The organism is Polaribacter sp. Hel1_85 (assembly GCF_000766795.1).
GTDB lineage: Bacteria > Bacteroidota > Bacteroidia > Flavobacteriales > Flavobacteriaceae > Polaribacter.
The window spans coordinates 461,371-692,056 of sequence record NZ_JPDS01000003.1; the positions used below are offsets into that span (position 1 = coordinate 461,371).

Consider the following 230,686-nt stretch of genomic DNA (forward strand, 5'->3'; position numbering starts at 1 on the left):
TATTAGTTCTCAAAAAACTATAAATATAGTAATGAAAGAAGATACTGATCAATTAGATGAAATTGTTGTGGTAGGTTATGGAAGACAAAAAAAAGAAAGTGTCCTTGGAGCTATAAGTCAAATAAAGGGTGCTACATTATTAGAATCTGGAACTACAAATATTGTCAATGCACTAAGTGCTATTGCACCGGGTGTTAGCATTATACAAACTTCTGGTCAACCCGGAGAAGAAGCGGGTGAAATTTTTATCCGTGGTCAGTCAGACCCTTTAATATTAGTTGACGGAGTTGAAGTTGTAGGTGGATTTAATAACATAGACACTAGAGATGTTGAAAATATAAGTGTCTTAAAAGATGGTTCCGCTACAGCAGTATATGGTATTAGAGGAGCAAATGGTGTAATTATCATCACAACTAAAAGAGGTAGGATAGGAAAACCTAAAATAAGTTTTTCAAGTGAGGTTACAAGAAAAAACATCAGTAGTACTCCCGATGTACTTAACTCGTTTGATGCTCAGACAGCGCTAAATTCTGGTATCTTAAACGATCAAAACTACGGGGCTGGCTATACCAACGAAACGGATTTAGCTCATTTTAAAAGTGGTGAATTCCCATACCTATATCCTGATACGGATTGGCAAGAGGTATTATTTAAAGAATATACCACTAGTCTTAACACAACTCTTTCATTACGAGGTGGAAATGATTTTGTTAAATATTATGCTTCCGCTGGATATCTGCAAGAAGGAGATCTTGTGAATACAGATCAATACCATAATTACGATCCTGAATATAAATTTCAAAAATTTACTTTTAGAGGTAACTTAGATTTTACACTCTCTAAAACAACAGAATTAAAAACAAGTGTAAGTAGTCGCTTAGAAGTCAAAAACAAGCCATCTAATACCTTTGCTAACACTCCTGAATTTTTCGCAATATACAATTCAGCTCCTGGAGGTGTAGTACCAGTATATCCTGCAGAGGTTTTAGAACAATATATAGATCCGCTTTATCCAGGTCTTGTAGAACCAAGATTCGGATTAGGACCTAATCCTTATAGAGACGTAGTTAACAACGGTTTAAACGTAAGCAATAAAACTGTATTTAATGTAGATTTAGAATTGACAAAAAAGTTGGATGCAATAACCAAAGGATTAACCTTTACACTTAAATATAATTACAATAGTTTTTATAATACTACTAGACAAACTAGTTTTGATGGTGACACAGGAGCAGAAACTTTTACTCTAAATAGAGATGGAACATGGACTGCTCTTCAAACAACAGATTGGGAAAAATCTGACTATTATATTGAAGGAAGCGAAGGTGTGAATGACAATTCAAATATTGAATATGGAAGAGCACAGATTAATTATGCACGTTCTTTTGGAAAACACAATGTTACTGCTGTTGGTCTTTTTAGCCGTAGTAAAAGAGTAACAAGAACAGAGTTTCCTTATTATAACGAAGATTGGGTTGCTAGAGCAACATATGATTACGACGCACATTATTTCTTTGAAGCAGCTGCGTCATATAATGGGGATGAAAGTTTTTATCATGGTTCTCGATTTAAACTTTTCCCTTCATTTTCTCTAGGTATTAATCTAGCCAAAGAAAAATTTATTGCTGATCATATTCCTCAAATAAATAATTTCAAGCTTAGATACTCATACGGTCAAACGGGTAATAAAGCAGGGTTAAAAATACCAAATACAACTCCTACTCAATATCTAAGGTGGTTGTATCAAAGCAGTTATGCCTATGATACTAATGTTGCAACAAGTAGGTACTTTTTTGGTGAAGAAGTGGATAACAATCTTAGAGTTATAAAAGAATACGAAATAGGAAATGATGTATTAACCTGGTCTACTGCAACAAAGCAGAATATTGGTGTTGATTTTGGTGTTTTTGATAATAAAATATCAGGATCTCTTGATTTTTTCAGTGATAACAGAACAGGTCTTATAGCTACTCCTCAGGTTCCAATATATTTTGGTAATAACGCAATATTGCCTAAAGCGAATGTAAACGAAACGAAAAGTCATGGTATGGATGTAGCATTGACCTATAAAAACAAAACTTCTGGAGGCTTTACTTATGCTGTAACAGGTATTTATGGCTTTTATGAAAACAGGGTTGTTTCAAACGCTCTAGATTTTCCAGGTACTCCTGAATATGCTAAACTTGCTGGAAAAGCAATTGGAACTACCAACCTGTTACAAACGGATGGTTATTTTCAATCTATAGATGAACTTGTAAATTATCCCTCATACGTTGGTAATCCAGGCTTAGGAGATTATAGATATATAGATTTTAACGCTAATGGAACCATTATTGGAGACAGTACAGAAGATCTAGTACGATATGATTTACAAAAAGCACCTAAACATACCTACAGTTTTAGATTTAACTTCGGATATCAAAATTGGTCATTAAGTGCTTTATTGAATGGTGTTGCAGGATATGAAAGAACAATTGATGCAAGATTAGCCTATGCCCTATATCAAGGTATAGCTGCTGGAGTTTACAATCAATTAGATACATGGACCCCTGATAATACAGATGCTGCATATCCCGCATTACATAGCGATCCTGCCAATACTAATTTAACAGATAATAATACTGCTAGAATTATTAATTTAGACTATCTAAAACTACGTAGTGTAAATCTTGGTTATAATTTTGACATGAGCAATAGTAAAAAAATAAACAAACTAAGGCTGTATCTTTCTGGAAATAACCTTTTTACTTTAACTAAGTTTGAATATGGAGATCCTCAAGGAAACTCTCCGGGGAAATATCCCCTTTCAGCTAGGTATACTTTTGGATTAAATATGGACTTTTAAATTAAATTATGATGAAAACAATTAAATATATTTATATAATAACAATCACTGTTCTATTCTTTAGCTGTGAGGATTATCTAGATAAATCTTCCGATACAGACGGGTTAGATCAAGAAAGCGTTTTTTCTGATGTTGTATTGGCAAAATATTTTTTAGATGGAGCATACACTAAATTAATAACTGAAATAAGTTCTGCTCAGGATGCTCCTGATAATTTACCAGGAATGGTTATGGGTTCTGAAGGGTATCCAGGAAGAAGGATTTGGGGTGTTCCTGAAACGTATAATGTATTTGCTCAAGGTAATTATTTGAGTCTAATGAATGGTGCTGTTCCAGTTCTTAGAGCTCAGAGAACAAATATGACAACTAGATATACACAATCTTGGCAAGGAATTAGAATTGTTAATGAGTTTCTTGAAAATGTTGATTTAATTTCAAATGCAAATGAAGAAGAAATTAACCGATTAAAAGGGCAAGCTTATTTTTTAAGAGCGTTTCATTTTCATCTTCTAACAAAACGACATGGAGGTCTTGTGTATTTAAAAGAAAACTTAGCACTAAATGAAGAATTAACACAAATAAGAGAATCTTATGAAAGTAATTATGAGAACATATTATTGGACATAAACCTTGCTATTGACTTACTTCCAATATCATGGGAATCAGAAGATGTGGGGAGACCTACGAAAGGGGCGGCATTGGCTTTAAAATCTCGAGTAACTTTATTTGGCGCTAGTCCTTTAGTAACGACAGATCAGACAAGATGGAAAGAAGCCGCAGAAGCAGCATCAGACTTAATTAATTTTGCGAATAATAATGGATTGTATTCACTTATAAATGCTAGTTCTGCTAACTCGATAGATGTAGGACATAACGGTACTGATCTTTTTACTGCTGAACCAGCAGCATTAGAATCTTATAGAAGTATTTTTGTTGGTCCTGGAATTACAAAAGTTCTTCCTTCTGAAGTGATTTATGCAGAAGTAAATAGAAAGTTTTTTGATTTTGGTGGAATCTTAAATCCGGCTCATAATCTAGCTTTAACAGCAGGGTTTGACATTATGAGAGGAAATACGTCACCACAGGGAATCGGAGCACTTCCTGCTTTTGTGGATAAATTTGAAACAAAAACAGGGTTGCCTATTACTGATCCTGCTTCAGGATACAACCCGCAAGAACCATTTATCAACAGAGATCCTAGATATTATAATGCTATATTATTTGATGGAGTAAGCTGGATACATACAAACGGAGCAATTAATAGTACTGGAAAGACTGATTTAGCAGTTCTTAATGAAGAAGGTAAATATGGATCAGGGTTATACCCAAGCGATGTTTCAGCTAATACTTTATGGCAAGTGAGATGTGAAACAGGGTATCGTATTCGAAAATGGATACCAAACGGCGCTAAGTGGTTCGGTGGTACTAGAGGTGAATTTGATTTCCATATCAATAACAATATCTTCAGAATGTCTGAAATTTATTTAAATTATGCTGAAGCAACTAATGAAGCATATGGGCCAAACGCTGCTGCTCCTGGAGCAACTCTTACTGCTGTTGATGCTGTAAACATGATTAGAAACAGAGTTGGTATGCCAAATGTAGCTGCTCAATTTACAGGAGATAAAAATGCCTTTAGAGACAGAATTAAAAACGAACGTGCAGTTGAACTGTGCTTTGAAGGAATTAGATACGATGACTTAAGAAGATGGAAAGATCTTGAGAAGGAAGAAAACAAAAAAGTAGAATTTTTAGAGATGCGTTGGCAAGAAGGTGGAGTATCTACTACATACCCTACTGGTTTTAGTTACTCTATAGAAGAACAACCTTTATTAAAAAAAACATTTGGAGCACGTAATTATTGGTGGCCAATTCCGAGTAGTGAAACTGAATTAATACCAGAATTTCAACAAACACCTGGTTACTAGAAATAATTATTCAACAGAATGAACACAAAAAAATAAAGAAACAAATGAAATTAACCATAACAAAATTGAAATTTTTTGTTTTCTGCTTACTTAATTATTTAGCAATTAATATAAGCTTCGCACAAAAAACAACATTAGATAATTTAGTAACTTCAGACACTATTAAAGTAGTGAATGAGGATGAAATATTGAAAACCCCTTTTGGTGTTTTTAATCTAAGTCAAACTACAGGATCTGTATTTAGAATTTCGGGTAAAGAATTAAGAAAAACATCTGGTGACAACCTATCAGAAGCTTTAAGAGGTAGAGTACCCGGATTGAGAGTAGTAAGAACAAGTAATGTTCCAGGAACAATAGATATTGAAAATCTGTATAGTTATTCTTTAAATGGTGGTACCCCATATGTATTGGTTGATGGTCAACCTAGAGGTTTACAAGTAGACTTAAGAGAAGTTGAAGAAGTTATAGTACTTTCTGACCCTACTTTTAACTCTCTCCTTGGTAACTTTGGTGACAACGGACTTATTTATGTAATCACTACAGGAAATAAAATAGGAAAACCTGTAGTTGAAGTTAATTTACAACAATCTATAAATATTGTTACACGTTTGCCTGAATTATTATCAGCTGCAGAGTATGCTCGTGTACTCAATAGAGCCTCTAACAACGATGGTTTTGGAGATGTTTATAGTCAAGAAGCTATTGACGCTTATGAAAACGGATCAGATCCAATTAATTATCCTAACATAGATAGACAAGATGTTTATTTAAGCAATCTATCTCTTTCAAATTATGCATCATTAAATGCATATGGAGGTACAGAGAAAGTTGAGTACAGTGCTTTTGTTGGATATTCTGACTGGGAAGGATTGGAAAAGGTAGGAGCCAAGATTGAAGGTAAAAACCTTACTTTTAGAACAAAAATTAACACACGTGTTACTGAATTAATAAGAGCTCATGCTAGTGTTTATGGAAAATTTGGAACCAACGACAGACCTGTTCTTGGAGCAAATGCAATGATGTGGGACATCAATAGAATCCCTGCGAATGAATTTCCTTTAAAAGTTGGAGATTCTGCCTATATTGTAAGTAATAACTATGGTGAAAATACATTATCAGAATTAGAATTAGGTGGTCAAAGAAGTGATTACAATTCTAATATGGTTTTTGATATGGGATTAGACTTCGATTTCAAAAATTATGTTCCAGGTCTTAAATATGACACCTATGTTTTATTAAAAACATATAATCAACATACCTTACAGAATAATAACACTCCAGGTTTGTATACACTTGAAAATTTACAAGATGTTGATGGTTTAGATTCATTAGCTGTAAAATTATTCAGGCAAGAAAACTTAGTGATTAATGCAAGTAGAATATCTACCGGAGTACAAAGAACGTTCACTTATGGAGGTAATTTTAGTTACTTTAAAAAGTTTAACGAATCAACGTTAAATTTAAACCTTAGTCACTTATTATATTACAACCTTGAAAGTGCTAATACTAGACCAGATAGTAGAAATTTAACATTTAACTTAAATGGTTCCTATGCCCTTAAGAACAAATATATTCTATATGCAAATATGAATATGAGTAGCAGTTCTAAGTTTTTAGACGAAAATAGAACAAGATTATTCCCTACTGTTGGTGTTGCATGGATAGCTTCTAATGAAGATTTTCTGAATGATAATAGCTTTTTTGATAGACTTAAATTTAGAGCTTCATATGGAAAAATAGGAACAGAATATCCTACTACTAATAATTCATTTTTATATTTGGATACCTATGGTACTGGTACAAAAACATATCTAGGATCAGAGATAACAACACAAAACACAAACTCATACCAGACAACTCAGACTGGTAATAAGGATATTGATTGGATAATCTTTGATCAATTTTTTGCTGGTACAGAGGTTCAATTTCTGAAAAAATTTAAATTAGACGTTAATTATTTTAATGTAAAAATTAGTAATCTAGTGACACAAGCATCCGCTTTATATGCTTCATCATTAGGAAGAAATGCTTATTTACCTAATATAAATTTCATTGAATACAGAAATACAGGATTTAATTCAAATATCACTTTTAATGACAGTAAAGGTTCTTTTAGATATTATGCAAGTTTTAATGCTGGCTATAATAAAAGAATAAAAGAGAAACTCGCAGAAGTACAATATCCTGATGAATATAGATTGCAAGAAGGTCAGGCAACAGACAACATAGTAGGTTACCTTTCTGATGGTCTTTTTACAACAGATAATATTGATGATGCATTACCTCAATTTGGAGAAGTACAAGTTGGTGATATTAAATATGTTGATCTAAATGGAGATAATGTAATTGATACAAGAGATCAAACTACAATTGGTAATAGTATACCTCGCTTTAATTATGGTATTAATCTTGGGGTTGAATATAAAGGCATCAACCTTGATGTCGTAGGAATGGGAGTTGCTAACTATGATTTCAATCTTAATGGTAGAGAATATTTTCAACCTGTTGGATTGAGAACTTATTATGGAAGTGTTAATAAAGATCTTCCAAATGGGAATTCGAACCCTAGGTTAAGTACTATTCCTAGTTTAAATAATTTCACCAATTCTGATTATTGGTTAGTAGATGGTAGTTATTTTAGAATTTCTAATGCTGAGTTAGGATTTACATTACCAGAATCAGTACTTGGTAATGGAGCATTTACAAATGTGAAATTATTCTTAAGAGGTAGTAATCTAGCTCTATTTAGCAAAATAAAAGATTTAGATCCTGAAGATATTAACGCAGGATATTCAGAATATCCTATGATGAGATCATTTGTTTTCGGAGCAACTATGAATTTTTAATAAGGAACATTAAAAAATAAAAAGATGAAATTAACGAATAAAATAATAACAATTATTACACTAGCTCTTGGAGCTACAGGTTGTAGTGACTTTTTAGACGATGATGTACAGTATACCAGAGAAGAAGTAATTACTGAATCTAGAGCACGTTCAAGAGGGTTTATTGAAAATATATATCCTGATTATGATTATGAATTCAACAAGGATTTTGGTGTTGAAGTTCTTACAGATAATGCAGTGCAAAATATTACAGAAACACCAGCAGCTGCAACCGGGTATTGGAGTCCAACCTATAATCCTTATGGATATGTTTGGCAACAATCTTATGATAATATAAGACAAGTGTACCAATACATAACACTTGTACATGATACAGGTTTACCGTTTCAACTAACTGATGCAGATGGTGAAGATAATCCAACAAATATAAATACCCTAAGAAGATATTATGGTGAAGCTTATTTTTTAAAGGCATTTGCAGAATGGGAATTATTAAAATATTTTGGAGGGCCTTCAGAAAATGATGAAATGTTAGGTTTTCCTATTGTTAATGAAATTCTCGAGAATGAAGACTATATAACGTTAAAAAGAAACACCTATCAGGAATGTTTTGATCAAATCATGAAAGATTTAGACACTGCCATTGAATACCTTCCTCTCGAGTATAGTGGTACAGGTATTTCAGATGGTACAACAGCTATAGAAACAGGTAGAGCAAGTGGTATGGCGGCATATGCATTAAAAGCTAAAGTAGCTTTATTTGCAGCAAGTCCAGCATTTAACCCTACTAATGATATTGAAAAATGGGAATTAGCTGCCACGTATGCAGAAGATGTAATAACACAAAATGGAGGTTTAAGATCGTTACAAGCATTTAATTTTTCTAACGACAGTAACTCAGACCATTTTTGGAGATTACGAAATACTTACCAAAGCAATGATCTTGAAAAAAGTTATTACCCTCCTACTTTATATGGGGCAGGGATAATAAATCCATCTCAAAATTTAGTAGATGCATTTCCAGACTCTCAAGGATATCCAATAACTGATGGTACTAGTAGTTATGACCCTTCAACTCCGTATGCGGGTAGAGATCAAAGATTTTACAAATTTATTTTTTATAATAATGATGAATGTTTTGACACTGAATCTTGTACAGATTTTAACCCTCTGGAAATTTATCGAGGAGGGTTGGATAATTATGGAGGGTTCAAGAATTCTGTTGGAACAAGAACAGGTTATTATTTAAAAAAATACATGAATAATCTAGACTTTGATCCATCTTCACTTAGTGCAACAACAACACAACCTAGAGTATATGTTCAATTAGGGCTTACTGAAGTATATTTAGGGTATGCTGAAGCATTGAATGAAATTCACAATGATCCAACGACAGCACCAGCGGGACATAATTTTTCTGCAAAAGAAGTTCTTCAAAAAATAAGAATAAGAGCAGGTTATACATCCTCAGATCCACACTTAGATAATTCATCAAGTAATCAATCAGATTTCGAAGTACTTTTAAGAAACGAAAGAAGAATAGAATTATGTTTTACAAGTGATCGCTTTCATGATCTAAGAAGATGGAAAGAAATTGTGAATATTGAAGATATAAAAGGTGTTAAGGTTACTAAAAATGAAGATGACACTTTTTCATATGAAGACATCATTGTAGAAGAAAGAAACTATGAAGAAAAAAATTATTATTTACCTTTACCATATGGAGAAGTAATAAAAAGTACTATTTTGGAACAAAATAAAGGATGGTAAACAAACTAAACATAAAGATTATGGATACAAAAATATTAAAATCTATTACTAAAATAGTTGCATTATCATTTGCATTACTTTTAACCTCATGTTATGAAGATGCTTTTCAAGAAAATTTCGACTACACTTCTGTGTATTTAGCTCACGAAACAATTGACCGTACTTTTATCATAGGAGAAGGAATGCAAATTGGTGTTGGTGTAACATTAGGAGGGACAATAAATAATACTAAAGACATAGAAGTTACTTTCTCTTTAGATGATGATTTAGTAACAAATGCCGGTAAATCTGTATTACTTAACAACTATTATGAATTGGTAGATAGTGAAGGAAATCCAGCGAATAACAAAATTATTATTCCTGCGGGAAAAGTACAAGGTTTTGTTTACGTTAAGGCTAATGAAGATGAATTCCTTGCTGATTCAGAATCGTTAAATCATAATTATGCACTTGGATTTACATTAGAAAGTGTTATAAATGCGGATATAATTTTAACAGATCCTGAAGATGAAGAATCAACAAAATATAAATCATCAGTAATATCATTTTCGTATATAAATCAATTGTATGGTAATTATGTTCAAACTGGTCAATATACAACAACCATTGGAGGTGTAGATGAAACATCACAATATTCAGGTGGTATTACAGACGTTGATGCGTTAGAATTAACTATGATTTCTCCTACTACTGTAGAATGTAATGGTGTTGCTAATTTAAGAAATTCTGACACAAAAATGAATATTGTTTTAGGAGATGACAACACAATAACATTAGAAACGGCTGCAGGAGGTGTAACTATTGTTGATGATGGATCAACTTATAATCCTGAAACAAGAGAACTAACCCTTAACTATTCTTTTGAATCTGATGGAATAAGCTATAAAGCTACCGATGTATTAGAATTTAGAAACAGAGTTGTTGATGGTGTAAATCAAATAGGTATATAATATATAACCAAACTTAGAATTAGAAAGCCTCTCATAAAATTTATGAGAGGCTTTTCTTATTATAATGAAAAATACAATACCCGAATAATAAAAAAAAGATTATAAAACAGGTGTATTTGGGAAACCAATATCTTAAATCTCTAAATAAAATAACACAAATCAGCATTAACAAATAAGTAATTTTAACGATGGATGTGTTACTTACTTTGTTAAATTTTATTGATCATAACCCACTAAAAATGATTTAGACGGTATAAGTATAATAATTAAGACACAACACCTACTTACTAAAAGAGAGGTGTTTTTTAGTTTTGGAACTAACCTTTAATAAGAATTGAAAATTAATTAGTAAGAAAACAAAAAATAGTGAAAAATTAGAATTATATAAACTTATTAGATGATTTACAAGAGAAAAACGAACTCAGTTTAAAAAAACCCGAATTGGTAAATAAATTATCTCAGAAGCTTCAATTATGGAAAAAAAGAAGTAACAGAAGGAGTAATTACAATATCTGAATAAAGTATAAAACAAGTATTATAATAAATAATAAAGCCAGTGAATTTAAATTCACTGGCTTTATTTAGTTAACAAGTTCTTTTGATAATTTTTATTTTAATAATGAACTAAAATTGAACTTTCATAATAACATTCTTAACAAAACTTTTTACTATGTAATTATTTTAAAGGGCTAATTTTATAAGAATATTTTAAATCTCCTGGCATTACTCTAAATTCTTTATGTGCTAAACCTTTAGGGCTCCAACTATTATCACCTCCTACTCCCGTTTGTTTATAATCAATATTAATATTTACAAAATCTCTTTGTGGAATATCTGTTGTATGACGTTGTTGTTTAACTTTACCTGTGTCAAAATCATTATTGTATTGATGATGTGTACTAAACCCTAATAATTGAAGACCTTCAATTTTAATACCTTTTCCTGTATCATTTTTAAAAGTAATCCAACGAACATCTGTTCTGTATCCGTTTTCTTGCGGACGAATGTATGGAAAATACAAATCTGATACTTTTGCTTTATAATCTCCTACAAAAGCAGCTGTATTTCTATCATTATAATTCTCTTGTGGTCCTCTACCAAAATATGCTACATTTTGATACTCATTTTTTATGATGAAACTATTACCAAACCTTGGTAAATGAGGTAACTTTTTAGCTAAATTACTTAGTGTATTTGTTACCGTAATTTCTCCTGTAGAATTAATAGTATATACAACTGAAACCTGACCTTTAACAGCTGGTAAATCAAAAATAGTTTGAATACGTACTGCTCCTTTTACTTTTGATGGATCTGTAACTGAAACCTCTTTATTATTACTAAAAATCTTAATTGATTGTAAATTTTGAGTAGTCGTTGCTTTCTTCCAAACATTTAATTTTTTTGGAGATTTAGCTCCAAAATCATTATCAGTTATTGGTCTCCAAAAATTAGGTGTTAAACTTTCAACGATAACATTTCCATTTCCGTAATCTAAACTTGTGATTTTTCCAGTTTTTACATCAACTTTTAAATCAAAGTTATCATTTGAAATTTTAGTGATGTTGTTTTCTGAAGTAATAGAAATAGAATCCTTAGAAATCGTTGATTTTACATCTAAATCTGAACTTTGTAATTGAAATTGCTCAGAAGCAACCACATAATTATTAGGAACTAAATCTGTTTCATTTCTATTTAAAGCATAAACATTTAAATGATATTCTGCATTTGAATTTTTAAGTTTAGGTAAATTAACTTTTACTTTTTTAGTTTGATAAGAAGCAATATCTAATTGAGGTAAATCACCACTACCAATTTCTTTACCATCTTCTAGCAAGATCCAAGTAAACTTATACTCACTTAAATTAGTAAAATCATAAATGTTTTTAATTTCAATTTCACCCTTCTTTAAATTTGAAGCTTTAAATTTAATATATTGATATACTTTTTTAACTTCAAATAATGCTGGATGCGCTGTTCTATCTGGATTTACAACTCCATTTAAACAAAAGTTGACATCACTTCTGTAAGCATCTGCACCTAAATCTCCTCCATAAGCCCAAAATGGTTCTCCTGCTTCATTTTTGGTCAATATTCCTTGATCTACCCAATCCCAAATAAAACCACCTTGTAAGATGTCGTACTTTTCTATAGCATCCCAATATTTTTGAAAATTACCAGTACTATTACCCATAGAATGTGCATATTCACATTGTATTACAGGTCTTGTAGGGTTGTTTTCTGCATACTTAATCATTTTATCAATTGTCCAATACATAGGCGCCTGAATATCTGTATTTGCATAATTTAATGCGCCTTCATATTGCGTTGGTCTCGTTGAATCTTGTTCTTTTAAATATTTATAAGTTGCAAAAAAGTTATCTCCATTTCCTGCTTCATTACCTAAAGACCAAGTTACAATGGATGGATAGTTTTTATCACGCTCAAACATTCTAATAGTTCTGTCCATATGTGCGCCTTTCCATTCTGGCTGATAAGCTGGATGTATTTTTTGCGCCTTTTTGTTTTTATCCAAACCTTGGTTTGTAGCTCCTAAACCATGCGATTCTATATTTGCTTCATCAACAACATAAAAACCATATTTATCGCACATTCTATAAAAATGAGGGTCTTTTGGATAATGACTACAACGTATTGCATTTAAGTTATTTTGTTTCATCACCTCTAAATCTTTTAGAGTTAATGCTTCAGAAACAGTATGCCCTTCTGTATCACTATGATCATGTAGATTAGCTCCTTTAATCAATACAGGTTTACCATTTACTAAAAACTGATTATTTACAATTTTAACATTTCTAAAACCTACTTTAATAGAAGTTGCTTCTATCGTTTTATTATTAGCATCCTTTAAATGAACAAGTAATGAATACAAATTTGGTTTTTCAGCATTCCAAGTTTTTACATTTTTTAATACTTTATTAAAATCAACCGTATTTCTACCTGATTTTAAAGCAACTACTTTAGATTCTGAATACACTTCATTTGTACCGTCTAATAACTTTACTGCAATTGTATTATTTACATCACTATTCGTATTATTATCTACTTTTAAACTTGCTTTAAAAACACCATCTTTATAATTGTTTTCTAAATCTGAAGTAACTCTAAAATCTCTAACGGTTACTTTATTTAACGCATATACATAAGCATCACGTTCAATTCCACTTAATCTCCAGAAATCTTGATCTTCCATATAACTAGCATCAGACCAACGCAAAACTTGAACTGAAACATTGTTTTTACCATTTTTTACATAATCTGTAACTTTAAATTCTACAGCAGTTTTACTTCCTTCATTATACCCAACTTTCTTTCCATTTACCCAAACATACATCGCTCCACTAACTCCTGCAAAATGAAGATAAACATCTTTGTCTTTCCAATCTTCTGAAACTTCAAAATCTCTTTTATAACTACCAACATTATTTATATTGTGAGGTATAAAAGGAGGGTTTGTAGGAAATGCATAAATCCTATTTACATAAATAGGAACTCCAAAACCTTTCATTTCCCAGTTAGAAGGCACGTTAATTGTGTCCCAACCTTTTAAGCTAAAGTCATTTTTATAAAAATCTGCTGGACGTGTAGAAACACTATCAGCAAAATGGAAATTCCAATTACCATTTAAAGAAGTGTACATTGTTGATTTCTTCCAGTCATCATTTTTTAAAGCTTCTTTTTCTGAAGCATATCTGTAAAATGAAGCTGTTGGTTCTTCTCTATTGATTTGAAATATTTCTGGGTTTTCCCATTCTGGATTTTCCCATTTTTCATTGGAATATGTTGGCTTTTCGTTTGAAGTATTACAGGATAAAACTAAAAAGGAAATTACTAAAAGATAGAAATATTTATTCATTTATAAATTATTTATTTGATATATTGAGTTTGATTTATTTGAAAATCAAACAGTATTCTCTATTTCAAAATTATACTAAAAGTAAGAAACTGCTTTATCATAAAAGGGGTTAAAATGTTGCATTATTAGTAAATATACTTTTAGTTAAGACAATAAGAGATTTATAGCGCAAAGAAATCAACGTTTTCTATACATAAAGTATACAAATGTCTTTATTTATGGTAAATAATAAATCAATTTAAAAAATTAGATTGCACATCTAAAAGACTTGTAGTACTATTATACTAGGAACAATAAATAAGGTTGCTCCCTTTTTTAAAACAAAGAATTACTTCACTTAAACTGCAAAAAGATTAAAGGTATGTTTAGATATTTAAGATTGATACAAATTACAATTATAACATGTGCTATTTTTCTAATAACACATTCTTGTAAAAAAAACAACTCTAAAAATATTGCTTTAGAAAAGAATATTGAAACTCAAAATTCATCTCCTAAAAAACCAAATATCATCGTTATACTAATAGATGATGCTGGTTATGTAGATTTCGGTTTTATGGGTTCTAAAGATTTAGAAACTCCAGAAATTGATAAGCTCGCAAAAAATGGTGTTGTTTTTACAGATGCTCATGTAAGCGCAACTGTTTGTGCGCCTTCTAGAGCAGGAATAATGACAGGTAAATACCAACAGAGTTTTGGTTTTGAAGCAAATGCAACTGGTTATGGTGACAGTGGAGATATTGGGTTAGCAGATAAAGTTATTACAATTGCAGACGTATTTAAACAAAACTCATACAAAACAATTGCCTTAGGTAAATGGCATTTAGGCGCCACAGAAACAGATCACCCCAACAAAAGAGGTTTTGATGAATTTTATGGGTTTTTAGCTGGAGGAAGATCTTATTTTCCTGTAAAAAACCCTTCAAGAGAACACATGCTGCAACACAATGGAGATAGAGTGAAATTTGATGGGTATTTGACAGATGTTTTAGGTGATTATTCTGTGAAATTTGTAGAACAAAACAAAGACAAACTTTTCTTTATGTATTTAGCATACAATGCTGTACATACTCCTATGCATGCAAAAAAGTCGGATTTAGAAAAATATAAAAATCATCCTAGACAAAAGTTAGCTGCAATGACTTGGTCTTTAGATGAAAATATTGGTAAACTGACAAAAAAACTAAAAGACTTAAATCTACTTAACAATACACTTATTTACTTTCTGAGTGATAATGGTGGGGCAAAAACAAATACTTCAAAAAACGGTTATTTAAAAGGTTGGAAAGGAAATAAATTTGAAGGAGGACATAGAGTTCCTTTTGTAATGAGTTGGCCAAATAAAATTAAAGCCAACACAACTTTTAATGGATTAACATCTTCTTTTGATATTTTCTCTACTTCAATGGCTGCTGCAAATATCCCCGTAAAAGAAAACTCAAATCTTGAAGGAGTAAATCTATTCCCATTTTTAAATGGCGACAAATCAGGAAATCCTCATGAAAATTTATATTGGAGAAAGTTAGAGGAATCAGGTACGCGTCATAATAATTTTAAATTGATAAAGTTGAAGAATTTCGGACATGTATTATATGATTTATCAAACGATATTGGTGAAACGAAAGACTTATCAACAACAGAACCTGAAACATTAAAATTATTAGAGACGAATCTTTCTAATTGGGAAACGAAAATGATGCAACCGCTTTGGCAAGAAGAAAAAGAATGGATGGATGTTACGTATCACATTCATAAAAGGTTGATGAAGAATAAAAAAGCGCAATACACAACGCCATCACAACAAAAGAAATTTTTAAAAAGTAAAAAATAGAGTTTATTCTTTTATCAAAAAAAAGAAAAAAGTATAGACTTCATTTTGAAGTCTATACTTAATAAATAGTACACTTTATTTTGTCGCTTTGTTTTCTGTACTTATAATTTTATTCATACTCATACAGAAACCAATCTATATCTACATATCCAGATTCTTCTTTGTCGTTCCAGCAGAATACACCTAATCGATCACCAGACCAACGTCCAAAACCTAGTTCAAATTCGTTACCAAAATCATCAAAATGTTTGTTATCGTAGCTATATTGAAATCTTGCTACTTTACCAATATTGGTGGTTTTAAAATAGACAATATCTTTCTCTACTTTAGGACCAACTATTTCAGTACCCTTATCATCCATAAAAAAAATATTTTGGCTTCCTTCTTCATCCATTTTAACACCTATAACATGGCTAATTCCTCCAAAACGAACAAACCCTGCTTTTTGCCCTTTTTTCATTCCTGTTACATCAAATTTAGCAATTGCTGTACCAGATTTTGTACCCATAATTCGTTGACTTAATGTATTACTAGCTCTCCAAAGAGGTGACCCTTTATGAAATCCATATTTTGTTAATGGAGCTAAAGAGCTTGCTTTTAACCTCAACCAACCCTTTCGTTCGGTTAAAGACCAATGAGAATTACGAGGATTGTGATTCCATTCCCATTGATGTCCTAATTTTGATTCAGAAAAATCATCTGAGGTTTGTATTTCTAATTTTTTAGTTGCTTTTATATTTGGCATTTTAGACCTTCTTAAAGGTTCTCCTATTCCATCATTATCAATATCTTTTCCAATAATAGGCCAACCATCTATCCATTCAACAGGTTGTAAACATTGTGGTCTTCCTTGAAAAGGATCTTCTGTGTTTTGAATTAATTGATGATAATACCACCAAGAACCATCTGGCGCTTGATTTAAGGAGCCTTGGCTACAACTACGTTCAAAACCATTCCCTTTTTCTAATAGTATTTTTTTATCATAAGGGCCATAAATACTATTTGTTTTAGAACGCAAAGCAATTTGTTTTCTATCTTCTTTTTCTCCATTTGGTTTAGTAGACCATTCTGATAAAAAGATAAACCACTGCTTATTAATTTTATATATTTTAGAAGCTTCTGCACCAGTTCCTTTATAAAAATCGGTTCCTTCATCTTCTAAACTCATTCCATCCCAACTCATTTTAAAAATTGCATTCTTAAATAGATATTTATCTTTATCTTCTTTGGTTCTGCTTCTACCTATGTTTGCAATTAACCAAGCTTCTTTGTTTTCATCATCCCAAAATACACTGGGATCGTCTCCAACCTTTTTTTGAGAAAGCATTTTTTTAGGCACACTCCATTTTCCATAAATATCTTTTGTTGTGGTTACAAACAATCCATGACTAGGATCTATTACATAACAATACCAAGTACCATCATGAAATGCTAAATCTCCAGCCCAAACGCCACGTTTATAACCTTTCATTTTATCCCAATTATATTCGTCTCCCCAAGTTATTTTATCATAAACATGATTAATTATTTTCCAGTTAACCATGTCATAAGATTCAAGAATTACCATACCAGGAGACATGTGTTTTTTTGAAGAAATCATATAAAACTTATCTCTATGACGAACCACATCAGAATCTGGATAATCTGCATTCAAAATAGGATTTACATACGTACCATCTCCCTGGTCACCAAACGAATGCCGTTTTATTTTTTCTGGAAGTCTATTGCAACTAATCGAAATAACAATCAAAAAAAGAATTTTAAAAATTTTCATAGTTCAATAATAGATAAGATTATAATATCAATTTTTTGTAATTTTTAGCAAAAATATTTTCTAAATATTAGTAAATATAAAACTCATATTCTTTATAAAAAGAAATACCCACAGTAAATAAGTACTGTGAGTATTTTCTTAAAAAAATCGGGGGATAATTCTTTAAAACCCAGTTCCAGGAGCTTCTGGGCTTTGTGCCTGCGCCTTTTGAGGATTTAATACCATATATGTACCTAAAGCAGTTAAAGCTGCATATTTACCGTAATTTCCTATTTTTTTGATAGCGTCTTTACGAGAAATTTCTTGAGTATTTTCTGTTTGTTTTTTCATCTTATGTTGTCTTTAAATTCTCGTTAATTATTCTAAAATTATTTTCTTGTTCAATTTACCGTTTTCAGTTTCTAACTGAACAATATAAATTCCTTTTGCTAAATTTGATAAAGAAACATCTTCACTTCCACTTGCTTCGAATGAATTTTTTATAATTTGTTTACCAAGAATATTAAATAACTTCACTGTTGCTTGTCCTTGAGATAAACCAACAATTCTTAACGTAGATGAATTTGACTTATATACACTTACACCTTCTAAAATAGTATTATCTACACTTAATGCACTATCAGTAGAAGTATGAATAAAGAATCTACCCGTACCATCTAATTTATCAGATAATGTAACTTTATATATAGAATTTGCTTCATCTAAACGTGTATATGTATTTTTTTGTCTGTCTTCTAAAAATACATTAACTCCAGAAGGTAAATTTAATGCATCTGCAGAAAAAGTAATTTCTTGTCCAGCTAAAGCTTTTAAACCAACAGGAATAACTGTAGTTTCTATATTAGTATCTGATAATGCTTGTTTTGTAAATGCAATCCCTTCATTATTGTTTACTAAATGTGTATATACTCTTAGGTCTGAAGCAACACCATTAAACATTCCAATATCAAAACCAGGATCTAAACCTTCAGTTTTCCCTTCTAAATAATTAATACTTGTAGTTTTATTACTTGTACCATCGGTTATGTTTAACTTAATAGAAGTTATGGTATTAGAACTTTTAAGAAAAGTAGTACCTGTTTGATGACTTTGCATTGCTGTTGTAAAAGAAGCAGTTGTTCCTGTAGCACTTGCACTTACAAAAAAGGCTTGTCCTGGATAAACATAACCAGTAGTTGTCGCTACATAAGCACTTCCATTCCAAACATAAATTGACTGAAAAGCACTTCCAAAATTAGTAGAGTTTGCTGTAATAAATGCTGCAACATCTAAATAAGAGGTATATGAATTTCCTATTAAATTCCAATTGTTAGTATTTTGACTAATAGCTGGACTTATAGTTGAAGTATTTACTGTACCTGTAAAAGAGAAATTTCCTGAACCAGTACTACTTAATAATGAATAACCAACACCATCTCCAAAAGTTCCACTAGCACCACCTTGTAAATAAACCCAGTTTCCTGTTGTTACATCTGCTGTTCCGTTTTGGTAGGTTGCAATTCCTCTATTTGCACTAGACACAGAACCTGTAGCAATTGAATTGGTAGAAACCCAAGTATCATCATACCCTTCTCCAGAAACTGGTGAAGTTGCTAAATGCCAGTTTGTATCTGTTACAGCAACATTGTAAGTTACATCTCCTGAAGAAGTATCATTTACAATTAATGACCCTCCACTTTCTACTGTTAGTGTTGCTCCAGAATCTACAGTTAAGCTACTTAACTCAACACCAGTAGTAGCATTTATAACAGGTTGACTTGGCATTCCTGTTGGTATTGTAACAACACTTATAGATGTTGGTACATTACCTGTACTCCAGTTATCTCCATTTGTCCACTCTGAACTCTCACTTCCGTCCCAAGATACATTGGCTATGGTAAGCGCACTTGAAGGTGTGGCGTCTATTGCTGTTACTTCTGCAGCAGTAAGTGCTCTATTAAACACAGTAATATCATCAAATCTTTTTTGAAGATCTCTATTTCTTGGCGTAGAATTAGGATCAAAATTTGCTTCAGGAAACTCACCTGTTGTAGCATCTTGAGTTCCTACACCTCTAAAACCTAAATATATTTTTCTATTTGTCCATTCTCCAGCAGTTATTTCAGACGCAAATTTTTTATAAAGCCCATCTACATAAGCTGTAAATGTTTGCGTATCGCTACTATACGTAAGAGTAAATCTTACATATTTTGGAGTACCTACATGGGCAAACCCACCAATATCAAAACCAAAATCATCAATTCCTTTTATATAACCACCTGTTCCCCAATGACTTAACCTTGCCACTTTCCAAGTATTACTATCTTGTGAGTCTTGACCAATTAAAGTAACCATCCCTTGAAAACCTCTATTCACCCCACTTCCAAAACTTTTATAATCATATGAAATAGTAAAATCTCCATCGCCTAAAACTTCTTCAGTTAAAAATACATGACCTGTATGATCTAACTGCAATGCCTTGTCAGAATCATCAGAATCCGTAACCACTTCATTTGCAAATTGGTCATGCGTGTATAAACCCGATGCTGTTCTTTTAAGAAGATCTCCAGAAGTATTACTAGGGTCTATTATGTATGTTGAAGTAGTTGTACCTGCAGTAGATTCGAGAGGTCCTATATCTCCTGGCTCACGAAGCTCTATTCCGTTTATACTTGTAAAATCTGTAGTAAGTGCGTTTGCACCATCAAAGCTCATATAGACTTTCGCGTTTTGCGCACTTGTTACTGTTATTGTCAGTAACATAACTATTAAAAATAGTACTCTTTTTTTCATTTTGATTAATTTTAGTTAAATATTTGTTCCCTCCAAAACTAAAAGAAATGTTAAAGTTTTAATTATCAAATATGGGGTAAAATTGTTGCACTCGATAGAGATAAATTAGGAAACCTTTTTTTTTAGAAAGAATAAATAAAAAAACACAACACCCTAACAAACAGATATGTAAAATAAAATTATTTTAATTAAAACAACTCTTACCTTAAAATTTACAAAATTAAAAACTATGCTATATTACCACTTATTATTTTTTAGATTATTTATTATACTTTAAAATCTTAAAGTAGGCTATATGTTGATACTTTAAAACAGGTTTTAATTAATAAAATTTTGATCAATGGTATAAAGTTAAAAGAAAAAAATAATGGGAAGAGAAGCTATATTAAAATCTGTAAAAGAAAATAAACCAACAGGTATTCCTTTACCAGAAATAAATTTAAATAATTTTATTGAAGACATCAATTTATTAGATGAATTTAAAGAGAAAGTACAATTAGTTGGTGGTAGAATTAAAGAATTATCACCTACAGAAACACTTGAAATTGAAATAAAAAATCTATATCCAAATGCCAAAGATATTGTTGATTGTAGTAACAAAAACCTTTCTTTAGCAACGACATTTATTTCTGAAGACACAAACCCAAAAGATTTACAAGGTATTGATTTAGCAATTATAAAAAGTGAATTTGGTGTTGCTGAAAATGTATTTCCTATTCGAGTTTTACCTTTTATTTCAAATGATTTGGTTCTCGTTTTAGAAAAAGAAAAAATATGCCAACATATGCATGAAGGATTTCAATTAATATCAGAAAGAGAGAGAACATTTGGACTTTTTATTTCTGGCCCATCAAAAACTGCAGATATAGAACAGTGTTTAGTAATTGGGGCACAAGGAGCAATGACATTATCTATTGTTTTAGTATAGAATACACAAACTAAACTATAAAAGGAGTAAATCGATATTTGTTGTACCAACATTTTACCCAATAAAAAACCTCAACTATAAAAGTTGAGGTTTTTCTTTGTACAGGCGGAGAGACTCGAACTCTCACACCTTGCGGCACTAGATCCTAAGTCTAGCGTGTCTACCAATTCCACCACGCCTGCTTAATCAGCAGGTAAACCTGCAACTTTCCAATTAAATTGGGATGCAAATATAAACAATCCTTATAAACTGCAAAGGAGTTCATAATTATTTTTCTACTTTTGAATAGAAATAAAAATATCTCAAATGAATACAATACAATCATATATAAAAGACAACAAACAACGATTCTTAAATGAATTAATTGAACTACTTAAAATTCCTTCTGTAAGTGCAGATTCTGCTTATAAAAAAGATGTTTTATTAACAGCCGATTTTGTTCTAAATAGTCTAAAAAAAGCAGGTTGCGAAAAGGTAGAAATGTGTGAAACTCCAGGGTATCCAATTATTTATGGAGAAAAAATTATTGATAAAAACCTACCAACTGTTTTAGTTTATGGTCATTATGACGTACAACCAGCAGATCCCATTGAATTATGGACTTCTCCTCCATTTGAGCCAGTAATTAAGGAAACAGAAATTCATCCAGAAGGAGCAATTTTTGCAAGAGGATCTTGTGATGACAAAGGGCAAATGTATATGCATGTAAAAGCATTAGAATACATGACATCAACAGGGAATTTACCTTGTAATGTGAAATTTATGATTGAAGGTGAAGAAGAAGTTGGTTCTGAAAGTTTAGCTTGGTTTGTACCAAGAAACAAAGAAAAATTAGCGAACGATGTTATTTTAATTTCTGATACAGGAATGATTGCCAACGATATTCCTTCAATTACAACAGGTTTACGTGGCTTAAGTTATGTTGAAGTAGAAGTTACGGGTCCGAACAGAGATTTACATTCTGGTTTATATGGAGGTGCAGTTGCAAACCCAATTAATATATTAACCAAAATGATTGCTTCTTTACATGATGAGAATAATCATATAACCATTCCTGGTTTTTATGATAATGTAGAAGAGTTATCAACTGAAGAAAGAGCAGAAATGGCCAAAGCTCCTTTTTCTTTAGACAAATATAAAGATGCTTTAAAAATTGATGAAGTTTATGGAGAAGAAGGATATTCTACAAACGAGAGAAATTCTATAAGACCAACTTTAGATGTTAATGGAATTTGGGGAGGTTATACTGGTGAAGGTGCAAAAACAGTAATTGCAAGTAAAGCTTTTGCTAAAATTTCGATGCGTTTAGTACCAAATCAAGATTGGAGAAACATCACTGAATTATTCAAAAAGCATTTTGAAAGTATCGGTCCAAAATCTGTAACGGTAAAAGTAACACCTCATCATGGAGGACAAGGTTATGTAACGCCAACAAACAATATTGCTTATAAAGCAGCAAGTAAAGCTTATGAAACTAGTTTTGGTAAAACTCCAATTCCACAAAGAAGTGGTGGAAGTATTCCTATTGTAGCATTATTTGAACAAGAATTAAAAAGCAAAACTATTTTAATGGGCTTTGGTTTAGATTCTGATGCAATTCATTCTCCTAACGAACATTTTGGAGTTTGGAATTACTTAAAAGGAATAGAAACAATCCCATATTTTTATAAATATTTTACAGAGTTATCAAAATAAAAGCAGCAAAAAAAATCAAATGAAATATCGATTTTACATCTTAATTTTACTAGTTATTGCTTTTTCTTGTAAAGATAAACCTAAAGATTTGTTGCATGTAAAAAATGATTTTACAAAACAAGATACTTTAAGAGGGTCTATTACTCCAGAAAGAATTTGGTGGGATTTAACGTATTATCATTTAGATATTGAAGTTCATCCTGATAAAAAATATATTTCAGGAAAAAACACTATTAAATACAAAGTTTTAAGTGCAAATAAAACACTGCAAATCGACTTACAAAATCCTTTAGTAATTACTAAAGTTACGCAAGATGCTAAAGAGTTAAAAGTAATTCATGTTGGAAATGCACATTTTGTTCAACTTTTAAAAAATCAAAAAGTTGGTAATACAGAAAGTATTGTTGTGCATTATCAAGGATATCCAAAAGAAGCAAAAAAGGCTCCTTGGGATGGAGGTTTTTCATGGAAGAAAGATGAAAACGGAAATCATTTTGTAGCAACTTCTTGCCAAGGTTTAGGCGCAAGTATTTGGTGGCCTTGTAAAGACCATATGTATGATGAAGTAGAAAGTATGAGAATTAGTGTTACAGTTCCAGCACATTTAATGGATGTTTCTAACGGAAAATTAGAAAGTATAGTTGATAATGGAAAAACTAAAACGTATAATTGGTTTGTAAACAACCCAATAAATAATTATGGTGTAAATGTAAACATTGGCAATTATGCTCATTTTTCTGAAATTTATAAAGGAGAAAAAGGCGATTTAGACATGGATTATTATGTGCTAAAAGACAATCTAAAGAAAGCAAAAGAGCATTTTAAAGATGCTCCAAAAATGATGACAGCTTTTGAGCATTGGTTTGGACCATATCCTTTTTATGAAGATGGTTTTAAATTGGTTGAAGTGCCTTATTTAGGGATGGAACATCAAAGTTCTGTTACTTATGGAAATCAATATAAAAAAGGATATTTAGGACGTGATTTATCTGGAACTGGTTGGGGTTTAAAATTCGATTTTATCATCATTCACGAAGCAGGACATGAATGGTTTGCAAATAATATTACCAATAAAGATATTGCAGATATGTGGATACATGAGAGTTTTACAAATTACTCTGAAAGTTTATTTTTAGACTATTATTATGGAAAAAAAGCAGCATCTGATTATGTTATCGGTTTAAGGGAATCTATCAAAAATAAAAGTACTATTATTGGTAAATACAACGTAAACAATGAAGGTTCTGGAGACATGTACAACAAAGGAGGAAACATGTTGCACACTTTAAGACAACTGATAGATAATGATGAAAAATGGCGTTCTATTTTAAGAAAAATGAACAAAATATTTTACCATCAGACAGTTAACACTATACAAATTGAAGGTTTTTTAAGTTCAGAAACTGGTTTTGATTTAACACCTTTTTTCAATCAATACTTAAGAGATATTAGAATCCCTACTTTAGAATATTCTATTAAAAATAAGATTTTAAATTATAAATGGACAAATATTGTTGATGATTTTAAAATGCCAATAAAAGTTACAATAAATGATAAAAAACAATGGATTTATCCCACAGAAGAACTGAAAAAAATGAATTTAGAATTTGAAAATTCAGAAATAAAAGTAGATCCAAATTTTTATATCTACACAAAAAACTAAATAATAAAAGCTGCATATAGCAGCTTTTATTATTTTATAAAATATGCTTTAATAATGTAATCTACTTTTGGGTATTTCTCCCTTAAAAAAGTATTTCCATCTTTATTAATTTTATCTTGTTGTCTCCCTAATTGATCACCATAACCACTGTAAAATTTCAACACATTTTCTTTACCTTCAATTACTTTTGCAATTACAGGAAAACCAGAAACACCAGAATACGTTAATTTATCTAAACGATAATTATCTTTTAAATTGATAAAAACCTGATTCGATCTTGTTGCTACTCCTCCTCTAGCAAATGCTAGTGTCATTGCATCATTTTTCTGAATTACTGGTTCGTCTTCAATTCCTTTTTGCCAACTTTTATTGATTAAAGAATCATTGTGAATTCCGAATTGGGCAACAAAATCTGGTACAACTCTAAAAAGAGCAACATCATCATAATATCCATATTTTATTAATTGATAAAATCGATCTACACCTTTTGGCGACCATTCTCTGGTTGCTTCAATATCAAAATTTCCTTGTGTAGTTTCAAATCGAGCTTTAAAAGTTGCTGGTGCTTCTTTTTCTAACCATTTTTCTTTGAATTTTTTAGTCGCACAAGAAATAAAAAGGATAACACTTGCTATTAATAGAATCTTATTTTTCATTTTTCTATGTCTATTTTCTCTTTATAACTAGACAAATATACCAAAATGAAGTTTTAAAAATGAACTCTACATTTGTAGAATTCATTTTTTTATTCTATGTTTGTAGAGTAAAAAACAACATACGATGCAATTATCTAAAACCGAAGAACAATTAATGCAGTATTTATGGAAACGTAAAAAAGCATTTTTAAAAGAATTATTAGAAGATTTCCCAGAACCAAAACCAGCAACTACAACTGTTGCTACTTTGTTAAAAAGAATTTCTGATAAAGGTTTTATAGATTATAAATTGTTTGGTAAGTCTAGAGAATACTTTCCAATAATTAAAAAATCAGATTATTTTTCAAAACATGTAAACGGATTGATAAAAAACTTTTTTAATGATTCTGCAAGTCAGTTTGCTTCCTTTTTCACTAAAGAAACCAATCTTTCTACAGTAGAACTAGAAGAACTTAAAAAGGTAATTGACAACCAAATTAAAAAACAACAAAAATGATGATCTACTTACTAAAATCTGCAAGTTGTTTGGCGCTATTACTTTTCTTTTATCATTTTATATTAGAAAAAGAAAAAATGCACAACTTTAATCGTTTTTATCTTTTAGGAAGTGTTTTAGCTTCATTTTTGGTTCCTATGGCAACTATTACAATTGAAGCTACTCAAGAAATAATTCCAGAAACTGCAGCAGCAATTCAATCTTTTGTAGCACCAACTTTTATTGAAAACGCAACAGCTATAAATTTTGAAGAAAATATTAATTACACTCAATTATTAATAGGGTTTTACTTGATAATATCTACAATACTTTTAATACGATTTATTAAAAACTTATTTAAAATTATTAGAAAAATAAGCGTAAATGAAAAGGTAAAGTATAAAAAAGCGACTTTAATTTTATTGAATGACAACATACTTCCTCACACATTTTGGAACTATATTTTCATCAATAAAAGCGCTTATAAAAATGATAAAATTGAGAAAGAACTCTTTACACACGAACTAACACATGTTACCCAGAAACACACTTTAGATGTAATTTTAATAGAGATTTTACAAATCGTTTTATGGATAAATCCACTGTTTATTTTCTTAAAAAAGGCAATACAATTAAACCATGAGTTTTTAGCGGATTCAACCGTTATTAACCAACATAAAAACACCTTTCAATATCAGCATTTATTATTAAACAAAGCTGCTTGGAAAAACGAATATTACTTGGCCAGTAATTTGAATTATTCACTTACTAAAAAAAGATTATTAATGATGACAACACAAAGTTCACACACAAAAATCTTGTTAAAAAAACTAGCGGTTATTCCGTTATTAGCAGGATTCATTTTTCTCTTTGCAGAAAGAGTTGAAGCGCAAAATGACAATACTATTGAAACTATTTATGAAGAACCTGATAATATTAAAACTAAAAATTTAAATAAAAAACAACCTTTAGAAACTATTAAAGAGGTAAGTTTTACAAATCAAAATGAAGCTATAAATACTGGTTTCAAAATTATAAAAGGAAATAGATACTATTTTGTTTCTGTTGGAAATAAAACAAAATACTATAATAAAGATGGAAAACTTGCAAATAGTTTTGGTAAAATTATTTCTTTTGAAAAAGCTAAGTCAAGCACAATTATTCCAGGTAATTATGTAACAAAAACATATTTTGAAAATAAGGTTTTTTGTGAATTTATTAATGATAAACCTTATGTTAAAAATGATACAATTCCTAAAAAAACCTCAGCTACAAAAGCTGAAATGAGAGAGTACAAAGCATTATTAACAGAAGGAAAAAAGGGCAAGATATTTAAAGAAAGAGACATTGTAAGAATGCAGTATTTGTACAACTTAATGTCTAAAAAACAAAAAAGATCTGTAGAAAATGTTTTTGAATTAATTCCTCCTCCACCTCCTCCCAAAAAGGATTTAGGGGAAATAAATATTACACCTAAAAAACCAACTTATATTCATCAAAATGTAAAAAGAAAGTTAATTAGTCAAAACGATTTAGATCTTATAAATCCTAAAGAAATTGCTTCTATGAATGTAATTAAAGCAAAAGATACAGATAGCATTCATATAAATTTAAAGAAAGAACATAAAAAACTAAAAACAAAGTATTTATATTTAATAAACTATTCTAAAGAAAAGTCAAAAAATTTAAATTCAGAGAATGTTCAATACTATTTAGATAATAAACTAATTAGTAAAAAAGAAATGAAACTTTTAGATACAGATAAAATTAAATCTGTAAACGTGAAGAAGAATAAAGATGGTTCTGGAATTATTTATATCACCAGTAAAAAGAATTAACTACAAAACAACCTAATGTTAAAAGCCTCACAATGTGAGGCTTTTTTTGTAACATTTAAGTATTCTTTTCGTTGGTATATTATACCAAATGTTTAAATAATGCTTAAAAAATTCTTTATTACCTGTTCTGGAGTAGATAAAACGATTCTCAATAATTGTTCTGATGGTGAGCAAAATAAATATGTTGGTATTGGTGCAACTGTATTTTTTACAGCTGTTATGGCAACAATTGCTGGTAGTTATGCTTTATTTACTGTTTTTGATAATTTGTATGCTGCCATTTTCTTTGGACTTATTTGGGGTTTATTAATCTTTAATCTTGATAGATTTATTGTTTCTACCATTAAAAAATCGGATTCTAAATGGAAAGAGTTTTTACAAGCTTCACCAAGAATTTTATTAGCGATAATTATTGCAATTGTAATTTCGAAACCTTTAGAATTAAAGTTGTTTGAGAAAGAAATCAATCAGGTTTTGTTAACGGAAAAGAACCAAATGACTTTGGATAATAAAACGCAAATTGCCGAACAATTTAGTCCTGAAATTGCAAAAATTAATTCAGAAATTGATGTTTTAAAAACTGAGATTTCTACAAAAGAAACTAAAACAAACGCTTTATATGAAACCTATATTGCAGAAGCGGAAGGCAGAAAAGGGACTAAATTATTAGGAAAAGGTCCTGTTTATAAAGAAAAGAGAGAAAAACACGATGCTGCTTTAGCAGAATTGAAACAACTTAAAAAAGACAATGCTGATAAAATAAGCACAAAAGAAACAGCAATTATAGACTTACAAAAAAATCAAAAATTAAATGAGACTAAAACTCAACCCATTATTGCTAATTTTGATGGTTTAATGGCAAGAATAAATGCGCTTGGTAAATTACCTTGGTTGCCTTCATTTTTTATATTCTTATTGTTTTTAGCAATAGAAACATCGCCAATATTTGCAAAATTAATTTCGCCAAAAGGCGAATATGATTTTAAATTAGAGAATGAAGATTCTGCTGTAAAAACTTGGGTAAAACAACAAGTTTTGCAAAGAGAAGAAATGCTACAAGCAGATATTATTGTAAATAATAAAGTGTACAAAGACATTACAGAAGAGGAAGAATTGTATGCTTATAAACAAAAAATAGCTCGCGATTTAATGAAATTGCAAGCCGATTCTTTTTATAAAAAACAACAAAAAATGTTGTAATGCTATTTGCTGGCAAACGAGTGTGTTAGCGATTGAAACGGCATCCTTTTTATTGTCAGTTCGAGTGAATTTTGAAGAATGAAAAATTTGTATCGAGAACAAAATAAAAAGATATAGTGTAAAGCGCGACCTGAAAGGAAACGCCCAAATATAATTAGAACTGTAATGTCATTTCGACTTTATGGAGAAATCTTTTTCTTGAGATTCCTTAATCATCTAAAAAAACTCATTTCGAAATGACAATTTATAAATTCTACTCTTTTTCTGCCATTTTCTTAACGTAATCTGTAATAATTACAATTTGCGTTGGCCCAACTTTACCTTCTATATATTTTGCATTTTCATGATCTAAAGAAATTCTACGAACTGCTGTACCTTGTTTGGCAACCATACTAGAACCTTTTACTTTTAAATCTTTAATTAAAACCACAGAATCTCCTGCTTGTAAAATAGCTCCATTTGCATCTCTATGAATAATCTTTTCACTTTCATCTAAATGATCTCCAGATTCTTTTGCAAAACGTAATTCTTCATCTTCTAAATACATCATATCTAGTAAATCTTGTGGCCAACCTTCGTTTCTTAAACGAGATAACATTCTCCAAGCAACTACTTTTACAGCTCTGTGCTCAGACCACATAGAATCGTTTAAACAACGCCAGTGATTTGCATCTGTTGTTGCAGCATCTTCTATTTGAGTAACACAAGTTTCGCAAGCAAGCAAACTTCCATCTACTCCACCTCCACCAGTGATGGTTGGTTTTACTTCATAAACGGATAAATTATTTGTTGAAGCACATAATTCGCATTGATTTCCACTTCTGTTTTCTAAATCTTGTTCTAAACTCATGTTTTAATTTTTGTTATACAAAAGTACATTTTTAAAGTAAAACTCATTATTTTTATTGGATGAAATTAGAAAGCGAAAGACTTATTATTAGAGATTTTACCTTAAAAGATGCTTCTTTTTATTTTGAATTATTTAACGACCCAGATTGGAAAAAATTTATTTCTGATAAAAACTTAAAATCTGTTGATGAAACTGAAGCTTACTTACGAAAAATGCAGATTGAAAACTCTAAACTTGGTGGTTTAGGTTTCTTTACAGTCATTTTAAAAGAAACCAATAAAGCTATTGGAACCTCAACAGCCTTACAAAGAGAAAAATTAAAATTTATAGATATTGGTTATGGTTTTTTGCCAAGATATAGAGGAAAAGGATTTGCTACAGAAGCCACAAAACTAATTATAGCATATGTTCGTAAGAAGTTTCAGCAAGAAAAAGTATTGGCTTTTACAATGCCTGAAAATGTGAATTCTCAGAAATTATTAAAAAAATTAGATTTTCAGTTTAAAGGCTATCAAGTTATTTTTGATGACGAAGAAGATGCTGTTTTTGAGTATGTTTTTTAATTTTATTTGAAGCTATTTCCTGCTTTCCATTATATCTTTTTTCTTATGTTCTCGATACAAATTTGTTCATGCTTCACAAATTCACTCGAACTGACAGAAAAAAGGATGCCATTTCAATCAGGGCTAAACTTGTTTGCTAACTTTTTGACTTTAATAACAAACTATTTGTCATTTCGAACGAAACGAAGTGAAGTTGAGAAATCTCATAAATGAGATTTCTCCATAAAGTCGAAATGACACTCAAACTTATAAACCTTTCACTTTGCAACTTTGATACTTTGATACTTTGATACTTTGAAACTCAAAAACTACTCTATTTCTAAAGAAGTAAATTTAAAAGAAGCTCATCGGTTTGTCATTCCCGAGAAATCGGGAATCCATAACAAATACATCAAAAAAGTTAAAAACTAATCCATTAAAAGATCATCGTACCAATCATTCGCTAAATCTTGCCAACCTGGATTTTCTTTCTCAAACAATTCAATTTTCCAACTTCTATTCCATTTTTTCAACTTTTTCTCTCTATCAATTGCTTCTTCAATATTTTGAAATGTTTCAAAATAGACTAATCGGTTTACCCCATATTTAAAAGTGAAACCTTTTTTAATTCCCATTTTATGCTCATAAACTCTTCTTTGTAAATCATTTGTTACACCAATATACAAAGTACCTCTTATTTTACTAGCTAAAAGATAAACGTAATATTGATGAATGGATTTCATATTTAATTTTGAAGTATGGATTCCCGATTTCTCGGGAATGACAAAATTTTTACTTTATTTCTAAAGGAGTAAATTTAAAACAAATTACTTTTAACTTGTCATTCCCTTGAAAAAGGGAATCCAGACTGTTTCTTTTTAAAAAACTAAAATATTATTCTTAACAGACTTCAATATTAGATTTCCTATTTCTCGGGAATCCATAACAAATGTATCAATAACAATAAAAACTAATCCATTAAAAGATCATCGTACCAATCTTTAGCCAAATCTTGCCAACTTGGATTTTCTTTCTCAAACAATTCAATTTTCCAACTTCTATTCCATTTTTTTAACTTTTTCTCTCTATCAATTGCTTCTTCAATATTTTGAAATGTTTCAAAATAAACTAATCGGTTTACCCCATATTTAAAAGTGAAACCTTTTTTAATTCCCATTTTATGCTCATAAACTCTTCTTTGTAAATCATTTGTTACACCAATATACAAAGTACCTCTTATTTTACTAGCTAAAAGATAAACGTAATATTGATGAGTGGTTTTCATATTTAATTTTGAAGTATGGATTCCCGATTTCTCGGGAATGACAAAATTTTTACTTTATTTCTAAAGGAGTAAATTTAAAACAAATTACTTTTAATTTGTCATTCCCTTGAAAAAGGGAATCTAGACTGTTTCTTTTTAAAAAACTAAAATATTATTCTTAACAGACTTCAATTTTAGATTTTCTATTTCTCGGGAATGACAAAAGTTCTACTTTATTCAATTTCTAAAGAAGTAAATTGAAAAGAAGTTCCATCAAATAAACCTTTGTCAGACAATTTTAAAGACGGAATTACCAATAACGCCATAAAAGACAAACTCATATAAGGTGCTCGTAATTTGCTCCCCATTTCTTTGGCCATTTTATCTAATTCTGCATAGGCTTTCCCTATTTCTTCTGCTGATTTATCAGACATAATTCCTGCAACTGGTAAAGAAACTATTTTTTCTTCTGTTGCATTTACAGCACAAACTCCACCTCTATTTTCTATAATTAAATTTACAGCTTTACAAATAGCTTCATCAGAAACTCCAACTGCAATAATGTTATGAGAATCATGACCAACAGAACTTGCAATGGCACCTTCTTTAATTCCGAAGTTTTTAATAAAAGCTATTGCTGGCTCATCATTTTTATAACGATTTACAACTGTCATTTTTAAAACATCAGTTTCTGTATTTGAAACTAAATTCCCATCAACAATTAAAGAATTTGCTTCAATTTGATTAGTAACTAACTCACCATCTAAAGCTTCAATAACTCTAATTTTTTCAACGTTAGAATCAAATCTAAAATCTACTACTTTCTTTTTATCAGTGTCAAAATTATTCAACACTTCAAAATCTACAGATTTCACAAAACTTTCTCCGTTTTTAGCAACTAACTCTCCATTAATATAGGTTTCTAAAACATTGAATTTCTCTAAACTATCAACTAAAACAAAATCTGCAAAATCTCCTTTTTGTAATAAACCAACATCTAAACCATAATGTTTTACGGGATTTACACAAGCTGCTTGTAAAACTTTAAACACATCAATTCCTTTAGCAACTGCTCTTCCACAAACTTGATTTATATGCCCCAACAACAAATCATCTGGATGTTTATCATCTGAACAAAACATCATATTTTCGAAATATTCTGGTAATAAATTGATTAAAGCTTCAAAGTTTTTAGCTGCAGAACCTTCTCTAATAATTACTTTCATTCCTTTTTGCAATTTTTCTAAAGCTTCATCATAAGAAAAACACTCATGATCTGTAGAAATTCCTGCAGAAATATATTTGGTAACATCATCTCCTCTTAATCCTGGAGCATGACCATCAATAGGTTTATTGTTATTTTTTGCATGTTGAATTTTGGCTAAAACCTCAGCATCATCAAACAAAACACCTGGATAATTCATCATTTCTGCTAGATATTTAATGTCAGGATTTTCCATCATCAACTTAATATCATCAGCATCTATAATTGCGCCAGCGCTTTCAAAAGAAGTTGCAGGCACACAACTTGGAGCGCCAAAATTGAATTTTAACGGAACTTTCTTTCCGTTTTCAATCATAAATTCTACTCCTTTTACACCTAAAACATTGGCAATTTCATGCGGATCAGAAACTGTTGCAACTGTACCATGTTTTAGAGCAATTTTTGCAAATTCTGACGGAACCAACATAGAACTTTCTATGTGAATATGTGCATCTATAAAACCTGGTAAAATGTAATTTTCTTGATTGTGATTTTCTTCTTTTATCGAAGAAATTTTTCCGTTTATAACTTCAATTTCTCCTTTAAAAATTCTTTTATTTTGTATATCAACTATATTTCCTTGTACAATCATTTTTCTACGGTTTTATTAAAATATTCTCGATACAATTTTTCTTCCTTTGTCAGAAAAATCACTCGAACTGACATGCTGAATTCTTTTTTCAGAAATCCATATCAGGTCAAGAAATTTTGCATTTTTACAAAATTTTATTGAAGTATTTCTAAAACAAATTTACAAAGAAAAACAAGCGAATTAAAGTTTATTTAGGATAGATTACTTGATGTAAAGGAATATCAAATTGGTTAATATCTTCAATAACATCAATTGGTTGAAAGAAGTTTAATCCAATTGTTTTTACATCTTTTCTACATTCCGCTAAAAATCGATCGTAAAAACCTTTTCCATAACCAACTCTGTACTTTTTTTCATCAGAAATTAATAACGGAACAAATACTAAATCTATTTTTTTTGCGTCAATCTCTATTCCGTTTGAAGGTTCTGGAATTCCGAAAGAACTTACTTTCAGCTTAGTTTTTCTATCAAACAAAAAATGAGTTAATGTATTTGTAGAAAAATCGCTTACACTAACAACAATCGCTTTATTTTTTAATAATAAAAAATCGATAATTGGATTTGTATTTAGTTCTAACAATCTTTCTATGGTTAGAAAAATATGAACTATTTTTATTGAAGAAAAGTCGAATTCAAAAACTTGCTGATAGATATTTTCTTGTAATTTTTCAACTTCAATAGTTGATAAATCTCGTCGTTTTTGTTTGTATATTTTTCGAAGTTCTTGCTTTTTCATTTTACAGTTCTTCTAATTCTTTTTGTAGTTTTTTGGTCAATCCTTTTACTACTAAATCGTAAGAATGATTAATGAGTTCTCTTGCTAAATCATCTGAAACATCACTAGAATTTAATGTAACTGTGTTCCAAAGTCGTTTGTTCATATGCCAACCAGGATTTACACCTTCATATTCTCCACGTAATTCTTCAGACCATTCTGGATCGCATTTTAAATTCATCTTCTGCTCACCTTTTTCCCAATTGTTTAAACCTGTAAGTAAAAACATTTTATTCATCACTTTAAAAACAAGTGTTACATCATCAAAAGGAAAATGCTCTGTTACACCTTTTTTTGCAATACAAAAATCTCTAAGTTGTTCTATGTGCATTTTTAGTTTTTAGTAAAGTTGATTAAAAAATTATCTTACAAATTATAGAAAATAACAAAAAATCCATCTTGCAGATTACAATTAATAAAAATGCTTCATATTATAAAAAAAAGTATCTTTATCTATCAAATTTACAATTATTTTTTATGATGGAAAATGAGTTTTTAGATAATACAAACATAATTAGTTATTCTGCAAATAATTATGAAAAGACTGATTTCTCTGATGTTTCTCAGATAACTTTATCACAAGGCACTGATACTATTGAATGGTTAAACACCTATGGTATAAATTTTTATGATGACTTTAAAAAAATAATTTATCAGAATAAATTAGATGATTTTTTAATAAAACTTTTAAGTGAAGAAGAACATTCTAATAAAGTAATTTTATTAGATGATTTATTATTTATAACAACTCGTGTATTATTAACTGAAAATAACAAGTTAGATTCTGAACAGATGATCTTTATTGCTTCTAAAGATTTTTTATGGTCTATACAAGAAAGATCTGGTGATTATTTTGGGTGGATTCGTGAGCGATTAGAAGGAAATAAAGGAATTGTAAGAAAGAAAAAAGCAGATTATTTGTTATTTTTATTATTAGAATCTATTATTGATAATTACCAAGATACCTATCAAGAAAATGCAGAATTAAGTGCTCACAAGCTAAATTCTACACACATAAAACCTACTCCAGAATTCACATCACTTGTAGAAAAAAGAAAGCAGGAACTATTCAATTTTAAAAAAGCAACATTAAGCTTAAGAGATACCATTATTAAGTTAGAGAAAATGGAAGTTGAAGGTTTTGATGTAAAGTATTTTAGCGAATTAAAAGAACAAACGAGTAACTTAGTTTCTAATATTGATTTTGAATTACAAGAGCTAGAAAGTAAGATAAATTTGATTTTTAGCATACAAGGTCACAGACTAAATGAAGTGATGAAAACCTTAACTATTTTGTCTGTAGTTTTTATTCCCTTGACTTTTTTAGCTGGAATTTACGGAATGAATTTCGAAAATATTCCTGAATTAAAATTTGAGTATGGTTATTTTATTCTGTTAGGAGTTATGATAATTATTACTATTATTTCTGTTTGGTATTTTAAACGAAAAAAATGGTTTTAATCATTCAAAAAACTCATTAAAACCTGTAAACTCTCTTCTGGATTTTCTTCCATAGGAACATGACCAGAATTTTCTAAAATAACTAATTTAGAATTGGGTAAAACAGCGTTCATTCGTTTTCCGTTATCTAAAGGAATCCAGTTGTCTTTTGCTCCCCAAATTAATAATGTTGGTGTTTTTACGCTTTTTAGTTTCTCTAAATTTGCTTTTGCTCCTAGTTTAAAGTCCATTTTTGCTCTATCTATAAACGCTTTTCTATTACCAACTCTTAAAGCCATTTTATGAAAGCGTGTAACTAATTTATCCGAAATTTTTGTATCATCTGCATATACTTCTTTCACATTTTTTTTGATTATAAATTTTGGAGTTACATATAAAAAAAGTGAGTTTAAAATAGGCGTTTTTGCCATCTTAAAAATTGCGGGTTGTGGTCTGTTCGTTGGCAATCCACTTGCATCAACTAAAATTAATTTTTTTATTTCTTCAGGATATTCAGCAGTATAATTCCAAGCAATATTTCCTCCTAAAGAATTTCCAATTAAATAAAATTTATCAAGCTTCATTTTTAATAAAAACTGACGCATAAAACGAGTGTAACTCTCTATAGAATAATCTGCATCTTTATTGGGGCCGGTAATTCCAAAAGCAGGTAAATCCATTCTAATTACTCTAAAGTCTTTTGTGAGTTCTTTTGTCCAGTCATTCCAAGTGTGTAAAGAAGATGCTGTTCCATGAATTAAAACAACAGGAAAGCCTTTTCCTTCATCTCTGTAATGCACCTGCATTCCATCTATTTCTATAAATTTAGAATGTTCATTGGCATATTCTTTTTTTAATTCTTCGACAGAAATATCTGCATAAGAATTACTGTAAATCATAACCAAAAGAATGATTATTATTCCGTAGAAAAATCTTTTTATCGTAAAGATTTTCTTCATAAAACTACTTTAAAATCTTATATAAAACTGGTTTACTTGGCGTTGCATCATTTTCAAACGGAGCGATCATTAAGTTTAATAAATACTCACCATCTTCTACTTCATTTGGCACGTATATAAACTCTGTAATTGTTGCATCCATTCTTACATCACCATCTGTATTCCAAAATGCATTATGAGATAAAAGTCTCCCTCCATCTTTTTCTTTATCTACAGAAGGTAAATCTATCAACAAATGTTTAATACCTTTTTCTCTTAAATAAATAGCTGCTTTTTCAGAAAGATAGGTTGGGTTTGTATTTGAATAATCCAAACTCTTTTTTTCTGCTAAATTGGGTAATGTACGAATTACAACTGCATCTCGTTTTTTATTTCCTAAGGCTGTTTTTAATTGTTTTACACCAATTAAAAAATCTCCATTATGAAACAAAGGAGCAATGGTAACTACTTCTGCTAAAAAAATAAAATACTTTAAATTCTTGTTTACAGAATGAACATCTTTGGTTATATGACCAACACATTCTGTATGTGTTATATGCGAATGCGGATTAAAAGTAATATTGTTAAAATTAACAACAGCTCCATTTGCAACACTTATTTCATATCCTTCTTGAGTTTCTGCAGAAATTTTTGGTCCTTCTGTATACCACGCATTTACATTTTTTTTAGAAATATCTATTGGGATAGAAATATCTATTGGATGTGATATATCTACTGTTATTTTTCTTGAATTATATTCTACTACTGCTTTCATTTACGCTAAACTATATTTCTGTTTAATTAATATGATAAAACTAATTTATCATGAATAAATCTGATGAAATTCCATCTGATAAAAACTTCCCTTTTGAGGTGGTTTTTAATATTCCGTTTTCAAGATACAACAAATCTTGCTGAATATATTTCTGAGATTGATTTTCTAAATAATTTTTATATTTTTCACCAAAATCACGCTCAATTTTATCGAAAGAAACTCCCCAAATTGTTCTTAAACCTGTCATAATATATTCATTATAACCATCTTTTTTTGTTAAAGTTTCTCTTTCTATTGGAAGCGAATTTTCTTGAATTGATTTTATATATTTTGTATTATTACTGATGTTCCAACTACGTTGTTTTCCGTTAAAAGAATGTGCAGACGGTCCAATTCCTAAATAGGATTTACCTAACCAATAAGACGAATTGTTTTTACTAAAAAATCCTTCTTTACCAAAGTTAGAAAGTTCGTAATGTACAAAATTTACTTCCGTTAATTCTTTAACTAAAATATGAAATTGCTCTTCTGCTTTTTCATCATCAACATTTTTAATTTTTCCTTTTTTAATGAGCGTATCTAAAGCTGTTTTTTCTTCTACTGTTAAAGCATAACTAGAAATATGAGGCACACCAAAACTCAATGCAGTTTGTATATTCTCTTTCCATTCTTCATTGGTACAATCTGGAATTCCATAAATTAAATCTACAGTGATATTCTTAAAATATTGCGTAGCAATTTGTAAACATTTTTTTGCTTCTTCAGAATTGTGAGCACGATTCATCAATTTTAAATCTTTCTCAAAAAACGATTGTACACCAATACTCAATCTGTTTATGGGCGATTTTGAAAGTTCTATAATTTTTTCTTCTGATAAATCATCAGGATTTGCCTCTAAAGTAATTTCTGGATCATTAATTACACTATGATTTTTATAAACAGTATCTATTAATAACTGAATTTCATCAACTGATAAAACACTTGGAGTTCCACCACCAAAATAAATGGTTTCAATAATTTCATTTTGCAACTCATCTTTTCTAATTTCTATCTCTTTTACAAGTGATGAAATCATAGCTGACTTCTTTTTTAAGGAAGTTGAAAAATGAAAATCGCAATAAAAACATGCTTGTTTACAAAACGGGATGTGAATGTAGATTCCTGCCATGATATAGTATTCAGTTTACAGTTTCAGTTGGCAGTTATTAAACTCCAAACTTGCTTGGGTTATGAATCATATAATTTATTAATTTTCCAACTTCTAAATTTTTCTTCGGATAAAGTATCAAATAAATTTTTATCTATATAATTACATTTTAAGGCAAACATTAACCATGTTAACGTTTCAGAGTTTTCAGCATCAGAATCACTTAATTTACTTGCAAAATGTTTTGGATATTGTCTTTTTCTATACGCTTCAGAAATATTTGCAGATACACTTCTAGAAGATCTTCTTATTTGATCTGTTAGAGAATATTTTTCTTCTTTTGGAAAAGATTTTGAGATTTCAAATATCTTCATTGACAAAGAAAATGATTTTTTAAATGCTAATAAATCTGTAAAACTCATAATTATTTATATTTACTGGATACTGCTACTGCTACTGCTACTGAAAACTAAATTTCATTTCTTAAAAAAACTACTTTTTAACTCTCTTTTCATTTTGCTTCACAAAACTTGCCCAACCCGTATAATTTTTTCCTCCAACTACTTTTCCTGAATTGTAAAAATGACAAACTGCTGCAGCTAAACCATCTGTAGCATCTAAGTTTTTAGGTAAAGTTTTTAAATTTAAAAGCGATTTCAACATCATAGCTACTTGCTCTTTACTTGCATTTCCATTTCCAGTAATTGCCATTTTTATCTTTTTGGGCAAATATTCCGTAATCGGAATTTCGCGAGATAAACCTGCAGCCATAGCAACACCTTGTGCTCTACCCAACTTTAACATAGATTGTACATTCTTACCAAAAAAAGGTGCTTCAATAGCAATCTCATCAGGATTATAGGTGTCAATCAACTCAATTGTACGCTCAAAAATGAGTTTCAATTTTAGGTAATGATCATCATATTTCTTCAACATTAATTCATTCATTTGAATGAATTCCATTTTTTTACCGACAACTTTTATGATTCCAAAACCCATAATTGTTGTTCCGGGGTCAATTCCTAAAATGATTTTTTCTATTGCCAAAATAGTCAGTTGTTTTTGTATTTATCATCAAACATACTGATGATTATTTATTACTTTGCAAACAATGTATAATTCGCTTAATTACAAAACTAAACAATTCTTTTGGTTGATAATAAAACTATCGATTGTAATTGGTTGTGGATATTTTATTTATACAAAACTGACAGAAAACGAACAATTAAACTTTACTGTTTTTTATCAAAATTTGATTAAAAACAAAGTCTTTTCTCCAAAAAACATTGCTTTTTTGCTAATTTTCAGTCTTTTTAACTGGTTTTTTGAAATTCTAAAATGGAAATCGCTTGTTAATTTTATTAAAAAAATTTCTTTTTCGAATGCCGCAATTCAAAGTTTAGCATCTTTAACAACTTCTTTAATTACACCTAATAGAATTGGAGAATATGGTGCAAAAGCCTTGTATTTTGAAAAAAAACATAGAAAACAAATTTTAGGAGTAAACTTAGTTGGTAATTTTTATCAAATGCTAATGACTCTAATTTTGGGGATTATTGGTTTTAGTTATTTTGTTTACCAACACCAAGTAGAAATTGATTTTCATCGAATTTTTAGGTTTTTATTGTTAGGTGTGGTTGTAATTTCTGCTTTCTTTTTTGGTGCAAAACATTTTAATTATAGAGGATATTCTGCAGAAAAAGCAAGAGGTTTTATCAAAAAGATACCATTGAATTTAAATATCAGAATTTGCTTTTTTTCTTTTTTAAGGTTTGTCCTTTTCTCTCATCAATTTTATTTTTTACTATTAATTTTTAACATTGACATTTCTTATATTGATGCAATTTCTGCAATTACTTCTATCTATTTAATTGCGTCTATTGTGCCAATGTTATCTTTGTTTGATGTTGTTTTAAAAGGAAGTGTTGCTATTTGGGTGTTTTCTTATTTTAATATGCAACCGCTAACAATTTTATCGATAACAACATTCATGTGGATTTTAAATTTTGTTTTACCTGCAATTATTGGCAGCTATTTTGTTTTGACTTTTAAACCTAATTTTACAAAATGATTTGGTTCCTAATTTTTACATTCATTTTATATGCAATTCTAATTATTGCTTTAACTATTGGGTTTTATAAAGTTGAAGAATTTAGAAGTAAAAGCAATAAAGAAGTAACTTCTTTTTCTGTGGTAATTCCTTTTCGGAATGAGGCAAAAAACTTACCTGCTTTATTAGAATCGATTTCTAAAATTAATTATTCTAAGGAACTCGTAGAATTTATTTTGGTTGATGATGATTCTTCTGATGATTCTGTTGAAATCATTGATAATTATGTTTCTAGTCAGTTAAAACCTCTTGACTGCGCTCGAGGAGACATTTTTGTTATAAAAAATAAAAGAATATCAAATTCCCCAAAGAAAGATGCCATTACAACTGCAATTTCTAAAGCTAAAAATAATTGGATTCTTACTACTGATGCAGATTGTATTGTTCCTGTAAATTGGTTAAACAGTTTAGATTCTTTTATTCAGCAAAGAAAACCTAAAATGGTAGTTGCACCTGTAAACTATAAAGTTGAAAACAATTTTTTAGAGCAATTTCAATTACTAGATTTTATGAGTATGCAAGGAACTACAATTGGTGGTTTTGGAATTCAGTTTCCTTTTTTATGTAATGGTGCAAACTTTGGGTATAAAAAAGACGAATTCTTAAAACTAAATGGTTTTGAAGGAAACAATAATATTGCTAGTGGAGATGATATTTTTCTGTTTGAAAAATTTATAAATGCTGATAAAAAAAGTGTGGGTTATTTAAAATCTAAAGAAGCCATTGTTACTACTTTTCCTATAAAAAACTGGACTGATTTAATAAATCAAAGAACAAGATGGGCAGCAAAAACAAGTAATTTTAGTTCTTTAAAAGTAAAATTGATTGGTGTAATTGTTTTACTCACAAACTTCTTTGTTGTGTATTATTTAGCAATTAAACCTGTTAGTTTTTTATTTATTCCTTTTGCGGTAAAAATGATGATAGATTTGTTTTTATTATTGCCAACAATCAAATTTTTTGGGCATAAATCTTCGTTTTTTAAATGGTATATTTTTGCGAGTCTTTTGTATCCATTTTTTAGTTTAGCTGTTATTTTAAAATCGATTTTTTTTAGATATCATTGGAAAGGAAGACGTTTTAAAAAATAACTTTTATTTTAGCAACTGAAATTAGTTGGCAAAATAGTTTAGCCCTGATTGAACGGTTTGTTTGAGCTCTTTTTTAGTTGTCAGTTCGAGTAAATTTGCTTTTTCAGCAAATTTGTATCGAGAACAAAACTAAAAAAAGCGAGTAGTGAAAGCAGGAAACAGCTTCTAAAAAAATATTTTATACATGAGTTTATTAAATTTACGCACATCTAACCCTGCATTTGCTAGTTATTTTTGGAATAAAAGCAAGAATAGTTCTGCAAAAATGTCTTTAAGCGGAATTATATTAAAATCGGTAATTATGTTGTGTTTGGTTGCAACTACAGCACTTTATACTTGGCAACTTTTTTTTAATGGAACCAATATAAAATGGTACACAACCATAGGAATGTTTGTTGCAATTGTAGTGAGTTTATTTATTTCTTTTAAACACAATCTTGCCAAATATTTATTGCCTGTTTATGCGTTGGCAAAAGGGTTCTTTTTAGGCGGAATTAGTGCGTATGCTCACAAAAGATTTCCAGGTTTACCAATACAAGCCATTGGAATTACCCTATTGACTTTTTTGGTGATGTTATTTTTATTTCAAACAAAAATTATAAAAGTTACCAAACAGTTTAAAGCTGTTATAATTACGGCTTCTGTAACTATTTTTACAATTTATATTATCTCTTGGGTTTTGTCTTTCTTTGGAATAAAAGTGCCTTTTATTTGGGGAACTTCTTGGATTGCCATTGGCTTTAATGTTGTTGCTGCAATTATTGCTTCTTTAAGTTTATTATTAGATTTCGACTATATAGACAGACAAGTTGGTAAAGCGCCAAAAGAGAAAGAATGGCTAGCAACCTGGGGTTTTTTAATCACCTTAATTTGGTTGTATGTAGAAGTTTTACGATTACTAAAAAAGTTAGCAATTCGTTTTTAGAATAATGCATTCATAATATCTTCTGCTTTATACCAAAGTAGGATTGCTGCAGCTAATAAAATGACTAAAAGAATGCCTTTTGTAGGTTTTGATTCTTTTTTTCTTCCAAATTTTCTTTTGAATTCCATATAAAAGTAAGTTTTTAGTGATTAGTTTTGAGTGGTTAGTTTTGTAGCTCTTAGCATTTCTCTTTTTCCTGGAGGTCCTGGTAAGCGTTCTACTGTAAAACCAACTTCTTGCATTGCTCTTCTAACACTTCCTTTTGCTGAATAGGTTACTAAAATTCCGTTTTCTTTTAGTGATTCAAACATTTTACGGAAAATTTCTACGGTCCATAATTGAGGTTGAACACGTGCGCCAAATGCATCAAAATATATTAAATCAAAAGCTTCTTTATCTTCAATATCTTCAAAGAATTGTTTTCTTTTTGTAAGCGCAAATTTATCAGAAATCTGATGCTTTTCTTCCCAAGAAACTTCATGTATTTTTTCAAAAGTAGCTTTCTCTTTTTCTGCATTTAGGATAGAAATAAAGTTCATTTTTTCTACTTCTTCTGGGGTAACAGGATACGCCTCTACACCAACATAATGAATTTCTTTTTTAGCTTCTAAGTAGGTTATAAAACAGTTTAAACCTGTACCAAAACCTATTTCTAATATAGAAACGGTATCAGAAGTAACCTGTCTCAATCCACTATTAATAAAAACGTGGTAAGACTCATTAATTGAACCGTTTTTAGAATGATATTGTTCATTTAAATCTGGTAAATTAATGGTTGTAGAACCATCTGAAGTAATCAAAATTTCTCTTTTCATATTTACTTAATCAATAACTTTTTAATTCTTGGAATTGGACCTACACAAGTGGTTTCATGACAAGAAATACAACTATTAACTGCATCGTTATGTTTTAAAACAAGCGAATCTTTAGGTGCATTAAAAACCTTTTGAAAACTGTATAAATAAAAATCTGAAAAGGCATTAAACTGGGAATTTCGATTTGAAGGATCTGTTAATTGAGCTGTATGAATATTTAAAAACTCATCAGGAAAATCTTTTGGTGTTTCTCCTTTTAAAACTAGCTTTTTGTTTTCTAGGTTTTTATCATACATTTTAAGCATTAAAGCAGCCATTTCTGACTGCTTCACTGTTTTACTTTCAATAATTACAACTTCTTTTGTTTCACTTTTTTTACAAGAGAAAATTGAAGTTAATAAAAAAACTATGCATATTTTTTTCATTATTGTTTCATTAAAACTCCATCTGCTTCAAAAGTGTATTCTACTTTAGGCGCTGTAATTTTTGCAATTTCCTCTTTCGATTTTCCTGCATCTTCCGCATAATGTTGTAATTCTTTTACAGAAGTTTCTTTTATAAATGCTTTACCATTTAAAACCACTTCTCTTCCTTTAGAATCTAAAGGCATAAAGAACCCATAATCTTTAAAGCGCACCATTGTCTCTTTGTCTTCACCTAGTGGAAGTTTCATCCAACACCCTTTTTTAGAGCAAACTTCTTTTATAGTAGAAGCAAATTTTATATGAAGTGTATCCCCAGCTTTCATCCCTTCAAACTTTGTTAATAATTCTTCTGAAGTAATTGCTTTATCCAAAGTTATTTTTTCTCCAAAAGAATCATAAACAACTTCTTGCTTAATTTGTTCTACTTCTTTCTCAGCTTTTTTGCCTTCTTTACAAGCAGTAAAAACCAATAGTGCAACTGCACAAAATCTAATAATTAATTTCATCGTATAAAATTTAACAATTTCTGAACAAATGTAATAATTTAAACAAGAAAACCAATTATTAAGTCTATTATTCGATTAATAATTTATGTACATTTGCTCTTCAATTCAATTAACAAACAATGAAATCTAATATAGAAATTCAACGTATCGAAAAATCGAAGATAGACTCTGTAGATTTTAATAATTTACCTTTTGGTAGCGTATATTCTGACCATATGTTAGAATGTGATTTTGTAAACGGAGAATGGCAAACACCTGTTATTAAACCATATGCACCAATATCTTTAGATCCAGCTGCAAAAATTTTCCATTATGGGCAATCTATTTTTGAAGGAATGAAAGCCTACAAAGATGCAGAAGGAAATACCATGTTATTTAGACCTTTAGACAACTGTAAACGTTTAAACAAATCTGCAGAACGTTTGGTAATTCCAGAAGTCCCTGAAGATATTTTTATGGATGGATTAAAGAAATTACTAGAAATTGACAATGATTGGATTCCTACAAACGAAGGAAGTTCTTTATATATAAGACCTTTTATGTTTGCTTCTGGGATAGGATTTCATGCTTCACCTGCAGATGCTTATAAATTCATCATTTGTACAGCTCCTTCTGGCGCTTATTTTGCTGGAAAAGTAAAAGTTTTAATTGAAGAAAAATACGCTCGTGCAGCAAATGGTGGTGTTGGTTTTGCAAAAGCTGGTGGTAATTATGCTGCTCAGTTTTACCCTACACAATTAGCTATAGAAAAAGGCTATAATCAAGTAATTTGGACAGATGATAATTCGCACGAATATATTGAAGAAGCTGGTGCGATGAACATTTTCATCAGAATTAATGATACGTTAATAACAAGTCCTACTAGTGATAGAATTTTAGATGGAATTACACGTAAAAGTGTTATTCAAATTGCTGAGGATATGAATATTGATGTAGAAGTAAGAAAAATTACAGTTTCAGAAGTTATTGCTGCCGCACAAAGTGGTAGTTTAAAAGAAATGTTTGGAGCAGGAACTGCTGCAGTTATTTCTCCAATTGCAGGTTTTGGTTATCAAGGTACAGATTATGATTTACCAGAATTAGAAACTCCTTTTGCTGAAACTTTAAAGAAAGCAATTACAGATATTCAAACTAATAAAGCAGAAGATCCTTATGGATGGAGAGTGATGCTTTAGAGATAAAAAAACGTTATAAAAAAAGCATCAAAGTTAACTCTTTGATGCTTTTTTTATATATTTACTTACACAACAAGAACAATTAATTTTTCATAGCGATGATTGCTATACTTACCAAAATTTTCTTTTTAATTGCAGTTTTAGATCCTATAGGTTCTGTACCCGTATATTTAGAAGCTACAAAAGAACTTACTAAAGTTGAAAAAAAGAAAGTAGCCGTTAGAGCTTCTGTAGTTGCTTTCTTGATTTTGTTATTCTTTATTGTAATTGGCCAACTTATTTTGGAAGGAATGTCTGTTACTTTAGATGCTTTTCAAATATCTGGAGGTGTTATTTTATTTCTATTTGCCATTACTATGATTTTTGGAGATGGAAAACCTACTAGAGAAAAAAACCAAATTACAGATTACAGACATGTTACTATTTTTCCAGTTGCAATACCTTCAATAGCGTCTCCTGGGGCTATAATGGCAGTAGTGCTGCTAACAGACAATCACTTATACACGATAAAAGAACAAACTATTACCACATTATTAGTACTGTTTGTAGTTGCTTTAACATCGCTTTTATTATTAATTGCTAATAGTGTTCAAGAAAAAATTGGAACCTATGGTATTACAGTTATTAGTAAAATAATGGGACTTATTTTAGCTTCTTATGCAGTACAGAGTATTTTAACAGGAATTAGTGGATACTTTTTTAAATAATGATACAAATTCGATCTTTTTTAACAATCTTTACCTTAATTATTTGTTGTATTTCCTGCACAAATAAACCAACAAAAAAAACGATTGCCCTCCATAAACAATACATTACTATTTTAGGAACAGCGCAAGATGGAGGCTATCCTCATATTGGGTGTCAAAAAAAATGTTGCGCAAATTTTTACAGCGGAAAAAACGACAAAAAAAGCGTGGTTTCTTTAGGTTTGGTTGATCTAGAAAATGAACAAAAATGGTTGTTTGATGCGACTCCAGACATGCATACGCAATTAGCAGAATTAGCGCAAAATCATCTTAAAACAGCAAACATTATTGAGGGTGTTTTTTTAACGCATGCTCATATTGGTCATTATACAGGATTAATGTATTTTGGAAGAGAAGCTTTTGGTAAAAAAAACACCACCGTTTATGCCATGCCAAAAATGAAAAACTTTTTAGAAACAAATGGACCTTGGAGTCAATTAGTTTCTTTAAAAAACATAGAGCTGCAAAACTTACAACACGATGCTACCATCGTTTTAAACAACAAACTAAAAGTAACTCCTTTTTTAGTTCCTCATAGAGATGAATTTTCTGAAACTGTTGGTTATAAAATTGAAGGAACTAAAAAATCTGCATTATTTATTCCAGATATTGATAAATGGCACAAATGGAATCGCAATATAATTGAAGAAGTTAAAAAAGTAGACTATGCTTTTGTAGATGCTACTTTTTTAAATCAAAAAGAGGTAAAAAGAGCAATGACAGAAGTTCCTCATCCTTTTATAGAAGAAACTGTAAGCCTTTTTAAAAATGAATCTTTAGCAACTAAAAACAAAGCAATTTTTATTCATTTTAATCATACAAACCCTACACTTCAAAAAAATAGTATAGAGAGACAATCGATTGAAAATCTTGGTTTTCGTTTTGCGAATGAAGGTAATAATTATAAATTATGAACTTTAAAAAAATCCCTCAACTATTTTTACTAATCGTATTAATTTCTTCTAATCTTATCAGCCAAACTAGAAAAACGATAGAACTTTCAGAAAACTGGACTTTTAAAAAAGGGGAAAGTAAAAATGCAGAAAAAGTAACTTTTAATGATAAAGACTGGCAAGAAGTAACAGTTCCTCATGATTGGGCAATTTATGGCCCCTTTGATAAAGAAATCGATAAACAAGTCGTTGCAATTACTCAAAACGGAGAAAAAGTAGCTACTGAAAAAACAGGTAGAACAGGCTCTTTACCTCACACAGGAACTGCTTGGTACAGAAATAAGTTCGATATTTCTAAATCTGACCTCAACAAAAAAATAATTTTATTGTTTGAAGGTGCCATGAGTGAACCTGAGGTATTTTTGAATGGAAAAAAAATTGGAGAATGGGCATATGGTTATAGTTACTTTTACTTTGATATTTCTAAAGATTTAATTGCCGGAAAAAACACGTTAGCGGTAAAACTAACCAATAAAGAATATGCTTCACGTTGGTATCCTGGAGCAGGTTTATACAGAAAAGTAAGTCTAATTATAAAAGAAAAAGAAAGTATTAATCAATGGGGAACTTTTATTACAACCCCTATTATAAGTAAAGATGAGGCTAAAGTTAATATAAAAACAAAAGTTTCTGGTGAATCTGGTGTATTATTAACTACCATTTTTGATGCTAATGAAAATGTGGTAAATGAACTCAAATCTAACATTCTTTTAAACAATGAATTCGACCAAAACATCAAAGTAAAAAACCCTGTTTTATGGAGTCCAGAAAACCCATATTTATATAAAACGGTCTCAAAACTTTATGTAAATAATGAATTAAAAGACGAAATCACCACAAACTTCGGAATAAGAGAAATAAAATATGAACCTAAAAAAGGGTTTAGTCTTAACGGTAAAATAACAAAATTTAAAGGAGTTTGTTTACATCATGATTTAGGTCCTTTAGGAACTGCAATAAATACGGCAGCTTTAAAAAGACAGCTAACAATTTTAAAAGACATGGGGGTAAACGCAATTAGAAGTTCGCACAATATGCCTTCTTTTGAGCAACTTCAACTTTGTGATGAAATGGGTTTTCTTTTTTTAGCAGAAAGTTTTGACGAATGGGCTAAACCAAAAGTAAAAAATGGTTACAATCGTTTTTTTGATGAATATGCAGAAAAAGATATTGTTAATTTAGTTAGAGCTACCAGAAATCATCCATCAATTGTAATGTGGAGTTCTGGAAATGAAGTACCAGATCAATGGGGAGAAGAAGGTGTAAAACGTGCAAAATGGTTGCAAGATATTTTTCATAGAGAAGATCCAACAAGACCTGTTACAGTTGGTATGGATCAAGTAAAGGCAGTTATGGCTTCTGGGTTTGGAGCAATTATGGATATTCCTGGTTTAAATTACAGAGTACACTTATATGATGAAGCTTTTAAAAGATTTCCTCAAGGATTTTTATTAGGTTCAGAAACAGCATCAACCGTTAGTTCTAGAGGAATTTACAAATTTCCTGTAGAAAAAGCATCTATGAAAAAATATGATGATTTTCAAAGCTCTTCGTACGATTTAGAATATTGTAGTTGGTCTAATTTACCTGAAGATGATTTTATTTTACAAGATGATAAACCTTGGGTTATTGGTGAGTTTGTTTGGACTGGTTTTGATTATTTGGGAGAACCTACTCCTTATGATGAAAGCTGGCCGTCTAGAAGTTCTTATTTCGGAATTAACGATTTGGCAGGTTTGCCAAAAGACAGGTATTATTTGTACAGAAGTAGATGGAATACCAAAGAAGAGACTTTACACATTTTACCTCATTGGAATTGGAAAGGAAGAGAAGGTGAAAAAACACCTGTTTTTGTGTATACTAATTACAATAGTGCAGAACTATTTGTTAATGGAAAAAGTATGGGAATCCAAAAGAAAGATAATTCTAGCCCACAAAACAGATATCGCTTAATGTGGATGAATGTAACGTATGAACCAGGAACTTTAAAAGTTGTTGCCTTTGATGAAAAAGGAAACCCAGTTTCTGAAAAAGAAATTCATACTGCTGGCAAACCAGCAAAAATAGTGTTGAGTCCAGATAGAAAAACAATAAAAGCAGATGGTAAAGATTTATCTTTTGTTACAGTTTCTGTAGTAGATAAAAACGGAATTGAATGTCCAACAGCAACCAATCAACTTAAATTTAAGGTAAAAGGGAACGCTAGCTATAGAGCTGCTTGTAATGGAGATGCCACTTCTTTAGAGCTGTTTCACCTACCAACAATGAAACTTTTTAGTGGTAAATTGGTGGTCATAGTCCAAGCCTCAAAAAAAGAAGGAAATATAGAATTGTCTGTTACCGGAAAAGGGTTAAAAACAGGAAAACTTAGTTTAAATTCTATAAAATAGATTTTTAATTTACATGTGATAAATAGGATTTATCACATGTATTTTTCTTTGCTACTTTACAAACCTATACGTTGCTTTTATTAAGAAAGTATCTTCTAAAGGTTGATCTATAATTTGATTTCGTAAACTTCTTGATAAAGATCTTTTAGGATCATCATAACCAACTCCTCCTCTAGCCCAAACAAAAAACAACTCAGAACCAGGTATGTATTCCCATCTTGCAACTAAGTTCGTTCTAAATTGTACGTATGAAAAATCTGGGTTTTCAAAAGCATAATCAGAAACTCCATTTTGATGATCATCAATTAAATAACCTCCGTCTGAATAATCAAAATCTAATGTTCCATCATTATTAGTATCTAGAGCAATGGGTTGGTCTGTATAAGAAATTTGGTTAGTATTGTACATACTTACTCTATCATTTACACTTGCTGCTGTTGCGTTGGTTACATAATTAAAATCAGAATATCTTCCTCTAGCAATATAAGGTTGCCCATAAAATTGAATAGACATATTTGGATTGATACTATAATTTAACCGTAAAGTTGTAGACCAATTTTGATTGTCAATATTTCCTAAAATATATCTTTCTTGATTTTCGAAATCTGGTGTAGTAACATATTGAGTTTTATCAGTTGTCTTTTCAAATTCTGTATCTAAAGACATACTAAAAGCATCAAAAGGTTGATAATTCATTCTAAAAACATATCGTGAAAAACTATTTGCATTTTCCGCTGCTTTACTAGTGACATAGCCTAAAGTAAAACTCATTTTTTTTGATCGATCAGAACCAAAGAATAAGAAGATAAAGTTTTCATCTGCAAAACGCCAACGTGGACCACCTCTTAAATAAGCATTTCCATAAATTAATGGTTTATGCCCCAAACCCAGTTCTGTCCACCAGTTATTTATCCAATTAACATTTCCCTGAATTTCATATTGCATCCTATTTTGGTTTCCTTGAAAATCAAAAGTAGAAAACTGCTCTAATCGAAGTCTAATATCTCGATATGTTTTTGTAGGAACTTGCCACAAATAACGAATATTAGAAAATTGAATCATTTCATCTGTCTGACGTAAAAAACCAACATCATTTAACTCTAACTCTGGAGACCTCCATACAAAACCAGCATTATAACGCCAATTTCCTCCACCTTGCTTCCCTATTTCTATTCTTCCTCCCGTTCCTGTAAGTGAGGTTCTTGTAGGATCTAATTCTACATGAGTTGCATCTACTCTTTGAAATAATCTAGCCATAGAAGTTTGTGTATTTTCAATCGCTTCTTCGCTTCCTAACACATGACTCATTATTCCATTTCCTTCCAAATAAAAATCTCTATTATGCCAAGTATGTCTAAAATCGATTCCTCCTGTATAAGCTGCTTTGTGCAATTCTGAAAACTCACCATCTAAATTTCTATTCGTTGCTGTAAAGATTCCGCCTAAATAAGAATTTCTTTCATTAAAATCTTTTTGCACTCTCGCAACAAAGTAATTTGTTAATGGCTCAACAATTTCTTCTCTTGTTTCGCCATTTACTTGTTTAATTTCTGCATATTCATTAGAAGTAACACTTTCTAAAATACCAATAGACCAACCACTCTTTGTTTTTCCAGAAAATTTTGCAGCTCCTAAAATTGTTGAATTTATAGGCTCTTTAGCATATTCTCCATCTTGTAAATCTGCACTTCTATGGGGGTTTCTACCAATCCTTCTACTATAAAATAAATTATCTCTACCGTTGGCAAATCTATAATCAAAAATATTTTTATTTTCTACAAAAAACGGACGTTGTTCTTTAAAAAAAACTTGAAAACCATCCAATGCAATGGCACCTGGATCAGCTTCAACTTGTCCAAAATCTGGATTAATTGTTAAATCTAAAGTTAAATCGTTAGTGATGCCGATTTTAGCATCTAAACCTCCATTTATTTTAAAATCTTTACCTGTTTTAAAAGGGTTTCCTGCTTCTGCAGGATATTTATCAAATTGCAACACCGTAAAAGGCTGAATTTCTAATTGTTTTTGAGGAACTAAATCAATCAATCCATGTAATTCTCCAGCTTCACTCACAAAACCAGATTGAGAATTCGGAATTCGTTGCCATAAAGAACGTTCTTGTTTCCTAAAAATAGTTCTATTAACATTAAATCCCCAAATTTGTTCTTTTGCTTTTCCAAATCTTAGTTGACTAAAAGGAATTTTCATTTCTGTAGTCCAACCTTTATCATTTACTTTTGCATCTGTATACCAAATCGGGTTCCAACTATCATCCCAATTATCTCCATTTTGGGTGGTTATTTCTTCACCTTTTACACCTGCAGCAGTGGTAGTAAAAACAAAAGCTGTTCTTTTATCATGATAACTGTCTATAATTACATTTACTCTATCGCCTGCAAAACCATCTCTTCTTGTTAATCTTTGCTGAATCAATTCTGGGTTATCATCTAAAGCAACAATAGCAATATATAAGTATTTTGCATCGTACATAACTTTAAACTTTGTTTGATGTGTTGGTGGTTTTCCTTCATCGGGTGTTTTTTGTGTAAAATCAGAAGACCATTCTACAACATCCCAAGCAGCATCAGAAACATCACCATCAATAACAGGTACTTTTTTTAATTTTTGGGTTGTATAAATTCTTTTTGGAATGAGTTCATCTGTTGATTCTTGGGCATAACTATTTAAAGAAATAGCCATACAAACCAACAAAATAGAGAAACGTAATTTCATAAAAATTGGGTCGATTAATTGAAGAAAACCCTATTTTATAGAAACAAGATTCCTACTACAAAAATAACCCTCTACTTTCTTAATATTTTGTTAATTATTAACACTTAGTGTTAAACTATTAAGATTGCCATTTGCATTATTTAAACACTTCTACTCCCCTCTTTATAGGTAGCAATACCCGCTTTTAGTTTGCGCTTTAACTTTACAGAGGGTTGGTAATTAACATGGTATTTTTTTATACTACGCTTGGGGGTTAACATTTTTGGGTCTGTAGCTGCTTTACACTGAAAGCCCATTTTAAACTTACCTACGTCTCCTAAATCTACAATATTGCCTTCTTGTAAAAAATATTCTAACTTTATACCCAAAGCCATTAATACTGCTTTTACATCTACCTCGTGCAAACTACACTCATTGCTAATGGCATTGCTAATAAAATCTAAATCTATAGTACCTGTATTTACGGCTTGCATAATATATTGGGCTTCTTTGTTTTGTATGCTGTTGCTCCTTTTGGTAATTCTATAACGTATGGCCATGTGTATTTTTTTTTTGTATCTTTATCTTTCTAATCGTCAATTTTTTGTGCTCAACACTACCACGCACACCTTTTGCAAAAATACTATTTTTTTTAAAATTTTATTCTAGTATAATTTTATAAATATACTAGAATATTTATGTAACTATACTACTGTATTTATAAACTAGTTACTGAGATGTGTTGTAGTTTCTAAGCAGGAGTGATAAAAAAGGTGGGGAGAAGTGGTTTTGTCGAATAGTAACTCCTTATTGTTTTATTTAGTAAGTAAAAATTTATTTATACGTAAAACAACTAACATTATAAATGTTAGAAACAATAATTTAAAATATATAATATATCCATTTTTTGTTAATATATTTGTGTATAAAGCAAATTAATTGGCAAAAGTGGAAATAAATAGAATCAAAGTAGTTCTTGCAGAAACTAGAAGAAAAAATAAATGGTTAGCAGAACAATTAAACAAGGATGAATCTACAATATCTCAATGGTGCACGAATGCTAGACAACCATCTTTAGATACATTACTAAACATAGCTAATACACTTAATGTAGATATTAGAGCATTATTAAACTCTACAAAAGATAATTTATAAAATGGAGAACAAGAAAACATATATCGATTTGTTCTCTGGTTGTGGAGGACTTTCATTAGGCCTCCATAATGCTGGTTGGAAAGGAACATTTGCTATCGAAAAAAGTAAAGATGCATTTAAAACACTTGAACATAATTTAATAAAAAAGAAAAAACATTTTGATTGGCCAAATTGGCTAGACCAAAAACATCACGATATAAATCAAGTTATAGAAGATCATTCTGAAAACCTAATAGAGTTAAGAGGTAAAATTGATTTGGTTGCTGGAGGACCACCTTGTCAAGGCTTTTCGATGGCAGGAAGAAGAATTGAAAAGGATTCTAGAAATGATTTAATCAATTCTTACATTAAATTTATTGACTTAGTAATGCCAAAATTGATTTTCTTTGAAAATGTTAGAGGTTTTACGCAAGGTTTTAAAAAGAATGATAAAAAAGGTAAAGCTTATTCTTTATATGTAATTGAAGAACTGAAAAAGAAAGGATACACTGTTCAAGGTCATCTTATAAATTTTGCTGAATACGGAGTACCACAAAAAAGAACTAGATTCATTTTAGTTGGTATTCAAAATGAATTTGTAGAAAATAATTCAGATTTAAATAAAGAAACATTCTTTGAAGAAATAAAAACAAAAAGAAACATTTTTAATTAATAAAAACTTACGTTGAATCCATCTTTAGAAAATGCTATATCAGATTTACTTCAATCTAAGGGTCAAGTAGATTCAGAAACTCCAAATTTCAAAGCAGGAGTTTACGGTGAAATTGAATCTAAATATCAAAAACATCTTAGAAAACACAAAAGACAAAATAGTAAAGTTGATAGTCATAGGTTTGCTAAACATACTGATGTTGTAAAAAACAGATTTAAAATTGCTTTAGACGAAAATTTAACGAGTTCATCTTATAGAGCAAGATTTAAGTTAAAAAAGAGTAGTACAAAAATTTTAGAAGCAAACAAGCCTACTCCTACTATAACTACACTACCAGATGATTACATACATTATTGCGAACCAAGAATAATGACAGTTCGCGAATATGCTCGTATTCAATCATTTCCAGATAGTTATCAATTTAAAGGTAAATATACTACTGGAGGTAAAAGAAGAACAGAAGAAGTGCCAAGATATTCACAAATTGGAAATGCCATACCTCCTTTATTTGGAGAACAAGCAGGTTTAGTTTTAAAACAACTAATTAACTAATGCAAAAAAATCAATTACAATTTAAAATTAGTTCTGCATTAAAAAACATAATTGGTAGAGACTTAATTACTGATGATTTTATTGCTGTTTTTGAATTAGTCAAAAATTCGTATGATGCTCACGCAACAAGAGTTGACGTAATTTTTAAGGACATCTATACAGAGAAAGGAAAAATCATAATTAAAGACAATGGAAAAGGAATGGGCTATCAAGACTTACTTGATAAATGGCTTTTTGTAGCCCGTTCGTCCAAAAAAGAAGGAGACGAAGAAGATAGTTACAAAAATTTTAGAGATAAAATCAAAGTAAAGAGAGCGTATGCAGGCGCAAAAGGAATTGGTAGATTTTCTTGTGATAGACTTGGAAGTGGATTATATCTTGAAACTATAAAGGATGAGAAAGATGCTAAAGTCGAAGCTCTAGTTACGGATTGGAATAAATTTGCAGAAGACAGTAATAATGAATTTGTAAATGTGAGTGTATTACACGAAACATTGGAAGAGAGTTCTTATGGAATAAATAAGGGCACAGTTTTAGAAATCTCAAACCTTAATAATAATTGGGAAAGAGAAAAATTTGAAAATTTGAAAGACTCATTAGCTCGTCTTATTAACCCCTCGGCTATTAAAGATGATGATTCTTTTAAAATATTTCTTTCGGTTGAAGACGAAGCCAAAAATGATGAAAAACAAAAAGAAAAAAATAAAAAGAAATTTGACAAAGGTGATTTAGAGAAATCAGAAATTAATTATTTCAAAATTATTAATGGGGAAATCAAAAATCCAATTTTCGAAACACTCCAACTGAAAACTAGCTATATTGAATCTGACATCAGTAGTAGTTCTATAATCACTACACTTTATGAAGGAGGAGAATTAGTTTATAAAATTGAGGAAGACAATCCATTTCCTAATTTTAAAGATATTCATTATTCTATTTTCTTTATGAATCAATCTGCAAAATCAACTTTTAGCAGAAGAATGGGTGTACAACCTGTAGAATATGGTCATATTTTCGTTTATAAAAATGGACTAAGAATTTATCCTTACGGAGAAAGAGGAGACGATCCCTTTAAAATGGATGTAAGAAAAGGTCAAGGTTATGCAAGAAATTTAGGAACTCGTGAAGTTTTAGGATATATATCAATAAATGGAGAAAACAACAATCTAAAAGAAACGTCTAGTAGAGGTGATGGATTTATAAAAACTTCATCATACTTCCATTTGGAAAAACACTTCTATGAAACATTAAAAAAACTAGAAAAATATACTATTGATATTACAGATTGGGGTAATTTTTTATCTGATGATGATTATATTAATATAAACGAATCTTTTGTGAAAAATGAAGGTAAACCAGGGGAGCGTATTTTTAATGTTAACGAAAATCTTAGCCAATTAATTTCTTCTATAACACGCTCTAAATCTGTAAAGAAGTTTGAAGTTTCTAAAAATATTCTTGATATTTTAGACTCTAAGAGTGAAAAATCTGCTCAAGGAACTTTAAAAAAATTATCTGAAAAAATCGATTCTGATAGTTTTGATAAAGATGAAGTTAAGAAGACAATAAAAAATGTTGAAAAAAAGCTTTCTGACCTAAAATCAAGAAAAGAAGAAGCTGAAGAAGAAGCTTTACAAAAGTACATAGAAAATGAAGAGTTAAAAACAGAACTTGACAGGGAGATAGCTGAAAAACTATTCGATAAAACTCAAATTGGTCGTGAGAAAAAGGATTTATTAGCTCTACAACATCAAATAATACATACAGCTGGTAATATTACTTGGAGTTTAGACTCTTTGATAGATGCTATAAATGATGAAAAACCCAAGAATGAATTAATTGACGATATAAAAGATATTAGTTTAGAAGTGCAAAGAATAGTTAGTGCATCTAGGTTTGTAACAAAAGCTGGATTTAATACTCAAGCTGAAAAAATAACAAAAGATATTGTTTCATTCATTAATGATTATATAAACAATATTTATATTCCTGCCGATTCATTTATCCATAAAAAACGTCCAATTAAAATTTCAATAACTAAACCTAATTTCAAAAAAGAAATGAAATTTCGTCCTTTTGAAATTACAGTTGTTCTAGATAATTTATTTTCAAACTCCAGAAAAGCAACAGCAACTGAAGTCTCTTTGGAATGGAAAAAAGATAAAACACATCTATTGCTTTTTTTTAAGGATAATGGCTATGGAATTCCTGATGAAGTAATGGATAGCATATTCGAATTTAGATATAGTAATACAGATGGTTCAGGAATTGGGCTATATCACGTTAGGGATATATTAGAAAAATATAAATCAAAGATTGAATGCTTACCCAATTCTAATGGAGCTGAATTCCTAATCAAAATACCGCTATGAAATTAGACTACAAGATTATTTGGGTAGAAGACAAAATCGACACTAAACCTTTTACTTCTCTAAGAGGGAACGTTAAAAAATATCTAGAAGACGAATTCTTTAATGTTTCTATTGAAACTGCTGAAGATTTTGAAGAATTTAAACAAAAGTATGAAGATAACGAAACATTTGATTTAATAATTACAGATTTAAATTTAAACGAAAGTCACGGTAGTCAAGTAATTGATTTTGTAAGAGATGAAAAACATATATTAACTGAAATATTTTTCTATTCTGCCAATAGTGAACTTACAAGTACAAAACTCGTAAATAATAGTAGAATTACCTTTCATCAAATGGATGAAGCAAGTGCATATAGAGAATTAGGAAACTCAATAATTGAGTTAATTGATTTAACTATTTCTATGTTTCAACATATCGTAACAATGAGAGGAATGATAATGCAAGAAACAAGTTCATTAGACTTAAAAATGGAAAACATTGTAAAGTCTCAACTTAAAAACCCTGTATTGTCGGATTCTATTAAACCTGTATTAGAAAATATTTTTGATAATATATTCGCAAGGGCTAGCGAAAAACTTAATAAAGCTAAAGCAAGAAAGATAAAGATTGTGCTAAAAGACAATGTTCTATTCGATTCTTCTCAAAAAGTGTATGCATTAGGGGAAATTTTAAATATTCTTAAAGAAGAAAATTTTTCAGAAGACTATATAAAAGAAATTATAAATATTAGAAATCAATTTGCTCACGCTGAATTAATGAAAGATGAAGATGGAAATGAATACTTTAAAGTAAAAAACGAAGAAGTTTATTTTGATAAAGGCCTTTGCAGAGATATTAGAAAGAATATTAATAAACATACTCAAAATATTTCCAACATAGAGAACAAAATAAAATCCAAAGCATAAAGCCATACACATTTGGTATTCTCACCAACCAACGCTAGACCCAAAATTGAAAATAGTAAGTCAAAACCAAATCTAACAATTTTAAAAAAAAGTAAGATTCACTTCCAAATTTCATTATTTAATTTTCCCAAAAATAATTCTAAAACACTATTTGTCAATCAAATAAAAAGCGGTACATTTGCACTCCTTTTTTAAGGGAAATATAAATATTAATTAACAAAAACTAATAGTGTAATTATGAACACATTAAGTTACAAAACAGTATCAGCAAACAAAGCTACCGTAAACAAGGAGTGGGTTTTAGTTGATGCAGACGGGCAAACGTTGGGTCGTCTAGCTTCTAAAGTTGCAAAGCTAATTAGAGGTAAGTACAAACCAAATTTTACTCCTCACGTAGATTGTGGAGACAACGTGGTTATTATCAACGCAGAAAAAATTGTTTTATCTGGTAACAAATGGAGAGACAAATCTTACATTCGTCACACAGGGTATCCAGGAGGACAAAGATCATTAACTGCAACAGAAATGTTTGAGAAAGATCCTACAAGATTAATCGAAAAAGCAGTAAAAGGAATGTTACCTAAAAATATTTTAGGATCAGCTCTTTACAGAAACTTGTATGTATATGCAGGTGCAGAGCACAAACAAGCGGGTCAAGAACCTAAAGCTATTAACCTTAACGATCTTAAATAATGGATACAGTTCACAAAATCGGTAGAAGAAAAACTGCTGTTGCTCGTATTTACCTTTCTGAAGGAAAAGGTAACATTACAGTAAACGGTAAAGAATATAAAAATTACTTTACTACAGGTACTTTACAGTATAAAGTACAACAACCTTTAATGTTAACAGAAAACTTAGAATCTTATGATATCAAAGTTAATGTTTATGGTGGTGGAGTTACAGGACAAGCAGAAGCTATTCGTTTAGCAATTACAAGAGCTTTAGTTTCTATTAACGAAGAGCACAGATTGGTGTTAAAACCAGAAGGATTATTAACGCGTGATCCAAGAATGGTAGAGCGTAAGAAATTCGGTCAGAAAAAAGCACGTAAAAAATTCCAATTCTCGAAACGTTAATCTATTTGCAAAATTTATTTTGCACTATATTATATCGAGAACTGTTATTATTACAAACAATTAATATTAAACAGTTTAGCATCTAAATATATAAGACTCATAAAAGACTACTTATATATTGATTTCAGAAACAGAAAGTAAACACATTTAAAAAATGGCAAACGTAAACATTCAAGAATTATTAGATAGTGGTGTACACTTTGGACACTTAACTAGAAAATGGAACCCAAACATGGCTCCATACATTTATACAGAACGTAATGGTGTTCACATCATCGATTTGTATAAAACAGCAGCAAAAATAGAAGAAACTTCAGAAGCTTTAAAAAAGATTGCAAACTCTGGACGTAAAATTTTATTTGTTGCTACTAAAAAACAAGCAAAAGATATTGTTGCAGATAAAGCAAAAGCAGTAAACATGCCTTTCATTACAGAAAGATGGCCAGGTGGTATGTTAACGAACTTTGTGACTATTAGAAAAGCTGTTAAAAAAATGGCTCATATTGATAGAATGAAGCAAGATGGTTCTTTTGATGCATTATCTAAAAGAGAAAAATTACAAATCAATCGTCAGAGAGAAAAATTAGAAAAGAATTTAGGTTCTATTTCTGATATGACTCGTTTACCTGGTGCATTATTTGTAGTAGATATTAAAAAAGAGCACATTGCAGTAGCAGAAGCTCAAAAATTAAACATTCCTATTTTTGCAATGGTAGATACAAACTCTGATCCTAGATTAGTAGATTTTGTAATTCCTGCAAATGATGATGCTTCTAAGTCTATAGACAAAGTATTGTCTTTTGTAACTGAATCAATCGCAGAAGGTTTATCTGATAGAAAAGCAGACAAAGAAAAAGTAAAAGAAGCGAAAGAAGTTGCTGCTGCTCCAAAAGCAGAAAAAGCTGCTCCTAAAGCTGTAGAAGCGAAAGTTGAAGAAACTAAAGCTGAGGTTACTGAAACTCCTGCTGAAGAAAAAAAATAACAATCATTAAAAAATATAAATAACATGGAAACAGTAAAGATTAGTGCTGCTGATGTTAAAAAATTAAGAGAAGCAACAGGAGCTGGAATGATGGACTGTAAAAAGGCATTAGTAGAATCTGGTGGTGACTTTGATAAAGCAATTGATATTTTACGTAAAAAAGGTCAAAAAATTGCTGCAAAAAGAGCTGATAGAGAATCTACAGAAGGAGTTGCAGTAACAAAAATCAATGCTGATAATACTGCTGGTGTAGCAATCGTATTAGCTTGTGAGACTGATTTTGTTGGTAAAAATGATGCTTTTGTAGCATTAGGAGGTCAATTTGCTGAAATCGCATTAAATTGTGCTGATAAAGAAGCTTTTTTAGCTGCTGATTTTGGAGGTATGACTGTTGCTGATAAATTAATTGAGCAAACTGGTGTTATTGGAGAAAAGTTAGAGATAACAGCTTTTGAGAAAATCGAAGCTGCTTATGTTGGTGCTTATACTCACATTGGTAAAATTGCTGCTTTAGTTGGTTTATCTGCTGCTGTAGATAATGCTGATGTTTTATCTAAAGATGTAGCTATGCAAGTAGCTTCTATGGGTGCAACAACTTTATCTTACAAAGATTTTGACCCTGCATTTGTAGCTGCTGAAACAGAAGCAAGAATTGCGGTAATCGAAAAAGATAATATTGAATTAGGTAGATTAGGAAAAACATTGAAAAATGTTCCTCAATTTATTTCTATGTCTCAATTATCTGAAGAAGTTTTAGCAAAAGCTGAAGAAGCTGCAAAAGCTGAATTAGCTGCTGAAGGAAAACCAGAAAAAATCTGGGATAGAATTTTACCAGGAAAAATGGAAAGATTTATTTCTGATAATACTACTTTAGATATGGAGCAATGTCTTTTAGACCAATCTTTTATTAAAGATGAAAAGAAAAATGTTGCAGCATATGTAAAAACATATGGTGATGTTTCTGTAAGTGGATTCAAAAGAGTTACTTTAGGATAATCATCTTAAATCTTATATTTAAAAACCTCGCAAAATTTGCGAGGTTTTTTTGTTTCCCAAAAAAAGGAAACTCAAAAAAAAATACTTAATTTTGCACAACTTTCAAAACAAGCTATGCAATACAATAGAATTCTTTTAAAATTAAGTGGAGAAGCATTAATGGGTGATAGACAATATGGAATAGATCCTAAACGCCTCTCTGAATATGCACAAGAAATCAAAAAAGTAGTTGCTAAAGGTATTGAAGTCGCTATTGTAATTGGTGGTGGAAATATTTTTAGAGGAGTAGCTGGTGCTGCAAATGGTATGGATCGTGTTCAGGGTGATCATATGGGAATGCTAGCAACCTGTATTAATGGATTAGCATTGCAAAGTGCTTTAGAAGATGCAGGTGTTCATACACGTTTACAAACAGCCTTAGAAATAAAAGAAGTTGCAGAACCTTATATTAAAAGAAAAGCAATCCGCCATTTAGAAAAAGGTAGAGTTGTTATTTTTGGAGCTGGTACAGGAAATCCGTATTTTACAACAGATACTGCTGCAGTTTTAAGAGCAATAGAAATAGATGCAGATGCCATCTTAAAAGGAACACGTGTAGATGGAATCTATAACACAGATCCAGAAAAAGATAAAGATGCCATTAAATTTGAAACTATTACCTTTAAAGACGTAATTAAAAAAGGTCTTAAAGTAATGGATATGACAGCATTTACATTAAGTGAAGAAAACAAATTACCAATAATTGTTTTTGACATGAATACAAACGGAAACTTATTGAAGTTAGTTTCAGGAGAAAAAATTGGTACTATTGTTGATAATCAATAATCATAATCTTTTAAAAAATCACTAAAGATGAACGAAGAAATTGAATTTATTCTAGATACAGCTAAAGAAGCTATGAATAATGCTATAGAGCATTTAGTTAAAGAATTACGAACTATTAGAGCTGGTAAGGCATCTCCTTCTATGCTATCTAATATAATGGTAGATTATTATGGTTCTCAAACTCCATTAAGTCAAGTAGCTAATGTTAATACTCCAGATGCTAGAACCATTAGTATTCAACCTTGGGAAAAAAACATGTTACAACCAATTGAAAAAGCAATTCAAATTGCAAACCTAGGTTTTAACCCAATGAATAATGGTGATCTTATTATGATTAATGTTCCGCCATTAACCGAAGAAAGAAGAATAAACTTGGCTAAACAAGCAAAAGCTGAAGCAGAACACGCTAAAGTTGGTATTAGAAATGCGCGTAAAGACGCTAATAATGATATCAAAAAAACAGACATATCTGAAGACATGAAGAAAAATGCGGAAGATGACATACAACAATTAACAGATACTTTTGTAAAACAAACAGAAGAGAAACTGGCTGTAAAAGAAGTAGAAATAATGAAAGTTTAAAAGAACTTAAAAGAATAAAAAAGAGAGTGTTTCTTAGCACTCTCTTTTTATTTATAAAACATACAAATTAATACATTTTCGTAAATTTTTCTAAATGAATTTCTGGACAAAAGTTGCTGGCCTTATCTTAAGAAACCGTTATTTGGTATTACTAGGTATTGCAATCATTACAGGCTTATTAGCATCACAAATGAAGTATATGAAGTTTTCATATACAGAAGCTAATCTATTGCCAGAAGACCATGAAGCGAATTTACAATACAATCAATTCTTAAAAATTTTTGGAGAAGAAGGGAACTTAGTGATTCTTGGAATTAAAGACGCTACGGTTTTTACACCAAAAAAATTCAATGCTTGGAATAGCTTAGTTAAAAAGTTTGATAGTTTAGACGAAATAGATTTTACACTTTCAATTGCTGATGTTCAAAAATTAAAAGCAGATAGAAAGAACAGAAAATTTGTGCTAGAACCTTTGTATGATAAAAACCCAACGACAAGCAAAGAAGTTTTAGACATCAAGAAACAACTTTTTGAAAAACTTCCTTTCTACGATAATTTGTTGTTTAACAAAGAAACAGGAACACTACAGACCGCCATTTATATAAAGAAAGACATTATAAATACGCCAAAACGTAGAGATTTTATTTTTAACACTTTAATACCAACCATAAAAAAATTCGAGAAAGAAAATAATGTAGACATTCGAGTTTCGGGAATGCCTTATATTAGAACACTAAACGCACAAAATATACAAGATGAAATTATACTTTTTGTGGGTGGAGCATTAGGTATTACTGCTGTAATATTCTTCTTTTTCTTTAGATCATTTAGAGCAACTTTTATCACACTTTTAGTGGTAATGATTGGTGTTACTTGGGCCTTTGGGTTTATAGGTTGGTTTGGTTATGAAATAACAGTTTTATCTGCATTAATACCTCCTTTAATTATTGTAATTGGTGTGCCAAATGCTGTCTTCTTGATTAATAAATATCAACAAGAAATTAAAAAACACGGGCAACAAGCGAAAGCTTTGCAACGTGTAATTTCTAAAATTGGGAATGCTACTTTAATGACAAATATTACAACAGCATCTGGTTTTGCAACTTTTGTTTTTGTAAAAAGTAGTTTACTTCGTGAATTCGGAATTTTAGCTTCTGTAAACATCATTAGCATCTTTATACTGGCTTTATTAATCATTCCTATTTTATATAGTTTTATGCCACTTCCAAAGAAAAAACATTTAAATCATCTTGAAAAAAGATGGATTGAAAATGTAGTTGATTGGATGGAAAAAATGGTTAGAAACCGAAGAATTACTATTTATTTTGCGACAGTAATTGTTATAATTGGTGGAATAATTGGGGTTTATCAAATTAAAGTTTCTGGAAGCTTAATTGAAGATATGCCAAAGAGTTTAGAATTTTATAAGGACATTAAATTCTTTGAAAGTGAATTTGGAGGTATCATGCCTTTAGAAATTTTAGTTGATACAAAAAAAGAAAAAGGTGTCATGAAATTATCCACTCTTAAAAAGATGGAAAAAATTAATGAAGCTATAGAAACTTTTCCAGAACTATCTAAACCTATATCAGTTACTAACTTAGTAAAATACTCTAAACAGGCTTATTACAAGGGGAATCCTAAATATTATCAGTTACCAACAACCCAAGAGCAAAGTTACATTTTTGCGTACACGAAAAACTCAAACAGTGAAGCTGGTATGCTTAAAAACTTTGTAGATTCTACGGGTCGTTATGCAAGAATAACAACTTTTATGAAAGACATTGGTACTGAAAAAATGAATACAATTCAAGAACGATTAAAAGCGGTTATAGCTAAAGAGTTTCCTTCAGATAAATACGATGTTTCTTTAACCGGTAAAGCCTTAGTTTTTATAAAAGGAACCAATTATTTAATTAAAAATCTGGTTATTTCTTTGTCATTAGCAATTTTTTTAATTGCCCTTTTTATGGCTTGGATGTTTAGATCACCTCAAATGATTTTTATTTCTTTGATACCAAATATATTACCTTTATTAATTACTGCGGGATTAATGGGATTCTTAGACATTCCTATCAAACCATCAACAATTTTAGTGTTTAGTATTGCTTTTGGTATTTCTGTAGATGATACGATTCATTTTCTAGCCAAATATAGACAAGAATTAATCGCAAGCAAATGGCGTGTAAAACCTTCTGTGTACTCAGCTCTTCGAGAAACAGGTGTAAGTATGTTTTATACTTCTATTGTGTTGTTTTTTGGTTTTTTAGTTTTTACTCTTTCTAGTTTTGGCGGTACGATTGCATTAGGTGGTTTAGTCTCCATTACCTTGTTACTAGCAATGGTTTCTAACTTATTACTCTTACCTTCTTTACTTTTGACTTTTGAGAAGAAAATAGCAAATAAGAAAGTATTTAAAGAACCTTCAATAAAGATTTTTCCACCTGAGGAAGATAAAATAGAAGAGTAAAATTTAAATTCTACTTTTAGTTTTTGCGAACTTATATTTATAAAAAATAAAAATCGGATGTTTTAAAAAACATCCGATTTTCAATCTAACAAAAAATCAAAAATTTATTAAAGAAGTTATATAAAATCTTTAATAGTTCAAAAGTATAAAATATATCAATAAATTTTATAGGTGTTTACACCCTAAATTTAAAAATAAACTACTTAAAAAATCCGAATGCAATTACAACACTCAAATTTCTATTAAAGAACTAAAGTTACTTTTTCATAATTCTTTTTGTTGTTCTTCCTTTTTCAGTGATAATGTTCATTAAATAGATTCCTTTTGATAATTGTGAAACATCTATCAAATTCAAAGGATTATTAACAACTTGTATTTTCTTCCCTAATAAATTAAAGATTTCAATACTAAGAATTTTATTATTACTATCATTTCTAATCTGTAAACTGTTTTGAACAGGATTTGGATATAATTTAAATGATTTAGCAAAGTTTTCACCTTCCACAGATAATGCTGCATCATAATTAAGTGTTACATTTTCTGTTTGAATAGTTAAACTATCAACTACAGTATTTGTAACATAACAAAAATAATAGCCATTATCTGTTACTGATGCTTCTGTAATTATATAGGTTTTACTTGTAGCATCTGTAATTGGAGCGCCATTTTTATACCATTGATATTCATTATTTTCTCCACTAACTTCAGCTTCTAAACTAAAACCGGTGTTACCAAAACTTTTATCTTCCTCTTCACCAACTTTAGATTGATTTAAATATTCAAAAGTTGGAAGACTTTTGTATGTTGTAAACTCATCTTCAAAATCTCCGAATTGAAATTTATTATTACTTATGTATAAAATTTCTAAAGTTGATATTCCTGAAAAATCTGGAACTTTCCCAGATAACTCATTGCTTTGAAAATAAGCAGTTTTTAAGCTAGAAAGATTGCTCATTTCTTCTGGCAACATTCCTATTAATTTATTAGAAGACAGGTTTAATGTTTCTAATTTAGATAGGTTCCCTATACTACTAGAAATTGTACCTTCTAATTTATTATTACTCATTTGAATTATTGTGATGTGTTTACCACCATCTACAATTTTGGTAGTTACTCCTTGCCATTTAGTAGCATTGTAAGGTGGGTTTTCTGTTGCTTTAGCCAAACTACCTGTCCAATTGGTATTGTTTGTCCAATTTTCACCATCTAAATTGTTATACATATCTACTAATGCTTGTATTTCTCCTTGTGGCACATTATTATATGCGTTACAATCTTGACCCCAAACTATGTTTGGATAACTAGATGCAAAACTGCTTGCCTCCCAATCTGCAATGGTATTTTGTGGCACAACTATACAGTTTAAGTATTGATTATAAAAACTGAATGAATTTGAAAAACCATCTTGATTTTGGTTATCAAATACATTAGGAGAAACCCCAATTTTTAATCCAGTAATTTGATTTGAAGAAACACTTAATGCTGTAAGGTTTGTTAAATTTGAAAAATCTAAATTATCATCTATAGCATTAGAACTTATGTCTAACCTTCTTAATGAAGTAATATTATTGATTTCTGTAGGAATTCTTTTTAATACATATTCAGCACCTGTGCTATTATACTGACTTGTAATTGTTAGCTGCTCTAAATTTACCAACTCACCTATTTCAGTTGGCAAACTAGAAATAGAATTGTTATTAAGCTCTAATTCTTTTAATTGGGTTAAATTCTTAATTTCTGATGGAATTATTCCTTTCAATTTATTTGAATTTAACTCTACCTTAGTAACATGTTTTTGTCCGTTTATAACAGCTGTTGTTACTCCAAACCAAGCGCCCACATTTCTTTTTTGATTTACATCTGCAACCCAAGGAACTCCAAAATAAGAGTTCTCTGATAAATCATTATTCCAAGAACTACCATTTGTACTGTTGTAAATTGCAATTAAAGCTTCTCTTTCTATATCTGGAATAGAATTATTACTTACTGCACTACAATTATCTGAAAACACAACGCCATTATCTATATAATAATTTTCTTCAGTATAATTTGATAATTGCCAAGAAACTAACTCATCATTAGGTACTTCTATACAACCTAAAGCATTTCTTGTGAGGTTTAAATAATATTGACTGTCATTAAATGCTGTTGGAGCAAGGTTTAACTTTAACCCAGATATATTATTATATTGTAAGTATAATCTATTTAAAACTGTTAAGTTGCTTAAATCTAATGCTCCTTCAATAAAGTTATATGCAGCTAAAAACTCTTTTAAAGTATTTAAGTTATTTATTGATACTGGTAAAGATGTTATTTCATTGTTTTCTAAATCTAAAATCTCTAAACTAGATAAATTGCCTATTGTTATTGGAATACTTCCTAATTTATTTTGATTTAAATATAACTTCTTTAAACTTGCGATATTCCCAATTTCATCTGGTAAACTTGTTAAGGTTTTTGTATTATTTGTTCTATTTGTTTGATTTGATATAATAAGTTCTTCTAATACTGCAAAGTTTCCTATTCCAGTAGGTAAACTTGTTAATTCGTTATTTGATAAATTTAAATACGTTAAACTTGATAAATTACCAATCTCTGTTGGTAAAGTTGAAATACTTTGACCTGTTAAATCTAATCTCACTAATTTACTTAACTGACCAATCTCTGGTTTTATCTCTGTTAAAAGCCCTATTCCTAAAGAACTAGCATTTAAAATCAATTCTTGTAATTCTGTTAAATCCTTTATCTCTGATGGTACTAATCCATTTAAATGTCTGTTGGTTAAATCTATTTTAACAACATGCTTTTGTCCATTTATCAATGCTGTTGTTACTCCTGCCCAAGCGCCAACATTACTTAAACTGTTTGGGTCTGTATCCCAAAATTGTCCTGTCCAATTTGTACCTCCATCTGTTGCATTATAAAAAGCAATCAATGCTTCTCTTTCTAATTGTGGAACTCTATAACCTGTACAATTATCACTAAAAGCAACTCCATTATCTGTATAAACTTGATTATTAATATCATTCTCCCAATTCGTAACTTCTGCTGTCGGAACTTCAATACAACTCAAATTAGGATTGCTTGTAAATTGACTATAAAATGGTCCTACACCTAATTTTAATCCACTTATTCTATTATCGTAAAATTGTAAATTTGTTAATGTAGTTATACTACTGATATCTATATCGCCTTCAATTCTATTGCCTGTTGCTTTAAAATCTTTTAAGCTTGTTAAGTTATTCATACTTGCTGGCAAACTTGTCATATAGTACGTTGTTGGATTATATGTAATTTGATTTGAAACATCTAAATACTCTAAATTACTTAAATCTCCAATCTCTATTGGTAAACTTGTTAACCGATTGTATTGGACATACAAAATCTTTAAATTACTTAAATTACCGATTTCGGCTGGCAAACTTGTTAGTTCATTTCCATGTCCTGAAGCATTTCCTAAATACAACTCCTCTAAACTTGTTAAATTACCTACAGTTGATGGTAAAGATGTAAGTGCGTTTCCTGTAATATCAAATTTCTTTAAACTAGCAATACTACCTATTTCATCTGGTAAACTTGTCAAGGTTTTTGTATTATTTGTTCTATTTGTTTGATTTGATATAATAAGTTCTTCTAATACTGCAAAGTTTCCTATTCCAGTAGGTAAACTTGTTAATTCGTTATTTGATAAATTTAAATACGTTAAACTTGATAAATTACCAATCTCTATTGGTAAAGTTGAAATACTTTGACCTGTTAAATCTAATCTTACTAATTTACTTAACTGACCAATCTCTGGTTTTATCTCTGTTAAAAGCCCTATTCCTAAAGAACTAGCATTTAAAATCAATTCTTGTAATTCTGTTAAACCCTTTATCTCTGATGGTACAAATCCATTTAAATGTCTGTTGGTTAAATCTATTTTAACAACATGCTTTTGTCCATTTATCAATGCTGTTGTTACTCCTGCCCAAGCGCCAACATTACTTAAACTGTTTGGGTCTGTATCCCAAAATTGTCCTGTCCAACTTGTACCTCCATCTGTTGCATTATAAAAAGCAATCAATGCTTCTCTTTCTAATTGTGGAACTCTATAACCTGTACAATTATCACTAAAAGCAACTCCATTATCTGTATAAACTTGATTATTAATATCATTCTCCCAATTCGTAACTTCTGCTGTTGGAACTTCAATACAACTCAAATTTGGATTGCTTGTAAATTGACTATAAAATGGTCCTACACCTAATTTTAATCCACTTATTCTATTATCGTAAAATTGTAAATTTGTTAATGTAGTTATACTACTGATATCTATATCGCCTTCAATTCTATTGCCTGTTGCTTTAAAATCTTTTAAGCTTGTTAAGTTATTCATACTTGCTGGCAAACTTGTCATATAGTACGTTGTTGGATTATATGTAATTTGATTTGAAACATCTAAATACTCTAAATTACTTAAATCTCCAATCTCTATTGGTAAACTTGTTAACCGATTGTATTGGACATACAAAATCTTTAAATTACTTAAATTACCGATTTCGGCTGGTAAACTTGTTAGCTCATTTCCATGTCCTGAAGTATTTCCTAAATACAACTCCTCTAAACTTGTTAAACCGCCTATAGTAGTTGGTAGTGTGGTTAGTACATTCCCTGTAATATCAAACTTCTTTAAAGAAGTAATATTCCCAATTTCATCTGGTAAACTTGTTAAGGTTTTTGTATTATTTGTTCTATTTGTTTGATTTGATATAATAAGTTCTTCTAATACTGCAAAGTTTCCTATTCCAGTAGGTAAACTTGTTAATTCGTTATTTGATAAATTTAAATACGTTAAACTTGATAAATTACCAATCTCTGTTGGTAAAGTTGAAATACTTTGACCTGTTAAATCTAATCTTACTAATTTACTTAACTGACCAATCTCTGGTTTTATCTCGTTTAAATTATGATGTCCATTTGTATGTAAAACGAATTCTTGCAACTCTGTTAAATCTTTTATTTCTGATGGAATAAAACCATTTAAATTTCTACTAATCAACTCTATTTTCACAACATGTTTTTGTCCATTTACTATTGCCGTTGTTACTCCTGCCCAAGCGCCAACATTACTTAAACTGTTTGGGTCTGTATCCCAAAATTGTCCTGTCCAACTTGTACCTCCATCTGTTGCATTATAAAAAGCAATCAATGCTTCTCTTTCTAATTGTGGAATTCTATAACCTGTACAATTATCACTAAAAGCAACTCCATTATCTGTATAAACTTGATTATTAATATCATTCTCCCAATTCGTAACTTCTGCTGTTGGAACTTCAATACAACTCAAATTTGGATTGCTTGTAAATTGACTATAAAATGGTCCTACACCTAATTTTAATCCACTTATTCTATTATCGTAAAATTGTAAATTTGTTAATGTAGTTATACTACTGATATCTATATCGCCTTCAATTCTATTGCCTGTTGCTTTAAAATCTTTTAAGCTTGTTAAGTTATTCATACTTGCTGGCAAACTTGTCATATAGTACGTTGTTGGATTATATGTAATTTGATTTGAAACATCTAAATACTCTAAATTACTTAAATCTCCAATCTCTATTGGTAAACTTGTTAACCGATTGTATTGGACATACAAAATCTTTAAATTACTTAAATTACCGATTTCGGCTGGCAAACTTGTTAGCTCATTTCCATGTCCTGAAGCATTTCCTAAATACAACTCCTCTAAACTTGTTAAATTACCTACAGTTGATGGTAAAGTGGTTAACTTATTGCCTTCTAAAGGCAGCTCTTTTATTAATATTAAATTACCTATAGAAATTGGTAAACTAGTTAATTTATTATTGTTTAACGTTAATTCTTCTAACAACACTAAATCTCCTAAATCTGAAGGTAAGTCTGTATTAAAATTAGGATTATCTTCACCTAATCTATTATCATGCAAACGCAATCTTTTTAGTTTTGTAAACCCACCTAAACCAGACACTACCTGAATTTGGTTGTTATTTAAATACAATGTTTCTAATTCTGTTAAATTAGCAAATGCAGCAGGTGTGTTAGAAATTTGACAATTAGCAAAATCTAAATAAGTAAGTTTTGTAAGCTGCCCAAATTCTGTAGGAATACTTGCAATATTGTTTGGTGCAGCAACTAATCTTGTTAATTCTGATAAATTACCTATTTCTGGTGGCAATAAGGTAATTCTAGTACTTGCAAATTCTAAATTTTTTAATTTAGATAAATTTCCTAAAGAAGTTGGAAACAAATCTATTTGTGTATTGCTAAATGTTAAAGAAACTAATTCAGCTAAATTACCAACAACCGCTGGCAATGTTGTAATTCCATAATTACTATTTATGTTTAAGCTAGTTAATTTTGATAAGTTTCCAATCTCTGTTGGTAATAAATTGAGTTGATTTTGAGATAAATTTAATTCTAACAATTCTGAAAAATCATCAATTTCTGAGGGTAAAGCACCGTTTAAATTCATGCCAGATAAATACAATTTTGTAAGTTTTCTAACTCCACCAAACTCTGCAGTTTCTATACCTTTTAAATCTGAACTCTCATAATTATTATCTACACTACTATAAGTTCTACTACTCCAAGAATTTCCATTTGTTGCATTGTAAATTGTTTCTAAGACATCTCTCTCAATAGCATCTAAATTTGAAATTCCTGAGCAATTATCTGTAATTTTTACACCTAAATCAAAATAATCCATAGAGAGGCTTCCATAATAACTCACTGATGTTGTTGGTACTTCTACACAACCTAAATTTGGAGTGTTTTTTATATTTAAAGTCATATTTCTAGGTAACTTTAAAGAACTAATTCCTGTATCACTAGAATTTAAATTTAAGAGGTGATTACTCTCATCTTCAATATTTAATAGACCAGTTATGAAATTATTTTTAGAAATATCTAAAGTGTGTAACCTTACTAAATAATTAATTGAATTTGGGACAGTTCCATTTAAATTATTATTAGATAAATTAATTTGCCTTACATAATCTTGTCCAGTAATTTGTTCAACAGAAACTCCATGCCAAGTAGACACATCTGAATTAGAATTAGGATCAGTATCCCAATTGGTATTGTTCGTCCAATTATCGCCACCTGTAGCATTGTATATTTCAATTAGTGCCTCGCGTTCTGTTTGTGAAATTTGCGCTTGCAATAACGCACTAAATAGCATAAAAAAAAGTAGTAATTTTGTTTTCATGATACTGGTTTTTAGGTCATAGTCAAAAATAGTGTTGTTATTAGTACAAGTAAATACCTACTTCTAGGTATTTTTATGACTAAAAATGTAAAAATTGGCTAATTCAGTCATTTATTTCACCTAAAAACTAATTATTATAAATATGCACTCAATTAAATAATTCATTGCTCAGAAGCGTACAAAAAAGTATCTTTACTTTTTAATAATAACATATATTTATATCAATATTATAAGAATATGATAAACAGAAACGTTGCCGAACTTTTAAAGTCGGAAGGATTATTACTACAACAAGTACAACTAAAAGGGTGGGTTAGAACATTTAGAAGCAATCGTTTTATTGCTTTAAATGATGGTTCTACCATTAACAATATTCAATGTGTTATCGATTTTGAAAACACATCAGAAGAAATATTAAAAAGAATTAATACAGGAGCTGCAATTTCTATTAAAGGAACTTTAGCAGCAAGTCAAGGAAAAGGACAATCTGTAGAAATACAAGTTTCAGAAATTGAAATTTTAGGAGATTCCAATCCAGATGAATATCCTATTCAACCTAAAAAACATAGTTTCGAGTTTTTAAGAGAAAATGCACATTTACGTGTAAGAACAAATACTTTTAGTGCAGTAATGCGTGTACGTTCTAAATTATCTTTTGCGGTTCATCAATATTTTCAAGAAAGAGATTTCAATTACGTAAACACCCCAATAATAACAGGATCTGATGCAGAAGGTGCAGGAGAAATGTTTAGAGTTACAAACTTTAAAGACAATGAAGCGCCACTTACAGAAGATGGAAAGATTGACTATTCTAAAGATTTCTTTGGAAAAGAGACGAACTTAACAGTTTCTGGACAGTTAGAAGCAGAAACTTATGCGATGGCTTTAGGAAAAGCATATACTTTTGGGCCTACTTTTAGAGCAGAAAATTCTAATACAACGCGTCATTTAGCTGAGTTTTGGATGATTGAACCAGAAGTTGCATTTATGGATTTAGATGGAAATATGGATTTAGCTGAAGACTTTATTAAAAACGTTTTAAATTCAATTTTAGAAAGTTGTAAAGACGATTTAGCTTTCTTAGACCAACGATTAACACAAGAAGAAAAAAGCAAACCTCAAGCGCAAAGAAGTGAAATGAGTTTGTTAGAAAAACTTCGTTTTGTCTCGGATAATAATTTTAAAAGAGTTTCATATACAGAAGCAATTGATATTCTTCGTAATTGTAAACCAAATAAAAAGAAGAAATTTCAATTTCCAATTAATGAATGGGGAGCAGACTTACAATCTGAACATGAGCGTTTTTTAGTTGAAAAGCATTTTAAATGCCCAGTTATTTTATTTGATTACCCAGCAGATATTAAAGCCTTTTATATGCGTTTAAATGATGATGGAAAAACAGTGAGAGCAATGGATGTTCTTTTTCCAGGAATTGGAGAAATGGTTGGTGGTGCTCAACGTGAAGAACGTTATGAGGTTTTAGTTGAAAAAATGAAAGCCATGAATATCGATGAAAAAGAATTGTGGTGGTATTTAGATTTAAGAAAATTTGGTACAGCTGTTCATTCTGGTTTTGGATTAGGTTTTGAAAGATTGGTACAATTTACAACAGGAATGAATAATATTAGAGACGTAATTCCTTTTCCAAGAACTCCTCAAAATGCTGAATTTTAATCAGAATATTGTATATTTAAGTCTATGCTAAAACAAAGTTTACATTACAAACTATTACAAAAATTATCCCCTCAACAAATTCAGTTGATGAAGTTAATTCAATTGCCAACACAAGCTTTTGAAGAACGACTAAAACAAGAAATTGAGGAAAACCCTGCATTAGATACTGGTAAAGATGAATCTGACTCTATAGATGATGATTTATCGAACGAGTTTGACGATCCAGGAACTGAGAAAATTGAAGCAGAAGACATCAATATAGATGAATATTTGAGTGATGATGAAATACCAAATTACAAAACTCAAGCGAACAATTATTCTGCAGATGACGAAGAAAAAAATGTACCTTATGCAGCAGGAACAAGCTTTCATCAGTCTTTAAAAAACCAACTAAACACCTATAGTTTTGATGATGAAGAACTTTCTATAGCTGAGTTTTTAGTAGGTAGTATTGATGATAGTGGTTACATTAGAAGAGATATTTTAGATTTAGTTGATGATTTAGCTTTTACAGCAAATGTCTTTACAACAGAAGAAAAAGTAGTCTCAATTCTAAAAAAAGTAATTCATACTTTAGATCCAATTGGTGTTGGTGCAAGAGATTTAAAAGAGTGTCTTGTTATTCAACTTAAAAGAAAAGAGAGTACAAAAATAAGAGCTTTAGCAATTAAAATTTTAGAATCTTCTTTTGATCATTTTGTAAAAAAACATTATAAAAAATTACAAGAGAAATTTAATATTTCTGTAGATGAATTAAAGGAAGTTAATAACGAGATTTCTAAACTAAATCCAAAACCAGGAAGTTCTTATGCTGGAAATAATAAAATTGCAGAACAAATTGTACCAGATTTTACTATAAAAATAGTTGATGGAGAATTAGATTTAGTTTTAAACTCTAGAAATGCGCCTGAATTACATATTTCTAGGGAGTATAATAACATGTTAAAAGGGTATCAAGAATCTACTGTTAAAAGTAAATCTCAAAAAGATGCCGTATTTTTTATCAAACAAAAATTAGATTCTGCAAAATGGTTTATTGATGCAATTAAACAGCGTCAACAAACTTTAATGGTAACTATGAATACGATAATGCATTATCAATATGATTATTTTTTAACTGGGGATGAACGTAAGTTAAAACCAATGATATTAAAAGATATTGCAGATAAAATAAACATGGATGTTTCTACAGTATCAAGGGTTGCAAACAGCAAGTTTGTGTCTACTCCTTATGGTACAAAATTGATTAAAGAGTTCTTTTCTGAATCCATGAAAAATGATCAAGGAGAAGATGTATCAACAAAAGAGATAAAGAAAATTTTAGAAACAGTAGTTCAAGAAGAAAATAAGAAAAAACCATTAACAGACGAGAAATTGGCAGCCATTTTAAAAGAAAAAGGGTATCCAATTGCAAGAAGAACAGTTGCTAAATATAGAGAGCAATTAGATTTACCAGTAGCACGTTTACGAAAAGAAATTTAGTGAAATTTTACAAATTCATATCAGTAATGTTACATCCAATTGTAATCCCTACAATTGGAGTACTGCTGTATTTTATCTTAATCCCTAATAGTTTTAGTAGTAACCAAAAATTTGCGGTTTTAGGTTTAATATTTGTAACAACATACATCATACCTTTAGTGATTTTAATTCTTTTTAAGCGATTAAAACTGATAAAAACTTTTAACGCAGAAAGCATTGGGGAGAGAAAAATCCCTATTGCAATGATGATCGTATTATTCTATTTACTAGGTAATACTATAAGAGAAATTCCTAACTTATCAGACATAGGAATGTTATTTTATGCTACAACTTTAGGTTTAGTTTTCATTTATATCTTTTTTGCATTTAAAATAAAAACAAGTATTCACTTATTATCACTCGGTATTACTGCAGGTTTCTTTTTGGTATTAAACTCTTTATATAGCCAAAATTTAATTATTGTAGTTATATGTGCATTTATACTTTCGGGTCTTTTAGCCAGCGCAAGATTACATCTGAAAGCTCATACACAAAGAGAAGTATATTTAGGTTTTGTTTTTGGATTTATTTCTCCAATTATTGTTTTCTATTTTTTATAAAATATAGAATATCAATCCAAATTTTAAGATTTTTGTATTAATATCTTCACCATTTATGCTACTATTCTCCAAAACAGGAGTTAAGCCATAAAAAACATTAATATTAAATTCGTCATAACCAGCAGTAAGGGTTAAACCATATTGAAATTTATTATAGCTTGAAATGTTAGAATATTTAAAACTAGCACTATTTACATCATCAAATTGAAACTTATTAGATATATTATAGAAGAATTTAATACCTGCATATACCCTCCAAAAATCATATTTATTAGCAGTAGAAGTCCTCCATCTTAACTCAATAGGAAATTCAAAATTGTGTGATTTAAATAAGTTGCCACTAATGGTATTATCACTAGAAAAAACAGTTGTATTATTAATTTCTTCAACTTTTAATTTGTGATTAAAAAAATCAAATCCATATCCAACACCAGTAGCAATAGAAATGTTTCCTTGTTTATTTAAAATAATGTCTTTAATAAAACCTGCAGAAAGTGAGTATGAAAAATTACTTTTTGAAATTATTGTTGGTTGATCATAAAACTGTGCATAAGAAACAGAAACATAAATTTGATCATCTGCATATCTATCTCCTAATTGTAAGGAATCTTTCTGAGCATGAAATATAGCAACATAAAATAACAAAAAAAAGAAAGTAATAATTGATTTCATATTCAGATTAAACGTATCATAAAGATACAATATTTCATATCGAAGTTCTTATTTCATAAAAATAAAACATAAAAAAAAGGATAATTCAAATGAATTATCCTTTTTTAAATTTTATAATACTAATTAATCAGCAGTTTTAGATGCAGAGTAACTAATTTTAAGAGCATTTACATCTCTTAATTTTAATCTAATATCTGTAATTGTACCAACACTAGATTCTTTATCAGCTTTAATAGAAGTTGTCATAAATGGAACCTCAGCTTCAGAAACTTTAGACCTTGCATTTATAATAAATGCAGGCACATCTTCTGCTGTACCAATTTTATCATTTAACTGAATTCTATTATAACTAGTACCGTACTTTAAATCTTTTGCTTTACCAACATATATAGTACTAACTAAACTTTTATGTTCTAATTTTTTAACTTCTGACGCAGAAGGTAATCTTGGATTATCAATCTTTAAATCAGTTTCTCTCATAGTAGTTGTAACCATGAAGAAAAATAACAACATAAATACGATGTCTGGTAAGGCAGCAGTATTTACTGCTGGCATTCCTTTTTTCTTTTTTCTAAATTTAGACATATTGTTAAATTTTAAAAATTAATTTGTAGGTTCTGCATCTGAAATAATTTGAGGGTAACTTGTTTTGATACCTTCAACTTTTTTCTTTAAAGATTCATTCTCCTTGTCTTTCTTATAAGCCTCTTCTAACTCAGAAAAAGGTGTTTGGTATTTTTCCAAACTTAACCTATTTCTTAATTCTGAATAAGCTCTTAACAATTGATCTTGAACTGTTAAATACGTTCCATATTCTGTCAATCTATCACTCTGTACCGATATAATTGCTTTATTAGGATGATCTGAAGATGATTCACTTCTTTCTCCTTTACAATAATTACATGGTCCAGTAGCTACTCCATTTTCGACTTTACCTTCACCTCCACCATTGTCTATAAAGGCAATAGCAGCTTCTTTTAGGTTTTTAATTTCCATTCTTTCGCCTTCAACTAAAAGCTCATTATTTCTATTAATATTTACCTCAAAAATGTTTTTCTCTTTAATAACAGGTGGCACATAATCTGCTGGTGGTTTTTCAGATAGTTTTTTTGAAACTCCTGAATCCACATTCATGGTCGTTGTTACTAAGAAAAAGATTAACAGCAAGAAGGCAATATCTGCCATAGAACCTGCATTAATTTCTGGATTCTCTCTTCTTGCCATATTATTATGATTTTATTAATCCTTTTACTAAATCGTACACAAAAAACAAACCTGCAACTGAACCTAAAATAATACTATAATAGATTCCTGTTCCTACCCATTTATTAGTAGCTGTACCTGCTTCTCCTCCTTCTAAAATTGATCCTGTAGTATCTAATACTGCATTATCGTCTGCAAGGAAATAAGCAACAACTAATACAACAGCTAAAACAGCTAGTCCCATTAAAGTCTTTTTTAAATTTTCTGGATTTCTTACCAAGCTTATTAAAGAAAGCACTACTGCAATAACAACCGCAGCATAAAATAAGAAAGTAGAAAAATAAATAATTGGACTAATTACTTTGTTCTGCAATGCACCATCTGTTTGAAGTGCGTCTGCATCTTCCATAAAAATTCTTATGAAAAGGACAGCACCTACTACTGCTATTACAGCAATTAAAATATTTAATATTTTATTACTTTTCATAATTATTTTTATTTTTTATATTTTACTAATAAATCGATTAATTGAATAGAAGAATCTTCCATGTTATTAACGATACTATCTATCTTAGAAACGATATAATTATAAAAAATTTGTAAAATAATTGCAACAATTAAACCAAATACTGTTGTTAATAATGCAATTTTAATACCACCTGCAACTACTGCTGGAGAAATATCATTTGCTACTGCAATTCTATCAAATGCATCAATCATACCAATTACAGTTCCCATGAAACCAAGCATTGGTGCTAAAGCGATAAATAAAGACAACCAAGAAACATTTTTCTCTAAAAGTCCCATTTGAACACCTCCATAAGAAACAACTGCTTTTTCTGCTGCTTCTACTCCTTCATCTACTCTATCTAATCCTTGGTAAAAGATAGATGCTACTGGTCCTTTTGAATTTCTACAAACTTCTTTTGCAGCTTCTACACCACCTGAGCTTAAAGCATCATCAACATTTGCTACTAACTTTTTAGTGTTAGTTGTTGCCATGTTTAAATAAATAATTCTTTCAATTGCAATTGCTAAACCTAAAATTAAGGCTACTAATACAATTCCCATAAAACCTGGATCACCTTCAATAAAACGAAGTTTTAATTCTTGGTGGAAAGTTCTTGCTTCCTCAGTTGCTGCTTCTTGTGCGAAAGTTGATTGAATAGCTCCAAAAAACATAAATCCTGTTACGGATAGGACATTTACTACTTTTTTCATCTTTGTTATAATTATTTTTTAATAGTTAACGGGTTAAAGATATAAATTTTTCAATTCAAAAAAATAAAATGAAAGCCAAAATATCTATAAAAAACAGATAGATTCAATTTCATTCGTTCTTTTGAGAGTGCCAAGTAACAAAAAAATATTGAACATTTAAAAAAAAAACAATCTATTTATGCATTAAACGTTGATTTTCTTCAATTATACTACTAAAAATGATATTTATCAGTTAATTCTCCTCTTAAAGACATTTCGAAGGTTTTTTTAAAATCTTCAATTGATAAATATTCATTTAAAAGATACATTAACTTAGCTATCGCAGATTCTGTAGTAATATCCTTACCATTAATTACTCCTATTTCCCTGAGCAACAAACTAGTATCATAATGCCCCATCATTACTCTACCACTCTTACACTGAGTAACGTTTATAATTTTAATTCCTTTATCAATTGCTTTTTTTAATAAAAAGATAAAATTTTCTGAATTTGGTCCATTTCCTGATCCATACGTTTCTAATACGACTCCCTTTAAATTTGGGATATTTAAAATACTTTCTACAACTAATTTTGATATTCCTGGAAATAATTTGAGAATGACAACTTCATCAACTAATTCTTTTCTAACAATTAAATTTTTCTCTTTATTTTTTGGTTGATAAATTAGAGATTCATTAAATTTTAAATGAACACCACTTTCTGCAAGAGGAGGAAAATTCATAGAAGTAAAAGCCTCAAACTGTTCTGAACTTATTTTGGTAGTTCTATTTGCTCTGTATAATTTATATTCAAAATACAAACAAACTTCAGAAATTATTGGAACACCATTATTGTTTGCACAAGCAATTTCTATAGAAGTAATTAAATTCTCTTTTGCATCGGTTCTTAAATCTCCTATTGGTAATTGAGAACCTGTAAAAATAATAGGTTTTTGCAAATTCTCAAACATAAAACTAATTGCAGAAGAAGTGTAAGACATCGTATCTGAACCTGTTAAAACAACAAATCCATCGTAATTAAGATAGTTTTCTTCAATAATTTCAACAACATCTGCATAATACTTGGTATTCATGTTTGAGGAATCTATAGGCTCATCAAAAGAAACACTTGTTATTTTACAGTTTAGCTGTTGCAATTCTGGAATTTTCTCTACAATCTGACTAAAATCAAACGCTTTTAAGGCATTCGTTTTATAGTCTTTTATCATACCAATAGTTCCGCCAGTATAAACAAGTAATATGTTTGGTTTTTTTGACATTGTGACATTTTTTCATCCAAATTTAAAAATGGAATAATTTATGTTGTAAATTTATCAAACAAAAACGAAATACAATTTAAAACGATATAAATTATGATGATTGGAATGGAATACTACATTATTATTGGTGCAATTTCACTTTTTAGCTGGTTAGTAAGTAATACTTTAAAAAGAAAATTTAAACAATATTCTAAAGTACATCTAAGAAATGGAATGAATGGAGCAGAAATTGCAGAAAAAATGCTTGCTGATCATGGAATTTTTGATGTTAAAGTAATTTCTACTCCTGGTAGATTAACAGATCATTACAATCCACAAAATAAAACAGTAAATTTAAGTGAAGCTGTTTACAATGAAAGAAATGCAGCCTCTGCTGCTGTTGCTGCTCATGAAGTTGGTCATGCTGTACAACATGCAAAAGCCTATAAATGGTTAACCATGCGTTCTCAATTAGTACCAATGGTTAATGTTTCTTCTAAGTTTTCTCAATACTTAGTTATGGGTGGTTTAATTTTAGGTGCTGCTTCTAGTTTAGGATATTGGGTTTTACTTGCTGGTGTAATATTAATGGGAATGGCAACTTTGTTTAGTTTTATTACGCTTCCTGTAGAGTATGATGCTAGTAACAGAGCTTTAGCTTGGTTAAAAAATAAAAATATTGTGAGTCGAGAAGAATTTGACGGCTCTAAAGATGCTTTAAAATGGGCTGCAAGAACTTATTTAGTGGCTGCTTTAGGTTCTTTAGCTATGCTAATGTATTGGGTTTTTAAATTAATGGCAAGTAGAGATTAATATCTCTATGTTTTATGATATATTTAAAAAAAGCTTCTGAAATCAGAAGCTTTTTTTATTACAGGAAACTTTTTGTTGAGTTGAAGCGTCTTGTCTTTATAGAAAAAGAAAATCTATTTAACCGGAATTTAACCCGTTTCATCAGATTTTCATTTTTTAATTGTAACAAAATAGACACTTTTGAAGTGTTATATTAAAAATCAACCAGATGAAACTTTTTACAACAACTATTTTTATTTTATTTATAGGAGTATTAACAGCCTACTCACAACATTCTATTTCAGGTAAAATTGTTGATGACCAAAACATTCCATTACCTTTTGCAAATATCATTTTACAAGCAATAGGAAGTAAAGAAAACCCAAAAGGAACTGTTTCTAATGATGATGGAACATACAAAATCGAAAACATTTCTCCCGGAAAATACAAAATTGAAATTTCTATGTTGGGTTTTGAAACTCAAATTATTAAAGAATTTCAGTTAGACGCTAACAAAATATTTAACATCACTTTAAAAGAAGAAAGTCAACTTTTAAACGAAGTTGTTGTTAAAAGTAAACGGCCTGTAATAAAACAAACTGCAGAAAAACTAATTGTAGATTTAGAAAAGTCTGAAATGACAAATACAAATCTACAAGATGTAATGCGAAAAATACCAGGTGTTTTAGTTACTAATAACGGAATTTCTATAGCTGGTAATAGAGGTGTAAGAATTTTGATTAATGGAAAAACTACAGAATATATGGATGTAGAAACCTTGTTACGTGATTTTCCTGCGGATAATATTGCCAAAATTGAAGTTGTAGAGCAACCTGGAGCAGAATATGAAGCTTCTGGTTCTGGAGCCATTATCAACATAATTTTAAAGAAAAATGTACGATTAGGAACGCATGGAAGCACAAATGTTTGGGTTGGTGAAGATCAAGGTTTTGAATACGGAACAGGTTTTTCTATTGCTAGTTATAAGAACAAATTAAATTGGCAAGCAAGTACAAATTTCTCTCAACCAACATGGAGAGAAGATTTGTTTTTAGACAGAACGGTAGGTAGTGAAACTTACGATCAAGAAACGATAGAACCTTATAACCCGACAAACTTTAGAATTGGCGGAAGTCTAGACTATTATATTAATGACAAACATTCATTTGGGATTGGAGGACGAATAAGCACTAGAACCTCAGACAGAATTGCAAGTAGTAAAACGATAATTTCTGATGTAAATACGACCAACACCTTGTTTTCTGAAAACAGTTTTAATAGAGAAAGAAAGAATTTTAACATCAACCCTTACTATGAATACAAAACAGATACTGATAAGTTAGTTATCGATTTTAATTATGTAGATTTTGTAAATGACAATACAAATACATTGTCTGATGTAGCTGGAAGCACAATTAGTGAAGATAGTAGACGTTATATTCAAGATGGAAAATACACAATAAAAACGTACAAAGCAGATTACATAAAAACATTTTCAGACAACTTTAAATTAAGTGCAGGAACACGTTTTGCAGATGTTAATACGGATAATGATTTACAATCTTTTTTAGAAAATACAACAAACGGATTTGATTTAGACGAAGCAAGCAGTAGCCAGTTTTTAATTAAAGAAAATATTTTTGCTTTGTACTCTAAAATTAATGCCTCTAAAGGAAAATGGTCTTTTTCTGGTGGATTACGTTATGAGAAAAGTAATACTGATGGAACCTCTATTTTTATGGAAAATAGTACAGAAAAAGTAGCGGTTAAAAAAAGGCCCATTAAAAAACTATTTCCTAGCGCCTCTGTTAGTAGAAAATTTACAGAAAAAATTAGCGCTGGTTTGTCTTATAGTTATAGAATACAAAGACCTTCTTACAACAGTTTAAACTCTTTTGAAACCTATTTAGATTTTTGGTCAGCAGGAGAAGGAAACCCGAATTTAACACCTGCTTACACCAATAATTTTCAATTTAATTTAACCTATGAAGGTCAACCTTTTTTTACGATTGGTTACAGTAAAACGGATGATGTAATTTTTGACTTAATAAAGCAAGACAACACAACAGCACAAATTAGACAACAAGAAGTAAATGTAGAAAACAATGCCAATTGGAATTTTAGATTATTTGCTCCTTTAAATGTTGCCAAAGGTTTAGAAGGTTATACAGGTGTTATTGTAACAAATACAGATTATCAATCTTCTACTTACGACGTAGATTTAAACAAATGGAATTTAATTTGGTTTGTACAAGCTAGTTATCAATTACCATGGGACATCAACTTTGAGTTAAGTGCAAATTACGGAACAGGTGCTTTAGAAGGACAAATTGAAGTAGATTGGTTAGCAGGATTAGATTTTTCTTTTGGTAAAAAATTTTTAGACGATAAATTAAAAGTAAATTTAGGCTTTAATAAAATGCTAAATAGAGGTTTTGTTGGTAATATTGATTATGGAAATGGAATTGCAGCAGTTGAAAGTAACGACTCAAGACAAAATATTCAATTAAGAATGGTGTATAGTTTTGGTTCTAAATTTGGGAAGAAAAAATCGGGAAGAAATACTAATAATGATGAAGAAAATAGAATTAAAGATAATAATTAATAAGGTATGAATTACAAAACACTTTTTATAATTGGAATTCTTTTTGAAATACTAGGTCAACTACTTTTAGCTAAAGGTAATGATTTTGTTTATGCCCTTAAACCCATAGATTTTGCTCATTGGAGTTTATTATTAGGTGTCGTTTTTATGATACCTCAAGTAGTAAATTTTCCCAGCAAAATATTCAGTTATATAGGAATTCCAATTGCAGTAATTGGTATTGTTTGTATTATTGGTATGTGTACTTTAGATTTTATTTGGTGGAGTTATCCAAATCAAGAAATGAGAAATGAGTTTGCTGCACACATTTCAAAAGTTCCTTCTATTTGGACACCTTTTATAACAACTGGCCCTAGTTTTTTAAATGTTGGCTTGTTACTTTTAGCGCTCAACTATTTTAAAGAAAATAAATTAGGAGTTTCATTAATTATGTTAGCAACATTAATTGTGTTTTTTGGAAAATTTATTCCTCACAGATTAATTTATGTATATTTAATTACTGCTATAGGATTTGGTTTTATATTTTATAAGAAGATTAAAATAAATGAAAAGTAAACTCAATAAAACAGATTATCTTGTAGTTGTAATTTTTTACAGTATTTCTACAATTTTAAATATTATAGATTACAAGAGTAGAAATCTTAATCTAATTGAATATTTTGTAGATATTCCTACTACAATTATCACTTCATTTATTGTCATCATTATTTTTATGTCTTTTTTAATTCCTAAATACTTAATTCATAAAAAATACTTTGCTTTTATTTTTATATCATTAGTTGTTTTAACTTTTTTCGGAACAATTGCAGACACTTTAGGATTTTTAAGTGGAGGAAATTCTTTAAATAAATTACCAAAATGGTATAGAATTATTTTAAACGGAATTTACACATCATCCAATGATATAGGATTTTTACTCGGTATTCTTTTTGTAAAGAAATTCTATGAAGGAAAAACTGAATTATTTAAAGTCGAGAAAAAACAAAAAGAAAACGAATTAAAATTGTTGCGTTCTCAAATAGATCCTCATTTTTTGTTTAATAATTTAAACACTTTAGATAGTTTAATTGATAGCGATCCTAAAAAAGCAAAAGAATACATTAATAGATTGTCTTTAATTTATCGTTATTTAATTAAGACAAAAGATGCTGAAGTAATGGAGCTTTCTAATGAAATTGAATTTGCAAAAAACTATATTTTCTTAATAAAAACTAGATTTGGTGATGATTATGAATTTACAATTAAAGAAAATATTACTTTAGAAGACAAATTTATTCCAACAGGAGCAATACAAACTTTGTTGGAAAACGTAGTAAAACACAATAAATTACAAAATAGAAATGTAATAAAAACAACTATCACTATTAATGATGGTTGGTTAATTGTTACCAATTCTAAATCTGAAATCAACTCAAAAGAAGAATCTTTTGGAACCGGATTAGAGAATTTAAAAGCACGCTATCAATTGCTTTCAGATAAAAAAATTCAAGTGCATAACATGGCTAAAAAGTTTGAGGTTTTTATACCGATTATAACTTTGAGTGAATAAAATGTCAGTATGTCATTTCGAGTAAAACGAATTGACGTCGAGAAATCTGGAAGACAAATTATGAGATTTCTCTATAAAGTCGAAATGACACTCATACCAAAACAACAAAATGAATATTTTAATTTTAGAAGATGAAATTCCTGCATATCAAAAACTAACAAAATGTTTAGATAGTTTTTTTGATATTAAAATAACGTATGATTGGGCAAGAAGTATTGTTGATGGAAAGCAGCTTTTAAAAGAAAATATATACGATTTTATTTTATCAGATATTCAGCTTTTAGATGGTATTTCCTTTGATTTGTTTGATAAAGTAAAAATTGAAGCTCCTATTATTTTTTGTTCTGCTCATGATGAATATTTGTTTCAAGCATTTAGTACAAACGGAATTGCATATATTTTAAAACCATATTCTCAAAATGATTTTGATAAAGCGATTGTAAAATATCAGTCATTATTTAATAAGGGTGATTATAATGTATTAGAGACTTCAACTATTGACGCTCTAAAATCTGCTTTACAAGAAGAATATACTACTTACAAAAAACGATTTGTTATAAAAAAGGCATCTGGAATTCAATTATTAAATGCAATTGATATGGCTTTAGTTTCTGCTTCTGGAGACTTTTGCTTGGTAAATGATAAGGAAGGAAAAAGGCATACAATTTCTCAAAACTTAGGCTCTATTTTTCAGCAATTAAACCCTAAGAAGTTTTTTAAAATTAACAGAAGCGAAATTGTGAATATTGATTATATAGAGAATATTGAAAATCATTTTAAAAACAGATTACTTATTTCTGTAAAAAATTACAAAGAAAAAGTAATGACAAGTTCTTCTACTACTTCTGATTTTAGGAAATGGTTGGAACAGTAAGATTGAACTTATTTGTCATTCCTGAAAAGGCAGGAATCTAAACTTTCTTTCTATGGATTCCTGTTTCCACAGGAATGACAAATAGTTTGCAAACAAGTTTAGCCCTGATTGAAGCGGCATCCTTTTTAATTGTCAGTTCGAGTGAATTTGTGAAAAATGAACAAATTTATATCGAGAACAAAATTAAAAAGATATAGCTAAAAGCAGGAAATAGCTTCAAATAAAAAAACCTTCTTAAATTCTCAAGAAGGTTTCTGCTTTATATTTTATTTCTAAATATCTAAACTTTAATCATTCAGTTTTAAAACTGCCATAAATGCTTCTTGTGGAATTTCTACATTACCAACCTGTCGCATTCTTTTCTTTCCTTTTTTCTGTTTTTCTAACAACTTACGCTTACGTGAAATATCTCCTCCATAACATTTTGCAGTAACATCTTTACGCAATGCTTTGGTAGTTTCACGTGCAATAATTTTTGCTCCAATTGCTGCCTGAATAGGTATATCGAATTGTTGACGAGGAATTAAAGTTTTTAATTTTTCGACAATTTTTTTACCAATTGTATAGGCATTATCTGCATGTAAAAGTGCAGAAAGTGCATCTACAGGTTGTGCATTTAAAAGTATATCTACTCTTACTAATTTAGATTCTTTCATACCAATTGGATGATAATCAAAAGAAGCATATCCTTTAGAAACTGTTTTTAATCGATCGTAAAAATCGAAAACAATTTCTGCCAAAGGCATTTCGAAAATTAACTCAACTCTTTGTGTTGTTAAATAGGTTTGATTGGTAATTTGCCCTCTTTTTTCGATACACAAACTCATTACTTGACCAACAAAATCTGACTTTGTAATAATTGAGGCTTTAATAAAAGGTTCTTCTACTCTGTCTAATCTTGATGGATCTGGTAAGTCTGTTGGGTTATTTAAAATAATAACTTCATCAGGATTTTTCTTTGTGTATGCATGATAAGAAACGTTGGGTACAGTAGTAATAACTGTCATGTTAAACTCACGTTCTAAACGTTCTTGTATAATTTCCATGTGCAACATTCCTAAAAATCCACAACGAAAACCAAAACCTAAAGCTGCTGAACTTTCTGGTTGAAACACCAACGAAGCATCATTTAATTGCAGTTTTTCCATAGAGTTACGCAACTCTTCATAATCTTCTGTATCTACAGGATAAATCCCTGCAAAAACCATTGGTTTTACATCTTCAAAACCATCTATTATTTCTGTTGTAGGTTTGTGAGCATCTGTAATTGTATCTCCTACTTTTACTTCTTTTGCCGTTTTTATTCCTGTAATTAAATAACCAACATCACCTGTTTTTACAGATTTTTTTACAACTTGCGTTAGTTTTAAAGTACCTACTTCATCAGCAAAATAGTTTTTACCTGTAGCTACAAATTTAATTTCTTGTCCTTTTTTAATTTCACCATTAAAAACCCTAAAATAAGTTTCAATTCCTCTATAAGAATTGTAAACAGAATCGAAAATCAAGGCTTGTAAAGGTGCATCTGGGTCTCCTTCTGGAGCAGGAATTCTATCGATTATAGCTTCTAAAATATTATCTACTCCAAAACCAGTTTTTCCACTTGCATGAATTACTTCTTCTGGATCACAACCTAATAAATCTACAATATCATCTGTTACTTCTTCTGGATTTGCAGAAGGTAAATCTACTTTATTTAAGATAGGAATAATCTCTAAATCGTTCTCTAAAGCCAAGTATAGATTAGAAATTGTTTGTGCCTGTATGCTCTGTGCTGCATCTACAATTAACAAGGCACCTTCACAGGCTGCAATTGAACGAGAAACTTCATATGAGAAATCTACGTGACCTGGAGTATCAATTAAATTTAAAATATAATCTTCTCCATTATGTTTATAATCCATTTGAATAGCGTGCGATTTTATGGTTATTCCGCGTTCGCGTTCTAAATCCATATTATCTAATAACTGATCTTTCTTTTCTCGATCCGTTACAGCGCCTGTGTAATCTAACAATCTATCTGCTAATGTACTTTTACCATGATCAATATGTGCGATAATGCAAAAGTTTCTAATATTCTTCATACTTCGTTTTCTAACTGCTTTCAACTGACAAATATATGCTATTTACCCACCTTGTCAAATAAAAAAAGTACAATGAGATTCATTGTACTTTTTATAATAAAAATCTATTCTTTTATAAATCTCTTTCTAACTCTTCAATTGCTACTTTAAATTCTTCCCAACTAATGGTATCATCACTAGATTTATCATAACCTTTTAATAATTCATTTGCAACTACTCCTCTTAAAAAGCCATTTATTTCTGCTCCTCTTAATAATTTTTTAATTTCAGATTTTTTCAATCTTCCATCGTTATCAGAGTCGAAAAAACTAAATGCTTCTTCTGGAGAATCAAATTGATTTGTAATTAAAATTCTAATTTTTCTTAAGATGTTTTCTTTTGCTCCCAATCGTTTATTTTTTTAAATAATTAATAAGGTATTAAGATAATAAATAAATTTGAAATTTTTACGAATTATAGAAAATAAACTTGCTTTTTTTATAAATAATATAAGAACAAATTAGTCTTGCCATTCTGCAATAAACAAGTTGGTATCATGACTTGGTGTATTTCAGATTGTCAATCCTTTTAGTCTTGCCACTCTGCAATAAACAAGTTCGTATCATGACCACCTCCATTATTTCTATTTGATGAAAAGATTAACTTTTTACCATCATTAGAAAACACCGGAAAAGCATCAAAAGTTTCTCCATGAGTTACTCTTTCTAAATTTTTACCATCTAAATCTATCATATATAAATTAAAAGGAAATCCTCTTTCAGATTCAAAATTAGAAGAGAATAAAATTTTCTTTCCTGATGGATGAAAAAACGGACTCCAATTTGCATTTCCTAAATCTGTTAATTGACGTAAATCAGATCCATCTGCGTTACAGATATACAATTCCATTTCTGTTGGTTGTACTAATCCTTCTTTTAATAAATCTTGATATTCTTTAATTGCTACTGCTGTTTTTGGTCTTGAAGAACGAAAAATTAATTTTGTTCCATCAGGAGAGAAAAACGCTCCACCATCATAACCTAATTGATCTGTAATTTGCTTTACATCTGTACCATCAATATTCATGGTAAACAATTCTAAATCTCCAGTTCTCATAGAAGTAAAAACAATTTTATCTCCTTTTGGAGAAACTGTTGCTTCTGCATCATAGCCAGGTTCTGTAGTTAATTGTTTTGTAATATTTCCTTCTAAATCTGCTACAAAAATATCATACGTTTCATAAATAGGCCACACATATTTACCTTCTCTTCTTAAAGGTGCAGGAGGACATTCTTTTCCTCCTAAATGTGTAGAACCATATACAAAACTCTTATTATCAGGTAAAAAATATGCACAAGTTGTACGCCCTAATCCAGTTGAAATCATTGGTGGAATAGAATCTTTAAAAGTTTCATCAACATTCATTAAAAACATTTGATCACATGCTACTCCCCATTCTTTATTATTAGATTGAAAAATTAATTGTTGATCATCAAAACTCCAATAAGCTTCAGCGTTATCACCACCAAAAGTAATTTGCTTCAAGGTTTTAAAATGAACTTCTTCTGGAAAAATTAAGCCACCTTCCCATTTTTTGGTTTCACCAGATTCTACATCAGCTTTTTCCTTTTTATTGGTTTTACAAGCGCTAAAAGCTAAAGATATAGCTAGAATTAAAAGTATTTTAAATTTCATTTTTATTGAATTCAATAAGTGATAATATTTCTCTAATTTTGCAAAAATAATATTTATCATCATGAGAAACATCCTATTTTTAATCTTTTTATGTTTTTTAATTTCTTGTAAACCAGCAATTAATCAAGAAAACAGAATTAAAGAAGACGTTACATTTTTGGCATCAGATAAATTAGAAGGTAGACAAACAGGAACTAAAGGAGAAAAAGCTGCTGCAGATTATATCAAACAAAGGTTTAAGGAATTAGAGCTGCAACCAAAGGGAACTTCTGGGTTTTTACAATCTTTTACTTTTAAGCCAAAAACGAATCCACATGAAGAAGTTAAGTTTGATGTAAATGGTGATGGAACAATAACAGGAAACAATGTTATTGGTTTTACGGATAATAAAGCAGAGAATACAGTTATTATTGGTGCGCATTTTGATCATTTAGGTTATGGAGGCGAAGGGTCTTTATACAGAGATTCTATAAAAGCAATTCATAATGGAGCAGATGATAATGCTTCTGGAATTGCAATTTTATTAAATTTAGTAGCAAAATTAAAAGAGAAAAACACAAATAACAATTACTTATTTATGGCTTTTTCTGGTGAAGAAATGGGTTTATTAGGTTCTAATTATTTTGTAAAAAACCCAACAATAGATACCAAAAAAGTTTCTTACATGATTAATATGGATATGGTGGGTCGTTTAAAAAAAGATAGTGCTTTAGCAGTTTATGGAACAGGAACTTCTCCAATTTTTAAGCAAACTTTAAAATCTCATAACAATAATTTTAAATTAATTCAGCAAGAATCTGGAGTTGGGCCAAGTGATCATACAAGTTTTTATCTAGCAGATATTCCTGTTTTACACTTCTTTACTGGTCAGCATGAAGATTATCACAAACCTGGAGATGATGCTGAAAAGTTGAATTATGAAGGAATGGAAACTATCAGTAAATACATTTTTAATATTATTACTGATTTAAATGATAATGGGAAATTAGCCTTCAGAAAAACAAAAAATGAAGGTAAAGACACACCAAGATTTAAAGTAGGTATGGGTGTAATTCCTGATTATATGTTTGATGGAAAAGGAATGAGAATTGATGGGATTTCTGAAGATAAACCAGCGCAAAAAGCAGGATTAGAAAAAGGAGATATTGTTATTAAATTAGGAGATAGCACTGTAGTTGATATGATGAGTTACATGAGAGCTTTATCAGTATTTAAAAAAGGAGACAAAAGTAAAGTTGTTGTAAAAAGAGGTGAGAATGAAGTTGAAAAGGAGATTCAATTTTAACTAGAAAAAAAGATATTAACTACATGATTAAAATTGGCAATATAGAACTACCAGATTTTCCTTTATTATTAGCACCAATGGAAGATGTTTCTGATCCACCATTTAGAGCTTTATGTAAAGAAAATGGAGCAGATGTAGTGTATACAGAATTCATTTCATCAGAAGGATTGATTCGTGATGCTGCAAAAAGTGTGATGAAATTAGACATTTATGAAAAAGAACGTCCTGTAGGAATTCAGATTTTTGGAGCCAATTTAGATTCGATGTTAAAAACGGTGGAGATTGTAGAAAAATCGAAACCAGATATTATTGACATTAATTTTGGTTGTCCTGTTAAAAAAGTAGTTTCTAAAGGAGCAGGTGCAGGAATTTTAAAAGATATCGATTTAATGGTTTCACTTACAGAAGCCATGGTAAAACACACTAATTTACCAGTAACAGTAAAAACACGTTTGGGTTGGGATCATGATTCTATTAGAATTGTAGAAGTTGCAGAACGCTTGCAAGATGTAGGTTGTGCAGCCATTTCTATTCATGGAAGAACACGTGCTCAAATGTATAAAGGTGAAGCAGATTGGAAACCAATTGCTGATGTAAAAAACAACCAAAGAATGCATATTCCTGTTTTTGGTAATGGAGATATTACATCACCCGAAAAAGCAATGGAAATGCGTAATAAATATGGTTTAGATGGTGCAATGATTGGTAGAGCTTCCATTGGTTATCCTTGGTTTTTTAATGAAGTAAAACACTTTTTTAAAACTGGTGAGTATCTAGCAAAACCTACAATTGCTCAGAGAGTAGAAATGGCAAGAAGGCATTTACAAATGGCTATTGATTGGAAAGGACCTATTTTAGGTGTTTTCGAAACGAGAAGACATTATACAAACTACTTTAAAGGAATTCCTCATTTTAAAGAATATAGAATGAAAATGGTTACTTCTGATGATGCTAAAGATGTGTTTGCTGCTTTTGATGAAGTGGAAGCAAAATTTGGAAATATGATTATTCCAGAATTTTAATAAATTTATTTTTCAATAAACTCATTGCTAATTCTACTACTTGCAATTTTAGAAGCAATAAAACCTAAGATTGTAATAGTTGCGATCACAATAAAAAGGTTAGAAAATCGAAATTCTACAGGATAAGGTAGATTTTGAGTAATCATAAACAATCCAAATTGTTTTTGAATAATAACTAGTAAAATCCCCAATACCAAACCTATAAACATCCCTAAAATAGTTAATAAAAAACCTTGAAGCACAAAAATCTTTTTTATTTCTTGGATGGTTGCACCTAAATTTAAAAGCGTTTTTAAGTTCGATTTTTTATCAATAATCATCATTAAAATTGCACCAATAACATTGAACAAAGCAACAATAACTATTAAAGTAAAAATAAGATAAATAATAAAGTTTTCGGTATTTAACACCTTATACATAGCCTCATTTAGTTGCTCTTTGGTTTGTACTTTAAATTGATTTCCTAACTGTTCTTGAAGTTGTTCTGCAAACAAATCAGCATCCGAATTATCTACCAGTTTTAATTCAATTCCTGTAAATTGATTTTCTTTAAACTTTAACAAATCCTGAGCTTCCTTTAAAGAAACAAAAACAAACTTATTTTCAAATTCTTCTGTACCAGAATACAAACCAACAATTTGTACATTTAGTTTATAGAAAGCATTATTTGGGTTTATAAAACCTATTCCTGGTTTAGGAACCATAATTGATAAAGGTTCTCCAAAATTTAAAATTCCTAAAGACAATTTTCTAGAAATACCATTACCAACAACTGCTGTATTTGTTAAATCTTTGTCTAACCAATTACCAACACTTACTACAGAATCTACATGGGTTATAGAAGTATAATTTTCTTCAACTCCTTTTACATAAGCAATCTCATTCTTGTCATTATATTCTAAAAAAACGCGTTCTTCAATAATTTTAGAAATTACTTTAATAGAAGTATTACTTTCTAAAGAATGATGAATATCTTCTGTATATAAAAAAGTTTTTCCTTTACTTGATGTAATTTTGATATCAGGATCAGAAACGTCTAGCAAACTATAACTAAAAGTACGCAAACCAGAAAAACCAGAAAGAATTATAAATAAGGCTAATGAACCTACAATTACGCCAAAAGAAGCAATAATTGTAATAATGTTTATGGCATTATTACTAGTTTTTGAAAATAAATATCTTTTAGCTATGTATAATGAGAAATTCAAATGATTGCTTCGAATTTATTTCTTTTGATGTCTTGGTAAAACTTCAGGATTTTTAATCGGATTTTCATCTTCTCCTTTTAAAGACCTATCTATTCCTTCATTATAATCTAAAGTATCATCACCAAAAAATAGTAATTCTGGCATTCTACGTAACTGGTGTTTAGTTCTTGAAGCCATTTCATGACGAATTAAAGGTGTATTAGACTTTACACCTTCTATAATTTCATCTCTTTTATTTGAAGGAAAAACACTTAGATATACTTTAGCAATTCCTAAATCTGAAGTTACATGAACTTTAGAAACAGAAATAATTACTCCTTTCATACCATCTTGTGCTGCCTTTTGCAGAACATCTACCAAATCTTTTTGTAATACTCCAGCAATTTTACGCTGTCTATTCGTTTCTTCCATGCTGCAAATTTACACTTTTTTTATGGAGTGTAAATTTTATTTTTTATAGCATACATAACCAATCCAACTCTATTTTTTACATTCAGTTTTGTAAATAAAACATCTCTATAACCATCAATTGTTTTTGGACTTAGACACATAATATCTGCAATTTCTTTATAGGTTAATTCAGAACAAGCATGTTTCATAAAAGCAACCTGTCTATCATTTAATATAATTTCTTCCTTTCCATTTCCAGAAAGTGATTTCATTAATAAATTAGTAACATTTTTTGTGTGATAAAATCCATTTTCTGCAATTTCTACAAGAGCATTTTCTAAGACTGACTTTTCTGTATCCTTTAGTAAATATCCTATAGCACCTACTTTTAACATCTTTAAAATAGTTGTATCCTCATCTTCAACAGATAAAGCCATTACATTAACATCTTGATGATTTTTCGTAATCCATTCTGTAGTTTCAATTCCGTTCATTATTGGCATATTGATATCCATTAAAACTACGTCAGGAATAAATTTTGGTGATGATGAAAATTGATCAACTAATTCTTGTCCGTTTTTACAAGTATATAAAACTTTAAATTTCTCAAAAGTATTTACCATAGCAGCTATTGCTTGAGAAAGCAATGTGTGATCGTCAACAATAACAACTGAATATTTTATCATAACTTATATGTTATTTTTAAGGATGTTCCTTTGTTTTTTTCTGATAAAAAAACAGCAGTTGCTCCAATTAATTTTGCTCTATTTTTAATATTTTCTAATCCAATTCCTGTAGACTTATTTTCTTCTGATGAAAAACCAATTCCATCATCTTTCGCTACAATTTCTAACTCATTTTTACTAAAGTTTATCAAAACTATTAAATTAGATGCTTTAGAATGCTTTATCGTATTAGAAAAGAATTCTTGTAAAATTCTAAAAATAATAATACTCGATTTTTCGTTTATTTTTTGTTCTATACCTGTTACTTTTAAAGTTGATTTGATAAAATTTAATCTATTAAATCTGTCAATTTCTAATTGAACTGCTTCTTTAAGATTAATGTTTTTTATTGCTTCTGGGTTTATCAATTTTGATAAAGCTCTAACTTCTGTCAAACCTTTTGATATTGTTATCGAAACTTCATCTATGTTTTCTGGAGTAGCATTTTGTAATTGAATTTTAGCAAGCGTTAGTAACTGACCAATATTATCATGTAACTCCCAACTAATATTTCTAAGCGTTTCTTCTCTAATTTCTATTTGTGTTTCTGCAATTTCTCGCTCAAAACGTTTTTTATTTTCTTCTTGTTGTTGTAGTAATAAATTTTTCCTTTTTTGAAAAAATCCAAATAACAACACTATAAAAATAACAAACAACACAATTATTAATGTTGTTGCATAAAGTATTATTTGACTTGCTTCTGACTCCATAAGGCTCCGAATATAAAACAACTATACATAAATATTGTTAGAAAAAATTGAACTTTAATCAAATATATTTTACTTGATTGTGGAATATCACTCATAAAATTAATTATGCTAGTAAATGGAATTGTTCCTAAATAATAAAACAACAAACCAAAAGATATCCAAAAAGAAAGAGTTTTCCAATAATTTAAAATTTTATCAGAATTTAAAAAATCTCTAAAAAACAAAAATATAACTATTGATATTAAAAAACTTCCCGAAATTGACACAATAGAATTATAAGTAACCAAATAATTTTCTAAAAATAAATAATATATATTAGTTAAAATATAAATAGCATTGAAGATATAGACAATATATAATACTATTTTTTTTACTTTTATTGATAAAATAATGCTCCTTAAAAAAAAGAATAAACAATTGAACTCAATAAGAGTAAGCATATTATAAATCCACAAATTATCATACCCTTGATATTTAACAAAACTCGCTATAATTTCAAATAAGAACATAAAAAATAAATATGCTGAAAAATATCTTAAATTAATATCAAACGATTTTCTAAAATAGAAAATGGCAAAAATTAATGTTGATAAAAAAGATAGTAAATAAATAATATTAATTAACATATTACATTGGTGGTGTAGGATCTAATTTATTAGCACCTGAACTATTAAAATCTGGAGGGCTTAGTGATGGTAAAAAAGAAGCTCTAACGACTTGTCTTGTTTCTTTACTACTAAACTGATGTAAAAATTTGGTAAATGGTATTGGGTTTCCTTTTTTAGAATATAAAGGTTCAAAAGCAACTCCATTGCTATCTCCTATTTTTGCAGTTGGCATAAAAACTAAAGTTTGTCTTCCTCTTAAAGATTTATCTGAATGTTCTTTTGGATAAGCTGCAGAAAATATTCTAATACCTGTTAACTTTATTTCTTTTTCTTTAGATAATTTTTCTAAATAAGCAATGTATTGTTTTAAATCATCTAATTCATAAAAGTGAGAAATAGTTTCAATAGCATCATTAGGATTCTTAGTTAAATCTGCTCTATATTTATCTAAAACTTTTTTTTGACCAACATCATATTGATGAAACATATCTGCCATTTCTTGATAGGTAATTGCGTTAGAAGGTCTAGAATCATTAATTTCATGATCTCTATGATCACATTTAGTTTCACAACTAAGGATAAATAATGATAAAAATAATATTGGGAAAAATTTCTGAACTATTTTCATAAAATAAATGTTAGGTTAATTTCATTCAAAATACAATATAAATTATAATCTATAAAAAATAAAAAAATAAAAAAAATATAACACACTAAAATACAGTAATTTAATACATTTATTCAAATTTACTTAGATTATAAAAAAGGTGTTTTTCCTGTATAATTATCATGGTTTACACTGATGTATTACTGAAGAAAAATGATGATTTTTGTAGTATACAATTAAGAAAAAGTATTCTGGGGAAATTGCACAAAACACCAAAGTAAAAAGGTGTTTTAATAAAAAAGTCTCAAAACATAAATGTTTTGAGACTTTTAATTTTATAAATTATTTTAAGAATTTAATCAGCTAAAATAATCGCTTTATTATCATTTAATTCTAAAGTTCCTGAATTAATAAGTAGTGTTAAAATTTTGTCATCAGCAGCATCTGCAACCAATTTCCCACTTAAATCATCTAAGTCTATATTAGTCTGAGAATGAATATGAATTTTAATTGTTCCTTCTTTTAAATTAGAAACAACAGGTGCGTGATTATTTAACATTTGAAACTCTCCATTAACTCCAGGAACTGATAATGAATCAATTTCTGATGAAAATAATATAGCTTCTGGTGTTACAATTTCTAAATACATATATCTATAGTTTGCAGTCCGCAGTTTTCAGTTTACAGTCTCACTGAAGACTGAATACTGTTGACTAAATTTATGCTTCTGCTAACATTTTCTCACCAGCGTCAATTGCATCTTGAATTGATCCTCTTAAGTTAAATGCTGCTTCTGGATATTTATCTAACTCACCATCCATAATCATATTAAATCCTTTAATAGTATCTTTAATATCAACTAAAACCCCTGGTATACCTGTAAATTGTTCAGCTACATGGAAAGGTTGAGATAAGAAACGTTGTACACGTCTAGCTCTATGAACTACAAGTTTATCTTCTTCAGATAATTCTTCCATACCTAAAATTGCGATAATATCTTGTAACTCTTTATAACGTTGTAAAATTTCTTTTACAGCCGTTGCAGTATTATAATGTTCATCACCTAAAACCTCAGCAGATAAAATTCTTGAAGTAGAATCTAAAGGATCTACCGCTGGATAAATACCTAATTCTGCAATTTTACGAGACAATACAGTTGTTGCATCTAAATGCGCAAACGTAGTTGCTGGTGCTGGATCTGTTAAATCATCTGCAGGTACATAAACTGCTTGTACAGATGTAATAGAACCTTTTTTAGTTGATGTAATACGTTCTTGCATTGCACCCATTTCTGTAGCCAATGTTGGTTGGTAACCTACTGCTGATGGCATACGTCCTAAAAGTGCTGATACCTCTGAACCTGCTTGCGTAAAACGGAAAATATTATCTACGAAGAAAAGTACATCTTTACCTTGTGCTTCTCCTGCTCCATCTCTAAAATATTCTGCTATTGTTAAACCAGATAATGCAACACGTGCACGTGCTCCAGGTGGCTCATTCATTTGTCCAAATACGAAAGTAGCTTTAGAGTCTTTCATTCCAGGTTTATCAACTTTAGATAAATCCCATCCTCCTTCTTCCATAGAATGCATAAAATCATCACCATATTTGATAATTCCAGATTCTAACATTTCACGAAGTAAATCATTTCCTTCACGAGTTCTTTCCCCAACACCTGCAAAAACTGATAAACCACCATGTCCTTTTGCAATATTGTTAATTAACTCTTGAATTAATACTGTTTTACCTACTCCAGCTCCTCCAAATAATCCAATTTTACCTCCTTTAGCATAAGGCTCAATTAAATCGATTACTTTAATTCCTGTGAATAAAACCTCAGTAGATACTGATAAATCTTCAAATTTAGGTGCAGATCTGTGAATTGGCAAACCATCTTTACCTTCTTTTTTCAAATCTCCTAAACCATCAATAGCATCACCAGTTACATTAAACAAACGACCATAAATATCGTTTCCAATTGGCATTTGAATAGGGTTACCTGTAGCTACAACCTCTGTTCCTCTACTTAAACCATCAGTAGCATCCATTGAAATAGTTCTAACTGTATCTTCTCCAATATGCTGTTGTACTTCTAATACTAATATAGAGCCGTCAGCTTTTTTGATTTCTAAAGAATCGTAAATTTTAGGAAGTTCATTTTCTGTATTGAATTCGACATCAATTACTGGTCCAATAATTTGTGAAACTTTACCTGTTATTGTAGACATTATGTATCTAATTAAAGTTATTATTTTATTTATGAGACTTAACTCTCATTTTCAGGTTGCAAAGGTAATTTTTTTGATTGAAACTAAAAAGTTTTTTTAACCTAAAACAACAATTAAGAATATAAAAAAGCCTCATCGAATTGATGAGGCTTTTAAATTTTATTGAAAAATGATACTAGTTAGTAACTTTAATTTCAACTCTTCTATTATTAGCTTTACCAGCTCTAGTTTTATTAGAATCAACTGGAAGTGTTTCACCATATCCTTTAGCCTCTAATCTACTTGCATCAACTCCTTTTTTCACTAAGTAGTTTTTAACAGTATTTGCTCTTTTACCAGATAAACTTAAGTTAGTAGAAGCAGGACCGCTACTATCTGTATGACCACCAATTGCAAAAGTTGCTTTTGGATATTTATTCATTACTTCAACTATAGCATTTAATTGTTTAGTAACTCCAGGCTTAAATGAAGATCTACCACTATTAAATAATATAGATTTAGCTGTAAAAGCAATCGCTTCAGTAGCTTCTTTAGTAATTACTGGCGCAGGACAACCTCTTTCTGAAGCAACACCTGCAACTGAAGGACATTTGTCATCTTTATCTAAAACTCCATCACCATCAGTATCTGGCCAAGGACAACCTGCGTTAGCAGCTGGTCCAGCTACAGAAGCACATTTATCATCTTTATCAACAACACCATCACCATCAGTATCAGGACAACCTTTGTTCGCTTTAGTTCCTTTAGAATTAGGACACATATCATCTTTATCAGCTACTCCGTCTCCATCAGAATCAGGACAACCATTCATAGCTGCTAAACCTGCAACATTAGGACAAGCATCATCAGAATCTTTTACTCCATCTCCATCAGCATCAGGACAACCATTGAATTCTTTTAAACCTGCAACCTCTGGACAAGCATCATCTTTATCATAAACGCCGTCTCCATCAGAATCTTTTCCTCCAAATTTAATTACTAAACCTAAAGCAGTTTGATAATGAGATTTCACGTTATCAGAAAAACCTTTTTTAGTACCTGTTTGGAAATTCACACCTAGGTTTTCATTAAACCAAGCATTAAAACCAACACCACCATTAATCATTCCTTCACCACTTGAATCAACTGAAGTATAACCTCCACCTAAATAAACATAAGGATCAAACCAAGAAGTATCACCAACTAAATTATTTAAGTCATACTTAACAATCGCATCTAAAGCCCAGTAAAGAAAATCAGAATCATCTTTTGCATTTAGAGTTTCTATTTTATTTATAGAACCAGCTAACTGTAAAGAAAAACCTTTGTCTAAATATTTTTCAGCAGATATTCTAGAAATAGAAGGAAGTATATTCCAATCTTTGCTACCAAATAAATCTTTAATTTGGTCAGTAAAATTGTCTCCGTTATAAAAGTCTACAACATTTACACCAAAACCAACAGCCCATGGGTTGTTTTCATCTTGTGCGTTTACGTTACCAACTGTTACCAACGTAAACAAAGCTATCACAGCTAATTTTAATCGTTTCATTATCAAATTTTTAAATTAAAAGTTCATTATTATAATACGCAAAAGTAAACTCTTAAAACGTATCTACAAAGACAAATCTACAAAATATTAATAAAACTTCAAGTTTTTCTCAATATTAAATAACATTTAACTCTTTACCTACCTCCATAAAAGCAGAAATTGCTTTATTTAGATGTTCTATATTATGTGCTGCAGATAACTGCACTCTTATCCTTGCTTTTTCTTTAGGAACAACAGGAAAAAAGAAACCAATAACATAAATTCCTTTTTCTAATAACTTGTTTGCCATTACTTGAGATAATTTCGCATCATATAACATAACAGGAACAATTGCTGCATCTGCACCAACTAAATCAAAACCAGCTTTTTCCATTTCTGTTCTAAAATAATTGGTATTCCATTCTAATTTATCTCTAAGAGAAGTATCATTAGAAATTAGATCGAATACCTTTAAAGACGCACCAACAATTGCCGGTGCTAAGGAATTAGAAAATAAATAGGGTCTAGAACGCTGACGTAAAATTTCAATAATTTCTTTTTTACCTGTTGTATAACCTCCCATTGCACCTCCTAGAGCTTTCCCTAAAGTCCCTGTAACTATATCAACTCTATCCATTACATCCTTTAATTCAACAGTTCCTCTTCCTGTTTTACCAATAAAACCTGTAGCATGACATTCATCAACCATAACCAAAGCATCATACTTATCAGCTAAATCACAAATTTCATCGAGTTTTGCTACAATACCATCCATAGAAAAAACACCATCAGTAACAATAATTTTAAAACGATGATTTTGTTTATTCGCTTCAATTAATTGTTCTTCAAGAGAATTCATGTCATTATTATCATAACGATAACGAGCTGCTTTACACAAACGAACGCCATCTATAATAGAAGCATGATTTAAACTATCAGAAATAATTGCATCTTCTTTTGACAAAAGAGGTTCGAAAACACCACCATTTGCATCAAAAGCTGCAGCATACAATATAGTGTCTTCTGTTGTATAGAAATCTGCAATCTTTTTTTCTAATTGTTTGTGAATATCTTGAGTTCCGCAAATAAAACGTACTGAAGACATTCCAAAACCATGAGTATCCATAGTATCTTTAGCTGCTTGAATTACTACTGGATGATTAGACAAACCTAAATAATTATTTGCACAAAAGTTAATTACTTCTTCACCTGTAGAAATTTTTATAACTGCATCTTGAGAAGAAGTTATGATTCTTTCAGACTTATATAAACCAGCATCTTTTATTTCTTGAATCTCCTTTTTTAGAGTATCTTTAATTTTACCGTACATTTTTTATTAATTTGATAAATACAAAGTTACAAAGTTTATTTTTTATGATTATACTTCAACAATATGAATTTCTTGATTTATATAAATAAGTAATTTTTTATCAACTTTAAAATTCATCGATTTTAACACTCTTTCATATTTCAATAATTGCTGATGATGTTCTGCTGAAGGGTTTCCCGTCTTATAATCAATAATTACAACTTTGTTTTTATCAGTAAAAACTAACCTATCTGGAATAATTACTTGATTATCTACATCTACAATTTCTCTTTCGTTAAAAACAGTAACGTCCTTAGAAAAATATTTCGATAATTCTGGATGATTTACAACACTATATATACTTTCTTTAATAAATTTAGTTTGATCTTCATCTAAAATTCCTTGTTGATTATACTGAGAAACAACAATATCAATATCCTTTTTTATGATAATTTTAGCAAAAATTTCGTGGAATAGATTTCCAAAATTAATTGCCTCACCTTGTTCTGTATTCCATAATTTAGAAGAATTTGCCAATAATATTATATTATGCTCTTGCCAAGGGATTGAAATAAATTTCTCATGAATATCTGTAACAGAACTTTCTTTTTCCTTTTTACTTACTCTATTTTCATCACCAAAAGAATATTCTAAAACAGCATCATTCCAAAGGTTTTGTTGTTTTAAGTAATTGATGAAAATCCCTGAATAAAAATTTATATTTTCATCTCCTTTTGATGATATTTTATACTCTGTTATTACATGTAATTGCTCCACAGATCTAGTTAATGCAACGTATAATAAATTAAAATTATCTAACTCTAATTCTTCTCTTTGCTGATTGTAAATTTGCTTTCCTCTATCACTAACAATGCTCAAACTTTTACTATAATCTACTAATAACTCATTAAAACCATCATAAGATTCTGGCAATTCGTTTAACCAAGATTTAGGTTTAATTTGTCTGTAAATATCAACATCACAAGGAAAAATAACCACAGGAAATTCTAATCCTTTAGATTTATGAATCGTCATAATTTGAACAGCACTTGCACTTTCTGGAGCAACAATACTTAATTTATCTTTTTTCAATTCCCAAAATTCTAAAAACTCACCAATATCAGTTCCATTTCTTTGTCGCTCTAAAACGACATCTAAGAAAAACTGAATATAAGCATCAGAAGAATTTACCAAATGAAAGCTTCTGATAATTTTTTCTATTTTTTCATAAAAAGGAAGCTCATGAAATTCTGAAATATCAAAAGAAATTCCATAACTTATTAATGCCTCTAAAATTATTTGATTCTCAGATTTTGCAAACTCACTTAAAAATAGATGTTTCGGTTTTTTAACCTTTAAATGATCGTATAAAAAATACAGAAATTCAAAACGAGTTTCTTCATCACTTGGGTTTTGTAATATTTTTAAAACATTAATTAAAAAAGTAACTTTTGCATTATTTTTTAACAGCAAAGTTTCTGATGAAATAATATTTATTCCTTTTTCTGATAAATAATTAGCAACTGCAACACCATCTTTTCGAGTTCTTGTTAAAACACAAATTTCATTCAGTGAAAAATCTTCTTTAAGTTGATTAATCTTTTCTAAAACTCTTTGTGGATACTTTACTTTTTCTAGCTCTTTATCTTCATTTTTATCAAAAAAATTTAAAGAAACAAAACCTCCTTTTTTATTATTTTCGAATTGTTTATTCCCTTCTTCAAAAAGATTTTTATAAGATTCATTTTGGATGAAATTAGCAGTATGCTGAAAAAACGAATTATTAAAATTGATGACTTCTGAATAACTTCTAAAATTTGTTTCTAAATTTTTGATTTCTTTTTCAACATGAAAAGGGTTTTCTACATCAGAACCTAATTGAATAAACTGTTCTGCTTTTCCTCCACGCCATCTGTAAATTGCTTGTTTTCCATCTCCAACCAACAATAAATTACTATTTTCTTGAGCTAAAGCATTATCAATTAAAGGAATTAAATTCTGCCATTGCAACACAGATGTATCTTGCATTTCATCTATAAAATAATTTTGAAAACGTTGCCCAATTCTTTCATAAATAAAAGGAGCAGGTTGGTCTTTTATATTATCAGAAATTAATTGATTAAACTCTGCATTTAACCTAATATTATTATCTTCTTTTATAGTTTCTAACTCTGAATTGATATTATTTAAAACCGCTAAAGGAATAATACTTTTTAGCGCTAATTTATTCATTGAAAATTGCTGATAAATTAATTCTGACTCTTTAAATAATCGAATAATATCTGGAACTATTTGCTCTATCGAACCAGCGACAGAGTCTAAGGTAGATTTTGAGTAATACTGATTGTTTTCTATCGCTTTTTTTATCGTTTCACTTCGTTTTATAAAATCGATATTTACAGATTTAGTACTCAAATCTGCAAAAAATTTAGGAATTGTTCCGCGCATAAAATCTTTATGCTCTAAATCGTTGTTTTCTATCAATTGAAGACACTCTTTACCAACTTTAATGATCGATTCTTTTAATTCCTTTTGCTGATTATATAACTTTGCTTTTAAGTTTGTAAAATCTTCTAATTTTTTATCTGCAAGACTTCTAAAATGTTTTACATCATCTTCATTTAATAAGATTCTTGCAAACTCACTTAAATCTCTAGAAATATCCCAAGATTTATCATCATCTGTTTTGTCTAATGAATAATCTATTAAAAGATTTGTAAGTTTTTTATCTATTCCAATTTTAGAAATTAAAACATCAACAGCTTCATTCAATAAAGAAACAGCATCCATTTCTACTTCAAAATTAAGCGACAAACCTAAATCGAAAGCGAAGTTTTTAATGATTTTATGAGTAAAACTATCAATTGTGGTAATTGAAAAAGCTGAGTAATTTTGTAAAATTGCATCTAGAATTTTCTTACTTCTTTCCTGTATAGTTGGTTTATCAACAGCAACTTCTTCAATAATAATTTTGAATAAATCATTCTCTTTTCCATCAGCAAAATCTTCTAGACTAGAAAGTACACGTTCTTTCATTTCACCAGCAGCTTTGTTGGTAAACGTAATTGCTAAAATTTTCTGAAACGTAAATATATCTTCAGAATTTAACAAAACTTTTAAGTATTCTTTTACAAGTGTATAGGTTTTTCCACTTCCTGCAGAAGCATTATAAACCTGAAATGTAGATGGATTTTGCACAGAACTATTTTTTACTGCAAAATACAAAAAGCCAAACAGTTATTGTTTGGCTTTTTAATTATATTTTTTATTGATTCCTAACCTAAACCAACATCTAAAGACATCATCACAATAAAACCACCAATAAATCCAAGAGTTGCAATATCTGTGTATTTATCTCTTTGTGTTTCTGGTATTACTTCTTCTACCACAACAAAAATCATTGCTCCTGCTGCAAAAGCTAAAGCATAAGGTAAAATTGGTGTGAAAAAAGAAACTGCTAAAGCTCCTAAAACAGCAGCAACTGGTTCTACAACAGCAGATAATTGTCCATACCAAAAACTTTTTAATCTACTAACACCCTGTCTTCTTAATGGCATTGCAACCGCAAAACCTTCTGGAAAATTCTGAATTCCGATACCAATTGCTAATGAAATTGCAGCGATTATCATTTCTGTTTGCTCCACTCCAACTAAAGTTGATGCTGCTCCAAACAAAACTCCAACTGCCAAACCTTCTGGAATATTATGTAATGTTATTGCTAAAACCAGTAAAGTAGATCTATGTAATTCTGTTTTAACACCTTCCGCTTCATTTTCTTTAAAATTGATATGTAAGTGTGGTAAAATTTTATCCATTCCAAAAAGAGATAAAGCCCCTAAAGCAAACCCAATTGCAGCAGGTAAAACTTTTACAAAACCCTCTCCAGGACTGTTGTCTATTGCTGGTGATAATAAACTCCAAAAACTCGCAGCCACCATTACACCTCCTGTAAAACCTAACATTCCGTCTAAAACTGCTCGATTTAATTTTTTAAAAAAGAATACTAATGCTGCTCCTGCAGCTGTTAATCCCCAAGTAAAAAGAGATGCGTATAATGCTGCTTGAATTGGATGTTCTTTTCCAAATGCAACTAATTGATCAAATGTGTTCATTACTTTTGTATATATAAATTATTTGCTATTTTATTTGAAATTGATAATTTTTCTCCATCAATTAATATTGATAAAGAACCATCAAAATCTTCTTTCTCTAAGACTGTCAATTGTTTTCCTAGTGTTATTCCTTTTTTATCTAAAAATTTTAAAAACTCTGATGAAGAATCATTTACACCTACACAAATTCCGCTTTCATTTTTTAATAAAGTTGATAATAAACTTTTTTCAATCGTTTTTAAATTTCCATCTTTATCTGGAATTGGATCTCCATGAGGATCATGAGTAGGAAAACCTAAAAAAGCATCTATCTGGTCTATTAACTTAGGCGATTTTATATGTTCTAATTGCTCTGCAACATCATGCACTTCATCCCAAGAAAAATTTAATTTTTCGACTAAAAAAACTTCCCACAATCTGTGTTTACGAACAATATTAGCTGCCGTTTTTTTTCCAAGTTCAGTTAACGTTACTCCTTTATACTTTTTATAAACAACAACCTCTTTATCAGATAGTTTTTTAATCATATCAGTAACAGAAGAAGCTTTTGTCTCTAGCTTTTTAGCAATAGCGTTTGTACTTATTCCTTTATCAGCATCTAATTCTAAATGATAAATTGTTTTTAAATAATTTTCTTCAGAAAGTGTAAACATCTATAAAGTTTAGACTACAAATATATACTTTTTATTTTTATTAAAATATATTTTTAGACAAGACTAAAAATTATTTTATATTTGCATAAATAAAATTTTATAAAACTAAAGATAAAAGATGAAAAGTTATATTACACTTATAATTTTATTGATAACCACTACTTTAAATAGCCAAACAATAAAAGGAAAAATAACTACAACAAAAGGAGAAGTATTACCATTTGCAACGGTATTGATTAAAGGAACACAAATAGGAACAACTACTGATGAAAATGGATTTTATAAATTAAAGAGTAGTAAAAATAAAATTGTTTTAGTAGCATCATTTACTGGTTTTGTTACAGAAAGAAGAATAATTACTTTAAACTCATCAGAAGAAAACATCATCAATTTTGAGTTAACAGAACATTCTGAAATGTTAGATCAAATTACTGTAACAGGAACAAGAACTGATAAAAGAAGAACTAATAGCCCTGTAATTGTAAATGTAATTAATAGCGCTACTCTAAACAATGTACAAGCGTGTAATTTATCTGAAGGATTAAAATTTCAGACAGGTTTACGTGTTGAAACCGATTGCCAAACCTGTAATTATACACAATTAAGAATGAATGGTTTAGCAGGTGGATATTCTCAAATATTAATTAATGGTCGCCCAATATTTAGCCCGCTAACTGGGTTGTATGGTTTAGAACAGATACCTACAAACATGATTGACAGAATTGAAGTTGTTCGTGGTGGTGGCTCTGCTTTATATGGCTCTAGTGCTATTGGTGGAACTGTAAATGTAATTACTAAAATACCTAAAAGAAACAATTATTCCATTGGATATACTTATCAAAACATAAATGGAACTGCTGATAATATTATTACTGGAAATGCCACTGTAGTAAATGAAAATAGAAATGCAGGAGCATCTTTTTTTATCAACAATAGAACAAGAGGTTTGTATGATGCAAATGGAGATAATTTTTCTGAATTACCAGAATTAAAAAATAATTCTTTTGGTACAAATATTTTCTTTTTACCAACGGATGATCAAAAATTGGAAATTAATTTTAGTAAAATGAATGAATACAGATATGGTGGAGAAATGGTAAATACAGCTCCTCATTTTGCCTTGCAATCTGAAGAAAGAACACATGATGTATATGTTGGTAATATAGATTATCAAATTAACTTTAATGATGATAAAAGCTCAATAATCACTTATTTTGCTACTCAATATACAGGTAGAGATCATTATACTGGAATTCGTCCAGATATTGGCACTCAAGAAGATACAAGTCATTTAACAAATCCTCCTTATGGAAATTCTGAAACAACAACTTACCAAGGTGGTGTTCAATACAATCATAAATTTGATGAATTTTTAAAAGGAAACAACGTATTTACAATCGGAACTGAATTTGTACAGGATGATGTTTTTGATGAAATTCCTACTTATAATTATGAAGTAGATCAATTAACAAAAAACTACGGGTTCTTTTTTCAGAGTGATTGGGAAATCACAGAAAAAATAAATTTATTAACAGGAATTCGATTAGATAAACATAATTTAGTTAACAAAGTAATTGCAAGTCCAAGGATTTCTTTTTTAGCAAAACCTTTTGAAAACGGTCAAATTAGAGCAACTTATGGTACAGGTTTTAGAGCTCCACAAGCTTTTGACACCGATTTACATCTTGCTTTTGCTGGTGGAGGAATATCCAGAATATCTTTAGCAGACAATTTAAAAGAAGAAAGATCTAAAAGTTATAATGTTTCTTTTAATTTTGATAAACCTACAGAACATTATATCTATGGTTTTACAATTGAAAGCTTTTACACAAAGCTAAATGATGCTTTTACACAAGTAAATATTGGAAGTGATTCTTTTGGTGAGTTATTTGAAAAACAAAACGGAGATGGAGCAACAGTAAAAGGTATTACATTGGAAACTCGTTTAAATTATGATGGAATTTTTCAAATAGATGCAGGTTTTACATTTCAATCTAGTGAATTTGATGTTGCTGTAGAAAATTCTGATGTTTTAGCCTCAAAAAAAGAATTTTTAAGAACACCTAATAATTATGGGTATGCAACTTTAACTTATACACCAAATCAAAAATTTAAAACATCTGTAAACCTGGTTTATACAGGTAAAATGGATATTCTTCACTTAGCTTCTCCACAAAATTTAATTACAGATGAATATTTCACGTCACCAACTTTTACAGAAATAGGTTTTAAATCTAGTTATACTTTTACTATTGAAAAATTAAAGACCAACATTGAAATATTTGCTGGAGCGAAGAACCTTTTTGATGCATATCAAACTAGTTTCGATATTGGTAAAGAAAGAGATAGTAATTTTATTTATGGCCCTGCAACACCCAGAACAGTATTTGTTGGTTTAAAATTTGGTAATTAATTATTTATCTTCACAAGAAAAGGAAAAACTAATGTTTACTACTCCAAAGCCTTGGGTTTAAAGAACGTTTTCCAAAACTATAAACCAATCCTATTGAAGTCATAAAATGAGGTTTTTGGCTTGAAAATTTATCTTCAGAAAACTTATACATCATCTGAAGGTTTAATCCGTATTTATCAGAAAACCAAAAAGTATTACCAGCTCCAAAGTTGGCTGTTGGTGTTAAAACTGCTGCTTTAATAAAACTCCCACCAATAAAAACATATGGTACAACATTGTTTTGAGAAGTTCCAAAATCATAACGTACCAAACCATCAAAGGTTGTATATTTTTGAGTATCACCAATAGCTGTTGAAAAAGAACCAACAAAAGTTATATTATAAAACATATACTTTGCTAAAGAAATTCTAGGTGACTGATTAATAAAGCTTCCACCAATAGTTTTTCCATCTGCATCAGAATATTTAACAGAGGCTAAATCTAAACCAAAAGTCCATTTATTATCTTCATTCTGACTAAAAATTGACATAGTCATTAACAAAAAAACTACAGTAATGTAATTATATTTATTTTTCATTTGCATTAAGGGGATTTATTTAACAGAAAATAAACTGTTTAAAGACAAATATATTGTATTCTACAAGAAAACAAAATAGTTATATACTTTTTTAAATGTTAAGATTTACATTTGCATAAAATATTATTAAGTTGAGCAAGCAGAACATCGTTAATCAATATCAAAAATCTGTGAATATTTCGCAGATAATTACACAGCTTCAACAAGACAAAAACCATTTTCAAATATCGAATTTGGTTGGATCTTCGTTGTCTTTTGTTATTTCTGAAACTTTTAAAAAAGCTGACAAACCTTTTCTTTTAATTTTTAATGACAAAGAAGAAGCCGCTTATTACTTAAATGATTTAGAACAATTATTAGGCGAAAAAAACGTGCTTTTTTATCCTGGATCTTACAGAAGACCTTATCAAATAGAAGAAACAGACAATGCTAATGTTTTATTACGTTCTGAAGTTTTAAATAGAATAAACTCACGTAAAAAACCAGCTGTAATTGTCACGTATCCAACTGCTTTATTTGAAAAAGTTGTCACTAAAAAGGAATTAGAAAAAAGTACCTTAAAAGTAAATGTTGGTGAAGATTTATCATTAGATTTTGTAAATGAAGTTTTATTCGAATACAAATTTAAACGTGTAGATTTTGTTACAGAACCTGGAGATTTTTCTGTAAGAGGTGGAATTATAGATGTATTTTCTTTTTCTAATGATGAACCTTATAGAATAGAATTTTTTGGTGATGAAATAGATAGCATTAGAACTTTTGATGTAGAAACGCAACTATCTAAAGAGAAACTGAAAAAAGTTTCTATAATGCCAAATGTAGAAAACAAAACATTAGAAGAAAATAGAGAGAGTTTCTTAAAGTACATTTCTTCTAAAACAATCATTTTTGCAAAAAACATAGATTTATTAGTTGGTAATCTTGATAGATTCTTTTCAAAAGCAGAAGAAGCATTCTTAGATTTATCAAAAGAAATAAATCACTCAAAACCATCAGAATTATTTTGTGATGGAACTTTTATAAAAAATCAACTACAAGAATTTACACTAGTTAATTTCGGAACACAAAAACTAGAAATTCCACAAATTGAATTCAACACAATTGCACAACCTTCGTTTAATAAACAATTCAATTTATTAATTGATAACTTAGAAGAATATCACAAAGGAAAATTTACCAATTACATTTTTTGTGCAAATGATCAGCAAGCAAAACGTTTTCATGATATTTTTGATGATTCTGATAAAGAAGTACATTATGAAACCGTGGTTTTTCCATTATATAAAGGTTTTGTAGATGTAGACAATAAACTAGTTTGCTATACAGATCACGAAATTTTTGAACGTTATCATAAATTCAGATTAAAAAATGGATACGCTAAAAAGCAAGCCATTACACTTCAAGAATTAAATAAACTAGAAATTGGCGATTATGTAACACACATGGATCATGGAATTGGAAAATTTGGTGGTTTACAAAAAATTGATGTTCAAGGCAAAAAACAAGAAGCAATTAAACTTGTTTACGGAGAAAGAGACATTTTATATGTTAGTATTCACTCTTTACACAAAATTTCTAAGTTTAATGGAAAAGACGGTAAAGCACCTAAAATATACAAATTAGGTTCTGGTGCTTGGAAAAAAGTAAAACAAAAAACCAAAGCAAGAGTTAAACATATTGCATTTAATTTAATTCAATTATATGCCAAAAGAAAACTACAAAAAGGGTTTGCTTTTGGACCTGATACTCATATTCAGCATGAGTTAGAAGGTAGTTTTATGTATGAAGATACTCCAGATCAATTTACAGCGACACAAGATGTAAAAAATGATATGGAAAAAGAGCAACCCATGGACAGATTGGTTTGTGGTGATGTTGGTTTTGGTAAAACAGAAGTTGCAGTAAGAGCTGCTTTTAAAGCAGTAGATAATGGCAAACAGGTTGCCATTTTAGTTCCAACTACAATATTAGCATTTCAACATTATAAAACCTTTTCAGAAAGACTAAAAGACTTTCCTATTAAAATTGATTATTTAAATAGATTTAGAACTGCAAAACAAAAAACCACAGCAATTGATGGAGTAAATGATGGTTCTGTTGATATTATTATTGGAACTCATCAACTTACAAATCAAAGAATAAAATTTAAAGATTTAGGTTTATTAATCATTGATGAAGAACAAAAATTTGGTGTTGCTGTAAAAGACAAATTAAAAACTTTAAAAGAAAATGTAGATACATTAACCTTAACTGCAACTCCAATTCCTAGAACGTTACAATTTAGTTTAATGGCGGCAAGAGATTTATCTGTTATAAAAACGCCACCACCAAATAGACATCCAATTGAGAGTAATGTTATTCGTTTTTCTGAAGAAACCATTAGAGATGCAATTTCTTATGAAATTTCTAGAGGTGGACAAGTTTTCTTTATTCATAATAGAATAGAAAACATCAAAGAAGTTGCTGGTTTATTACAAAGGTTGGTTCCTTCTGCAAAAATAGGAATTGGTCATGGACAAATGGAAGGTAAAAAACTAGAACAATTAATGCTCGGTTTTATGAGTGGAGATTTTGATGTTTTAGTTTCTACAACTATTGTAGAAAGCGGTTTAGATGTACCAAATGCAAATACCATTTTTATAAATAATGCCAACAATTTTGGATTGAGTGATTTACACCAAATGCGTGGTAGAGTTGGTCGTTCTAACAAAAAAGCATTCTGTTATTTTATAACGCCTCCTTATCATATGATGACAGATGATGCCAGAAAACGTATTGAAGCACTCGTTTTATTTTCTGATTTAGGAAGCGGAATTAATATTGCCATGAAAGATTTAGAAATTCGTGGAGCAGGAGATTTATTAGGTGGAGAACAAAGCGGATTTATAAACGACATTGGTTTTGATACCTATCAAAAAATACTACAAGAAGCCATTGAAGAATTAAAGGAAAATGAGTTTAAAGAATTGTATCCAACAGACAATTCTAAACCAAAAGAGTTTGTAAAAGAAGTACAGATTGATACAGATTTCGAGATTTTATTTCCAGATGATTATATCAATTCTATTACAGAAAGATTGGCTTTATACACCAAATTGGGAGATTTAACCGATGAAAGCGAATTACAAACTTTCGAAACTGAAATTATAGATCGTTTTGGAGAAATACCAACTCAGGTAGAAGATCTCTTAGATTCTGTTCGTATAAAATGGTTGGCAAAAGCATTAGGTTTAGAAAAGATTATTCTGAAACAAAAAAGAATGATTGGGTACTTTGTGTCTAACCAACAGAGCGATTTTTATCAAACAGAAGCTTTTACAAGAATGCTAAAATACGTGCAACAAAACAGTAAAAGTTGTGTAATGAAAGAGAAAGAAACCAAAAACGGATTGCGTTTATTAATTACTTTTATCAGAATTGATAGCGTTAAAACTGCTTTAAGTATTTTGCAAAAAGTATAAATTTATTTTTAGAAGCTATTTCCTGCTTTCGCTACTCGCTTTTTTTTGAAAAAACAAAAAAAGAGCTCAAACAAGTCGCTCAATCAGGGCTAGACTTGTTTGCTAACTATTAGTCTCTAAACAATTTCCATCTTTTTTAACAAGAAAGAAGCATTCATATTTTTACAAATTCCGTTTTTTAAAGTATAATCGAAACTCAATTCGTTGTTACTTATTTCTGCATCAAAAAAGTAGTTTTTAATATCTTTAAATTCGTTTTCTAACTCACACAAACTCACATCATGAGTGGCAATGATTCCTGTAGATTTCGATTTTGTAAGTTTTTCTACAAACTTTTTTGAACCAATCGCCTTGTCTTTACTATTGGTTCCTTTTAAAATTTCATCTAAAATGATAAAATAATCTGTGGTTTTAATTTGGTCTACAATAAATTTTAAACGCTTTAATTCAGAATAAAAATACGATTCATCTTCGGTTAAAGAATCTGTAGTTCTCATACTTGTAATCAGTTTTATTGGCGCATAATTAAAGTTTTCTGCACAAACAGGCAAACCACAATTCGCCATAACAATAGAGAGAGAAATAGTTCTTAAAAAAGTACTTTTACCAGCCATATTTGCTCCTGTAACAATAAAAAACTCTTCTTTATTTATTAAAAAATCATTGTCAATTCTTTTGGAAGCATCTAATAATGGATGTCCTAAATTGGTAGCTTTTATAACTTCTTTTTCTGTTGTAATTGTTGGAAAAACAAACTTTGTATGATTAAAATGAAAGTTAGCCAACGAATTTTGAGCATCAAAAAAAGCAACCACTTCAAACCATTTATCTACGGTATGTTTGTAATTAGAAATCCACTTTTCTACATTTAGAGAAGTCCTAATTTCTGTTAGAAAAAGTCCGTTACCAAAAACAGCAATTACAATATTGTTACGCTGATCAAAAGCATCTAAAACCCTAGAAAATTCTTTAAATATTGTTGAAGCTTTTTTAGTTTCTGAATTGATTATTTCTTGTTTACCTTTTAAAATTGTTGATGAGAAAGTTTCGTTTTCAATTTCATTTAACAATACATGATATTGCTTAAATGTTTCTCTTACTTTATCTGTTTCTGTATATAAATTACTCGTTTTCTTTAAAAACCTACCTGTTATAAATAGACCAATAAAAAACCAAATTAATAAATAAGAAAATGATACAATTCCGGATGAAACCAAACCTATTAAAACAACTGAAATTATAGAAAACACTATTTGAATTTTATTAAGAAACATAGGTAAAACAGTATCGTAATCTTTTATCCAAGAAACAATTGAGTTTGAAGTATTTTTTGTGGTAACTAAACTAGCTAAAGCAGAAAAATGTTGTCTCCATTTTACTTTTATTGCCAATTCTTTAATGGTATTTTGTTTTTCAACAATTCCGCCTATAACATTCTCTGTAAACGTATTTGCTAGTATCTTTTTCCCTTCAGTTGTAACAGTTCTGTTTATGTATTGAAAAAAAGAACCAACACCAAACAAGTCGATATCATTACTATAAAAATGAGTTGGACTTACAAACTCATCTCCTGCATCTAAATGATGAAATTTTCTATTTAAAACTTCTATTTCTGTTTTATTGATTTTAATTTTTGCGTTTACAATCGCTCTTTTTCTTTGTAAATCGACATGTTTTACAACTAAAAAACTAAACAATAAAACGCCTAAAAAAGCAATTATAAAAACATCTGGATATTTACCAAATGTTAGGTAAACTAAGAAACAAGTTGTTAAAAAAACAACAAATCTAAACACACTCATGTTTACAGATTTCTTTTTTAAAGAAGCTGCTTCTATTTCTAAATTAGACTTTTGTTGGCTATAAAAATCGAAAGGTTTATTCATTTAAAATTCTAATTATTATAACTAGATATTCCACCAGTTAAGTTTAAAACATTTAATGTAGGGTATTTCTCTTTCAACATTTTTGTTGCCTTAAAACTATTAAAGCCTCTTTGACAAACCATAATATAAGTTTTATCAAAATCGATTTCAATTTTTTCTACATCAAATTCTTGAATAGGAATTGTTTGATGAACAGTAAAAGGCAATTTTAGATTTGGTAAAACTGCAATCAACTCTAAACTTCTAGACTGTGATTGAAGTGACAATTGTTCTTTTAATTCTTTTGATGAAATTTGCCAATCAGAATTTTGAGTAGCACATGCAATATCAAAATAGGTTTGTATTTTAAATAATTTAGCTATCTGTTCTTTTAAAACTGTTGGTTTTAGCTTCATTTTAAATTGCGTATTTTGAAGTGAATTGTAAATCAGCAACTCGTTTATTAAAGGTTTTCCTGTTTCTGTAATCAATTTTAAAACTTCATTTACTTGTTGAGTTGCAATTAAACTTACAATAGAATTTAAGGTTCCTGCTTCTTCACAATTAGGAATATCTGTTGCCATTTTTGGAAAAGCATCTCTTAAATTTGATGAATAACTTCCGTCTTTTTGTAAAACATTAAAACTAGCTACATAACCATCAAACTTATATAAAGAACCATAAACCAAAGGTTTGTTTGTTATAACACATGCATCATTTAACAAGTATTTGGTTGGTAAAGAATCTGTGCCATCTACAATAATATCAAAATCTGAAATCTGCTCAAAAACATTTTCTTTTGTAATTGGTTTATTGGTGAAACTAACTTCTGTAAAAGGCGCTCTCTTTTTTATAAATTCTGATAAAACTGCTGCTTTTGGTTGATCTACATCATCTAAAGTATAAAAAACTTGTCTGTGTAAGTTGGTAACATCAACTGTATCAAAATCTACCAAATGAATTTTTCCAATTCCACTAGAAGCTAACAAAACAGCAATCGGACTTCCTAAACCTCCACATCCAACCACTAAAACAGCCGCTTTTTGGAGTTTTTGTTGACCAACTTCACCAATTTCTGATAAAGTTATCTGACGCTTAAAAAGTTGATTTTTTGTTACATTCATTGAGCAGACAAGATAGTTAAATAAAAAAGTCACTACAATATTTGTAGTGACTTTTAATTCTATCTAAAATGTTTTTTTTATTTATATTTTAGCTTCAGAAAAATTAAATATAAAGCTAAAATTGCAGTAATAGAATTCGCTAAAATTACTGATAAACTATTTATATAAATTCCATAAACTGACCACAAAACAACTCCTGTAAAAAAGACAATATACATGGTTAAAGAAAGACCAGATGTATCTTTTGTTTTATATGTTTTAAATACTTGTGGCAAAAATGATGCTGTTGTAAATACAGCTGCAACTAAACCAATAATTTCATGAAGATCAATCACTCTTTTACCTTTTTTTGAATGAAATGTTTTGTGATTTTTGTATTTACAAGAATCACAAAACATCTATAAAAATGAAAAGACTTAATATTTAGCCTACTATGTTTACAATTTTACCAGGAACAATAATTACTTTTTTAGGTGTTCTACCATCTAATTGAGCTATTGTTTTTTCATTTTCCATAACTGCTTTTTCTATTTCATCTTTAGACATATCTAAAGGAAGTTCTAGCGTAAAGCGCATTTTTCCGTTAAAAGAAATTGGGTAATTCTTAGCGCTTTCAACTAAATGTTTTGGCTCAAATACTGGAAAATCTGCTGTAGAAATTGATTCTTTTTTTCCTAATAAACTCCATAATTCTTCTGCTATATGAGGTGCATAAGGAGAAACTAAAACTGTTAAAGGTTCTAAAATTGCACGCTTATTACATTTTAAAGCAGTTAACTCGTTTACAGCAATCATAAATGTAGAAACAGATGTATTAAAAGAGAAATTCTCTATATCATCTTCTACTTTTTTAATTGTTTTGTGTAATGTTTTTAACTCGTCTTTTGTTGGTTCTGCATCAGAAACTTCTAATATTTCACCATTAAAATATAATTTCCATAATTTTTTTAAGAAAGATGAAACTCCAGAAATACCTGACGTTTTCCATGGTTTAGCTTGTTCTAAAGGTCCTAAAAACATTTCGAATAAACGTAAGCTATCTGCTCCATATTCTTCACAAATAGCATCTGGGTTTACAACATTGTATTTAGACTTAGACATTTTTTCAACCTCACGTCCAACTTTATAAACACCTTCTTCTAAAACGAATTCAGCATTTTTGTAATCTGCATTTAAAGGATGATTTTTAAATCCATCAACATCTAATTCATCAGAAGCGTTTACTAAAGAAACATCAGAATGAATCGCAGTTTTAGTAATCATCACTAAATCTGCAAAATTAGGATCTAAAAACTTATTATCTAGTAAGTAATTTTTTACAACAGTTTCAAACTCATCATCAGAATTAAATAAATTTTTAGAAACAATTACTGTAGGTATCTTTTCTAAAACATCATCTAAAGATTTTTCATCTGCACAACCACAACCATTTTTAACAAAAGCAGTTGATCTGTATACAAAAGCACTCGTCCCCAAAATCATTCCTTGATTAATCAGTTTTTTTGCAAACTCATCTACAGGAACAATTCCTTTATCGAACAAGAATTTTTGCCAAAAACGCGCGTATAATAAATGTCCTGTTGCATGTTCAGATCCACCAATATATAAATCTACTTCTTTCCAATATTCTAAAGATTCTTTACTTGCAAATTCAGTAGAATTTGTAGCATCCATATATCTATTAAAATACCAAGAACTTCCTGCCCAACCAGGCATTGTGTTTAATTCTAAAGGATAAACCGTTTTATTTTTTAACTTTTCGTTAGAAACAACTTTCTTTCCACGAGAATCCCAAGCCCATTCTGTTGCATTTCCTAAAGGTGGTTTTCCATCTTCAGTTGGCAAGTATTTTTCAACTTCTGGCAACACAATTGGCAAATGTTCTGCATCAATCATTTGTGGCATTCCATCTTTATAATACACTGGGAAAGGTTCTCCCCAATAACGTTGTCTACTAAAAACTGCATCACGTAATCTATAGTTTATTTTACCGTAACCAAAACCACGTTTTTCCATTTCATAAATGGCTAATTTTAATGCTTTCTTATATTTTAATCCTGATAAAAAATCTGAATTAGCAATTACAGTTCCGTCTTTATCTGCATGAGCAGCTTCAGAAATATCTACACCTTCAAAAATATTAGGAATTGGAATGTTAAAGTGTTTTGCAAAGTCATAATCACGTTGATCTCCACAAGGAACTGCCATAACTGCTCCTGTACCATAACTTGCTAACACGTAATCTCCAATCCAAATTTGAACTTTTTCACCAGAAAAAGGATGAATTGCATAAGCACCTGTAAAAGCACCAGAAATGGTTTTTACATCTGCCATTCTATCTCTTTCAGAACGTTTTGCTGTAGCTGTAACGTAAGCCTCAACTTCTGCCTTTTGAGCATCTGTTGTTATCTTAGAAACCAAGTCGTGCTCTGGAGCTAAAGTCATAAAACTTACTCCGTAAATTGTATCTGGTCTTGTTGTAAAAACATCAATTTTATATGACTTCTCGACTTCGCTCGAAGTGACATTTTTATTACTTTCAGTTTTATCAACTTTTGGAAATTGAATCGCAAAATTAATTTCTGAAACTACTTTTACTACATTTTGTAAAACTTCTTCATTCGTAAAACGAATTACATTAAAACCTTCTTTATGAAAAAATGCGGTTCTTTCTTCTTCATCTTCTTTACCAACAAATTCAACAATTAAGTTCTTAGCAACACACACATAATCTACCATAAAAGTACCAATAGTGTACTTTTTTCTAAATTTTGATGCTCCTTTTTTATTCTTAATTTCATTCCAAAGCGTAGTTTCTGCTTTCGATAAATTTTGACGTAATTCTTTTAATGCTTCTAATTCTTTATAAGATAACTTTACTTCAGAATTTGATTTTGTAGTATTTTCTTCTACTTTAAAAGTTACCATTGCTCCTTGAGAACGCCCAATCCAATTGGTTTGAGAATCTTTTAAAGGTTGTGGCCAATCAATTTTTTCTAATCCATCTAACAAACGTTGTGCGTATGCAGAAATTCTCATAGACCATTGTGTCATCTTTTTACGAACAACAGGATGACTTCCACGTTCTGAAACTCCGTTTACAATTTCATCATTTGCCAAAACGGTACCTAAAGCAGGACACCAGTTTACTTCTGTATCTGATAAAAATGTTAAACGATATTGTAATAATAATTCTTCTTGTTCTGTTTTAGAAAATGCTTTCCATTCATCTGAAGAAAATGACTTTATTTCTTCATCTGAAACTGCATTTACTGTTGCATTTCCTTCTTTTTTAAAGATTTTTTCTAAAGTAGAAATATCTTCTGCTTTGTCGGAATCTTTATTATACCATGAATTGAAAAGTTGGATAAAAATCCACTGTGTCCATTTATAATATTCAGGATTTGAAGTTCTTACTTCTCTGCTCCAATCAAAAGAAAAACCAATATTATCTAATTGTCTTCTATAAGTTGCAACGTTTTCTTCTGTGGTTTTTGCTGGATGCTGACCAGTTTGTATTGCATACTGTTCTGCAGGTAAACCAAAAGAATCATATCCCTGAGGATGTAATACGTTAAAACCTTTATGACGTTTATAACGTGCATAAATATCACTTGCAATATATCCTAAAGGATGCCCAACATGTAAACCTGCTCCTGAAGGATAAGGAAACATATCTAACACATAATATTTAGGTTTATCCGATTCATTACTGGCTTTAAAAGTTTGGTTTTCTGCCCAAAATTTTTGCCATTTCTTTTCTATCTCTAAGTGATTGTATTGCATTTGATTCTTTTATTAAAGTGTGCAAATTTACGTTTATTCTTTAGAAGATTAAAGTAAAAACGAACTTGCTTAAATTGATGTTATTTAAGAAAGTGAAAACTAAAAAGCCTCTTCCTTTAAAAAGAAGAGGCTTTTAATTTATTGTTATTTAGTTTAGAATTGAAATCCCAATGTCATTTGAAAAACACCATTTTTAATATCTGGATTTTCACTAATTGCAATCAACCCTAAATTATATCTTGTTTGAACAAATATTCCACTTTCAAACTGATATCCTAAACCTAGATTTGCAGCAAGATCAAAATTTTCTGCATCAGTATTTTCTTTTGTTGCTCCACTATATTGATCAACTGGCACTAATTGATCTTTAATTAAAAAAGAAAATTGTGGACCTGCTTCTACATTAAACTCTTTGGTAATATAATATTTTGCCATAATAGGAAGTGAAACATAATTTAAATCATATTTAAAATTATCCTTTTGCTGTGCACCTTGAGCAGAATATAATAATTCTGGCTGAATGGAGAATTTTTCTGTAAACGAAACTTCAGCTGTAGCTCCAAAAACAAATCCTGTTCTTGAATCAAGGTTATTAGCACTACTCCCATTCACAGAAGCAATATTCATTCCTAGTTTAATCCCTAATTTAACATCTTGTGCATATACTGTTCCTGTAAAAGCAATTACAATACAAGCAATCCATAGTTTTTTAATCATAATTTTGGTTTTTAATTACATCTCTAAGACAAATGTTATGCCATATTTAAAAGTGTATCAAAAAAACTATACAATAACCAACTTAAATAAAGAATAATAGCATAAAAAAAAGCCACATAAAAAATGTGGCTTTAATAAATATATGTTCAGAAATTATTATTTCAATTTCTTTTTAACTGCTACTTCTGTATAAGCTTCAATTATATCACCTTGAACAATATCATTATAGTTCTTGATTTGAATACCACAATCGAATCCTTTTTTAACTTCCCTAACATCATCTTTAAAACGTTTTAGAGCTGTTAAAGTTCCATCATGAACTACAATACCATCTCTAATAATTCTAATTTTAGAATCTCTTTGAATTTTACCAGACATCACCATACAACCTGCAATGTTTCCAACTTTAGAAATTTTATAAATTTCTCTAATTTCTACATTACCAGTAACTTCTTCTTTCATTTCTGGAGATAACATTCCTTCCATGGCGTCTTTAAGATCGTTAATGGCGTCATAAATAATAGAATATGTTCTAATATCTACTTCTTCTTTGTCTGCTATTGTTCTAGCGTTTCCTTGAGGACGCACATTAAATCCAACAATAATTGCATCTGATGCTGTTGCTAATAAAACATCACTTTCTGTAATAGCTCCAACACCTTTATGTAAAATATTTACTTGAATTTCTTCTGTAGATAATTTCTGGAATGAATTTGTTAATGCCTCAACAGAACCATCAACATCTCCTTTAAGGATAATATTTAATTCTTTAAAGTCTCCTAAAGCAATTCTACGTCCAATTTCATCTAACGTTAATGTTTTCTGAGTTCTTACAGATTGCTCACGTTGTAATTGAGATCTCTTAGATGCAATTTGTTTTGCTTCTCTTTCATCATCAAATACATTAAATTTATCTCCTGCTTGTGGTGCTCCGTCTAAACCTAAAATTGATACTGGAGTTGATGGTCCAGCTTCTTTTAAGTTGTTTCCTTTGTCATCAAACATGGCTCTAACTTTACCACTGTTTTTTCCTGCAAGAATATAATCACCAATTTTTAAAGTACCTGCTTGTACCATAATTGTAGATACATAACCTCTTCCTTTATCTAAAAGAGCTTCTACAACTGTACCAACTGCATTTTTATTAGGGTTCGCTTTTAATTCTAAAATTTCGGCCTCTAATAAAACTTTCTCTAATAACTCATCAATTCCTTGACCGGTTTTTGCTGAAATATCTTGAGATTGAATGCTACCTCCCCATTCTTCAATCAATAAATTCATTGCAGATAATTGAGTTTTTACATTATCTGGATTGGCGTTTGGCTTATCAATTTTATTAATTGCAAATATAATTGGCACTCCTGCTGCTTGTGCATGAGAAATTGCTTCCTTAGTTTGTGGCATTACATCATCATCTGCTGCTGCAACAATAATTACTAAATCTGTAACTTGAGCTCCACGTGCACGCATTGCTGTAAAGGCTTCGTGACCTGGTGTATCTAAAAATGCTATTTTTTGATCTCCTACATTTACAGAATATGCACCAATATGTTGTGTAATTCCTCCACTTTCACCTTCTACAATATTAGCTTTTCTAATATAATCTAATAACGAAGTTTTACCATGATCTACGTGACCCATTACTGTAATAATTGGCGCACGACTTACTAAATCTTCTGGTTTGTCAATTACTTCTTCAATAGACTCCTCTACTTCAGCACCAATAAACTCTACTTTATGATTAAATTCTTCTGCAACAATAACTAATGTTTCTGCATCTAAACGCTGATTCATTGTTACCATCATTCCTAACATCATACAAGATGAAATAATGTTAGTTACAGGAACATTCATCATTGTAGCAACCTCACTTACCGTAACAAATTCTGTTACTTTTAAGATCTTGTTATCTAATGCTTGAGCTTCTTGTTCAGCATCAGAATGCTCTCTATGTGCTTCCCTTTTACTTCTTCTGTATTTCGCTCCTTTTCCTTTCGAAGATTTTCCTTGCAATTTCTCTAGCGTTTCTCTTACTTGCTTTTGAATTTCTGCTTCTGTTGGCTCTTCTTTCTTAACTGCTGCTGGTCTTGAGTTTCCTCTTCCTCCTCTATTAAATGGAGGTCTACTACCACCTCTATTACCTTGACCTGGCTTATTAGGTCTAGCTGTAGCAGAACCTGGTGCTCCGGCTTTAGTTACAATACGTTTACGCTTCTTTTTCGCGTCTGCATTTGAAGCTTTTTTAACTTCTGGTTTCTTTTTCTTAGGTCTTTCAAATTGTTTTAAGTCAATTTTTTTACCTGTAAAATTAGGACCATCTAACTTTTTATACTGAGTTTTGATAGCTTCTGCATTTTCAGCAGTAACATCTTCAGCTTTTTCTTCAGCTTTTGCAGCTTCCTTTTTAGTCTTAGGTTTTTCAACAACTTTAGAAACTTCTTTTTCTATTTCAGAAACAGTCTTTTTAGCATCTGGCTTTACAGTCTTAGGTTTTTCAACTACTGGAGTTTCATCAACTTTAGGCTCTTCTGCTTTTGGTTTTTCAACTACTGGAGTTTCCTCAACCGGTTTTTCAACTTTAGGCTCTTCCACTTTTGGTTCAACAACAATCTCTTCAGGTGTTGCTTTCACCTCTTCAACTTTGTCCGCAGGTTTTTTACCGATATTATCAATATCAATTTTACCAACAGTTTTAAATTCTAATTTATCTGCTTTGGCCTTTAAAACCTCTTCCTTCTTTACCTCTTCCGCTCTTTTTTTCTCTAATTTAGCTTCTAGTTCTAAACGAATTGCTTCTTTCTCCTTACGTTTTTCTTCACCAACTTCTTTAGATGCTGCTTTCTTATTAGCATCTGTTTCAAAGCCATCAAGTAAAACTTGATAGACATCACCCGTAATTTTAGTGGTAGGTCTCGCTTCTATTTCGTGACCTTTATCCGCTAAATATTCGACTGCTCTATCTAGAGAAATGTTTAATTCTCTTAAAACTTTATTAAGCCTCATTGTTTTGCCTACAGACATATATTCTTTTTAACTTTATAATTGTAAAAATATACTTTTTACTTTACTTCTATACTATAACGATACTTAGTCCTCGAATTCCTCTTTCAAAATTCTTTGAACGTCCATAATTGTTTCTTCTTCTAAATCGGTTCTTTTTACCAATTCTGCTACACTAGTTTCTAATACGCTTCTTGCAGTATCTAAACCAATCTTTTTGAATTCAGTAATCACCCAATCTTCAATTTCATCTACAAATTCTGTTAACTCAACATCTTCTTCTTCTAAACCTTCTCTTTGAACGTCTATTTCGTAACCTGTTAACTCACTTGCTAAACGAATATTTACACCACCTCTACCAATTGCTTTAGAAACTTCTTCTGGTTTTAAAAGAACTTTTACACGTCCTTTTTTACCATTTTTTTCTTCTTCATACATTTCAATTTCCATTGATGTCACTTTAGCAGGACTCAATGCTCTTGAAATGAATAATTGCTCATTTTTGGTATAGTTAATAACATCTATATTCTCATTTCCTAACTCACGAACAATACCGTGAATTCTTGATCCTTTTACACCTACACAAGCTCCAACAGGATCTATTCTATCATCATAAGAATCTACAGCTACTTTTGCTTTTTCACCAGGTATTCTTGCAACTCCTTCTACAGTAATTAAACCATCAAAAACTTCAGGTATTTCTTGTTCGAATAATTTATTTAAGAATAATGGAGAAGTTCTAGACAATATAATTGCTGGTTTATTCCCTCTTAATTCTACTGTTTTTATAACTCCTCTAACAGAATCTCCTTTTCTAAAAAAGTCTGAACGAATTTGCTCACTTTTTGGCAATACAATTTCATTTCCATCATCATCTAATAAAATAATTGCATTGTGACGAATATGATGTACTTCTGCACTGTATAAATCGCCTTCTAACTCTTTAAAATGCTTAAAGATATTAGTACTATCGTGCTCGTAAATTTTAGATATTAAGTTCTGACGTAATGCTAAAATAGCTCTTCTTCCTAAATCTATTAATTTTACTTCTTCAGATACATCTTCACCAATTTCAAAATCTGGCTCAATTAATCTTGCTTCAGCTAATTCAATCTCTTCATTATCATCTTCAGAAAAACCATCTGCAACTACAATTCTATTTCTCCAAATTTCTAAATCTCCTTTATCTGGATTAATGATGATATCAAAATTATCATCAGAACCAAATTTACGTTTTAAGGCAGCTCTAAAAACCTCTTCTAAAATAGACATTAATGTTACTCTGTCTATACTCTTATTATCTTTAAATTCTGAAAACGAATCAATTAATGCTATATTCTCCATTACATTTTTTGCTTAAAATACAATCTTCACTTTTGCTTCTTTAATATCTTTATAGGCTAAAGTTGCTGTTTTTTGTACAGTAACTTTTCCTTTACCAATTGGCTTTGGCTCTCTTGCTTTCCAATTTAAAACAATTTTATCTTCATCTGCTTCAACCAAAGTTCCTTCAAATTCTTTTTCTGAAGTTTTTACTTTTAGTATTCTGTTGATGTTTTTAATATATTGTCTATTTACTTTTAGTGGATGAGCAATATCTGGTGTAGTAACTTCTAAAGAGAAATCTTCTTCTTCTCTATCAAAATTATCATTTACACTTCTACTAATTCTTATACACTCACTTAATGGAACTCCATTATCACCATCTATTGTAATCTGAATTTTATTATTTACTGATATTTCTAATTCTATCAAATACAATGATTCATTCAGCGATAGCGCTTCATCTACTAAATCTCTTACCTTGGTTTGGTCCATTTTAACTCTTAAAATAAAGTATAAAAAGAGGGGACTCTTAGTCCCCTTCCTTCTTCATTTACTGTAAATTTCGGTGCAAATATACGAATTGTTTATGATTTACCAAACTAAGTTTAAGTCAATTATTTTTCGTAACTTTAGATATATTGATATTAACCTTTTAATTTTTGTAAGATGAAAAAAATTTTGGTTCCTATAGATTTTTCAAAAACATCTGAATATGCTTCTAAAGTAGCAGCAAGAATTGCAAAAAAAACAAACGCAACAGTTTACCTTATTCATTTAATTGAACTTCCAAAGGGCGTAATAGACATGGCTGCTAGTAGTAAATTTAGCATTCCTGAAAGCATGTTATATTTAAGGAAAATTAGAGAAAAAGTATTAAGATTTAAAGAAAATCTATTTAGCGAAGATATAAATGTTGAATACTTTATAAAATTAAATAATCCCTATGAAGGTATACAAAAATATGCTGATAAAATTAATGCCGATATAATAATAATGGGATCTAAAGGTCATTCTGAACTTGAAGAAATGATTATTGGCTCTAACACAGAAAAAGTAGTAAGAAACTCTAAAAGACCCGTTATTGTTGTCAAAAAAGATAGTAAAAAATTTAAATTAAAAAACCTTGTGTTCGCTTCTAACTTTAAGGAAGAAAACAAAGAAGTGTTTGGTAAGTTTGTCGACTTTGCAAAAACTTTTGACAGTAAAATTCATTTATTAAAAGTAAATACACCTGCACATTTTCAAGCCACGTCTGAAACTAAAAAGAATGTTAAAGAATTTATTACTGATTTTAATTTACCTAGACACAAAATAAACGTGTATAGCGATATCTCTGTAGAGAAAGGTATCCTAAATTTCTCTGAAGATATTAATGCCGATTTAATTGCCTTAAGTACTCATGGTAGAAGTGGTTTAGCGCATTTATTTACAGGTAGCGTTACTAAAAACCTCTCTAAAAACGCATTAAAACCTATGTTTACAATTAAAGTCTAAATTTTGATAACTTATAAAATAAAAATTAAATTACAATAAAAAACCTCCCAAAAGGAGGTTTTTTAATTTATATAAATTTCTAATTTTCTTACAATAGATAATCTGTATTGATAAAGTTAGAAGCTTTTTTATCTAATAATTCTTCTAAAATAGCATTATTATAAGGAGTGTCTTTAGAAGCCACAAAAGTTCTAATAGAAAAAGAACGTAACGCATCATGCACACTTAAAGTTGCAACTGCAGAATCTTTTCTTCCTGTAAAAGGATATACATCTGGTCCTCTTTGAGCTGCACTATTTAAATTTACTCTACAAACTAAATTCACTAACGTATCAATTAAAGGCGCTAAAGTTTTTACTTCACTACCAAAAACGCTTACCTGTTGCCCATAATTAGATTCTGCCATATCATCTAAAGGTTCTTGAATATTCTTAAAAGAAACAATTGGTGTGACTGGGCCAAATTGTTCTTCTTGAAACACCCTCATATCTTTAGAAACAGGATATAAAACTGCTGGAAAAATATAATTATCAGAAGTTGCTCCTCCTTTTTTATTAATCACTTTCGCTCCTTTTGCAGTAGCATCATCAATTAATTCTTGAATATAACCTGGTTTTCCTGGTTCTGGCAAAGGCGTTAATTTTACACCATCTTCCCAAGGATTTCCAAATTTTAAAGCATCTATTCTTTCTGCAAATCGTTTGTTAAATTTATCTACAATATGCTCATGAACATATAATATTTTTAAGGCAGTACAACGTTGTCCGTTAAATGAAGTTGCCCCAGAAAGACACTCATTTATTGCCAAATCTAAATCTGCATCTGGTAAAACAATTCCAGGGTTTTTAGCTTCTAATCCTAATACTAAACGCAATCTATTTTTAAAAGGATGATTTGCCTGAATCGCATTTGCAGATTTACTGTTACCAATTAAAGCTAACACATCTACTTTACCTGTTTTCATAATAGGAGTTGCCAAAACACGACCTCTACCATAAATTACATTTACAACTCCTTCTGGAAAACTATTTTGAAAAGCTTCCATTAATGGAGATAATAAAAGAACTCCATGTTTAGCTGGCTTAAAAATAGCTGTATTTCCCATAATTAAAGCAGGAATCAACAATGCAAAAGTTTCGTTTAAAGGATAATTATAAGGTCCTAAACACAAAACAACACCTAATGGCCCACGTCTAATATGTGCATGAACTCCGCTGTTTTTTTCAAACTTAGCAGAATTTCTATCCATTTGTTTGTAATCTTCAATGGTGTCATAAATATACTCTACAGTTCTATCAAATTCTTTTTCAGAATCTGGTAAAGACTTTCCAATTTCCCACATTAATAATTTTACAACCTCATCACGTTTGGTTTTCATTTGCTCTGCAAACTCTTCCATACATTCAATTCTATCTACAACTCTCATGGTTGGCCACAAACCTTGCCCTTTATCATAAGCTCTGTAAGCAGAATTCAAAGCCTCTAAAGCTTCATTCTCACCTAAATTTGGCACAGTTCCTAATAAAGTCGGTTTATATTCTTTTGTTGATGAAATTGTCGAATAAACCTCAGCAACATCACCTTTCCACTCTTTTAATTCACCACTTACTAAATATGTTTTTTGGTGTAAAAGTGAATTAATTCTATACGCTTCAGGAATCTCTTTAAATTGTTTCTTCATAATTTATTTTTAAAATCACAACTCTAGTATTCTGAGTTTGATTATTTAATTTCACTCAAATTACTAAGTCCAAATTAACGAAAAATAACACTAAATTACCTCTCTAATTAGAATTAAATGGTCATTTATTCACGAAAAGGATTTCGAGGTTTTCGTTATTTTTGATGAAGAAATAAAAGAATATTACACTAAAAACTGAAACAAATCTGGCTTATCATTTAGGTAATCTCCAAAGAAATTACTGTCTTTCATTCTTTTTATTAATGGCTCTAAATCTCGAGAAGATTTTAGCTCTAAACCAACAACAGCAGATCCATTTGTTCTATTATTTTTCTTAGTATATTCAAAATGAGTAATATCATCATTTGGCCCTAAGATTTCAGCCACAAATTCTTTTAAAGCTCCAGCTCTTTGGGGAAACTTCACAATAAAATAGTGTTTTAAATTTGCATGCAATAAAGCTCGCTCTTTAATCTCTGCCGTTCTTGTAATATCATTATTACTTCCACTTACAATACAAACAACATTTTTTCCTTTAATTTCTTCAGAATATTGATCTAAAACAGCAATACTTAAAGCACCTGCAGGTTCAACCACAATAGCATCTTTGTTATACAAATCTAAAATTGTCTGACAAATTTTTCCTTCAGACACTGTAATTACTTCAGCTAAATTTTGTTGACAAATAGCAAAGTTTAAATCACCTACTTTTTTTACTGCGGCTCCATCAACAAAAGCATCAATTTTATCTAAAGAAGTGTTTTTATTTTTTCTGATGGATGTTTGCATAGAGGGCGCTCCTTCTGGCTCAACACCTATTATTTTTGTTTCTGGTGATAGGTATTTAAAAACTGATGATAACCCTGATGATAATCCTCCACCTCCAATTGGCACAAAAACATAATCAATTTTTTCTTTAGTTTGATGCAGTATTTCTAAACCAACAGTTGCTTGCCCTTCTATTACTTTTTCATCATCAAAAGGATGAATAAAGGTTTTATTCTTTGAATCACATTCTAATTTTGCAGCATCAGAAGCATCATCAAAAGTATCACCTTCAATTACAATTTCAATAAAATCCTCACCAAACATTTTTACTTGGTTAATTTTTTGATTTGGAGTTGGAGAAGGCATAAAAATTGTACCTTTTATCTGCAATAATTTACAAGACAAAGCAACACCTTGTGCATGATTTCCTGCACTTGCACAAACAATTCCTCTTTGTTTTTCATCATCGCTTAATGAAGACATTTTATTGTAAGCTCCTCTAATTTTATAAGAACGAACCACTTGTAAATCTTCTCTTTTAAAGAGAATAGTAGCTTTCAATTCTTTTGAAAGATTAAAATTTTTACTCAATGGTGTTTCAGAAATAACTCCTTTTAAGTTTTTAGCAGCTACTTTTATATCTTCTAAACTTGGGTAATATATTTGCTTTTTTTGCATGGATCGAATATAAAAAGAAAACCTGTCAGATTTTGATATCAGACAGGTTTTTATCAAATTTAAAAACTTACTTCACTTAAGCAGTTTTTACAACTTTCATTGCTGTCATCGCTGTTCTTAATTTTGTACCAACAATTTCTACTGGATGATTTCTAATAATCGCGTTAATTTTAATCAACTCTTGGTTATCAACTCCGTTTTCTGTACTGAATTGCTTACCAATAACATTTGTAGAAACTGTTTTCATAAAATCAGTTAATAAAGGTTTACAAGCATGATCAAATAAATAACAACCATATTCTGCAGTATCAGAAATTACACGGTTCATTTCTGCTAATTTCATTCTTGCAATTGTGTTTGCAATTAATGGCGTTTCGTGTAAAGATTCATAGTATGCAGAAGCATCAATAATTCCAGATTCTGTCATTGCTTCAAAAGCCAATTCTACACCAGCTCTTACAAAAGCTACTAATAAAGTTCCATGATCAAAATATTCTTGTTCTGGAATTTCATCTGTAGTAATTACTTGTTTTTCAAAAGCAGTTTCGCCTGTTGCAGCCCTCCAAGTTAATAAGTTTTTATCATCATTAGCCCAGTCTTCCATCATTGTTTGTGAGAAATGACCTGTCATAATATCATCCATATGTTTTTGAAACAATGGACGCATAATATCTTTTAATTCTTCAGACAATCTAAAAGCTTCAATTTTTGCAGGATTAGATAATCTGTCCATCATGTTAGTGATTCCTCCATGCTTTAAAGCTTCAGTTACAGTTTCCCAACCATATTGAATTAATTTTGCAGCATAACCAGCTTCAATTCCTTCTTCAACCATTTTATCAAAAGATAAAATTGCTCCTGTTTGTAACAAACCACATAAAATAGTTTGTTCTCCCATTAAATCAGACTTTACCTCAGCAACAAAAGAAGATTCTAAAACTCCTGCTCTGTTTCCTCCAGTTCCAACTGCATAGGCTTTCGCTTCTGCCCAACCTTTTCCTTGTGGGTCATTTTCTGGGTGAACCGCAATTAATGTTGGTACACCAAATCCTCTTTTATATTCTTCCCTAACTTCAGATCCTGGAGACTTTGGCGCCACCATGATTACCGTTAAATCTTCACGAACTTTCATTCCTTCTTCTACGATATTAAAACCATGAGAATAAGATAAAGTTGCTCCTTTTTTCATTAAAGGCATTACTGCATTTACAACATTTGTATGTTGCTTATCTGGAGTTAAATTGATTACCACATCTGCACTTGGTAACATTTCTTCATAACTACCAACTTCAAAATTATTTGAAGATGCATTGATGAAAGACTGTCTCTTTTGATCGATAGCAGCTTGTCTTAAAGTATAAGAAATATCTAAACCAGATTCTCTCATATTTAAACCTTGGTTTAAACCTTGTGCTCCACAACCTACAATAACAATTTTCTTCCCTACTAATGCTTCTACTCCGTCTTCAAATTCTGAAGCGTCCATAAAACGACATTTTCCTAACTGCTCTAATTTTTCTCTTAATGTTAATGTGTTAAAATAATTTGACATTTTTATTTATTTAGTTGTTGTATGTTTCTAGTAATGTTGATATTTTCATTTCTTCTTTGGTAATAGCAATTCTCCCTGAACGAGTGTACTGCATAATTCCAAATTCACTTAATTGATTATGTAATTCTACAATTTCTTCTTTTCTTCCTGATTTTTCAAGAACAAAAAAGTCTGTATTTACAGTTACAATTCTAGCGTTACTTTCTTTTATGATATTCTGAATCTGACGTTCTTCAAATAACAATTCTGATTTAATTTTAAACAAACCAGAAATTTGATAAATTGTTTCATCATCATCATGATAATACGCTTTAATAACTTCTACTTGTTTTTCTATTTGGCCAATAATTTTCTTAATATTTACTTCTGTCATGTTTACAACAATCGTAAATTTAGAAACGCCTTCTATTTCTGATGGAGATGTATTTATACTCTCTACATTTATATGTCTTCTTTGGAAAATTGCTGAAATTCTATTCAACAATCCAATATTGTTTTCAGTATAAATTGATACTGTAAATAGTTGTTTATCTGTACTCATATTATTCTAATCTTATATCTGAAACACTTGCTCCTGTAGGAATCATAGGAAATACATTATCTTCTTTCTCTACACAAACTTCTAAAAAATAAGCTTCTTTACTTGCCATCATTTCTGCAACAGCATCTGCCAATTCTTCTCTTTTTGTAACCTTTTTAGCTCTTATATAATATCCTTCTGCAATTGCAACAAAATTTGGATTAACCATTTCTGTTGATGCATAACGTTTGTCAAAAAATAATTGTTGCCATTGGCGTACCATTCCTAAAAAGTCGTTGTTTAAAACTACTACTTTTACTGCTGCTTTTTGCTGAAAAATGGTTCCTAATTCTTGAATTGTCATTTGGTAACCTCCATCACCAGAAATAGAAACAACTTCTCTATCTGGAGCTGCCATTTTTGCACCAATTGCTGCAGGTAAACCAAAGCCCATTGTACCTAAACCACCAGAAGTAATATTACTTTTAGTCTTATTAAATTCGGCATATCTACAAGCAATCATTTGATGCTGACCAACATCACTTACAATTGCAGCATTTCCTTTACTTTGAATATTGATTTCTTTTAAAACCTCACCCATTGTAATTCCTTCTTTTGTAGGATATAAATCATTTTTAATTACTTTTTCGTATTCAATATCATATAAATCAGCAAATTTCTGACGCCACTCTGGATGTTTATTTTCATTTAATAAAGGTAACAACAGCTCTAAACTTGCTTTTGCATCACCTAAAACAGCAATATCTGTTTTTACATTTTTATCTATTTCTGCAGGATCAATTTCAAAATGAATAACCTTAGCTTGTTTAGCATAAGTTGATAAACTACCTGTAACACGATCATCAAAACGCATTCCTATTGCAATTAAAACATCACATTCATTAGTTAACTTGTTTGGTGCATAATTACCATGCATACCAACCATACCTATATTTAATGGATGAGAAGTAGGAATTGCAGAAGCTCCTAAAATGGTCCAAGCAGAAGGAATACCTGCCTTTTCAATTACTGCCTTAAACACTTCTTCTGCTTCACTTAAAATCACTCCTTGTCCCCAAACAATTAATGGTTTTTTTGCTCCATTAATTATTTTTGCAGCAGCTTCTAAGGAAGCTACATCTGTTTTGGGTACTGGATTATAACTCCTTACTTTTGTACACTTCTCATAAGAAAAATCAAATTCTTCTATTTGTGCATCTTTTGTAATATCTATTAAAACAGGACCTGGCCTACCACTTTTTGCAATATAAAAAGCTTTTGCTATTGCTTCTGGTATTTCTGAAGCTTTCGTTACTTGATAATTCCATTTTGTAACTGGTGTAGAGATACCAACAATATCAGTTTCTTGAAAAGCATCACTCCCCAATAAATGAGAAAAAACTTGACCAGTAATACACACCATTGGTGTAGAATCTATCTGTGCATCTGCAATACCAGTAATTAAATTTGTTGCTCCTGGACCAGAAGTAGCTATTGCTACACCTACTTTTCCTGAAATTCTTGCAAATCCTTGTGCAGAATGTGTTGCTCCTTGTTCATGACGTGTTAAAACGTGATGAATTTTATCTTGATATTTGTATAATTCATCATAAACTGGCATAATTGCTCCACCAGGATAACCGTAAATTATATTTACATCTTCTTCAATTAAGCATCTTACAATTGCTTCGCTACCAGAAATTTTTTCTGTAACTTTTGTTGAAGTTTCTTTGTTTTTTATGGTTTGTGTTTCCATATTTATATATTATTAAGCATCTGTAACACATCCTTTAGATGCTGATGCTACTGATTTTGCATATTTGTATAAAATTCCTTTTGTATGTTTTAATGCTGGTGCAACCCAATTTGCTTTTCTTGCTGCTAATTCTTCATCAGAAATTAAAACATTTATTGAATTGTCTTCTGCACTAATTCTAATTCTATCTCCTGTTTCTAAAAGCCCTATTGCTCCTCCAGATTGAGCTTCTGGTGTAATATGTCCAACCACAAAACCATGCGTTCCTCCAGAAAAACGACCATCTGTAATTAAAGCTACAGATTTCCCTAAACCTGCACCCATAATTAAAGAAGTTGGTTTTAACATTTCTGGCATTCCTGGTCCTCCTTTAGGTCCAACATACCTAATGACGACTACATCTCCTCTTTCTACTTCTCCATTTGAAATACCTGTATTTGCAGCTTGTTCACCATCGTAAACCACTGCTTTTCCTTCAAAAAGTAAACCTTCATTTCCAGAAATTTTTGCTACAGCACCTTCTGTTGCAAGATTTCCATAAATTATTTGAATATTTCCTGAAGATTTTAATGCTTTATCTTTTGGATATATTACATCTTGATCATCAAACTCCATCGCTTCTACATCTGCTAAATTTTCAGCCAATGTTTTACCAGTAACAGTCATACAATCTCCATGTAAATAACCTTCTTGTAATAAATATTTCATAATTGCAGGCGTACCTCCAACTCCATGAACATCTTCCATTAAGTATTTACCCGATGGTTTTAAATCTGCAATTAATGGAGTTCTATCAGAAACTTTTTGAAAATCTTCTAATGTAAACTCAATATCTGCAGCGTGTGCAATTGCTAAAAAGTGCAACACAGCATTTGTAGATCCTCCTAAAGCATTTACTAATGCGATTGCATTTTCTAAAGATTTTTTAGAAATGATATCTAAAGGTTTTAAATCTAATTCTAATAAATTTTTAATTGCTAAAGCTGTTCTTTCTGCTTCTGATAATTTATTAGGATTTTCTGCAGGAATTGATGAATTATAAGGCAATGCAAATCCCATACATTCTATTGCTGAAGCCATTGTGTTTGCAGTATACATACCTCCACACGCTCCAGCTCCTGGAATTGCTCTTTTTATAATTTCTCTATATTCATCTTCTTCTATTTCTCCCGCTACTTTTTGACCTAAAGCCTCAAATGCAGAAACAATATTTAATTTTTTTCCTTTGTAATTTCCTGATGCAATTGTTCCTCCATACATCATAATTGATGGACGATTTAAACGTAACATTGCTATTACTGCTCCAGGCATATTTTTATCACAACCAACAACAGAAACTAAAGCATCATAACTTTGAGCATTCATTACAGTTTCTATAGAATCTGCAATAATATCTCTTGAAGCTAATGAATAATTCATACCAGAAGTTCCCATAGAAATACCATCTGAAACTCCAATTGTATTGAATCCTAAACCGACTAAACCCGCAATTTTGCTTTCCACTTTGAGTTCTGCAGCCAAATTGTTTAAATGCATATTACAAGGGTTACCATCATAACCAGTACTTGCAATACCAACTTGTGCTTTTTGCATGTCTTCATCAGTTAAACCTACTGCATACAACATTGCTTGTGATGCTGGCTGAGATTCATCTTGTGTTAATCTGCTGCTGTGTTTGTTTAGTTTCATCTACTATTTTGTTCTATTTGTTGACTAAATTACTATGTTTCTCTATTTTCATTGAATAAAACTCAATACTATTCTTTAAATTCAGGTGTTAAAAAAACAATTTATTTAATTGATTTACAGTTACTTAAATTATTTTTATTATGACATTCAATCCCTAAAATAATTTCATAAAAAAACCCTCCAATTTACAGGAAGGTTTTATTTAAAAATATATTATAAATATCACTTCCCTATCATGCCGTAATAATTACGATGACTATGATAATAGAAATAATATTTAATAATTGATTGTTCATATTCTCAACAAATATTTAGAAAATAATTTTATTTATCCAAGTAAATTCTTACTTTTTTAAATTATAGTACTTTGCCCCATATAAATGTTTCTAAAATTCATATTGCTATCTTCTTGATTGGCAATATAATCTGCAATAAAATCACCCACTTTTGCAGTAGAAGCTGAGTACTGATTTTTACCTTTTAAATCTTGAGTTACAATACCTAAATCTAACGATTTTTCTACTGCTCTTTGTATTGCATCTGCTTCGTCGTGCAAGCCTAAATGTTCTAACATCATAGCTGCTGATAAAATGGATGCTAAAGGATTTGCAATGTCTTTTCCTGCTGCTTGAGGATAAGAACCGTGAATTGGCTCAAATAATGCGTTTTTTTCACCAATTGAACTTGATGCAAGTATTCCTATAGAACCTCCGATTACGCAAGCTACATCAGAAATAACATCTCCAAAAAGGTTTTCTGTTAGAATAACATCAAACTGTTTAGGATTTAAAACAATTTGCATTGCTGCATTGTCTACAAACATAAAATCTAACGTTACGTTTTTATATTGTTTTGCTATTTTTGCAACTGTTTTTCTCCATAAACGTGAAGTTTCTAAAACATTTGCTTTATCAATTAAAGTTACTTTTTTCTTTCTTTCTTGTGCTGCTTTAAAGGCTAAATGGGTTATTCTAGAAATTTCTTCTTCTGTATAAGAACACACATCATAAGCAGATTTTCCATCTTTACTTAGTTCTTTTTTTCCAAAATAAATTCCTCCAGATAATTCTCTATAAATAGCAATATTTGTACCTGAAATGATTTCCTTTTTAAGCGGAGAGTTTTTTACTAATTTAGGATATGCCTTTACAGGTCTGATGTTACAAAATAATTCTAACTCTTGTCTTAAACGTAAAAGTCCTTGTTCTGGTCTTATTTTTAAAGTTGGATCGTTATCATATTTTAGTTCTCCAATTGCTCCGAATAAAATTGCATCTGCATTTTTACAAGTTTCAATGGTTTCTTTTGGTAAAGGATCTCCTGTTTGCTCAATTGCACAAGCTCCCATTTGAGCTTCTTTATATAAAAAAATATGATCATAAACTTCAGCAACAGCTTCTAACGCTTTTTTTGCTTGATTTGTTACTTCTGGTCCAATACCGTCTCCTGGAATAACTGCAATTGTGTACTTCATACTAATATTATAAACTCAAACTTATTCTGTTATCAAAGGTAGTTGATTATTTTAAATAGTTGGCTTAAAATTCTCAACTACCATTGAAGACAAAGTTTGCTATATATTTTTTAAGACGTTGCTACTTTAGATGTTTTACTAACTTCCTTCATAATATTATGAATATCCTCGTCTTTAACCTCTTTTTGCTTATCTGCAGTTTCTAAGAAAGCATCATACGCAATATCTAATTGTACTTTGGTTAATTCGTAACCTATCTTTTTTGCTCTGTAAGCTAATGCTGCTCTACCACTTCTTGCAGTTAAAACAATTGCACTTTCTGTAACACCAACATCTTCAGGATCCATAATTTCGTATGTTTCTCTGTTTTTTATTACTCCATCTTGATGAATTCCAGAACTATGCGCAAAAGCATTTGCACCAACAATTGCTTTATTTGGTTGTACAGGCATTCCCATACTTTCACGAACCATTATACTTGTATCGTATAATAGTTTTGTATTGATACTTGTTTCTAAATTTAAATACGGATGTTGTTTTAACACCATAACAACTTCTTCTAAAGCTGTGTTTCCTGCTCTTTCTCCAATACCATTAATAGTACACTCTATTTGACGCGCTCCATTAATTACACCTGCAATTGAATTTGCAGTTGCCATTCCTAAATCGTTATGACAGTGACAAGAAAGAATTACATTTTCTATACCTTTTACGTTTTCACGTAAATATTTCATTTTTGCTCCATATTCTTCTGGCAAACAATATCCTGTTGTATCTGGAATATTTAATACAGTTGCTCCTGCTTTTATAACAGCTTCGCAAACTCTTGCTAAATATTCATTATCTGTTCTACCAGCATCTTCTGCATAAAACTCTACATCTTCTACAAAAGATTTTGCATAAGAAACTGCTTTTATAGCTCTTTCTATAACAGCTTCTCTAGACGAATTAAATTTGAATTTTATATGAGAATCACTTGTACCTATACCTGTATGGATTCTTGGATAATTTGCATATTTAAGTGCTTCTGCAGCAACTTTAATATCATTTTCTACAGCTCTAGTTAAACCACAAACTGTTGCATTTTTTACAATTTTTGATATTTGGGTAACTGAATTAAAATCACCAGGACTAGAAACCGGAAAACCTGCTTCAATTACATTTACACCTAATAAATCTAACCTTTCAGCAATTACTAGTTTCTGAGTTGTATCTAACTTACATCCAGGAACTTGTTCTCCATCTCTTAATGTCGTGTCAAAAATTTGAACTTTATTATCTTGCATAATTTTTGTTAAGATTATCTTATTTAATCTCAAATGTATATATTGAACTTAAAATAAATAGTTATTTTTACCAAACAGTACGATTCCTAATATCATTTACAAAAACATAAGTATTTAATTATCAGTTTTTTATGAGCAAAAGTGTTACATCAGCCAATCAACAAAATGATGCTCTTTTTGTTTTAATTAAGTCATTAACTAAATCAGAAAAGAGACAATTTAATTTATATGTAGGTAGATTAGGTGGAAACATCGATGCTAAGTTTTTTTCTTTATTTAAATTTTTAGAAAAACTAAAAGTTTATGATGAAAAGGTAATTATTGGAAGTGGAATTGTTTCTAAACAACAACTCTCAAATTTAAAAGCACATCTATACAAACAAATTTTAATTAGTTTACGATTGAATCCTGCACATAAAAATGTGCGAATTCAAATTAGAGAGCAATTAGATTTTGCAACTGTTTTATATCAAAAAGGATTATACAAACAAAGTTTAAAATTATTAGAAAAAGCTAAAAACATGGCTTTGGATAATGAAGAAAAAAACATTGCTTACGAAATTGTTGAGCTAGAAAAAGTAATTGAAACACAATACATTACAAGAAGCTTAAGCACCAGAGCAAATCAACTTTCTATTCAAGCAAAAGAATTAAGTCAAGACAATGTTATTGCTAGTAAACTTTCCAACTTATCTCTTCAACTATATAGTCACTTAATACAAAACGGCTATGTAAAAAATAAAGAAGAACTTAAATTTGTTGACAAATACTTTAACGATAGAATGCCTAAATATGATTATAAAACTTTAGGTTTCAGAGAAAAATTATGGTTATTTAAGGCTCATTTATGGCACAGTTTTTTAATACAAGATTTCTTATTAAGCTATAAATATGCTAAAAAATGTGTAGATTTATTTGATAGCCAAAAATTAATAAACATACATCCTGTTTTCTATTTAAAATCTAAAAATTACTTACTAGAAGCTTCTTTTTTAGTAAAAAAAGTTTCTACTTTTAAAGAGGAATTAAACTTTTTTGAGTCTGAAATAGACAAAAAAGAAATACCAATGAATACCAATACAGAGTTATTGATATTCTTATACTTTTATTCTAACAAATTGCATTTACATTTCTTAGAAGGTTCTTTTGAAAAAGGTGAATATTTGGTTGATATTATCAATACTAAAATTGATAAATATAAAAACAGATTAGACAATCATTATATTGTCTTGTTATATTATAAGATTGCGTGTCTATATTTTGGAATGGGTAAAAACAAATTATGTATTGCCTATTTGCAAAAAATAATTCGCTCTAAAAACATAGGTTCTGCTGAGGATTTACAATGTTTTGCTCGAATTTTAAATTTAATTGCACATTATGAATGTGGTTTAGATTACGACTTAGAAAGACAGTTTGTAGACACCTACAAATTCTTACTAAAAATGGAAAACCTACAAGAAGTCCAAAAGGTTTTCTTAACTTCTATTAGAGACTTGAGTGATGTTTTTCCGCATGAAATTAAGAATGAATTCAAAAAAATTCATGCTAAATTAAAAGTATTCGAAAATCATCCGTATGAAAAAAGAGCTTTTTTATATTTAGATATTTTATCTTGGCTAGAGAGTAAAATTCAAAATAAACCTATTGCTTTAATAATTAAAGAAAAGACAAATCAACTTGCTAAATAATAGTAAAACAACATTTGAAATAGGATATTTTTAATAATTCTGCATAAATCAGTTAAAATCACGAAATAATCACAATTGAAAGGCTAAAAATTAAATAATACTACTATTTTTGCTTTGTGAATGTATCTAATACACATATTAATTCTTCAAAAACTACAAGTGTAGTTTGTACTTCTATGCGCACAATTACTCGCACAATTACAACGATTACCCTTTAGGGGTTCTGCTATATTCATATCACCTTAGGTTATATATTGTTTCTAACAACACAGAAACAAACTCAATAAAAAATTAAATTACACAAACTATTCATTCAAAATGAAAGTATTAAAATTTGGCGGTTCATCTGTCGCAAGTTCAGAAAAAATACAAAAAGTCTTAGCAATTGTAGAGGCAGCGTCTAAAAATCAAAAAGTTGCAGTAGTCGTTTCTGCTTTTGGAAAAACGACTAACAATCTTTTAGCAGGTGCAAATGAAGCTTTAATAGATATTAATAAAGCAAAAGAAATTATTAAAAATATAAAAGAATTGCATTTTAATGTTATAGACGATTTAGTTGTTAAAAATAAACAAGAAGTTGCTGAAGAAGTTGCTGCTTTATTTGAGAGACTAATCTCTATATATGAAGGCATCTTTTTATTACAAGAATTATCAGATAAAACCTTAGCAAAAGTTTCGAGTGTTGGAGAAAGACTTTCTTCATACATTATTGCTAATGCTGCAAAAGAATTGTTCGATGCTACTCATAAAGAAAGTAGAGACTTAATTATTACAAATAATGAGTATTTAAATGCTCAGGTAAATTTTAAAGCTACTAATAAAAATATCACTTCTTTTTTCGAAGAAAACAAACATCAAGTTACACTTTTAGGTGGATTTATTTCTTCTAATCTTGATAAAGAAACAACTACTCTTGGAAGAGGTGGATCTGATTTTACTGCTTCCATTTATGCTGCAGCTTTAAATGCTGATGAATTACAAATCTGGACAGACGTTAGTGGTATGTTTACTGCAAACCCAAGGGTTGTAAAACAAGCGTATCCTATTTCAGAAATTTCTTATGAAGAAGCAATGGAATTGTCTCATTTTGGAGCAAAAGTTTTGTATCCACCAACAATTCAACCTGCATTAAGAAAAGAAATACCAATCAGAATTAAAAATACTTTTGAGCCAAAAAGTGCTGGAACTTTAATCTGTAAGCATCCTAAAAACGGAAATGAAGTTAAAGGTATTTCTCACATAGAAGACATCAGCTTAATTACTTTAGAAGGTGGAGGAATGATTGGAATTCCTGGTTTTTCTAAACGTTTGTTTGAAACACTTTCTGTAGCTAAAATAAATGTTGTTTTTATAACACAGGCTTCATCAGAACATTCAATTTGTGTAGGTGTTTATGAAAATGATGCTTTAAAAGCAAAAGAGCTTTTAGACGAAACTTTTAACATAGAAATAGGCAAGAAAAAAATAAAGCCAATTATTATTGAAAGTGATTTAGCAATTATTGCTGTTGTTGGCGAAAGCATGAAAAACTACCAAGGTTTAAGCGGACAAATGTTTGCTGCTTTAGGTAGAAATAATGTAAATGTTAGAGCAATTGCACAAGGTTCATCAGAAAAAAACATTTCTGCTGTTATCAATAAATATGATGCAAAAAAAGCTTTAAATATTTTACACGAGCAGTTTTTTGAAGAAAGAAAAAAACAGTTAAATTTATTTGTAACTGGTGTTGGTAATGTTGGTGAGCGATTTTTAGCGCAACTACAACAACAAAAGGAATTCTTAAAAGAAAACCTAAAATTAAAAATTAGAGTTATTGGAATTGCGAACTCTAGAAAAATGGCTTTTAATAACAGTGGAATCGACTTAGATAACTGGAAAGAAGCATTAGAAAACGGAGAACCAACAACTTTAGATAGTTTTCACAAAAAAGTAAAAGAAGCAAATCATAGAAATAGTGTTTTTGTAGACAACACTGCAAATCAGCAAGTTTCTGAAATCTATGAAAAATATTTAAGAGATAGTATTTCTGTAGTAACTTGTAATAAAATTGCTTGTGCATCTAGCTTTGATAATTATAAAACTTTAAAAGAAGTTTCTAGAAAATACAACGCTTCTTTCTTATTTGAAACTAATGTTGGTGCAGGTTTACCAATTATTGATACACTTAAAAACTTAATCAATTCTGGAGATAGAGTAAACAAAATTCAGGCTGTTTTGTCTGGGAGTTTAAATTTTGTTTTCAATAATTTTGATGAAGATTCTACTTTTCATGATGTTGTTGCTGCAGCTCAAAAAGAAGGATATACAGAGCCAGATCCTAAAATTGATTTAAGTGGTGTTGATGTTGCTCGTAAAATTTTAATTTTAGCCAGAGAAAGTGGTTATCAAATGGAATTAGAAGACATTGCTAACAATGCTTTTTTACCTGAAGACAGTTTAAAAACTGATAATAATGATGATTTTTACGAATCCTTAACAAAAAACGAAGCTCATTTTCAACAAATATATAAAAAAGCTTATGACAAAGATTGTCGTTTAAAATATGTTGCAGAATTTATTGATGGAAAAGCAAATGTTGGTTTACAACATATTCCTGCAGATCATCCTTTTTATAATTTAGAAGGAAGTGATAATATTGTATTGTTTTTTACAGATAGATATCCAGAAAATCCTTTATTAATAAAAGGAGCTGGTGCTGGTGCAGATGTTACAGCTTCTGGTATTTTTGCGGATGTAATTAGAATTGCTAATCAATAAGGTGAGTATTCAGTTAGCAGTAGCAGTTTTCAGTAATTAACTGACTGAAAATTATTTCTGAAATTGATAAACTAAAAAAATAAATAAAATGAGTATTCAGTTTTCAGTTAACAACTGACTGCAAACTGAAACTGAATACTGCAAACTGAAATTATGGATTATTTAAAAATATTTGCTCCTGCAACTGTTGCTAATGTTTCTTGTGGATTCGATTCTCTAGGTTTTGCTGTTGATGCGATTGGAGATGAAATGACGTTTACAAAAACAACTGAAAAGGGTGTTAAAATAACCAATATTACGGGTGCAGATTTAACATATGATGTTGATGAAAATGCAGCAAGTGCAGTTGTTAAAAAAATATTGAATGAAGCAAATGCTGATTTTGGTGTTGAACTTACAATTCACAAGGGTTTTTCTCCAGGAAGTGGTTTAGGTAGTTCTGCTGCTAGTGCTGCAGGTGCTGCTTTTGGCGCAAACCAATTATTAGGAAATATTTATTCTGATTTAGAATTGACAAAATTTGCCATGTTTGGTGAAGAAGTAGCTTGTGGAACTCCGATTGCAGACAATGTTTCTGCTGCAGTTTATGGTGGTTTTGTTTTAGTAAGAAGTTACAATCCATTAGAAATTATAAAACTACCAATTCCTAGCGAATTAAGAGTTGTTGCAATTCATCCGCAAGTAGAAGTTAAAACAAAAGATGCAAGAGAAGTTTTACCTACAGAAATTGCACTAAAAGATGCAGTTACTCAATGGGCAAATGTGGGGGGATTAATTGCTGGTTTATATGCTGGTAATTACGAATTGATAAAAAATTCTTTAGTGGATATTATTGTAGAACCAGTTCGTAAAACATTAATTCCACACTTTGATGATGTAAAGAACGCTGCTACAAAAGCTGGAGCTTTAGGTGCAGGAATTAGTGGTTCTGGCCCAACAATTTTTGCACTTTGTAAAGGAGATGAAGTTGCAAATGAAGTATACAAAAGCATAGAAGAAAGTTATAAAAACACAGGAATTGATTTTGAAATGTTTATTTCGAAAGTGAATCACGAAGGAATAAAAATATTATAGAATGTCTCCTCGAGCGCAGTCGAGAGGTCTTATTTAGATCTCGACTGTGCTCGACCTGACAAACCAAAAACCAAAAAAAATGAACTATTACAGTTTACATCATAAATCACCTAAATCAACTTTTAAAAACGCAGTTGTACAAGGTTTAGCTAAAGATAGAGGAATTTATTTTCCAGACAACATTCAGCAACTAACAAAAGAATTTATCGAAAATATTTCTGATTATTCGAATCATGAAATTGCTTACGAAGTAATAAAACAATTTGTAGGAGATGAAATTCCTGCAGAAAAATTAAAAGAGATTGTTGCAAAAACAGTTTCTTTCGATTTTCCTTTGGTAAAGGTTGATGACAATATTGCTTCTCTAGAATTGTTTCACGGACCAACAATGGCTTTTAAAGATGTTGGCGCAAAATTTATGGCACAATGTTTAGAGTATTTCAATAAAGGTAATGATGATGAAGTTACAGTTTTAGTAGCAACTTCTGGAGATACAGGAGGAGCAGTAGCAAACGGATTTTTAGGTGCAAAAGGTGTAAATGTTGTTATTTTATATCCTTCAGGAAAAGTAAGTGATATTCAAGAAAAGCAATTAACAACTCTAGGACAAAATATTACTGCGCTAGAAGTTGATGGTGTTTTTGATGATTGCCAAGAAATGGTAAAAACTGCTTTTTTAGATGAAGAAATTACGAAAACATTAACCTCTGCAAATTCTATAAATGTTGCACGTTGGTTACCACAAATGTTCTACTTTTTCTTTGCCTATAAAGAATTACACAAAAAACATAAAGATTTAATTTTTTCTGTTCCTAGTGGAAACTTCGGAAATATTTGTGCAGGAATCATGGCACAAAAATTAGGTTTACCTATTAAACACTTTGTAGCATCTACAAATGTAAATGATACCGTTCCTAATTATTTAGTAGATGGAGTTTACAAACCAAAACCCTCTAAAGCAACCATTTCTAACGCAATGGATGTGGGTAACCCAAGTAATTTTATCAGAATACAAGAATTATTTAATAATGATTTAGAAGCTCTTAAAAGCGCTTTTTCTTCTTATAGTTTTTCAGATGATGAAACTCGCGAAACAATGAAAGAAATCTACAATAACTCTGGTTATATCGCAGATCCTCATGGAGCTGTTGGTTATTTAGGTTTAAAAAAACATGGATTAAAAGAAAACGAATTTGGCGTTTTTCTAGAAACTGCACATCCAGTGAAGTTTTTAGATGTTGTAGAAGAAACTTTAACGGTAAAAGTTGAAATTCCAGCACAAATTAAAAAAGTAATCAATAATACTAAAGTAGCTTTTAAAGCTTCAACTTATGAAGATTTGAAAGCTTATTTGATGAAATAATAAAATAAGTTCCTTTTATAAAAGTAAGTGAAATTGAAAAATTAATGCTGCTTTAACAACAAAAAACTCAATTTAATCCATACATTTTTTTTGTATGACTTAATAGAATTTCATTTATACCGAACTTTTAATAAAAACACCTTTGATATGAAAAAACTATTTTTGCAATGGCAAAAAGCTTAACGTATCTATCAACTTCGAAAAGGAGACAAGTTAGCATCCGTAATTTGTGTAAAAATTAGGATACTAACTTGTCTATGTCTTAATTGATAAGAATCTTTTTAGAAGAAACAACATTACCTTTATCATCATGAATCTTTAATATATAAACTCCTTTTGAGAAAGAACTAACGTCTAATTCCATAGTATTTTGATTATAAGATTTAGCTTCTATTTGTTTTTTTCCAAGAACATTATAAATACTAATTTTTATATCCTGAAACTTACTGGAGTCAAATTTAATTTTCAATACGTCATTTACTGGGTTTGGAAAAATAAAAATATTTTCTTTTTCATTATCAAATTCTGAAATTGAAAGACTTTCTAATTTCACTCCATTAATAACTAATGAAAAATCCTGTAAGCCATCTTTTAATGTCCCTTTATGACTAACGTTTACAGTATATTGTCCTGCATTAATATTTTTAACATTAATTATTTCGACATTATCTCTATAATTATCACCTTTAGAAGCTTCATCAGTATAATTATTATGGTCGTTATTAGGCTGCATCATCCACGGATAATATGTTTCTGTATCTGATACAACTCTTACATCTAGATCATTTATTAACATTGGAGTAGCATCGTTATAAAGCTCATCCTTTAGAGGCTCAGCCGCTGGATCATTCCAGCAAATAGCTACCGATAATGGTTGTGTTCCATCTACATTTATTTTTACAGAGTAGGTATCATCTTGATTTAATGTTAATTCCGAAATTATTGCAGACGCACCGTTATTTGTAATCACCTCCGCAGCTTTAAAAGCATTAAACAATCCCCATCCGTTAGAAAAATCTGGACCATCGTATTCACCCGCTTCATCAGTAGTGCTTAAAATTAAAGCTTTAGCAGTTGTAGCTTTCATATAAACGGAGTTGCTATCATAATAATGTTGTTGCAATAATGCTAATCCACCAGAAACAATAGGTGCAGCAAATGAACACCCATTTCCTGAACTATAATTTGAATCATTAGCTTCTCTTGTAGAATAAGATGAAACACCAACAGCAGTGATATCGGGTTTAATTCTCCAGTCATCAGTTGGTCCCCAACTCGTAAAATAAGCTTGTTCTACCGATTCTGGCCCTGTGTAATTTAATACATCTGAAGATGCCCCAACAACAATTGAATTTTTACCCAGCTTATTACTAGCAAGTAAATCATACCTAGAGCCTCCAGGATTATAGCCTTTATTACCGTTGTTTGATGCTCCTGTACACATAATTAAATAAGGTGCATTATAAGAAATATCATCCCACCATTGTGAGTATTGGTTATAAATACCGTATTTCTCATAATTCGTACCAGGATTTGCTATAATATAGGAATGACTTGATATTAAACCTCCAGCGGCAGCCCAAGCTGGTACCTCAGAAATCCAATTTGTTGTATCATATGATTTAATAGTTGCTGAAGGTGCCATACCTTTGGATTCAGAAACTACACCTGAAGCTATTAATATTCCTGCAATATGTGTTGCATGCGAAGCAATAGTTGTATTATCAACCACTGTAATATTGTTATTGAATTCTTGATGCGTAATTCTTGGAGATCCCAAATCCCATAAGCCAAACTCAATACCGCTACCATTTAAATTTAATCCCGAACTACCCCCTGTTCTAATAAGATCAACTTTAGAAGATTCTGCAGAACTTTCATTTTCTAAAGAATAATATACTGGACTTCCTGATTTATCAAAATGAGAAAAATAATTTTTAACTCCTTTATTAGTACTGATGATTTGTTCTACTTTCTTATCCTTAAATTGATTTTGTATCTCTAAGAATTCTTTTGAAATCTGATTGAGCTTTTCAACATTTGTATGACTAATTATAATTTCTCTGTCTTTTTCATTCTGAGAAAACAGTTCTAATGATAAAAAAAAAGCAAGAACTAAGATGTTATTTTTTTTCATAAATATTTATAGTTTTAAATTATTTGTTAAAAGTATTTTTTTTATTGATTAATCAATAAATTAGGGTTACACTTATACTACACTATCTGTTTTTAAGGTCATTTTACTTTTTAAACCAATTTTCAATAATTTCTTTCTCTATGTTTTGTTTGTTTTTATGAATAAATTCATTTTTAAGAGCATTATATTCATAGTCATTAGTCCAAGTTGAAAAGTTCTTAGCTACTTTTTTAATAGCCTCACAAATAAATTCAATTTCAGTATTGGTCATTGTGGGGTGAATAGACATACGTACCCAACCTGGACGTTCTATTAAACAACCTTCCAATATTTTTAATTCTAAAGATTTTGAAGTAAGTCGGTCTACATTCAACAAATAATGCCCATAGGTTCCAGCGCATGAACAACCTCCTCTAGTTTGTACACCAAACTTATCGTTTAAGAGTTTTACTATCAAATTGTAATGGGCGTTTTCAATATAAAAAGAAAAAACACCCAAACGGTCTGTGTTCTTAGGTGCTAATATGTTTAAATTTTTGATTTTTGATAATCTTTCAAATACAATAGCATTTAATTCGTGCTCTCTATCTAAAATATTTTGGATCCCCATTTTTTCTTTCAACTGTATAGAAAGTGCAATTCTAATCGCTTGTAAAAACCCAGGTGTTCCTCCATCTTCACGAGATTCTATATCATCTATAAAGTCATGTTCTCCCCAAGGATTGGTATAACTCACAGTACCTCCTCCAGGGTTATCAGGAACTAAGTTTTTATAAAGTTTTTTATTAAAAATTAAAACCCCTGTTGTCCCTGGACCTCCTAAGAACTTATGAGGTGAGAATGTGATAGCATCTAAATATTCTTCTGCATCAGCAGGATGCATATCTATTTGAACATAAGGTGCCGAACACGCAAAATCGACAAAGCACAAACCGTTATTTTTGTGCATTATTTTGGCAATTGCATGATAAGGTGTTCTAATCCCTGTAACATTAGAACAACCTGTAATTGCGGCTATTTTTATAGGAATTTCTTTATATTCTTGCAACAAGTTTTCGAGACTTATTAAACAAGGCAAACCTTCTGTATTTGAAGGAATCACTTTTACTCGTGCTATGGTTTCTAACCAAGAAGTTTGATTCGAATGATGCTCCATATGTGAAACAAAAATGATAGGCCTTTTTTCTTCAGGAATATCAGTATGCGCTTTCAGGTTTTCGTTAATTTTGATTCCTAAAATACGTTGAAACTTATTAATAGCTCCTGTCATTCCAGTGCCTTCTGTCAATAACACATCATCACTAGATGCATTAACGTGTTTTTTAATAATGGCTCTTGCATCAGAATAAGCATGTGTCATCACACTTCCTGTAATAGAGGTTTCTGTATGAGTATTTGCTACAAAAGGACCAATAACATTTATAATTTGTTCTTCAATGGGTTTGTATAATCTTCCACTAGCAGTCCAATCAGCATAAATGATTTTTTTTTCTCCATAAGGAGAGACAAAGGTTTGGTTTACACCAACTATATTTTTTCTAAATTCCGAAAAATACTGTTCTAAATTTGATTCTGATACCAATGATTTATTTGAATTAGAAATATCTTTTAAAAAATTTATAATACTCATTATTTTATATTTAAAACATTATTTTTGAAGTTTTCCTTTTTGAAACTATGTATAAACGTTTTCTACACTTTTTTCTATTGTTTTTCTAAAATTTTTTATCCTCAAAATAGCATTCAAAATCAACTTATCTTAGTGTCTACCGTAAATAGTTTTTTTACACTTTCTCTTTTATATACTTATTTAGCTGACTTACAGGTACAACTACTTTTATCAAAAGCTGTAAATCGCCTTTTTGTTTAGATCCTCCAGTATAATGTGCACGTGTAGCACTCACTACACCAACTAGTTGACCTGAGTCGTTAACTACAGGCCCACCACTAGCACCTAAACCAAATTCTGCTGTAATTGACATTCTAGGCTGTGCCTTTTTAGAACTTACATATTTTCTAGAAATAATCCCTTTGGTCATAAAAAAAGTATTTTTAAATGGGTGCCCCATCATATATACATCTTCTCCAACAAGTTCATTTTCAGCCAATGTTAGCGCATTTAATTTCTTACCATTTGTTTCTACTTTCAGGATTGCTAAATCATTAGATTTACTTGCAGACAAAACTTCCGTCACCACATAAACAGTTCCTTCATGATCTACTGCAAAAAGACCATCATATTTAATACCATTTCTAGGCGCAATAACATGATAGTTGGTTACGATTACACCATCTTCGTGAATTACAAAACCTGATGCCGCACTTAAATGTACATTCGGACATTTATCACATAAATAAGATGAACCTATATATAATGTACTTTTCTGCAAGTGATAATACATTTGGTTCCCTGTTTTTTTACCTAGCTTAGTATGAGCTAACTCAACCCCTGAGTTTACTTCAAAGTTTTTAACTCTGTCATCCTTAAGTTTTTCAAAAGGCGTATGCTCATTAGCTGCCACTAACCTATCTACCTCTTTACTTGCTGCTTTTACAAACTCTGAAGCATTTTCTGCTTTATCATCTACTATTTCAATTAATGCATCGTTATCTTCAGAAACACTTTTAGTTGAGTTACAACTGTTAAATACTACTATTAAAAGATATATGATATAATGTATTTTCATTTTATATTTGTTTTTATTTTTTTTATTTTGGATTATTTCTAATCACTTGTAACTCAATCTCACTAAAATTAACATCTTTCCCCCAAAACAGCACTGTACTTTTAAAGTGTGCTTAACATCTGTTTGATTTACAGATAAGAAATCTGTATCACTAAATACTTTCGTTTTTAGTATTTCGAAATTCCTGTTTTCAACCAAGTTTGATATTCTTTTACATCTGGAGTATAACCTAGAGGTTCAATAAGTTTATCTTCGTTATGATCTATCAAAACGTAAAAAGGTTGTGAGTTAGACTTATAATTTATGGTTTGCATTTCACTCCATTTTTGTCCGATATACTTTAATTTTTTTCCTGGTTTTAATTGAGATTCTACCACCTCATCATCTTTAAGTTTTCGTTTATCATCAACATATAAAGATATTAATACAACATCTTCTTTTAAGATTTTTAAAACACTTGGGTTTGGCCAAATATTTTGTTCCATTTTTCTACAATTTACACAAGCCCAGCCTGTAAAATCTAACATTACTGGCTTACCTACTTGTTTAGCGTATGCTAAGCCTTTATTATAATCATTGAAAGCCATAACATCATGTGGCGCTAATAAATGGGCACCTTCTGGTAAATTGTCATGAGATGAAGCATCCCCTCCTGATCCTAATTTAGAAAAACCTACCCCATAAGGTGATTCACTATAATCTTGTGGTGGTGGGAAAGCACTAATAATGTTTAAAGGTGCACCCCAGAGTCCAGGAATCATATAAATAGTGAAAGTTAAAACGATAAGCCCTAAACTTAATCGACCTACTGAGATATGTGGTAATGGTGAATCATGTGGTAATTTAATTTTACCGAATAAATAGAACGCTAAAGTTCCGAAAATGGCTATCCAAATCGCGATGAACACTTCACGTTCTAAAATATGAAGTTGTAAAACTAAATCTGCTTGACTTAAGAATTTGAACGCTAAAGCTAGTTCTAAAAACCCTAAAACCACTTTTACTGTATTTAACCATCCTCCTGATTTAGGCAGTGAATTTAACCATCCTGGGAAAGCTGCAAATAAAGCAAAAGGCAAAGCTATTGCTAATGAAAATCCAAACATACCTATAACTGGTGCTAGCCCTCCTTTAGATGCTGCTTCAACTAATAAGGTTCCAACAATAGGACCTGTGCATGAAAAAGACACTATAGCCAAGGCTAATGCCATAAAAAATATCCCCACTAGTCCTCCTCTATCAGCTTGAGAGTCTACTTTATTAGCCCATGAATTTGGTAACATAATCTCAAAAGCACCTAAAAAAGAAACTGCAAAAACGACTAAAAGAAAAAAGAAAATAATATTAAACCATACATTGGTAGCGAGTGCGTTGAGAGCATCGGCACCAAAAATTCCGGTTACAGCGATACCTAATAGCAAATAAATAACGATGATACAAATACCATAAATGATGGCATTTTTTATACCTGTGACTTTGTTTTTACTTTGTTTGGTAAAAAAACTAACCGTCATAGGAATCATTGGGAACACACAAGGTGTTAACAAGGCTGCAAAACCTGATAAAAAAGCAATAAAAAAGATAGACCAAAGCCCTTTACTAGACGCTGAATCTTCAGTTTTTTTAACACTTTTTTTAAAGTTAACTTTTGACTTTACATCCATTTTAGTTTCAGTCGCTAAGACTTTTTTATTGCCAAGATGAAATTCTAAATCAATTTCCGTTGGTGATAAACAACGTGTATCGTCGCACACCATAAATTCTACAATTCCGTGAATTGATCTAGTAGCTTTTGAAACTTTTATTTTTTGAATAAATTTCACCTCCTCTTCAAAAAATTTAATTTCCATTTCAAAAACAGGATCCTGAACCGTATGACCTTTACCTTCTTGTGTATTTCCGTTTAAAGTGAAATTTTTATTAGAATTATCATAGGTAAATCTAGTAGGTATTGGCCCCCCATCTGGTACCGTTTGCGAATACAAGTGCCAACCTGCATCAATATTTGCAGTAGAGATTAAGTTATATTCTGTATCTGATATTTTTTCTACAGAAGTAGTCCATTTTACAGGATCTAAGACTTGGCTATTTAGAAAACCAAATGTTAAGAAAGCGAGTGCTAATAATATATTTTTCATTAAATATGTGTTTTAATTATTGCTTTGTTTTAAAAACTAGACGATAGTATTATTAATAATAACAGAATATTTCATATATTTTATTTAAAAAAAAGGCATAGGTATCTTAAACAAATTTAAAAGGGTTACTTATTATAAATAACCCTTTATACCCTTTCTAAACTTTGATTATAATTAATTCAAATATTATGTAATAACAAAACTATTAAGAAAGACCTATCTGTAAGTATATTTTAATTCAGTTAAAATTAATGATAATTAAATATTTAGATATTTAGCTCGTTAAATAATGAAATTAATTTAGGAGATGATGGTCTAGGTGCATTTGCATCAACAATATTACCATCTGGGCCTATTAAAATAAAACGTGGTATACCGTTAATTTGATAATTTTTGATAAATTCACTTTTCCAATCATTATCTGCAAGTAACTGAACACCACCAAGTTCTTTTTTTGTAACCATTTTCCTCCAAGAATCGTATGCCTTTTCTGCATCTATAGAAATACTAAGAAATTCAATATTTTTACTATGATATTGTTTTTCCACTTTTTTAAGTGAAGGTATTTCTTTTATACAGGGTGCGCACCAAGTTGCCCAAACATCAATATATACATACTTTCCTTTAAAATCACTTAAAGAATTTGTTCCACCAGCATGATTGACATAATCTGTAAAAACTGGTGAAGGCTGTCCTTTAGCTAACTTCTTTACTTTTTCATATTTTTCTTTAATCTTTTCTTTATCTTTTGGTTCAGTAGAAACAGAAATGAACGTGTTATAATACTCATCTATTTTATCTGTATAGTTAATATCACGGTTGGCTGCTGAAATTAATAAACTATTCTTAATTTTATCAATAGGGATTGCTCCAAATACTTTTAATTTAGCAAAGTATTTATCTATACCTTCTTTACCTGTTAACTCTTGAGCTTTACGATTAAAGTGCGACGCTACTAATTTCTTATAAGATGCACCACGGCTATAGTTAGCCTCATTTAGATAATCTATAGATTCTAGTTTCTTATAGTAATCTGCTGAAACCTTAAAACCAGGGTTTTTAGTATACATTTTGTGCATACTCGGATATTTCGCTAAAGTTAAAAGGTGATAATGTTCTAATTCTTGACGTTCAGATTTTTCAAACGCTTTTGGTAAATTTGGAAAACTATCTAAATAACTAATATATTTTTTGTGAAGTTCTGCCTGTCTAACTAAAAAATCTGATTCATTTAAGGAATTAAACGTGATATAATTACCTCTTACTTTCTTTATATTATTTATTTTAGTGAATAGATAATTTGAGGCATTAACATCTGTTCCAGTTAATTTTGCCGTTTTCTTAAAATCTTTCAAATCTGCCGTTAAATTATATTCTCCTCCATTGGTAAAATAAAGGTCAAATCTATTTCTAGGGTCAAAAAAAATGTAACGGCCATCTCCTGAAGTTAAAGTATCTAAAAAGGATCCATTTTCATCTAACTCAAGATCTCTTGCCTTTATATTATCACCACTAAGCATGAATTTTGTGGAAGAGGCGTTTTCAATGGTACCAGAAAATATTATATAATCTTTTGTTTGTTTTTTGTCTGAGCAAGACGTTAAAAATATCGTTAAAAGCAATAGAGTAATACTTGTTCTCATTTTATAAGTTTTAGAAATATCAATTGATTAAATATTGAAAGCTACAAACGGTAAAAACGTTTCGTTAAATTTCAATACGAATTTTATAAACGGGAAAATTAATTCTCGTTTTGTTTATAATTATAATATCATTTTTTATTGAAGTCGAATTCCATCCAGACAAAATGTAGTTGGGTAGATCATTTTTCCCTGATCATCAACATAAGAAGACGCCATTTTGAATAATACTTTATCTACCTCGCCTAAAGGAGTTAAATCTACTTTTCTCCAATCGTTTAAAATAAAACTATAAGTAGGATTTTCTGGATCAACATCTGTTCTTACAGCTAAATAAAATTCTACATTTCCCGTAGTACTTCCATCTAAATATCCTTCAATAATTAATTTTACATAGCCAGTATTAAAAGCATCATAAGCATCGTCATAAGTATCGTCATAAGCATCTTCAGCTTCTGTTTCTGTACCTCCTGCATCTAAAACGGCTTGTTTAGCAATCTCTCCTGCTGCTCTCCCAGCCTCACGTTTAGCCAGTTCTCCGTGACCTCTTAATGATACTGCTTGCACACTATTAGGTGCAGGCAAATTAAATGCACTATACAAATCAATACTTGGATTTGCTATTTGGTGGTTTTGTATTGCTTCACCACTAAATAAATATGCTTGCGTTTCAAAATCAGATGTACCAGAATAGATAGACCCAAAATTAGATAGAAGATAATTGTAAGATGTATTTGCTAGTAAAACATGCTCTACAATACCAGGTTGTGCTAATGTAAAATAAGCATTATCTCCTGTTGTATTTCCCACAAGATAATTTTCTGTTCTATTTACCTCGTCTGTATAAACACTAAAAGCTGTTGAATCTATGGCTTGTTGTGTCTCACTAGCTGTAAGTCCATTTGCTGGAGCAAAATCTCTACTTAAACTCCAAGGATAAGAACGGAAGTTTTTATTAGATAAAGCAAAACCACTAAAAGTGCCATTACCTGTATTTGATACATTTACTGTAACTACACCAGACTCATCATCTCCAACATTAAATGGAGCATCGTAAATTTCATACGAAAATCGGTCTAATGTTAATTCATTAAAGGTAATATCATTAGGGTATGGTATTTTAACCTCTAATTCATCATCGCAAGCATTAAACAAAGCTATACAAGCTATTGCAACGATATATTTTGGAATAAATTTCATAAATATAAATTAAATTATTGTAAATCAGTATTTTGCTCTATTAGCTTATTGTATTGCATTTCAACATTAGGAATAGGGTAGCATAAGTGATTTTCATCAATAGGTTCTCCTTTAATAGATTCCATCCAAAGCTTTCCAGAACTATCTTTAAATCGTAAAGACGCAAAATATTCACTTCCGTTTTCTACAAAAGTTTCAAAAAAGTATTCTTTAAATATAGCATCCATCAATCCTTCTTGAGTTGTAGGGTTTATGCTATTTAAAACAGGATTTGTTCTTTTAGAACGCATCTCATTAATTGGAGCAATGGCATCTGAAATAGAAGCTCCAGTTCTTGCTAGTAACTCAGCTTTTAAAATATATAATTCTGGATACCTAAAGAAATACGTGTTATATTTAAGGTCTTGTGGACTAGCATTTTGCCCAGCATACTGACCCAACCTTGCTACCTTAGTAAAGGTAAATCTTGAGTCTGTATCCCACGCTATAGGAGCTCTAGCTTCACCTGTAACAATATCCCAACGTGGATCACCTTCAAACCAAGCCAAGCCAAAATTTAGTCCTGCATCTCGACTAGCATACCATGCAAGTGGTAAACGATTACCATAAGTCATAACCATTGTAAATGAATATGTATAACTAATGTTGTAAATTCTATCTCCATTATCAGATACATAACTACAAAATAAGTTTTCTTCAGAATCCCAAGAATCTTCATAAACCTTAGCTAAATCTCCTTGCATAGAAAAACCTGGAATACTTGTTTTCAACACTTCATTTATCAAGTTAAGCGCCTCATTTAGATTGGCTGTTCCATCATTATATCCATTTCTATAAAGTATTATTTTAGCTTTTAAAACTTTTGCAAATTCTTTAGACACATATCTATTATCTGTAAAACTTCCTAAATATTCAATAGCAAAATCAAGATCTTCATAGATTTTCTCATAACTTTCTCCTACATTAAGTCGTCCTATTTCAATATCATCTATAGTAATTGCTTTATCACGAAATATTATACCATTAGGGTTATTATCGTCACTAGACCACCAATGTCCATAATTCCAAAAAACAAAAATATTTGCAAATGCTCTTAAACATCTTGCTTCAGCCTCTAACATATTCTTTTCATCAAGGTCAATTTGTTCACTAGTCAATTTATGAATATTGCTTATCGCAAAATTTGCCGTATTTAAGGTTTCATAATAAGCTAACCATCTGTTTGGAATATTTGAAGTTGTCTCATTAGATTGAGAATATTCCATCTTATAATCAGCACTAGACCATTTGACGAATCCTGCTTTAGAAGCCAAAGAAACAAAAAGCTTTCCAGAAAAATTATCTGAGTTTACTATGGTTTCGTATACTCCATTAACAGCAGCACGAGCATCAATTTCATTTTCAATTGCGTTTTTCTCATTTAAAGAATAGGTAGGTGTTAAATCTAAATTACTTTCACAAGAAATAACTCCGAGACTTATAATAATTAACGTGATGTAAAATATTTTCTTCATGTGTTGTACTTTTTTTATTGTATTTTAAATTTAACTCCAAGACTATAAACTTGAGCAGATGGATATCTACTAGAATCAATTGACATACCAGAGCCAATAGCTGTACTAGACCAATTTCCCTGAGGATCAAACCCTGGATACTTTGTAATTGTAAATAAATTTGTACCCTGTAACGTTAACTCTATACCATTTAATGCTGAATTAGAAAACATATAACTAGGCAACCTATAGCTAATATTTAGAGCATTTAAGCGCACATAAGAAGCATCCTTTAAATAGAAATCAGAAAACTTATTATTAGACCCAACTCCTCCCGGAGCCATTCTTGGGTAAAGCGCATCATACGGATTGTTTAAAATTGTACTTTGTCCTGCAATTAGATTACTTTGGTTATAATTTCGTGTATTAACAACATCAGTATATGGCATACTCCAAAATCTCTTATGTCCATAAGCATAAGTAAACGTTGTATTTAATCTAAAGCCTTTGTATTGATAAGTTAGACCAAAACCTCCAAAACCTAAAGGAGTTGAACTACCTATATTTACTCGATCATCATTGGTTATTCTTCCATCTCCATCTTGATCAATAAAAATAAGGTCTCCAGTTGTTTCTGTAGAAGTATTTAAATATGTTGTTTGTCCAGTAGACGCAGAATTATCTACAATACCATACTTATCTTCTGCATTTACATAAAATCGACCAGCTGTTTCTAATCCATACCATTGACCAATCTCTCCTCCTTCCACCAACCTAATATATGGTGTGGTACTTCCAGGATAATATATCTCATCTAGTGAGCCATTAATTTTTGTTACTTTGGTTATATTTTTAGAAAAATTAAAATCAAAAGTTAATCGATGATCTGTTGATTGAATGATGTTGTATTTAATATCAAATTCAAAACCTTTATTACTTATTGTTGCTACGTTAGATGTAACATTCTTAAATGAGGAACTCCAAGCTATAGGTCTGTCATAAATTAAATCCTTACTTTTCTTTTCATATATACCAACAGAACCAGAGATTCGATGATCTAATAGTCCAAAATCTAAGCCTAAATCAAACATTTGCGTTTGTTCCCAACCTAAATTTGGGTTTCCAATGGTAGATGGTGATAACGCAGGGCTATCATTATAAACTGTAGAATCTATTATGGTTATCCAATCAAAATTTCCAAGATTTTGAGACCCCGTTACACCTAAAGATGCTCTAAATTTTAAATATGAAATATATTTTATAACTAGTTTCGATTTCATAAAATTTTCCTCTGAAATTAACCATGCTACAGCTCCCGAAGGGAAAACCCCAAAACGATTGTCTTCACCAAAACGAGAAGAACCATCACGACGAACTGTTCCAGAAATAATATAACGGTCATCATATTTATAATGAACACGAGCAAATTGAGAAATCAACGCGTTCTCAGTTTTAGTCTCATCTACATCAGTAATTTCTACTGCCGATCCAAAATTATTAAGAAGATCATCATCAGGAAAATCTTGGCCTTTTATATAATAATAACTTCTATTACTTCCCTCTGTAGAATATCCAGCTAAAACTTTAATATTGTGTTTATTGTTTATTAATTTAGAGTAAGACAACGTACTTTCCATTACCTCAAACGATCTTTTAGTACTAGACCAAGTTCTATTATTAAAAGCATTATTGTCGCTACTACCCAATCGGTTATATCTTAATGACTCAGCATCTGAGTAATTACTTGTAAATGAGCTTCTTAATCTTAGGTTTTCCAATATTTTATAATCCAAATAAGCAGTTCCATTAAATGTAACCCCTTTTCCTGTATTTGTATTTTCTAGAGTAGTATAAGGGTTCTCTGTATATATATCTTGTGTATAAATGGAGCCATCTGGATTAAATGGAGGAAGGTCTGGACGTGTATATTTCAAAGATGTTAACATACCATCCTTATCGTCAGCAGTACGTGTACTGGCATTTAAGTTTAATCCAAATGTAATTTTATCACTAATTTTTGTATCAAAATTAAGACGACCACCGAATAGCTCACTTTGTCCAGATTTAATAATTCCCTCTCTATCGTTATAATTGAACGATACAAAGTATGTATTTTCCTCTGATCCTCCACGAATAGAAAAATTATGTTGAACTACTAATGGGTTTTGTGTCATTTCATCTTGCCAATTGGTATTGGAATCATAAAAAGCATCCGATAACACTTTCAAATCAGAGGCATCATATTCACTAGTATTTAAATTAAAAAAAGCATTTTCATCTAAAAACGTTTCGGTATATGTATTAAAACTTCCATTACTAATAACCGACTCTCTACTGGCTGCTATGGTGAAATGTTTATACGCATCAGTATTAAATAATTGATAATCGTTAAAATCCATAGCAGTAAGCCCTACACGTGTTGATATTTCAAGCATCGGTTTCATATTATGTTTACCTCTTTTTGTTGTCACAAGCACCACTCCATTGGCAGCTCTAGACCCATAAACAGCTGTTGCTGATGCATCTTTTAATATATCAATACTTTTAACATCGTCAAGATTTAAATTATATAAGGTATTAGCAATATTACCAGAAGTTGTCGCCGAATATTGTGGTACACCATCAATAACCCACAAAGGTTGGTTGTCACCTGAGAGTGATGATTGTCCTCTAATAATTACACTTATTGGAGATGTTGGTGAAGCTGATTGAACCTGAACACTCACCCCTGCTGCTTTACCTTGAAGTAAACTTTCAACAGTGGCTTCCATTGGCGCATTTTCAATATCCTTAGCTGTTACCCTAGAAATTACACCAGTAGCATCTTTTATTTTAGAAGTACCATATCCAATCACAACCACCTCATCTAAATTATCAAGGTTTGGAATCATTTTTATATTAACAACATCTTTAGAACCAATTACTGCCTCAATAGTTTCAAATCCCATATAACTAAAAACTAACACGGAATCTTCATTACCATTAACCAAAGTGATTGTAAATTTACCATCAAAATCTGTAAATACTCCCTTTTTTGTATTTTTTACCAACACAGCTACACTAGGTAATGGCTCACCTCTTTCATCTACCACAGTACCTCTTATACTTTTTTGTAATACTTTAGTCTCTTCTATTATCAGCTCTTTTCTAGAAGCTTTCTTTTTAATAACAATAGTATTTTTCTTCGAAAATTCATAAACAAATGCTCCTTTTGACAAGCTCATCTCCAAAAGTTTGTTTACTTTGAGTATTCCTTTTTTCAATGAAATTTTTGGATAATTTTCAAACAAATTTGCACGATAAATAAAGGTGTAATCTGTTTGCCCTTTGATTAACTGAAATACTTCGTCAACTGAAATAATCTGATTGGCTTTAATTTCAATTTTGGCATTTTGGGAGAATCCATTTTTTGGAGTTAAACTAAAGACAGACATCGCAAAAAGAAAAATAAATGTTTTCATGATAATCGTTAAAAACCTTCTCTTCGAAAAGAGAAGTGGATTAGTAATGTTTTTTTTCATAAATTTACATATTGGTTTATTAATCAATTCTTCAGGGATATTACTGGCGGTGAGATGTTTAGTTATATCCCTTTTTTTATTCTATTATTATATATCTATTATCAATTGTATAATTCATATTATTCGTGTTTTGTATAATTTCAAGTATATATTCTAAAGACTGGTTTTTACTTATAACTCCCGTAAAACCAATATCTTCCATTTCTTCATTTTTTATTAGAATATCAACGTCATACCATCTTGACAAAACCTTCATTATTTCTTTTAACGATTTATTTGTAAAACTGAATTCACCATTACGCCAAGAAATAAACTCTTCTACCTCTACTGTAGAAATTTCAAAATCTTTTTTTGCTTCAGATAGCTTGGCTTGTTGTCCTGGCTTTAATATATTTTTGTTAATAGTATTACTGACCAACACACTTCCTTCAACCAAAGTGGTAACAATTTCAGTTTCGTCTCTATAAGCTTTTACATTAAACATTGTTCCTAACACAGTAATGTCCTGTTCGTTCGTTTTTAAAACAAAGGCATCTCCATAATGTTTTGTGCTTTTTGACACTTCAAGATATGCCTCTCCGTAGACCAACTCTATTTCTCTTGGGTTACCTTTAATAAAATTCACAGGATATTTTAGTTGTGATTCTGAGTTTAACCAAACTTCTGTACCATCAGATAATTTTACATGATATTGCCCTCCTCTTGGTACGGTTAAATAGTTAAATTCTAATTCTCTATTGCCATTTTCTGCAATTTCATATATAATTTCCTTTCCGTTTCCATTCACGCTTTTACTTTGATAGACATTTGTACTATCTAATAATACTGTAGAACCGTTTGAAAGTGTCAATACTGCTTTATCAGTACCTGTTTCGATTTTGGTACTTACTAATACTGGTTCATTATTTCGTATATCAATTTTATTATATATAAATGTTAATGAAATAATTAAGGCAATAGACGCTGCCACGGTATATTTAAAAATAGCTTTTTTATAAAGTGGAATCACTTTTACAGTATTCTCTTCTTGGATTGATTCCAAAATATTAAGAAGCATTTTATTTTTTATCACATTTTCTGAACCTAACTCCTCAACCCATTCGTGTGATTCTTGAAAGCTTTCATAATAATTCACAAGCTTTTTAGCTTCTTCAATCGTAATTCTTCCATCGAGATATTTTTCAATCAGTGCTTGAAAATCTTGATTCATATTGTGACTGTCTTTCATAAATTCTAGTAATGCATTAAGTATATATTAAGTAAGTGTTTAAAAAGACGCTTACCCCCTAAAAAAAAATCAACTATCTTCTCTTTTCTCCGATAAAAATATCATAAAATTTAAAAAATGATTCATCTGAATGAACAAATCGACCTAAACAATGCATAAAATACAATATTATTTTACTGTAAAACAGCCATAAAAATTTAAAAATTCAGAAAAAGAGCTATAAATAAAGCTTCTCCTAAAGAAGCACGAAGTACACGAAGTGCATTTGTAATATGATTTTCTACTGTCTTAGTAGAAATCCCTAGTTGATCAGCTATTTCTTTATGACTCAATTGTTCGTTTCTACTAAGTTTGTAGACTCTCTTGCACTTTTCTGGCAAACTCTCCACAACAATATTAATATGCTGTTTTAGCTCTTGGTGCATCATTTTAGTTTCTGGAGTTGTGTATTGTAAACGCTTATCTAACTCTTCAAGCAATTCTACCCGCGTTATTTTATTGGTTCTAAATTGTGAAAAAACCTTATACCTTACACAGGCATATAAATAGCTTTTTAAAGACACTTTAATTTCAAGTTCTTTTCGTTTATTCCAAATATCAATAAAAACATCTTGAATAATTTCTTCACAAACCTCCTTATCTTTTAATAAATTATAAGCAGAAATGTATAAAACTTTCCAATAGTTATTATACAACACAGTTAAGGCTTTTTTGTCGTCGACCCTAAACCCTTGTAAGATCTTATTGTCAGAATGATACATAAATTACAGAAGAAGAAGTTGTGAAATTATCACTATTTTTTAATTAAAAAATATTTATATTTTCAGCTAATATATGTTAAATATATTATTATCAATAGCACTAGTAGCCGAAAGTTTTTTAATCTTAGTAAAATAACTTTCTCTTCCCCTGCTCTCCAAAACATAATCTAGGTATTCAATCAAAAAAAAGCTATTTTAGTAGATAAAACCACCATTAAAGTAAAACAAACATTTCAAATAAAAGCTTTAAAAGCGATTACAAAGAGGTCGATAAAAGCAAAAAATAAAGCCTTTACAGAAATAAACGATTGAATGAGCAAATTTTATCCATTGGCAAAATAGCCTTAGAAGACAATCTATAGTTTTTAGAGTCCATCGGAAAGTTTGTAAGAAATTAGTCATAAAACATCAGCACTTTGGTAAACTTGATCCAACCTTATACTGCTGAAAGTTTACCAAAGAGCTTACCACATTCGTTAAGTCCTAAAATATTTAAACAAAAGGAAAAAGTCAATACACAACACCATCATAAAAAGTATAAATTAAATTTTTGTAAAAAGCCTAAAAATTAGAGTTTTTGGGCTTTCTAAATAAAAAACACCAATAACTTAAGGGCATTACATCTTTTAACATAGTACCCCCTGACACAAAAGTATACTAACAACTAAATATCTTAATTAATGGTCAAGAAAAACAGTATTCTACTTTCTTGAATTTTTATTTTTATTTCACAGTAAAATTACATTATATTTTACGCATTGTTTAAGCTATTTTATTGATTAAAATGTAGTTTTTTTTGTGATTTAATAGTATTATTTAGGATAAAAGTAAAAAAAATGATTTTCTTTTGGGGGGTATTACTCATTTCTGACACATACTTAATATACAAAACAATGTTATCTAATATTAAAACCAAACAATTAAATAATTAAACTTATGAGAAAAATTTACAAAAACTTTTTAGTAGCAATTATTGCAATAGCAACAACTGGCTTATCTCATGCGCAAGCATGGGGGAATTTCGCCAACACAACATCAGGTTCATTAGATGGTGTAGCGTTCACTTTTTCAATATCTGAGGAAGTTACCCCAAGTAAATCGGGTACAAATTTTGAAGGTGCTGACGAAGGAAATGCCTTTTATTCAGCACCTGGATCTTGGTATTCATCGGCAATTAAAATTAAAAACCTTCAGGAAGACCATACTTTTACCATTACTTTTGAATCACCCATCGAAAATTTAAACTTTTACGTAAAAGATTTTAGAGGTTCTACGTTAAAATTCGATCAAGAATTCACCCTTTTATCAAATACTTCATTAACAGCTATAGACGCTACCACATTATCAACTAATCTCCCGTCAAGTGGAATCATACAGTTTAATGATCCTATTACCACATTAACTATGACTGTAATTTCTGGTAGTACTAGTACTAGTAGTCGTTATATAGCTTTTTCAAACCTTGAGACCACAGGAGAGACAGATCCTCCTAAAACGCCTGAAACTGTAGAACTTCCTTATTACGAAGCTTTTGACTATGCGGTTGGAGATAGACTTATAACAGAAGGAACAGTAAGTGGTTTAGGTGAATGGCAAGCAGGAGCAGATGGAGCAAGTACAGATCCTGCTATTATTACTTCTCCTACTTGGGCTACACCTACTGGATTACCAGCAGCAACTGGAGAAGCATTAACTTTTACTGGTGGTGGTGATAATCCATATATCTCTATTACATCTCAAGACGTTGCATCTACAACGCTTTATACTTCATTAATGTTTAAAGTAACAAGCCAAGCTCTAACAACCGACGCGGCTACTAACCCTTTTTTCTTAGCTTATTTTGGAACTACTTGGGTAGGTACTGTTTTTATACAAAGAGTAAGTGATACTGAATTTCAGCTTGGTATAGGTGAATCTACTAGCAGAGATAATGCTGTTTATACAACTGATACATATAATGTTAATGATGAACTGTTTTTGGTTTCTTCATACACTACAGGTAATAATGTTACAGCCGATGCTGTTGCTAAATTGTGGGTAAATCCTGTGGTAAGCGCTACAGAGCCAGTTGCAACTATAACAAGTACTGAAGCTATTGCCCCGATAGCAGATATAAATAGGGTTTATTTTGTTCAAGCAGGTGGTACCGATGCGGTTGTTGATAAAACACCAACAGTTATAATCGATGAGCTTAGAGTGGCTAATACTTGGGCTGATGTTGTGTCTACTATTGCTACATTAGGAGTAAATGACGAGTACACAAAAACGAATAAACTTAAGTTATTTCCAAATCCATCTTCAGATTTTATTCAAGTTTCAGGATTAACTGCAACAGCTAATTATAGCATCTATAATATTTTAGGAGCAGAAGTTCGTTCTGGATCAGTTTCTGAAAACAATAAAATTGAAGTTGCAAATTTAATTAATGGATTATACTTTTTAAAACTTGAAAGTGGAAACACAATTAAATTTGTAAAAAAGTAAACAATAATACCGTTTGCTAATAATCTAATTTAGAATAGCATTAAGAACTAAATATTTAGTTTTTAATGCTATTTTTATTTCAATATAAATATGTTCCTTTAACAACTCCTTTATCGGGAGATTTAACCCATAGTATTCCTAATGGTTCTTGGCAGCTTTATAGAAAGAGAGGATTCGAACACATATAAATCTTTCTGAAATAATACTACATAATTCTACAACTGACAAAATAATAGCAATTCCGGATTTTTCAAGTTTCTCAGACGAAGATTAATTTCGAAAAAGTTTTAACAGATCATTACTAATTATTCTGTTTAAACAAAAATGAAGTTAACTCTATAGAAAAATAATTATATTTATAACGTATAGATATTTAAATGTAGATTTTATTTACCTGAAATGGAAAGTCTTGAATCTTAATTTCTTTATGAAAATCGTGAGCAATTAGTTTCTGGATAAACTTTTTTTAGGAATCACATTGCGCTTCTTAAAATAAAGATATGCATTACAGCTCCATTCTTTGTGTTGTTAACTAGATAGAAATGATTGATTAAAAATTCGGAAAAGATAAGCTTAAATAATTCTAGATAATTAGTTTATGTTTTTTTTAACAAAAAAACATAAACACAACTTTTGAAATTGATCGGTTATTTACCTAAAAAACCTATTTAGGGCTTCATACAGGAATGTTAAAAAAAATTCCTTTTAAACATTAATATTTAAAAGGAATTAAGAATATTTTTGTTGGCCTACAAGGACTCGAACCTTGAATGTCGGTACCAAAAACCGGTGTGTTACCAATTACACCATAGGCCAATGCTTTAATGCGGGTGCAAATTTAATGCAAAGTTTTAAATTCGCAAACATTTTTTGATAAATTTTACCTTTAACAAACTTTTAAGAGGAATTTATCGTTTATAAATGCAAATGTCAACTATTTTTATTCATATTTATTAGTAAATTCGCCACATCTTATTAAACAACTATGACATCAGCAAACTTTAAAAAATGGAACATCATCTTAGGATGGGCTACATTTGCCATTGCTTTAATAACCTATTCTTTAACATTAGAGCCAACTGTGAGTGCTTGGGATTGTGGAGAATATATTTCTACTTCTGTTAAATTAGAAGTTGGACATCCTCCAGGAGCACCTTTATTTCAAATGTTAGGAGCCTTTTTTGCAATGTTTACTTCTAGCTTAGATCAAATTGCTAAAATGGTAAACTTTATGTCTGCCTTAGCAAGTGCGTTCACTATTCTATTTATGTTTTGGACCATCACAAATTTGGCAAAAAAATTAGCTCTAAAAACAGGTGAAATTTCAGAAGGAAAATACATTGCTATTTTAGGAAGTTCTATAGTAGGTTCTTTAGCCTATACATTTTCTGATAGTTTTTGGTTTAGTGCTGTAGAAGGTGAAGTGTATGCGATGTCATCATTTTTAATGGCATTATTATTCTGGCTTGGATTAAAATGGGAAAGCGAAATACATACAGCAAGAGGTAATAAATGGTTAATTTTAATCAGTTTTGTGGTAGGTTTATCATTTGGCGTGCATATTTTATCGTTATTGGTAATTCCCGCTATTGTAATGTTATACTTCTTTAGAACTTATAAAACCATCAATTTAAAAACAACAGCTATTGCATCTGTAATTTCTGTGGTAGTTTTAATGTTTGTATTTAAATTTCTATTCCCTTTTACACTTAAGTTCTTTAGTGCATCAGAATTGTTTTTTATCAATTCTATCGGAATGCCATATAATTCTGGAAGTATTATTGCTGCACTTATTTTGATAGCATTATTTTATTTTGGATTAAACTTTACTCGTAAGAAAAACAAAATACATACAAATACATTAATTCTTTCTGTAATGTTCATTATGATTGGTTTTTCATCTTGGATGATGTTACCAATTAGAGCAAATGCAAATACTACAATTAATGAAAATGATCCTTCTAGTGCGCGCGAATTATTAGCCTATTATGAACGTGAACAATATGGAGATGCTAACGTTTTTTACGACACTTATTATTCTAATTCTTACCAAAGAGAACAAGATGCGACCAGCCCATACAAAGATGACAAACCTAAGTATGAAAAAAGAAACGGTAAGTACGAAATTGTAAATAATTACAAAGGAGTTGTACCAAATTGGTCTGATAAGCACAAAGGTTTTATACCAAGAATGGTGAATCCTGCATCTGAAAAAATGTACAAAACTATAGCTGGTATTCCACAAAACAGCAAACGTAGACCAACTTTTGCAGAGAATATAAAGTTTATGATGAGCTATCAATTTGGCTATATGTATGGACGCTATTTTATGTGGAATTTTGTTGGTAGACAAAATGATATTCAAGGACAATTAGATATTTTAAATGGAAATTGGATTAGTGGAATTGATGCGCTGGATGAAATACGATTAGGTTCTCAGAAAAATTTACCTTCTCAAGTTTTAGAAAATAAAGGGAGAAACAAATACTACTTTTTACCTTTAATTTTAGGAATTATTGGTTTACTTTTTCAAATAAAATGGGACAAAGAAAACTTCTTTACCTTACTTTTATTTTTCCTATTTACAGGAGCAGCTATTATATTTTACACAAACCCAAAACCTTTTGAACCTAGAGAAAGAGATTATGCTGTAGTTGGTAGTTTCTATATTTTTGCAATTTGGATTGGTTTTGGCGTACTAGCTTTATATGAGTATTTAAAGAATTTTGCGAATAAAAAAATTGTTGCAATTGCTGTTTCTGTGGTTTCACTTTTAGTTGTGCCAACATTAATGGCTTCGCAAAACTGGGATGATCATGACAGGTCTAACAGATACACAACACATTTAAATGCACAAGCTTATTTAGAGAGTTGTGATAAAAATGCCATTATGTTTACCATTGGAGATAATGACACGTTCCCTCTTTGGTACATGCAAGAAGTAGAAGGAATTAGAACTGATATTAAGTTAGTAAACACAAGTCTTTTTGCTACAGATTGGTATATAGATCAAATGAAACGTGCAACTTATAATGCACCTCCTATTCCTTCTCAATTAAAACATGATCAATATAAATACGGAACTTTAGATGTTGCTTATTCTTTAGAACATCCTCGTTTTAAAGATTCTGTAATGACTATTAAAAACTTTATGCGTTGGATTGCTTCTGATAGTGATGTTACTTACGTTGAAACAGAAAATGACTCTAAAGAAAAGTTTTACCCAACCAATAGAATTAGAATTCCTGTTAACAAACAAAAAGTGTTAGAAAACGGAATTGTAGCTCAAAAAGATGCAGATAAAATTTTACCATATATAGATATTACAATTGATGATAGAGCCTTATTTAAAAACCGTATCTTAATGTTAGATATTCTTGCCAATAATGATTGGGAAAGACCTATTTACTTTACTGGTGGCGCAAATGCAGATGAAGAATATATCTGGTTAAAAGATTATTTGCAATTAGATGGTTTGGCTTACAAATTTGTACCAATTAAAACTCCAATAGCTAAAAAGAGTTTGTTTGATATGGGAAGGATTGATCCTGATAAAATGTATAATAACATTCAAAAATGGGATTGGAAAAATATAAATGACGGTAAAATTTATTTAGATGAACAAACAAAAAGAAACGCTATTTCTATGAGAAACAGTTTGCTTCGTTTGTCTGAAACTTTTGCAAAAAAGGGCGATACTGTTAAAGCTCTAGAAGTTTTAGATCTATCTATAGATAAAATGCCTATTAAAGATTTTGATCATTATAGTTTATCAATTGGCTATCCTGAAGCTTATTATAGATTAAAAGACAGTAAAAAAGCTAGAGAAACATCAAAGACGCTAATTAATTTATTTAAAGAAAAATTAGTTTGGTTAAGTACCTTTTCTTCAGATGATACTGAGCTAATTTTTGATGAAATTGATACTACTTTGTATATGTACAGAAACATTATTAGTCAGGCAGAAGAAGGAGACGTTGATAAAGAATATTTAGACAATTTACAAGGTGAATTTATAAATACAGTAAAACTATTTAATCATCTAATTCCTGATGAAGAAGAAAATAATTTAGAACCAATTAATAACTAAATTGAAAGTCTATTTCCCCAGAACGCCACGTATTATGATGAGAATTTTCTCAAAATATACGTGGCGTTTTTCATCTAAGAAGAAAGAAATTTTTCTAACTTTTGATGATGGACCCACTCCAGAAATTACTGAATTTGTTTTATCCGAATTAAAAAAAAACAATGCAAAAGCTACTTTTTTTTGTATTGGAAAAAACATGAAAAATCATCCTGAAATTTTTAGTAAAATTATTTCTGATGGTCATTCTATAGGAAATCATACTCAAAATCATTTAAAAGGCTGGAAAAGTGATAATACTAAATATATTGAGAATGTTTTAGAATGTGAGAATGTCATTTCGAGCGAAGTCGAGAAATCTCAAAACTCAAAACTCAAAAATCAGAACTTAAAACTCTTTAGACCTCCATATGGCAAAATAAAAAAAGCACAAGCAAAAGAACTCTTAAAAAATGACTACAAAATTATTATGTGGGATGTTTTATCTGCTGATTTTGATACTACAATTTCTGGAGAAAAATGTTTGCAAAATGTTTTAAAAAACACCAAAGAAGGAAGTATTATTGTTTTTCATGATAGCGTAAAAGCTGCTGAAAGAATGAAATATGCTTTACCCAATGTTTTAAAAGAATTTTCTGAAAAAGGTTTTGTTTTTAAGGCGATTTAGTTCCCAATCTTTTCTATCAAAACAGGAATAGGAATCTCATAATTTTAAGATTTCTCGTCGTTCATCCTTCTCTCTGTCGAAATGACAACTCACTCTTTTAAAAAACATAAACTTTTTTAAAGTTAAATTAATAGCAAACAAGTTTAGCCCTGATTGAACGGTTTGTTTGAGTTCTTTTTGAAGCATGAAAAAAAGCGAGTAGTGAAAGCAGGAAATAGCTTCTAAAACTAAACGTATTGTTGTACCAAACCAATTAGAGTATTGGCATCTTGAAAACCTGTTTGGCGCCATTTCATTTCGCCATTTTTATAAATCATAAAAGTAGGATTTCCTTTAACACGTAAGGCATCTGCAAGCATTTCGTTCTTTTTAATATCGATCTTAATAACCTTAGCCTTATCACCCAAAGCAGCTGCAACATTTCTTAAAGTACCAATAGTACTTTCTGTATCATTATAATCTGTATAAAAGTCGATTAGAACAGGCTTTTCAGCACTAATTAATTCACCAAATTTTGCCATAATTTAAAGTTTTTAAGAGTTAAAAACGAATAAATAGTTACTTGTTAAGTAACAAAGATACTTAAAAAGCATTTAAATAGTCTGATTATCAGGCTTTTTTCAACTCTATAACGGTAATTTCTGGCCAAATACCAACGCGTCCAGGAAATGCATGATAACCAAAACCACGATTTACATTTATATATCTTCCGAATTCTTGGTACATACCTGCCCATTGTTTGTAGGCAAATTGAGATGGACTCCATTTGAACCAACCAGGAATTTCGATACCCATTTGTAAACCATGTGTATGACCACTTAAAGTAAGTTGATAATTAAAATCATCTTCTTTTACTTTATGCTCCCAATGACTAGGATCGTGAGACATTAGTATTTTAAAGTCTTCTTTTTTAATGTTTGCAGAAGCTTTTTGTAAATCTCCTTTTTCTTTAAATCCTCTTCCCCAATTTTCTACGCCAACAAGCGCTATTTTTTGTCCGTCTTTTTCTAAATAACGATGTTCATCTAGCAATAAATCGAACCCGATTTTTTTATGAACATCTTTTACTGCCTGAAAATTATTGACTTTATCTTCTGGTTTTTCCCATTTCATATAGTCACCATAATCGTGATTACCAAGAACAGCATATTTACCTTCTTTTGCTTCTAACTGAGAAAACATATCAATCCAATTATCCATTTCATCTGCTTTATTATTTACAATATCTCCTGTAAACAACATTAAATCAGATTTTTGCTCGTTGATTAAATTAACTCCGTATTGAATTTTCTCTTTATTGGTAAAACTTCCTGAATGAATATCTGAAATTTGAGTAATTTTATATCCATCGAAAGCATCTGGTAAATCTTTAAAACTTAACTGGTACTTTAAAACTTTGTAATTATATTTTCCATGCATTATACCATAAATAAAAGAGGTTAATGGTATTGCTGCCAATACTAAAGCTAACTGCGAAATAAATCTTCTTCTACCTACTAATGGTTTTGTTTCTCCGCTAGAAATTGCAGAAAATAATTTTAAAATTCCTCTGTAGACATCTTCACCAAAAAGAAGCATTATAATTACTATTTTAGGAATAGAAACTGTTAATAACAAGCCCATTGCCATTTGAAACTGTGGCGTTTGCCCATCACTTCTTGAATATGTTAGCATAGTAACACAAAAATTAATGTACACTGCAACACTTACTAATAAAAAAGAATAGCGTATAATTTTACTTTTTGAAATTGTTTTAAACGCTTGAAACGTATAAATTTCGACCAGAACAATTATTACAGTTAATATGATTAAAGGAAAAACCCAACGTGGCATAGAAAAAAATTAAAATTTTTGCAAATATAAGTGTTTATATATCGAATGAATTTTAACGTCTTGTTAAAGTTTTGTACCTTTCTCAAATCTTTAAAAACACTATTTTAGATATCAATTTATCATCATTTTAAACAACTAATCAATAAAATGTCAGATCAAAAAAGACTTTTTTTAGTTGATGCTTATGCATTAATTTTTCGTGGATATTACGCATTTATAAAAAACCCAAGAATAAACAGTAAAGGTTTAGATACCTCTGCAATAATGGGTTTTATGAACTCATTATTAGATGTAATAAAACGTGAAAGACCCGATCATTTAGCAGTTTGTTTTGACAAAGGTGGCAGTGTAGATAGAGTAGAAATGTTTGAAGCTTACAAAGCAAACAGAGACGCAACTCCTGAAGCTATTAAATTGGCTGTGCCTTACATTGAAGAGATTTTAAAAGCAATGCACATACCAATTATGGTAAAAGAAGGTTTTGAGGCAGATGATGTTATTGGAACACTTTCTAAGCAAGCAGAAAAAGAAGGTTATAAAACTTATATGGTAACACCAGATAAAGATTTTGCACAACTAGTTTCTGAAAATATTTTTATGTACAAACCTCGTTTTGGAGGTGGGTATGATATTTGGGGAGTTCCTGAGGTGCAAGAAAAATTTGGAGTTGAAACTCCAGAACAAGTTATTGACTTTTTAGGAATGATGGGAGATTCTGCAGATAATATCCCAGGTTTACCTGGAGTTGGAGAAAAAACTGCAAAAAAGTTTTTAGCGGCTTATGGTTCTATGGAAAACCTTTTAGAAAATACACATGAGTTAAAAGGAAAAATGAAAGAGAAAGTTGAAGGGGCTAAAGAACTAGGTTTGCTTTCTAAACAATTGGCAACAATTATGTTAGATGTTCCTGTAACTTTTGATGCTAAAGATTTTGAATTAAATCATCCTGATATTGAAAAAGTTAAAGAAATTTTTAACGATTTGGAATTCAGAAATTTATTAACCAATTTCTTACGTACTTTTAATACGGAAACAACTACAAAAGCTACTGAGAATAAAATTGAAGAAAAGCCAAAAGTTACTACTAAAAAATCACCTATAAATACTGAAGGTCAATTCGATTTATTTGCTGCTCCAGGAACAGGAAGTGTTTCTGAAGAAGAAGTATCATCAGGATTTAAAAACATCAAAAATACGAGTCATTTTTATCAACATATAGATTCGCCTTTAGCAAGAAAATTATTTTTAACCAAGTTAATGCAACAAACTTCTGTTTGTTTTGATACCGAAACTACAGGTTTAAGAGCCTTAGAAGTTGAGTTAATTGGAATAGCTTTTTCTTATGAAGTTGGTAAAGGATATTATGTTTCTTTCCCAGAAGATCAAGAAGAAACGAAAGCTATTTTAGAAGAGTTTAGACCTTTTTTTGAAAGTGATATTGAAAAAATTGGTCATAATTTAAAATATGATATCAAAGTATTATCAAACTATAATATGCCTGTAAAAGGGAAGTTATTTGATACAATGATTGCCCATTATTTGATTAATGCAGATATGCGTCATAATATGGATGTTTTGGCAGAAACCTATTTAAATTATCAACCCGTTTCTATTGTAGATTTAATTGGTAAAAAAGGAAAAAACCAACTTTCTATGCGAGTTGTTCCTATTAAAGACCAAACAGAATATGCCGTTGAAGATGCAGATATTACTTTTCAGCTAAAAGAACATTTTACTAAAGAACTAGAAAGCGGAAACCTTACCAAACTTTTTAATGATATTGAATTGCCTTTAGTTTCTGTTTTAACAGCTATGGAAATTGAAGGAATAAATCTAAATATAGATTTTCTAAAAGAATTATCTGTTGCATTAACAGATGATATAAACCGTTTGGAAAAAAGTATTTACGAACAAGCAGGAGAAGAATTTAATATTGCTTCGCCAAAACAATTGGGTATTGTTTTGTTCGAAAAAATGGAATTGGTAAAGAAACCTAAAAAAACAAAAACTGGTCAGTATAAAACAGGAGAAGACATTTTATCTTTCTTAGCAAAAGACCATAAAATTATTAGAGATATTCAAGAATATCGTCAATATAAAAAATTATTGAGCACCTATGTAGATGCATTGCCAAATGAAGTAAATCCTAAAACAGGAAGAATTCATACTCAATATATGCAAGCAGTTGCTGCAACTGGAAGATTGAGTTCTAACAATCCGAATTTACAGAATATTCCTATAAGAACAGAACGAGGTAAAGAAGTTCGTAAATCGTTTATTCCTAGAAATGAAAATTATGTTTTATTAGCTGCAGATTATTCTCAAATAGAATTGCGAATAATTGCCGCTTTAAGTGAGGAAGAAAATATGATGGAAGCTTTTAGAAATGGTGAAGATATTCATGCTTCTACCGCTGCTAAAGTATTTAATGTTCCGTTAGATGAAGTAACTCGTGAACAAAGAAGTAACGCAAAAACAGTAAACTTCGGGATTATTTATGGCGTTTCTGCTTTTGGATTAAGTAATCAAACTGATTTATCTAGAAGCGAAGCCAAAGAGTTGATTGATACTTATTATGAAACGTATCCGAAATTAAAAGCATATATAACTAAACAAGTAGATTTTGCAAGAGAACATGGTTATGTAGAAACCGTTTTAAACAGACGTAGATATTTAAAAGACATCAATTCTAGAAATGCAATGGTTAGATCTGGTGCAGAAAGAAATGCAGTAAATGCACCAATACAGGGTTCTGCAGCAGATATTATTAAATTAGCGATGATTAATATTTATAATCGTTTTGAAAAAGAAGGTTTTAAATCGAAAATGTTATTACAAGTGCATGATGAATTGGTTTTTGACGCTTTTAAAGACGAATTAGAAATTATAAAACCAATTATTAAATACGAAATGGAAAATGCTTTTAAAATGAGCGTTCCTTTAGATGTAGAAGTTGGTATTGGAGAAAATTGGTTGCAAGCTCATTAGAAAAAGATGATTGAAAAAATTTTACCAAAAAGATTTAGTTTACTAAAGACATTTTCAATTACATTTTTAGCTTTTGCTTTTGTAATTAGATTGTTTTTATACTTTCTATCTATTGATTTTATTGATTTTTCTTTTATAAATTTAATTAAAATTTTTGGTATCGGACTCTTCTACGACATTGGTTCACTATCTTATTATTTAGCTCTTTACACTCTTTATTTATTGTTATTTCCTGCAAAATTTTACGGTAGTAAATTAGACAGGATTTTAACAAAATTTAGCTATGGATTGTTCCTTTTTGTTATTATATTTTCTTTTTTAGCCGAAATTTCTTTTTGGCAAGAATACCAGAGAAGATATAATTTTATTGCTGTAGATTATCTTCTTTATACCTATGAAGTAATTGAAAATATTCATCAATCTTTTCCATTACCTTTATTATTAGGAATTATTATTATCATTCTTTTTTTATCAATTCGTTCTGCTAAAAAGAAAAATGCTTACAAGCATACTTTTGAAAACTCAGACACTTTTAAAAGAAAACTTATACCTTCAACAATTGTACTTACAGTATTAGCTTTATTTCATTTTAATATTAATAATTCTCAAACTGAAATCTTTAATAATATAAATGAAAACGAATTGGCAAAATCAGGAACATATTCCTTTTTTGCGGCTTATAAAAGTAATGAACTCAACTTCAAAGAGTTTTATCCAACAAATACTTCTGATGAAAATTTTTCGATTCTAAGAAACGTTATTTTATCTGAAAATGATAGTTTAACTAAGAGTGGAAAAAACATTAAACGTTTTACTAAAAACGAAGGTGAAGAACAAAAACCAAATGTAATTTTTATCTTTTTAGAAAGTTTAGATGCGCGTTTTATGAAGCGATTTGGAGATAAAAAAATATGGGCAACAGCCATAGATTCTTTGGCAAGAGAATCTGTCTTTTTTACTAATTTGTACGCAACAGGAACCAGGACAATTAGAGGAATTGAAGCGGTAAGTTTAGCAATTCCACCAACTCCAGGAAGAAGTATTGTTAAAAGAAAAAACAATCAAAATTTATTTACAATCGGAAAAGTTTTTAAAGAAAAAGGCTATACAAGAACTTTTATGTATGGTGGTGATGGGCATTTTGATAATATGACTAATTATTTTAGTTATAATGATTTTGATATAATTGATAGAAAAAAACCGCATCGATTAAAAGAAAATTTACCTACTAAAAGAACTCGAATTGAAGACCATGAAGTTACTTTCGAAAATGCTTGGGCTACTTGTGATGGAGATATTTACAACAAACTTTTAAAAACTGCAGACAAGCAACATAAAACAAAACAGCCATTTTTTAATTTTGTGATGACAAGCTCTAATCATCAACCCTATTCATTTCCAAAAGGTGTTATAGATGCTGATAAAAAAACAAGAGAAAATGCTGTTAAGTATTCTGATAAAGCTTTTGAACAATTTTTTAAAAAAGCAGTAAATAAGCCCTGGTTTAATAACACTGTTTTTGTTGTAATGTCAGATCATTGTGCTTACAGTGCTGGTAGAACAGAAATTAATGTTAAAAGCCATCATATACCAGCATATATTTTCAATTTAAAAGATAAAGCTCCACAAGAAATAGACAAATTATCTTCTCAAATTGATATTTTTCCAACACTTTTTGGGTTTTTAAATTGGAGTTATAATACTAATCTTTTTGGAAAAGATATTTCTAAAATGGCACCTAAAGACGAACGAGCTTTTATTGGTAATCATAGAAAAGTAGGGTTACTTAAAACAAATAAATTACTGGTTTTAGAGACACAAAAAAAACATGCTGCTTATCTCTGGAATAAAGAAGAAAACAAATTGACACCTACAAAAACAGATTCAATTTTTTTAAAAGAAAGTATTTCTTATTACCAATCTGCTTATGAATTATTTAAAAACGGAGGATTAAAAATCAGTTCAAAAAAATAAGTCCAAATTTTACACTAAAACAAGCATCTAATAAGCCTCTTTTTTATTTATACATGGAATTTTAATTTATATAAAAAAGTACCCGAATCTGATTTAATTTCAAACAGAATTTATGTCGATGAATTAGAATTATTAGTTAATATTACTAACTAAATTTTTAACTTTAAAATTAGACTTAAATTATTCTAACAAAAATGGAGTTAGATTATTTTGCCATATTGCTAGTATGATTGAACAATTATCACTTACAAATACCTGATAATCATTTTATTAAAAAACAAATTTTTTTAATACATTTTTCACTATATTTATAGTGCTATAAAATTGAAAAAGAATTTGGAGAAACTACCTACTATTTATTTAGAATATAAGAAACACCGAAAAAACGAACAACTTATTGTTCGATTTACATATAATAAAAAATTAATTGCTCTTGTAAGATCTGTAAAAGACACTTATTGGAGTCAAACTTTATCTGCTTGGTATTTAAAAAAAACGAAAGAAAACCTACAAACAATACTTAGTCTTTTTAATGGTATAACTGATGTAGATAGTTCTAAAATAAGTAATAAAGTACTTTTTAAAAGAAATCTAACTGAAGATCAAAAAATATTACTGAATAACTTTTATTTATTTTTAAAAGGAAAAAGGTATAGCCCAAGCACCATACAAACTTATACTTTTTTTGTTGCTGATTTTGTAAATTTTCACACAAAAACACCTTTAGAGGAATTAACTAATAGAAGTGTAGAGCTTTTTATTGAAAAAGTATTTATAGAACGTAATTATTCTATTAGTTCACAAAGACAATTTATTAGTGCTTTAAAGATTTTTATAATTTTTTATCCTCAAACAAAAATTAATGATTTGGTGTTAGAAAGGCCTAAAAAATCTAGAAAATTGCCAAATGTAATATCTCAAGAAGAAGTTTTAAACATTATAGGCTGCACTCAAAACTTGAAACACAGAGCAATTATAGCTTTGATTTATTCTTGCGGCTTAAGAATAAGTGAATTGATAAATTTAGAATTAATTGATTTTCATATTGAAAGAAAACAGCTAATTGTTAAAAATGGAAAAGGAAGAAAAGACAGGTATGTAAGTCTGGCAGATAGTTTTTTACCTTTATTATCTAATTATTATTATTCTTACAAACCTAGCACCTATTTTGTTGAAGGGCAAAAAGGAGGAAAATACAGCTCAGAAAGTGTCAGGCAATTTTTAAGAAAGAGTTGTAAAAAGGCTCAGATAAAAAAAATAGTTACGCCACATACATTAAGACATAGTTATGCTACTCATTTATTAGAAAATGGTGTAGATATTAGATACATCCAATCTTTATTAGGACATGCAAAACCAGAAACTACCATGATTTATACACATGTTAAACGTAAAGATTTAATGGAAATTCAAAACCCATTAGATATTGCATTACAGAAATTAAACAAGCTCGATAATGAAAAGGGAAATGTTTTATTATCCCGAAATATTTAACCAAAAATCAATATATTTGATTGACTATAATCCGTTGTGTGTAATTTGAGAAAAACAGATGCAAAAAACAGAAGTCATAGATAAAAACCACCTTTTTGAACTGATTGAATACATTCTTTCGGATTCAAAAACCGAATTCTACGAATCTGATTCTGAAATGGAAAAAGAAATTATTCGGATAAAATCTATGTCCGAATTTGAAAACTATTTTGACAATGGAATTACGAATGGAAAAAAACATTTCGGATTTGGAATTTATAATCCTGACTCAAAAGGCAAGTTCTTTACAACAAAGATAGAGCTTAACCCAAAATATTGTAACGGAAAAACTTTCCGATATAAATTAGATGGTTGGGCAATAATCTTTATTCAACTTGACTTCCGACAAGGAGAAAACGAAATTGAATGCAGAGTTTCAGTAAACTCAAAAAAACGAGCTGAAGGTTGGAAAAGTACATACCCTGAATTCGGAAACCCAGAATTATGGGAATGGAAAAATGTAGAAAGTAGAGCAAGAAAAATAATTAACCGATTAAAAAAAACTACACACAACACCGTATAAAAATAATTGCGGTTTAGTGCTTAATCAAAGGTCGTTGCGTGTTTGTAACGTCTGATTTTCCTTCGGAAAATCCTCGCATACAAACCCGCAACTATTCTTATACATAAACGTTAGCAAATATGGGCGAAATCACTCAGACGTTTTAAAAAAGTCGTTTAAAACAATGATTTTTCATTGAACCAAAACTCAAAAAAAAATTAAAACTCTGGAATTTTGCAACAATCAAAAAAAGGAAAAATAAAAATGCTGAACAGTCTCTCGCTCGTGAAAAATTATTGTGTGAATTTTAGCAAGTTTGCGGAATTATAAAACGTGAAAATTTTCTCAAACTGGAAAAACATAAATTGCGGAATTGAGCAAAATACGGAATAAAAATCTTTGCGGAATTCTTACTCAAACTCTGAATTTAGAAAAGTTGGAAAAACAAAAAAAAAGTGAATTATAAACTGAAAAAAAACAACATTTGCTAACACCGTGTAGTAAAAATTGCTTAATTTTAGCTTAACCAAAGTTTGTTGCTTTTTTATAAACTTCTATTTTCCTTCGGAAAATAGCCGTTCACATAAATCGCAACTTTCATTACACAAACACGTTGGGCAACATTACCAATCACACTAAAATAGGAATTATGAAAGAAATAGAGAAAAAATTAAACAAAATAATCAAACTATTAGAACCTACTTATACGAATGTCGGAAATGCTAATAAAGTTATTTCAGATATTGAAGATAACGTTATTTCTTTAAAAAGAACCCTTGAATCTATAGAGAAAAGAGTAATTTCTATTGAAAATAAAATTAAATAATTATCTAACACCAAATTTTTCTGGAGGTAAATATTTTTGAATACTGTAAACATATTTATTAGCATAAATTAACGCTTCTAATAATTGTTTTTGTTCAATAATTGAAAGAGGTTCTTTATCGTAATCTCTCTCAAAAGGTGTTGTATCTATAAACATTTTTAAAAATTTAAACTTATTCTCTTTGAAATTGGTGGAATAAAAACCGTGAAATGAAAGGTACTTTAGAATATAAAATATTAAAACACTTATCAGAAAACAATAATGGTAAATTAATTGATATTTCTGAAATAGAGGAAAACAAAGAGCAATTAAAAAGTGTAATAAAGGATTTAAAAGAACGTGAATTTATAGAAACAGAGCCATATCCACCAAATGTAAAAATTAACGATGGTTGGGTAAGCGCAGGAGATTCTGAAAAACCTGAAAAATGTAAGATAAAGTTTTTAGGAATTGAATATTTAGACAATCTTGAAAGGTCTATAATAGAATTGAATTTAGCTGAATCAAATATAAAAGCCAATAACCTTAATAAAAATATTGCTAAAAAGAATGAAAAAAATGAAAAATTTAATAAATTTTCTACCATATCAAATATAATTATTGGTCTTTTAAATGTTGGTTTATTAATATGGCAAATATTAAAATCTGAATAATTAAAAGTATTATTTGAATTTTACCATAATTTGAATTTTGAATATAACGTTCTTTAAATATACTTTTGGCGGATTGAAAAAAACGTTGCCCAACACCGTGTAAAAAAAATTGCTTAATTATTGCTTTCATTTTGTTCATTGTTTCCTTATTTACTATCTTTAAATTCGGAAAGTATAAGCGTTTTTAACGCAACTTTCCTTACACAAACACGTTGTGTTTCATACAAAACCAGCCGCATATTTTAGCACTTTCGGTTTTTGCCAACGCTAAATTCCAACGCTTAAAAAACCAAAAGAGCTAAAATTTTCCAACGCTCGAATTAAGTATTCCAATTAAAATTTGTAGATTTGTCAAAAAATGACAAGTCTTATGAAAACCACATTTGGAGAATACATCCGACTTTTACGAAACAAAAACGAATTGACCTTAACTCAACTTGCTGCCAAACTAAATTTGGATTCTGCTAATTTGAGCAAAATTGAGAATGGAAAACGAGAATTTGATGAAAAACGATTACCAATACTTGCGGAAATCTTTAAAATCAATCTTATGGAATTACAAAATGAATATGTAACTGACCAAATAGGAAAGCATATTTACGAAACAAATTGTACCAAACAACTTTTAGAAGTTGCAGAGGAAAAAGCGGAATATCGCAGAACACTTAATAAATCACTTCAAACACAATAAAATATGAAAATAGCATCATTTTTTGCAGGAGCTGGCGGACTTGACCTTGGATTTCAAAAAGCAGGATTCAATGTTGTTTGGGCGAATGAATATGACAAAGAAATTTGGGAAACTTATGAAAAAAATCATCCAAATACAGTTCTTGACAAAAGAAGTCTTGTAAATATTCCTGCTGATGAAGTTCCTGAATGTGATGGAATAATTGGTGGTCCACCTTGTCAAAGTTGGAGCGAAGCTGGAGCAGCAAGAGGAATAAAAGATAAAAGAGGTCAATTGTTTTATGATTTTATACGAATTTTAGAAGCTAAACAACCAAAATTCTTTTTAGCAGAAAATGTTAGTGGAATGCTAATATCAAAACATACAGAAGCTCTTGAGGGAATAAAAGAACTTTTTAGAAACGCAGGAATTGGTTACGAACTTTCTTTTCAAATGCTAAACGCATCTGATTATAATGTTCCACAAGACCGAAAAAGAGTATTTTTTATTGGGATTAGAAAAGACTTAAATTTTAAGTATCAATTTCCAACTGAAACATTTCCGAAAATCACTCTTGAATCAGCTATTTCTGATTTAAAAGAAGGAGTTTTACCTGCTTTGGAATATAATAATACAAATGGAGAAAATTGTGTTCTACCAAATCACGAATATATGATTGGAAGTTTTTCTTCGATATTTATGTCAAGGAATCGTGTGAGAAGTTGGGATGAACAATCTTATACTATTCAAGCGGGTGGCCGACACGCACCAATTCATCCACAAGCACCAAAAATGAAATTTATTGAACAAAATATTCGTGTTTTCGTTCCAGGAAAAGAACATTTATATAGACGATTAAGTGTTAGAGAGTGTGCAAGAATACAAACATTTCCAAACGACTTTATTTTCCATTATAAAAAAATAGCAGCAGGTTACAAAATGATTGGAAATGCAGTTCCTGTTAATTTGGCTAAATTTTTAGCAAATAGCATTATGCAACAAATAAAGGCAAACGAAATTACAACAGAAAAAGTTAAACGAACTCAAAGAGTAAAAGAAGCAATTGCAGTATGACAAATATTTTAGAAGCGATTTATAATATCGCTAATCATCAAGATTTCGAAATCAAGAGTTTATATAGCGGTAGAAATAGAGCTAATAATATAGGAGAAGCTCTTGAGAAATACATTAAAGATGCTTTTGCCGGAACTTTGGGAGTAACTGACGAATTGCAAAGAATACAAACTTTTAATCAAGAATTTTCTTGGTTAGGTTCTCAAAATAATCCACCTGATATTATGATAAAAGGAGGAGATGCAATTGAAGTTAAAAAAACGCAAAGTGCAAATACAAGCTTGGCTTTAAATAGTAGTTATCCAAAAACTGATTTAAGAAGCACAAGTCCAATGATTACAAAGGAATGTAAAGAATGTGAAGATTGGACAGTTAAAGATTTGATTTATTGCGTTGGACATACAACTGACACAAATGTAAAATCCTTGTGGATGGTTTATGGTAATTCCTATGCCGCTAAACACGAAACATATCAAAGGATTAAAACGACAATTTCTGAAGGAATAGAAACTATTCCAGATGTTGTTTTTGCAGATACTAAAGAATTAGGAAGAGTCAATCAAGTTGATCCTTTAGGAATCACAAACTTGAGAATTAGAGGAATGTGGCAAATCGAAAATCCAAGAAAAGTATTCAACTATTTACACGAACCAACAAACAAAGACTTTGAGTTAGTATGTATAATACCAACAGAAAAGTATAATAGCTTCCCTAATGATAGCATAACAAAACTTGAAGGAATAACTCAAAGCGGATTTAGTATTGAAGACAAACAAATAAAAGACCCGAACAATCCTGCTAAATTAATGGATTGTAAACTGATAAAACTATGTGTATAAGCCAACGCTAAAAGCCATACACATTTGCAATTCGCTACAGCCGCCACACAAGCCAAGAATTGCAAAAGAGTATGTCTTTGCCAACGCTAGCAAGTTTGCGGAAACAAAGTACGAAAACACAACACCGTATATAATTTATTGCTAGTTTTAGCTTACTTAAGAAAATTCTCGCAGACTTTAAATCTGTGATTTATTTACTAACTTTAGTGCTTAAAATACGCAACAAACCATATACAACAACGTTAGCACACATTAAAGACGAACATTGTGCTGAAATTGAACAAATACGGAAAACCGTAAGTCTTTTTTTAATAAAAAAATTAGATTTGAAATTTTAAACAAAACCAAACATAAAAAGAAAAACTATGGCAGGAATTTTAGGATTATTAAGTTTTGCATTATTTATTGCATTAATTGTTGGACTTGTAAAACCATCATTAGTATTACGTTGGACAAATAAACCAACTCGATTGAAAGTTATTGGATACTGGTTTTTAAGTATCATTATTACAGGAATTTTAGGAGTTATGTTTATTGACGACACAGTAAATCCAAAAGCAAATATTGAAAGTGCGAATAAATATATAGAAGAGGGAAATTACTCAAACGCAATTTCAGAGTTAGAAAAAATCCAAAAAACCGATACTTTATATAATAATGCTCAATTATTAATAAAAAAGGCTGACAGTTTAAGCAACTTAACAGACGAAGAAAGAAGAATTGCAAATGAACTAAAAGCAGAAAATGCTAAAAAAGATGAACTTTTAAAGCAAAAAGAACAACTCGAAAGAGAAATAAAGTCAATAGACGAAGGAATAAAATTTGCAGATGGAAATTCAATAGATGAACTTCAAATGGATATTGTTGTATTCGCAACTTGGGCGAAAATCATTAAAGAATCCGAAGAATCAAAAGAAACTGAAATCAAAAATTTAGGAAAAAAACTAAAAGCAAAAGTTTCTCGAATACAAATTAGAGAGTTTCCAAATTTAAGAAAACAATATGCTAAAATAGTTGCAAATAAAATGTGGGAAAACGATATCGAAGTTTCAGCAAATGGAACAGGGAAAAGATATATAAACTTTAGCGGAGGAGTTTTTGCAGCCAATAAAAACAAAAAGGAATTTCAAACTCAAGTTCAGGAAGTATTGAATATGTTTAGATTTAAGCAAGCGAGATATCGTTGGTACAAAGGAGAAAGCGAATATACATACTATACAATGTATGAAGGAAAAGACTCTGAACCTGTAACATTTGAATAGTAATAACGTGTGCTAACACCGTATATAATTTATTGCTAGTTCTAGCCTACTTACGAAAATCCTCGCGGATTTTCTACTAGGTTTTTATTTGCTAAATTTAGTGCTTAAAACACGCAACAAACCATATACAACAACGTTAGAGAAACATAGTGCCAGACGATGTCTAATGCATTTTAAAAGCTGAATTACCTCAACCTCAACAATTCAAGTACTTGCTGATTATTAGAAATAAAAGTCTTTTTTTGGGATTTAAACGCACCAAATGTTAGTGTTTTTTTAATTGCTTTTTGAAGCTAGAAACTGAATTTTTTAGCGCTCTTTTTTAGCGAAACTTTTTATTCGATTTTTTTTTGAGTTTTTAAGAAATCAAGGTTTTGTGACCTTTCAAAAAATACTCGTTTGCGTTCTGATTCAATCTGATCCAAAAAAAGGGATTGTGTTTAAAGAGTCTTTTTTTCTTAAATCTAAATGCTAAAATACCAAGTGATTTTTTTTGCGAATTGATTCTGTTTTAAGTCAATCTTTAAAAACGCTATTTTATTGCATTCTGCCTCGATTTTTAACAGAAAAAAAGGGGAATAGATTATAAAGTCAAGTTTTTGAAACTTAAACTTTTGGCGGCACAACGTTACCTAACAACTTGTAAAGTTAATAGCTGCTTTTTGCTCGTTTTAGAAATTTATTTTTTACTTTTACTAAAATGGTTGTTTAACAATTAATAGAGAGAAAATCGCTACTAACCTTACAACCATCCGTTATGGGCAAGCAAAGAAGAATTCTGCAAATAATGAAACTTATTGATGATAGTAAATAAAGAACTTGTTGAAAAAACAATAGCACTTAGAGAGCAAAAAAATGATTTCGTTAAAGAATTCTCAATACGCTACAAAGATTCTCCAATTGACAAATGGCAAGAATTTGAAATTTACTCAGGTAAAATTTTTCAAAAAATTTATGAAACTCCAATAGTAGATGGAGTTAAATTAAAATTCAGATATGTCACATTATGTATAAATGGAAGACATAGCAATAAATAATTTTTTTAATGCATATAAAAAACTATTGAATGAATAATATTTTTGAGACCGATAAAAAATTTAAAGAAATTATTGGTGCATTTATGATTGCTTTTTCGAAACTGGAATATGGATTAGCATTTATTGGAGTATTAACGGAGTTCGATTTAAGAAAACGAGAAGAGAATTTACCAACTCATATAGGAAATTCATTAGAAAATAAAATTAGAAATATTACAAATTATATAGAGAATAATAATTTAATCGAACTTAAAGAAATTTGGGATATAAAAAAAATAAGATTGGTCAACTGAATAGAGAAAGAAGGTTCATTGCTCATGGGTTTGCCTCATATTCATTACCAAGAGAAAACATTACTACTCATATAAAGGAAAATAAAAAATTAGTGAAAAGAAAATTCAAAATAGAAACTCTTAAAAGATTAAAAAATGAACTTAACGAATTAAACACGGGTAAAAATGGAATTAGTGGAGAGTTCTATATCGAATTTTCCAGACAGAGAATAAATCAATGGAATAATTTAGTGAACGAAGAAAATAAAATTATTTATAACGTAAACAGTGAAGTTTTATCCGATTGGAAAGGGAAATAACCAAACAACGCCAGCCCATAACACCGTATAAACTTTATTGCTGTTTTTAGCTCACTTGGGAAATTCCTTCGGAATTTCGCCGTTCGTGTTTTATTTATTAAATTCACTGCTTAAATCACGCAACAAAGCTTATACAACAACGTTGTGCAACATTAACAACTCAGTACTGAATAAACTAAGGCAACAATATTAAATGAAATATTTTTTTGAATTAATAATCAATTTTTTAATGACATATCACCATATTCTTATTATAGCTTCAATAATAATTTTTGTAGGAGCATTCGCTGGATTTACTAATTATTTACAATTTTTACATAAAGGTCTGGTAAATAAAAAAGATGAAATTGTAAAATATATATTTTCAGGAGTTGGAGCTGCGATGCTAGTTCCTTTATTACTTAATATGCTTTCAAGCAATTTAATAATATATGGAGATAACTTTGAATTGATTAATTATTTTGTCTTCGCTGGTTTTTGCTTTATAGCTGGTTATTATTCAGACCGTTTTATATTTTCAATTGCCGACAAAGTTCTTAAAGATTTGGAATCAACAAAAAAAGAAATAGACAAGGTAAAAACTGAAACAGAAGATAATGAAGAGAAAATAGACTTACTTATTTCTAATGAGGTTGAAACTGACGATGATGGTGAAAAATCTCTAAATAATAATTTAGAATCAATCGAGAGTAATATTAGTAGTCAGAATTTTGATATCAATATTGATATTAAAGACTTAATAGAACTCACTCTAAATTCTTTTAACGGAAAACATAAGTTTCGCACTTTAAAAGGTCTTTCAAAGGAGCTTGGTAAATCAGAAAAGCTTGTAGTTATGATTTTAACTGAATTGGAAAAATATGAAATTGTTAAAAAAGTAATACTAAAAGATAGAATACCTTTCTGGGCTTTAACTAAAATTGGAAAATCAATGTTAAAAAAATAACGTTGCACAACACCGTGTATAATTAATTGCTGGTTTTAGCCAATTTACGAAAGTCCTCGCGGACTTTCTATCTGTGATTTACTTACTAACTTTAGTGCTTAAAACACGCAACTAATCATACACAACAACGTTGGCAATAATAACCACGAAAACGCAAAAAACACATATGAAAGTAATTTTAAGTTTATTATTTGCTTTAAGCCTAATTAGTTGCTTAAATAAAAAAGAAACCCAAATCTTAAAGACAAATTCAAAAACTATAAGTATTAAAGATGGAGATGGATTTCATAAAGATATTTGGGAAATATCACCTGAAACAGAACTTGACGAATTTATAACTCGAAAGTTTGTCGGAAAAAAAGAAGTGAGCTTTATTTCTGATATTGATACCCTTATTTTTAATGTATCACCAAATAATTCATACGATTTCATCATTGAATTTAATGGCAAAGAAAAAGCATTCACAAGAATAAATACAGATACATTAAAGCAACCTTCAATTCCGCCAAAAAAAATATTGGACTATTACTACAAAGACATTAATAGAATAGCTAATAAAGATACTATTCCGTTTATGTTAGGCAAAGATAACAGAATCTATATTGCAGGAAAAATAAACAACTCTAATCCATTAAATTTCCTATTTGATACTGGAGCTGACGCAATTGTAATTACATCTTCTGTAATTGGCTCAAAAGTAAATTTAGAATTAGATGGAGAAACAGAAAACATTGGTTCTGATGGAAGTAAATTAATTCGTACAAGCTCAAATAATATATTAGAAATTGCCCATTTGAATTGGGATAATATTGAACTCGTTTCAATAGATTATAAAAATCGTCCTTTTGATGGAATTATAGGATGGATACCTTTTGAGAATAAAATTGTGGAAATTGATTACGAAAAAAAGAATCTAATCATTCACAAATCTATAAATACAATACCTAAAGGATATTCAAAAGTAGAAACGAAAATGATAGATAATCTTCCATATATAAAAGGCACGATTACAATAGGAGAAAAATCGTTTTCAGGTTGGTTTGAATACGATTCTGGTTATAATGCAAGTTTTTCATTAAGTCAAAAATTCGCTTCTGAAAATGAACTAAACAATTTGATGCAAATTACTGGAACTTCTTATTCTTCTGGAAGTTCTGGAACAAAATTAAAAGCCAACGATTACGTCTTACCGAAATTAACTTTGGGAGAATTTGAAATCTTTAATATACCTTTATCAATTGACGAGAAAGACCCAATAAATATCGGAAATAATGACATTTTAGGTAATAATGTTCTAAAAAGGTTTAATACGATACTTGATTTTAAGAATTTTGAAATATATTTAAAACCAAATGATTTACTAAACTCGAAATATTGAGTACGAAAAAATTACTATTGCCAACACCGTGTATAATTAATGGCTAGTTCTCGCCTATTTACGAAAACCCTTGCGGATTTTCTATTCGGTTTTTATTTGCTAAATTAGGTACTTAAACACGCCACTAATCATACACAAACACGTTAGGTGTAATTACTCACGAAAATGAAAAATTTCCTTATAAATAACTTTGAAACCTCAGAATCTGATGCTGAACTATTCTCTGCTTCTTTTGAGAAAATAGATTTAATTAAGGGTGAAGAATTTGTAGCCTACGGAAAGATTTCTAATAGAATTGGATTTGTTGAGAAAGGACTTTTAAAGTGTACTTTAATAGGAAACGATAAATCAGTTATTGATGATTTTGTCTTTGAAAATCAGTTTGTGGCAAATTATTATAGTTTTTTAAGACAAGAAGAATCAAATAAGGAAATAGTCTGCCTAAAAAACTCTGTACTAAGAATAATAACTAGAAAGAAACTTGAAGAATTAGCAAGTAAACATTCATTTGTAGAAAAAATAGCAAGACAAGTATCTGAACAACTATTCATTTCTACAGCAAAAAAGCTAGAGGATATTAGACTTTTAAATGCAGAAGAAAGATATTTAAAATTGGTTAAAATTAATAGAAGAATTACGACCGAAATTCCACAATATGAAATTGCCTCTTATCTAAATGTAAGTCCAGAAACAGTTAGTCGAATTAGAAATAAAGTTGCTTTCTATTCTTGACCTATATCAATGAATATTTAGAATAATAATCTAACATTTGTGGAAAATAATAAAATATGAATAAGCACATTAACGCAACACCAGAAACAGGAAAAGAATTCTATTTAAATTTCCATCAAAAAGGAAAAATTGTAATGCTAAATTTATTAAAGTTTAAATCAAAAGCTGATTATACAAATTTAGAGTCTATAAAACCACAAAAAGACATTAGTGGAAAAGAAGCATATAAATTATATACAGATAATACATTACTTGAACATAATAAATTAGGAAGTAAAATTCTATTTTATGGAGCGAGTAATAATTTCCTAATTGGACCTGAATCAGAAAAATGGGATGCTGTTCTGTTAGTTGAACACCAATCAGTCCAAACATTTATGAAATTTGCCGAAAGTAAAATTTATTTAAATAATGTAGGACATAGAACGGCGGGATTAGAAGATTCTAGATTACTACCAACAACTGAAATAAAAAACTACACCTAACACCGTATAAGTTTAATGTGGGTTTTTAGTTTTAGCCTAAAGTTTTGTCTCTCTTTATTGTGTCGCTTATACTTATTTTGAGTATTTTTAGATCGACAAGTTAAAAACATAAAATAAGTATAAGCTTAGTGCATCGGGGGGACAATCTCTCGATTGTCTACCTCCCACACTAACCTTATACAAACACGTTGTAAAACATTAAAAATTGAAAATCAAATTAACCTTATTATTTCTTCTTTTCATTTTGTCTGTTAATTCTCAACAGACGGAAAAATATTTGTTTTATTCAAAAAAATTAAAACCAGTAAAATCGGAGAAAATAACTGAAAAATATAAAAATGGAAAAATTAAAAGCACTTATACATTAACTACTTTTAATTTTAAAGAAAATGAATATGAATTTTATTCAGGAAAATTCATAGAATATAAAAAAAACGGAAAAAAATCTTATGAAAGAACTATGGACTTATTTGGATCACTTTTGAATTCAGTTACATATTTATGTTGTGGGATGATAATTAAAAGTGAAACAATAGATTTAGATACTACTGCAAAATCTCTTGAGGAATTTTTGTTTGGAAGAAAATCTACACCAATAATTACTCTTGAAAAAGAATTTTACAAAAATGACAATAATGAATTAATACTTTGGAAAAAAGGAATTCTTGTTAATGGAAAGAAAAGTGGAATATGGGAAATATATGAAGACGGGAAAATTAAAAAGAAGAAAAAATATAAGAATCGAGATAAATATAAAAAAATAGAAAAATCATTAATGTTGAAATAATCAAAAGGAATAAATAAAAACGTTTTACAACACCGTATAAACTTTATTGCTGGTTTTAGCTCACTTGGGAAATTCCTCCGGAATTTCGCCGTTCGTGTTTTATTTACTAAATTCACTGCTTAAACAACGCAACAAAGCTTATACAACAACGTTGTACACAATTCAAAACCAACACATTAAATGTCAGTAATATCATCAAATACTTTATTTCACTTTACTAATTCCGCGGAAACAATTATAAATATTTTAAAAAATGGTTTCGCTCCAAGATTTTGCTTGGAAGAATTGGGATACGACATGTTTTTTGACACAAAAAATAAAAATGAATCAGCTGTTCCAATGACCTGTTTTTGTGACTTACCATTATCCAAAATTGATAAACATCTTGAATTTTATGGCTCATATGGAATTGGATTATCTAAAAAATGGGGGCAAAATCACGGGTTGACTCCACTCACATACATTCATGAAAATTCAACTCAAATTAATTATCTAAAACAATTAGGAAAGTTAATTGGAAATGCACTTATGGATAAGAATTTGGAAAATTTACCAATGGAAAAAAATCCATACATAGCTTTATTTGAATTAGCAGGTTTTTACAAGCCATATAGTGGCAAAATGTGGAGAATAAACAAATATGTAGAAAAGAGATTTTATGATGAAAGAGAATGGAGATATGTTCCATATTTAAAAAACGAAGGTGATTACAGACTATTAAAAGATGAATTTCTAAATAATATAAAACGTGCGTCAGCTAACGATATTATAGCCAAAGAATTTTCTTTAAATTTCAACTGTGAGGATATTAAATATATTATTGTAAATAAAGAAAGTGAGATGATAGCTTTATTTGATGCTCTAGAATTAATGTCAGATAATTTCACGGAAAATGAAAGAAAAATATTGAAAACAAAAATAATTTCGACTGAACAAATTTTACAAGATTTCTAAAAAAAAACTGTGTACAACACCGTATAAACTTTATTGCTGGTTTTGGCTCACTTGGGAAATTCCTTCGGAATTTCGCCGTTCGTGTTTTATTTAGTAAATTCACTGCGTAACCAACGCAACAAAGCTTATACAACAACGTTAGCCAAAATAGCGCGAAAAAATCCTGACTCTTAAAAAAAAGTCCGTTAAAACAATGATTTTTTCACACGAAATAAAGCGAAAAAAACTCACTAAAATATTGAAAAAACGAGAAAACTGGAAAAGTTAAACACTCTCTCGCTCGTGGAAAATTGAAAAACATGGGAATTCAAATCTTTGCGGAATTCTTACTCAAAATCTGAATTTAGAAAGTTTACGGAATTGAGCAAATTGCGGAATTAAAATCTGTGTGGAATTTTCACTCAAACTTTGAATATTGGAAAATGAAAAAAACAAATAACTTTGGCTAACAACTTGTATAAAAAATTGCTAAATTAGTGCTTTATCAAAGTTAGTTGCATTTTTGCAAACTTCTGAATTTCCTTCGGAAATTCCTCGTTCTCAAAAATCGCAACTTTCCATACAAAAATACGTTGCCAGTAATTACTCACTCGAACTCTGAACAAAATTTTGAAATATACCTACAATTAGGTATTGTAAATAATTATATAAAAACCTTATCTTGAATTTTAAAATTAAAACTATGAAAAAGTTAATATTACTTACGTTATTGCTAATTTCAAATTATTTTTATTCTCAAGAAGATTGTGATGAATGTGCAAAAAAATATAAACCTTCAGTAAATGCTCACGTTGATCCTTGTAATCATAATATGAAAGGTGGTTCGAAGTATTTAGATTGTCTTTGTAATTGCAAAAAAAAAGAATTTAAACAAAAAATCGCTAAAAAAGAAAATAAACAAAATGTATTAACATCTAAAGAACAACTTTTTAACTATAATGCTAACATAAAAAACAGGAAAAGATTAAAACAACTTCAATTAGAAGGAAAAACCTTTACTAAAGAGTATAAAGATTTATCAAATTTAGTTGAAACATACGAAAATCTAAACAATGTATCTACTAAAGAAAATTATTTGAATAATCGTTATTCAATCAGCAATCCGAAAACATCTAAAAATATAAATAAGATTAAAGCTAATTCTGAAAAAATTGATGTAGCTACAAATGTAGTAAGTAATGGGATATACAATTATTTAAATCAAAGAGATGAAAGAAGAAAAGAAGAAAATAGAAAATGGAAAATAGAACAGGCAAAAAAAAGGGAAACAAAAAGAATAGAAGCAGAAAATAAAAAACAAAACTATGTAAACTATATTAATACAGAAAAAATTAAATCAAACAGTGTATTGGCAAATATGTCTGAAAGTTCAAAGTTGTCAGAAGAAAATCTTTACAAGGAAATATTAGAAAAACCAAATAACTTGCTTTTTGAAAATTATTTCAATAAATTCTCATTAAGAAGAAAGGAAATAGAGGAATTATATAAAATTTTTAAAAGTGAAAATAATATTGAATTAAGAATTGATGGTCAATATGTAAGAAAATTATTATCTAATAAAATAACAGTTATTAAAAATTTTTACTATGATAAGGAGAATAATATAATAAGTATTTACAGATATTACGATTATTATAAATATCGTAAATTTTTAAGTAAAGTAAGTTCTGTTAGAGTTAGTTCTCCGATATTTGAAAGATTAGATTCTAAAAATTTAAAAAATGTTAAACGTTTAGAAATTAATCGGGAATTCAAAAATATTGAGAAACTAAATGAATTTAAAAATCTACGAAGTATTTCTATTAAATATTCAGGTAATATAAACCTACTTGCCCAAATTAAAAATTTAGAAGTAATCGAAATTAAAGCAGGAATCAAACAATGTACTATTGAAGACGCAGAATATTCCCTTACAGAACTTGAAAAATTAATTCATTTAAGCATTCAAGCTAAAAAGAAGTTAGCTATATCAAGGAGCGATCGTAAAAGAAGTTTAAAGAAATTTAAGTCTGGAAACAAAACTTTTATGAAAAAATTTAATGCTTTGAGAAAAAAAATAATAAAAAATAAGAAAAAAGCAAGTGTTTATATTTATTAGAAGAGCAATATTTATTTATAAATTAAAACTACTGGCAACACCGTATAAAATTAATTGCTAGTTCTAGCCAATTTACGAAAGTCCTCGCGGACTTTCTATCTGTGATTTATTTGCTAACTTTAGTGCTTAAAACACGCAACTAATCTTATACAACAACGTTGTGCAACATAACTCAAAATCACGGAAACTGAATGAAATTTGAATTTGAAAAAGAAATTTTGGAAGAATATGACAAGTTTACTCTTTCGGAAAATCTAATTGAAAAAGAATCATTGAGGAAAAGTATTCGTGGGAAAATAATCGCTCAAACCGAACTGAATTCTTTAGATTATCAAATACTTGGACTAATTGATACTGAAAGTGAGGATTGGAAAGATAATTCGGAAAAAATAATTGAGAATTTTGAAAAAGCGGTTGAAAAAGACAAGTCGAATTTTATGGCTCAATTATATTTAGCACATATCTATCACGATATTGGAAATTTAGAACTTGCTCTTAAAAATTATTTAAAGGTTGACACTAAAGCTCTGAAAGAATTTCAACTTTGGAGATACGTTAAACTGATTGAGCAAATTGGATTTTGTACTTATAAACTTGGAAATGAAACAGCAGGAATAGTACTCTTTGAAAAAGTATTGAATTGGTACAAACAAGCACCTGAAAATGAATTAGCAAGACCATCAGAATTAGTTGAATGTCTGCCTAAAAATCATAGAATCGTAACTGAAATTAAGAAAATTGAAGATTATTTGGAATAAAAATTACGTTGCACAACACCGTGTATAATTAATTGCTTTATTTCTACCTACTTGCGAATATTCCTGCGGAATATTCACGGGTTCGTAAAAGTTTGCTAACTTAGTTGCTTAACCACGCAACTAACCATACACAAACACGTTGTGAGCAATTAAAAAGAACATTTGTGAAAAACATTTTTAATCTGATTTTATTACTATTTTTCTTGGTTTCTTGTGGACAGAAAGCAAATGAAACGAACGATAACAAACCTGAAAATTCTACTTTAACGAACCAAACAGAATTATTTGAATTTAAGATTCCTGACACAATTTCTCTTGGAAAACATATTGGAAGAATAACTAAATATAAGCGGAATAAAAAACCGAATTATGACTATCTATTGTCCGTAATTGTAAGTAATCATTACGAGGACTCAAAAATAAAAACTGATACTTTTAGCAACGGAACTTTGAATCCGTTTTTTGGAATAAAAGGGTTTAAAACTGGAACTCAAGAAATTGAATTAATAATTGAAGAACAAATTCTTGAACCGTATAAAAAAGACAAAGACTCTTTTTTAGAAATAACAAAACTATATCACCAATATGACGCTCGAATTACAGTTGTTGATGGAGATTTTATATCTGAAACTGAAAAAGAACTATTAACTGAATTAAAAAATGAGTAAAAAAACTGCTCACAACACCGTGTATAATTAATTGCTAGGTTCTTCCCTACTTGCGAATATTCCTGCGGAATATTCACGGGTTCGTAAAAGTTTGCTAACTTAGTTGCTTAACCACGCAACTAACCATACACAAAACCGTTGGCAAACATATGAAAAAACACCTGCAAATATCAATCATAATTCTGACTTTAATAGTTTCTTGTAAACAAAAAGAAACTAAAAAAATGGAATCAATTGAGTATAAACCAACGACTGAATTAAATACTAAAACTGAACAAAGTACTCTAAAAAATGAAAAAATAAAAAAAGAGAAAATTGATTATAATTTAGAATCTAACTCTATAAAATTCGACAATAATTTAGTTGAGAAACTATATAAAAATCTGAAATCAAATTTTGAGATTGACTTTGAATTGAGTCATTTGAATAATGCTCTAAATGGAATCAAAATGTCTGAATTGAAAAATGGAAAAATATTTGAAAAAGAAATGTTATTTGAAAATTTTAATTGCGAATGTTATGACAAAATAACTATTTCTTATTCTGAAAATAGATTCTTACTGGATATCTACGAAGAATTTTTTGAAAAAGAATTAGATTGGTGTCCTGAAAGTAGTTACAGATATTCATTTAAAATAGTGAATAAAACTATCTCTGATTTGAAATTGGATTTTATGGCTGGATAATGAAATACGTTTGCCAACACCGTATAAACTTTATTGCTGGTTTTAGCTCACTTGGGAAATTCCTTCGGAATTTCGCCGTTCGTGTTTTATTTAGTAAATTCACTGCTAAATCAACGCAACAAAGCTTATACAACAACGTTGCAAAAAACTGGGCGAAAAATTAATCCGCAAACAAAAGTTCTTTAAAACAGCTTATTCTTTTAAAGTTTGAAAAACTAAAAATTGCGAAAAAAACGGGAAAATATATTTGCGGAACACTCTCTCGCTAATCAAAATTCTGAATGAATTTTGTTCGTTTTTGGAATTTTGGAATGTTGAAAAAAAGGAAAATTAAACTGAATTTATTGTGTTTGAAAAGAAAAAAATGGAATTTATTCAAGCTGGAAAATTAATTTTGTGAAATTTGAACAATTTCGGAATTGAATTTCATTGTGGAATTATAAATTGAACTCGGATTTTTTAAAAACTGAAAATTGGAAAAACAAAGTTTTGGAAAAATAAAAAACACACATTTTGCAACACTGTGTATAAAAAATTGCTATTTTTAGCTAAAACAAAGTTTGTTGCTTTTTTAATCTTGTCTTAATTTTCCTTCGGAAAATCAGCCAATCTTAAAATCGCAACTTTTCATAACACAAAACCGTTGCCAGTAATATGAAAAACACAATCGTCTTTGGAATTTTATTGCTAAACTTAAACTTTATGTTTGGGCAAACTATTGACGAACTAAATTCAAATAAGAAAGTTGCTAAATTTTTAGAAAAGGAAATCAATAAAAAATATACTTTCAAAGAAGTATTTGACAAAGAAGTTGAGGCAGATGACGAAGATTTTGAATACTTTGTAAAGAAAACTGATTTAGATAACAATGGTTTTATCGACTTGGTTGTAAATGCGTATGTTCCATTAATTATAGTTCTTAACAACGGAGATAAAAATTATAAAGAATTAAATTTCAGAAACACGAAGTTCTTTTCTGACAACGAACCAGAATTAGACTCAATCGCAGAAATCGGAAATGAAAAAGTGTTGATTTTCGAAACGGAAATCCAAGAATTTGATGACGAAGAATATCCGAGCATAAAAATTAAAGAAAATCAAGAAGCCTTATCATATAATAGCAAAACGAAAGAATCTGAATGGACAATCAGAGATGTGAAATATAAAGTTGATAGTTTAACAGTAAAATTTGGCGAGATTGTAGAATATAAGAATAATAAATCTAAAGTTAATAAAATTAAAGAATTATACTTCTCAACAACTGGGTGTTTTGGGACTTGCCCAATTTTTGAAATAAAATTAGATTCAGAAAGGAATTTAGAATATAATGGTAAAAGATTTACAAATCATTCTGGAATGAAAAGTTTTAGGCTAAACCAAACTGATTATGATAATTTAATTGGATTAATTGAATATACCGAACTTAAAAAATTAAAAAACTCTTATTCAGTAAATTGGACTGACGACCAAACAGGAATATTAAAGGTCATTTACGAAAATGGAGACGTCAAGGAAGTCCAAGATTATGGTTTGCAAGGAACAATAAATTTAAAAGCGATTTATACAAAATTATTTGAAATAAATAAAAACGTGAAATAAATACTACTGGCAACACCGTATATAATTTATTGCTGGCTTCTTACCTACTTACGAAAGTCCTCGCGGACTTTCTTGGTCGGTAATTATTTACTAAATTAGTTGTTTAAACCACGCAACAAACCATATACAAACACGTTAGCACAAATATGAAAAAACAAATCCTGACAATATTAACAATTCTGATTTCAGCTTTTACTTTTGCCTGTGATTGTAGTGAAACTAATCCAATAATGGAATTCTATTCATCAGAATACGTTTTCGAAGGAAAAATTATTTCAAAAATTTACGATAAAGATAGCTTAACTTATAAAATCACCTTTGACATTTCAAAACATTATAAAAACGGAGATTCACCTAAAAAATTAGAATTTGAAGTTTTTTCCAAAGGAAGATTTAATTCAGAAGGAAAATATATAGGAAAAGGGTCAAACTGTGATTCATATCCTGAAAAAGGAGAAATTTGGCTAATTTATACAAAGAGATATAAAGGAAAGTTATATTTTCCAAACATCTGTTCTAATTCGAAAAATACTGATTATAGACAAATAAGAATTGAAGAACAGAAAATTTTAGACAATGGGAATTCTTTCAAATTAGAAGACTTCATTTATCAATTTGAACACGATTTTAATTACACAAAACCGATTTCTGATATTGATTCCATGTTAAAAATTGGACAAATTAAAGATTACGAAAATCCTTTCACTTGGTTAAAACTATATGTAGGTAAAGATGGTAATCTGAATTCAGTAACTACACATATTGGTTACCAACTTAAAACTGATTCAATATTTAACCTTACAAATGAATTTAAAATAAAGTTGAGAAAACCACTAACTGAATTTGAGAAAGACGCAATTGAGTTAGTAAAAAAAGTCCAAAAATGGGAAATAAAAAAGCATAGAAAAACGAACGTTTCTGTTCCTTATATTCGACATTTAGCGATTGAATTTGATAAAGAAAAAAAGAAATGGAAATACGAATTATAAAATACTTGTGCTAACACCGTATAAAAACAATTGCGGTTAGTACTAAAACAAAGGTCGTTGCGTGTTTGTAACGTCTGATTTTCCTTCGGAAAATCCTCGCATACAAACCCGCAACTATTCTTATACATAAACGTTAGCTTTAATGCTAGAGCAACTTTGTGGAATTGAAAAAAGGCTGGTCTATTTTTCGATTTTTTTTTTGAGTTTTAAAAAAGTAAAAACCGAAAAAATATGTTGCCGAATTTTAAAAAATACGCTGAATTCTCACTCAAATTCTGAATTGGATTGCGTCTGACTTTTAAGCTCGTTTGCGGAATTGAAAAGCGGAATCTCACTCTGTCGGAATTTAGCAAGTTACGGAATTACTTACTCGAAATCTGAATTAAAAATATTGCGGAATTTGAGCAAGTTTGCGGAATAAAAAGTAAGATATACAAAACAAAAATTGCGGAATTAAAAATATGACAGAAGAAAAATATTAACGGACAAAAAAGCACTAAAAGCTAACAATGTGTAAAAAAAATACTATTTTTATTACCTAAGCGTAAGTAAGTGCTTTGTTTGCGAACTTCCGATTTTCCTTCGGAAAATCGCCGTCCACAAACCCGTACTTTCCTTACACTAGACCGTTGTGCATAATGCGAAAAAAAGTAAAATCTAACTGAAAAAGCCAACCGCACAAACAGCACATTTATTTTTTGCCAACGCGAAAAGCCAACGCTTAAAAAAATAAAAGAGCTGTTTTTTGCCAATGCTTAAAAACAGAACACAAAACAAAATTAAGAATTGACTTTGCAACACCATTGCATTGAAAATTCTTTATCTTTGAATCAATGAAATTAATCACATTCATATTATCATTATTAATACTTACTTTGTCAATACAGCCTTGTTCTGACGGAAATAACGTCGAAGACCAACATAAAGACGAAATAAGTGAAAATCACAATCATCAAAATGATAGTGACGATTCTTGTCCAGTTAATTGTATTTGTGATTGTTGTGGAATGGCAATTACACATCAACTTATTCAAACTTTTGATTTAGTTATAAATAACCAAATCTCTACAGAAATAGCATCTGTTTATGAATCAATTTACAGATTTAAATTTCATTTCAATATCTGGCAACCGCCACAATTAATTAGCTAAATACAGACTAGAAAGTCCAAAAAATTAAGTTAATTAATAGTTACATTTTCAATGAATAAATACATATTGAGCATAATGCTCACAATTATAGTGTGCTTTTTTGCCAAAGCACAAACATCTGATATACAAATAAAAATAGTTTCGGAAAACGAACCTTTAGTAGGTGCAACAGCATATTTTAAAGATTTAGAAAAAGGAGCAGTAACCGATTTTGAGGGAATTGCTAAGTTTTCAGAAATTCCAAATGGCAATCAAACCATAAAAATCTCATATATAGGTTTCGAATCTATAGAAACTACTATTGAAATTGGAATCAAAAAAATATTTTTTTTCGAACTCGAATCAGGAGAACACGAATTGGAAGAAATTGTTATTCAATCTTCAAGAAGTACACGAACAGTAAGAAAAATACCTACGAGAATAGAATTTATTGGTGCTGAGGAATTAGGCGAAAAAGCCATTATGAATCCAACCAATATTTCAATGGTACTTCGTGAAAGTACAGGAATACAAATGCAACAAACCTCTTTAAGTAGCGGAAGTACAAATATTAGAATTCAAGGTCTTGATGGTCGTTACACACAACTTCTGAGAGATGGTTTTCCTCTTTATGGTGGTTTTTCAAGTGGCTTGAGTATATTACAAATTCCACCTTTAGACTTACAACAATTTGAAATTATTAAAGGAAGTTCTTCTACACTTTATGGTGGTGGAGCAATTGCTGGTTTGGTAAATATGGTATCAAAAACACCTGACGAAGAACCTGCTTTAGATATTATGCTTACACAAACACAAGCCTTGGGAAGTACAGCGAATGTGTTTTATAGCAAACGAAATGAAAAATTTGGTGTTTCACTTTATGGTTCAGGGCATTATCAAAAAGCTTACGACCCAGAAAACGATGGCTTTAGTAATTTACCAAAAACTAAGTCTATTTCATTTAATCCAAAATTTTTCTATTATCCGTCTGAAAAGACTACATTTTGGTTTGGTTTAAACGGAACATATGACGACCGAATTGGTGGAGATATTACCAAAATAGAAGATGGAGAAAATGGGATTCATCAGTATACAGAGGAAAACATATCTAAAAGGTTAAGTAGTCAAGCAGTTTACAAAACTCAAATAGATTCTATAAGTTCTTTCAATATTAAAAATAGTGTATCATTTTTTGATAGAAACTTAACAATTCCGGATTTAAATTTTGATGGTAAACAAACCAACACATTTACAGAAGTCAACTATCAAAGAGAAACATCAAAAGCAAATTGGATTTTTGGAGCAAATTTATATACTTCAAACTTTGATGAAAATGATAATGCAACATTACAGCGTGACCAAAAAGACATCACTTATGGAATTTTTGCTAATAACATTTATGACCTTTCCGATAATTGGATTTTAGAATCTGGATTAAGAGCCGATTACAATACTGATTTTGGTTTTTTTCCACTTCCAAAAATTTCAGTACTTTATAAAAATGAGAGTGGTTTTTCAAGTAGAATTGGTGGTGGTTTAGGTTATAAAATTCCAGATATTTTTACCGAAGAAGCAGAATTAATTAATTTTGAAAATGTACTCGGCATTGATAAATCTTCACTAAAAGCGGAACGTTCTTATGGTGTAAACCTTGATTTAAACTATCAAACACGTTTATTTGATACTGTAGGTTTTTCTATTAATCAACTTTTTTATGTTACAGCTATTAATAACGGTCTGTTATTAAATAGTACAGACAGCGGAATGTTTGAGTTTGAAAATGCAACTGATGAAATTTTGAGTAAAGGAGCTGAAACGAATATTAAGTTCTCTTATAAAGATTTTAGATGGTTTTTAAATTATGCACTTATAGACACAAAGTTGAACTATTTAGTTGGAAACCCTCAAAAACCATTAACTGCAAAACATAACGCAGGAAGTGTTTTGATGTATGAATCTGAAAAATGGCGAATAGGATATGAAACTTTTTATACGGGAAAACAATTTTTGTCAAACGGTACAGAAACTACAGATTTTGTAACGATGGGATTACTTTTAATGAGAAACTTTAAATTTGTTAGTGCATTTGTAAATTTTGAAAATTTCACGGACAGGAGACAAAGCCGATTTTCACCCTTGATTTTACCACCTCACGAGAATCCAGAATTTCCAGAAATTTATGCACCAACAGACGGTTTTATATTTAGCGTTGGTATAATTATTAAACCTTTTGGAAACGAAGACCATCATTAACTATGAAAACAATAGAAGAATTATTAGAATCAAAAGGTATTCGTGTAACTGCTATGCGTTTATTGATTTACAAGTTTCTTACTGAAAAACAAGTAGCCGTTAGGTTAAGTGATATAGAAAATGCTTTCGACAAAGCAGATAGAACTACATTGTACAGAACTATTAAAACATTTGAGGAAAAAGATATTGTACATCAAATAGACGATGGAACTGGAATTACAAAATATGCGTTATGTGAAAACGGTTGTACTTGTGAAATCGAAACCGATTTACATTTGCACTTTCACTGCAATAATTGTAATGAAACTGTTTGTTTAACAGAACATAAAATCCCTCAAATAAAAGTACCTGACGGATTTGTTTCAGAAAATGTAAACCTAGTTGTAAAAGGTATTTGCGATAAATGTAGTGGACAATAAATGCACTTCCTTTGCATTGATTATTGTAGCATTTTTACATTAAATTAGAAATTATGTTATTATTCGCTTATTTTATATTGTATTTTTTATTGGTCTTTGTATTAAGGTCTGTACTACTTTGGAAAAAAACAGGAATAAATCCTTTCACATTTAAAAAAACAGATAATGCACACGATTATAATGGTAAGGTTTTTACATTTATAACAGCTCTTGAATTAATTGTTGTTAGCATATTTGCCTTTAAAAACGAGTGGTATGAGTATTTGCTTCCGTTTTGGTATTTAGATAACCCAACTTTTCTAAAGATTGGTTGGGTATTTTTGTTATTCTCGTTAATTTTAGTTTGGTTTTCTCAAAGCCAAATGTCTAGTTCTTGGAGAATAGGAATTGACGAAAACAACAAAACAGAATTGGTAACAAAAGGTGTGTTTTCAATATCAAGAAACCCTATATTCTTGGGAATAATGATTACAAATATTGGGTTATTCCTTGTAATTCCAAATGCATTTACTTTACTCATAATCTCATTATCTACAATAAGTGTAAACACACAAATTAGGTTAGAAGAAGAATTTCTAAAGCGTGAATTTGGAAATGAGTATAAAGAATACACAAAAAAAGTAAGGAGATGGTTTTAAACTTCAAAGCAAGAAAATGCCAACACTTAAGCCATACACATTTACAGTCGCATCATCCACGCTTCACCCAAACTGTAAAAGAGTATGTCTTGCCAACGCTCACTTCCGAACTAAATAACAAACATCGGAAAACCAAGCAGAACGAGAAAGCACTATGCACAACAAGGTATAAAAAACATAGGGCGTTTGTGTTAACTCCAAAGTTCTGTGTTTATTTACAAAGTCCGCTAAATATAAAATTTGGCATTTAAACGAAAAATAAAAGCAAAACGTTTATATTTAGCTAAGTAATAAAACCGAAACGAAAGTGCTTATTAATTGCCCTACGTTTCTTATACGTAGCCGTTGTACACCATTTAAGAAAAACCGAGAAAATGAGTTGGGACATTGTACTTTTTAATTCAAAACAAAAGATTGATTCTGTTGCAGAATTGGACGAAACTCAATTGGAACCAACCGATTTTAGCGGAATTTTGGAATCTTCATTTAACCGAATAAATAAGAAAGAAAATCATAGAGAAATAGTCGGAGCTGATTTCACCATTGACTTTTTTACAAATGAAAAGTTTTCTAGTAATTTTATGATTTCGTTATATGGAGAAAACGGAATTTATGCTCTGATTGAACTTGCAAAAAAATATAATTGGCAGATTTACGATTCTGGAATTGACAGAATGATTGACTTGAAAAATCCAGAAAAAAATGGATATGACAATCACAGAAAATATGTTGAACAAATCCTAAAACGATAATAAAAACAATGACAAAAATATTATGAAAACGAATTCAATAATTGAACAGAAAAAAGCGTTTACACAAGTAAACCTAAAATTTTTGGTTGCAATATTCTTTTCTATATTTGTTTCTATTTGGATAGCATTGAAAGCAGACAAACCTGACAGTATTGGATTTGGAGGGTTTATTTACATCATAGGACCTGGACTGATTGGTCTATTTACAATGATTTTATACCTTATATTTTCAATGATTAAGCCAAAATGGAAAATTATTCTAGGAATATTGAGTATTCTATTAAATATTGGAATTGGATTTTATTATATGTTTTTTGTCAAATAAAACGGTGTACAACAACTCATATAATTTATGCTTAAATTTGAACTAGTACAAAAGACAAACAAACAACAAACGATTTGCTACGTCCGAAAAATCTCCGATTTTCCAGTCGCACAAATCATATAAAAGCCCGTTAGCACCAATACGAAAAACAGAATGGGAATATTTGACTTTATTTTTGGAAAGACTATTAAAATAGAAGACGAATTCTTTGGAAAAATGATATTCTCTGAATTCAAGAAAAATCCTGAAAAGAATTATTTTGAATGTAGAAGACATTTCAAACCGACTGACGAAATCGTAGAAATCGGAATCGAGGGAAATGTAACTGGACCGACTGAAATACAGAAAGACTTTTTCCGAAAAATCGAATCTGATTATGATAAAATCACAACCTCAATTAAACCAATGATTGAAAATGAATTTCGGAATTGGAAAGAGGATTTTAAAATTGCTGACTTTAATAAGGAATTTAAAGCTGTTTACCTATACTTACCTCGTTGTGAAAACGAACCAAAAATTTGGGAAATAGCATTTGAAAGTGAACACGATTTAAACCATACATTTACATTGACGATGAACGATTTAAATGCAACTGAAATATTAATAGATGGATAAAGTACAGGTGCTAACACCGTGTATAATTAATTGCTTCATTGAGCTTACTTGCGAATATTCCTGCGGAATATTCACGGGTTCGTAAATGTTTGTTAACTTAGTTGCTTAACCACGCAACTAACCATACACAACAACGTTGCCCAAAATAGCGGAAACCACTCAGATTCTTGAAAAAAGTCGTTTAAAACAATGATTTTTTGAGCAAAATAAAGCGAAAAATTTTAGGTCAAATTTTGAAAAATAAATGAAAAACGAAAAAGCGGAACACTCTCTCGCTCGTAAAAATTCTTTGTGGGAATTTAGCCAGTTTATGAAATTAAGTTCTTTGCGGAATTTTTACTCAAACTCTGAATTTAGCAAGTTTGCGGAATTGAATAAGTTTTGAAAAATAAGAATATCGGAAAACTCACTAAAACGTGGAATTATTACTCAAAATCTGAATTTAAGAAAAGTGGAAAAAAAATAACTTTGGGCAACAACGTGTAAAAAAAATTGCTTATTTTTAGCTTAATCAAAAGTTGCTGCTTTTTTATTCACTTTCTATTTTCCTGCGGAAAATAGCCGTTCTCAAAAATCGCAACTTTTCATAACACAAACACGTTGGCAATAATTAACGAAATGAATATAACAGAGAACATTTTAAACATTTTTAGTTTCATAATTGGAATATTAGGTGTGATTTTAGCAATAATTTTTTACTATAAAGGAAAAAAACGAAAAACACCAGTATATGAAATAAGTGATTTCAATATTATATCAGATAATTTAGAGAAAAAAGTAAGCGATATAAGTATAACTTATAAACAAAAATTGATAAAGACTTTAACTGTTAGTAAAGTAGTTATTTGGAATTCAGGAAACAGTACAATACAAAATTCTGATATACCCGAAACAAATAGATTTAGAATACACTCATTTTCTAATTGTGAAATTTATGATTTTGATATTATCTCAAAAGATGATAAAGACTGTCTTTTAGAATTACAAAAAATAAAAGACGGAATTGAAATACGTTTCAATTACCTTGAGCCTCAAAGTGGCTTTATTATTAAAGTAATTCATTCAGGCATTAACAGTACTAATTTATATGTTGCAGGAAAAATTATTGGAGAAAAAGAAATAAAGCGAATATTTAATTTAAATAGAGGTAAAGATAAAAAAGAATTGACTGAAGACAAACTAAATAGGATTTTCATTTTAGTAATGGGTTTAACTGGAATTTTTGTCGTGTTCGGAACTGAGACAGGATTGCATTGGGGTTGGAATGCTTTAATTTTCATCATTTCTATAATATTTGTTATCGCAGCACTAGCACAAATTTTTGAAACCAAAATACCTAAAAAATTGAAATCAAATTTTGAGAACAAATAACTATTGCCAACACCGTGTAGTAAAAATTGCTTAATTTTAGCTTAACCAAAAGTTGTTGCTTTTTTATTCACTTCTATTTTCCTGCGGAAAATAGCCGTTCACAAAAATCGCAACTTTTATTACACAAACACGTTAGCATTAATTATGAAGAAATGTCGTCTTTGCTTAAAAGAGAAGAAATTAATAAAAGCACATATTATTCCTGATTTTATGTATAGTGGACTGAAAGCTGAAGATGATAAAAATATTTTTTATGAAGTTACATACGATTTAGAAACTGATAAAAGCAAACCTAAAAAGATTCAAACAGGAGAATTTGACAAAAACATTTTATGTTCGGATTGTGATAATAGAATTTTAGGTTCAAATTACGAAAAGTATGCTCAAAAATCAATGTATGGAAAAAATATTGACCCAAAAATTGCACCAATTTGTAAAAACTTTAAAAACCCAAATGATGGATCAGAATATTCAGTTTGCACGAATATTGACTATGGAAAAATGAAATTATTTCTTCTTTCTTTACTATGGAGATCAAGTATAACTGACAGAAAACTTTTTAAGGAAGTCAGTTTAGGAGAAAAACACGAAGAAAGGATTAGAAAAATTCTTTATGAAGAAATAATTCCAAGTGAATTAGAATATCCTATCCTTATGACTTCTTTTATGAGAACTGACAACAGTTTGAAAAACATAATTACACAACCTAAACGAATTAAATATAAAAATGGAATCAATGGTTATATGTTTTTAATTGACAGTATTCAATTTATGTTTTTTGTAAATTCACCTAATCATAGAATGCCTGAATATGTAACAAGAACAATAATGAAAGAAAACGGAGAAATGACAATCTTACATTTAAAAAATGGAAAAGAATTAGAATTTTTAAAAGCAATTTTAAATAAATAACTAATGCTAACACCGTGTATAAAAAATTGCTTATTTTTAGCTTAAACAAAGTCAGTTGCATTTTTACTCACTTCAATTTTCCTGCGGAAAATAGCCGTTCATAAAAATCGCAACTTTCCATAACACAAACACGTTGCCCAAAATAGCGGAAACCACTCAGATTCTTGAAAAAAGTCGTTTAAAACAATGATTTTTTGAGCAAAATAAAGCGAAAAATTTTAGGTCAAATTTTGAAAAATAAATGAAAAACGAAAAAGCGGAACACTCTCTCGCTCGTAAAAATTCTTTGTGGGAATTTAGCCAGTTTATGAAATTAAGTTCTTTGCGGAATTTTTACTCAAACTCTGAATTTAGCAAGTTTGCGGAATTGAATAAGTTTTGAAAAATAAGAATATCGGAAAACTCACTAAAACGTGGAATTATTACTCAAAATCTGAATTTAAGAAAAGTGGAAAAAAAATAACTTTGGGCAACAACGTGTAAAAAAAATTGCTTATTTTTAGCTTAATCAAAAGTTGCTGCTTTTTTATTCACTTTCTATTTTCCTGCGGAAAATAGCCGTTCTCAAAAATCGCAACTTTTCATAACACAAACACGTTAGCACCAATACGAAAAACAGAATGGGAATATTTGACTTTATTTTTGGAAAGACTATTAAAATAGAAGACGAATTCTTTGGAAAAATGATATTCTCTGAATTCAAGAAAAATCCTGAAAAGAATTATTTTGAATGTAGAAGACATTTCAAACCGACTGACGAAATCGTAGAAATCGGAATCGAGGGAAATGTAACTGGACCGACTGAAATACAGAAAGACTTTTTCCGAAAAATCGAATCTGATTATGATAAAATCACAACCTCAATTAAACCAATGATTGAAAATGAATTTCGGAATTGGAAAGAGGATTTTAAAATTGCTGACTTTAATAAGGAATTTAAAGCTGTTTACCTATACTTACCTCGTTGTGAAAACGAACCAAAAATTTGGGAAATAGCATTTGAAAGTGAACACGATTTAAACCATACATTTACATTGACGATGAACGATTTAAATGCAACTGAAATATTAATAGATGGATAAAGTACAGGTGCTAACACCGTGTATAATTAATTGCTTCATTGAGCTTACTTGCGAATATTCCTGCGGAATATTCACGGGTTCGTAAATGTTTGTTAACTTAGTTGCTTAACCACGCAACTAACCATACACAACAACGTTAGGGCAAATTTGCCGAAAAACCCAAAATCGAACTATGAAAGAAAAATTTGTCCTTTTAATTACCTTCTTAATATTCGGACTAAACACTTCATATGCACAGAAATCTAAAACAATTGAAAAACTTGAGTTTGAGAATTATGAACTTAAAGTTATATTTTTTGACCCTTACGAAAATTTAGTTTCAGAAAATCGTGAATTCAAAAACCTTGACTCTCTAAAACAAGGAGAAATTTGGAATAAATATTTACTTAACAATGCCATTTATGATTTTCAATTAATTCAAAAAAAGAAAATTGTTAAACATTATATTTTAAGAGGAAATTCATCGAAAGGCATTTACCCAAAAGATTTAACGAGAAATAATGTCTATTTATTAGATATAGTAAATCACAAAAAGAACACTAATTTTTTTAGGTTTTCAGACTATTCAAATATGATTGATAAAACAATCGATAAGTTCAGTTTTTATGGAACACTATTCGAGAATATGGAACTACTGAAAGATAACGATGGAGAATTAGGCAAAAACCTCTTTGGTAGATTTAGATTAAAAATTCCTTATTCCACAATCCAGAATAATGTAATGACTTTAATAGGTTTTGACCTATTTGGAGAAATAGAAACTGAATGGATAGCAAATAACACAGAAGAATTTAAAAACTCATTTTTCGATTATCAAGAAAAAATCGACCAATATTTCAAAATCGAAAGAATTAAAAAAACATACGTAAGAACTTATGACCAGAATGGAGAGATTCAAAATGAATATCCAAGGTTAAATACTGATGAGGATATCAAATCCTATATTGGAAAAATGAACAGAATTGGAGATGTTGTTTCTTTGCCATTTTTCAAATCAACAGACAAAGCAATTTTAATCGAAAAAGATAGTTTAGGCTCAAAATATAAAGTTGAAATTACAAATAATGAACCAATAGAAAAGTATTTAGAAAATATTGTCGTTGTAAAAAAATCAACCGGAGAAATTGAGAATATTACAGCAACTCTTTTAATTCACGGTTCATCAATAGACAAAGGAGACTATGTTGAAAGAGAAAATTATATTGCATATTTCAAGACTTTTAAAGATTTGAGATTACCTTATAAAATTCTGTTTTCACCATTGACTGACGAAAAATTTGAAAAACCACGAATTGAAATTGAATTAGATTATTTGTTCCATAGAAAATAAAAAACTTGCCCTAACACCGTGTATAATTAATTGCTTGGTTCTAGCCTACTTACGAAAATCCTCGCGGATTTTCTATTCGGTTTTTATTTGCTAAATTACGTGCTAAACCACGCAACTAACCATACACAAACACGTTGGCATTCATTGTCGAAACGAACTTTTGGAATAATATTTAAGGAATTATGACAACATTAAATCAATAAAAATGAACATAAAATATCCAGCTTTAATTATTGCAAAAAATCATATTGAATTTGTTCAAAATGCTGAAAACCTTGTGAAATGTAATAAAAGAACTTTAAGAAATGGATATTATGAAGGACTAATATTAATAGATAGTAATTCTAAAAAAAATTTAATAAAAAATGCGATTAAAGAAAGTACAGTTGGTATATTTTGGGGATTTAATTTATTAAGAGGTCAACAATTAAAAGTTAGATTGGTTTTTGATAAAAAAGTTGAAAATATAGAATTAAGGGAATTTCAAAATTTATTAATAAAATTATTAAATAAATATAAAGATTTCTGGGATTTTGGTGGAGATTTTGAGGAAAGAATTGAATATATAAAAAGTACAAATTCAATTAAGGAAATTATAGAAAAATTAACTTACGAATATTACAAAAAATATTAAAAACAGGAATTTAAAGTCTGAATTTAGCTTGTTTATGGAATTGAAAATTGGATTATTATAAAAGCCTAACAGAACATAGGAATTTAACCAGTTGTGGAATTACTTACTCAAACGGAATTGAAAATCTTTACGGAATTACTTACTCAAAATCTGAATTTTGCAAAACTTGAATTATAAAAAAGGAATCATAAACTGAAAAAAAAGCAACGAAATGCCAACACCGTATAAACTTTATTGCTGGTTTTGGCTCACTTGGGAAATTCCTTCGGAATTTCGCCGTTCGTGTTTTATTTAGTAAATTCACTGCTTAAAACACGCAACAAAGCTTATACAACAACGTTGTAAAAAACTGGTTGAATTTTGCAAAACACAAGTCAGTTTTATAAATTAACTTTTTGCTTTTTTGCTTGTTATTCTGAATTCTGAAAAAGTAAAAGCTGAAAAAAGTGGAACACTTTCTCGCTCGTCAAAATTTGTAAAAATCGGAAAGTTTTAGAAGTTTAATAAAAGGAATTTACTCAAACTCTGAAAAACCAAAATTGCGGATTTTAGTAAAATGCTGGAATTCTTACTCAAACTCTGAATTTAGCAAGTTTACGGAATTAAGCAAAATGTGGAAAATCAAAATTGCGGAATTATTACTCAGAATCTGAATTGAAAAAAAGGAAAAATAATAAAAACTGAATCCGATAAAATTATGGAAAAATTAAATACGCATTTTACAACAACGTGTATAAAAAATTGCTATTTTTAGCTTAACTAAAAGTTACTGCTTTTTTGCAAACTTCAATTTTTCCTGCGGAAAATTTGCCGTTCTCAAAATTCGCAACTTTTCATAACACAAAACCGTTGGCAACTATTACTCACTCAAAATCTGAAAATTGAAAATCGGAATGAAAAAATATTTCACAAAATCATTTTATAAAGAAAGAATGAAAAGTTGGAATAAAATAGGAAAAATGAAAAGTATTGCAATTTTTGTAATTAGTATATTTCCTATATTTTTTTCTGGTTATAATAAAAATACGGAATTATTGAACGACTCATATTTAATCATAAGTGTTTTAATTTTTATTTTCGCTACTTTATTTTTACCATTAATTACAAAATTTTGGAGTTTAGTAGGAATTGAAATAAAAAAGCCGAATTGGAACGAAAACCCTATTTCTTTTAATTTTTCAAAAGGTTTGAATTTCTTTCAATTTTGCGGTTATTGGTTTACTACTTCTGGAATTTTAAAAGCTGTATTTTTTGGAATTTTTTATCAAAAACTTGATTCAGAAGGCGTGATATTATTTGTTTACGGAATTAGTATATTATTAGGAATTAAATTAAGCATAAAATGGCTGAATAAAGGTGGAAAGAAAACAAAAAAAACAGTTGCCAACACCGTGTAAAAAAAATTACTTATTTTTAGCTTAATCAAAGTTAGTTGCATTTTTGTAAACTCCTATTTTCCTGCGGAAAATAGCCGTTCACTTTAAACGTAACTTTCCTTAACACAACAACGTTGGCTGTAATACAAAAAAAGTGACTTTATCCAAAAGACATCATTATTTACCTGAATTTTATATAAAAGGCTTTGTCGGAATTGACGGTAAAGTTTCTGTGTATAATAAAAATAAAGGTAAAATTGAAAATGGGAGAAAAAGTCCCAAACAAATCTTTTTTGAATGGAACAGAAACACATTTGAATTACAAGGAAAGAAAACTGATTTTGTCGAAGGTTTACATAGATTTGGAGAGAATCAATTTGCACCAACTTATAAAAAACTAATTAAAAACCTTGACGGAATTGCACTTACTGCTTATGATGTATTTCAATTAATGTTATTTATTTCAACAATTTATAGAAGAATACCTTCTCAAGATGAAAGTGCAATCGAATATATTAAAAACTTAAAACAAGAAAACTCATTTTTTGGTATTAGGAATAAAAATACAGGAGAAAATGCTCCAATAGAAATGTTTGAAAGAATAATTAATGAACCATCATTTATGGAAAGTTCAAAAATTATGAGGTCAATGGAAGATTATTTTAAAGTTAATAGAGTAGAAACTGCAAAAAACTGGAAATTATCATATTCGCCTAAAAACAGTCCACAACTACACCTTCTTTCCGATAATCCATTAATTATAGAAGGAAACTCAAAAAATGAATTACTTAATAGAATCTCAATATTTCCTCTTTCAAAAGGCACAACAGTATATAATACTTGTAATAAAATTGTAAATAAAGTTAGTCCTGAAAGTACAATTTATGTGGATATACTAACTTTCATACAAGCCGAAAATTTAGTTTGTGGTCCAGATAAAGAATATTTAAAAATCATTTCAGAATTTGCAAAAGAATATGATACAGAAAGAAAAATTGAGTTATTGAAATGGAAAGTATTTGAAATTTTCGAATAAAGTACTACAGCCAACAACATATATAATTTATTGCTGGTTTATTGCTTACTTACGAAAATCCTCGCGGATTTTCTTTGTCAGTAATTATTTACTAAATTAGTTGCTTAAACCACGCAACAAACCATATATAAACACGTTGCCATTAATTTGAGAAAAGAACTGTGATTAAAGAAAATTCAGGGAAAATATATAGATTCAAGCTTGACCACAATTTCGGATTTGGATTTGCGGAAATTTATGACTTTACTGATTTTTCGGAATTTGACGGTAGAATTATATATGCATTCAACCGTATTGATAAAGAAGAAAAATCCGAATACGATTTAAAAACAATAACGGAATCTGGAATTTCATTAGGTCCGATAAGGTCTGTAAGTTTTCCTGGAACAAGAGGCAAATATGCGACAAAATATATCGGACAAAGAACCGATTTGATAATCAACGAAATTCCAGTAACTAAAGAATTTCACGGTTTACTAATAAATGAAAACAATTGGAACAATTTAAAAAAATGGTATCGTTCGGATAAATTTGAGAAATTGCATTCCAACTTTGTAAATTACAGCGAATTGAGAAATTTAGAAACACGAGTTTTAAGCTCAATTGTCGGAATTGCAACGCAATTGACAATGAAAAAAATCATAGATGAAAACAAAAAGGTATCTGATTTTTATGACTTAAGCCTAATGGGAAATTTAAATTTATTTGTTCAACTAATTAATACATATTATCCGATTGAAAAAACGGAAAAGCTATTGACCGAAATAAAAAACTAATGGCAACAACGTATAAAAATAATTGCTATTTTGTGCTTAAACAAAGGTAGTTGCGTATTTGCTACATCTGAATTTCCTGCGGAAATTCCTCGCACGCAAACACGCAACTATTCTTATACAAAACCGTTAGCACCAATTGAAATCAAGAATAACAATAAATTCCGAAAATGCCGTATAAATGTCGTAGAGAAGTCTCTATAAAACGAGAATTTATGGAATATTTTTACGAGACAAATTAAACTAAATTAAAGATGACTGAAATCGGAAAAAGAATAAAAGAAATAAGAATAAAAAAAGGTTTATCACAGGAAGAATTGGCTGAATCCTCTAAAGTAAACCTAAGAACAATTCAACGAATTGAAAATAATGAAACACAACCAAGAGAAAAAACTCTTAAACTTATTTTTAGCGCATTAGAAGTCGAAGTAATTAAGAGTGAAAAGAAAAAAATTGATAAATATCAGATTTGGACATTATTTTTGACATTACTTATAATTATTTGTTCATTTATGGCTTGGGTTTATGAGTTTAAATACTTTAACAATAAGACTGGTGAGAATATATATAGAAAAGTTACAGGTTGGAATGGACACATAAATCTTAGACATTATCATTTTCAAAATTGGATATTAAGTCTTAGTGCAATAATTATTGGATTAGTCGTTTTAAGTCATTCTTTAAACCTAATAAAATACAAAATGAAATATATTTTAATACAAATATTCTTTGTGTTCTTATATTTAATAGCATTATTAGATGGGGAAAGAGGTCAATTAAGACCAGCACTATTTGTTGTCATTATTGCATCGGTTTTGTTAATAATAACATATCGAAAAGAAGGAAAAAAAACTGGTGCTAACACCGTATAAAATTAATTACTGGTTTTAGCCTGTTTACGAAAGTCCTCGCGGACTTTCTATCTGTGATTTATTTACTAACTTTAGTGCTTAAAACACGCAACTAATCTTATACAACAACGTTGGCATTCATTAAAAATAGAACTTAATGTTAAATGAAATTATCAAAAAAATAACAGAAGAGTATTCTGTTTTGTCAAATGAAACAATTGATAAATGGAAAGAAAATATAAAAGTTTTAGAATTTAAAAAAGGTACTCAATTAGTCAAAGAAGAGAAATTTACGAACAAATTATATTTTATTTACAAAGGAAGTGCAAAAGCATATCACTTAAAAGACGGAAAAATAATTACAGATTGGTTTGCTTTCAATAATGAATTTATTTGTGCTATAACAGGTTATTTCTTAAAAGAACCAAGTGAGCATTGTATTGAACTAACTGAAAACAGCATTATATTAGAGTTTGAACGTGAGAAATTGACAGAACTATCAAATAAATTTCACGATTTTGAAAGGTTTTCAAGAAAAATCATAACAAAAATAATGCTTCAACTTCAAAAAAGAGTTGTGTATCTTCAATTCTCAACTGCAAACGAACGTTATCATTTCCTTCTAAAAGAATATCCTAAAATAGAGTTACACATCCCATTAGGAGATATTGCCTCATATATTGGTATAACACAAGAAACTTTAAGCCGAATAAGAGCAAAGAAATAGCCGAATTTGATTTATATCAAAAGTTTTGAGCTATTTTATTAAGAGTTTTGTGAGAACAACCAAATGAAGATATAATGGACATCAAAGAAAATTGGCAACTTATTAAAAAACACTTTAATGTAAGTTTTAAAACAAGTTTATCCGTTTCAATAGCATCTGTTGACAAGATAGTATGCCAACAGTAACACCAATAGGAACATTGTTTTTAAATAAAGACCAAACAGCGTTTTATTTTGAAAAATTTCCGAAAAAAATCCCCGAAAATGTTAAAACAAATAAAAATGTCTGCGTTCTAGGAGTTAATAGCAGCAAATGGTTTTGGATAAAAGCACTTTACAAACTGAAATTTAGTGCATATCCCGCGATTAGACTTTATGGAGAATTAGGCGAAAAAAGAAAAGCAACAGAAATAGAAATTTCAAGACTAAATAGACGAATGCGAACAACCAAAGGCTTAAAAGGGAACACATACCTTTGGGGAAATATGGAATTTGTGCGTGAAATAAAATTCATAAAAGCAGAAGGAATAAATATAGGGAAAATGTCAGAAATGTTTCATAAATGAAAATGAACTTAAAAAAACTACACTACTTCTCTGGAATTACCATTTCAATTTTCATAGGACTACACTTACTTAACCATTTTTATAGCCTTTTTGGAGCAGAAGCCCATATTGAACTAATGAATGATTTAAGAATTATTTATAGAAATGTACTTGCTGAAACTATATTACTTCTTTCCGTTGTAATTCAAATTTTTTCAGGAATAAAACTGTACCGTAAGAAACGTAAAACAGAATCTGATTTAAATGACAAACTACAAAAATGGACAGGGCTATATCTTGCTTTTTTTTTGTTATTCCATATGGGTGCAGTTTTATTTGGCAGGTTGATTTTGGAGTTAGATACTAACTTTTATTTTGGAGTTGCTGGACTAAATACATTCCCTTTAAATTTGTTTTTCATCCCATATTATGGACTAGCAATAATTTCATTTTTCGGGCACATTTCAGCAGTTCATTCAAAAAAAATAAAAAGTAAAATAGTTGGAATTGAACCAATTAAGCAATCCTATGGAATTTTGATTATTGGAATAATTTTAACCTTAGTTATATTATTTGGGCTGACAAATGGATTTAATGGGGTGGAAATACCAAAAGAATATGATGTAATGATTGGAAAATAAAAACAAAATGAAAATACAACTTATTAGGAACGCAACTTTAAAACTTAACTACGCAGGAAAAACAATGTTAATTGATCCAATGCTTTGTTCAAAGGAAACATTTGAACCTTTTGTTAAAGGTTTAAAAAGAAATCCAATAGTAGATTTAAACATTCCAGTTAATGAAGTTATCAGTAATCTTGACGCTGTATTGGTAACACATTCTCACCCCGACCATTTCGATCAACTTTCAGGAGAGTTATTGCCAAAAGGAGTGAAATTATTTAGTACACCAGTTGATAAAAATTTTTTCTTAAAACAAAAGTTTTCAAATGTTGAAATAATAGACAATAAAACTACTTGGAAAAACATCACAATCACAAGAATAGAAGGGAAACATGGAAGTGGTTCAGTTCTTCCTTATATGGGACAAGTATCGGGGTTTATTTTGCAATCAGAAAACGAACCAACAATTTATATTGTAAGTGATAGTATTTTAAATAATGAAGTAAAGAAGGCCGTAGAGGTTTTTAAGCCTGAAATCATTGTTATAAATGCTGGTGGTGGAATCATTCCAGGTTTTGAAGATTATCCTGTTTTAATGGACGAAAAACAAACGATAGAATTAACAAAAATAGCACCTGAATCTAAGGTAATTGCTGTTCATTTAGATTGTATTGACTTTTGTAAAACAACAAGAAAGTCCTTAAGAATATTTGCTTCAGAAAAAAGTTTATTAGATAATCAATTATTGATACCTAAGGATGGCGAAACTCTAACCTTTTAGATTAATGAAGAAAATAACGAAATGCCAACACCGTGTATAAAAAATTGCTTATTTTTAGCTTAACCGAAGGCAGTTGCATTTTTACTCACTTCAATTTTCCTGCGGAAAATAGCCGTTCATAAAAATCGCAACTTTCCATAACACAACAACGTTACCTGCAAGCTCCGAAAAAAGCCAAACTCCGAATACATATGATAAAAGTTTATTTTGATTGGAATGTTATGTCACAAATGAAAAACGGGAACCACAAAGAACTATTTAAAATTGTGAATAATAACAAGTTTTTATTCAAACCTTTTTCCACTTCTCATATAAGTGATATACTTTCAAGTTTTAAAGATACCAAAGAGCAATTAGATTATATAAATTCAGATTTAGACTTTATTACACAACTTACTGAAAACTATTGTTTTTATAATAATAGGGACAAAACTATTTTAAATTATTACGACCCAAAAGAACTATTTCAACAGAGAATTGATGAAAAAGATTTATTTAAAGATATAAGTTTAAATGGATTAGAAAATATTTTCAAAGAAAATGAATTAACTAAAGATTTAGGAAAAATTTACATAGACCAACTAAAATCAATTCCTTTAGACAAAGCTTTAATAGATGCATTTAAAAATCCAGAAAGTTCAGAAGAAATGGAGAAAATGTTTCCTGGTTTAAAAGATAATCTCACAATGGAAGGTTATTTTAATGCTTTTAGTAAAATGAATTTAGGTCTTAATGAAAGTGATGATTATAAAAAATTAAGAATTCAGATACAGTCAGCTATAGGAATAAATAGAGATAGCCTATTCAATTCTAAAAATCCTTATAAAGATATTGATAATGCATATAAGAAATTAGGTGTTCCAAATAACCAACAATCTCTAGAAAACAAGTATTCACCTGATTGGTTTAATGAAATTACGAATGAATATATTTCTCTTGATATGCATGGATATCAAGAAGATAAAGTAAATATAAAAAAAGGAAGAAAAGAAACATTTTCAAATACAACAGAAGATAGTTTTCATTCTGCTTTTGCTTCAATCTGTAACTTCTATGTAATCAATGATAATAAATCTTATAATAAATGTAAAAAGGTTTATGAAAAGCTTGACATAAAAACTATAGTTTTAAAACCTAATGAATTTGTAGAGTATTATAATAAATACCTGAAAAAAGATGATTATTCTTCAGACCTGAATGTTGCAATCGAAATTATTAAAACTGAAAATTATGTTGAAAATAAAGTGGAGGACGGTTTATTAAGAACTTATACTTTTAATTATCGAATATTTGATTTTTTTAATAAAATCCTAATTCTATTTCCAACAGAAAAAGGGAATGAAAAACCAACAATTGTATTAAGTCAACAATCATCTAAATATAATCGAATTTATTCATTTGAGTTAACCAATTTAATTAATTCTATAATTGAAATCTATGGAATAGATATAGATAATTATGGAGAATTTAATGAAGATGAATTAAAATCAGAAAAATGGATTGGTAGAAAATGGAATTATAATAATATAGTTTTAATACTAACGAAATTAAATGGATACTTTCAATTATACTTAGATATTTAAATAGCATAAAAGCCTGCAGGTAACACCGTATATAATTTATTGCTGGCTTCTCGCCTACTTACGAAAGTCCTCGCGGTCTTTCTTGGTCAGTAATTATTTACTAAATTAGTTGCTTGAAACACGCAACAAACCATATACAACAACGTTAACTAAAACAAAATCGTAGCTGCGTTTTATAATTTCAAACTTTTCCATTTTGAAAATTTTCTTTAATTCTGAAACGGCTTCTTCTCTCCTATTTTGAGAATTTCCTCTAAAATCTGATATTGAATTTATCGTAGCTTTCAAAAAGTCTTTTAAGTGAATTTAACGGTTGGCTTCGCCGTTTTTTTATTTTGTCGTTTAAGACAATGATTTTTTGTTGAAAATCGCTTAGAAACGATAATCTTAAGTCTGTACGTATCTGAATAATCGTAACTCTCCAATAATAATTATTTGATAGATTTTCTTAATCTGATAAATAGTGTCTAGATTTCATGTTATCGTAATTCCGAGAAATTATAACTTTTTGATAAATCTATGTAAATAAATATCTTTAACATATTTTGATAAATATTTACCAGAGCAACGTGTTAGAAATTATTGTAGCTGTGTGAAAACTTAATTTTATATTGAAATTCTTATTTTAAAAAATATCATTTTAAGCATTTATTTCATGTTGAAAAAAAATGCATTAGTTAACACCGGCTAAACTTAATACGGGTTTTAGTGCTTTCTCAAAAGTTTGTGTATATTTACTAAGTCCGCCAAATCTTGTTGATTTGGCTTAGTTAAAACTAAAAGAAACAAAACCAAACAAAAAGCTTCGGCTTAGTCCGTGTTCGAAAATCTTGGCGATTTTCTTCCCGCACAAAGCCTAGCCAAAACCGTTGCACCTAATTTACGGAATGAAAAAAATTACACCATTTATCTTACTTATTTTATCAATTCAGATATTTTCTCAAAGTCAAGAAATTGAACCAACTTTTTATTCTGAAATTTCTGAAATAGTTTCATCAAAAGATTATTTCAAAGTTAAATTTGGAAACCCTGAAACTATTATAGTTCTTGACACTACTTTTGCATATTCATCAAAAATTTTGACTGAAAAAATAGTTTATGATTTTAAAACTAAAAATAGAATTGAAATTGAAAAATTCAAACAATCTGAATTATCAGCAAAAGAACTAATCGATTTAGATTCTAAAAATAGAATTATAAATTACAAAGGAAACATAAAATATAATAGTGGAAAATGGTATGAAACTTTAGTTAAATACGAATACAAAAAAAAGAAAAAGATTAAGAAAAAAATAAATGATGCTGGAGAAGTATATCTTAAATATATTGTTTTTTATGACAAACTAAATTTTCCAATCAAAATTGAAAGTACGATTGTTGGAACAGAAGATACAAGAATGCAAGTGGTAAATTATGACTATAAAAATAGTAAGTTTACTTTAATGGAATTTAATTATCAAGGAAAATTAGAAAACGAAACAAAAGGCAATTTTAATCAAAAATATATTGTTAAAACTAATAAAATGAATGATCCAACTGAAATGTATTGGATTTTAACAGATATTAAAGAACCATATTTTCACGAATTGAATTATAAATATGACTCAAATGGAAATTGGATTGAATTTATAAAGGTTCTCAGAAAGCCAAATGGAGAAAAGGAAACACTTCAGAAAGTTTTTAGAGAAATAAACTATAAAAACTAGGTGCAACACCGTGTATATTTTATTGCTTTCTTTTAGCCAACTTACGAAAATCCTCGCGGATTTTCTATTCAGTATTTATTTGCTAAATTTACGCTAAACCAACGCAACAAAGCATACACAAACACGTTAGCTGTCATTTATGAAAAACTTCAGAAACAGATAATATTATTAAGATTTATTCAAAATGAAATAAAATTGAAAATAAATAAATCAAATTATGAATTTTATAAAAAAGTTTTCAAAGTTATTTGGGAATTTCAAGCTCCATATTATGGAATGAACTCTTATTCTCCAACTTCGCCAATAAATGTTTTAGAAAGTTGGGAAAAAGAAAATGAATCTATAGCAAGAAGAGGATTAAAAGAAGGTTTAAGAGATTCACTAACTGGACTTAATCACTTTACAGACGAATCAAAAATAGAGCTGAATGAAAGTCTGATTTCTGAAAATTTACCTTCATTAAATATATTGACTTCTCAAATTAAAAATGTTCCCAAAAGAGTACTTAAAAATGGAAAAATTAAAAATATTAATGAATATTATATAATTAAAGAAATTTTATGTGATTTGGAATATGAAATAACTGAATCAGAAAGGAATGAATTAAATAGTTTATATGAGGAATATGAATTTGGAAAGTAAAAAAACGTCAGCTAACACCGTGTAAAAAAAATTGCTGGTAAAAGCCTACTTACGAAAATCCTCTCGGATTTTCTTGGTTCGTGTTTTATTTACTAACTTTAGTGCTTAAACCACGCAACTTTCCTTACACAACAACGTTGTACGTAAGCTGCCAAAATGAACTTTCCTGAAATAGGTTGACTAAAAATTAAGCAATTAATTACAGTCACTTATGAAAACAAAAAATGAACACTGGCGAAAAAAAAGCTATCAAAAAGTAACTTTAGAAACCAAACTTTTAGTCGTTGACCAAATTCTTAACGGACAACTATCCAATAACCAAGCTTCAAAAAAATATGATGTTCCTAGAACAACCATTACCTATTGGTTAAGAAAATACAGTACCTTAGTACAACAAAATACAGGTATGAGTAAAAACGATGAAATTAAAAAGCTAAAGGAAAAGATTGAAGAACTTGAGTTTCAAAAAGACTTCCAACAGGACATTATCGCTGATATGGAACTTATTACAGGCGTTGATATGTCAAAAAAGTCATTACCCAAAACATTAGCAAAAGAGATAGAGCTAAAGAAAAAGGCACGTATAAAAGAAAGTGGCTTTATGGATGTTTTGGGGTTAGCAAACAAGCCTTCTACAAAAGACTCAAAGTACAACGAAAACAAGAAGTAGACCATCAAAAACTAATCAAATTAGTTAAGCAATACCGCAAAAAAGTAGGTTCTAAAACTGGTGGAATAAAACTTTATGCTGAGCTTAAAAAAGACTTTATAAACGCTGATATTAAGATAGGTAGAGACAAATTCTATCGATTCCTCAGACTTAATAATCTTTTGATTCCTAAAACTAAAAATTACATCACAACGACAAACTCAAACCACATGTACAAAAAATATAAAAACCTGGTTAAAGACCACGTGCCTACTCGACCTGAACAACTTTGGGTAAGCGATATTACATACATTAAAACCGAGAATGGACATAATTACCTCGCCTTAGTAACAGATGCCTATTCTAAGCAAATTATGGGGTATAAAATAGATAACCATATGAGAACATCGCTTTGCAGTGATGCGCTTGCTATGGCTATTAAAAACAGAAAGTATCACAATCAAAAAATTATTCATCATTCGGATAGAGGTTTTCAATACTGTAACCCTAAATACACAGCATTTGCTGAAGAAAATGGAATTATAATAAGTATGACTGAACAATACGATCCCTATGAAAACGCTGTAGCTGAACGAATTAATAGAACTTTGAAATATGAATATGGTTTAAAACAAAACATTAAAAACACTGAATTAGCACAAAAAATGACAGATCAAGCCGTCTATATTTATAACAATTTGAGAACTCATTTTAGCATAGATCTCAGAAAACCTGCTGAAGTCCATCTAAATCCTAACATCAAATACAAATCCTATCGAAAAAATAATGTAAATTTACCTGAACTTAAGATTTAACAACAGAACTAGTTCAAACTATTTTTTGCCTTCTAAACGGCTAAAAAAAATTGTTTGAACGGTATAAATTAAACTAAAAAAAGGTCAACCTATATCAGTATAATACAAAATCACGCTAACAACCAATAAACTGAATGAATTTCACCCAGATATATACAACTCGAAAACTTGAAAAGACAATTGCGAAATCGATTGTGGAAAAAAACGAAACTGAAAATAAAATATTGGGCGAATGGGTTGCGACCATTTTTTACGTGGATAGAAAAAAATGTTGGCTAATTGTAAACAAACTGACCAAATATTTGTTAATTCTATCAGATATAAAAACATCTGAATTGAATAACATAACTCGAATTTTTACAGAAACGCTTCATTCTCAATTTAAAAATGATGGAATTGAAATCGGTTACGAAACTTTGAAAGGAATAATTGGCGAAATAAAACTGTGCGAAACGAATAATGACCGAAGTGCGAATGGTTCGTTAAATAATTGTATATTCAGCATAGAACATTGGAAAATAGAATACGGAAGTTTTGAAAACTTACCGTTTAGAAAAATAAATAGCGGGTTGAATAGCTCGCCGAATAAAATATTGAAATGGAAATATCCGAAAGAAGTAATGAGCGAAACAATAAAAGCCTACGTACAACAACGTGTATATTCAATTGCTAGCTTCTAGCCTACTTGGGAAAATCCTCGCGGATTTTCTATTCAGTAATTATTTGCTAAATTTAATGCTTAAACCACGCAACTGAAACATACACAATCACGTTGTAGTGCATTAAAAAAAACGATATGAACGAGAAAATAATAACTAATTTAATAAAGCGTATTGAAAGGTCTGATTTGCAGTATCAAATTAAAGACTATTTAAAAGGAGAAAACTTATCAGATAAAGATGCTGAATTATATATAGAATATGCTAAACAAAGAATTTACGAAAAAAGATTAACTACTCTTCCAAAAACTAAAAAGATAATTTTTGGAATATGTTTGTTTATTTCTTTACTAACACTATGTATATACATATTTATTTTACCTAATAAAGGGTTTGGAAATGTAACCTTACTTTCTATTTTAGGCTCAATTATTTTTTCAGGAGCATTACTTTATACTTGGGTTTATTACAATAGTTGGAAAGAAAATAGAATAAAAAAAGAATTAGAAACTGAAAAGAAGCACGGTAAAGGAATCTCAGGGATTTTTATATTAATCCCTATTCCTGCTATCATCATATATTTTATTTTTTCTTCAGTTTTAGAAAACGGTGAAAACAATTTTTTAAAAGCATCGCAAGTCGAAGTTGAAGGAACTGTAATTTCTGGTTCTTCCAATAACTATAGCATAAGAAGAAGGAATGTAAACGTTTCAACAATTACAGTTGAATTTACTACTAAAGAGGGCAAAAAAGTTTTAGCCACAGAAGATATAAGTCAATATGAATTTAAAGAATTTTATAAAGGACAAAAAATAAGATTAGTTTATTCTGCCTCTAATCCCGCAAACATAGGTTTACTTACAAATAAAAGTAATATTTCAAAGTTTAAGAACTCAGAAGAAAGAGATTTTAAAGCAACAGATTTAATTGAGCTAATAAATACAACAGACGAAGAAAAGACTTTAGAATTACTGAATAAAATATCTTACGGGTGGAAATTTAACGCTAATAAAAACCTATGGGAAAATAATTTAAAAAATATGCTATTCACGAAAAATAATAATAGAATTACACTTTTAACAGATGAGATAGCTATGTATAGATTTCCAAAACAATTTTTAGAATTAAATTATAATGATATAACTATTGGTGGAATTAAAAACCCAATGACTCAGAAAGAAAGATTACTTGAGAATGAAATTTATATAGCAAAAATTGAACGAATTAGAAATAAACAAAAGATATATGTTTTAACAAGTTTAGAGAAAAAATAACGCACCACAACAACGTATAAAATTAATTGCTGGTTTTAGCCAGTTTACGAAAGTCCTCGCGGACTTTCTATATGTGTTTTATTTGCTAACTTTAGCGCTTAAAACACGCAACTAATCTTATACAAATACGTTGTACTACATTATGAAAAAAACTTCAGTCATATTAATAATGTTATTGATTTCTATAAAAGTTACAGCTTGTAGTTGTGAATGGGGAGGGAATTTTTTAAGAATTGCTAATAATTCGAAATTAATTATTAAAGGAAAAATTATCGAACATATTTATCATACTGAAAATGGAAAACGATTTACAGATTATGACGAATATTTTGCTGAAACTTTAAACAATAAATTTGACCCTTATTACGGAACTGGAGAATCCATAAAAGTGGAAATTATTGAAATTATAAGAGGTAAAGAGGAAAGAAAATTTATTGAAATATTTGATACTGACGGAGCAGATTGTAGAGCAAGTATTCGTGAATTTAAAACTGGAAAAATTTATATTTTTGCAACATACAAACCTCATAGAACTGGAACAAAACTACCAAATGAATCTGACAATGATTACGCTATTGGAAGTTGTTATGAAAGCACATTGGAATATTTACCAAAGACTAATGAAGTTTTCGGAATGATTAAAGGAAAGTCTTATAGAAGAAAAAGTCGAAAATATTGTTATGAAAAACTGAAAAGAAAAATAACGTAGTACAACACCGTATAAAAAAAATTGCTAAATTAGTGCTTAAACAAAGGCTGTTGCATCTTTATCAACTTCTGAATTTCCTTCGGAAATTCCTCGCTGACAAAACCGCAACTTCCCTTATACAACAACGTTGTGCGTTATTTGAGAAAAATCCGTAAATAAAAAGAAATTAATGGCAAAATATCAATTACCAGCTTTAAAAAACGAAAGTGAATTTGAAGAATTTATATGTGATTTATTTAATGAAATTGAAAATACTGAATCTTATACAAATTCTGAATTCCAACTTTTCGGAACTAAAGGTCAGAATCAAAAAGGAATTGATATTTTTTCTTTAAAAACAAAGAAAGTAATTCAATGTAAGTTGAAAAGTTTAAGACGAAAAGATGATTTATTAAGAAAAGAACTAATCGCAGATATCGACTCGGACTTAATAAAAATAGAAAACTTGAATTTTGAATTTGAGCGTTTAATTTTCACATCGACTTTTAGAGATGATTCAAAAATACAAGAATACGTTTCTGAATTGAGTGGAAAAAGTGATTTTGATATTTATTATTGGGGTTGGGATACAATTTCCAAATATGCAGAAGAGAGTGAATCTATACTAAAAAAATATTTTCCGAAACTATTTAAAAAACCAAAAACGAAAAAAATTGAACTTCCCGAAAACGCTCTTGGGAAAGATTTATTGAAAAAAAATTACGTGAGTTATTTAATTAAACGTTATGGAGATTGGAAACAAATAGAATTATCAAGAAAAAACGAAAAATTCAATTGGGCAAGTTTCAATAAGCATATTATGAATAAGTACAAAGCATCTGGAATAAATTACATTCACGTAAATCATTTCGAAAATTTGAGTGATTATTTAAAAAGCAGAATTGACAAAACTATTATGGGAAAAACCAGAATAAATAAAGGTCATAGAAATTATTCAACATTTATAGAACATACAGATGGAATATTGGAATAAAAACAACGCACAACACCGTATAAAATTAATTGCTGGTTTTAGCCAGTTTACGAAAGTCCTCTCGGACTTTCTATCTGTGATTTATTTGCTAACTTTAGTGCTTAAAACACGCAACTAATCTTATACAACAACGTTAGCAAACATTAAATCCAAGAACTATGAAGAAAATTTATTTTTTAACAACATTATTTTTATTGACCAACATTAATCTTATTGCACAAACTATCGATGTAATAACTGAATTATCAAACCCTAATGCGATAGAAATAGACGGAAACAACCTATACATTGCGGAATTTGAAGGAAATAAAATTTCTAAAATTAATATTACAGATAGTTCGCCAGTTGCCGTCGACATAGTGACAAACTTGAATGGTCCTTCGGGAATAATTCTTATTGGAAATTACTTATATATTTCAGAACTTAATGGAAATAAAATTTCTAAAATTGACATTACCAATAATTCATCAACAGTTATAGATGTTATAACTGAATTAAACCGACCCGCACAAATATTACTAGATGGAAATGATTTATATATTGCGGAACTTGGTGGAAATAAAATTTCTAAAATTGACATTACTGACAGTTCTCCAACAGCCATTGATGTTATAACAGATTTGAATAGACCACAAGGAATAATACTTAATGGAAATGACTTATATATTGCTAATTCTGGAGATAACAAAATTTCTAAAATTAACATTACAGATAGTTCTCCAACAGCAATTGATGTTATAACAGAATTGAGTAAACCAACAGGATTAACACTCAACGAAAATGACTTATATATTGCAGAATTTAATGGAAATAAGATTTCTAAAATTAACATTACAGAAAGCAATCCAACAGCAAAGGACGTTGTAAATGAATTGATTGGACCTACTGGTTTGATAATTAATGGAAATGAAATGTATATTAATGAATTTACTGGTAATAAAATATCAAAAATTGATTTGTCTACACTCTCCATAGATAATTTTTCTTTATTAAATAAAATAAAAACATTACCTAACCCAACAAATAATTTTCTTCAAATTTCAGGGTTAACTAAAATAGAAAATTACATAATTTATAATATTTTAGGTACAGAAATAAAAAAAGGAATTATATCTGAAAACCAAAAAATTGATGTTAAAAATCTAATCGTTGGAATTTATTTCTTGAAACTTGAAAATGGAAGTTCAATCAGATTTATAAAAGAATAAAAAACGTTTGCTAACACCATATATAATTTATTGCTGATTTATCGTCTACTTACGAAAGTCCTCGCGGACTTTCTTGGTCGGTAATTATTTACTAAATTAGTTGCTTAAAACACGCAACAAACCATATACAACAACGTTAGCACCAATTGAAATCCTGCAATAACAATAAATTCCGAAAATGCCGTATAAATGTCGTAGAGAAGTCTCTATAAAACGAGAATTTATGGAATATTTTTACGAGACAAATTAAACTAAATTAAAGATGACTGAAATCGGAAAAAGAATAAAAGAAATAAGAATAAAAAAAGGTTTATCACAGGAAGAATTGGCTGAATCTTCTAAAGTAAACCTAAGAACAATTCAACGAATTGAAAATAATGAAACACAACCAAGAGAAAAAACTCTTAAACTTATTTTTAGCGCATTAGAAGTCGAAGTAATTAAGAGTGAAAAGAAAAAAATTGATAAATATCAGATTTGGACATTATTTTTGACATTACTTATAATTATATGTTCATTTATGGCTTGGGTTTATGAGTTTAAATACTTTAACAATAAGACTGGTGAGAATATATATAGAAAAGTTACAGGTTGGAATGGACACATAAATCTTAGACATTATCATTTTCAAAATTGGATATTAAGTCTTAGTGCAATAATTATTGGATTAGTCGTTTTAAGTCATTCTTTAAACCTAACAAAATACAAAATGAAATATATTTTAATACAAATATTCTTTGTGCTCTTATATTTAATTGCATTATTAGATGGGGAAAGAGGTCAATTAAGACCAGCACTATTTGTTGTCATTATTGCATCGGTTTTGTTAATAATAACATATCGAAAAGAAGGAAAAAAAACTGGTGCTAACACCGTATAAACTTTATTGCTGGTTTTTGCTCACTTGGGAAATTCCTTCGGAATTTCGCCGTTCGTGTTTTATTTAGTAAATTCACTGCTAAACCAACGCAACAAAGCTTATACAACAACGTTACCCACAAGCTAAACGAACATCGAGCCAATAGAAGAAATACTGCCACAAAAGGAAAATAAGGAATTGAACTTAATTCTCAAAAACCTTTCTGACAACTTGAGAAAAGTTGTGAATTTTGGTACTCATATTTTAAAATGGGACATTGAGAAAAAAAGAAATGGAAGAGACAAAAATGTACCTTCTGTCTTTTTAAGAAACAGTATTGAATTAGGAGATTCAGTTTCTATATTAATTGAAAAATCGTCAATTGAACCAGCGAAAATATTGATTCGTTCTTTAATGGAAAGTACTTTTAGCTTACTTTATATGATTGAGAAAGATGAACAATTACGTTCCCATTCATTTTTAATTTGCCGACTAAATAAAGAAATTAAATATTACAAACAGTTCATCAAAGATGAGAAAATTTCGAAAAATTTTGTTTCAAAATTTATTAAGCAAGAACCCGATTTTGAATTAGAAAATCATTGTAATCCAATAGAAATAGAGAGAGTAATTAAAGCTAAAGAGAGTTTATTGTTAGAAGACAATTACAAAGAAGCAAACATTGAATTTCAACGAACTTGTAATAAAAGTAAAAAAAGAAATAACAATCCGAATTGGTATTCATTATATGATGGACCAAATAATTTTGAAAACCTCTGTTTGTATCTAAATAGTACAATTCTTTACGAGTTTCAATATAGAAAATATTCCGAAAATGTTCATCCAAATAGCGTAATGAATGGATTTGTAATTGCAGGAAAGGACAAAGCAGATATTTTACAAATTCGGAATTTTAAAGAATGTAAAGAAGTTTTCTATAATGGAATAAACTTATTAATTGACGTATATCGTGAATTTATAAAAATGAGATTACCCGAAAAACAAAACGATTTTGATACTTGGTATTTAAGCTATATTCCTGAATTTGAAAAAACGGATTTAGAAACAAAATTTAAATATGTGGAATAAAGCCTGTGGGTAACACCGTATATAATTTATTGCTGGCTTTTCGCCTACTTACGAAAGTCCTCGCGGACTTTCTTGGTCGGTAATTATTTACTAAATTAGTTGCTTGAAACACGCAACAAACCATATACAACAACGTTGGGTGCAATTAAAACAAAACAAAATTGAGTTACGGAATTTTTTTAAAAGAAGTTGACAATTACTTCGATGAAAGAGAAAAACTTGGACTTCCAAAGCAAACTTGGGAACAAAACGAAATTTATGTTCGTGATAAGTGGATTAAAGAAAAAAGATTTTCTGAACTGATCGCGTTCATCCACGAAAACTATGATTCTGGACAATGGGATGAATTCTTTGAACCTCTTGAAAAACACCTAATTGAAAACAAACTTGAAAAGGAATTTATTAAATTTTGGAAAGGAATATTAAGACGTCGTTTTTCGAGTTTATGGCATTGGAATAAAGAAATTGGTGAAAAAACAGAATATTGGGATGGAGCGAAAAAAACTTTTGAATGTCAAAAATTGACTTTAGAAGGTTTGTACAGATTTAAGCAAGGTTTAACCGAACTTGGAGCGGAAGAGGAAATTAGAAAAACTGACGAACTTATTAAAACAGTAGACAAGTTAGAAAAACCCAAACCAAAAAAGACTACAGACAAAAGAAAGATAGACGAAAAAGTATTTTGGGAACTAATTAATATAAATAGAGAAAAATCAGAGGACAAAATAGATTTCATAGAAAAATTATCAAACCAATTAAAGGAATTCAAACCGTCAGAAATAAAACGTTTCGAAAGAACATTTTTGACTAAATACCAAGAATTAAATCGTTGGGAAATTTGGGCTTTAGTATATATTGCAAGACGCGGTTGTGGAGATGATGCATTTGATTATTTCAAAGCTTGGGTAATTTCAAAAGGGCAAAAAGCATTTGAGAATATTAAAGGTCTAAAAATATCGGAATTAAAACAGTATTTTGACGAAGACCCACAACTCGAAGAAATGTTTTCGCTTGCCGAAAATGTTTATGAAAATAAAACTGGTGAGTTAATGACACCTGTTAGAGTTAAAAAACAAAAATTATCTGGAAAAGAATGGAAAGAAGAAAATTTAGAAAAGGAATTTTCGGAAATTTGGAAAATATTTGAATAAAAAAAACTGCACCCAACACCGTGTAAAAAAAATTGCTAGTAAAAGCCAGTTTACGAAAGTCCTCGCGGACTTTCTATTTGTGATTTATTTGCTAACTTTAGTGCTTAAACCACGCAACTTTTCTTACACAACAACGTTGTACGTAAGCTGCCAAAATCACGCTAACAACCAATAAACTGAATGAATTTCACCCAGATATATACAACTCGAAAACTTGAAAAGACAATTGCGAAATCGATTGTGGAAAAAAACGAAACTGAAAATAAAATATTGGGCGAATGGGTTGCGACCATTTTTTACGTGGATAGAAAAAAATGTTGGCTAATTGTAAACAAACTGACCAAATATTTGTTAATTCTATCAGATATAAAAACATCTGAATTGAATAACATAACTCGAATTTTTACAGAAACGCTTCATTCTCAATTTAAAAATGATGGAATTGAAATCGGTTACGAAACTTTGAAAGGAATAATTGGCGAAATAAAACTGTGCGAAACGAATAATGACCGAAGTGCGAATGGTTCGTTAAATAATTGTATATTCAGCATAGAACATTGGAAAATAGAATACGGAAGTTTTGAAAACTTACCGTTTAGAAAAATAAATAGCGGGTTGAATAGCTCGCCGAATAAAATATTGAAATGGAAATATCCGAAAGAAGTAATGAGCGAAACAATAAAAGCCTACGTACAACAACGTGTATATTCAATTGCTAGCTTCTAGCCTACTTGGGAAAATCCTCGCGGATTTTCTATTCAGTAATTATTTGCTAAATTTAATGCTTAAACCACGCAACTGAAACATACACAATCACGTTGGCAACAATAAAAAAATGAGAATACTAAAACTGACTTTCTTACTTCTTTTAATAATCTCTTGTAAAGAAAATAAGCAAGAACCTAAATCTGAATTAAAAACGGAAAGTAAAGAATCGAAATCCATAACTGAACAAGAACAGACGAAAATTGAAATGGATTCGATTTATAAATTGTACAAAAAAGGAGAAGTGGAAAAATACGATTGGGATTTAGCTTTTAAGAAAGCTGAAAATTATCAAAAAGTATCTGAATCTTACTCTGACAAAAAAAAAGTTCCAAATGATTTTCTGGAATTCAGTCAAAAATTCATTTTCGACCCTAATTTTCAAAAAGCTCATATCGACTTTGACAATTTAATTGCTGTTGTTGGAGCTTGTGAAGAAACCTATGTTTTAAAGAAGAATAATTGGGTATATGACGATTGGAACTTTATTAATGAAATTGGAATTGACGAAAAATGGGAAAACACATTCAATTTTTCTGACAATATATTCTACTCTGAATATACATTAAAAGAAATAGGAACCCTTACAATGCTCGGATTTGAAAAAATAAATGGAGAATGGAATTTAACTTTATATATTCAAAATGACTGTTAAATTAATGTTGCCAACAATGTGTAAAAATAATTGCTTGGTTCTAGCTTACTCGGAAAATCCTGCGGATTTTCCTCTGGTTCGTTCCATTTTTATTAAGTTAGTAACTTAAACGCGCAACTATCCTTACACGACAACGTTAGCAGTCAGTTGAACTCACTCATATGTATGACAAAGAGAAAATAGAAAACTTTCATATTCGAATGGAGGAAATAATTGAAAAGTTTGACAAAAAACAAGCTTTTGAATTGATTACAACAGAACTCAAAGATTGTGAGGACAAATATCTGACTGAATTTATGGCGCCTTTAAACTTCTTGAATTATGAGCCTGTTTTAGACTGGATTGAGGAAAATGCAAAGAGGAATAAAAATATTACGCAAGATTGGGGACATTTATCTGCGAGTTCGAATTTTAGCTGGAAAAGAGCGGAAAAATGGCTTGAAATGGGAAGACCTTTGAGCTTGATTGCACTCGATGCAACAATGTTCTGTACAACAAGAGGAGAGCGACTAAATCAGTCACTTTTGATGAGAGAATTGAATCCTAAACTGACCGACAATCCTAAACTGGACAAAATAGCAAATGGACTAAAAAACTATTTGAAAAAAGACAGCGTACCAAGGACAAAGAATGTAATTGATAAAATAATAAATGACATATTTGAAATTGGATAAAAAAACCGAACTGCTAACACCGTATAAAAATAATTGCTAGATTAGTGCTTAAACAAAGGTCGTTGCAATTTTGTTACGTCTGATTTTCCTGCGGAAAATCCTCGCATACAAAACCGCAACTATTCTTATACATAAACGTTAGCTGTCATTTATGAAAAACTTCAGAAACAGATAATATTATTAAGATTTATTCAAAATGAAATAAAATTGAAAATAAAAAGTGAAAATAAATAAATCAAATTATGAATTTTATAAAAAAGTTTTCAAAGTTATTTGGGAATTTCAAGCTCCATATTATGGAATGAACTCTTATTCTCCAACTTCGCCAATAAATGTTTTAGAAAGTTGGGAAAAAGAAAATGAATCTATAGCAAGAAGAGGATTAAAAGAAGGTTTAAGAGATTCACTAACTGGACTTAATCACTTTACAGACGAATCAAAAATAGAGCTGAATGAAAGTCTGATTTCTGAAAATTTACCTTCATTAAATATATTGACTTCTCAAATTAAAAATGTTCCCAAAAGAGTACTTAAAAATGGAAAAATTAAAAATATTAATGAATATTATATAATTAAAGAAATTTTATGTGATTTGGAATATGAAATAACTGAATCAGAAAGGAATGAATTAAATAGTTTATATGAGGAATATGAATTTGGAAAGTAAAAAAACGTCAGCTAACACCGTGTAAAAAAAATTGCTGGTAAAAGCCTACTTACGAAAATCCTCTCGGATTTTCTTGGTTCGTGTTTTATTTACTAACTTTAGTGCTTAAACCACGCAACTTTCCTTACACAACAACGTTGTAAAAAACTGGCTGAAAGAA

General features: G+C 29.6%; 186 protein-coding genes, 2 tRNA genes and 3 pseudogenes (1 of these 191 cut by a window edge). 114 read left to right on the forward strand and 77 right to left on the reverse strand.

The annotated features are described in order from the left end of the window. The 5 genes in view from PHEL85_RS15660 to PHEL85_RS15680 are tightly spaced (at most 44 nt apart) and all read left to right on the forward strand, a layout consistent with a single transcriptional unit that may run on beyond the window. Nucleotides 1-2,845, forward strand: partial view of a SusC/RagA family TonB-linked outer membrane protein gene (locus PHEL85_RS15660; protein ID WP_036827331.1) — the 3' portion only. 242 nt of this gene lie to the left of the window's left edge; only the last 2,845 of its 3,087 coding nucleotides appear in the window; its start codon lies beyond the left edge, outside the window; the stop codon is at nucleotides 2,843-2,845. 11 nt (nucleotides 2,846-2,856) lie between these two features. Continuing rightward, nucleotides 2,857-4,773 (forward strand): RagB/SusD family nutrient uptake outer membrane protein, encoded by a 1,917-nt coding sequence (locus tag PHEL85_RS15665; protein WP_036827340.1) that lies wholly within the window; start codon nucleotides 2,857-2,859, stop codon nucleotides 4,771-4,773. Between the two features lie 44 nt (nucleotides 4,774-4,817). After that, a complete protein-coding gene (locus PHEL85_RS15670) occupies nucleotides 4,818-7,619 on the forward strand; it encodes a SusC/RagA family TonB-linked outer membrane protein (protein ID WP_036827342.1) in 2,802 nt (933 codons plus the stop codon). 24 nt (nucleotides 7,620-7,643) lie between these two features. Continuing rightward, nucleotides 7,644-9,389 (forward strand): RagB/SusD family nutrient uptake outer membrane protein, encoded by a 1,746-nt coding sequence (locus PHEL85_RS15675; protein WP_036827345.1) that lies wholly within the window; start codon nucleotides 7,644-7,646, stop codon nucleotides 9,387-9,389. Nucleotides 9,390-9,409: 20 nt separating this feature from the next. Continuing rightward, nucleotides 9,410-10,339, forward strand: coding sequence for a DUF1735 domain-containing protein (locus tag PHEL85_RS15680; protein ID WP_162179442.1), 930 nt, complete (start codon nucleotides 9,410-9,412; stop codon nucleotides 10,337-10,339). A 676-nt stretch (nucleotides 10,340-11,015) separates the two neighbouring features. Here the strand turns inward: PHEL85_RS15680 and PHEL85_RS15685 are convergent. After that, nucleotides 11,016-14,213 (reverse strand): glycoside hydrolase family 2 TIM barrel-domain containing protein, encoded by a 3,198-nt coding sequence (locus PHEL85_RS15685; protein ID WP_036827351.1) that lies wholly within the window; start codon nucleotides 14,211-14,213, stop codon nucleotides 11,016-11,018. Nucleotides 14,214-14,574: 361 nt separating this feature from the next. Between PHEL85_RS15685 and PHEL85_RS15690 the strand changes: the two genes are divergently transcribed. Further along, nucleotides 14,575-16,044: a sulfatase-like hydrolase/transferase gene (locus PHEL85_RS15690; RefSeq protein WP_052108614.1), complete on the forward strand. Its 1,470-nt coding sequence runs from the start codon at nucleotides 14,575-14,577 to the stop codon at nucleotides 16,042-16,044. Nucleotides 16,045-16,153: 109 nt separating this feature from the next. Here PHEL85_RS15690 and PHEL85_RS15695 read toward each other — a convergent pair whose 3' ends face one another. From PHEL85_RS15695 to PHEL85_RS15700, 3 genes are all read right to left on the reverse strand, one after another. Further along, complete coding sequence (locus PHEL85_RS15695; RefSeq protein ID WP_036827353.1) at nucleotides 16,154-17,818, reverse strand: glycoside hydrolase 43 family protein; 1,665 nt, start codon at nucleotides 17,816-17,818, stop codon at nucleotides 16,154-16,156. A gap of 162 nt (nucleotides 17,819-17,980) precedes the next feature. Next, nucleotides 17,981-18,148: a hypothetical protein gene (locus PHEL85_RS18030; protein WP_200882369.1), complete on the reverse strand. Its 168-nt coding sequence runs from the start codon at nucleotides 18,146-18,148 to the stop codon at nucleotides 17,981-17,983. 27 nt (nucleotides 18,149-18,175) lie between these two features. After that, nucleotides 18,176-20,590, reverse strand: a complete 2,415-nt coding sequence (locus tag PHEL85_RS15700) for a T9SS type A sorting domain-containing protein (RefSeq protein ID WP_036827357.1) — start codon at nucleotides 20,588-20,590, stop codon at nucleotides 18,176-18,178. A 367-nt stretch (nucleotides 20,591-20,957) separates the two neighbouring features. Between PHEL85_RS15700 and PHEL85_RS15705 the strand changes: the two genes are divergently transcribed. Continuing rightward, complete coding sequence (locus PHEL85_RS15705) at nucleotides 20,958-21,518, forward strand: lactate utilization protein C (RefSeq protein ID WP_036827360.1); 561 nt, start codon at nucleotides 20,958-20,960, stop codon at nucleotides 21,516-21,518. Nucleotides 21,519-21,618: 100 nt separating this feature from the next. Here PHEL85_RS15705 and PHEL85_RS15710 read toward each other — a convergent pair. Beyond that, a tRNA-Leu gene (locus PHEL85_RS15710) sits at nucleotides 21,619-21,700 on the reverse strand. Between the two features lie 124 nt (nucleotides 21,701-21,824). On the opposite strand from PHEL85_RS15710, the gene PHEL85_RS15715 reads away from it, so the two are divergent. After that, complete coding sequence (locus PHEL85_RS15715; protein ID WP_036827362.1) at nucleotides 21,825-23,213, forward strand: dipeptidase; 1,389 nt, start codon at nucleotides 21,825-21,827, stop codon at nucleotides 23,211-23,213. Nucleotides 23,214-23,232: 19 nt separating this feature from the next. Further along, nucleotides 23,233-24,876 carry a M1 family metallopeptidase gene (locus PHEL85_RS15720; RefSeq protein WP_036827365.1) on the forward strand — a complete coding sequence of 548 codons (1,644 nt, stop codon included), beginning with the start codon at nucleotides 23,233-23,235 and terminating at the stop codon, nucleotides 24,874-24,876. Between the two features lie 29 nt (nucleotides 24,877-24,905). Here the strand turns inward: PHEL85_RS15720 and PHEL85_RS15725 are convergent, their stop codons facing one another. Then, nucleotides 24,906-25,532, reverse strand: a complete 627-nt coding sequence (locus PHEL85_RS15725) for a peptidylprolyl isomerase (protein ID WP_036827367.1) — start codon at nucleotides 25,530-25,532, stop codon at nucleotides 24,906-24,908. 124 nt (nucleotides 25,533-25,656) lie between these two features. On the opposite strand from PHEL85_RS15725, the gene PHEL85_RS15730 reads away from it, so the two are divergent. The 3 genes from PHEL85_RS15730 to PHEL85_RS15740 all read left to right on the forward strand — a co-directional run bounded on the left by PHEL85_RS15730 (nucleotide 25,657) and on the right by PHEL85_RS15740 (nucleotide 29,045). Next, nucleotides 25,657-26,028: a BlaI/MecI/CopY family transcriptional regulator gene (locus PHEL85_RS15730; RefSeq protein ID WP_036827369.1), complete on the forward strand. Its 372-nt coding sequence runs from the start codon at nucleotides 25,657-25,659 to the stop codon at nucleotides 26,026-26,028. After that, the gene (locus PHEL85_RS17480) at nucleotides 26,025-27,845 is read left to right on the forward strand and encodes a M56 family metallopeptidase (protein WP_052108615.1); all 1,821 of its coding nucleotides are present in this window, start codon (nucleotides 26,025-26,027) and stop codon (nucleotides 27,843-27,845) included. The genes PHEL85_RS15730 and PHEL85_RS17480 overlap by 4 nt, the downstream gene beginning before the upstream one ends. A gap of 99 nt (nucleotides 27,846-27,944) precedes the next feature. Further along, nucleotides 27,945-29,045 carry a DUF4407 domain-containing protein gene (locus PHEL85_RS15740; RefSeq protein ID WP_036827371.1) on the forward strand — a complete coding sequence of 367 codons (1,101 nt, stop codon included), beginning with the start codon at nucleotides 27,945-27,947 and terminating at the stop codon, nucleotides 29,043-29,045. A 253-nt stretch (nucleotides 29,046-29,298) separates the two neighbouring features. Here the strand turns inward: PHEL85_RS15740 and PHEL85_RS15745 are convergent, their stop codons facing one another. Further along, nucleotides 29,299-29,895 (reverse strand): PhnA domain-containing protein, encoded by a 597-nt coding sequence (locus tag PHEL85_RS15745; RefSeq protein WP_036827372.1) that lies wholly within the window; start codon nucleotides 29,893-29,895, stop codon nucleotides 29,299-29,301. Between the two features lie 59 nt (nucleotides 29,896-29,954). On the opposite strand from PHEL85_RS15745, the gene PHEL85_RS15750 reads away from it, so the two are divergent. After that, entirely contained in the window at nucleotides 29,955-30,458 is a 504-nt protein-coding gene (locus PHEL85_RS15750; RefSeq protein ID WP_036827373.1) for a GNAT family N-acetyltransferase, read from the forward strand. A gap of 407 nt (nucleotides 30,459-30,865) precedes the next feature. Here the strand turns inward: PHEL85_RS15750 and PHEL85_RS15755 are convergent, their stop codons facing one another. The 5 genes from PHEL85_RS15755 to PHEL85_RS15775 form a co-directional block, all read right to left on the reverse strand. After that, nucleotides 30,866-31,180, reverse strand: a complete 315-nt coding sequence (locus PHEL85_RS15755; protein WP_036827375.1) for a GIY-YIG nuclease family protein — start codon at nucleotides 31,178-31,180, stop codon at nucleotides 30,866-30,868. 227 nt (nucleotides 31,181-31,407) lie between these two features. Continuing rightward, nucleotides 31,408-31,722 (reverse strand): GIY-YIG nuclease family protein, encoded by a 315-nt coding sequence (locus tag PHEL85_RS15760; RefSeq protein WP_036827377.1) that lies wholly within the window; start codon nucleotides 31,720-31,722, stop codon nucleotides 31,408-31,410. Between the two features lie 212 nt (nucleotides 31,723-31,934). Continuing rightward, nucleotides 31,935-33,557, reverse strand: coding sequence for an adenine deaminase (gene ade / locus PHEL85_RS15765; RefSeq protein ID WP_036827379.1), 1,623 nt, complete (start codon nucleotides 33,555-33,557; stop codon nucleotides 31,935-31,937). A 187-nt stretch (nucleotides 33,558-33,744) separates the two neighbouring features. Continuing rightward, a complete protein-coding gene (locus tag PHEL85_RS15770) occupies nucleotides 33,745-34,293 on the reverse strand; it encodes a 5-formyltetrahydrofolate cyclo-ligase (RefSeq protein ID WP_036827380.1) in 549 nt (182 codons plus the stop codon). A 1-nt stretch (nucleotide 34,294) separates the two neighbouring features. Next, complete coding sequence (locus tag PHEL85_RS15775) at nucleotides 34,295-34,663, reverse strand: MmcQ/YjbR family DNA-binding protein (protein ID WP_036827382.1); 369 nt, start codon at nucleotides 34,661-34,663, stop codon at nucleotides 34,295-34,297. 68 nt (nucleotides 34,664-34,731) lie between these two features. Here PHEL85_RS15775 and PHEL85_RS15780 point away from each other — a divergent pair, with 68 nt between their 5' ends. Then, nucleotides 34,732-35,793 (forward strand): CorA family divalent cation transporter, encoded by a 1,062-nt coding sequence (locus PHEL85_RS15780; protein WP_235318297.1) that lies wholly within the window; start codon nucleotides 34,732-34,734, stop codon nucleotides 35,791-35,793. On the opposite strand, the gene PHEL85_RS15785 is transcribed toward PHEL85_RS15780, so the two are convergent. The 5 genes and pseudogenes from PHEL85_RS15785 to ruvC form a co-directional block, all read right to left on the reverse strand. Next, on the reverse strand, nucleotides 35,790-36,731 hold the full coding sequence (locus tag PHEL85_RS15785; protein WP_052108616.1) for an alpha/beta fold hydrolase: 942 nt from the start codon (nucleotides 36,729-36,731) through the stop codon (nucleotides 35,790-35,792). The genes PHEL85_RS15780 and PHEL85_RS15785 overlap by 4 nt on opposite strands. A gap of 4 nt (nucleotides 36,732-36,735) precedes the next feature. Continuing rightward, complete coding sequence (locus PHEL85_RS15790; protein WP_036827385.1) at nucleotides 36,736-37,485, reverse strand: cyclase family protein; 750 nt, start codon at nucleotides 37,483-37,485, stop codon at nucleotides 36,736-36,738. A 40-nt stretch (nucleotides 37,486-37,525) separates the two neighbouring features. Next, entirely contained in the window at nucleotides 37,526-38,653 is a 1,128-nt protein-coding gene (gene hemW, locus PHEL85_RS15795; protein ID WP_036827390.1) for a radical SAM family heme chaperone HemW, read from the reverse strand. 37 nt (nucleotides 38,654-38,690) lie between these two features. Beyond that, nucleotides 38,691-39,054: pseudogene (locus PHEL85_RS15800) on the reverse strand (four helix bundle protein). Nucleotides 39,055-39,124: 70 nt separating this feature from the next. Next, nucleotides 39,125-39,679 carry a crossover junction endodeoxyribonuclease RuvC gene (ruvC, locus tag PHEL85_RS15805; RefSeq protein WP_036827392.1) on the reverse strand — a complete coding sequence of 185 codons (555 nt, stop codon included), beginning with the start codon at nucleotides 39,677-39,679 and terminating at the stop codon, nucleotides 39,125-39,127. A 106-nt stretch (nucleotides 39,680-39,785) separates the two neighbouring features. Here ruvC and PHEL85_RS15810 point away from each other — a divergent pair, with 106 nt between their 5' ends. From PHEL85_RS15810 to PHEL85_RS15820, 3 genes are all read left to right on the forward strand, one after another. Beyond that, nucleotides 39,786-40,703, forward strand: coding sequence for a flippase-like domain-containing protein (locus PHEL85_RS15810; protein ID WP_235318298.1), 918 nt, complete (start codon nucleotides 39,786-39,788; stop codon nucleotides 40,701-40,703). Then, nucleotides 40,700-41,833 carry a glycosyltransferase gene (locus tag PHEL85_RS15815; protein ID WP_036827398.1) on the forward strand — a complete coding sequence of 378 codons (1,134 nt, stop codon included), beginning with the start codon at nucleotides 40,700-40,702 and terminating at the stop codon, nucleotides 41,831-41,833. The genes PHEL85_RS15810 and PHEL85_RS15815 overlap by 4 nt, the downstream gene beginning before the upstream one ends. A gap of 184 nt (nucleotides 41,834-42,017) precedes the next feature. Beyond that, nucleotides 42,018-42,758 carry a Bax inhibitor-1/YccA family protein gene (locus PHEL85_RS15820; RefSeq protein ID WP_036827401.1) on the forward strand — a complete coding sequence of 247 codons (741 nt, stop codon included), beginning with the start codon at nucleotides 42,018-42,020 and terminating at the stop codon, nucleotides 42,756-42,758. On the opposite strand, the gene PHEL85_RS18240 is transcribed toward PHEL85_RS15820, so the two are convergent. The 4 genes from PHEL85_RS18240 to PHEL85_RS15835 are packed head-to-tail and all read right to left on the reverse strand — an operon-like array spanning nucleotide 42,755 to nucleotide 44,504. Continuing rightward, on the reverse strand, nucleotides 42,755-42,886 hold the full coding sequence (locus PHEL85_RS18240; RefSeq protein WP_262501568.1) for a hypothetical protein: 132 nt from the start codon (nucleotides 42,884-42,886) through the stop codon (nucleotides 42,755-42,757). The genes PHEL85_RS15820 and PHEL85_RS18240 overlap by 4 nt on opposite strands. Nucleotides 42,887-42,907: 21 nt before the next feature. Then, nucleotides 42,908-43,573, reverse strand: coding sequence for a tRNA (5-methylaminomethyl-2-thiouridine)(34)-methyltransferase MnmD (gene mnmD / locus PHEL85_RS15825; protein ID WP_036827404.1), 666 nt, complete (start codon nucleotides 43,571-43,573; stop codon nucleotides 42,908-42,910). A 2-nt stretch (nucleotides 43,574-43,575) separates the two neighbouring features. Next, on the reverse strand, nucleotides 43,576-43,998 hold the full coding sequence (locus PHEL85_RS15830; protein ID WP_036827407.1) for a hypothetical protein: 423 nt from the start codon (nucleotides 43,996-43,998) through the stop codon (nucleotides 43,576-43,578). Next, on the reverse strand, nucleotides 43,998-44,504 hold the full coding sequence (locus tag PHEL85_RS15835) for a DUF4920 domain-containing protein (protein WP_036827410.1): 507 nt from the start codon (nucleotides 44,502-44,504) through the stop codon (nucleotides 43,998-44,000). The genes PHEL85_RS15830 and PHEL85_RS15835 overlap by 1 nt, the downstream gene beginning before the upstream one ends. 119 nt (nucleotides 44,505-44,623) lie before the next feature. Here PHEL85_RS15835 and PHEL85_RS15840 point away from each other — a divergent pair, with 119 nt between their 5' ends. The 4 genes from PHEL85_RS15840 (at nucleotide 44,624) to PHEL85_RS15855 (ending at nucleotide 49,768) form a co-directional block, all read left to right on the forward strand. Then, a complete protein-coding gene (locus tag PHEL85_RS15840; protein WP_036827412.1) occupies nucleotides 44,624-45,679 on the forward strand; it encodes a branched-chain amino acid aminotransferase in 1,056 nt (351 codons plus the stop codon). A gap of 98 nt (nucleotides 45,680-45,777) precedes the next feature. Next, nucleotides 45,778-46,386: a MarC family protein gene (locus PHEL85_RS15845; RefSeq protein ID WP_036827414.1), complete on the forward strand. Its 609-nt coding sequence runs from the start codon at nucleotides 45,778-45,780 to the stop codon at nucleotides 46,384-46,386. Continuing rightward, entirely contained in the window at nucleotides 46,386-47,339 is a 954-nt protein-coding gene (locus PHEL85_RS15850; protein WP_036827416.1) for an MBL fold metallo-hydrolase, read from the forward strand. Before PHEL85_RS15845 ends, PHEL85_RS15850 begins: the two co-directional genes overlap by 1 nt. After that, nucleotides 47,336-49,768, forward strand: coding sequence for a DUF4982 domain-containing protein (locus tag PHEL85_RS15855; RefSeq protein ID WP_036827419.1), 2,433 nt, complete (start codon nucleotides 47,336-47,338; stop codon nucleotides 49,766-49,768). The genes PHEL85_RS15850 and PHEL85_RS15855 overlap by 4 nt, the downstream gene beginning before the upstream one ends. Nucleotides 49,769-49,819: 51 nt before the next feature. On the opposite strand, the gene PHEL85_RS15860 is transcribed toward PHEL85_RS15855, so the two are convergent. Beyond that, entirely contained in the window at nucleotides 49,820-52,501 is a 2,682-nt protein-coding gene (locus tag PHEL85_RS15860; protein WP_036827421.1) for a DUF5916 domain-containing protein, read from the reverse strand. Between the two features lie 140 nt (nucleotides 52,502-52,641). After that, a complete protein-coding gene (locus PHEL85_RS15865) occupies nucleotides 52,642-53,040 on the reverse strand; it encodes a DNA-binding protein (protein WP_036827423.1) in 399 nt (132 codons plus the stop codon). A 388-nt stretch (nucleotides 53,041-53,428) separates the two neighbouring features. Between PHEL85_RS15865 and PHEL85_RS15870 the strand changes: the two genes are divergently transcribed. The 11 genes and pseudogenes from PHEL85_RS15870 to PHEL85_RS15920 all read left to right on the forward strand — a co-directional run bounded on the left by PHEL85_RS15870 (nucleotide 53,429) and on the right by PHEL85_RS15920 (nucleotide 65,053). Continuing rightward, nucleotides 53,429-53,635, forward strand: a complete 207-nt coding sequence (locus PHEL85_RS15870) for a helix-turn-helix domain-containing protein (RefSeq protein WP_410477256.1) — start codon at nucleotides 53,429-53,431, stop codon at nucleotides 53,633-53,635. 1 nt (nucleotide 53,636) lies between these two features. Beyond that, nucleotides 53,637-54,839, forward strand: a pseudogene (locus PHEL85_RS15875) (DNA cytosine methyltransferase). Beyond that, nucleotides 54,839-57,211, forward strand: a complete 2,373-nt coding sequence (locus tag PHEL85_RS15880; protein WP_036827428.1) for a sensor histidine kinase — start codon at nucleotides 54,839-54,841, stop codon at nucleotides 57,209-57,211. The pseudogene PHEL85_RS15875 and the gene PHEL85_RS15880 overlap by 1 nt, the downstream one beginning before the upstream one ends. Continuing rightward, on the forward strand, nucleotides 57,208-58,119 hold the full coding sequence (locus PHEL85_RS15885) for a response regulator (protein WP_036827430.1): 912 nt from the start codon (nucleotides 57,208-57,210) through the stop codon (nucleotides 58,117-58,119). The genes PHEL85_RS15880 and PHEL85_RS15885 overlap by 4 nt, the downstream gene beginning before the upstream one ends. Before the next feature lie 237 nt (nucleotides 58,120-58,356). Then, entirely contained in the window at nucleotides 58,357-58,812 is a 456-nt protein-coding gene (gene rplM / locus PHEL85_RS15890) for a 50S ribosomal protein L13 (protein ID WP_036827432.1), read from the forward strand. Further along, complete coding sequence (gene rpsI, locus PHEL85_RS15895) at nucleotides 58,812-59,198, forward strand: 30S ribosomal protein S9 (protein ID WP_036827435.1); 387 nt, start codon at nucleotides 58,812-58,814, stop codon at nucleotides 59,196-59,198. The genes rplM and rpsI overlap by 1 nt, the downstream gene beginning before the upstream one ends. Before the next feature lie 154 nt (nucleotides 59,199-59,352). Next, nucleotides 59,353-60,180 carry a 30S ribosomal protein S2 gene (rpsB, locus tag PHEL85_RS15900; RefSeq protein WP_036827438.1) on the forward strand — a complete coding sequence of 276 codons (828 nt, stop codon included), beginning with the start codon at nucleotides 59,353-59,355 and terminating at the stop codon, nucleotides 60,178-60,180. 24 nt (nucleotides 60,181-60,204) lie between these two features. After that, a complete protein-coding gene (tsf, locus tag PHEL85_RS15905) occupies nucleotides 60,205-61,176 on the forward strand; it encodes a translation elongation factor Ts (protein WP_036827440.1) in 972 nt (323 codons plus the stop codon). A 114-nt stretch (nucleotides 61,177-61,290) separates the two neighbouring features. After that, nucleotides 61,291-62,001 carry a UMP kinase gene (gene pyrH, locus PHEL85_RS15910; RefSeq protein WP_036827972.1) on the forward strand — a complete coding sequence of 237 codons (711 nt, stop codon included), beginning with the start codon at nucleotides 61,291-61,293 and terminating at the stop codon, nucleotides 61,999-62,001. 27 nt (nucleotides 62,002-62,028) lie between these two features. Next, nucleotides 62,029-62,583 (forward strand): ribosome recycling factor, encoded by a 555-nt coding sequence (gene frr / locus PHEL85_RS15915; protein ID WP_036827443.1) that lies wholly within the window; start codon nucleotides 62,029-62,031, stop codon nucleotides 62,581-62,583. Between the two features lie 94 nt (nucleotides 62,584-62,677). Beyond that, a complete protein-coding gene (locus PHEL85_RS15920) occupies nucleotides 62,678-65,053 on the forward strand; it encodes an efflux RND transporter permease subunit (RefSeq protein ID WP_036827446.1) in 2,376 nt (791 codons plus the stop codon). Nucleotides 65,054-65,309: 256 nt separating this feature from the next. Here PHEL85_RS15920 and PHEL85_RS15925 read toward each other — a convergent pair whose 3' ends face one another. Further along, nucleotides 65,310-72,281, reverse strand: coding sequence for a leucine-rich repeat domain-containing protein (locus PHEL85_RS15925; protein WP_036827449.1), 6,972 nt, complete (start codon nucleotides 72,279-72,281; stop codon nucleotides 65,310-65,312). 237 nt (nucleotides 72,282-72,518) lie between these two features. On the opposite strand from PHEL85_RS15925, the gene asnS reads away from it, so the two are divergent. From asnS to PHEL85_RS15940, 3 genes are read left to right on the forward strand one after another with little or no spacing between them, the layout of a single operon-like run. Then, nucleotides 72,519-73,955: an asparagine--tRNA ligase gene (gene asnS / locus PHEL85_RS15930; RefSeq protein ID WP_036827451.1), complete on the forward strand. Its 1,437-nt coding sequence runs from the start codon at nucleotides 72,519-72,521 to the stop codon at nucleotides 73,953-73,955. Between the two features lie 24 nt (nucleotides 73,956-73,979). Continuing rightward, complete coding sequence (gene rpoN / locus PHEL85_RS15935) at nucleotides 73,980-75,437, forward strand: RNA polymerase factor sigma-54 (protein WP_036827454.1); 1,458 nt, start codon at nucleotides 73,980-73,982, stop codon at nucleotides 75,435-75,437. Beyond that, the gene (locus tag PHEL85_RS15940) at nucleotides 75,437-76,036 is read left to right on the forward strand and encodes a hypothetical protein (RefSeq protein WP_036827456.1); all 600 of its coding nucleotides are present in this window, start codon (nucleotides 75,437-75,439) and stop codon (nucleotides 76,034-76,036) included. The genes rpoN and PHEL85_RS15940 overlap by 1 nt, the downstream gene beginning before the upstream one ends. Here PHEL85_RS15940 and PHEL85_RS15945 read toward each other — a convergent pair. The 6 genes from PHEL85_RS15945 to PHEL85_RS15970 all read right to left on the reverse strand — a co-directional run bounded on the left by PHEL85_RS15945 (nucleotide 76,031) and on the right by PHEL85_RS15970 (nucleotide 80,391). After that, on the reverse strand, nucleotides 76,031-76,708 hold the full coding sequence (locus tag PHEL85_RS15945) for a porin family protein (protein ID WP_036827457.1): 678 nt from the start codon (nucleotides 76,706-76,708) through the stop codon (nucleotides 76,031-76,033). The two genes, PHEL85_RS15940 and PHEL85_RS15945, sit on opposite strands and share 6 nt — an antisense overlap. A 123-nt stretch (nucleotides 76,709-76,831) precedes the next feature. Beyond that, a complete protein-coding gene (locus PHEL85_RS15950) occupies nucleotides 76,832-77,293 on the reverse strand; it encodes an ExbD/TolR family protein (RefSeq protein ID WP_036827460.1) in 462 nt (153 codons plus the stop codon). 18 nt (nucleotides 77,294-77,311) lie between these two features. After that, on the reverse strand, nucleotides 77,312-77,932 hold the full coding sequence (locus tag PHEL85_RS15955) for an ExbD/TolR family protein (protein WP_036827463.1): 621 nt from the start codon (nucleotides 77,930-77,932) through the stop codon (nucleotides 77,312-77,314). A 4-nt stretch (nucleotides 77,933-77,936) separates the two neighbouring features. Further along, the gene (locus PHEL85_RS15960) at nucleotides 77,937-78,398 is read right to left on the reverse strand and encodes a hypothetical protein (protein ID WP_036827466.1); all 462 of its coding nucleotides are present in this window, start codon (nucleotides 78,396-78,398) and stop codon (nucleotides 77,937-77,939) included. A gap of 8 nt (nucleotides 78,399-78,406) precedes the next feature. Further along, complete coding sequence (locus tag PHEL85_RS15965) at nucleotides 78,407-79,132, reverse strand: MotA/TolQ/ExbB proton channel family protein (protein ID WP_036827468.1); 726 nt, start codon at nucleotides 79,130-79,132, stop codon at nucleotides 78,407-78,409. Nucleotides 79,133-79,344: 212 nt separating this feature from the next. Next, nucleotides 79,345-80,391, reverse strand: coding sequence for an asparaginase (locus tag PHEL85_RS15970; RefSeq protein WP_036827470.1), 1,047 nt, complete (start codon nucleotides 80,389-80,391; stop codon nucleotides 79,345-79,347). A gap of 96 nt (nucleotides 80,392-80,487) precedes the next feature. Between PHEL85_RS15970 and PHEL85_RS15975 the strand changes: the two genes are divergently transcribed. From PHEL85_RS15975 to PHEL85_RS15995, 5 genes are all read left to right on the forward strand, one after another. Continuing rightward, nucleotides 80,488-81,183, forward strand: coding sequence for a zinc metallopeptidase (locus tag PHEL85_RS15975; protein WP_036827473.1), 696 nt, complete (start codon nucleotides 80,488-80,490; stop codon nucleotides 81,181-81,183). Between the two features lie 208 nt (nucleotides 81,184-81,391). Then, entirely contained in the window at nucleotides 81,392-83,767 is a 2,376-nt protein-coding gene (locus PHEL85_RS15980; protein WP_052108617.1) for an outer membrane beta-barrel protein, read from the forward strand. A gap of 6 nt (nucleotides 83,768-83,773) precedes the next feature. After that, on the forward strand, nucleotides 83,774-84,322 hold the full coding sequence (locus PHEL85_RS15985; RefSeq protein WP_036827476.1) for a hypothetical protein: 549 nt from the start codon (nucleotides 83,774-83,776) through the stop codon (nucleotides 84,320-84,322). Then, nucleotides 84,312-85,316 carry a sensor histidine kinase gene (locus PHEL85_RS15990; RefSeq protein WP_036827480.1) on the forward strand — a complete coding sequence of 335 codons (1,005 nt, stop codon included), beginning with the start codon at nucleotides 84,312-84,314 and terminating at the stop codon, nucleotides 85,314-85,316. Before PHEL85_RS15985 ends, PHEL85_RS15990 begins: the two co-directional genes overlap by 11 nt. A 109-nt stretch (nucleotides 85,317-85,425) precedes the next feature. Further along, a complete protein-coding gene (locus PHEL85_RS15995) occupies nucleotides 85,426-86,190 on the forward strand; it encodes a LytR/AlgR family response regulator transcription factor (protein ID WP_036827482.1) in 765 nt (254 codons plus the stop codon). Nucleotides 86,191-86,477: 287 nt separating this feature from the next. Here the strand turns inward: PHEL85_RS15995 and lepA are convergent, their stop codons facing one another. From lepA to PHEL85_RS16010, 3 genes are all read right to left on the reverse strand, one after another. Then, on the reverse strand, nucleotides 86,478-88,274 hold the full coding sequence (gene lepA / locus PHEL85_RS16000; RefSeq protein ID WP_036827486.1) for a translation elongation factor 4: 1,797 nt from the start codon (nucleotides 88,272-88,274) through the stop codon (nucleotides 86,478-86,480). Between the two features lie 112 nt (nucleotides 88,275-88,386). Continuing rightward, nucleotides 88,387-88,662 carry an EF-hand domain-containing protein gene (locus PHEL85_RS16005; protein ID WP_036827488.1) on the reverse strand — a complete coding sequence of 92 codons (276 nt, stop codon included), beginning with the start codon at nucleotides 88,660-88,662 and terminating at the stop codon, nucleotides 88,387-88,389. A 179-nt stretch (nucleotides 88,663-88,841) separates the two neighbouring features. Further along, nucleotides 88,842-89,948 (reverse strand): TolB family protein, encoded by a 1,107-nt coding sequence (locus PHEL85_RS16010; RefSeq protein WP_036827979.1) that lies wholly within the window; start codon nucleotides 89,946-89,948, stop codon nucleotides 88,842-88,844. A gap of 61 nt (nucleotides 89,949-90,009) precedes the next feature. On the opposite strand from PHEL85_RS16010, the gene PHEL85_RS16015 reads away from it, so the two are divergent. Together PHEL85_RS16015 and dusB are read left to right on the forward strand one after the other, a co-directional pair. After that, complete coding sequence (locus PHEL85_RS16015) at nucleotides 90,010-91,233, forward strand: M28 family peptidase (RefSeq protein WP_036827491.1); 1,224 nt, start codon at nucleotides 90,010-90,012, stop codon at nucleotides 91,231-91,233. 23 nt (nucleotides 91,234-91,256) lie between these two features. Continuing rightward, nucleotides 91,257-92,255: a tRNA dihydrouridine synthase DusB gene (gene dusB / locus PHEL85_RS16020; RefSeq protein ID WP_036827495.1), complete on the forward strand. Its 999-nt coding sequence runs from the start codon at nucleotides 91,257-91,259 to the stop codon at nucleotides 92,253-92,255. 5 nt (nucleotides 92,256-92,260) lie between these two features. Here dusB and PHEL85_RS16025 read toward each other — a convergent pair whose 3' ends face one another. The 12 genes from PHEL85_RS16025 to PHEL85_RS16085 all read right to left on the reverse strand — a co-directional run bounded on the left by PHEL85_RS16025 (nucleotide 92,261) and on the right by PHEL85_RS16085 (nucleotide 106,315). Then, nucleotides 92,261-93,463 (reverse strand): ABC transporter permease, encoded by a 1,203-nt coding sequence (locus PHEL85_RS16025; protein ID WP_036827497.1) that lies wholly within the window; start codon nucleotides 93,461-93,463, stop codon nucleotides 92,261-92,263. 15 nt (nucleotides 93,464-93,478) lie between these two features. Beyond that, nucleotides 93,479-93,874: a 30S ribosome-binding factor RbfA gene (gene rbfA / locus PHEL85_RS16030; RefSeq protein WP_036827500.1), complete on the reverse strand. Its 396-nt coding sequence runs from the start codon at nucleotides 93,872-93,874 to the stop codon at nucleotides 93,479-93,481. 20 nt (nucleotides 93,875-93,894) lie between these two features. Then, the gene (locus tag PHEL85_RS16035) at nucleotides 93,895-94,539 is read right to left on the reverse strand and encodes a response regulator transcription factor (protein ID WP_036827503.1); all 645 of its coding nucleotides are present in this window, start codon (nucleotides 94,537-94,539) and stop codon (nucleotides 93,895-93,897) included. Then, nucleotides 94,536-95,288 carry a sensor histidine kinase gene (locus PHEL85_RS16040; RefSeq protein ID WP_036827506.1) on the reverse strand — a complete coding sequence of 251 codons (753 nt, stop codon included), beginning with the start codon at nucleotides 95,286-95,288 and terminating at the stop codon, nucleotides 94,536-94,538. The genes PHEL85_RS16035 and PHEL85_RS16040 overlap by 4 nt, the downstream gene beginning before the upstream one ends. Before the next feature lie 627 nt (nucleotides 95,289-95,915). Then, nucleotides 95,916-96,524: a hypothetical protein gene (locus tag PHEL85_RS16050; RefSeq protein WP_036827511.1), complete on the reverse strand. Its 609-nt coding sequence runs from the start codon at nucleotides 96,522-96,524 to the stop codon at nucleotides 95,916-95,918. 334 nt (nucleotides 96,525-96,858) lie between these two features. After that, nucleotides 96,859-97,152: a FoF1 ATP synthase subunit delta/epsilon gene (locus PHEL85_RS16055; protein WP_036827515.1), complete on the reverse strand. Its 294-nt coding sequence runs from the start codon at nucleotides 97,150-97,152 to the stop codon at nucleotides 96,859-96,861. Between the two features lie 70 nt (nucleotides 97,153-97,222). Further along, nucleotides 97,223-98,731 (reverse strand): F0F1 ATP synthase subunit beta, encoded by a 1,509-nt coding sequence (gene atpD, locus PHEL85_RS16060; RefSeq protein WP_036827517.1) that lies wholly within the window; start codon nucleotides 98,729-98,731, stop codon nucleotides 97,223-97,225. A gap of 175 nt (nucleotides 98,732-98,906) precedes the next feature. After that, on the reverse strand, nucleotides 98,907-100,262 hold the full coding sequence (locus PHEL85_RS16065; protein WP_036827519.1) for an OmpA family protein: 1,356 nt from the start codon (nucleotides 100,260-100,262) through the stop codon (nucleotides 98,907-98,909). Nucleotides 100,263-100,377: 115 nt separating this feature from the next. Further along, complete coding sequence (kbl, locus tag PHEL85_RS16070) at nucleotides 100,378-101,571, reverse strand: glycine C-acetyltransferase (RefSeq protein ID WP_036827522.1); 1,194 nt, start codon at nucleotides 101,569-101,571, stop codon at nucleotides 100,378-100,380. Nucleotides 101,572-101,619: 48 nt separating this feature from the next. Next, nucleotides 101,620-104,748, reverse strand: a complete 3,129-nt coding sequence (locus tag PHEL85_RS16075; RefSeq protein ID WP_036827983.1) for a UvrD-helicase domain-containing protein — start codon at nucleotides 104,746-104,748, stop codon at nucleotides 101,620-101,622. A gap of 77 nt (nucleotides 104,749-104,825) precedes the next feature. Next, nucleotides 104,826-105,662, reverse strand: a complete 837-nt coding sequence (locus tag PHEL85_RS16080) for a ZIP family metal transporter (protein ID WP_036827525.1) — start codon at nucleotides 105,660-105,662, stop codon at nucleotides 104,826-104,828. Next, nucleotides 105,662-106,315: a metal-dependent transcriptional regulator gene (locus tag PHEL85_RS16085; protein WP_036827528.1), complete on the reverse strand. Its 654-nt coding sequence runs from the start codon at nucleotides 106,313-106,315 to the stop codon at nucleotides 105,662-105,664. The genes PHEL85_RS16080 and PHEL85_RS16085 overlap by 1 nt, the downstream gene beginning before the upstream one ends. A gap of 118 nt (nucleotides 106,316-106,433) precedes the next feature. On the opposite strand from PHEL85_RS16085, the gene PHEL85_RS16090 reads away from it, so the two are divergent. Beyond that, nucleotides 106,434-108,728: a TonB-dependent receptor gene (locus tag PHEL85_RS16090; protein WP_036827530.1), complete on the forward strand. Its 2,295-nt coding sequence runs from the start codon at nucleotides 106,434-106,436 to the stop codon at nucleotides 108,726-108,728. A gap of 28 nt (nucleotides 108,729-108,756) precedes the next feature. Here the strand turns inward: PHEL85_RS16090 and PHEL85_RS16095 are convergent, their stop codons facing one another. Then, nucleotides 108,757-109,305 (reverse strand): hypothetical protein, encoded by a 549-nt coding sequence (locus PHEL85_RS16095; RefSeq protein WP_156109261.1) that lies wholly within the window; start codon nucleotides 109,303-109,305, stop codon nucleotides 108,757-108,759. 131 nt (nucleotides 109,306-109,436) lie between these two features. Between PHEL85_RS16095 and mfd the strand changes: the two genes are divergently transcribed. Further along, nucleotides 109,437-112,766 carry a transcription-repair coupling factor gene (gene mfd, locus PHEL85_RS16100; protein WP_036827535.1) on the forward strand — a complete coding sequence of 1,110 codons (3,330 nt, stop codon included), beginning with the start codon at nucleotides 109,437-109,439 and terminating at the stop codon, nucleotides 112,764-112,766. A gap of 116 nt (nucleotides 112,767-112,882) precedes the next feature. On the opposite strand, the gene PHEL85_RS16105 is transcribed toward mfd, so the two are convergent. The 8 genes from PHEL85_RS16105 to rimP form a co-directional block, all read right to left on the reverse strand. Further along, the gene (locus PHEL85_RS16105; protein WP_036827536.1) at nucleotides 112,883-114,652 is read right to left on the reverse strand and encodes a MutS-related protein; all 1,770 of its coding nucleotides are present in this window, start codon (nucleotides 114,650-114,652) and stop codon (nucleotides 112,883-112,885) included. A gap of 8 nt (nucleotides 114,653-114,660) precedes the next feature. After that, a complete protein-coding gene (locus tag PHEL85_RS16110; RefSeq protein WP_036827539.1) occupies nucleotides 114,661-115,755 on the reverse strand; it encodes a HesA/MoeB/ThiF family protein in 1,095 nt (364 codons plus the stop codon). Nucleotides 115,756-115,832: 77 nt separating this feature from the next. Then, complete coding sequence (locus PHEL85_RS16115; RefSeq protein WP_081965184.1) at nucleotides 115,833-116,090, reverse strand: SemiSWEET family sugar transporter; 258 nt, start codon at nucleotides 116,088-116,090, stop codon at nucleotides 115,833-115,835. 88 nt (nucleotides 116,091-116,178) lie between these two features. Beyond that, complete coding sequence (locus tag PHEL85_RS16120; protein ID WP_036827541.1) at nucleotides 116,179-119,541, reverse strand: leucine--tRNA ligase; 3,363 nt, start codon at nucleotides 119,539-119,541, stop codon at nucleotides 116,179-116,181. A gap of 153 nt (nucleotides 119,542-119,694) precedes the next feature. Then, nucleotides 119,695-120,258, reverse strand: a complete 564-nt coding sequence (locus PHEL85_RS16125; protein ID WP_052108618.1) for a porin family protein — start codon at nucleotides 120,256-120,258, stop codon at nucleotides 119,695-119,697. A gap of 156 nt (nucleotides 120,259-120,414) precedes the next feature. Beyond that, a complete protein-coding gene (gene infB / locus PHEL85_RS16130) occupies nucleotides 120,415-123,279 on the reverse strand; it encodes a translation initiation factor IF-2 (RefSeq protein WP_036827544.1) in 2,865 nt (954 codons plus the stop codon). A gap of 66 nt (nucleotides 123,280-123,345) precedes the next feature. After that, complete coding sequence (gene nusA / locus PHEL85_RS16135) at nucleotides 123,346-124,602, reverse strand: transcription termination factor NusA (RefSeq protein WP_036827547.1); 1,257 nt, start codon at nucleotides 124,600-124,602, stop codon at nucleotides 123,346-123,348. Nucleotides 124,603-124,614: 12 nt separating this feature from the next. Beyond that, nucleotides 124,615-125,076 carry a ribosome assembly cofactor RimP gene (gene rimP / locus PHEL85_RS16140; protein WP_036827549.1) on the reverse strand — a complete coding sequence of 154 codons (462 nt, stop codon included), beginning with the start codon at nucleotides 125,074-125,076 and terminating at the stop codon, nucleotides 124,615-124,617. Between the two features lie 174 nt (nucleotides 125,077-125,250). Between rimP and PHEL85_RS16145 the strand changes: the two genes are divergently transcribed. Continuing rightward, complete coding sequence (locus PHEL85_RS16145; RefSeq protein WP_036827552.1) at nucleotides 125,251-126,078, forward strand: universal stress protein; 828 nt, start codon at nucleotides 125,251-125,253, stop codon at nucleotides 126,076-126,078. Nucleotides 126,079-126,166: 88 nt separating this feature from the next. Here PHEL85_RS16145 and PHEL85_RS16150 read toward each other — a convergent pair whose 3' ends face one another. From PHEL85_RS16150 to PHEL85_RS16185, 8 genes are all read right to left on the reverse strand, one after another. After that, nucleotides 126,167-127,759 (reverse strand): NADP-dependent glyceraldehyde-3-phosphate dehydrogenase, encoded by a 1,593-nt coding sequence (locus PHEL85_RS16150; protein ID WP_036827554.1) that lies wholly within the window; start codon nucleotides 127,757-127,759, stop codon nucleotides 126,167-126,169. 183 nt (nucleotides 127,760-127,942) lie between these two features. Further along, a complete protein-coding gene (gene ilvA, locus PHEL85_RS16155) occupies nucleotides 127,943-129,205 on the reverse strand; it encodes a threonine ammonia-lyase (protein ID WP_036827557.1) in 1,263 nt (420 codons plus the stop codon). 76 nt (nucleotides 129,206-129,281) lie between these two features. Continuing rightward, on the reverse strand, nucleotides 129,282-130,757 hold the full coding sequence (gene ilvC, locus PHEL85_RS16160; protein WP_036827560.1) for a ketol-acid reductoisomerase: 1,476 nt from the start codon (nucleotides 130,755-130,757) through the stop codon (nucleotides 129,282-129,284). 10 nt (nucleotides 130,758-130,767) lie between these two features. After that, the gene (gene ilvN, locus PHEL85_RS16165) at nucleotides 130,768-131,298 is read right to left on the reverse strand and encodes an acetolactate synthase small subunit (protein WP_036827563.1); all 531 of its coding nucleotides are present in this window, start codon (nucleotides 131,296-131,298) and stop codon (nucleotides 130,768-130,770) included. Between the two features lies 1 nt (nucleotide 131,299). Then, a complete protein-coding gene (gene ilvB / locus PHEL85_RS16170) occupies nucleotides 131,300-133,033 on the reverse strand; it encodes a biosynthetic-type acetolactate synthase large subunit (protein WP_036827564.1) in 1,734 nt (577 codons plus the stop codon). A 12-nt stretch (nucleotides 133,034-133,045) separates the two neighbouring features. Further along, a complete protein-coding gene (ilvD, locus tag PHEL85_RS16175) occupies nucleotides 133,046-134,722 on the reverse strand; it encodes a dihydroxy-acid dehydratase (RefSeq protein ID WP_036827566.1) in 1,677 nt (558 codons plus the stop codon). A 352-nt stretch (nucleotides 134,723-135,074) separates the two neighbouring features. Continuing rightward, the gene (leuB, locus tag PHEL85_RS16180) at nucleotides 135,075-136,196 is read right to left on the reverse strand and encodes a 3-isopropylmalate dehydrogenase (RefSeq protein WP_036827569.1); all 1,122 of its coding nucleotides are present in this window, start codon (nucleotides 136,194-136,196) and stop codon (nucleotides 135,075-135,077) included. A 110-nt stretch (nucleotides 136,197-136,306) separates the two neighbouring features. Further along, entirely contained in the window at nucleotides 136,307-137,482 is a 1,176-nt protein-coding gene (locus PHEL85_RS16185) for a 2-isopropylmalate synthase (RefSeq protein ID WP_081965172.1), read from the reverse strand. Nucleotides 137,483-137,613: 131 nt separating this feature from the next. Here PHEL85_RS16185 and PHEL85_RS16190 point away from each other — a divergent pair, with 131 nt between their 5' ends. The 4 genes from PHEL85_RS16190 (at nucleotide 137,614) to thrC (ending at nucleotide 144,367) form a co-directional block, all read left to right on the forward strand. Further along, entirely contained in the window at nucleotides 137,614-139,173 is a 1,560-nt protein-coding gene (locus tag PHEL85_RS16190; protein ID WP_036827571.1) for a hypothetical protein, read from the forward strand. Nucleotides 139,174-139,491: 318 nt separating this feature from the next. Then, on the forward strand, nucleotides 139,492-141,930 hold the full coding sequence (thrA, locus tag PHEL85_RS16195; protein ID WP_036827573.1) for a bifunctional aspartate kinase/homoserine dehydrogenase I: 2,439 nt from the start codon (nucleotides 139,492-139,494) through the stop codon (nucleotides 141,928-141,930). Nucleotides 141,931-142,083: 153 nt separating this feature from the next. Then, on the forward strand, nucleotides 142,084-143,004 hold the full coding sequence (locus PHEL85_RS16200; RefSeq protein ID WP_036827576.1) for a homoserine kinase: 921 nt from the start codon (nucleotides 142,084-142,086) through the stop codon (nucleotides 143,002-143,004). 79 nt (nucleotides 143,005-143,083) lie between these two features. Then, complete coding sequence (gene thrC, locus PHEL85_RS16205; RefSeq protein WP_036827579.1) at nucleotides 143,084-144,367, forward strand: threonine synthase; 1,284 nt, start codon at nucleotides 143,084-143,086, stop codon at nucleotides 144,365-144,367. Between the two features lie 262 nt (nucleotides 144,368-144,629). Here the strand turns inward: thrC and PHEL85_RS16210 are convergent, their stop codons facing one another. The 10 genes from PHEL85_RS16210 to PHEL85_RS16255 all read right to left on the reverse strand — a co-directional run bounded on the left by PHEL85_RS16210 (nucleotide 144,630) and on the right by PHEL85_RS16255 (nucleotide 161,109). Then, a complete protein-coding gene (locus PHEL85_RS16210) occupies nucleotides 144,630-146,504 on the reverse strand; it encodes a S8 family serine peptidase (RefSeq protein WP_036827581.1) in 1,875 nt (624 codons plus the stop codon). A 103-nt stretch (nucleotides 146,505-146,607) separates the two neighbouring features. After that, entirely contained in the window at nucleotides 146,608-148,134 is a 1,527-nt protein-coding gene (locus PHEL85_RS16215; RefSeq protein WP_052108619.1) for an aminotransferase class V-fold PLP-dependent enzyme, read from the reverse strand. A 154-nt stretch (nucleotides 148,135-148,288) separates the two neighbouring features. After that, nucleotides 148,289-149,191: a serine protease gene (locus PHEL85_RS16220; RefSeq protein WP_036827583.1), complete on the reverse strand. Its 903-nt coding sequence runs from the start codon at nucleotides 149,189-149,191 to the stop codon at nucleotides 148,289-148,291. Nucleotides 149,192-149,358: 167 nt separating this feature from the next. Further along, nucleotides 149,359-151,329, reverse strand: a complete 1,971-nt coding sequence (locus PHEL85_RS16225; protein ID WP_036827586.1) for a protein-disulfide reductase DsbD family protein — start codon at nucleotides 151,327-151,329, stop codon at nucleotides 149,359-149,361. A gap of 266 nt (nucleotides 151,330-151,595) precedes the next feature. Further along, on the reverse strand, nucleotides 151,596-152,972 hold the full coding sequence (locus PHEL85_RS16230; RefSeq protein WP_036827588.1) for a TlpA family protein disulfide reductase: 1,377 nt from the start codon (nucleotides 152,970-152,972) through the stop codon (nucleotides 151,596-151,598). A gap of 135 nt (nucleotides 152,973-153,107) precedes the next feature. Beyond that, a complete protein-coding gene (locus PHEL85_RS16235) occupies nucleotides 153,108-154,169 on the reverse strand; it encodes a DUF4465 domain-containing protein (RefSeq protein WP_036827590.1) in 1,062 nt (353 codons plus the stop codon). Nucleotides 154,170-154,183: 14 nt separating this feature from the next. Then, a complete protein-coding gene (locus tag PHEL85_RS16240) occupies nucleotides 154,184-155,683 on the reverse strand; it encodes a RagB/SusD family nutrient uptake outer membrane protein (protein ID WP_036827591.1) in 1,500 nt (499 codons plus the stop codon). Nucleotides 155,684-155,697: 14 nt separating this feature from the next. After that, complete coding sequence (locus PHEL85_RS16245; protein WP_052108620.1) at nucleotides 155,698-159,123, reverse strand: SusC/RagA family TonB-linked outer membrane protein; 3,426 nt, start codon at nucleotides 159,121-159,123, stop codon at nucleotides 155,698-155,700. A 136-nt stretch (nucleotides 159,124-159,259) separates the two neighbouring features. After that, the gene (locus tag PHEL85_RS16250; RefSeq protein ID WP_081965174.1) at nucleotides 159,260-160,411 is read right to left on the reverse strand and encodes a FecR family protein; all 1,152 of its coding nucleotides are present in this window, start codon (nucleotides 160,409-160,411) and stop codon (nucleotides 159,260-159,262) included. A 197-nt stretch (nucleotides 160,412-160,608) separates the two neighbouring features. Beyond that, complete coding sequence (locus PHEL85_RS16255; RefSeq protein ID WP_162179443.1) at nucleotides 160,609-161,109, reverse strand: RNA polymerase sigma-70 factor; 501 nt, start codon at nucleotides 161,107-161,109, stop codon at nucleotides 160,609-160,611. A gap of 999 nt (nucleotides 161,110-162,108) precedes the next feature. Between PHEL85_RS16255 and PHEL85_RS17485 the strand changes: the two genes are divergently transcribed. Then, nucleotides 162,109-163,656 (forward strand): T9SS type A sorting domain-containing protein, encoded by a 1,548-nt coding sequence (locus tag PHEL85_RS17485; RefSeq protein ID WP_052108623.1) that lies wholly within the window; start codon nucleotides 162,109-162,111, stop codon nucleotides 163,654-163,656. A gap of 744 nt (nucleotides 163,657-164,400) precedes the next feature. Here the strand turns inward: PHEL85_RS17485 and PHEL85_RS16265 are convergent. Beyond that, nucleotides 164,401-164,472 (reverse strand) — tRNA-Gln (locus PHEL85_RS16265). A 169-nt stretch (nucleotides 164,473-164,641) separates the two neighbouring features. On the opposite strand from PHEL85_RS16265, the gene PHEL85_RS16270 reads away from it, so the two are divergent. Continuing rightward, a complete protein-coding gene (locus tag PHEL85_RS16270; protein WP_036827594.1) occupies nucleotides 164,642-167,746 on the forward strand; it encodes a DUF2723 domain-containing protein in 3,105 nt (1,034 codons plus the stop codon). Between the two features lie 34 nt (nucleotides 167,747-167,780). Further along, nucleotides 167,781-168,410 carry a polysaccharide deacetylase family protein gene (locus PHEL85_RS16275; RefSeq protein WP_410477254.1) on the forward strand — a complete coding sequence of 210 codons (630 nt, stop codon included), beginning with the start codon at nucleotides 167,781-167,783 and terminating at the stop codon, nucleotides 168,408-168,410. A 227-nt stretch (nucleotides 168,411-168,637) separates the two neighbouring features. On the opposite strand, the gene PHEL85_RS16280 is transcribed toward PHEL85_RS16275, so the two are convergent. Both PHEL85_RS16280 and PHEL85_RS16285 read right to left on the reverse strand, forming a co-directional pair. Further along, nucleotides 168,638-168,931, reverse strand: coding sequence for a thioredoxin family protein (locus PHEL85_RS16280; RefSeq protein ID WP_036827599.1), 294 nt, complete (start codon nucleotides 168,929-168,931; stop codon nucleotides 168,638-168,640). An 88-nt stretch (nucleotides 168,932-169,019) separates the two neighbouring features. Further along, on the reverse strand, nucleotides 169,020-170,243 hold the full coding sequence (locus PHEL85_RS16285; protein WP_036827600.1) for a metallophosphoesterase: 1,224 nt from the start codon (nucleotides 170,241-170,243) through the stop codon (nucleotides 169,020-169,022). Nucleotides 170,244-170,390: 147 nt separating this feature from the next. Between PHEL85_RS16285 and polA the strand changes: the two genes are divergently transcribed. The 5 genes from polA (at nucleotide 170,391) to PHEL85_RS17815 (ending at nucleotide 178,066) form a co-directional block, all read left to right on the forward strand. Beyond that, nucleotides 170,391-173,231 (forward strand): DNA polymerase I, encoded by a 2,841-nt coding sequence (gene polA / locus PHEL85_RS16290; RefSeq protein ID WP_036827601.1) that lies wholly within the window; start codon nucleotides 170,391-170,393, stop codon nucleotides 173,229-173,231. Nucleotides 173,232-173,237: 6 nt separating this feature from the next. After that, the gene (locus PHEL85_RS16295; protein ID WP_036827604.1) at nucleotides 173,238-175,205 is read left to right on the forward strand and encodes an LTA synthase family protein; all 1,968 of its coding nucleotides are present in this window, start codon (nucleotides 173,238-173,240) and stop codon (nucleotides 175,203-175,205) included. 324 nt (nucleotides 175,206-175,529) lie between these two features. Then, entirely contained in the window at nucleotides 175,530-176,699 is a 1,170-nt protein-coding gene (locus PHEL85_RS16300) for a tyrosine-type recombinase/integrase (RefSeq protein WP_235318299.1), read from the forward strand. Between the two features lie 58 nt (nucleotides 176,700-176,757). Continuing rightward, the gene (locus tag PHEL85_RS16305; protein WP_036827609.1) at nucleotides 176,758-177,261 is read left to right on the forward strand and encodes a hypothetical protein; all 504 of its coding nucleotides are present in this window, start codon (nucleotides 176,758-176,760) and stop codon (nucleotides 177,259-177,261) included. Nucleotides 177,262-177,889: 628 nt separating this feature from the next. Next, nucleotides 177,890-178,066, forward strand: coding sequence for a hypothetical protein (locus PHEL85_RS17815; protein WP_156109265.1), 177 nt, complete (start codon nucleotides 177,890-177,892; stop codon nucleotides 178,064-178,066). Here the strand turns inward: PHEL85_RS17815 and PHEL85_RS17820 are convergent, their stop codons facing one another. After that, nucleotides 178,067-178,222 (reverse strand): hypothetical protein, encoded by a 156-nt coding sequence (locus PHEL85_RS17820; protein WP_156109267.1) that lies wholly within the window; start codon nucleotides 178,220-178,222, stop codon nucleotides 178,067-178,069. It abuts the gene before it with no gap. 53 nt (nucleotides 178,223-178,275) lie between these two features. On the opposite strand from PHEL85_RS17820, the gene PHEL85_RS16310 reads away from it, so the two are divergent. From PHEL85_RS16310 to PHEL85_RS16510, 41 genes are all read left to right on the forward strand, one after another. Next, entirely contained in the window at nucleotides 178,276-178,719 is a 444-nt protein-coding gene (locus tag PHEL85_RS16310; RefSeq protein ID WP_036827611.1) for a hypothetical protein, read from the forward strand. A 370-nt stretch (nucleotides 178,720-179,089) separates the two neighbouring features. Further along, nucleotides 179,090-179,410 (forward strand): helix-turn-helix domain-containing protein, encoded by a 321-nt coding sequence (locus PHEL85_RS16315; protein WP_162179444.1) that lies wholly within the window; start codon nucleotides 179,090-179,092, stop codon nucleotides 179,408-179,410. Between the two features lie 3 nt (nucleotides 179,411-179,413). Continuing rightward, nucleotides 179,414-180,463: a DNA cytosine methyltransferase gene (locus PHEL85_RS16320; RefSeq protein WP_036827614.1), complete on the forward strand. Its 1,050-nt coding sequence runs from the start codon at nucleotides 179,414-179,416 to the stop codon at nucleotides 180,461-180,463. After that, nucleotides 180,460-181,302, forward strand: a complete 843-nt coding sequence (locus PHEL85_RS16325) for an NgoPII family restriction endonuclease (protein ID WP_081965175.1) — start codon at nucleotides 180,460-180,462, stop codon at nucleotides 181,300-181,302. The genes PHEL85_RS16320 and PHEL85_RS16325 overlap by 4 nt, the downstream gene beginning before the upstream one ends. A 365-nt stretch (nucleotides 181,303-181,667) precedes the next feature. Continuing rightward, complete coding sequence (locus PHEL85_RS16330) at nucleotides 181,668-182,564, forward strand: hypothetical protein (RefSeq protein WP_036827616.1); 897 nt, start codon at nucleotides 181,668-181,670, stop codon at nucleotides 182,562-182,564. Nucleotides 182,565-183,364: 800 nt separating this feature from the next. Continuing rightward, nucleotides 183,365-183,601 (forward strand): hypothetical protein, encoded by a 237-nt coding sequence (locus PHEL85_RS16335; RefSeq protein ID WP_036827618.1) that lies wholly within the window; start codon nucleotides 183,365-183,367, stop codon nucleotides 183,599-183,601. Nucleotides 183,602-183,630: 29 nt separating this feature from the next. Next, the gene (locus tag PHEL85_RS16340) at nucleotides 183,631-183,894 is read left to right on the forward strand and encodes a hypothetical protein (RefSeq protein WP_036827620.1); all 264 of its coding nucleotides are present in this window, start codon (nucleotides 183,631-183,633) and stop codon (nucleotides 183,892-183,894) included. Next, a complete protein-coding gene (locus PHEL85_RS16345) occupies nucleotides 183,861-184,193 on the forward strand; it encodes a hypothetical protein (protein ID WP_036827623.1) in 333 nt (110 codons plus the stop codon). The genes PHEL85_RS16340 and PHEL85_RS16345 overlap by 34 nt, the downstream gene beginning before the upstream one ends. Before the next feature lie 229 nt (nucleotides 184,194-184,422). Beyond that, on the forward strand, nucleotides 184,423-185,139 hold the full coding sequence (locus PHEL85_RS16350; RefSeq protein WP_036827625.1) for a YEATS-associated helix-containing protein: 717 nt from the start codon (nucleotides 184,423-184,425) through the stop codon (nucleotides 185,137-185,139). A 166-nt stretch (nucleotides 185,140-185,305) separates the two neighbouring features. Next, a complete protein-coding gene (locus PHEL85_RS16355; protein ID WP_036827628.1) occupies nucleotides 185,306-186,517 on the forward strand; it encodes an aspartyl protease family protein in 1,212 nt (403 codons plus the stop codon). 165 nt (nucleotides 186,518-186,682) lie between these two features. After that, on the forward strand, nucleotides 186,683-187,249 hold the full coding sequence (locus tag PHEL85_RS16360; RefSeq protein ID WP_036827630.1) for a Crp/Fnr family transcriptional regulator: 567 nt from the start codon (nucleotides 186,683-186,685) through the stop codon (nucleotides 187,247-187,249). 56 nt (nucleotides 187,250-187,305) lie between these two features. Then, entirely contained in the window at nucleotides 187,306-187,734 is a 429-nt protein-coding gene (locus PHEL85_RS16365; protein WP_036827633.1) for a hypothetical protein, read from the forward strand. Nucleotides 187,735-187,939: 205 nt separating this feature from the next. Then, entirely contained in the window at nucleotides 187,940-188,521 is a 582-nt protein-coding gene (locus tag PHEL85_RS16370) for a hypothetical protein (protein WP_156109269.1), read from the forward strand. Between the two features lie 180 nt (nucleotides 188,522-188,701). Continuing rightward, nucleotides 188,702-189,475 carry an abortive infection system antitoxin AbiGi family protein gene (locus PHEL85_RS16375; RefSeq protein WP_036827637.1) on the forward strand — a complete coding sequence of 258 codons (774 nt, stop codon included), beginning with the start codon at nucleotides 188,702-188,704 and terminating at the stop codon, nucleotides 189,473-189,475. 682 nt (nucleotides 189,476-190,157) lie between these two features. After that, nucleotides 190,158-191,573: a hypothetical protein gene (locus PHEL85_RS16380; RefSeq protein ID WP_036827640.1), complete on the forward strand. Its 1,416-nt coding sequence runs from the start codon at nucleotides 190,158-190,160 to the stop codon at nucleotides 191,571-191,573. A 191-nt stretch (nucleotides 191,574-191,764) separates the two neighbouring features. Beyond that, nucleotides 191,765-192,331, forward strand: coding sequence for a tetratricopeptide repeat protein (locus tag PHEL85_RS16385; RefSeq protein WP_036827641.1), 567 nt, complete (start codon nucleotides 191,765-191,767; stop codon nucleotides 192,329-192,331). Nucleotides 192,332-192,495: 164 nt separating this feature from the next. Continuing rightward, on the forward strand, nucleotides 192,496-192,999 hold the full coding sequence (locus PHEL85_RS16390; RefSeq protein ID WP_156109271.1) for a hypothetical protein: 504 nt from the start codon (nucleotides 192,496-192,498) through the stop codon (nucleotides 192,997-192,999). A gap of 224 nt (nucleotides 193,000-193,223) precedes the next feature. Then, nucleotides 193,224-193,685, forward strand: a complete 462-nt coding sequence (locus PHEL85_RS16395; protein ID WP_156109273.1) for a hypothetical protein — start codon at nucleotides 193,224-193,226, stop codon at nucleotides 193,683-193,685. Nucleotides 193,686-194,339: 654 nt separating this feature from the next. Beyond that, a complete protein-coding gene (locus tag PHEL85_RS16400) occupies nucleotides 194,340-195,284 on the forward strand; it encodes a DUF6438 domain-containing protein (RefSeq protein WP_036827649.1) in 945 nt (314 codons plus the stop codon). A 146-nt stretch (nucleotides 195,285-195,430) separates the two neighbouring features. Beyond that, complete coding sequence (locus PHEL85_RS16405) at nucleotides 195,431-196,273, forward strand: hypothetical protein (protein ID WP_156109274.1); 843 nt, start codon at nucleotides 195,431-195,433, stop codon at nucleotides 196,271-196,273. A gap of 833 nt (nucleotides 196,274-197,106) precedes the next feature. After that, complete coding sequence (locus PHEL85_RS16410) at nucleotides 197,107-197,424, forward strand: DUF6660 family protein (protein WP_036827655.1); 318 nt, start codon at nucleotides 197,107-197,109, stop codon at nucleotides 197,422-197,424. Between the two features lie 75 nt (nucleotides 197,425-197,499). Then, nucleotides 197,500-199,656 (forward strand): TonB-dependent receptor, encoded by a 2,157-nt coding sequence (locus tag PHEL85_RS16415; RefSeq protein ID WP_235318300.1) that lies wholly within the window; start codon nucleotides 197,500-197,502, stop codon nucleotides 199,654-199,656. A 2-nt stretch (nucleotides 199,657-199,658) separates the two neighbouring features. Further along, complete coding sequence (locus PHEL85_RS16420) at nucleotides 199,659-200,075, forward strand: Fur family transcriptional regulator (protein WP_036827658.1); 417 nt, start codon at nucleotides 199,659-199,661, stop codon at nucleotides 200,073-200,075. A 53-nt stretch (nucleotides 200,076-200,128) separates the two neighbouring features. Beyond that, nucleotides 200,129-200,713 carry a methyltransferase family protein gene (locus PHEL85_RS16425; protein ID WP_036827661.1) on the forward strand — a complete coding sequence of 195 codons (585 nt, stop codon included), beginning with the start codon at nucleotides 200,129-200,131 and terminating at the stop codon, nucleotides 200,711-200,713. Between the two features lie 374 nt (nucleotides 200,714-201,087). Next, nucleotides 201,088-201,465, forward strand: coding sequence for a hypothetical protein (locus PHEL85_RS16430; protein ID WP_036827663.1), 378 nt, complete (start codon nucleotides 201,088-201,090; stop codon nucleotides 201,463-201,465). A 22-nt stretch (nucleotides 201,466-201,487) separates the two neighbouring features. Then, nucleotides 201,488-201,790, forward strand: a complete 303-nt coding sequence (locus PHEL85_RS16435) for a hypothetical protein (protein WP_036827666.1) — start codon at nucleotides 201,488-201,490, stop codon at nucleotides 201,788-201,790. Nucleotides 201,791-201,943: 153 nt separating this feature from the next. Beyond that, nucleotides 201,944-202,405, forward strand: a complete 462-nt coding sequence (locus tag PHEL85_RS16440) for a hypothetical protein (protein WP_036827670.1) — start codon at nucleotides 201,944-201,946, stop codon at nucleotides 202,403-202,405. A 618-nt stretch (nucleotides 202,406-203,023) separates the two neighbouring features. Beyond that, the gene (locus PHEL85_RS16445) at nucleotides 203,024-203,776 is read left to right on the forward strand and encodes a hypothetical protein (RefSeq protein WP_036827672.1); all 753 of its coding nucleotides are present in this window, start codon (nucleotides 203,024-203,026) and stop codon (nucleotides 203,774-203,776) included. Between the two features lie 144 nt (nucleotides 203,777-203,920). Next, a complete protein-coding gene (locus tag PHEL85_RS16450; protein ID WP_036827674.1) occupies nucleotides 203,921-204,688 on the forward strand; it encodes a hypothetical protein in 768 nt (255 codons plus the stop codon). Between the two features lie 620 nt (nucleotides 204,689-205,308). Beyond that, nucleotides 205,309-205,770: a hypothetical protein gene (locus PHEL85_RS16455; protein WP_036827670.1), complete on the forward strand. Its 462-nt coding sequence runs from the start codon at nucleotides 205,309-205,311 to the stop codon at nucleotides 205,768-205,770. A gap of 172 nt (nucleotides 205,771-205,942) precedes the next feature. Then, entirely contained in the window at nucleotides 205,943-207,100 is a 1,158-nt protein-coding gene (locus tag PHEL85_RS16460; protein ID WP_036827677.1) for a hypothetical protein, read from the forward strand. 205 nt (nucleotides 207,101-207,305) lie between these two features. Beyond that, a complete protein-coding gene (locus PHEL85_RS16465) occupies nucleotides 207,306-207,734 on the forward strand; it encodes a hypothetical protein (RefSeq protein WP_036827680.1) in 429 nt (142 codons plus the stop codon). Nucleotides 207,735-208,627: 893 nt separating this feature from the next. After that, entirely contained in the window at nucleotides 208,628-209,131 is a 504-nt protein-coding gene (locus PHEL85_RS16470; protein WP_036821418.1) for a hypothetical protein, read from the forward strand. 133 nt (nucleotides 209,132-209,264) lie between these two features. Then, nucleotides 209,265-210,146: a DUF4238 domain-containing protein gene (locus PHEL85_RS16475; protein WP_036827682.1), complete on the forward strand. Its 882-nt coding sequence runs from the start codon at nucleotides 209,265-209,267 to the stop codon at nucleotides 210,144-210,146. A gap of 161 nt (nucleotides 210,147-210,307) precedes the next feature. Further along, a complete protein-coding gene (locus PHEL85_RS16480; protein ID WP_036827685.1) occupies nucleotides 210,308-210,922 on the forward strand; it encodes a hypothetical protein in 615 nt (204 codons plus the stop codon). A gap of 251 nt (nucleotides 210,923-211,173) precedes the next feature. Further along, nucleotides 211,174-211,791 (forward strand): helix-turn-helix domain-containing protein, encoded by a 618-nt coding sequence (locus PHEL85_RS17490; RefSeq protein ID WP_052108626.1) that lies wholly within the window; start codon nucleotides 211,174-211,176, stop codon nucleotides 211,789-211,791. Between the two features lie 136 nt (nucleotides 211,792-211,927). Continuing rightward, nucleotides 211,928-212,497 carry a Crp/Fnr family transcriptional regulator gene (locus PHEL85_RS16490; RefSeq protein ID WP_036827688.1) on the forward strand — a complete coding sequence of 190 codons (570 nt, stop codon included), beginning with the start codon at nucleotides 211,928-211,930 and terminating at the stop codon, nucleotides 212,495-212,497. Nucleotides 212,498-212,669: 172 nt separating this feature from the next. Beyond that, nucleotides 212,670-213,062, forward strand: coding sequence for a hypothetical protein (locus PHEL85_RS16495; protein ID WP_052108627.1), 393 nt, complete (start codon nucleotides 212,670-212,672; stop codon nucleotides 213,060-213,062). A gap of 2 nt (nucleotides 213,063-213,064) precedes the next feature. Further along, on the forward strand, nucleotides 213,065-213,682 hold the full coding sequence (locus tag PHEL85_RS16500) for a hypothetical protein (RefSeq protein WP_036828013.1): 618 nt from the start codon (nucleotides 213,065-213,067) through the stop codon (nucleotides 213,680-213,682). A gap of 7 nt (nucleotides 213,683-213,689) precedes the next feature. Then, nucleotides 213,690-214,448 (forward strand): MBL fold metallo-hydrolase, encoded by a 759-nt coding sequence (locus tag PHEL85_RS16505; RefSeq protein WP_036828014.1) that lies wholly within the window; start codon nucleotides 213,690-213,692, stop codon nucleotides 214,446-214,448. Between the two features lie 230 nt (nucleotides 214,449-214,678). Further along, entirely contained in the window at nucleotides 214,679-216,031 is a 1,353-nt protein-coding gene (locus PHEL85_RS16510; protein WP_036827691.1) for a hypothetical protein, read from the forward strand. Between the two features lie 105 nt (nucleotides 216,032-216,136). Here PHEL85_RS16510 and PHEL85_RS17825 read toward each other — a convergent pair whose 3' ends face one another. Beyond that, nucleotides 216,137-216,319 (reverse strand): hypothetical protein, encoded by a 183-nt coding sequence (locus PHEL85_RS17825; RefSeq protein WP_156109276.1) that lies wholly within the window; start codon nucleotides 216,317-216,319, stop codon nucleotides 216,137-216,139. Between the two features lie 599 nt (nucleotides 216,320-216,918). On the opposite strand from PHEL85_RS17825, the gene PHEL85_RS16515 reads away from it, so the two are divergent. From PHEL85_RS16515 to PHEL85_RS16590, 16 genes and pseudogenes are all read left to right on the forward strand, one after another. Further along, the gene (locus PHEL85_RS16515; RefSeq protein ID WP_036827694.1) at nucleotides 216,919-217,737 is read left to right on the forward strand and encodes a hypothetical protein; all 819 of its coding nucleotides are present in this window, start codon (nucleotides 216,919-216,921) and stop codon (nucleotides 217,735-217,737) included. Between the two features lie 195 nt (nucleotides 217,738-217,932). Next, a complete protein-coding gene (locus tag PHEL85_RS16520; RefSeq protein ID WP_036827697.1) occupies nucleotides 217,933-218,379 on the forward strand; it encodes a hypothetical protein in 447 nt (148 codons plus the stop codon). Nucleotides 218,380-218,590: 211 nt separating this feature from the next. Next, a complete protein-coding gene (locus PHEL85_RS16525) occupies nucleotides 218,591-219,049 on the forward strand; it encodes a helix-turn-helix domain-containing protein (protein WP_036825498.1) in 459 nt (152 codons plus the stop codon). After that, nucleotides 219,007-219,843 (forward strand): annotated as a pseudogene (locus PHEL85_RS17830) (IS3 family transposase); the annotation flags it as partial. The gene PHEL85_RS16525 and the pseudogene PHEL85_RS17830, both read left to right, overlap by 43 nt. Before the next feature lie 134 nt (nucleotides 219,844-219,977). After that, on the forward strand, nucleotides 219,978-220,523 hold the full coding sequence (locus PHEL85_RS16535) for a DUF6933 domain-containing protein (protein WP_036827700.1): 546 nt from the start codon (nucleotides 219,978-219,980) through the stop codon (nucleotides 220,521-220,523). Between the two features lie 116 nt (nucleotides 220,524-220,639). Continuing rightward, a complete protein-coding gene (locus PHEL85_RS16540; RefSeq protein ID WP_036827704.1) occupies nucleotides 220,640-221,776 on the forward strand; it encodes a hypothetical protein in 1,137 nt (378 codons plus the stop codon). 142 nt (nucleotides 221,777-221,918) lie between these two features. After that, a complete protein-coding gene (locus PHEL85_RS17495) occupies nucleotides 221,919-222,485 on the forward strand; it encodes a hypothetical protein (RefSeq protein WP_156109279.1) in 567 nt (188 codons plus the stop codon). A gap of 169 nt (nucleotides 222,486-222,654) precedes the next feature. Continuing rightward, nucleotides 222,655-223,458 carry a hypothetical protein gene (locus PHEL85_RS16550; RefSeq protein WP_036827707.1) on the forward strand — a complete coding sequence of 268 codons (804 nt, stop codon included), beginning with the start codon at nucleotides 222,655-222,657 and terminating at the stop codon, nucleotides 223,456-223,458. Nucleotides 223,459-223,616: 158 nt separating this feature from the next. Further along, a complete protein-coding gene (locus PHEL85_RS17500) occupies nucleotides 223,617-224,666 on the forward strand; it encodes a T9SS type A sorting domain-containing protein (RefSeq protein ID WP_052108630.1) in 1,050 nt (349 codons plus the stop codon). 262 nt (nucleotides 224,667-224,928) lie between these two features. Further along, the gene (locus PHEL85_RS17505; RefSeq protein ID WP_052108631.1) at nucleotides 224,929-225,546 is read left to right on the forward strand and encodes a helix-turn-helix domain-containing protein; all 618 of its coding nucleotides are present in this window, start codon (nucleotides 224,929-224,931) and stop codon (nucleotides 225,544-225,546) included. 177 nt (nucleotides 225,547-225,723) lie between these two features. After that, nucleotides 225,724-226,614: a DUF5677 domain-containing protein gene (locus PHEL85_RS16565; RefSeq protein WP_156109281.1), complete on the forward strand. Its 891-nt coding sequence runs from the start codon at nucleotides 225,724-225,726 to the stop codon at nucleotides 226,612-226,614. Between the two features lie 161 nt (nucleotides 226,615-226,775). Then, nucleotides 226,776-227,765 carry a DUF4240 domain-containing protein gene (locus PHEL85_RS16570; RefSeq protein WP_036827710.1) on the forward strand — a complete coding sequence of 330 codons (990 nt, stop codon included), beginning with the start codon at nucleotides 226,776-226,778 and terminating at the stop codon, nucleotides 227,763-227,765. A 180-nt stretch (nucleotides 227,766-227,945) separates the two neighbouring features. After that, nucleotides 227,946-228,491 (forward strand): DUF6933 domain-containing protein, encoded by a 546-nt coding sequence (locus PHEL85_RS16575; protein ID WP_036827700.1) that lies wholly within the window; start codon nucleotides 227,946-227,948, stop codon nucleotides 228,489-228,491. Between the two features lie 109 nt (nucleotides 228,492-228,600). Further along, on the forward strand, nucleotides 228,601-229,185 hold the full coding sequence (locus PHEL85_RS16580) for a hypothetical protein (protein ID WP_036827713.1): 585 nt from the start codon (nucleotides 228,601-228,603) through the stop codon (nucleotides 229,183-229,185). A 161-nt stretch (nucleotides 229,186-229,346) separates the two neighbouring features. Then, nucleotides 229,347-229,859: a hypothetical protein gene (locus PHEL85_RS16585; RefSeq protein WP_036827716.1), complete on the forward strand. Its 513-nt coding sequence runs from the start codon at nucleotides 229,347-229,349 to the stop codon at nucleotides 229,857-229,859. 220 nt (nucleotides 229,860-230,079) lie between these two features. After that, complete coding sequence (locus tag PHEL85_RS16590) at nucleotides 230,080-230,526, forward strand: hypothetical protein (RefSeq protein WP_036827697.1); 447 nt, start codon at nucleotides 230,080-230,082, stop codon at nucleotides 230,524-230,526. Nucleotides 230,527-230,686: the final 160 nt, after the last annotated feature.

What these genes read in the sequence shown, in the direction of transcription:
- nusA (WP_036827547.1), bottom strand. Translation starts at nt 124,602, where the DNA reads ATGGAGAATATAGCATTAATTGATTCGTTTTCAGAATTTAAAGATAAT.
- PHEL85_RS18030 (WP_200882369.1), bottom strand. Translation starts at nt 18,148, where the DNA reads ATGAAAAAACAAACAGAAAATACTCAAGAAATTTCTCGTAAAGACGCT.
- mnmD (WP_036827404.1), bottom strand. Translation starts at nt 43,573, where the DNA reads ATGAAAAGAGAAATTTTGATTACTTCAGATGGTTCTACAACCATTAAT.
- PHEL85_RS17505 (WP_052108631.1), top strand. Translation starts at nt 224,929, where the DNA reads ATGACTGAAATCGGAAAAAGAATAAAAGAAATAAGAATAAAAAAAGGT.
- ilvA (WP_036827557.1), bottom strand. Translation starts at nt 129,205, where the DNA reads ATGCAAAAAAAGCAAATATATTACCCAAGTTTAGAAGATATAAAAGTA.
- PHEL85_RS15860 (WP_036827421.1), bottom strand. Translation starts at nt 52,501, where the DNA reads ATGAAATTACGTTTCTCTATTTTGTTGGTTTGTATGGCTATTTCTTTA.
- PHEL85_RS16435 (WP_036827666.1), top strand. Translation starts at nt 201,488, where the DNA reads ATGAAAACGAATTCAATAATTGAACAGAAAAAAGCGTTTACACAAGTA.
- PHEL85_RS15785 (WP_052108616.1), bottom strand. Translation starts at nt 36,731, where the DNA reads ATGAAGAAAATCTTTACGATAAAAAGATTTTTCTACGGAATAATAATC.
- PHEL85_RS16395 (WP_156109273.1), top strand. Translation starts at nt 193,224, where the DNA reads ATGGAATCAATTGAGTATAAACCAACGACTGAATTAAATACTAAAACT.
- rpsB (WP_036827438.1), top strand. Translation starts at nt 59,353, where the DNA reads ATGGCAAACGTAAACATTCAAGAATTATTAGATAGTGGTGTACACTTT.
- PHEL85_RS16145 (WP_036827552.1), top strand. Translation starts at nt 125,251, where the DNA reads ATGAAAAAAATTTTGGTTCCTATAGATTTTTCAAAAACATCTGAATAT.
- PHEL85_RS16385 (WP_036827641.1), top strand. Translation starts at nt 191,765, where the DNA reads ATGAAATTTGAATTTGAAAAAGAAATTTTGGAAGAATATGACAAGTTT.
- dusB (WP_036827495.1), top strand. Translation starts at nt 91,257, where the DNA reads ATGATTAAAATTGGCAATATAGAACTACCAGATTTTCCTTTATTATTA.
- PHEL85_RS15970 (WP_036827470.1), bottom strand. Translation starts at nt 80,391, where the DNA reads ATGTCAAAAAAACCAAACATATTACTTGTTTATACTGGCGGAACTATT.
- PHEL85_RS16240 (WP_036827591.1), bottom strand. Translation starts at nt 155,683, where the DNA reads ATGAAGAAAATATTTTACATCACGTTAATTATTATAAGTCTCGGAGTT.
- PHEL85_RS16270 (WP_036827594.1), top strand. Translation starts at nt 164,642, where the DNA reads ATGACATCAGCAAACTTTAAAAAATGGAACATCATCTTAGGATGGGCT.
- PHEL85_RS15865 (WP_036827423.1), bottom strand. Translation starts at nt 53,040, where the DNA reads ATGGCCATACGTTATAGAATTACCAAAAGGAGCAACAGCATACAAAAC.
- PHEL85_RS17485 (WP_052108623.1), top strand. Translation starts at nt 162,109, where the DNA reads ATGAGAAAAATTTACAAAAACTTTTTAGTAGCAATTATTGCAATAGCA.
- PHEL85_RS16050 (WP_036827511.1), bottom strand. Translation starts at nt 96,524, where the DNA reads ATGAAAATAGTTCAGAAATTTTTCCCAATATTATTTTTATCATTATTT.
- PHEL85_RS15985 (WP_036827476.1), top strand. Translation starts at nt 83,774, where the DNA reads ATGAATTACAAAACACTTTTTATAATTGGAATTCTTTTTGAAATACTA.
- PHEL85_RS15745 (WP_036827372.1), bottom strand. Translation starts at nt 29,895, where the DNA reads ATGAGTTTAGAACAAGATTTAGAAAACAGAAGTGGAAATCAATGCGAA.
- rpoN (WP_036827454.1), top strand. Translation starts at nt 73,980, where the DNA reads ATGCTAAAACAAAGTTTACATTACAAACTATTACAAAAATTATCCCCT.
- PHEL85_RS15845 (WP_036827414.1), top strand. Translation starts at nt 45,778, where the DNA reads ATGATTGCTATACTTACCAAAATTTTCTTTTTAATTGCAGTTTTAGAT.
- PHEL85_RS16275 (WP_410477254.1), top strand. Translation starts at nt 167,781, where the DNA reads ATGATGAGAATTTTCTCAAAATATACGTGGCGTTTTTCATCTAAGAAG.
- PHEL85_RS15790 (WP_036827385.1), bottom strand. Translation starts at nt 37,485, where the DNA reads ATGAAAGCAGTAGTAGAATATAATTCAAGAAAAATAACAGTAGATATA.
- PHEL85_RS15755 (WP_036827375.1), bottom strand. Translation starts at nt 31,180, where the DNA reads ATGAAATCCATTCATCAATATTACGTTTATCTTTTAGCTAGTAAAATA.
- PHEL85_RS15695 (WP_036827353.1), bottom strand. Translation starts at nt 17,818, where the DNA reads ATGAAAATTTTTAAAATTCTTTTTTTGATTGTTATTTCGATTAGTTGC.
- PHEL85_RS15740 (WP_036827371.1), top strand. Translation starts at nt 27,945, where the DNA reads ATGCTTAAAAAATTCTTTATTACCTGTTCTGGAGTAGATAAAACGATT.
- PHEL85_RS17495 (WP_156109279.1), top strand. Translation starts at nt 221,919, where the DNA reads ATGAAAAAAACTTCAGTCATATTAATAATGTTATTGATTTCTATAAAA.
- PHEL85_RS16090 (WP_036827530.1), top strand. Translation starts at nt 106,434, where the DNA reads ATGAAAAGTTATATTACACTTATAATTTTATTGATAACCACTACTTTA.
- PHEL85_RS15885 (WP_036827430.1), top strand. Translation starts at nt 57,208, where the DNA reads ATGAAATTAGACTACAAGATTATTTGGGTAGAAGACAAAATCGACACT.
- PHEL85_RS16330 (WP_036827616.1), top strand. Translation starts at nt 181,668, where the DNA reads ATGGCAGGAATTTTAGGATTATTAAGTTTTGCATTATTTATTGCATTA.
- PHEL85_RS16080 (WP_036827525.1), bottom strand. Translation starts at nt 105,662, where the DNA reads ATGAACACATTTGATCAATTAGTTGCATTTGGAAAAGAACATCCAATT.
- PHEL85_RS16250 (WP_081965174.1), bottom strand. Translation starts at nt 160,411, where the DNA reads ATGAAAGACAGTCACAATATGAATCAAGATTTTCAAGCACTGATTGAA.
- PHEL85_RS17820 (WP_156109267.1), bottom strand. Translation starts at nt 178,222, where the DNA reads ATGTTTATAGATACAACACCTTTTGAGAGAGATTACGATAAAGAACCT.
- PHEL85_RS16405 (WP_156109274.1), top strand. Translation starts at nt 195,431, where the DNA reads ATGAAAAAACAAATCCTGACAATATTAACAATTCTGATTTCAGCTTTT.
- PHEL85_RS16550 (WP_036827707.1), top strand. Translation starts at nt 222,655, where the DNA reads ATGGCAAAATATCAATTACCAGCTTTAAAAAACGAAAGTGAATTTGAA.
- PHEL85_RS16450 (WP_036827674.1), top strand. Translation starts at nt 203,921, where the DNA reads ATGAAGAAATGTCGTCTTTGCTTAAAAGAGAAGAAATTAATAAAAGCA.
- PHEL85_RS16445 (WP_036827672.1), top strand. Translation starts at nt 203,024, where the DNA reads ATGAATATAACAGAGAACATTTTAAACATTTTTAGTTTCATAATTGGA.
- PHEL85_RS15835 (WP_036827410.1), bottom strand. Translation starts at nt 44,504, where the DNA reads ATGAAATTAATTATTAGATTTTGTGCAGTTGCACTATTGGTTTTTACT.
- rpsI (WP_036827435.1), top strand. Translation starts at nt 58,812, where the DNA reads ATGGATACAGTTCACAAAATCGGTAGAAGAAAAACTGCTGTTGCTCGT.
- PHEL85_RS16340 (WP_036827620.1), top strand. Translation starts at nt 183,631, where the DNA reads ATGAATAATATTTTTGAGACCGATAAAAAATTTAAAGAAATTATTGGT.
- PHEL85_RS16325 (WP_081965175.1), top strand. Translation starts at nt 180,460, where the DNA reads ATGACAAATATTTTAGAAGCGATTTATAATATCGCTAATCATCAAGAT.
- rbfA (WP_036827500.1), bottom strand. Translation starts at nt 93,874, where the DNA reads ATGGAAGAAACGAATAGACAGCGTAAAATTGCTGGAGTATTACAAAAA.
- PHEL85_RS17480 (WP_052108615.1), top strand. Translation starts at nt 26,025, where the DNA reads ATGATGATCTACTTACTAAAATCTGCAAGTTGTTTGGCGCTATTACTT.
- PHEL85_RS15955 (WP_036827463.1), bottom strand. Translation starts at nt 77,932, where the DNA reads ATGGCAAGAAGAGAGAATCCAGAAATTAATGCAGGTTCTATGGCAGAT.
- PHEL85_RS15685 (WP_036827351.1), bottom strand. Translation starts at nt 14,213, where the DNA reads ATGAATAAATATTTCTATCTTTTAGTAATTTCCTTTTTAGTTTTATCC.
- PHEL85_RS15720 (WP_036827365.1), top strand. Translation starts at nt 23,233, where the DNA reads ATGAAATATCGATTTTACATCTTAATTTTACTAGTTATTGCTTTTTCT.
- PHEL85_RS15775 (WP_036827382.1), bottom strand. Translation starts at nt 34,663, where the DNA reads ATGCACATAGAACAACTTAGAGATTTTTGTATTGCAAAAAAAGGTGTA.
- PHEL85_RS15705 (WP_036827360.1), top strand. Translation starts at nt 20,958, where the DNA reads ATGGGAAGAGAAGCTATATTAAAATCTGTAAAAGAAAATAAACCAACA.
- PHEL85_RS16210 (WP_036827581.1), bottom strand. Translation starts at nt 146,504, where the DNA reads ATGAAAAAAAATAACATCTTAGTTCTTGCTTTTTTTTTATCATTAGAA.
- PHEL85_RS16245 (WP_052108620.1), bottom strand. Translation starts at nt 159,123, where the DNA reads ATGAAAACATTTATTTTTCTTTTTGCGATGTCTGTCTTTAGTTTAACT.
- PHEL85_RS16040 (WP_036827506.1), bottom strand. Translation starts at nt 95,288, where the DNA reads ATGGAGTCAGAAGCAAGTCAAATAATACTTTATGCAACAACATTAATA.
- PHEL85_RS15730 (WP_036827369.1), top strand. Translation starts at nt 25,657, where the DNA reads ATGCAATTATCTAAAACCGAAGAACAATTAATGCAGTATTTATGGAAA.
- PHEL85_RS15680 (WP_162179442.1), top strand. Translation starts at nt 9,410, where the DNA reads ATGGATACAAAAATATTAAAATCTATTACTAAAATAGTTGCATTATCA.
- PHEL85_RS16380 (WP_036827640.1), top strand. Translation starts at nt 190,158, where the DNA reads ATGAAAAAGTTAATATTACTTACGTTATTGCTAATTTCAAATTATTTT.
- PHEL85_RS16540 (WP_036827704.1), top strand. Translation starts at nt 220,640, where the DNA reads ATGAACGAGAAAATAATAACTAATTTAATAAAGCGTATTGAAAGGTCT.
- PHEL85_RS16150 (WP_036827554.1), bottom strand. Translation starts at nt 127,759, where the DNA reads ATGAAGAAACAATTTAAAGAGATTCCTGAAGCGTATAGAATTAATTCA.
- PHEL85_RS16295 (WP_036827604.1), top strand. Translation starts at nt 173,238, where the DNA reads ATGATTGAAAAAATTTTACCAAAAAGATTTAGTTTACTAAAGACATTT.
- PHEL85_RS15945 (WP_036827457.1), bottom strand. Translation starts at nt 76,708, where the DNA reads ATGAAATCAATTATTACTTTCTTTTTTTTGTTATTTTATGTTGCTATA.
- PHEL85_RS15880 (WP_036827428.1), top strand. Translation starts at nt 54,839, where the DNA reads ATGCAAAAAAATCAATTACAATTTAAAATTAGTTCTGCATTAAAAAAC.
- PHEL85_RS16425 (WP_036827661.1), top strand. Translation starts at nt 200,129, where the DNA reads ATGTTATTATTCGCTTATTTTATATTGTATTTTTTATTGGTCTTTGTA.
- PHEL85_RS15840 (WP_036827412.1), top strand. Translation starts at nt 44,624, where the DNA reads ATGAAATCTAATATAGAAATTCAACGTATCGAAAAATCGAAGATAGAC.
- rimP (WP_036827549.1), bottom strand. Translation starts at nt 125,076, where the DNA reads ATGGACCAAACCAAGGTAAGAGATTTAGTAGATGAAGCGCTATCGCTG.
- PHEL85_RS16365 (WP_036827633.1), top strand. Translation starts at nt 187,306, where the DNA reads ATGAATAAGCACATTAACGCAACACCAGAAACAGGAAAAGAATTCTAT.
- PHEL85_RS16225 (WP_036827586.1), bottom strand. Translation starts at nt 151,329, where the DNA reads ATGAAAAATATATTATTAGCACTCGCTTTCTTAACATTTGGTTTTCTA.
- PHEL85_RS16460 (WP_036827677.1), top strand. Translation starts at nt 205,943, where the DNA reads ATGAAAGAAAAATTTGTCCTTTTAATTACCTTCTTAATATTCGGACTA.
- PHEL85_RS16315 (WP_162179444.1), top strand. Translation starts at nt 179,090, where the DNA reads ATGAAAACCACATTTGGAGAATACATCCGACTTTTACGAAACAAAAAC.
- PHEL85_RS16525 (WP_036825498.1), top strand. Translation starts at nt 218,591, where the DNA reads ATGAAAACAAAAAATGAACACTGGCGAAAAAAAAGCTATCAAAAAGTA.
- PHEL85_RS15750 (WP_036827373.1), top strand. Translation starts at nt 29,955, where the DNA reads ATGAAATTAGAAAGCGAAAGACTTATTATTAGAGATTTTACCTTAAAA.
- ilvB (WP_036827564.1), bottom strand. Translation starts at nt 133,033, where the DNA reads ATGGAAACACAAACCATAAAAAACAAAGAAACTTCAACAAAAGTTACA.
- PHEL85_RS16280 (WP_036827599.1), bottom strand. Translation starts at nt 168,931, where the DNA reads ATGGCAAAATTTGGTGAATTAATTAGTGCTGAAAAGCCTGTTCTAATC.
- PHEL85_RS16515 (WP_036827694.1), top strand. Translation starts at nt 216,919, where the DNA reads ATGAAAAAAATTACACCATTTATCTTACTTATTTTATCAATTCAGATA.
- PHEL85_RS16085 (WP_036827528.1), bottom strand. Translation starts at nt 106,315, where the DNA reads ATGTTTACACTTTCTGAAGAAAATTATTTAAAAACAATTTATCATTTA.
- PHEL85_RS16355 (WP_036827628.1), top strand. Translation starts at nt 185,306, where the DNA reads ATGAAAGTAATTTTAAGTTTATTATTTGCTTTAAGCCTAATTAGTTGC.
- PHEL85_RS15990 (WP_036827480.1), top strand. Translation starts at nt 84,312, where the DNA reads ATGAAAAGTAAACTCAATAAAACAGATTATCTTGTAGTTGTAATTTTT.
- PHEL85_RS15980 (WP_052108617.1), top strand. Translation starts at nt 81,392, where the DNA reads ATGAAACTTTTTACAACAACTATTTTTATTTTATTTATAGGAGTATTA.
- ilvD (WP_036827566.1), bottom strand. Translation starts at nt 134,722, where the DNA reads ATGAAACTAAACAAACACAGCAGCAGATTAACACAAGATGAATCTCAG.
- PHEL85_RS15830 (WP_036827407.1), bottom strand. Translation starts at nt 43,998, where the DNA reads ATGAAAAAAATATGCATAGTTTTTTTATTAACTTCAATTTTCTCTTGT.
- PHEL85_RS15820 (WP_036827401.1), top strand. Translation starts at nt 42,018, where the DNA reads ATGAGTTTATTAAATTTACGCACATCTAACCCTGCATTTGCTAGTTAT.
- PHEL85_RS15715 (WP_036827362.1), top strand. Translation starts at nt 21,825, where the DNA reads ATGAATACAATACAATCATATATAAAAGACAACAAACAACGATTCTTA.
- pyrH (WP_036827972.1), top strand. Translation starts at nt 61,291, where the DNA reads ATGCAATACAATAGAATTCTTTTAAAATTAAGTGGAGAAGCATTAATG.
- rplM (WP_036827432.1), top strand. Translation starts at nt 58,357, where the DNA reads ATGAACACATTAAGTTACAAAACAGTATCAGCAAACAAAGCTACCGTA.
- PHEL85_RS16585 (WP_036827716.1), top strand. Translation starts at nt 229,347, where the DNA reads ATGTATGACAAAGAGAAAATAGAAAACTTTCATATTCGAATGGAGGAA.
- PHEL85_RS16455 (WP_036827670.1), top strand. Translation starts at nt 205,309, where the DNA reads ATGGGAATATTTGACTTTATTTTTGGAAAGACTATTAAAATAGAAGAC.
- PHEL85_RS16230 (WP_036827588.1), bottom strand. Translation starts at nt 152,972, where the DNA reads ATGAGAACAAGTATTACTCTATTGCTTTTAACGATATTTTTAACGTCT.
- PHEL85_RS16580 (WP_036827713.1), top strand. Translation starts at nt 228,601, where the DNA reads ATGAGAATACTAAAACTGACTTTCTTACTTCTTTTAATAATCTCTTGT.
- PHEL85_RS16440 (WP_036827670.1), top strand. Translation starts at nt 201,944, where the DNA reads ATGGGAATATTTGACTTTATTTTTGGAAAGACTATTAAAATAGAAGAC.
- hemW (WP_036827390.1), bottom strand. Translation starts at nt 38,653, where the DNA reads ATGGCAGGAATCTACATTCACATCCCGTTTTGTAAACAAGCATGTTTT.
- PHEL85_RS15700 (WP_036827357.1), bottom strand. Translation starts at nt 20,590, where the DNA reads ATGAAAAAAAGAGTACTATTTTTAATAGTTATGTTACTGACAATAACA.
- PHEL85_RS16360 (WP_036827630.1), top strand. Translation starts at nt 186,683, where the DNA reads ATGAAAAATTTCCTTATAAATAACTTTGAAACCTCAGAATCTGATGCT.
- PHEL85_RS16190 (WP_036827571.1), top strand. Translation starts at nt 137,614, where the DNA reads ATGAGCAAAAGTGTTACATCAGCCAATCAACAAAATGATGCTCTTTTT.
- thrC (WP_036827579.1), top strand. Translation starts at nt 143,084, where the DNA reads ATGAACTATTACAGTTTACATCATAAATCACCTAAATCAACTTTTAAA.
- ilvN (WP_036827563.1), bottom strand. Translation starts at nt 131,298, where the DNA reads ATGAGTACAGATAAACAACTATTTACAGTATCAATTTATACTGAAAAC.
- asnS (WP_036827451.1), top strand. Translation starts at nt 72,519, where the DNA reads ATGATAAACAGAAACGTTGCCGAACTTTTAAAGTCGGAAGGATTATTA.
- PHEL85_RS16510 (WP_036827691.1), top strand. Translation starts at nt 214,679, where the DNA reads ATGAAAAACGGGAACCACAAAGAACTATTTAAAATTGTGAATAATAAC.
- PHEL85_RS16220 (WP_036827583.1), bottom strand. Translation starts at nt 149,191, where the DNA reads ATGAAAATACATTATATCATATATCTTTTAATAGTAGTATTTAACAGT.
- PHEL85_RS15960 (WP_036827466.1), bottom strand. Translation starts at nt 78,398, where the DNA reads ATGAAAAGTAATAAAATATTAAATATTTTAATTGCTGTAATAGCAGTA.
- PHEL85_RS15770 (WP_036827380.1), bottom strand. Translation starts at nt 34,293, where the DNA reads ATGAAAAAGCAAGAACTTCGAAAAATATACAAACAAAAACGACGAGAT.
- frr (WP_036827443.1), top strand. Translation starts at nt 62,029, where the DNA reads ATGAACGAAGAAATTGAATTTATTCTAGATACAGCTAAAGAAGCTATG.
- PHEL85_RS16535 (WP_036827700.1), top strand. Translation starts at nt 219,978, where the DNA reads ATGAATTTCACCCAGATATATACAACTCGAAAACTTGAAAAGACAATT.
- PHEL85_RS15690 (WP_052108614.1), top strand. Translation starts at nt 14,575, where the DNA reads ATGTTTAGATATTTAAGATTGATACAAATTACAATTATAACATGTGCT.
- PHEL85_RS15815 (WP_036827398.1), top strand. Translation starts at nt 40,700, where the DNA reads ATGATTTGGTTCCTAATTTTTACATTCATTTTATATGCAATTCTAATT.
- PHEL85_RS15950 (WP_036827460.1), bottom strand. Translation starts at nt 77,293, where the DNA reads ATGTCTAAATTTAGAAAAAAGAAAAAAGGAATGCCAGCAGTAAATACT.
- PHEL85_RS16235 (WP_036827590.1), bottom strand. Translation starts at nt 154,169, where the DNA reads ATGAAATTTATTCCAAAATATATCGTTGCAATAGCTTGTATAGCTTTG.
- PHEL85_RS16410 (WP_036827655.1), top strand. Translation starts at nt 197,107, where the DNA reads ATGAAATTAATCACATTCATATTATCATTATTAATACTTACTTTGTCA.
- PHEL85_RS16185 (WP_081965172.1), bottom strand. Translation starts at nt 137,482, where the DNA reads ATGCAAGATAATAAAGTTCAAATTTTTGACACGACATTAAGAGATGGA.
- PHEL85_RS15850 (WP_036827416.1), top strand. Translation starts at nt 46,386, where the DNA reads ATGATACAAATTCGATCTTTTTTAACAATCTTTACCTTAATTATTTGT.
- PHEL85_RS16335 (WP_036827618.1), top strand. Translation starts at nt 183,365, where the DNA reads ATGATAGTAAATAAAGAACTTGTTGAAAAAACAATAGCACTTAGAGAG.
- ilvC (WP_036827560.1), bottom strand. Translation starts at nt 130,757, where the DNA reads ATGTCAAATTATTTTAACACATTAACATTAAGAGAAAAATTAGAGCAG.
- ade (WP_036827379.1), bottom strand. Translation starts at nt 33,557, where the DNA reads ATGATTGTACAAGGAAATATAGTTGATATACAAAATAAAAGAATTTTT.
- PHEL85_RS16350 (WP_036827625.1), top strand. Translation starts at nt 184,423, where the DNA reads ATGACATATCACCATATTCTTATTATAGCTTCAATAATAATTTTTGTA.
- PHEL85_RS16415 (WP_235318300.1), top strand. Translation starts at nt 197,500, where the DNA reads ATGCTCACAATTATAGTGTGCTTTTTTGCCAAAGCACAAACATCTGAT.
- PHEL85_RS16310 (WP_036827611.1), top strand. Translation starts at nt 178,276, where the DNA reads ATGAAAGGTACTTTAGAATATAAAATATTAAAACACTTATCAGAAAAC.
- PHEL85_RS16035 (WP_036827503.1), bottom strand. Translation starts at nt 94,539, where the DNA reads ATGATAAAATATTCAGTTGTTATTGTTGACGATCACACATTGCTTTCT.
- PHEL85_RS16015 (WP_036827491.1), top strand. Translation starts at nt 90,010, where the DNA reads ATGAGAAACATCCTATTTTTAATCTTTTTATGTTTTTTAATTTCTTGT.
- PHEL85_RS16505 (WP_036828014.1), top strand. Translation starts at nt 213,690, where the DNA reads ATGAAAATACAACTTATTAGGAACGCAACTTTAAAACTTAACTACGCA.
- PHEL85_RS15675 (WP_036827345.1), top strand. Translation starts at nt 7,644, where the DNA reads ATGAAATTAACGAATAAAATAATAACAATTATTACACTAGCTCTTGGA.
- PHEL85_RS15925 (WP_036827449.1), bottom strand. Translation starts at nt 72,281, where the DNA reads ATGAAAACAAAATTACTACTTTTTTTTATGCTATTTAGTGCGTTATTG.
- PHEL85_RS16400 (WP_036827649.1), top strand. Translation starts at nt 194,340, where the DNA reads ATGAAAAACACAATCGTCTTTGGAATTTTATTGCTAAACTTAAACTTT.
- PHEL85_RS16470 (WP_036821418.1), top strand. Translation starts at nt 208,628, where the DNA reads ATGAAAAAATATTTCACAAAATCATTTTATAAAGAAAGAATGAAAAGT.
- PHEL85_RS15855 (WP_036827419.1), top strand. Translation starts at nt 47,336, where the DNA reads ATGAACTTTAAAAAAATCCCTCAACTATTTTTACTAATCGTATTAATT.
- PHEL85_RS16305 (WP_036827609.1), top strand. Translation starts at nt 176,758, where the DNA reads ATGCAAAAAACAGAAGTCATAGATAAAAACCACCTTTTTGAACTGATT.
- tsf (WP_036827440.1), top strand. Translation starts at nt 60,205, where the DNA reads ATGGAAACAGTAAAGATTAGTGCTGCTGATGTTAAAAAATTAAGAGAA.
- polA (WP_036827601.1), top strand. Translation starts at nt 170,391, where the DNA reads ATGTCAGATCAAAAAAGACTTTTTTTAGTTGATGCTTATGCATTAATT.
- PHEL85_RS15760 (WP_036827377.1), bottom strand. Translation starts at nt 31,722, where the DNA reads ATGAAAACCACTCATCAATATTACGTTTATCTTTTAGCTAGTAAAATA.
- PHEL85_RS15995 (WP_036827482.1), top strand. Translation starts at nt 85,426, where the DNA reads ATGAATATTTTAATTTTAGAAGATGAAATTCCTGCATATCAAAAACTA.
- PHEL85_RS16495 (WP_052108627.1), top strand. Translation starts at nt 212,670, where the DNA reads ATGCCAACAGTAACACCAATAGGAACATTGTTTTTAAATAAAGACCAA.
- infB (WP_036827544.1), bottom strand. Translation starts at nt 123,279, where the DNA reads ATGTCTGTAGGCAAAACAATGAGGCTTAATAAAGTTTTAAGAGAATTA.
- leuB (WP_036827569.1), bottom strand. Translation starts at nt 136,196, where the DNA reads ATGAAGTACACAATTGCAGTTATTCCAGGAGACGGTATTGGACCAGAA.
- PHEL85_RS16095 (WP_156109261.1), bottom strand. Translation starts at nt 109,305, where the DNA reads ATGAAAAATAAATATAATTACATTACTGTAGTTTTTTTGTTAATGACT.
- PHEL85_RS16500 (WP_036828013.1), top strand. Translation starts at nt 213,065, where the DNA reads ATGAACTTAAAAAAACTACACTACTTCTCTGGAATTACCATTTCAATT.
- PHEL85_RS16200 (WP_036827576.1), top strand. Translation starts at nt 142,084, where the DNA reads ATGGATTATTTAAAAATATTTGCTCCTGCAACTGTTGCTAATGTTTCT.
- PHEL85_RS16430 (WP_036827663.1), top strand. Translation starts at nt 201,088, where the DNA reads ATGAGTTGGGACATTGTACTTTTTAATTCAAAACAAAAGATTGATTCT.
- PHEL85_RS17815 (WP_156109265.1), top strand. Translation starts at nt 177,890, where the DNA reads ATGAAAGAAATAGAGAAAAAATTAAACAAAATAATCAAACTATTAGAA.
- PHEL85_RS15920 (WP_036827446.1), top strand. Translation starts at nt 62,678, where the DNA reads ATGAATTTCTGGACAAAAGTTGCTGGCCTTATCTTAAGAAACCGTTAT.
- PHEL85_RS16285 (WP_036827600.1), bottom strand. Translation starts at nt 170,243, where the DNA reads ATGCCACGTTGGGTTTTTCCTTTAATCATATTAACTGTAATAATTGTT.
- thrA (WP_036827573.1), top strand. Translation starts at nt 139,492, where the DNA reads ATGAAAGTATTAAAATTTGGCGGTTCATCTGTCGCAAGTTCAGAAAAA.
- PHEL85_RS16375 (WP_036827637.1), top strand. Translation starts at nt 188,702, where the DNA reads ATGTCAGTAATATCATCAAATACTTTATTTCACTTTACTAATTCCGCG.
- PHEL85_RS16055 (WP_036827515.1), bottom strand. Translation starts at nt 97,152, where the DNA reads ATGTATTTAGAAATTGTAACACCAGAAGCTATATTATTTTCATCAGAA.
- PHEL85_RS15670 (WP_036827342.1), top strand. Translation starts at nt 4,818, where the DNA reads ATGAAATTAACCATAACAAAATTGAAATTTTTTGTTTTCTGCTTACTT.
- PHEL85_RS16575 (WP_036827700.1), top strand. Translation starts at nt 227,946, where the DNA reads ATGAATTTCACCCAGATATATACAACTCGAAAACTTGAAAAGACAATT.
- PHEL85_RS16065 (WP_036827519.1), bottom strand. Translation starts at nt 100,262, where the DNA reads ATGAAACGATTAAAATTAGCTGTGATAGCTTTGTTTACGTTGGTAACA.
- PHEL85_RS16010 (WP_036827979.1), bottom strand. Translation starts at nt 89,948, where the DNA reads ATGAAATTTAAAATACTTTTAATTCTAGCTATATCTTTAGCTTTTAGC.
- lepA (WP_036827486.1), bottom strand. Translation starts at nt 88,274, where the DNA reads ATGAAGAATATTAGAAACTTTTGCATTATCGCACATATTGATCATGGT.
- PHEL85_RS16105 (WP_036827536.1), bottom strand. Translation starts at nt 114,652, where the DNA reads ATGAATAAACCTTTCGATTTTTATAGCCAACAAAAGTCTAATTTAGAA.
- PHEL85_RS17490 (WP_052108626.1), top strand. Translation starts at nt 211,174, where the DNA reads ATGACTGAAATCGGAAAAAGAATAAAAGAAATAAGAATAAAAAAAGGT.
- PHEL85_RS16110 (WP_036827539.1), bottom strand. Translation starts at nt 115,755, where the DNA reads ATGAATGTAACAAAAAATCAACTTTTTAAGCGTCAGATAACTTTATCA.
- PHEL85_RS17500 (WP_052108630.1), top strand. Translation starts at nt 223,617, where the DNA reads ATGAAGAAAATTTATTTTTTAACAACATTATTTTTATTGACCAACATT.
- kbl (WP_036827522.1), bottom strand. Translation starts at nt 101,571, where the DNA reads ATGTACGGTAAAATTAAAGATACTCTAAAAAAGGAGATTCAAGAAATA.
- PHEL85_RS16465 (WP_036827680.1), top strand. Translation starts at nt 207,306, where the DNA reads ATGAACATAAAATATCCAGCTTTAATTATTGCAAAAAATCATATTGAA.
- PHEL85_RS15725 (WP_036827367.1), bottom strand. Translation starts at nt 25,532, where the DNA reads ATGAAAAATAAGATTCTATTAATAGCAAGTGTTATCCTTTTTATTTCT.
- PHEL85_RS16420 (WP_036827658.1), top strand. Translation starts at nt 199,659, where the DNA reads ATGAAAACAATAGAAGAATTATTAGAATCAAAAGGTATTCGTGTAACT.
- PHEL85_RS18240 (WP_262501568.1), bottom strand. Translation starts at nt 42,886, where the DNA reads ATGGAATTCAAAAGAAAATTTGGAAGAAAAAAAGAATCAAAACCTACA.
- PHEL85_RS15665 (WP_036827340.1), top strand. Translation starts at nt 2,857, where the DNA reads ATGAAAACAATTAAATATATTTATATAATAACAATCACTGTTCTATTC.
- PHEL85_RS16215 (WP_052108619.1), bottom strand. Translation starts at nt 148,134, where the DNA reads ATGAGTATTATAAATTTTTTAAAAGATATTTCTAATTCAAATAAATCA.
- PHEL85_RS16320 (WP_036827614.1), top strand. Translation starts at nt 179,414, where the DNA reads ATGAAAATAGCATCATTTTTTGCAGGAGCTGGCGGACTTGACCTTGGA.
- PHEL85_RS16120 (WP_036827541.1), bottom strand. Translation starts at nt 119,541, where the DNA reads ATGCAATACAATCACTTAGAGATAGAAAAGAAATGGCAAAAATTTTGG.
- PHEL85_RS16490 (WP_036827688.1), top strand. Translation starts at nt 211,928, where the DNA reads ATGTTAAATGAAATTATCAAAAAAATAACAGAAGAGTATTCTGTTTTG.
- PHEL85_RS15965 (WP_036827468.1), bottom strand. Translation starts at nt 79,132, where the DNA reads ATGAAAAAAGTAGTAAATGTCCTATCCGTAACAGGATTTATGTTTTTT.
- atpD (WP_036827517.1), bottom strand. Translation starts at nt 98,731, where the DNA reads ATGTCTACAATAACAGGTAAAGTTTCACAAATTATTGGACCAGTAATT.
- PHEL85_RS15975 (WP_036827473.1), top strand. Translation starts at nt 80,488, where the DNA reads ATGATTGGAATGGAATACTACATTATTATTGGTGCAATTTCACTTTTT.
- PHEL85_RS16125 (WP_052108618.1), bottom strand. Translation starts at nt 120,258, where the DNA reads ATGATTAAAAAACTATGGATTGCTTGTATTGTAATTGCTTTTACAGGA.